Below are 230686 nucleotides of genomic sequence, written 5' to 3'. Positions count from 1 at the left end.
CCGGCCCCGTGGGAGGCGGGCCGGTGGGGGCGTCATCGGGGGCGGGCGTCTCCCCCGCGGGCGGCGGCGTGGCGGCCGGCGGGGTGCTGGTCGTCTGGGCGAGCAGCCGCTCCAGCCGCGCCCCGGTCAGCCGCAGGAACTTGCGGTGCTCCCGGTTGCGGTCGAGCACGGCCACCTCGAGCTGCCCCACCGGCGGACGCTCCCCGCCCGGCTCGGTCAGCGCCGCCAGCGCCACCTCCAGCGCGTCGGCCAGCGACATCGACTCGCGGTAACGGTCCTTGAGCCGCCCCGCCACCGCCTCGGCCTGGCCGCCCATGGCCGCGAAGCCGTGCTCGTCGAACACCGACCCGTCGAAGGTCAGCCGGTAGATCGCGTCGCCGTCCTTCGTCTCGCCCACCTCGGCGACGACGACCTCCACCTCCAGCGACTTGATCGACTCGGTGAAGATGCGGCCCAGGTTGGAGGCGTAAAGGTTGGCCAGGCCGCGCCCGGTCACGTCGGAACGGTCGTAGGTGTAGCCGTTGATGTCGGCGTAACGGATGCCGCCGAGCCGCAGCTCCTCGAACTCGTTGTACCGGCCGACCGCCGCGAACCCGATCCGGTCGTAGATCTCGCTGATCTTGTGCAGCGCCCGGGACGGGTTGGGCGCGACGAACAGGATCCCGTCCACGTATTGCAGCACGACCACGGAACGGCCCCGCGCGATGCCCTTGCGCGCGTAGTCGGCCTTGTCCCGCATGATCTGCTCGGGGGACGCATATCCGAAAGGCATGGACACAGTGGTGATCCTCCGTTAGCGCAGCGGGGCGATGGGGCCGTCGGGCGAGATCAGCCGGGCCTCGAGCATCTGCTCGACGTAACCGGAGACCTCCTCGTCGGACAGGCGGCGGAAACCGTCGGCGTCGATCACGGACACGATCGGCCAGATCTTCCTGGTCACGTCGGGCCCGCCGGTCGCCGAGTCGTCGTCGGCGGCGTCGTAGAGCGCCTGGATCAGCGTCATCACCATGTCGTCGGCCGAGGCGCCGTCGCGGTAGAGCTTCTTCAGCGACCCGCGGGCGAAGATCGAACCCGAACCGATCGCGTCGAACCGCTCCCGCTCATAGGGCCCGCCGGCCACGTCGTAGCTGAAGATGCGCCCCTCGTCGCGGTTGGGATCGTAGGCGGCGAACAGGGGCACCACCACCAGCCCCTGCATCGCCATGCCGAGATTGCCCCTGATCATGGTGGCCAGCCGGTTGGCCTTGCCCGCCACCGACATGGTGCGGCCCTCGAGCTTCTCGTAGTGCTCCAGCTCCACCCGGTAGAGCCGGGCCATCTCGATGCCCGTGCTGGCCGTGCCCGCGATGCCCATGCACGAATAGTCGTCGGCGCGGAACACCTTCTCCACGTCACGCTGCGAAATGATGTTGCCCGACGTCGCCCGCCGGTCGCCCGCCATGACCACGCCACCGGCGAAGGTGGCTGCCAGGATCGTGGTCGCGTGCGGAACCTGGTCGCCGATCGGGGTGGCCAGCACCTCGTCCCGCCGCGGCAGCACGTCTGGCGCATATGAGGTGACGAATTCCGTGAACGAGGAACTCCCGGTGTTGCGGAAGAGCTCGTTCGCCAAGCCGACGGGCAGATCCCTGTGCGATGCCACGCGACTCCCTCCAAACGTTCAGTGTTCCTAGGGCGACCCTACTCATGTTGGGTTGCTGTCTGCACTTCCCACGATCAGCTCACGGCGAACCATCCCCCCGAGATCGCCGGAAACACGCGAATAGTGCGGAAGATCCGCGTTGGGAGCGTTCCTTTACGGCCGCCACCGCCCGTGCGATGGTCGGTACGTCAGCACATCCTGAAGCAGGAGGCCGACGATGCGACTCCCCCGCCGGCCCGCACTGACCGCCGCCGCCACGTTGCTCGCCCTCACCGCCTGCGGCACCGGCGCGGAATCCGGCGGCGGCAGCATCACCATCACCATCGCGGCCAACTCCATCGAAGGCGGCAAGAACGCCGAATCCGCCCAGTGGATCAAGCAATGGGTCATCCCCGAGTTCGAGAAGACCCACCCCGGCGTCAAGGTGCTCTTCCGGCCCAGCGGCGTCGACGACGAACAGTACAAGACCAAGATCGCACTCGACTTCAGGTCCAGGACCGGCGCCGACGTCATCGACCTCGACGGCATCTGGGTCGGCGAATTCGCCCAGGCCGGCTACATCAAACCCCTCACCGACGTCGGCGGCGCCACCGTCGAGCAATGGGAGGGCTGGGCCAAGATCCCCCAAGCCGTTCAGGGCCTGGGCGTCTTCGACGGCAAGAAGTACGGCCTGCCCCAAGGCACCGACGGCCGCGTCCTCTACTACAACAAGACCCTGTTCGACAAAGCCGGCCTGCCCGCCACCTGGCAGCCCACCAGCTGGCAGGACATCATCGACGCCGCCACCAAACTCAAGGCCGCCGGCGTACGCACCCCCCTCCAGATCAACGCCGGCACCGCCATGGGCGAAGCCACCACCATGCAGGGCGTGCTCCCCCTGCTCGCCGGCGCCGGATCCGAGATCTACGCCGACGGAAAATGGACCGGCGCCTCCTCCGCCCTCAAAGACGCCCTCGGCCTCTACCAGCGCATCTACGGCCGCAGCGGCCTCGGCGACCCGCGCCTCCAGCAGGAGGCCAAAGGCCGCGACAAATCCTTCACCCAGTTCGCCGCGGGCCAGATCGGCATCCTCGCGGAAAGCGACTACTTCTGGCGCTCCGTCATCGAACCCCGAGCCGGCGTCGCCCCCATGAAGAACCGCGACCAGACCGTCGGCTACGCCAAGATCCCCGCCCAGCGGCCCGGCGGCGGCCTGCGCGGCCAGGACTTCGTCAGCATGTCAGGCGGCGCCGTACGCGTGCTCAACCCCCACTCCAAGCACCCCGGGACCGCCTGGGACCTGCTCGCCTTCATGCACTCGGCCGCCGCCACCAAAGCCCAGCTCGCCGGACAGGTACGCATCAGCGCACGCACCGACGTCAACGCCGACGTCCTCACCGCCGACCCCATGCTCGACTACGTCGCCCGCGAAGTGCTCCCCCTGACCGCCTACCGCCCGGGCCTGGCCGTCTACCCCCAGGTCTCCGCCGCCCTCCAGGAAGCCACCGCCGCCGTCCTCAACGGCACACCCCCCGACGAAGCCGCCACCGCCTACCAGGACGAACTCGAAGACATCGTCGGCGGCGCGGCCAACATCGCCGGCTGACACCCCACCCCGGCACACCACCCCCGACCAGGCCATACTGGACACCATGGGCAGCACGTCCACCCGGCGCGACTGGATACTCCACCTCGACCTCGACCAGTTCATCGCCGCCGTCGAACTCCTGCGCCACCCCGAACTACGCGGCAGACCCGTCGTCGTCGGCGGCTCAGGCGACCCCACCCAGCCCCGCACCGTCGCCGCCACCGCCACCTACGAAGCCCGCGAACACGGCATCCACTCCGGCACACCCCTCCGCACCGCCCTGCGGCGCTGCCCCGACGCCGTCTTCCTCCCCACCGACCCACCCGCCTACGAAGCCGCCTCAGCACGCGTCATGGCCGTCCTGCGCGACTTCCCCGTCCGCGCCGAAATCTGGGGCTGGGACGAAGCATTCCTCGGCGCCACCACCGACGACCCGGAAACCCTCGCCGCCGACCTCCAGCGAGCCGTACACACCCGCACCCACCTCGACTGCTCCATCGGCATCGGCGACAACAAACACCAGGCCAAACTCGCCTCCGGCCTCGCCAAACCCGCCGGCATCCACCGCCTCACCAGCGACAACTGGGCCACCGTCATGAACGAACGCCCCACCCACGCCCTCTGGGGCATCGGCGCCAGAACCGCCGCCAAACTCGCCGCACTCGGCCTCCACACCGTCGCCCAGCTCGCCGCCGCCGACCCCGCCGACCTCGCCGCCCGCTTCGGCCCCACCAACGGCCCCTGGTACCGCTACCTCGCCCTCGGCAAAGGCGAAACCGAAATCGTCACCACCCCCTGGATCCCCCGCGGCCACAGCCGCGAGATCACCTTCCAGCACGACCTCACCGACCGCGCCGACATCGACCACCACCTCACCACCCTCGCCGAACACGTCACCCACGACGCCACCGCGGCCGGCCGCGAGATCACCAAGGTCACCGTCAAGGTCCGCACCACCCCGTTCCAGACCCGCACCCGCCAGAGCACCCTCCCCGCCCCCACGACCGACCCCGCCACGATCACCAGAACAGCCCTCGCCATCCTCGACCGCCACGACCTCACCCGCCCGGTCCGCCTCCTCGGCGTGGCCGTCGACTACACCATGCCACCCACCACCCGCTGACGCTCCGGACCCGTGACCCGCGCACACACCGCCCGACCACCGCACCCACCAGACAGCCCTTCGCCCGCGCAGGACGCTAACCCACCCGCGTCACCCGCCCATAGAACTCCGACCGGAGCTCCTCCTCCGCCCGCACCAACGCCTCCAGCTCGGCAGCGGACACCTCCGCCTCGGCGACCAGAGCCTCCCCCGCGTCCCCCGCACCCGCCTCCACATAGGCGAGCGCCCGCCACACCACCCCGGCATCATCCCGGAACTGCCCGATCCCGCTATTGCACGGCAGGCACAACGCATACCGCACATCACCGGTCCGATGACAATGATCCACATGCTCGGGGGGCCGATCCCAGCACACCACGCACAACCCGTGCTGAGCCGAGATCATCCTCTCCACATCCTCATGCCGCACCTGATAACGCTGCGCCAGGTGATAATCCCGGGTCGGCGGCACCACCCCGCCGTCCCGCCGCTCCGGCAGGACCACGAACTCCGGCCAGAGCACCTCCCCGTCCAGATAGAGCGCGGCCAGCTCCAGCAACACCAGATTGTCGCCGAAGTGCCCGAGCCCGTTGTTGCAGTTGAAACAGAGAATGCCGCGGACGGCACCGCTCCGGTGACAGTGATCGACGAACGTGCCCGGAACGCTCTGACAGACGGCGCAGAGCCCGCCCTGACGGGCGAGCATGCGCTCGAAGTCGTCCTCGGTGATGCCGTAGCGGTATTGGAGCAGGTAATTCCGCTCGCTGCCGTATTTCTTGATCTTGTTTTCGCGCGTCACGATGGTGTGGCACGGCTTGCAGTACGCGGTGAGCCCCGATCGTGTAGACCGGTTGCCCCCGAAATCGGCTACAGGCTTCACCTCTTTACAGCGCGGGCAGTATTTGTGTCCGTCCGGAACAGCGACCGCCTCTCGCACGGCCTTCCCCTGCTCCTCCTTGCGCTTGCGATAGCTCTGAATGGACCGCCGCCGAAAGCACGTTTTGCAGTAGCGCGCCAGCCCATCAGCCATGCGCTTGTTGAGCCCGAACTCGGAGACGTCCTTCTCCTCCTCGCAGTCCGGACACCGCTTACGCCCTTCCATCCCCCCTCCCCGATCACCCGATGTCCGATATTTCCCTCATTGTCCGCCTTTCTGGACGTATGACCTGACGAACTCCTCTGCGTTCTCTTCGAGAACTTCGTCGATTTCGTCCAGAATTGCGTCGACATCGTCAGTGAGCTTCTCCTGCCGCTCCTGCACATCCGGCGCCGCCGAGGCCTCGGTCTCCTCGACCTCGTTCTCGCGGCGTCCGGTCTGCTTCTGGCCGCCGGTGTCCTTGCTCGCCATGTCCTACCTCCGCTTCGGGGGACTGCCTCTAGTCCATATCTTCCCCGAACGGGACGACATTTCGCGCCGATCGGCCGTCGATCTTGCCGGGTTGGCCAGATAGTAGCCCTATCCAATCGCGAAGCCCCATGGGCCTCGGGCTTGGAGCAGGTCCGGTGTGCTCCGCATCACAGTGCCCACGCCACTGCAGGGGACCGCCGGGTGGTGGCGATCCCCTGGGTTGCCGATGATCAGCCGGCCGGTGTGGTCAGTCGCCGCCGGTGAGTGCGGCGACGAGGTCGGCGGCGGTGTGGCAGCGGTCGAAGAGTTCGCCGACGTGGGCTTTGGTGCCGCGGAGTGGTTCGAGGGTGGGGACGCGCTGGAGGGATTCGCGGCCGGGGATGTCGAAGATGACGGAGTCCCAGGAGGCGGCGGCGACGGATTCGCTGTATTGGCTGAGGCAGCGGCCGCGGAAGTAGGCGCGGGTGTCGCTGGGTGGTTGTTCGACGGCGCGCTGGACTTCGTCTTCGGTGACGAGGCGTTGCATGCGTCCGCGGGCGACGAGGCGGTTGTAGAGGCCGCGGTCGGGGCGGATGTCGGAGTATTGAAGGTCGACGAGCTGGAGGCGGGGGTGGGACCAGGCGAGGCCGTCGCGGCTGCGGTAGCCCTCGAGGAGTTCGAGTTTGGCGACCCAGTCGAGTTCGCGGGCGAGTTGCATGGGGTCTTCGGCGAGGCGGGTGAGGATGGATTCCCACCTGTCGAGGATGTCCTTGTTCATCTCGTCTTGGGCGGTGCCGCGCTCTTCGACGTATTTGCGGGCTTGTTCCAGGTATTCCATCTGGAGTTGGACGGCGGTGAGCTTGCGGCCGTCGCGCATGGGGATCTCGTAGCGGCAGGTGGGGTCGTGGGAGACGGCCCTGAGTGCTTGTACGGGGTTTTCGACGGCGAGGTCGCGGGTGAGGAAGCCCTCTTCGATCATGGCGAGGACGAGGGCGGTGGAGCCGAGTTTCAGATAAGTCGAGATTTCCGACATGTTGGCGTCGCCGATGATCACATGCAGGCGCCGGTACTTCTCCGGGTCGGCGTGCGGTTCGTCGCGCGTGTTGATGATCGGGCGCTTGAGCGTGGTCTCGAGGCCCACTTCGACTTCGAAGAAGTCGGCGCGCTGGCTGATCTGGAAGCCTTCGCCGCGGGAGTCCTGGCCGATGCCGACCTTGCCGGCGCCGACGACGATCTGGCGGGAGACGAAGAAGGGGGTGAGGTGCCTGACGATGTCGGCGAAGGGGGTGGCGCGCCGCATGAGGTAGTTCTCGTGGCAGCCGTAGGAGGCGCCTTTGGCGTCGGTGTTGTTCTTGTAGAGCTGGATGGGCGCGTTGGAGGGGATGGCCGAGGCGCGGGTGGCGGCGTCGTACATGACGCGTTCGCCGGCCTTGTCCCAGATGACGGCGGCCCGGGGGTTGGTGCATTCGGGCGCGCTGTATTCGGGGTGGGCGTGGTCGACGTAGAGCCTGGCGCCGTTGGTGAGGATGACGTTGGCCAGGCCGAGGTCCTCGTCGGTCAGCTGGGTGGGGTCGGCCACCTCTCTGGCCAGGTCGAAGCCGCGCGCGTCGCGCAGCGGGTTTTCCTCTTCGAAGTCCCATCGTGCCCTGCGCGCGCGGGCCGCCGAGGCGGCCAGGTAGGCGTTCACGACCTGCGAGGAGGTCACCATCGCGTTGGCGCCTGGCTGACCTGGTACGGAGATGCCGTACTCGGTCTCGATGCCCATCACCCGACGCACCGTCATGCAACACCCTCTGTTCGTCCGGGTCTGTCTATCCGCCGTTTATATGCCCGAGCCTATGCCCTTCACAGTGCCCCGGGGCCACAGAGTTATGGCACCGACGCCTTTTCAACCTGTACGCCGGGAGCTGATGGGGTTTGTGGTGATCTGCGTGGCTTGAGGAGCCGCTGGATGGGGCGTTCGGCAAAGGAGTAGACGAGATACGACACCACGATCGCGGTCAGGGTCGTGGTCAGGGCGACGGCCCAGGGCGGCAGGTCCCCGGTGAGCAGCGGGATGAGGGCCACCGCGATGACGCTATGGAAGAGGTAAAGCGGGTATGTCGTGCCGCCGAGCGCGGTGAGCGTCCTGGACGGTTTGAGGCGGAGCAGCCCGAGGGCGACGAGGGACGTGGCGAGGTAGATGAGGGTGACGGTGACGACCACGCTGACGGGGGTGACGGGCATGTTCTTGAATCCGGCGAGGTCGACGCGGCGTTGCACGCGGTCGAGCGCGGAACCGATCGACAGGCCGTAGCCGGCGGCGACGTAGAGCCACGGGAGCCAGGAACTGCCGTGCTTGTGGATGAGGTACAGGGCCATGCCGGCGATGAAGTAGGGCGCGTAGTCCGGCATGACGATCTCGTCGACGGTGCCGTTCTCGAGGATCCTGGCGCCGATCACGGCGGCCAGCCAGACGCCGGCGAAGATCAGTACGCGCCGGTACGTGACGCCGACGATGACCAGGATGGACATCAGGAGGTAGAAGCGCAGCTCGGCCCAGAGGGACCAGTAGACGCCGCTGGCGTCGGTGAGTTTGAACAGCCGCTGGAACATGGTGGCGTTCACCAGGTATTCACCTGGGGAAAGTTTTGGGTCGAGCGGCTTGGCTCCGGTGAGGCCGTAGAGGGCGGCGATGGCGGCCAGGCTGAGCCAGTAGGCGGGGTAGAGGCGGATCAGGCGGGAGCGGGCGAAGGCGGCGAGGCCGCGTCCCCAGACGCTCATGAGGATGACGAATCCGCTGATGATGAAGAAGAGCTCAACGCCTAAGATACCGAGCCCCGCGACGGGTGCCAGGGCCGGGAAGAGTTCCGCGGGCCGGTCGCCCCACACGGAGGCGTAGGCGACCAGGTAGTGGAAGGCGACGACGGCCAGGGCGGCGAGGAAGCGCAGGAGGTCGAGTTCGGCCAACCGGCCGTTTCCTCGTGCGTGGCGCGGCCGGTTGGGTTGATGCACGCCCCCTTTGACGTATTTCTGATCACTTTGGTTCCACTGGTCCCTCAGTTCCCACGAGCAGCACGCGTGCGGTGTGGTCGAGGCCGAGGGCGTGGCGGGCGGAGGGGGTGAGGGCGAGCAGCCCGGCGGCTCCGGCGGCGCCGCAGGCGGACAGGGCGACGCCGGCCCGGCCGAGTTCGCGCGCGGCGGCGGCGGCCTGGTCGTCGGTGATGGTCAGGTAGAGGTCGGCCAGGTGGCTCAGGAGGCGGTGGGCGAGGAGCGAGGGTTCCCTGCAGTCGAGCCGGCCGAGGGTGGTGGGGGCTCCGTGGACGTGTACGGGCGCGCCGGCGCGGGCGCTCTCGATGAGGCAGGGGGCGCCTTCGGGCTCGACGACGACGATCCTGGGTCGTTCGCCCCAGCGGTCGCGGACGTATCCGGCCGCGGCGGCGGCCAGTCCTCCGACGCCGGCCTGCACGAAGACGTGCGTCGGCCCGAGGTCGTCCGCGACGGCTCCGGGGTCGGTGAGCTCGTCGAACAGGACGGTGTAGCCGCGCATGACGTCCAGGGGGACGCTGGTGTAGCCCTCCCATGAGGTGTCGGCGACGAGCCGCCAGCCGTGCTCCTGGGCGGCGCTGAGGGCCTCCCGCAGGCCGGCGTCGTAGTCGGGGCCGTCGCGGTGTACGCGGGCGCCGAGGTCGCGCAGCCGCCGGGCGAACGTCTCCGGTACGTCCTCGGCGAGGTAGACGTGGCAGGGCAGGCCGGCTTCGGCCGCGCCGGCGGCGACGGAGATGCCGTGGTTGCCGGCGCTGGCGCAGACGACGGGCGTGCGGGTGCCGTCGCGTTGGGCGAGCAGGTGGACGGCGTACGCGCCGCCGAGCGCCTTGAAGCTGCCCAGCCCCATGCGCGCGCTCTCGTCCTTGACGTGGACGGCGGCGGTCCCGGCCAGGCCGGGGATGGTGTGGACGGGGGTGGGCCGGTAGGCGGGCCGCCGGGCGAAGTGGGCGCGGGCGCGGCGGGCGTGCGCGGTGCCGATGAGCTCCCGGTCCTGGCCGGTGTACGGGGCGCGGGCGGCATTGAGGTACTCCATGATCGCCATGCTAGGCCGGGGCGGCCTGCTGCCCGCGTGGTGCCGTCACCGGCGCCCGGAGGCCGTCATGAGCGGTCGCGGGCGGCGGCGACGGCGGCCTGGCCCAGGCTGATGCCGCCGTCGTTGGGCGGCACCCGTACGTGCTTGAGCACGCGGAAGCCGGCGGCGCGCAGCCGCTGGACGGTGCGTTCGAGCAGCAGCGCGTTCTGGAAGACGCCGCCGGACAGCGCGACGGCGGTCAGCCCGGTGGCCTGGCGCAGGGCGACGCAGGAGCGGCTGATGGCGGCGGCGACGCCGTTGTGGAAGCGTCCGGCGATGACGGCGGGGTCGATCCCGGCGGCGAGGTCGTCGGCGGCGGCGCGGACGAGGTCGCCGCCCTCGACGACGAACGGGCCGCCGTCGGAGCGGCCGGAGGTGGTGATGGCGGCGGCGTAGACGCCCGTCTCGGAGGTGTCGGCGCGCTGTTCGAGTTCGATCGCCGCCTGCCCCTCGTACGTGATCGTGTCGCGGATGCCGAGCAGGGCCGAGACGGCGTCGAAGAGGCGGCCGGCGCTGGAGGTGAGGGGTGAGTTGAGTCCGCTGGCGGCGAGCTGGAGGACGGCGGGCCAGCGTTCGGCGTTGCGGGCGGCGACGTCGAGGCCGGGGCGATCGTCGCGCAGGTAGGCGGCGGTCATGCGCCAGGGCTGGCGGATGGCGGCGGCGCCGCCGGGCATGGGGACCTGGGCGAGGTGGCCGAGGCGTTCGTAGCCGGTCAGGTCGGCCCGCAGGAACTCGCCACCCCACAGGGTGCCGTCGGGTCCGTGACCGAGGCCGTCGAAGGCGACGCCGATCACGGGGCCGGGGTCGCCGTTGTCGGCGAGGCAGGAGGCGATGTGGGCGTGGTGGTGCTGGACGCCGACGTGTTCGACGCCGGTCTGCTGGAGGGCGTGCCGGGTGGACAGGTAGTCGGGGTGCAGGTCGTGGGCGATGAGTTCGGGCCGGATGCCGAACAGGTCGCGGTAGTGGTCGATGCTCTCGGCGTAGGCGCGCAGGGTGTCGTAGTTCTCCAGGTCGCCGAGGTGGTGGGAGACGAAGGCGCGGCGTCCGTGCAGGAGGCAGAAGGTGCTCTTGAGTGCGGCGCCGCAGCCGAGCACGGGTCTGGGGGCGGGCCGGCGCAGGGCGAGGGGTTCGGGGGCGTAGCCGCGGGCCCGGCGCAGCACGGTGACCTCGCCCGAGCCGGGTCGTACGACGGAGTCGTCGGTGCGGGTGTGGATGGCGCGGTCGTGGACGAGGAAGGCGTCGGCGATGCCGCCGAGGCGGGTGAGGGCGTCGGCGTCCTCGTAGGCGATGGGTTCGTCGGAGACGTTGCCGCTGGTCAGGACGATGGGTTCGGCGAGTTCGGCGAGCAGGAGGTGGTGCAGCGGCGTGTACGGCAGCATGAGGCCGAGGTGGCGGCCGGCCGGGGCGACGGAGGGGGCGACGCGGGCGGCGGGGGTGTCCCGCCGGCGGGGCAGCAGCACGATGGGGCGGGCGCGGCTGGTGAGCAGCGCGGCCGCGGCGTCGTCGATCTCGCACAGCCGCCGGGCCTGGGTGAGGTCGGCGGCCATGACGGCGAACGGTTTCTCCTCTCGGTGTTTGCGCCCGCGCAGGGTGGCGACGGCGCGTTCGTCGGAGGCGGTGACGGCGAGGTGGTAGCCGCCGAGTCCTTTGACGGCGACGACGCGGCCGGCCCGCAGGAGGGTGGCGGCGCAGGAGACGGGGTCGCCGCACAGGTCGACGCCGCGGGCGTCGCGCAGCCGCAGCCGGGGGCCGCAGGCGGGGCAGCAGGTGGGCTGGGCGTGGAAGCGGCGGTCGCCGGGGTCGTGGTATTCGCGGGCGCAGTCGTCGCACATGCCGTATCCGGCCATGGTGGTGCGGGGCCGGTCGTAGGGGACGCCGCGCACGATGGTGAAGCGGGGCCCGCAGTTGGTGCAGTTGATGAACGGGTAGCGGTGGCGGCGGTCGGCCGGGTCGGCGAGTTCGCGCAGGCAGTCGTCGCAGGTGGCGGTGTCGGCGGAGACGAGTGCGCGGTGCGGGCCGGAGGGGTCGCTGGTGGCGATGGTGAAGCCGCTGTGCCCGGCGGGTTCGCCGCTGACGACGGTGACGCGTTCGATCTCGGACAGGGCGGGCGCGTCGCGTTCGAGGGCGGTGAGGAATTCCGCGACGCCGGCGTGGGCTCCTTCGACCTCGATGTGGACGCCGTTGACGTCGTTGCGCACGCGTCCCGCCAGGCCGAGCCGGTTGGCGAGCGAGTAGACGAAGGGGCGGAAGCCGACCCCTTGGACTATGCCTTCGACGTGCACGTCCACCCGTTTGAGCGTGGTCACAGGCTCAGTGTGCGCCTCATCGGGGTGGCGTGCATGTGTATCGGCCGTGTCGCGCGCGTTCCTGGTGGGATCTTGTACGCGTCACGCCGCGAAAGGGACGTAAGGCCGTGGATGGCAGCGTTCCCACATGGCCGCGAAAAGACGGCAGGGCCGCGCGGCGGATGTCGCGCGACCCTGCCGTCCAGGGGTTCTACAGGTACTGACCGGTGTTGGCGACGGTGTCGATGGACCGGCCGGCTTCGGTGCCCTGCTTGCCGGAGACGAGCGTGCGGATGTAGACGATCCGTTCGCCCTTCTTGCCGGAGATGCGGGCCCAGTCGTCGGGGTTGGTGGTGTTGGGCAGGTCCTCGTTCTCGGAGAACTCGTCCACGCAGGCCGTGAGCAGGTGCTGCACCCGCAGGCCCTTCTGGCCGCTTTCGAGGAACTGCTTGATGGCCATCTTCTTGCCCCGGTCGACGATGTTCTGGATCATCGCGCCGGAGTTGAAGTCCTTGAAGTAGAGGACTTCCTTGTCGCCGTTGGCGTAGGTCACCTCGAGGAAGCGGTTCTCCTCGCTCTCGGTGTACATGCGCTCGACGACGCTCTGGATCATGCCCACGATGGTGGCCTCGCGGGAGCCGGAGTGCTCCGTGAGGTCGTCCGGGTGCAGGGGCAGGTCGGAGACGAGGTACTTGGAGAAGATGTCCTTGGCCGCCTCGGCGTCCGGCCGCTCGATCTTGATCTTGACGTCCAGGCGGCCGGGCCGCAGGATCGCCGGGTCGATCATGTCCTCGCGGTTGGAGGCGCCGATGACGATGACGTTCTCCAGGCCCTCGACGCCGTCGATCTCCGACAGCAGCTGAGGGACGATGGTGTTCTCCACGTCGGAGGACACGCCGGAGCCTCGGGTGCGGAAGATCGAGTCCATCTCGTCGAAGAACACGATCACCGGGGTGCCCTCTGAGGCCTTCTCGCGGGCCCGCTGGAAGACCAGGCGGATGTGCCGCTCGGTCTCGCCGACGTACTTGTTGAGCAGTTCCGGGCCCTTGATGTTGAGGAAGAAGCTCTTGCCGGACTGGCCGGTCTTCTCCGCGACCTGCTTGGCCAGGGAGTTGGCGACGGCCTTGGCGATGAGCGTCTTGCCGCATCCGGGCGGGCCGTACAGGAGCACGCCCTTGGGCGGACGGAGTTTGTGCTCGCGGAACAGGTCGGCGTGCAGGTAGGGCAGCTCGATGGCGTCCCTGATCTGCTCGATCTGCCTCATGAGGCCGCCGATCTCCTCGTAGGAGATGTCGGGGACCTCTTCGAGCACGAGCTCTTCGACTTCGGACTTGGGTATGCGCTCGTAGACGTAGCCGGAGCGAGGTTCGAGCAGGAGTGAGTCGCCCGCCCTGATGGGCTGGCCGACCAGCGACTCGGCCAGTCGCACGACGCGTTCCTCGTCGGCGTGCGAGATGACCAGGGCCCGCTTGCCCTCGTCGAGCAGTTCTTTGAGCATCACGATCTCGCCGACCTCTTCGTAGCCGAGTGCTTCGACCACGTTGAGCGCCTCGTTGAGCATGACCTCCTGGCCACGCCGCAGCGAGTCGACGTCGACGGCCGGGCTGACGTTCACCCTGAGTTTGCGGCCGCCGGTGAACACCTCGATCGTGCCGTCTTCTCTGGCCTCCAGGAAGGTGCCGAAGCCGGATGGCGGCTGCGCCAGCCGGTCGACCTCCTCCTTGAGAGCGACGATTTGGTCCCGGGCCTCCTTGAGGGTGGCCACCAGGCGTTCGTTCTGGCCGGTAACGGCCGCGAGGTTCGCCTGTGCCTCATGGAGGCGCTCTTCGAGGACCCTGGCCTGACGGGGTGACTCGGCCAGCTTCCGCCTCAGCGCGGTGATCTCCTCCTGGAGGAAGGAGACCTGTGTTGAAAGATCAGCGACCTCCCGTTCGCGCTGCGCGGCTCGAGCCTCAGCATCATCGCGAGCTGCCACGCCCCGTCACCTCCTTCCCAGTCGAGAGCGACTACTAAGGACCTTACCTATCTCGGGCCCCTCCGTAACCTGGCCGGGCAGTGTTCGTAGAGTGACATTCAGTATTCGTTGATTAATCCCCAATAGGGCGTTTAATACTCCCAGCATATGAACACGGCGATCTGTTCCCGTGTCACGCACCAACGCACCCTCGTGGCCAAATTGTCATAGTTCCTCAGTCGTCCCCTTCGGTCGTCGACGGCGCGGCGGCGGGGTCACGCCGTCGGCCATGCGGCGGGCGGCGACGAGGAAACCGGTGTGGCCGATCATCCGATGATCGGGTCTTACCGCGAGCCCTTCGACGTGCCAGTCGCGAACCAGGGTCTCCCACGCCTGCGGCTCGGTGAAACACCCGTGATCGCGAATGGCCTCCACGGTCTTGGACATCTGGGTCGTCGTGGCCACGTAGCAGCAGATCACGCCGCCGGGCGTGAGCGCCTTCGCGGCGGCGTCGACGCACTCCCAGGGGGCGAGCATGTCGAGGATGACCCGGTCGACGTCGACCTCGTCGATGGAGGCCACCAGGTCGCCGACGACCAGCCGCCAGTTGTCGTCCATGGGGCCGCCGTAGAACTTCTCCACGTTCTTGCGCGCGACGTCCGCGAACTCCTCGCGCCGCTCGTAGGAGGTCACGTGGCCCTCGGGGCCGACGGCGCGCAGCAGGAAGCAGGTCAGCGCGCCGGAGCCGACGCCGGCCTCGATGACGCGGGCGCCGGGGAACACGTCGGCCATGCCGACGATCATCGAGGCGTCCTTGGGATAGATCACGGCCGCGCCGCGCGGCATGGCCAGCGTGTAGTCCTGGAGCAGGTGGCGGAAGGCGAGGTACTGCGTGCCGCCGGAGGAGCGCACGACGGAGCCCTCGGGCTGCCCGATCAGGTCGCCGTGCGGGATGGCCCCTTTGTGGGTGTGGAAGACGCCGTCCTCTTTGAGGGTGATCGTGTGGCGCTTGTTCTTGGGGTCGGTGAGCTGCACCTGATCCCCCACCTGGAAAGGCCCATGCCTGCGGAAACCCATGGCGGCAAGGTTATAGGGCTTTCGAGGGCTCCAGGACGCGCGATATCTATGGGGGATGTTTCCGCGTGACGTGCTCTCGACCGGTCCCCTGATCCTCCGTCCGCCGGTGGAGGCGGACGTGGCGGAGGTGGTGCGGATGTGCTCGGATCCGGTGACGGCCAGGTTCATGCCGTTACTGCCCGACCCGTACGAGCCGCAGCACGCGCTGGAGTACGTGAAGAACGCACCGGCGAAGTGGGCGGACGGCGGGGCCGAGTACGCGATCACCCTGGACGGCCGTTTCGCCGGCGCGATCGGGGTGCGCCCGCCGGACGAGTGGGGGGTGGCGCGGCTCGGCTACCTGGTGGCGCCGTGGGCGCGCGGGCGTGACGTGGCGGCGACCGCGGCCAGGGCGGTGACGGACTGGCTGTTCGACCAGGGGGTGCGCCGGGTCGAGCTGGAGGCCGAGGTGGAGAACGTGGCGAGCCTGCGGGTGGCGTACAAGGCGGGCTTTCGCGAGGAGGGGTTGCGGCGGGAGGCGCGGCGGCTGCGTGACGGGCGCTTCGCCGATTACGTGACGTTCGCCCGGCTGGAGGGGGAGGTGGTGGCGGGGGCGGAGCCGTACCTGCCGTTCTTCGAGGGCGGCGAACTGGGCGACGGCGTGGTGCGGCTGGCCCCCGTGGAGCCGGCCGACGCCGGCGACTACCACCGGATGATGACCGAGCCGAGTGTGGCGGCCTTCTCCGTGGGGCAGGCCGCGTCACTGGAGGACGACGAGCGCCGCTGCCGCTGCACCCGTTACTGGTGGGTGTCGGGGCAGCGGATCGAGCTGGCGATCAGGGACGCGGCCTCGGGGGCGTTCGCGGGGCACGTGCAGCTGACGCAGGTCGTGCCGCCGCTGGGGCAGGCGATGATCGGTTACTCGCTGCTGCCCGCCTTCCGCGGCAGGGGGTTCATGACGCGGGCGGTCACGCTGCTGACCGGGTGGGCGTTCGCGAACACGCCGCTGCATCGCATCGTGGCCGGCACCGACGTGGCGAACACGGCCTCGCACGCGGTGCTGCGGCGGGCCGGGTTCGAGCGGGAGGGCGTGCAGAAGGAGCTGTTCCCGAGGCCGGACGGCACGCGGGCGGACGACGTGCAGTGGGCGCTGGTGCGGCGCGCGGAGCGGCACGGGCGGCTGCGGCTGCCGTGGAGCGCGGGGCGGCGGCCTTAGGTGGGGCGTGACGGGCGTTGAGGGAACGCGTGGGAGTGCCGTGAACTGGTACGGGACAGGACCGGCGTTGCGGCGCGGCCCTCGTGGCTACCTGAAATGCTCAAAAATCCTGATTTCCTGTTGGGGGGTAGTCAAGGGCGGCGTCGGGGGCGATAGTCAGGGCACCCGCAGGTGAGCGTCGCGTGATCGGGCTGCGCGATCTCGCCCCCTCCGCTCCGAGGGATCATCGCCATGCCATACAACCGCCTCGATGCCGCCATGCGTGATCTCATCACCTCCTTCTCCTGCCCGGAGGCCGCCGACCTGATCGACCGGCTGGCGCGTGCCGCCGCGGCCGTGGCAGGAACCCCTTACGCGGGGTTCGTCCGGGTGGACGTCCTGCGCCAGGAGACGAGCTGCGTCCACGTGCACGCCCCGGCCGGGGACCCGCTGCGGCGGTGGCTGGCCGAGTCGGGGGTGATGAAGGAGCTGACGACCTCCTCGGTGGCGCTGCGGCTGGCGCGGGACGCGTCGGTGGGCGAGCCGGGATTCCTGGCCACGCCCGTGCCCGTGGTGGCGCGCGACCACGTGTTCGTCTGGGTCGCGGGGCGGGGGTTCTGCGACGGGGACGAGCACCTGCTGGGCCGCTTCGCGACGGCGGCGGGGCGGGCGATGGAGGCGGCCTGCGGGATGGAGGCGGCGGTGCGGCTGTTGCGCGGCGTACGGGCCTTCCGTCCTGCGCAGCCGTGAGCGGCTCTTTGCGTACGGCCGGATCGCGGGATAGGGATGACCGGTACGGGGTGCCTTTCGCGGTGTTCCTTCGGAGCTGGCTGCGTTTCTTTTCCGTCTTCCCCTTTCACCGCCTAAACCAAGATAATCCCTATTTTTCATTAGAAAGCGTAATACGACCTTCGCGTCCCGCTTCCTGGCGCGCCCGCACCCCCTGCCCCGCCGCCGTTCCCGCCCTCCCCTTGCTTCCGGCCGCCTCTCCCCCGCTCCTTGACCGAGGCGCTGACAGAACGGCTCCGGCCGGCGACAACTCTGGTCGATTGTCGCCTTTCTCCCCGAATGAGCCATAAACCGGGAAATAGATGATCACCTTCCATATCCGGGGCGTAACCTCGCATTATGGGGACCAGCTGGCCCTTCGCCGGGCGGGAGCAGGAGCTCGGGCACCTGCTCCGCCTCGCCGGCGACCCGACCGCCCAGGGGGTGCTCGTCACGGGGCCGCCGGGAGCCGGCAAGAGCGCGCTCGCGGCGCGGCTGGCGGGGCGGCTCGGGGGCGCGTTCACGGTCAGGGCGTCCCGGGCGCTGCGCGACGTACCGGGCGGGTCACCACCGCCCGCGTACGGGACCGCCCCGGGGTGCGGCGGGGCGATGGCGCCTGCCGGAGGAACCGGACATTGCGGCGGGAGAATCGAACACGCCGGCCTTGAGAGCGAAGGGGGCGGCGGGTGCCGGTGCTCCCCCGGCATCGAGGTCCTGACGCTCGTGGACGACGCTCACCTGCTGGACAGCCACTCGGCCGAGGTCCTGGCCGCCCTCGTACGCGCCGGGCGGATCCGCCTGATCGCGACCGTGTGCTCGGAAGAGGACACCGGCGGCCCGGTCGTGGAGTCGTGGCGGGACGGACGGCTCAGACGATTCGAGGTGGCCCCCCTCGACAAGGCGGACATGGCGGCCGTCCTGGCAACGGCGCTGAACGGCCCCGCCGACGACACAGTCGAGACCACGCTGGCGGAACTCACCGGCGGGAACGCACTGTGGCTGCGCGAACTGGTGCACGCCATGCGTGCCTCTGGAGCACTCCAGCAGGCGGGCGGGGTGTGGCGGCTGTCCGGGGACCCGCCACCGGCCTGCAGCCCGGCCGACCTCGTGATCCACCGGGTGGGATCGTTGCCGGACGGCGCGGGCTCGGTGCTGGAGTACGCGACGTTCGGGGAGCCCATCGGGGTGAGGACGCTCGTGGGCCTGTGCTCGGAGGCGGCCGTGCTGGAGGCGCTGGAACTCGGCGTGATCGAGGTGACCCACGAAGCGCGCGGAAAGGTGGCACGGCCGGTCCACCCCCTGTACGGGGAGGCGGCCCGCACCCGGTGCCCCGCCGCACGCCGCACTCAGCGCTACGCCGACCTCGTCGCCGCGGTGGAGTCCGACCTGGAGTCCCCAGCGGAAACCACGATCGGGACCGGGGTGACGCATAGAGGGCAGTTCACGGCGCAAGTCACAGCAGGCCCCACCGTGGAGACCTCCACGGAGACCCCCGGGGAGGCGACCACGGGCGTCACCACGGACGCGACTCCGGAAGCGACTCCGGAAGCGACCTTGGAGGCGGCACCAGAGGAACCCCTGGAAACGGCCCCTGCGGCGACCTCGAAGACGACTTTGGAGGCGGCCCGGTCAGCGACCCACCAAGCCACCCGAGAGACGACCTCGGAGGCGGCCCCAGCGGCGACTCCGGAGACAGCCCGGGAAGCGACACCGGAGACGGCACTGGAGACGACCTTGGGTGCCACAGCAGGAGCGCCCTCGGGTGCCGCTGTCGAAGCCTCATCGCAGGCCGCTGAGGCCCGCAGGAGCTGCGACGCTGCCCGGGTGGCGGCGTGGCGGCTGGCGGGCGGTCTGCGGGCGGACGCTGGAACGCTGGCGGGGGCGTGCAGGCTGGCGGAGGCCGTACATGATCACGCGTCGGCCATCCGTCTCGGGCGAGCCGCGCTGCGCGAGGGCGGAGGCGCCGGCGCGGCGATCGAACTGGCGGCCGCCCTGAACGGAGCCGGACAGCCGAACCAAGCACACGCGGTGCTCTCCGCAGCGGCGGACGCGCGCCATGCGAGGCGCGACGACCAGGAGCGGGTACGCCTGACCCTGGCCAGAGCCCGGACCCTGGCCTGGGGACTGGACCGACTCGGCGACGCACTCGACCTGCTGTCCACCACGCGCAAGGACCTGCGAGACCCGGAACCACGTCCCGACTCGGACCCGGCAAGGACCTCTCCGCCACGCCTCCTGGCCGCCCGACATTCACAAGACGAGACGAACCTCGACCAAGCACGCCCACCCCACCAATCGACCACCGACCGGACAGAACCGCCTGACGAGACAGAGCCTGACCGAGCACACGTCCCGGACGAGACGAATCTCTACCGGGGTTGTTCACTCCACCAAACGGCCGCCCAGCAGATGACACTGTCGAACGAGACGGAAGCCGACCCAGCGACGCTGGGATGGCGATCGGAACTGGAACGTGCGGCACTCCGACATGAACTGGACGTGGAGAGGGTGAGGCTGCTGGCTGAGGCGACCCGCCCGGACGAGGCACTCAGGGCTGTGGACCAGCTCTCGTCGGCTTCGAAACCACCCTCTACTAAGGGCCGGCCTCCGCAGCGCTCACGTTGTTCTCAGGGTTCTCAGGGTTCTCAGGGCTCCGCACCAAGCACGCCGCTCTCCGACGACCAGCCGTCCCGAGCCCCCGGTCCCATCGATTCACCGGCCAACCATCACCCCTCCCAAATCGCCCAACCGATTACATCACCCACCGACGACCACACGACCGGAACGATCACCCCGCCACCGAACGACCACACGACCCACACCGCCGGAGCAATCACACCGCCAGCCGACGATCGGGTGTCTCTGGCATTGGCACTGGCTCTGTGCCACCAGGGGCGAACCGACGAAGCGGTGGCAGTGCTTCGCGACGTCTTGCCTGCCGTACAGGCCGGAAAGCCCCAGAAGCCACCGAGGCCGCAGGAGTCGCCCCTCACCCACAGGTCGTCACCCCATGAGCAGGTGCCTGCGCACGCCGGCAAGGGCCTCGCCGAGGCAGAGCCCACTCCCCCGTGGACGTCGGCTCACATGACGTGGGCGCTGTGCGGATGGTTCGCCGGCGATCTGATGACCGTCGAACGGGCGATCGCCTCCATGGGGCCCGGTTGGCCGGGCACGAGCGAACAGGCGCTTGCCCGGGCGCGGCTGGCGCTGTTGAGGGGCGAACTGGGAGCGACGCTGTTCCTCCTACGGGCTCCGGCCAGGCATGAGACGCCGCTGACCGCCGCCGAACGCAGAACGGCGTACGCGATGGCACAGGCCCTGCGCGGGGACGCGGCAGGAGCGCAAGCGTCGCTGGACATGAGAGAGGCGCGGGAGCCCCTCGCCGCGGTAGAGGCGAGGGCATCGCTGGACGCGACAGGAGCGCTGGCGTCACCCAACACCGTAGAAGGTCGGGCGTCACTGACCGTGACAGGAGCTGCGGTGTCACCGGACGCGGCGCGGGCGCCGGTCACATGGACCGCGCTGCGCCACTGGGTGGCGCTTGCAGAAGTGTGGGCGAACGCTGCGGCGGGACAGCGGTCGCGGGCCGTGGATCTGGCTCTGGCGCATGCGGAGGAGTGCCGTGCGGGCGGCTCCTCGTCGTTCGAGGCGGTGGCATTGCACGACGCCGTACGCCTGGGCGCACCCGTCAGTGCACTACCCCGGCTGGCCGTGCTCGCGGCGACACATGACGGCCTCCGGGTACGGCTCGCACTACGCCACGCCGAAGCCCTGACCGGCGCTGACGCGGATGCGCTGACGGCGGTTGCCGACGACTACGGCGCCGCAGGTCTGTGGCTCTTCGCATCCGAAGCAGAAGCACAGGCAAAGGCACTGCAGGCCGGCTCCGCACCATCCTGGCGCCCCCATCCCGGCTGAGACCGCAACCACCTCATCCGATCAGGGTCGGCACGTGGTGCGGGGCTGTAGCTCCCCGCATCCTAAGCACCAGCACAGGCGAAGGCGCTGCAGGGCCGCCGGCGGTCACGGGTCACGTCCTGCGGAGTGGTGTAGTTCGGTTCTCGCGTGAGGCCCTGCTGGTTCGACTCAGGTCCGGCGCCGGTGCCTCTTTCGGTGCAGGTCCGGTGTTGGCTCCGGGTCGAGACGAACAAGCCGGACCGAGGCGAGGAGGCAAGGCGGGACCGAGCAGAGCGGGACCGAGCAGGGCCGGGGCCGGACGAAGCGGACCGAGCAAGGCCGGAAAGATTTGTCCTGATCAATAAGTGCATGTCCGTGTGGAGTAGCGTGACCGATCGTGAGAGTGCTCATCGTCGGCGGGAGCGGATTTCTGGGCCGCGAGCTCGTGCAGTTGTGCGCCGCAGCAGGGCATGAGGTGGGCGCGACCTACCTGTCCGGGACCGGCGCGAAGGCCACGGATGCCGAGTGGCTGCGGGTGGATGTGCGTTCGCGGTCCGGCTTCGCCGACGTGGTGAGGGCGTTCGGGCCCGAGGTGACGATCAACGCCGCGTACCGTCAGGCCGACTGGACGACCACGGCCGACGGCGCGGCGAACGTGGCGGCGGCCGTCGCGGCGGCGGGTGGCCGGCTGGTGCACGTCTCCAGTGACGTCGTCTTCTCCGGTACGACTTTCTCCTACGACGAGTCCTGCTCCCCCGACCCCATCAGCCCGTACGGTGCGGCGAAGGCGGCGGCCGAGACGGCCGTCCGGGCCGTGCTGCCGGATGCCGCCATCGCCAGGACGTCGCTGATCGTCGGGCGCGGCGAGTCGGCGCACGAGGCGCTGGTGCACTCGCTGGCCTCAGGGTCTCGCACAGGGGTGCTGTTCACGGATGACATACGGTGCCCGGTGCACGTCTCCGACCTGGCGGCGGCGCTGCTGGAGCTGGCGGTACAGGGACACTCGGGCGTCCAGCACGTGGCGGGCTCCGACGCGGTGAGCCGGTACGAGATGGGGGTGCTCATCGCCCGCCGCGACGGCCTCGACGCCACCCGTCTCTCGACCGGACGCCGTGCCAACGCCCGGGTGACCGGCCCGGTGGCGGTACGGCTGGACTGCTCGGCGACACAAGAACGGCTCAGGACCCGCCTGCGTGGCGCCCGTGAGTTCCTGACACCCTCCGCCGAACCGGCCTCCACCACTTCTTGACCGAGCACGCTCCCCGCGCGACACGTGCGATCCCGTCCGGGTGCGTGGTGCCCGAGCCACGTGGTGTCCAGGCGCGCGGTACGCGGGCGTGCGGTGCCCAGGCGTGCGGTGCCCAGGCGTGCGGTGCCCGGTTCGCGGTTGTGTGCGAGCTGCGGCGGCATGATCCCGGGGTGTCCAGAGGCGTCCTCGAGGTCCCGGCTCGATGCGCGCCTGCCCCCGGAGCGGTTGGCCAGCCGACGGAGTGAGTCGAGCGGCGGAGTGGGGCGAGCCCCAGAGCCGGTCAAGGAGCGGAGCGGAGCCGAGCAGGGGGCGTGCTCGGTCAAAGGCGAAGCCGATCGAGGAGCGGAGCCCGTCAAGGGGCGGCGTTGAGCGGGAGCGCTCGGTCAAGGGGTGGCGTCGGGCACGATCGCAGGCCCGAGCAGGACGGACGGCCTATGACGGGGCCGACACCGCGGTGCCCAGCCCCGAGGTCGCAGCGCGGCACCCGACCCCGGGCGTTCACAGCGCGGCACCCGGCCCCGGAGGTTCGTCCGGGGCGCGGGCGGCAGGCGGCGACGTCCCCGGCTAGCCTCGGTGCGCCTCGAAGCGCAGGGTGCGGGACACCCCCACGCGGACCGTGGTCCCCGGCGCGATGGTGACGGGCTCGTTGGGTGGGATGTCGTAGAAGTTGGGGTCGCCGGGTGGCTGGATCTGGGTGCCGTTGACCGAGCCCAGGTCGACCAGGTTGACGTCCCACCCGTCGAGCGCCACCCGCAGGTGACGCCGGGAGACGGAGCCGTCGGGGCTGGTCACCTTGGCGGGTCTGGCGTTGCCGCCGGCCACCTCGGGCGCGCGCTCCGGGTCGCGGCCGAGGAGGTAGTCGCTCTCCAGGGGCAGGGCCGTGCCGTCGTCGAGGATGAGGACGCCGAGCGACGGGCGCGGGCCCTTGTAGGGGACGAGGGTGCGCTGCACGAGGGCGATGCCGCAGACGGCGCAGTAGGGGACGCGGGGGTCGTTGAAGTGGTCGTTCTTGCAGTCGACGCCGTAGACGAGCGGGCGGTCGCCGTGTTCGGCCTGCTGCTGCTCCTGTTGCGGCGGGCCCTGGTCGAAGTGGTCGGGCGGGCCGAGCAGGGGCGGTGCGGGCTGGTCGAAGTGGTCGGGCGGGCCGAGGTGCTGCGGGACCTGCTGGTCGCCGTTGCCGGCGGGCGGCGGCTCGTCGTAGGAGGGGAACTGCTGCGGCTCGGGCAGCGGGGGCGGCTGCTCCTGCTGGTAGGGGGCTTCCTGGTGGAAGGCCGGCTCCTGCTGGAACGGCGACTCCTGCTGGAACGGCGGCTCGTGCGGCGCCTGGAACGGGGGCTCGTGCGGGGGCTGGTAGGCGGGCTCCTGCGGCGGCAGGTAGGGCGGCTGCTCCGGGGGCTGGTAGGGCGGCTGCTCGACGGCCGACGGCGCGGGCTGGGGGCCGGAGGGCGGGCCGGGCTGGATCGGCGGCTGGTCGGCGAGCGGGTACGGGGGTCGTTCGACGGGCTGCTGGGCCGGCGGCTGGATCAGGTCGGCTTCCAGGTGGAAGGCGGTGGCGGGCATCTCGCTGGTCAGCGGCCTGGACTGGGCCGCGGACGCCGAGGCGGCCGGGGCGGAGGCCGCGGGCTGGTCGGTGAGGTCGCCGATGAGGCCGCCGCCGTGCACGATGCCGCCTTCGAAGCGGACCGCGGGGTGCGGGCTGCCGGCGCCGGGCAGGCTGAGCTCGACGCGTTCGACGGTGCTGGTGACGAGGCGGTCGGCCCAGGTCAGGGAGTCGCTGCCGGCCAGCCGCGTCTCGCCGGCGGCGGTGCCGATGGTGGCCGCGGCCGAGCCGCTGACCAGGACGGCGACGCCGTCGCCGACGGGCCCGGCGACCGCGCACGTGGTGGGGTCGCCGGCCATGTTGGCGGCGAGCACCTGGGCGGCCCTGCGGGCCAGGGCACGGCCGTCGCCGCCCGCGGCGGCCGTCTCGCGCAGCGCCTCCAGCAGGTCGTCGGCGGCGGACTCGGCCGAGTCGCAGACCAGCAGCAGCCCGCCCACGTAGGCGACCAGCCCGTTTCCAGGAAGCGGACGCACCACTCCGAAGCCTTGGCCGCTCATGCGCCCCTCCTCATGACGACCGTGCTGCGCTCATCGGTGCCCTCGCTGCGCTCGGTCACTCAACTCTCCTCCCCGGAAACCGGCGATGTTACGGCACCCGCACTGCCGTGCCGGCCACCAGCCATACGCATACCCAGACGGCGAGGCCGTGTCGCGGGCCCGCCGTCTCGATTCGATGAACCGCGGATCGCAACAAACCTCTTAACTGTGCAAGTTTGGCCAAACAGCACACTATCGGCCAGTCGTCGCATCGCTGAAATCGTCTGAGGCGGCCCCGGAGCCCGAAACTGCTGGACACGACCCTATCGATGGGTCGCCGCAGAAACGAGTGGGACAAATCAGACGCCTGTGAAAACCCGGTTCACATCGGCCGTGGCGAGCACCCCGAAGATCTCGCCGCCGTCCTCGATGAGCAGGTATTCGCTGCCCGGCGCCTCGCGCATGGCGTCGATGAGCGCCTCTCCCTCCAGCCCGGCCCCCAGCATCATGGCGGGCTCCAGCGACTTGGCCACGGCGCCGGCGTTCACCCATGGGCGGCGGTGCTCGGGGGTGGCCTGGACGGCGGCCTCGCTGACGATGGCCACGGGCCTGCCCTCGTGGTCGACGACGACGATCGCGCCCGCCCGCTGCTCGCCGGCCTGCCGCAGCGCCTCGGCGAGCGGTGTCTCCGCGGTCACCGGGATGGCCCTGCGGGCCAGGGCGCGCGCGTTGACCCGCGGGATGCGCTGGCGGATCTTGGCGATGCGCAGCGACTGGCTGGCGCCCATCCAGATGAACGCGGACAGCACCAGCGGCCACACCAGGTCGACGGTGTCGAGGGCGCGCCCGCTCGTCAGCGCGGTCGTCACCGGGAAGACCACCAGCGCCACGGCCAGCACCCGCCCGCCCCAGGCCGCCACGACGGTGCCGGAGCCCGGGTTGCCGCTGAGCTTCCAGACGCCGGCGCGCAACATCCTGCCGCCGTCGAGCGGCAGCCCCGGCAGCAGGTTGAACACGCCGACGATGAGGTTGGCGAACCACAGCTGCCAGGTCAGCGCCTCGAGGATGCCGCCGTCGTTGATCAGCCACACGTCGGCGGCCAGGCCGGCGCCGGCCAGCCCGAGCGAGAGCGCGGGGCCCGCGGCGGCGACCATGAACTCCTTGCCCGGCGTGGGCGGCTCCTTCTCGATCTCCGAGACGCCGCCGAGGAGGTAGAGGGTGATCCGGCGGACCGGCAGGCCGTAGGACTTGGCCAGGACGCTGTGGGCCAGCTCGTGCAGCAGCACCGAGACGTAGAGCAGCACGGCGAACAGGAACGCGACCCCGTACGCGGCGAACTCGCCGAGGTCGGGCAGCATCTGCCGCATCCGGGGGCCGAACATGACGGTGATGAACGCCGCCACCAGGAACCACGTCCACGACACGTACACCGGAATACCGAACGGCTTCCCCATCCGGATGCCGGAGAACTCCTGCCGCGGGCTCTGCTCGCTCACCGCACTCCTTGAACGTCCATTTACGTGCTGTTGCTGCCTTGATGCTACGCGCCGGATCACGTGATCCTCGTCCCGCGGGAGTTATTCTGTCGGGCTCTTGACCTAGAGTGCGGTGCATGACGTTGACCGAACCGGTGATCATCGGAGCTCTTTCCCCGTCCCGGGCGGGCGACTTCATGACATGTCCGCTGCTCTACCGCTTCCGGGTGATCGACCGGCTGCCCGAGAAGCCGTCGCAGGCGGCGGTGCGTGGCACGGTGGTCCACGCGGTCCTGGAGCGCCTCTACGACCTGCCCGCGCCCCGGCGTTCGGTCCCGGCCGCGCTGGAGCTGCTGGAGCCGCAGTGGCAGCGGTTACTGGCCGAGGAGCCGCAATACGCGCAGATGTTCGCCGACGCGGCCGAGCAGGCGGAGTGGCTGGATCAGGCGCGCGGCATGCTGGAGCGCTATTTCACGCTGGAGGACCCGACCCGGCTGGAGCCGGCCGAGCGGGAGCTCTACGTGGAGGCGGTGCTCGACGGCGGCCTGATGCTGCGCGGCTACGTCGACCGGCTCGACGTCGCGCCGACCGGTGAGGTCCGGGTGGTCGACTACAAGACGGGCAACGCGCCGGGGCCCGACTTCGAGGCCAAGGCGCTGTTTCAGATGAAGTTCTACGCGCTGGTGCTGTGGCGGCTGCGCGGGCAGGTCCCGCGGCTGCTGCAGCTGGTCTATCTGGGCGGCCGGGGCGAGGTGCTGCGGTACGCGCCCGACGAGGCCGACCTGCTGGCCACCGAGCGCAAGGTGATGGCGTTGTGGGCGGCGATCGAGCGGTCGCTGGAGTCGGGCGAGTGGCGGGCGCGCAGGAGCCGGCTGTGCGACTGGTGCGATCACCAGGCGCTGTGCCCGGAGTTCGGCGGCACCCCGCCGCCGGTGCCCGACCGGCAGCCGGGCGACACCGTGCGCAGCAGCCGCCGCGCCGCGACCGACGAGCTCTGACCGGCCGGCGGGGACGACCAGGCGGATCGCGCTTATCCTCCCGTGGGAGGAGGTTCCGGGCTCTCACCTGGTCTTACAGTGAAGCGGTGCGCATAGATCGGAGCGGGCTCCACGACACGGTTCTGGCCGGGGTGGTGGCCGCGGCCTCCGTGGCGCAGTTCGTGCTCTACGGGCCCGCCCGGCTGCAGGCCGAAGGGCTGCCGGCCGAGGGCGTGCGCGCGCCCGACCCGCTCGGCGCCCTGCTGGTGGTGCTGGCGTGCGCGCCGGTGGCCGTGCGCCGCCGCTGGCCGCTGGCGGCGCTGTGCGCGGGGCTGGTGCCGGAGGCGCTGCTCGACGTGGCCGGTTACGGCACGGGCGTGTCGGCGCTGTCCGGCATGGTGCTGCTCTATTCGGTGGCCTCCCATCGGGGGCTGGCGGTGGCGCTGGGCGCGCTGCTGCTGGCGGTGACGACCTACGCGGTCGGCGCGGTGGCGGGCCCGGTCATGGCGTCCGGGCCGAACGAGCACGTGGTCTTCGCGGTGGTGCTGGTGGCGGTGTGGGGGGCGGGCCGCAGCCTGCGGTTGCGCCGGGCGTACCTGGAGGAGCTGAAGGACCGGGCGGCCAGGCTGGAGCGGGCGCACGCGGCCGACACCAGGGCGGCGCGGGCCGAGGAGCGGTCGAGGATCGCCCGCGAGCTGCACGACGTGGTGGCCCACCACGTCAGCGTGATGACCGTGCAGGCGGCGGCGGCGCGGCGGGTGCTGGCCGCCGACCCCGACCTGGCCCGTGAGGCGCTGTCGGCGATCGAGCACACGGGCCGGCTGGCGATGACGGAGATGCGCAACATCGTGGGTGTGCTGCGCACGGACGCGCGCGCGGAGCTGGGCCCGCAGCCGGGCGTGCGGGATCTGCCGTCGCTGGTGGAGCAGATGCGCGAGGCGGGGCTGCCCACGTCGCTGCGGGTGGAGGGCGAGCCGGTGCCGCTGCCCGCCGGGGTGGACCTGGCGGCCTACCGGCTGGTCCAGGAGGGGCTGACCAACAGCCTGCGGCACGCGGGGGCGGGGGTGAAGGCGGTGGTGACCGTCCGCCACGATCCGGGCGAGCTGGATGTGGAGGTACGCGACGACGGCAACGGCGGCAAGAGCGGCGACGGCAGGGACGGCGAGGTGTCGCTGCCGTCAGGGCATGGTCTGGTGGGCATTCGCGAGCGCGTCGCCCTCTATGGTGGAATCCTCAGCATCGGTCCGCTACCGGGGGGCGGTTTCGAAGTGCGGGCGAGGTTCCCGTTGAAGGACGGTCTATGACGATCAGAGTGCTGCTGGTGGACGACCAGCCGCTGCTGCGTACCGGATTCCGCCTGATCCTCGAGGCCGAGCCCGACATCACGGTGGTGGGGCAGGCGGGGGACGGCAAGGACGCTCAGGAGCAGACCAGGGCGCTGCTGCCCGACGTGGTGCTGATGGACATCCGGATGCCCGGGGTCGACGGCATCGAGGCGACCCGCCGGATCGTGCGGGAGGCGGCGCCGGCGGCGCACGTGCCGAAGGTGCTGGTGCTGACGACGTTCGACCTGGACGAGTACATCGTGGAGGCGCTGCGATCGGGCGCGTCGGGGTTCCTGCTGAAGGACGTGCCGCCGGACGAGCTGGTGCAGGCCATCCGGGTGGTGGCCGCCGGCGACGCGATCGTGGCGCCGAGCGTGACCCGGCGGCTGCTGGACCGGTTCGCGGCGCGGCTGCCGTCGGCGTACGAGCAGGCCGCGCCCGCGCGGCTGGACCGGCTGACGGAGCGGGAGCTGGAGGTGCTGCGGCTGATCGCCAAGGGCATGTCCAACGCCGAGATCGCGGCCAAGCTCGTGGTGAGCGAGACGACGGTGAAGACGCACGTGGGCAACGTGCTGACCAAGCTGGGGCTGCGTGACCGCGTGCAGGCGGTGGTGCTGGCGTACGAGACGGGCCTGATCACGCCGGGCGCCATCTCCTGAGCCCGCACGTCCGGCGCGCCTCGCGGGGGCACGCCGGACGGGCGGTCAGCCGGTCTTGGCGGGTGTCTCCGCGGCCGGCTCGGTCACGTTCTCCGGGAAGTGGCAGGCCACCTGGTGGCCGCTGGCCAGCTCCGCCAGCGGCGGCTCGACCGTCTTGCAGACCTCCTGCGCCTTCCAGCAGCGGGTGTGGAAGCGGCAGGCGGGCGGCGGGTTGAGCGGGCTGGGCACGTCGCCGGTCAGCCGGATGCGCTCGCGGTCCTTGCGCACCTTCGGGTCGGGCACGGGCACGGCGGACAGCAGCGCGTTGGTGTACGGGTGCATGGGCGAGCTGTAGAGCCGCTTGCGGTCGGCCACCTCGACGATCTTGCCGAGGTACATGACCGCGACCCGGTCGCTGATGTGGCGGACCACCGACAGGTCGTGGGCGATCACGACGTAGGTCAGGTCCAGCTCGTTCTGCAGGTCTTCGAGCAGGTTGACGACCTGGGCCTGGATCGACACGTCGAGCGCGGAGACCGGCTCGTCGGCGATGATCAGCTTGGGCTTGAGCGCGAGGGTGCGGGCGATGCCGATGCGCTGCCGCTGCCCGCCGGAGAACTCGTGCGGGTAGCGGTTGTAGTGCTCGGGGTTGAGCCCGACCATCTCCAGGATGTCCTGGACGGCCTTCTTGACGCCGTTCTCGGTCTTGACGCCCTGGATGCGGAAGGGCGCGCCGACGATGGCGCCGACCGTGTGGCGGGGGTTGAGCGACGAGTACGGGTCCTGGAAGATCATCTGCATGTCGCGCCGGAGCGGCCGGAGCCGGCCCTGGCTCATGTGCGTGATGTCCTCGCCCTCGAAGACGACCTTGCCGGCCGTGGGTTCGAGCAGCCTGGTGACCAGCCGTCCCGTGGTGGACTTGCCGCAGCCCGACTCGCCCACCAGGCCGAGCGTCTCGCCCTTGAACACCTCGAAGCTGATCCCGTCGACGGCCTTGACGGCGCCGACCTGCCTTTTGAGCAGGCCCTTGGTGACGGGGAAGTGCTTCTCCATGTTCTGCACGGACAGAAGCGGCTGATTCTCGCTCACTGGATCTCCAGCACTGGCTTGATCTCGTTCTCCCATAGGCCTTGGCGCTCGCTCCTGCTCATGTGGCAGCGCACCAGGTGGCCTCCCTCGGTCTCGGCGAGGGCGGGCACCTCGGTGAGGGCCTTGCCGCCGGTGCGCTCGGCGTACGGGCAGCGGGGGTGGAAGGCGCAGCCCTGCGGCACGTTGATCAGGGACGGCGGTGAGCCCTTGATCGGCAGCAGCCGTTCGGTGGGCTCGCGGTCGAGGCGGGGCATGGAGCCCAGCAGCCCCCAGGTGTAGGGGTGCTCCGGCCGGTAGAAGATGTCGTCGGCGCTGCCGTATTCGACGCACTTGCCGCCGTACATGACGAGGATGTCGTCGGACAGCTCGGCCACCACGCCGAGGTCGTGCGTGATGACGATCAGCGCGGAGTTGAACTCGCGCTGCAGGTCGCGCATGAGATCGAGGATCTGGGCCTGCACGGTCACGTCGAGCGCGGTGGTCGGCTCGTCGGCGATGAGCAGTTCGGGGTCGCAGGAGAGCGCCATGGCGATCATGGCGCGCTGGCGCATGCCGCCGGAGAACTCGTGCGGGTAGCTGTCGACCCGGCCGGCGGGCTCGGGGATGCCGACGCGGCCGAGCATGTCGATGGCGTGCTTGCGGGCCACCTGCTTGGAGACGTCGTTGTGGATCCGGTAGGCCTCCATGATCTGGTGGCCGACCGTGTAGTAGGGGTGCATCGACGACAGCGGATCCTGGAAGATCATCGCCATCTTCTTGCCGCGCAGCCGGCGGACGTACTCGGCGCTGGCGCCGTTGAGCTCCTCACCGTCGAGCCAGATCTCGCCGCTGATCCGCGCGCGGCCGCCCTTGTGCAGGCCGAGCACGCCGAGGCTGGTCACGCTCTTGCCGGAGCCCGACTCGCCCACGATGCCGAGGGTCTTGCCGCGCTCGACGCCGAACGACAGCCCGTCGACGGACTTGACCAGCCCGTCGTCCGTCGGGAAGTGGATCTTCAGGTCCTTGACGTCAAGAAAGCTCACGACAACCTCACCCTCGGGTCGACCACCGCGTACAGGAGGTCGACGATCAGGCTCGCGACGACCACGAAGCCGGCGGCCACCAGCACCACGCCCATCACCTGGGGCAGGTCCTGGTTCCTGATGGCCAGGATGGCGAACTGGCCGAGCCCGGGCAGAGTATAGGTGGTCTCGGTGAGGACGGCGCCGCCGATGAGCAGGCCGAAGTCGATGCCGAACAGGGTCAGGATCGGGGTGAGCGCGGCGCGCAGGCCGTGCTTGACCACGACCTTGCCCTCGCGCAGGCCCTTGGCCCTGGCCGTGCGGATGTAGTCCTCGCCCATCGTCTCCAGCATCCCGGCGCGGGTCAGGCGCGCGTATCCGGCGGCGAACAGGAACGCCAGCGTGATCCACGGCAGCAGCAGGTTGAAGGCCCATTGTGCCGGGTTGACGGTGAAGTCCGTCCACGCGCCGCCCGGTGGTGTCCAGCCGAGGCCGTAACTGAAGACGACCAGGGAGATCATGCCGGTGAAGAAGATCGGCAGTGACACGCCCGCCAGCGCGGTGCCCATGGACAGGCGGTCGAAGAAGCTGCCTCTGCGCAGCGCGGAGATCACGCCCACGCTCACGCCGGCCAGCACCCAGATGATCGCGGCTCCGACGGCCAGGGAGAAGGTGACCGGCAATCGGTCGACCAGGTCCGGCCAGACGGGCTGCCCGCTGATGAAGGAGTAGCCGAAGCAGGGTGCGGGGCACTGCTCGACACCCGCGCCGTAGTCGTACTCGGCGCCGGTGAACAGGCCTTTGACGAACCTGCCGTACTGCACGACCACCGGGTCGTTGAAGCCGAGCCGCTCGGCCACCAGGTGGACCGTCTCCGGTGTGGCCGCCCGGCCGACGTAACGCGACGCGAGAGCCTCGGGTGTCGCCCCGGCCCACTGCGGCACGACGAAGAAGATGCCGAACGTGACCATGCTGATCACTATCAGCATGGCGAACGCGCCGATAAGACGCCTGATGATGTATGTGACCACCGCTACCGGCCGAGTGGCCCGCCCGCGGCGGGCGGGCCACTCCTGCCTTCACCTGCCTTCGCTAGATCCCCGAACCTCGCCTGGTCACTCGACGCCGAGCAAGATGTAGTCGTACATGCTCTGGCCCTCGTTGTAGGCGACATTGGTCACGCGCGTGCCGCGCATGAGCAGCGACTTGGCCCACACGACCGGAAGGATGGAGGCGTCCTCCATGACCTTCTTGTCGACGTCGACCCACAGCTTGGCGCGGGCCGTCTCGTCGAGCTCGGAGGAGGCCTGGTCGATCAGCTTGTCGACCTCGGGGTTCTTGACACTGAGGTTGTAGTTGCCGGCCTTGCGGATGGTCCGGCTGTCGACGATGGCCTGCATGAAGCCGTATCCGTCGGGCCAGTCGGAGCCCCAGCCGTGGCCGGCCAGGCCGATGCCGTTCTTCTTGACGTAGTCGGTGTTACCCGCGTAGTCGGAGAAGTAGCTGGAGCCGGGGAAGCCCTTGAGCTCGACCTTGATGTTGACCTTGGCCAGCGCCTGCTGCATCGCCTCGGCCAGCGCCTTCTCGCGGGGGCGGTCGGAGCGGAAGGCCATGGTGGTGGAGAAGCCGTTGGGCTGGCCGCAGGCGGTCAGCGCCTCCTTGGCCTTGGCCACGTCACCCTTGTTCTCGGGCGTGGTGTAGAGGTCGAACTTCTCCTGGCCGACGATGGGCGGCGGCATGACGTTGGTGGCGATGTCGCCGCCGGCCAGCGGGCCTCCGTAGGCGGTCTGGTTGGCGACGCGGTCGGCCGCCCACATGACGGCCTTGCGGCACTCGACGTTGTCCATGGGCGGGTTGTCCGGGATGACCGAGACGTACCAGAGCCTGGGGATCGTCGGGTTGTCCGTGCGGGCCTTCAGCGCCGGGTCGGGCAGGACCTTGCCCAGGGCGGCCGGCTGCAGGCCGGTGCCGGGGATGTCGAGGTCGATGTCGCCGGAGATGAGCTGGTTGTCCAGGTCATCGGCGTTGACGTTGAGCTGGACCTCGATCCGGTCCGGCAGCGCCGGGCGGTTGGGGTCGGTCGCCGGGTCCCACTGGTCGTTGCGGACGAGCGTGAAGCGCTTGCCGATCTCGTTCGTCTCGAACTTGTACGGGCCCGAGGAGAGGACCTTCTCCTTGTACTTGGCGCCCGTGTCCTTGTCCTTCGGCACCGGCGCGCTCATCGGCATCTGCACGATGTAGTCCATGGACGCGAACGGCTTCTTCAGGTGGAAGACGACCGTGCTGTCGTCGGTCGCCTCGACGGCCGACTTGTAGTCCACGTCGGCGGACTTGTAGACGCCCTTGAAGTCCTTCGGCCAGTCGAGCAGCTCGTTGAGGTAGGAGGGGCCGTGCGGGAAGGTCTCCTTGTCGTACGACCTGGCCACCGCGTAGGCGACGTCCTTGGCCGTGATGGGAGTGCCGTCCTCGTACTTCAGGCCGCTCTTGAGCTTGTACGTCCAGGTCTTGCCGTCATCGCTGGGCGTGCCGAGCCCTTCGGCCAGGTCGGGGATGACGGTGTTGCCCTCGGGGCCGGGGCCCGGCTTGTACATCGTCAGCGTCCGCCAGTAGAAGCGGCCGAAGTTGAACGAGTAGCCGTAGTAGGTGTCGCCGGGGTCGAGGCTGTCCCAGTCGGCCGAGTGGGCGGCCTTGAGCGTGCCGCCCTTCTTCGTCGACGGGTTGTACACCTGCGTCAGCGCGGCGTTGAACGCGGGTTGCGCGCCGCCGCCGGCGGCCGTCTGGGCGGGCTGCTGGGATGTTCCGCCACCGCCGCCACAGGCGGAGAGCACCAGGGCGAGCGCCGCTGTCGCGGCTCCGGCCAGTGCGTGTTTCCTTCTCATTGACTAACCCCTTGATTAGTGAGGTGGGGGATTGAGCGAAGTTCAGCGTGCACGCGGGTCGAAGGCGTCCCTCAGCCCGTCGCCGAACACGTTGAAGGCCAGGACGGTGATGAAGATCGCCAGACCCGGGAAGAGCACGAAGTGGGGCAGCGTGTAGAAGCGGACCGCCTCGGAGAGCATCCCTCCCCAGGTCGGGGTGGGCGGGTTGATGCCGACGCCCAGGAACGAGAGCGCCGCCTCGAACAGGATATTCGTCGGAATGAGCAGCGTGGCATAGACCAGGATCGGCGCCAGCAGGTTGGGCAGGACCTCGCGGAAGAGGATGTAGCCGTGGCGGGCGCCGAGGCTCTTGGCCGCGTCGACGAATTCGCGTTCGCGCAGCGACAGGGTCTGGCCGCGGACGATGCGGCCGATGCTGGGCCAGCTGAAGAAGCCGATGATGAAGATCAGCATCGCGATGCGCAGGCCGTTGCCCTCCAGGCCGAAGCCCTTGTCGGGGATGACGCCCGCCAGCGCGATGGCGAAGACCAGCAGCGGGAAGGCCAGGAAGACGTCCATGAGGCGGCCGATGACCTGGTCGACCCAGCCGCCGAAGTAGCCGGCGACGACGCCCAGCGTGGTGCCGATGACGACCGAGAGCAGAGTGGCCAGGAAGCCGATGAGCAGCGAGATCCACGCGCCCGCGACGATCCGGCTGAAGATGTCGCGGCCGTTGACCGGCTCGACGCCGAGCAGGTATTCGCTGCTCATCCCGCCGAAGGCGCCCTTGGGCAGGAGCGTGCTCTGGTCGATCGCGTCCTGGTGGAACTCCAGCGGCGGGTGCCCGAACGCGGCGATGATGGGTCCGGAGAAGATCGCCACCAGGATGAGCAGCACGACGATGAGGCCGCCCCCGAGGGCGATCTTGTCGCGGCGCAGCCGCATCCAGGCGATCCGGGAGAGCGAGCGGCCCTGGATGGCCTTGCCCGCTCCCGCGAGCACCGACTCCGGATGCGCTTCTGCGGCGGAACCGGAAACGTCTAGCGGTGCGGTCATGCCGAATTGCCCCCTGCTGCCCAGACGACGCTCTCTATCGCGTACTGACTTTAGACCGCGAGTCGCGACCCCAGGAGGCAGAATCTATGGCCTGAGCTGCGCTGACTAGTCCCTCAGGCCGCTATGTGGCCGATCTGTGATTGACGCGAAACTCATTCGTATCGATCTTGATGTGAATGTCTACGGCCCGTCCCGGTTACGTCTCGGAACTGTGACAGAGCCCGGGCTCAGCTGATACCGCGGCGTTTGAGGAGTTCTTCGATGTCGGAGAAGTCGTCGTCGGCCTTGGCGGCCTTGCGCGGCGCGGGCTTCGGCAGCGGCTGCGTCGTCTTCTGTCCCGCGGCAGGCTTCTGCCCCACGGCGGGAGCGGCCTGCGCCGGTGGCACGGCCTGCTCCGTCCCGGGCGTGTCGCCGCCCGTCCTCTTCTTCCTGCCCAGGCCCCTGCCCGCGGACAGTTTGCGGCCGCGCATCACGCCCGACACCACGAACAGCACCGCCGACAGGCCCGCCACGGCCACGCCGATCCACACGGTCGGGTTGAACACCAGGCTGGTCACGAAGCTCACCACGGCGCTGCCGACGGTCCAGAGCGTCTGCAGCGCGCCGGTGAGGTAGGCGGCCACGGGCAGCAACGCCCACGCCGTCATCCGCATGCCGGCCGCCGCTCCCCTGCGTCTGAAGGTCAGGAAGGCCAGGACCAGCCCGGCTATGGTCACTCCGGCGCACAGTGGCAGCCAGGCGATCGCGTTAAAGGTCTCCATCTCGCCGCCCCTTCATCGTGGCTCTGGATATCCATCCTGGCACGCGGAGGCCCTTGCGCCTCCTCCGTGAGAACCACTTTCCCCTTAGGGGAACGACTAAGAGGCCACGAGAGTTCTCAGGTCCGCGACCCTGATCTCGGTCAGGGAGGAGACGACCCGCCGTCCCGGCGCCCGCTCGATGGGCAGCAGGCTCGGCACGGCCACCACGGCGCAGCCGGCCGCCGTGGCGGCGGCCACGCCGTTCGGGGAGTCCTCCAGGACCACGCAGCGCACCGGCTCCACGCCGAGGAGCTTCGCGGCCGTCAGGTACGGCTCGGGGTCGGGCTTGGTACGGGTGACGTCGTCGGCGGTGACCACGGCGTCGAAACGGTCCCTGCCGACGCTCTTGAGCACGGCGTCGGCGATCTCGCCGAGCGAGGAGGTGACCAGGGCCACCGGCACCCGCTCGGCGCGCAGGGCGTCGAGCAGCTCGGAGGCGCCCGGCATGACGTCCACCCCGGCGGTCAGCCGGGCCACCATGCCGGTGACCATCCACTCGCGTACCGTCTCCGGCGCCACGCCGGCCCCCGACACGGCCAGCATGTAGCCGATCGTGCTCTCCATGGACCCGCCGACCAGGTGGGTCTGGTGCTCGGGCGTCCACTCGGCGCCGAGCCTGGCCATCACGCCGGTCTCGATCTCCAGCCAGACCCGCTCGCTGTCGACGAGCAGCCCGTCCATGTCGAAGAAGACCGCGTCCATCCCGCCCCCGATACGTCTGATGTCGTCACGCCCGTGTTCGCCGGGCCCGGTGTCCTCAGGCCCGTGTCGTCGCGCCTGTGCGGGCGCGCCCGTGCAGGCGCGCCCGTGTCGTCGTTCCCGGCCGCTCAGACGTTGAAGTACTTCGCCTCGGGGTGGTGGACGACCAGTGCGGAGGTCGCCTGCTCCGGGTGGAGCTGGAACTCCTCCGACAGCGTCACCCCGATGCGCTCGGGCTCCAGCAGCTCGAACAGCTGCCGCTGGTCCTCCAGGTTGGGGCAGGCCGGGTAGCCGAAGGAGTAACGGCAGCCCTGGACGTTGACCTTGAGCATGTCGTCGAGCGACTCGTCGCCGCCGATCCCCCACTCCGAGCGGACCCGGGCGTGCCAGTATTCGGCCAGCGCCTCGGTCAGCTGCACCGACAGGCCGTGCAGCTCCAGGTAGTCGCGGTAGGCGTCCTTGGCGAACAGCTCGGCGGTGGCCTCGGAGATCTTCGATCCCATGGTGGCCACCTGGAAGCCGACGACGTCGACCTCGCCGGTGTCCTTGCCGCGGAAGAAGTCGGACAGGCACAGGTGCCGGTCGCGGCGCTGGCGCGGGAAGGTGAAGCGGGTGCGCTCGGCTCCGTCGTCGCCGAGGATGATGAGCGAGTCGCCGTCGGAGACGCACGGGAAGTAGCCGTAGACGACGGCCGCCTCCAGCAGGCCCTCGGTCTGCATGCGCTCCAGCCACATGCGCAGCCGCGGCCGGCCCTCGGTCTCGACCAGCTCGTCGTAGCCGGGCCCGTCGCCGCCCCTGGTGGGCTTGAGCCCCCACTGGCCGAGGAACAGTGCCCGTTCGTCGAGGAAGGCGGCGTACTCGTTCAGCGAGATGCCCTTGACGACGCGGTCGCCGTGGAAGGGCGCCCGCGGCAGCGGGTTGTCGGCGGCCACGTCGGAGCGGGCCGGCAGCGCCTCGACGGGGGTGCGGACCAGCGTCGCGCCGGTCTTGACCCGCCGCTCGCGCAGCGGCGGCAGCGTCGCGCCGGCGACGCCGCGCTTGACGGCCATGAACGCGTCCATCAGCCGCAGCCCCTCGAACGCGTCGCGGGCGTAACGCACCTCGCCCTGGAACACCTCGGCGAGGTCCTGCTCCACGTAGGCGCGGGTCAGGGCGGCGCCGCCGAGCAGCACGGGATAGCGTTCGGCGAGCTTCCTGGAGTTCATCTCCTCCAGGTTCTCCTTCATGATGACGGTCGACTTCACCAGCAGCCCCGACATGCCGATGACGTCGGCCTTCTGCTCGTCGGCGGCCTCCAGGATGGCCGACACCGGCTGCTTGATGCCGAGGTTGACGACCTGGTAGCCGTTGTTGGACAGGATGATGTCCACGAGGTTCTTGCCGATGTCGTGCACGTCGCCCTTGACGGTGGCCAGCACGATGCGGCCCTTGGTCTCGCCCTCGACGCGGTCCATGTGAGGTTCGAGGTAGGCCACGGCGGTCTTCATCACCTCGGCCGACTGCAGCACGAACGGCAGCTGCATCTGCCCGGAGCCGAACAGCTCGCCGACCGTCTTCATGCCGTCGAGCAGCACGTCGTTGATGATCTCCAGGGCGGGCCGCTGCTCGAGCGCCGTGTCGAGGTCGGCCTCCAGGCCCTTCTTCTCGCCGTCGACGATGCGCCGCTTGAGCCGCTCCCACAGCGGCAGCGCGGCCAGCTCCTCGGCCTTGCCCGCGCGCATGACGGCCGCGTCGACGCCCTCGAACAGGTCCATGAACCGCTGCAGCGGGTCGTAGCCCTCGCGGCGGCGGTCGTAGACCATGTCGAGCGCGACCTGGCGCTGCTCGTCGGGGATGCGGGCCATCGGCAGGATCTTGGAGGCGTGCACGATGGCGGAGTCGAGCCCGGCGTTGACGCACTCGTTGAGGAACACCGAGTTGAGCACCATGCGGGCGGCCGGGTTGAGGCCGAAGCTGATGTTGGACAGGCCGAGCGTCGTCTGCACGCCCGGGTAGCGGCGCTTGAGCTCGCGGATGGCCTCGATGGTCTCCAGGCCGTCGCGCCTGGTCTCCTCCTGGCCCGTCGCGATGGGGAAGGTGAGGCAGTCGACGATGATGTCCTCGACGCGCATGCCCCAGTTGGTGGTCAGGTCCTCCACCAGGCGGGTGGCCACGCGCACCTTCCACTCGGCGGTGCGGGCCTGGCCCTCCTCGTCGATGGTCAGGGCGACCACGGCCGAGCCGTGCTCGCGGACGAGACGCATGATCTTCTGGAAGCGGGAGTCGGGGCCCGCGCCGTCCTCGTAGTTGACGGAGTTGACCGCGGCGCGCCCGCCCAGCATCTCAAGGCCGGCCTGCAGCACGGCGGGCTCGGTCGAGTCGAGCATGATCGGCAGCGTGGAGGCGGTGGCGAAGCGGAAGGCCAGCTCCTTCATGTCGGCGACGCCGTCGCGGCCGACGTAGTCGACGCACAGGTCGAGCATGTGAGCGCCGCCGCGGGCCTGGTCGCGCGCCGTCTCGACGCAGTCGTCCCAGCGGCCCTCCAGCATGGCCTCGCGGAAGGCCTTGGAGCCGTTGGTGTTGCAGCGCTCGCCGATGGCCAGGTAGGAGGTGTCCTGGCGGAACGGGACGCTCTGGTAGAGCGAGGAGGCGCCGGGCTCGGGGTGCGGGCGGCGGCGGGCGACCTCCTTGCCGCGCACCCGCTCGACCACCTGGCGCAGGTGCTCGGGGGTGGTGCCGCAGCAGCCGCCGACCAGGGACAGGCCGTAGTCGCCGGCGAAGGACTGGTGGGCGCCGGCCAGCTCTTCCGCGGTGAGCGGGTAGTAGGCGCCGTCGGAGGTGAGCACGGGCAGGCCGGCGTTGGGCATGCAGGACAGCTTGAGCCGCGAGTGGCGGGCGAGGTAGCGCAGGTGCTCGCTCATCTCGGCCGGGCCGGTCGCGCAGTTGAGGCCGACGACGTCGACGCCGAGCGGCTCGATCGCGGTCAGCGCGGCGCCGATCTCGGAGCCGAGCAGCATCGCGCCGTTGGTCTCGATCGTCACCTGGGCGATGATCGGCACGTCGCGGCCGGCCGCCTCAATGGCCCGCCTGGCGCCGACGACGGCGGCCTTGACCTGGAGCAGGTCCTGGCAGGTCTCGATGATCAGCGCGTCGGCGCCGCCCGCGATCAGGCCGGCCGCGTTGTCGCGGTAGGCGTCGCGCAGGCTCGCGTACGGCAGGTGGCCGAGGGTCGGGAGCTTGGTGCCGGGGCCCATGGAGCCGAGCACGAAGCGGGGCTGGTCGGGCGTGGCCCAGTGGTCGGCGGCCTCGCGGGCGATCCTGGCGCCCGCCTCGGAGTATTCGAAGACGCGCTCGGGGATGTCGTATTCGCCGAGCGCGGCCAGGTTGGCGCCGAACGTGTTGGTCTCCACGCAGTCGACGCCGACCGCGAAGTAGGCGTCATGGACGCCGCGCACGATGTCGGGACGGGTGACGTTGAGCACCTCGTTGCAGCCCTCGTGACCGTGGAAGTCGTCGAGCGTGGGGTCCTGGGCCTGCAGCATCGTGCCCATCGCCCCGTCGGCCACGACGACGCGCTGGGACAAGACTTCTCGGAAGGACGGGGAGGCGCTCATGGGGTAGAGCTTATCGGGTGCGTCTCCGGAGCCTTCCGCGAGCGGCCGCTCCCCCTCCCCCGCCGCATGTGCTCCCCCGCCTCCGCCGCGCTTTCCGGCGGGCGCCTCCCGCGCTCTCCCCCGTCCTCCGCCGTACGGGCTCCGCCTGCTGCGCGGCACGAACGGGGCCGCTATTGTACGTGCTGTCAATTGTGTGATGACGTCCGGCAGGAGGCTTCATGGCCTATCGCACCGTCCTCGTCGGGACCGACGGCTCGGCCTCCTCCTTCAGGGCCGTCTCCGCCGCGGCGTCCCTGGCCGCGGCGACCGGGGCCACGCTCGTGCTGACCTGCGCGTACCTGCCCATGCGGGAGAGCGAACGGGCCGCCGCCGCTGACCGGCTCGGCGAGCTGGCGTACAAGGTGACGGGGTCCACCCCCGCGGACGACGCCCTGCGCGCGGCCCGCGAGCACGCCGCGGCGGCGGGCGCGACCGACGTCGTGCTGACCGCGGACCAGGGGGACGCGGTGGACGTGCTCATCGCCGCGGCCGCCCGGCACCGCGCCGACCTGCTCGTGGTGGGCAACCGGGGGCTCAACAGCCTGGCCGGGCGGCTGCTCGGGTCGGTGCCGTCGGCGGTGACGCATCGGGCCGCGTGCGACGTCCTCGTCGTCCACACGACCGACGGCGGCCGCTGACCGCCCGGCGGCCGTCCCCGGCCGCCTCCTCGCCCTGCGTCGGCGCGCGAGGGGCGGCGTCCGCTTCCGCTGTTCGCGCGTCGCGAACGGGGGCGGACGCGCCCTCGCAGGGCTGCCCGGCGGGAGTTCGCGCATCGCGAACGGCACTCAGGTACGCCGCCCGGCGGGGGCCGGCAGGCGGAGGTGGCCGTGTGATGCCCTGGCGTGGCGACGGAAGACCGTGCGCGGCACGTTCGAGCAGGCGTTTGACCTGCCGTCGCATGGGCGGGCCCGTCCCCCGCGGCCGTTGCGCCCGCGCTCCCGGGCCGGCCGGCCCGGCCGCTCCCCCGCGGCTCCTCCGGCGGCACGCGCGCCAACTGGGACGTCGGCGCGTGCGTGGAAGCCCGCGTTCGGGGGGAGATCGGTGACGTTGACGCCGGCTGACCGCATAGGCTTAGCGGGACGATGGAGAGGAGGCGACACGTGATTGAGCTCGAAGGGCTCCCCGAGCTCGTCGACCCGGTGCTCATTGCCGCGTTCGAGGGGTGGAACGACGCGGGCGAGGCCTCCAGCGGTGTGATCGCCCATCTCGAGTCCGCGTGGAAGGCCGAGCCGCTCATCGCGCTCGACCCCGACGACTACTACGACTTCCAGGTCACCAGGCCGGTGGTCGAGATGAACGACGGTCTGACCCAGTCGATCGTCTGGCCGACGACGCGGCTGCTGCGCGCCCGGCCTCCGGGCCTCGACCGTGACGTGGTGCTGCTGCGCGGCATCGAGCCCAACATGCGCTGGCGCTCGTTCTGCGCCGACATCGTCTACATCTGCCGCGAGCTGGGCATCGAGATGGCGGTCATGCTGGGCGCGCTGCTCAACGACTCGCCCCACACCCGCCCGGTGCCGATCCTCGGCGGCGCCACCAACTCGGGGCTGGCCCGTTCGACCAACCTGGAGCTGAGCCGCTACGAGGGCCCGACGGGCATCGTGGGGGTGTTGCAGCACGCGTTCGGCCAGGCGCAGCTCGACGCGATCTCGCTGTGGGCGTCGGTGCCCCACTACGTCGCCCAGCCGCCCAACCCGAAGGCCACGCTGGCGCTGCTGCGCCGGCTGGAGGACGTCCTGGAGATCCCGATGCCGCTCGGCGACCTCGACGAGGAGGCCAGGGCGTGGGAGCGCGGCGTCGACGAGCTCGCCTCCCAGGACAGCGAGGTGGCCGAATACGTGAAGGAGCTGGAGGAGCGCAAGGACGCGGCCGAGTTGCCCGAGGCCAGCGGAGATGCGATCGCGGCCGAGTTCGAACGCTACCTGCGGCGCAGGGATCGCGACACTGACAGCTGAATTGCAGGGATTGAATCCACCAAATCTTTGTGGTTTGGGGTAATAATCGGGAACCTGTAGAAGATTGCATCATGTTGGGCTGCAGATGGCCCGAGAGGTTCTCGTTCGCACGAATGCCTGCCAACTCGACCGCGCACGTTAGGCATGCCATGGCGACATCCCACGTTGACCCCCACCAGAGGAGCCAGGACACCCGGCGGCGCGTCCTCGAGATGGCCGTCTCGCTCCGGGAGGACCGCACCGGCGGCTCGGTGGATCAGTTCCTCGCCCTGCTGCAGGATCGGCTTCCGCTCTGGCTGAGCATTCTTCATGATCTGTCCCATCGCAGCGGGAAAGGGTCGGTCTCGGACAACCTCTTTCCTGTCGCGCTGGCGGGGATCGACTACTACATAGACGTACAGAGTGCCGCGTTGCCCGCCTTCACCTCGCCCAACGTGACCGTCCGGTTCCGGCAGGCCATCCGCGACACCGGTCTCGGGCCGCGCACGGAGACCGCGCCGCTGGCCGCGTACCTGGCGGCCGAGCAGCGGCTCGGGCGGGTGCGCGCCGACGCCGACCCGGAGGCGAGCGCCCGGCTGCTGGTCGCGGGCTGTTTCCACCGCGCCTACATCGAGATGTTCGTCGGCGCCGACGCCGGGCCCACCCGCGAGGCCAGCGCCCTCGAGATCGTCCGCGAACTACGCCTCGAACCCACCACCGCCCAGCAGCCCGCCTGACCGCGAGCCCGCCTTCGGCACCCGGCGTGGTGCCGGCCTCCCCGGGTGCGAGCGGAACCGAGGAGGCCGGGGCGCGGGGGCGACGGTGAGGCGTGTGACTCCAAGCAGGTCGGCGAAGGTACGGCGTGCGGCTTCAAGCGTGCCGACGAGCAGGTCGGCGAAATGGGCGTGCGGCTTCAGGCGTGCCGGCGGACGGGTCGGCGAAGGTGACGCGTGCGGCGTCGGGCGTGCCGGCGAAGGCGAGTGGGGCGGCCGAGGTGCGGAGTGTCGGTGGGACTCGACGTGTCAGCGGGGCGGGTCGGCGGGCGAGAGGGGTCGGAGGGCGAGGCGTGCTCGCAGGCGGATCGGCGGAGAGTGCGCGGGCTGAGGTGAGGCGTCAGGCGTGTCGGCGGTGGAGGGGCTGAGTACTGGGGGTCGCGGGGTCGCGGCGCGTTATGTCCGGGACGGGGGTCGGGTGCTCGCGGTGGGTGGGACGAGGGGTGGGAGCCGTGTGGTTGCGGCGCAGGGCCTCGTCGTAGCGGCGCCAGATCAGGGCGGCCACGTCCGGGTCCGCGCCGAGCGGGTCGCTGACCAGTTCGGCACCCGAGGAGGCCAGGCGGTCGTGGAAGAAGCCGGGGGCGAGGACGTACGAGGCGATGGCGATGCGGGCGGCCGGGGTCGAGCGGAGCCGTTCGATGGCCTCCTCGATCGTGGGGGTCCCGGCCGAGGCGAAGGCGGCCGTCACCGGGCGGGCCAGGCGGACGGCGAGCTGGTGGGCGGCGGCGCGCACGTCGGCGAGGGCGGCCGGGTCCGAGGAGCCGGCGGCGCCGAGCAGGACGGCGTCCGTACCGCGCAGGCCGGCCCGCGCCAGCTTGCGGGTCAGGGCCGAGGTGAGCAGCCGGTGCGGGCCGAGCCAGCCGGCCACCACCGCGTCCGGGCGGTGTTCGGCGATGACCTCTGGGAGGTCGATGTGCGCGTGGTAGCCGCCGGCCAGCAGCAGCGGCACCACGACCACCGGGCCGCGTACCACCGGCAGGACCTCCGCGAGGAGGGGCGAGCTGATCTCCAGGTAGGTGAGCTCCACCCGCCGGCCTGGGCGGGCTCTGCGGACGGTCTCGGCCAGGGCCGACAGGGTGTGCTCCCCGGCTGAGCTGCGCGTGCCGTGCGCGGCCAGGACCAGCGCCGGCCTCACCGCCCCACCCCACCGAACACGGCCCGACCGGCCCACGCGGCACCACCGGCCCACGTGGCACGACCGACCTGCGCGGCACGACCGACCCGTGCGGCGCTGCTGGCCGGCGCTAGGTCGCCGCTCTCCCGGCTGGTGCGGGCGGCGTAGCAGGGCCTCGCCGGGTGCTCCAGGAGGGGAACGGTGGCGGGTGGCAGGGGCCGGGTGGGGGACGTGGCGCCCCAGGACATGCTGATCTCCTTGTGGTCGTGTGGGGGTGGTGTCGGGAAGGCGCGGCCGGTGATCCGACTCGCGTGTGGTGGTGTCATGAGGGGACTGCTGATGATTCGGCTCGTGCGGGTGGTGTCGAGGGGTGCGGCCGGCGATTCGGCTCGGTAGGTGGTAGCGGAAGGTGCGACCGGCGATTCGCTCGTGCGGGACGACGGCGTCGTCGCATGAGTCCGGCGGCCGGGTGCGAGGCCGGCCCCGGGTGTCAAAATGGCGACCGGGTGTCAGGACGGCGACCCGGTCAGGACGGCGACCCGGTCAGGACGGTGGACGGGTGATGGAGGGTCAGAGGCCGGTTTCGTACAGGCAGGCGAGGCGGTAGCCGCGTTTGACCACCGTCTCGACGATTCCGCCGGGCCCCAGGGCGCGGCGCAGGCGGGTGATGGCCATCTCGACGGCGTGCTCGGCCGAGTCGCGGGCCACACTGCCGGGCAGCACCGTACGCAGGTCGGCTCGCGACACCACATGGCCGGGCTTGTCGGCCAGACGCTTGAGCACCGCCATCGGCGCGGGCGGCAGCGGGCGCAGTTCGCCGTCCACGACGACCGCGTGGCCGCGGATCTCCAGCCGGTGCTCGCCGGCCGTGAGCCGGGTGACGCCGTGTTCGGGCAGGTGCCTGGCCAGGGCGCGGGCGAGCGCGCCGAGCCGTGAGCGGTCGGGTTGCAGGGTGGGCACGCCGCGCGAGGTGAGCGGGTCAGCGGTGACGGGGCCCACGCAGGCGGCCACGACGGGCCCGCCGAACGCGGCCAGCAGCGCCTCCTCCAGCCCTTCCGCCCTGGCGGCGCCGAGCATGGCGTGCACGGCGGGGGCGCTGGTGAAGGCGACGGCGTCGACCGAGCCGGAGATCGTCTGGGTGATGAGGCGGCGCAGGGGCGAGATGTCGCGGTACGGCAGCCAGCGGTAGACCGGGATCTCGATCACCTCGGCCCCGGCGGCCCGCAGGTCGTCCACGAACTCCTTGAGCGGCTCGCCGTGCTGCTGCACCGCGATGCGGCGCCCGCGCAGGTCCTGCTCCAGGAGGTACTCCTTGACCTCGGAGCAGGACTCGGTGGCGGGGGTCCAGTGGTCGTTGAGCCCGGCGGCGCGCACCGCTCCCCTGGCCTTGGGGCCGCGGGTGAGCAGGCGGGCCTTGGCCAGGTGCTCGCCGAGGTCGGCGGACAGGCCCCAGCCCTCGGCGGCGGCCATCCAGCCGCGGAAGCCGACGCCGGTGGTGACCACGACCTCGTCGAGCGGGGCCCGCAGGCTCTCGCGGGTGGCGGCGAGCAGGTCGGCGTCCTCGGCCAGGGGGACGAGGCGGATGGCGGGGGCGCTGACCACGCGGGCGCCGCGGCGTTCGAGCAGCGCTCCGAACTCTTCGCGCCGCCGGGTCGCGGTCACCCCGACGGTGAAGCCCGCCAGGGCGTCGGGCGCCGTCTCCGGGGAGGAGCCGCCCTCAAGAGGAGCCGCGCTCATGCCTGCACCTCCAGGTAGTCGTCGATGCCTGGCCGGGCCCCGAGCGCCCGGCCAGGCATCACAGGCGCGTGTGACGCAAGTGAGATCACCCTCCGATACTCCTTTCGCGGGGTTTCACCCCTGGGTCTCTTCTGTTACCGCTGTGCTACAAGGCAGGACCTTCGCGATTGGCCGCGGGCGCGGGCGGGAAACGTTCTTGGTGACGACGCCGCCGATCGGGGAGTTACGGGTGACGGTCCGGCCTATTCGCGTGTTCGACGATCCGGTGCTGCGTTCCGTTGCGGCGCCGGTCCAGGATTTCGATCGGGAGCTGCGGCGGCTGGTGAAGTCGCTGACGGCGACGATGCGGGCGGGCTCGGGCCGCGCCGGTCTGGCGGCTCCGCAGATCGGGGAGCCGGTGCGGGTGGTGGTCTACTCCTACGACGGCAAGTCGGGCCATCTGGTCAATCCGCGGCTGGAGTTGTCACAGCGACGGGTGACGGCCGATGAGGCGTGCCTGTCCGCGCCGGGCGTGTGGTGGCCACTGGAACGTTCCTACATGGTCACAGCGCGTGGCCGTGACATGTTCGGCAAGCCCGTGACCGTTCGGGCGCTGGGCACGCTGGCCAGGGTGCTGCAGCATGAGGCCGATCATCTCGACGGGGTGCTGTTCAGCGATCATCTCGACGCGGGTGATCGCGAACGGTTCCTGGCCGAGGCCCTGCCCGCGGTCTGACAGCAAGCCCGCGGCCTGAGACCATGCCCTCCGTCTGACACCAAGCCCCGGTCCCACACCAAGCCCGCGGCCTGACGCCACGCCCGCGGCCGGGTAAGGAGCTCATCTCACTGCCGCCGGCCGGCGGCCGGCTGGGTCTGCGGGCTCATCGCGCGCCGCTGGGCCGGGTCGGTGCCGCCCCAGACGCCGTACGCCTGGCTGGTCTCCAGCGCGTACTCCAGGCAGGGCTCCCGTACGGGGCACCCCCCGCACACCTGCTTGGCCCGCTCCACCTGGGAGTGACCCGGGCCTTCCACGGAGATGGGAAAGAACAGTTCAGGATCAAGGTCTAGACAGGCCGCCCTGCGGGTCCAGCCGTGCATCGTCATCATGCTCCTCGCGCCTACCCATCGCCCCGGGCGTCATACCTCGGCGAGCAGGCGATCCCAGTCGGCCAGGAACCGGCCGAGCCCGTACCGTGACAGCGCGGCGGCCCTGGCGGCCTTGCCGGCCTGGCCCGCGCTCTCCGGGTCGGAGACGTAGGCGTGCAGCGCGTCGGCGAGCACGTGCACCTTCGTGGACAGCACGCCGGCCTCGGGCGGGACGGCCTCGATCGCCTCGGTGGCGGCCAGCGCGACCACAGGCAGGCCCAGGGTCATGGCCTCGATGAGGGCCAGGCCGAGCGAGGTCCACCGGTAAGGATGCAGGTAGACGCGCCTGCGGGCGAGCTCGGCGTGCATGACGTGCTGGGGCAGGTCCTCGTGGGTGCCGTACGGGAGCCCGTCCACCTTCATCCCGAACACGTCGAGCGGCACCCGCTCGGCGAAGCGGGGCAGCAGGTCGGTGCCGGCGACCCGGGTGCGGCGTACCGGCTCGTTGACCACGACGCCCGCCCTGGGCAGTTCGCCGGTGTAGAGGTGGCCGGGGTCGGGCACGCCGTGCTCGACGACGCGGGTCGGCGCCCGGCCGTTGTCCCAGTACAGCTCGTTGAAGTGGGTGACGTGCACGAGCGTGATGTCGTCGCGGCCGGCCAGCGGGTGGCGGGTGCGGGGCACGTCTCCGGCCGGGGTGTTGTGCTCGACGTAGACGCCGGGCACGTCGCGTCCCAGCCATTCGCGGGCCAGGTCGATCTCGTGCGGGCGCTGGTAGACGACGGCGTCCACGGGTTCGTGGCGCAGCCGGTCCCAGGGCACCTCGCGGGCGCGTTCCGGCCAGTCGTACGTGGCCGCCCGCCCCCGGCCGTCAGGACCACGCCCGGGAACGAGCGGCAGCAGATAGTCGTGCGAACCCCTGATGAACGCGCTGGTCCAGGCGCCGTGCACGTGCCAGATGAGGATCCTCACCAGCGGCTCCAGCCCATGGCCCTGGCCCAGGGCGCCGAGGCGGCCACGACGGGACCGTCGGCGTCGCTCAGCACGCGGTCCACGACGTCGGTCAGGTCGTCCGCGACCTCGGCGGCCAGGCGGATCTCCGCTTCGAGCGTCTGCGGGGTCGGCACCAGGATGCCCCTGGCCCCGGCGGCCTTGGCGGCCTCCATGTCGCGGCCGATGTCGCCCACGACGACGCAGTCGCGGGGACTCACGTCCAGCACGGCAGCGGCCCTGATCACCAGGCCGGGAGCGGGTTTGCGGCAGGTGCAGCCGTCGGTGTCGTCGTGCACGCAGATCGCCCACGCGTCGAACGGCCCCAGCAGCTCCTCCACCTTGGCGTTGACCTGATCCATCTCGTCCGGTGACAACAGGCCCTTGGCGACCCCCGACTGGTTCGTGACCACGGCCACCGCCACGTCGGCCCGTCGCAGCCTGCCCAGTGCCTCGACCGCGCCCGGCATGGGCTCCACCAGGGCCGGGTCGCCGTTGTACGGCACGTCCCTGATCAAGGTGCCGTCCCGATCGAAGAGCACGGCGCCGGGACGTCGCTTTTCGAACACCATCCACCTCCGTCGCGTGCCGGGCAGCTACCCGGACCCTGACCCGACAAACAACTACGCAACGTGACCAACTGCCGCTGGCCGCGCCCTTTTTCGCACGTCAGAGGCATGGCCAGGTTTGAGAGCCGCTTCTCTCGGTAGCGGTTCTCGACATCGGCAGCGGGAGGACCCATGAAGTTTCTCGGCATCAACGCGATCTTCCACGACCCGGCCGCCGCGCTGGTGGCCGACGGGAGGATCGTCGCCGCGGCGGAGGAGGAGCGCTTCAGCCGGCGCAAGCACGGCAAGCGGCCGCTCGCGTTCTCCGCGTGGGAGCTGCCGGAGCAGGCGGCCGCGTGGTGCCTGCGGGAGGCGGGGCTCTCCCCCGAGGACATCGACGTCGTCGCCTACTCCTACGACCCGTCCCTGGTGACGGGGAAGCCGGAGGGCGACTGGGAGGACCTGCGCACCAGGTACGCGGTGCGCGCGCCCGCCTTCCTCGCCACGGCGCTGCCCGGTCTCGACCCCGGCCAGGTCTCGTACGTGCCGCACCACGTGGCGCACGCCGCCTCGGCCGGGCTGGCCTCCCCCTGGCGCGACTGCGCGGTCCTGGTGTGCGACGGGCGGGGCGAGAGCGTCTCGCACCTGGCGGGCGCGTACCGGGGCGGCGAGCTGGAGGTCCTGGCCGCGCAGGAGCTGCCGCACTCCCTGGGCCTGATGTACGAGGACGTCACCGAGCACCTCGGCTTCCTGCGCTCCAGCGACGAGTACAAGGTCATGGCGATGGCCTCCTACGGCGATCCCCGTCACCTGGAGGCGCTGCGCGAGGTGATCTACACGACGGGGGACGGCGGGTTCCGCGTCGAGCCGGTCGACTGGAACGTCTACGCCAAGGCGCTGCCGAAGGGCGCCGCCTGGACCTCCGACCACGCCGACCTGGCCGCCAGCGTGCAGGCCCGGCTGGAGGAGGTGCTGCTGGAGCTGGTGCGCTGGCTGTACGAGCGGACCGGCGCGCGGCGGCTGGCCCTGGCCGGCGGCGTGGCGCTCAACTGCGTGGCCAACACCAGGCTGCTGGACGAGGGGCCGTTCGCGGAGGTGTGGGTGCAGCCGGCCGCCGGCGACTCCGGCACGGCGCTCGGCGGGGCGCTGCACCTGGCGCAGGCGTACGGGGAGCCGGCCGGGCCGATGCCGGGCGCGGCGCTGGGGCGCGGCTTCACCGACGAGGAGCTCGGGGCGTGGCTGGACGTGGCGCGGGTGCCGCACACCCGCCCGGCCGACCTGGCCGCCGCGGTGGCCGCCGAGCTGGCCGCCGACCGGATCGTGGCCTGGTTCCAGGGCCGTTCGGAGTACGGGCCGCGGGCGCTGGGGCAGCGTTCGCTGCTGGCGCATCCGGGACACGCGCGCAACACCGAGCGGCTGAACGACGTCAAGGGGCGTGAGCAGTTCCGGCCCGTCGCGCCGATGGTGCTGGAGTCGCGGGCCGCGGAGATCTTCGGGCGGGGGCCGGTGCCGTCGCCGTACATGCTGTTCGTCCACGACGTGCGGCCTGGCTGGGCCGAGCGCATCCCGGCGGTCGTGCACGTGGACGGGACCGCCCGGATCCAGACGATCTCGCCGCGTGAGCAGCCGCTGATGGCGCGGGTGCTGATCGAGTTCGAGGCGCGGACGGGGCTGCCGGTGGTGGTCAACACGAGCCTCAACACGGCCGGGCGGCCCATGGTGGACGATCCGCGCGACGCGCTGGAGTGCTTCGGCTCCGCGCCGGTGGACGTGCTGGTCCTGGGGCCTTACCTGGTGCGGCGCGGGGAGGTGTTCGGCTCGTGATCACCGTGGTGATCCCCACCGTCGGGCGGGCCACGCTGCCCGCCACGCTGGCGGCCGTGGGTCCTGGCCTGCCGGTGATCGTGGTGGACGACAGGAAGGGCGCGCCCGCGCCGCTCGGGCTGCCCGATCGCGTACGTGTCGTGCGGTCGGGCGGACGGGGGCCGGCGGCGGCGCGCAACGCCGGATGGCGGGCCGCGGACACGCCGTGGGTGGTGTTCCTGGACGACGACGTGCTGCCCCGGCCCGGGTGGGCCGAGGCGGTCTGGAAGGACCTGGTGGACCTGCCCGACGACGTGGGCGGCAGCCAGGGGCGCGTCGTGGTGCCGCTGCCGGCCGGGCGGCCGCCCACCGACGCCGAGCGGAACACCGCCGGGCTGGCCGGGGCGCTGTGGGTGACGGCCGACATGGCCTACCGGCGCGCCGCGCTCGAGGCTTCCCGCGGGTTCGACGAGCGCTTTCCCCGCGCGTACCGGGAGGACGCCGACCTGGCGCTGCGGATGACGCGGGCCGGATGGCGGCTGGTGCGAGGCGAGCGGGTGACGGAGCATCCGGTGCGGGCCGACGGGTTCTGGGCCAGCGTGCGCTTCCAGCGCGGCAACGCCGACGACGCGCTCATGCGGCGGCTGCACGGCCCGGCGTGGCGCGCGGCCATCGGCGGCGCGCCGGGCCGGCTGCGCACGCACGCCGCCACGACGGCGGCCGGCCTCACGGCGCTGCTCCTCACCGCCGCCACGGCCGCCGCCGCGCCGCCTGTCCGGGCCTGGAGGCGGCCGGCCTGGAGGCGGTCACGCGTCTCCGCCCGGCCGCTCGGGCCTGCCCCGGCCGCTCGGGTGGTGCCGGTGCTGGCGGTGGCCGCCGGGGGTGCGTGGGCGGTGCTGACCGCGGAGTTCGCGTGGCGGCGGATCGCCCCGGGGCCGCGGACTCCGGCCGAGGTGCTGCGGATGGCCGTCACCAGTGTGCTGATCCCGCCGGTCGCTGTCGCGCACCGGCTGCGGGGGGAATGGAAGGTGCGCCGATGAGACGCCCGGCCTCGGACCACACCACCCCTGACCCACCGGTCAGGACCAAGAACCCAAGCCGCGGCACCGCGAACCCGGATGCTCCGAGCCGGAGTGCCCGGAGCCGGGGCCGGGCGGAGCGGGGGGCGCGGGATCGGGGGTGTGTGCTGGTGGCGCGGCTGGACGACGCCGGTGACGTGCTGCTGGCCGGGCCGGCGGTGCGGGCCGTGCGGACGCGGGCCCGGGAGGTGGTCTTCCTGGCCGGCCCGAACGGGCGGGCCGCGGCCGAGGTGCTGCCCGGCGTGGACCGGGTGATCACCTGGGACGCCCCGTGGATCGACCACACCCCGCCACCCGTCACCAGGAAGCTGGTCGGCGATCTCGCCGATCGGCTCGGCGGCGTGGACGAGGCGGTGCTGCTGACCTCGTTCCACCAGTCGGCGCTGCCGCTGGCGCTGCTGCTCAGGCTGGCGGGGGTGGCCAGGATCAGCGCGATCAGCAACGACTATCCGGGCTCGCTGCTCGACGTGCGCCACCAGGTGGACGAGAGCGTGGACGTGCCGGAGGCGGAGCGGATGCTGGCGGTCGCCGAGGCCGCCGGGTTCCGGCTGGAGGATGGCGACGACGGCAAACTCGCTGTTCAGCGGCCATTGCCGGATATAGCGAAATTTCTAGGGCACTGTCTAGGCGTCGGCGCCGATGCCGACAAAGGCGCGTACGTCGTGGTGCACCCGGGGACATCGGCCCCCGCCAGGACCTGGTCCGCCGAGAGCCACCGGCGGACGGTCAAGGAGCTGACGGAGGACGGGCACCAGGTCGTCGTGACCGGAACGGAACGTGACCTCACCGCCTTCGTGGCCGCCGACGTCGCCGTCGACCTGGGCGGCGTGACCACATTCGCGGAACTGGCCGCCGTGATCGAACGCGCCGGCGTGCTCGTGGCGGGCAACACCGGCCCCGCGCACCTGGCCGCGGCGGTCGGCACCCCGGTCGTGAGCCTGTTCTCCCCCGTCGTCCCGGCGGCGCGGTGGGCCCCGTACGGCGTGCCCACGGTGCTGCTGGGCGATCAGCGCGCGCCCTGCCGTGGCAGCAGGGCGCGCGTCTGCCCGGTACCCGGGCACCCGTGCCTGTCCCAAGTGACGAGCGAGCAAGTGGTCAAGGCAGTGAGGGAGCTGACGCAGTGAAGGTCGATCTCATCTCGGAGCACGCGGACCCGCTGGCGGCGATCGGCGGGGTGGACTCCGGCGGCCAGAACGTCCACGTCGCCAGGCTGGCGCTGGCCCTCGCCGACCGGGGGCACACGGTCGTCGTGCGCACCCGGCGCTCGTCCGCGGCTCAGCCGGGCTCGGTGCGGCTGGCCGGGGGCGTCACGGTCGAGTACGTCACGGCCGGCCCCGCGGAACGCGTCCCGAAGGACGAGCTGCCCGCGTACATGCCGGAGTTCACCGAGCGGCTGGCCCGGAGCTGGGCGGCCCGGCCGCCGGACGTGGTGCACGCGCACTTCTGGATGAGCGGGCAGGCGGCGCTGCGGGCGGCCGGCGGGATCCCGGTGGTGCAGACCTTCCACGCGCTCGGCACGGTCAAGCGCCGCTGGCAGGGTGAGGCCGACACCAGCCCGGCGCACCGGATCGAGACCGAGCGCGAGATCGGCCTGCGCGCCGACGCCGTGCTGGCCACGTGCGGCGACGAGGTGCGCGAGCTGTGCGCGATGGGCATCCCCGAGCACCGGATCGCGGTCGTGCCGTGCGGGGTGGACCTGGAGGCGTTCCGCCCGGACGGGCCGGTGGCGCCGCGTACGGAACGGCCGCTCGTGCTCAGCATCGGCCGGATGGTGCCGCGCAAGGGCGTGGACACCGTGCTGCGGGCGATGCGTCAGCTGCCCGACGCCGACCTGGTGATCGCCGGCGGCGGCCACGGCGACGAGGAGGCCGTCCGGCTGCGCGAGCTGGCCGAGGGGTACGGGATGGGCCACCGCGTGCACGTCATCGGCAGTGTGCCGCGCACGCACGTGCCCGCGCTGATGCGCTCGGCCGACGTGGTGGTGTCGGTGCCCTGGTACGAGCCGTTCGGCATGGTGCCGGTGGAGGCCATGGCGTGCGGCGTTCCGGTCGTGGCCTCGGCGGTCGGCGGTCACCTGGACACGGTCGCCGGCGCCGGCGTGCTGGTGCCGCCGCGCCGGCCGCGCGCCCTGGCCAGGGCGATCGAGGAGGTGCTCGGCGACGCCGGGCGGCGGGCGGAGCTCGGCGCGGCGGGGGCCCGCCGGGCCCGCGAGCGCTACGGCTGGCCGCGGGTGGCCGAACGCACCGAGGCCGTGTACACGCAGGTCATGGACAGAAAGGTCGGCCGGCTGGCGGCCCTGGGGGGTTGATCATGGATGCCCATCTGGAGAAGCTCTGGAACACCCTGGAGAAGGTCGACGACCACGCGGTCGCCGTCCGGGCCTGGGGCGGCCGGCTGGCCGGGGTGCTGGCCGCCGGCGGCAGGCTGCTGGCCTGCGGCAACGGCGGCTCGGCGGCCGAGGCCCAGCACCTGACGGCCGAACTCGTCGGCAGGTTCCGGCAGGACCGGCGGCCGTACGCGGCGATCCCGCTGCACGCGGACGGCTCGTCGCTGACGGCGATCGCGAACGACTTCGGCGCCGACGAGGTCTACGCCCGCCAGGTGCTCGCGCACGGGCGCGAGGGCGACGTGCTGATCTGCCTGTCCACCAGCGGCGGCAGCCCGAACGTGCTGGCCGCGGCCAGGGCGGCCCGGGTGGCCGGGATGACGGCGTGGGGCATGACGGGGCCGGGGCCGAACCCGCTGTCGGAGCTGTGCGACGAGGCCGTCGCCGTGCCCGCCGCGGAGACGGCCACTGTCCAGGAGGTGCACCTGGCGCTGATCCACCTGCTGTGCGACGCGGTGGAGGAGGCGCTGTGAGGAACGGGCCGCTCGTCGTCATCGGCGACACCCTGCTCGACGTGGACGTCGAGGGCGACGCCGAACGGCTGTGCCCCGACGCTCCCGTGCCGGTGGTGGCGGTGTCGGCGGAGCAGGCCCGTCCCGGCGGTGCCGGTCTGGCGGCGCTGCTGGCCGCCAGGGACGGCGCCGACGTCGTGCTGATCACCGCGCTCGGCGACGACGCCGACGGCCACCGGCTGTGCGGGCTGTTGTCGCGGGAGCTCGACCTGGTCGGGCTGGCCCTGCGCGGCGGCACCGTACGCAAGACGCGGGTCAGGTCGGGCGGCCAGACGCTGGTCAGGCTGGACACCGGCGACGGCAGGGCGCGTCCTTCGGCCACCGCGCAGGCGGCCGGGGCGATCGCGGCGGCCGGCGCGGTGCTGGTCTCCGACTACGGCAGAGGCGTGGCCAGGATGGCCCGCGAGCTGCTGCGCGGCACCGGCGTGCCGGTGGTGTGGGACCCGCATCCGCTCGGCGAGCAGCCGATGCCGGGCTGCGCCCTGCTGACGCCGAGCGAGGCGGAGGCCAGGGCGTGGTGCCGGTCCGGCTACCACGGCCCCGACCAGGCGGCCCGCCATCTGGTACGGGAGCTGCGGGCGGCGGCGGTGGCCGTCACGACCGGCGAGCGCGGAGCCGCGCTGGCCGTCGGGGGCGGCGCGCTGACCCGGGTACCGTGCCCGCTGCGGGCGCACGGCCGGGACGCCTGCGGGGCGGGCGACCGCCTGGCCGGCGCCGTGGCGCTGGCACTGCTGGCCGGCGCGGGTGTCGAGGAGGCGGTCACGATCGGCGTGGCCGAGGCCTCGCGCTTCGTCGAGCGCGGCGGCGCCGCGTCCGTGCGGGTGCGGGAACAGCGGCTCGGCGACCGGCCGCGCACGGCGCTGGAGGTGGCCGGGCTCACCCGGGCCCACGGCGGACGGCTGATCGCCACCGGCGGCTGCTTCGACCTGCTGCACGCGGGCCACGTGAGCCTGCTGCGGCGGGCCAGGGCGCTGGGCGACGCGCTCGTCGTCTGCGTCAACTCCGACGATTCCGTACGCCGGTTGAAAGGCCCGGCCAGGCCCGTCGTGGACGTGCACGACCGGGTCGAGGTGCTGCGGGCCCTGGGCTGCGTGGACGCGGTGGTGGTGTTCGACGAGGACACCCCCGCGGCCGTCATCGAGCAGCTGCGGCCCGACGTGTGGGTGAAGGGCGGCGACTACGAGGGGGAGGCGCTGCCCGAGTCCGAGGTCCTCGGCAGGCTCGGCGCGGAGATCGTCGTGCTGAGCACGCTGCCGGGGCGTTCGACAACCAATCTGATCAGGGAGATCCAGTGAACGTATTGATCACCGGGGGCGCGTCCGGGCTCGGCCTGGCCACGGCCGAGGCCGTGGAGAAGGAGGGCTGGAAGGCGCTCGTCGTGGACGTCCGCGAGCCCGACCAGCGCTTCGAGCACGTGACGGCGGATCTGGCCGATCGCGGGGAGGCCGAGCGGGCGGTGCGCGAGCTGGCCGAGCGGGCCGGCGGCCTGGACGCCGTCGTGACGGCGGCCGGCATCGACGCGTGCGGGCGGCTGGAGGACGTGCCGGCCGCGGACTGGGAGCGGGTGATCCAGGTGAACCTGCTGGGCACGGCCGCGGTCGTCCGGGCGGCGCTGCCGTACCTCAAGCACACCCGCGGCAAGGTCGTCACCTGTGCCTCGACGCTGGGGCTGCGGCCGCTCAGCGACGCCTCGGCGTACTCGGCCTCGAAGTTCGGCGTCGTCGGCTTCACCAGGGGGCTGGCGATCGAGACGCGCGGGGAGGTGGGGGTGACCCTGCTGATCCCCGGCGGCATGCGGACGAGCTTCTTCGACGGCCGTCCGGAACAGTACAAACCGGGCCCGGAGGCCGGGCTGAACGATCCGGCGCACGTGGCCCAGGCCGTGGTGTTCGCGCTGCGGCAGCCCGCGGGTTGCGAGGTGAGAGAGCTCGTCGTCTGCCCGTCCACGGAGACGTCATGGCCCTAGAGCTGCTGGCGCTGCGCGGGCTCGGCCTGGGCGACCTGCTCACGGCCGTGCCCGCCCTGCGGGCCCTGCGCCAGGCCTTTCCCGGGCACCGCATCACGCTGGCCGCCCCGCGCGCGCTGGGCGACCTGCTGCCGCTGATCGGCGCGGTGGACGACCAGGTGGACGTGTCGGGGCCGGGTCCGGTGCCGTTCGAGCGGCCGGACATCGCGGTCAACCTGCACGGGAAGGGGCCGCAGAGCATCGAGGCGCTGCGGCGTACCGATCCCGGGCGGCTGATCGGCTTCGGCACCGGCCCGCCGTGGCAGGACGGCGTGCACGAGGTGCGGCGCTGGTGCGGCCTGCTGGAGTGGCACGGCATCCCCGCCGACCCGGCGGACCTGACGCTGGGCGTCTCCGACCGTACGGGGCCCGCGATCGTCCATCCGGGCGCCGCGTACCCGGCGCGGCGCTGGCCTCCCGAGCGGTTCGCCGAGGTGGCCGCGGCGCTGGACGACGTGGTCGTCACCGGGAACGAGGCGGAGGTGCCACTGGCCGCGAAGGTGGCCGAGCTGGCCGGGCTGCCGCCCGAGCGGATGCTGGCCGGGCGCACCCGCCTGGCCGACCTGATCGACCTGGTCAGCAGGTCGCGGCTGGTGGTCTGCGGCGACACCGGCGTGGCCCATCTGGCCACGGCCTTCTGTGTGCCGTCGGTGGTGCTGTTCGGCCCGGTCTCCCCCGCTCTGTGGGGGCCGCCGCCGGGCTGGCGGCACGTGCCGCTGTGGGCGGGCAGGACGGGTGATCCGCACGGGGAGCGGGTGGACCCGGGCCTGTTGCGGATCGAGGTATCTGAAGTGGTCGAGGCTGCCTTGGAGGTCACGTCATGAGGGCTCTGGTCACCGGGGGCGCCGGGTTCCTCGGCTCCTATCTGTGCGAGCGGCTGCTGGACGAGGGTGCGGAGGTCGTCTGCATGGACAGCTTCCTCACCGGCGGGCCGCGCAACGTCGAGCATCTGCTGGAACGGCCGGAGTTCCGGCTCATCGAGTGCGACCTGACGGGGTACGTGCACGTCCCCCACCGGCTCGACCTCGTCCTGCACTTCGCCTCGGCCGCCTCGCCGGCCGACTACCTGCGCTATCCGATCGAGACCCTGCGGGTGGGCAGCGTCGGCACACTGCACGCGCTGGGGCTGGCCAGGGAGAAGGGCGCCAGGTTCGTGCTCGCCTCGACCAGCGAGGTGTACGGCGATCCACTGGAGCACCCGCAGAAGGAGACGTACTGGGGCAACGTCAACCCGGTCGGGCCGCGCAGCGTGTACGACGAGGCCAAGCGCTTCGCCGAGTCGCTGACCACCGCCTACCGCCAGTCGCGCGGCACCGACACGGGGATCGTGCGCATCTTCAACACCTACGGCCCGCGCATGCGCCCGTTCGACGGCCGGGCCATCCCGACGTTCATCCGCCAGGCGCTGACCGGCGAGCCGATCACGATCAGCGGGGACGGCTCGCAGACCCGGTCGATCTGCTTCGTCGAGGACACCGTCTCGGGGATCCTCGCCATGGCCCGCAGCGACTTCGCCGGCCCGGTCAACATAGGCAACCCGGACGAGCTGACCATGCTGGAGCTGGCCACCCTGATCAGGGATCTGACCGGGTCGTCGTCGGAGCTCAGGTTCATCGAGCGGCCGGTCGACGATCCCAAGGTCAGGCGGCCGGACACGACGCTCGCGGCCGAGCGGCTCGGCTGGCGGGCGCGGGTGCCCGCCGCCCAGGGGCTGCGGCTCACGATCGAGTGGTTCGCGGGCGAGCTGGGCGCCGTCCGGCGCCTCGATCCGGTCGAGCGGGTCGAGGTCGTCTAGCGCTCGTTGCCGGCGCGCAGCCAGGCGAGGTAGTCGGCGACCCCGCGCTCGGTGTCGTACTCGGGCTCGAAACCGGTGTCGGCGCGCAGCCGGGTGGTGTCGAGCCAGGTGCGGCCCGCGGCCGGGTCGCGGCCCTCGGGGAGGTCGACGCCGGCGCCGGGGACGAGTTTCCTGATCGCCGCGGCGACCTCCCCGTTGGTGGTCAGGCGTCCCGAGGACACGTTGTAGGTGGGATGCCGGAGCCGGTCGGCGGTCTGGAGCAGGGCGAGGGCGCGGCCGCAGTCCTTGACGTAGCACAGGTCGATGCCGTCGCCGGCGTGGGCGCCGCCTCTGAGCGTGGACAGGTCGGGCGCGGTGCCGTGGACGGCGGCGTGGACGAGCTGGGGCGCGGCGAAGAACGGCGACGGGTTGTGCCCGAGCGGGCCCCAGATGGCGCCGATGCGGTAGCTGACGGTCTCCAGGTCGATGACCTGGCGCAGGTGGTCGGCCAGCAGCTCGGCGATCTTCTTGAAGCCGGGGATGGGGTGGGGCGCGGTCATCGGCAGCGGCAGGTCCTCGGCCAGCGGGCCCTCCGCGACGCCGGCGCCGCCGTACACGCCGATGGTGCTGGCCAGGCCGAGGCGGCGCACCTGCCACTCCTGGGCGGCCCGGTAGACGTTGAGCAAGCTCTTGATCGCCCGCTCCGCGCCCTCCAGCGGCTCGTGCCCGCCGGCCGGCCACGGCATCGAGCCGGCCAGGTGCAGGATGCCGGTGATCTTGTAGCGGTCGCCGAGGCCGAGCAGCGCGCGCTCGTCGTGGAGGTCGGCCCGCTCGACGAACAGCCGCTCGCCGGCCTCGGCCGCGAAGGCGGCGGGGACCTCGGCGGGGCGGCGCTGGACGAGCACGCAGGATTCGCCCAGGTCGAGCAGGGCGCGGGTGGTGGCCGTGCCGATGAAGCCCAGCCCGCCGGTGATGAGGATCATTGTCAGCCCTTCAAATCATCAGTGCAACTGACAATCAGGCTAGCACGGCAGAATCGCTCCTCGCACGGGAGCCGGTCGAAGGGCCGGCAACAGGTAAGGCCCGGCCGTTTCCGGCCGGGCCTTCAGGGGTGGTGGGTCAGAGCGTGTCGCCGAGCAGGGCATCGGCCAGGGGCAGTGGATCAGAGCCCGGCGCCGAGCAGGGCGCCGGCCAGGGGCGGCAGGTCAGAGTGCGACGCCGAGCAGGGCGTCGGCGAGGTCTCTGACCAGGGCGGGGGCGGCGGAGTCCGGGCCGCCGGCGGTGAGGGCGCGTTCGGCCCAGGCGTCGATCGCGGCCAGCGCGCCCGGCGAGTCGAGGTCGTCGGCCAGCCGGGCGCGGACCGTCGCCAGCAGCTCGTCCGCCGGCGGCCCCGACGCCAGGGCGGTGGCCGAGCGCCACCGCGCCAGCCTGCGCTCGGCCTCGGCCATCAGCTCCGGCACGTATTCCCAGTCGGCGCGGTAGTGGTGCGCCAGCAGGACGAGCCTGATCGCCATCGGGTCGTGCTCGCGCCGCAGCCTGGAGACGAAGACGAGGTTGCCCTTCGACTTCGACATCTTCTCGCCGTCGAGCGCCACCATGCCGGCGTGGGTGTAGAACTTCGCGAACGGCCACTCGCCGGTCGCGGCGTGCCCCTCGGAGGCGCCGCACTCGTGGTGCGGGAAGATCAGGTCGGAGCCGCCGCCCGCCACGTCGTAGCCAGGCCCCAGGTGGTCGAGGGCGATCGTGGTGCACTCGATGTGCCAGCCGGGGCGGCCCCGGCCCAGCGGGGACTCCCAGGCGGGCTCCCCCGGCCGTTCGGCGCGCCACAGCAGCCAGTCGAGCGGGTCGCGCTTGCCGGGCCGCTCGGGGTCGCCGCCGCGCTCGGCGAACAGGGCGGTCATCTGCGCCTCGTCGTAGCCGGACACCTGGCCGAACTTGGGGGCGTCGGCCACGCTGAAGTAGACGTCGCCGTCGAGGTCGTAGGTGACGCCCTTGGCGCCCAGCTTGGCGATCAGGTCCGCCACCCGGCCGACGACCTCGGTGACGCCGACGTATTCGCGCGGCGGCAGGATCCGCAGCGCCTCCATGTCACCGCGGAACAGCTCGATCTCGCGCTCGGCCAGCTCCTGCCAGTCGACGCCGGTCTGCTCCGCCCGTTCCAGCAGCGGATCGTCCACGTCGGTGGCGTTCTGCGTGTAGTGGACCTCGTGGCCGGCGTCGCGCCAGACGCGGCCCACCAGGTCGAAGGCGTGGTAGGTGTTGGCGTGGCCGAGGTGGGTGGCGTCGTAGGGGGTGATGCCGCAGACGTACATCCTGGCGGTGGGGCCGGGGTCGGTCTGCCGCACCTGCTTGGCGGAGGTGTCGTAGAGACTCAGCGGAATGCTCTCACCTGGGAGCTTTGGAACGTTCTGGGCAGACCACGATCTCATGCCTTTGAGCCTATCCGTCCCGATCGGCGGTCAGGTCGGTGAACTCGTACGTGACCTCGCCCGGCTCGATCGCGACCTCCATCACCGACAGGGAGGCGAAGAGCCGGCCGTCGGGCAGCTCGTGCCGGATGATGAGCGCGCCGCGGTCGGCGGACGGCTCCTCCTCGATCAGCGCGCGCCAGTCGTCGCTGTCACGGAAGCGGGGCAGGTAGGCGCGCACCCGCTCGCTCTCGTCGTCCAGGCCCGAGTTGACGACCATGCTGGTGCCGGCGGGCAGGTCGGAGCGGACCGGCCGCTCGCCGTCCCAGCTGAGCAGCCGCACCCGCGTCAGGTCGGCGAGCACCAGGTGGAAGGGGTCGTAGCGGGTCAGGTCGCCTTCGGGCAGCTCTCCCGTGTACGCGGCCTTGAGCGCCAGGTCGCCCCGCGAGACCTTGGTCGTCTCCTCGGCGGCCCGGCCGTGCCCGTTGAGCAGCGCCGCGGCGCGGCGGGCCGCCGGATGAACGGCCAGCCAGGTGCCGCCCGCCTTGAGGTCGCGCCCGCCGATCACGCCCGGGTAGTCGGGCCAGTGCTCCCCCGGCCCCTCCCACGGGCGATCGGCGAACTCGTCGCGCACGCCCATGAGCGTCAGCCGCGGCCCGGTCTTCACGATCAGCGTGCACATGAGGCAAAGGGTAATAAACGGGTTTGCGCTCTGTTAAATGGGGGGCCAGGGTATGGCGGGCCACCCCTCCGACGGGTACGGATGCACGCCGGTGTCGAGCAGCCGCCTGACCCGCTGCCAGGTGGCCTCGACCTCGGCCAGCGTCAGCAGCTCGCGCAGCCTGCGCCCCAGGGAGCCGGACTCGAGGTCGCGTTCCAGCTTGGCCAGCACCGCCACCGCCTCGCGGGCCAGGGGCTTGCCGCGCCACTGCCACAGCACCGTGCGGAGTTTGTCCTCGGCGGAGAAGCAGACGCCGTGGTCGACCCCGTAGACGTGCCCGGTGGGCAGCGGCAGCAGGTGACCGCCCTTGCGGTCGGCGTTGTTGACCACCGCGTCGAACACCGCCATCCGGCGCACCACCGGGTTGCGGCTCTTGACCAGCCGCATGAGGTCGATCTCGCGCTCGGTGTCGATCCACAGCTGGCACATGCCCGGCCCGAACGGCCCCTCGCGGTAGACCGTGGGCGGCACGATGCGCCAGCCGGTGGCCTGCGAGACCTCGAAGGCGGCCACCTCGCGGGCGGCGAGGGTGCCGTCGGGGAAGTCCCACAGGGGGCGCTCGCCGCGTACGGGCTTGTAGACGCAGGCGGCCGAGCGCGCGCCCAGCTTGACCGAGCAGTAGAGCGTCATGTTGGTCGCCTCGACGAGGCGGCCCGCGACCTCGATGCTCCCGTCACGGAGCAGCGTCAGCGCCTCCTCGTCCCGCATCAGCTGCGGCTGGGAGTGCTTGACGGCCGGTTCGCTCTCCGGAGCGGTCATGAAGCCGCCTCACCCCCGCGGTAGCCGTTGAGACGGACGCAGACATGCCCGGCGGCGTCGAGTGGCTGCCCGCACAGCGGGCACGGCGGCCGGCCCGCCGCGACGATCTGCAGGGCCCGCTGGGTGAAGGCGCGGGCCGCCCCCGCGCTGATGCGCACGCGCAGCACCGCGGGATCGGGCCGTTCGAGATCGTCCTCGTCGACGGCCTCCTGCGCCTCGATCACCACTTGCGCCTTCTCGGCGTCCCAGGTCAGTGCCATGGTGCCGACGCGGAAGTCCTCCGCGAGCGGCACGTCGAGCGGCGCGTCGTCGGCCAGGTCGGCCGGGGCCAGCGCCGGCACCTGGGCGGTGCCCCCGCTGAGCCGCAGCACCTCGTCGAGCAGCTCGTCCAGCCTGCCCGCGAGCGCGGCCACCTGCAGTTTCTCCAGCGCCACCGTGGTCAGTCTGCCCTCGGCCCTGGCCTGCAGATAGAAGACCCGTGCGCCTGGTTGCCCCAAGGCACCGGCGACGAACCTCTCTGGTGGGTCGTAGTCGAAGACCGGCATAGCCTGACCTTACGTGGTTCCGGGCCCGCCGCCGACGGCGGCATCGCTCCCGGTGATGTTTTCTCCCCCGTCTTTCTCCTCCGAATCCTCAGGAAGCCTCAAATCCCCCATGTCGTTAAGCCTGAGAAGAAAGGGGCGCAAGGGGGCATAGCGAATGACGGTGAGGGCCGCCGGATCAGCGGTTATGCGCTGAAACTGATCGAGGTGCAGGCCCAGGGCGTCCGCGACGATCGCCTTGATCACGTCTCCGTGGCTGCAGACCAGGTAGACACCCTTACTCCCGAGGCGCTGATTCCACTCCCTGACCGCCGCCACGGCCCGGTGCTGCATCACGGCCAGCGGCTCCCCCTCAGGGAACGTCGCCGCGCTCGGATGGGCCTGCACGACCTGCCACAGCGGCTCCTCGGCCAGTTCTTTCAGCGGCCGGCCGGTCCACGTGCCGTAACCGCACTCGATGAAACGTTCGTCCGTCGAGACGTCCGTCTCCCGTCCTTCCGCTACCGCTTGCGCCGTTTCCCGGCAGCGCTCGAGCGGGCTGGAGACAATGGCGTCGAGCCTGACGCTCGCGACGCGCCCGGCGAGCGCGGCGGCCTGCGCCCTTCCCGCCTCGCTCAGATGCACCCCCGGGGTACGGCCGGCCAGCACCGGCCCGGTGAGGTCCGTCAGCCCGTGCCGGGCCAGAAGCAGCGTGGTCATCACGTAAGTGTCGCAGGCGTCGATCACAACGTTTAATCGACCTGGACGGTAACCTGGCGGGATCATGGAGCAGCGCTATGTCGGCCTGAGCGGCCTGTCGGTGTCCCGGGTGGGGCTCGGCACGATGACCTGGGGGCGTGACACCGACGCGGACGAGGCCGCCGCCCAGCTCCGCACGTTCCTCGACGCGGGCGGCAACCTGGTCGACACGGCCGACGTCTACACCGGCGGCGACGCCGAGCGGCTGCTGGGCCGGATGTTGCGCGACTCCGTGCCGCGCTCGGAGCTGGTGATCTCCACCAAGGCCGTGGTGACGCCGACGGGCCGCCGGCCGCGCGACGCCTCCAGGCGCCATCTGATCGCCGCGGTGGACGACTCGCTCAACCGCCTCGGGCTCGACTACGTCGACCTGTGGCAGCTGCACACCTACGACGCCGAGGTGCCTCTGGAGGAGACCCTCGCCGCGCTCGACGCGATCGTCTCCTCCGGCCGGGCCGTCTACGCGGGCGTGTGCGACTACGCCGGCTGGCAGCTGGCCGCCGCCTCCGTCACCCAGAAGATGATCCCCGGCCGCATCCCGATCACCGCGGCCCAGGCCGAATACTCGCTGCTGGCCCGCGAGCCCGAGCGCGAGCTGCTGCCCGCCGCGGCCCATCTGGGTGTCGGCGTGCTGGCCTGGTCGCCGCTCGGGCGCGGAGTGCTGACCGGCAAATACCGCACCGGCGTCCCCGCCGACTCACGCGCCGCGACCCCGCACTTCGCCGACTTCGTCCGCCCCTATCTGGACGAACGGTCGCGCCGGGTGGTCGAGTCCGTCATGACCGCCGCCGACGGGCTCGGCGTGTCGCCGCTGGCGGTGGCCCTGTCCTGGGTACGCGACCAACCGGGGATCGCCTCGGCCATCGTCGGGGCCCGTACGCATGCGCAGCTCAAAGGCATCCTCCCGGCGGAGGACGTGGTGCTGCCGATAGAGATCCGAGAGGCCCTCGATGACGTGTCGTCCCTCGACTGACCGGCCGTGCCCCCATGGCCCCCAGGGCTCTGAGGCGGCCGCCGGGAAACGAGAGCCCTTCTCGCGTATCACTAGTCGGTACCGAATCGCAACGTTACCCGCGAAAAGCCTGCGTCTGAGGTCCGATGTCCATAAAGATTTCCTCCAGAAGCGACGCAGGAGGGGACGGATGGGGAGCAGGACCGCGATCTCGGCTGGAGTTCTCGCGGTGGCGCTGGCGGCCGTCCCGGTGGCGGCGCCTGCCGCCTCGGCCGCGGCCCAGGACTGCACGCGCGACGGTGGCCTGCTCGCCGGGGTGACCAACACGCTGTGCGACGTCGTGGGCGCGGTCACCGGCACCGTCGACACGCTCACCGGCGGCGCCACGCAGCCGCTCACCGACGGGGTGGACAAGACCACCGACGAAGTGCTCGGCCGCGTGGGCGAGGCGGTGCCCACCACGAGGTCCACGCCCGACCGGCCGGCCACGACGCCCTCGACGCCGCGGCCCAGATCCAGCAGGACGGCCGATCCCGGCCGTTCAGGGGAGGACTGCCTGCCGGTGCTGGCCTGCGCCAACCAGCAGGGCGTCGAGCGGCTCACCCCGCCGCCCACGCCGGAGCCGTCGGCCGGGCACAAGCGGCGGCCCCGCCAGGGGGCCGCGACCGCCACGGCGACCGCCTCGGCCCCGGCCCAGCCGCGGGTCACCCGCCCGCAGAGCCCGCCCCCGCAGGCGTACACCGTCCGGCCAACGCCGAAGCAGGAGACGGCCCACGCCGAGGAGCCCCGGGTGGACCTGCTGTGGCCCAACCCGTTCTCGCACGAGCTCGCGGTGCCGATGCAGGATCAGCGGGTCGTACGGCCCAGCCCGCCCGCCTCCGACGTGCTGGGGACGGTGCTGACGATCGCGTTGCTGGGCTCGGCGGTGCTGGCGACCCGGATCGTGCAGCAGCGGCGGCACCGTACGGAGCCCACGGAGTCGATCCCGTTCGAGCCGGCGCGGGCCGGCTCGAACGGACGGCACCGGCTGGCCTGAACCGGCCGGGCCTGAAACAGCCGGCCTTGACCAGCCGGATGAGCTGGGCGGGGTCAGCCGCCGATGGCGTGGACGCCGCCGTCGACGTGGACGATCTCGCCCGTCGTCGCGGGGAACCAGTCGGACAGCAGCGCCACGCAGGCCCTGGCCGTCGGGCCGGTGTCGCCGAGGTCCCAGCCCAGCGGGGCCTTCTCCGGCCAGCTGTCCTCGAACTCGCGGAAGCCGGGGATCGACTTGGCCGCCATGGTGCGCAGCGGACCCGCCGCCACCAGGTTGACGCGGATGTTCTGCTTGCCCAGGTCGCGGGCCAGGTAGCGGTTGCAGGACTCGAGGCCGGCCTTGGCCACGCCCATCCAGTCGTAGACCGGCCAGGCCTTGGAGGCGTCGAAGTCGAGCCCGACCACCGCCCCGCCCTCCTTCATCAGGGGCAGGCAGGCCACGGCCAGCGACTTGTAGGAGTAGGTCGACACCTGCAGCGCGGTGGCGACGTCCTCCCACGAGGTGTTGAGGAAGTTGCCGCCCATCGCCGACTGCGGGGCGAAGCCGATCGAGTGCACGACGCCGTCGAGCCCGTCGACGTGCTCGCCCACCCGGGCGGCGAGCGTGTCGAGGTGGTCGGTGTTCTGGACGTCGAGCTCCAGCACCGGCGCCTGCTCCGGCAGCCGCTTGGCGATGCGCTCCACCAGGCTGAGGCGGCCGAAGCCGGTCAGGACGACCGTGGCGCCCTCTTCCTGGGCCAGTTTGGCCACCGCGAACCCGATCGAGGCGTCGGTCAGCACGCCGCTCACGAGGATCCGCTTGCCGTCGAGAAGTCCCATTGTCAGTGCCCCATTCCAAGTCCGCCGTCGACGGGGATGACCGCGCCGGTGATGTAGGAGGCGTCGTCGCCGGCCAGGAAGCGCACGACGCGCGCGATCTCCTCGGGGGCCGCCTGCCGGCCGAGGGGAATGTTGGCCACGATCGCCTCGGTGTCGAGGTCGGCCGTCATGTCGGTGGCCACGAAGCCGGGCGAGACGACGTTGACCGTGATGTTGCGCGAGCCGTATTCGCGGGCCATGGACCGGGCGAAGCCGATGAGGCCCGCCTTGGAGGCCGCGTAGTTGGTCTGCCCGGCCTGGCCGCTCAGGCCGACGACGGAGGAGACGAGGATCACCCGGCCGCGCTTGAGCCGCATCATCGGCCTGATCGCCCGCTTGGCGACGCGGTAGGCGCCGGTCAGGTTGGCGTCGATGACGTCGGTGAAGGTCTCCTCCTTCATCATCGCCAGCAGCGTGTCCTTGGTGATGCCGGCGTTGGAGACCAGGACCTCGACCGGGCCGTGCTCGGCCTCGACCTTGTCGAAGGCGGCCTCGACGTCGGCCGTGCTGGTGACGTCGCAGCGCACGCCGAACAGGCCCTCGGGCGGCTCCCCCGATCGGTAGGTGACCGCGACGGCGTCGCCTGCCGCGGCGAGTTCACGGGCGATCGCGAGGCCTATGCCGCGATTGCCCCCGGTGACGAGTACAGAGCGTGCCATGGGATCTGACGCTATCCCCTACCGGCGGGTACCGGCTTGTCCGGGTGAGACAAGATCGCAGGGTTAGGATCGTGGACATGCGCCAGATCGACCCCGATTTCCTGGAGCTGCCGCTGCGGCAGCTCGCGGACGCCGCCTTGCAACGTGCTCGTGACCTGGGCGCCGAGCACGCCGACTTCCGCCTGGAACGCGTCAGGGCGGAGACGCTGCGCCTCTACGACGCCCGGCTCGAAGGCTCGCTCGACGCCGACGACCTCGGCTACGCCGTGCGGGTCGTCAAGGGCGGCACGTGGGGCTTCGCGGCCGGCGTGCTGCTGACGCCCGAGGCCGCCGCCGGGGTGGCCGAGCAGGCGGTGCGGGTGGCCGAGGTGAGCGCGCCGATCAACCGCGAGCCGGTCGAGCTGGCGCCCGAGCCGGTTCACGCCGGCGCGGTGTGGGTGTCGGCGTACGACGTCGACCCGTTCGAGGTGGCCCAGGCCGACAAGGTGAGCCTGCTGGCCGAGTGGTCGGCCGGGCTGCTGAAGGGCGCCGACCACGTCTCGGCGCGGCTGCTGCAGGTCAAGGAGCAGAAGTTCTACGCCGACACGGCCGGCACGTCGACCACGCAGCAGCGGGTGCGGGTGCATCCGGCGCTCAACGCGATGAAGGCGTCGGAGAGCGGGTTCGACGACATGTCGACGCTGGCGCCGCCGGTCGGGCGGGGCTACGAATACCTGACCGGCACCTGGTGGGACTGGCAGGCCGAGCTGGCCAGGCTGCCCGAGCTGCTGGCGGAGAAGCTGGCCGCGCCCTCGGTCGAGGCGGGCGAGTACGACCTGGTCATCGACCCGTCCAACCTGTGGCTGACCATCCACGAGTCGATCGGCCACGCCACCGAGCTCGACCGGGCGCTCGGCTACGAGGCGGCCTACGCCGGCACCAGCTTCGCCACGTTCGACCAGCTCGGCGAGCTCGTCTACGGCTCGCCCGCGATGAACGTGACCGGCGACCGCACCGTCACCCACGGCCTGGCCACGGTCGGCTACGACGACGAGGGCGTGCAGGGGCAGAGCTTCGACATCGTCAGGGACGGCATCCTGGTGGGCTACCAGCTCGACCGGCGGATGGCGCGGCTGAAGGGGCTCGGCCGGTCCAACGGGTGCGCGTTCGCCGACTCGCCCGGCCACACGCCGATCCAGCGCATGGCGAACGTGTCGCTGGCGGCGGCCCCCGGCGGGCCCTCGACCGACGAGCTGATCGCGGGCGTCGAGCGGGGCATCTACATCGTCGGCGACAAGAGCTGGTCGATCGACATGCAAAGGTACAACTTCCAGTTCACCGGGCAACGGGCGTACCGGATCACCGGCGGCCGGCTCGACGGGCAGCTCAAGGACTTCGCCTACCAGGCGACGACCACCGACTTCTGGCAGTCGATGGAGGCGGTCGGCGGGCCGCAGACGTACGTGCTCGGCGGCGCGTTCAACTGCGGCAAGGGCCAGCCGGGGCAGGTCGCGCCGGTCAGCCACGGCTGCCCGTCGGCGCTGTTCCGGGGTGTCCGGATCCTCAACACCGTGCAGGAGGGCAACAATTGAGGCCGCAGGAGATGGTGGAGAGGGCGCTGCGGCTCTCCCGCAACGACGGCTGCGTGGTGCTGGTGGACGAGGAGTCCACGGCCAACCTGCGCTTCGCGGGCAACACGCTGACCACCAACGGCGTCGCCCGTTCGGCCCGGCTGACCGTGATCTCGATCGCGGGGCAGGGCGTCGGGGTGGTGTCGCGGGCGGCCGTACGCGATGAGCAGCTCGCCGGCGTGGTGGCGGCGGCCGACGCGGCGGCGCGTGACGCGCGGCCGGCCGAGGACGCCCGCCCGCTGGTCGAGCCGGGTTCCGCCGCGCCGCACTGGGACGAGGAGGTCCGGCCGACCGACATCGGGGTGTTCGAGGCGTTCGCGCCCGCGCTCGGCGACGCGTTCGCGGCGGCCGAGTCGGGCGGCAGGAAGCTGTACGGGTTCGCCGAGCACTCGCTGACCTCGACGTTCCTCGGCACGTCCACCGGCGTGCGGCTGCGGCACGACCAGCCGACCGGGCGGCTGGAGCTCAACGCCAAGTCCGGCGACCTCAAGCGTTCCGCGTGGGCCGGCGTGTCCACCCCCGACTTCACCGACATCGACGTCTCCGCGCTCGGCGACGGGCTGGCGCAGCGGCTGGAGTGGGCCAAGAACCGGGTGGACCTGCCCGCGGGCCGCTACGAGACGCTGCTGCCGCCGAGTGCGGTGGCCGACCTGATGATCTACCTGTACTGGTCGGCGGAGGCCAGGGACGCGCTCGACGGGCGCTCGGTGTTCGCCAAGCCCGGCGGGGGCACCCGGGTGGGCGAGGAACTGGGCGCGCTGCCGGTCTCGCTGTCGAGCGACCCCGGGGCCGAGGGCGTCTCGTGCGCGCCGTTCGTGACCGCGCACGCCTCCAGCAGGGGCAACTCGGTGTTCGACAACGGGCTGCCGCTGGGGCCGACCGACTGGATCAAGGAAGGGCGACTGGAGGCGCTGCAGCAGACGCGTTACTCGGCCGAGCTGAGCGGGCTGCCGGTGACGCCCGGGATCGACAACCTGATCATGTCGGCGCCTGGCGACGGGCGCTCGCTGGAGGAGATGATCGCCTCCACCCGGCACGGGCTGCTGCTCACCTGCCTGTGGTACATCCGCCAGGTCGATCCGCAGACGCTGCTGGTGACCGGGCTGACCCGAGACGGCGTCTACCTGGTCGAGCACGGTGAGGTCGTGGGCGAGGTGAACAACTTCCGCTTCAACGAGAGCCCGGTCGACCTGCTGGGGCGGCTGACGGAGGTGGGGGCGAGCGGGCGCACGCTGCCGCGCGAGTGGAACGACTACTTCCAGCGGACGATCATGCCGGCGGTGCGGGTGCCCGACTTCAACATGTCCACGGTGAGCCAGGCCAGCTGACCCCGCGCCCGGGATGTCCCGGCGGGTCCGCGTTTCCGCACGCGCAGGCGCGTCCCCCGGGCGCGCCCGATGCGGCTCGGAGAGCTTTCAGGCGCGCCGGCCGGCCTGGCGTCTCGGCGCGGTCAGCGGGGGCCGAGGAGGGCGGCCAGGGCGTGGCTGAGGGCTTCGCCGAGCGTCTTGGCGCAGGTCGCGTAGCCCTCCGGCGGGCCGCCGTACGGGTCGTAGACCTCGGGGGCGGGACGCGCGTCGCGGCGTTCGGCGGCGGACTCGACGATCGCCCGCGCCCGTTCGGCCGTGTCGGAGCGGTAGCGGCGCTGGCTCGCCCCCGCCGCGAGCGCGGCGAACTCCGGCAGCGTGAACGTCCTGCGCGCCGCCGCCGCGTCGAGGCCGACCGCGGTGGCGCGGTGCGCGTTCTCCATGGTCAGCAGCAGGTCGGACGAGCTGACCAGGGCGGGCTCCAGCAGCCTGGCCCGGTGCGCGCGGCCGTCGAGGCCGAGCCGGTCGAGGGCGGCGACGGCGTGCGGGGCCATCGGATGACCGACGAGCGCGCGCACCCCCGCGCTGCTCGTGGCCACGGGCAGGGACGCGGAATGGAGCATCGCCCGTGCGATCACCTCCGCCATGGCGGAACGGCAGATGTTGGCCGTGCACACCAGCAGGATGCGGAACTCACTGCTCACGAGCGTCAATCTAACGGCTCGGGAGCGCCCGCGGGCGGCGGTTTCGCGCGAGCGGGCCCACGGGCCGGCGGAGAGGCGCCACCGGCCCGTCAGAGGCAGGCGTGGGACCGGCGTCGGCCCATCACAGGCCGGCGGCGAGGCTGTGCCGGCCCGTCAGCGGGGGGCCGGGGTCAGGAGTCCTCCAAGCGGAAGCCGACCTTCATGCCGACCTGGAAGTGCGCGACCTCTCCCGCGTCCAGGTGACCCCGGATCTCGGTCACCTCGAACCAGTCGAGGTGCCGCAGGGTCTCGGAGGCCCTCCGCAGGCCGTTGCGGATGGCCTGGTCGACGCTCTCCCCCGAGGTGCCGACGATCTCGGTGACGCGGTACGTACGATCCGTCATCTCACATCCTCCTTACTCCAAGGCCATGATCGCATGACCCCTGCCCCGGGGCCGGGCTGCCGTGCCCGGCACGACCCTCGGGGGATACCGTGGAAGACATGAAGGGGTGGCGCAGGAAAGCAGATGTGCACCAGGTCACCGATGCCAAGCCGTCGCTCACGGCCGACATCCGCAGGCGTGAGATCAGCTATCTGATCAAGATGGGGATCCGCACGATCTGCCTGATCCTGGCGGTCGTGGTGCCGGTGCCGTGGCCGTACCGGCTGCTGTTCATCGCGGCTGCGGTCTTTTTGCCATACATAGCGGTAATCGGGGCCAATGAGAGGGGTCAGGCAGGCCCACCGCCTACCTTTCAGTCCCCCGAAGCTAACCAAACCGAGATACCGCTGCATCGACGCGAGATCGGGTCGTGACTAAGTCTTGACGCATCCCATGGGTTGTAGGTGTACGCTTTAGCCATAGCGCTCCGGTCCCCCGTCGGAGTGCTGGTGCCGGCGTTCCGGGCCCCCGTCGGAACGCCGATGAAGCGACGCCGGGTGGTTTGCCCCCGTAACCACCCGGCGTCGCCCTTTTCCCGGCAAGTGATTTGATCAGTGCGCGCCGTGACCGCTCTTCGGTAGGGCTACTTTCCCGAAATCGTTTACACGGGCTCCCGCCTCGTTATTCACAGGAAATCTTCAGGCGGGAGCCGAGCTGACTTCAAGAGTTCGTTCGAGTGTCAGTCATCTGTCAGCTTCGCGCCGCCGTCGCGCTCCCAGTTCTTCGCCAATGTGATCAATCTGGCCACGGCGTCCTCGGAAGCGGTGCCCGACCCCTGGGCCAGACCGAGCAGATACGCCGTCAGCGGCGCGGCCGGGCGGGCGACGCCGTGGGCGACCTCCTTGGTCAGGTCGAGGATCCGGTCGCGGTCCACGCGGGCCGGGTCGATGCCCAGCTCCTCGCAGGCCAGGGCGGTCCATTCGTTGAGCACGTGCATGTGAGCCTCCTTCAGGTGCTCCCCATTGTGTCGCACAGGTGAGCGATCCTCATGCGCCGCGGCCAGGGCCTGTCGCCCTGGCGCGTCGGGGTTCCCGGAGGCGGGTGACGGTGTGGCGGTCGTCGGGTGGCGGTGTGCCGGTTGCCGGGTCAGCCGCCGATGGCGGACATCGGCCTGGAGGGCTGGAGGAACGACGGGTCGTCGATGCCGTGGCCCGCGCGCTTGCGTGCCACGGCCGCGAGCCAGCGCTCGGCCAGCTCCTCGTCCGACGCGCCCGCCCGCATCGGGGTCTTCAGGTCCGACTCCTCGGTGGCGAACAGGCAGTTGCGCACCTGACCGTCGGCGGTGAGCCTGACCCGGTCGCAGGCCCCGCAGAACGGCCGCGTCACCGAGCCGATCACCCCGACCCTGGCCGGGCCCCCGTCGATGAGGAAGCGTTCGGCCGGGGCGCTGCCACGCTCTTCGAGGTCGTCGGGCGTGAGGTCGAAGGAGCCGGACAGCAGTCGCAGGATCTCGTCGGCGGTCACCATGCCCTCGCGGCTCCAGCCGTGCTGGGCGTCGAGCGGCATCTGCTCGATGAAGCGCAGCTCGTACCCCTGCTCGACGCACCAGCGCAGCAGCGGGGCGGCCTCGTGGTCGTTGACGCCGCGCATGAGGACGGCGTTGACCTTGACCGGCCGCAGGCCGGCTCCGTCGGCGGCGGCCAGCCCGGCGATCACGTCGGCGTGCCGGTCGCGGTGGGCCAGACGCTTGAACGTGGCCGCGTCGAGCGTGTCGAGGGAGACGTTGACCCGGTCGAGCCCGGCGGCGGCCAGCGGCTCGGCGAGCCGGGCCAGGCCGATGCCGTTGGTGGTCAGCGAGACCTGCGGCCTGGGGGTCAGCGCGGTGGTGCGGCCGACGATGTCGACCAGCTCGCGGCGCAGGAGGGGCTCGCCACCGGTGTAGCGCACCTCCGTGATGCCGAGCCGCTCGACGCCGATCGTCACCAGGCGGACGATCTCCTCAGCGGTCAGGAGCTGGGCGTTCGGGAGCCAGTCGAGCCCTTCCGGCGGCATGCAGTACGTACAGCGCAGATTGCACTTGTCCGTGAGGGACACCCGAAGATCCGTCGCCACCCGTCCGAACGAGTCTCGCAACATGGGGCGTCACCTCCTGTTCGTATCGCCAGAGGGCCAGACTACGGCGCGCGGCGCCCTGCCCCCAAAATCCGCCACTTCAACACATTCTTCCCTAGATCGATTCCTTCCTCACGTCGGCGTGGCATGGGGGCCGGGCGGTTTCACGGGGTGGAGGCGTGCCAGGCTTCGCGGGCGTCCATCAGTTCGTCCAGGTGCCTGCGCGACCACTCGCAGCCGGCGTTCATCGGTTCGAGCAGGCTGCGGCCCAGGTCGGTGAGCTCATAAACGACGCGGGGCGGGATCTCGTCGTACGCGGTGCGGGTGAGCAGGCCGTCGCGTTCCATGGCGCGCAGCGACTCCGTGAGCACCTTCGGGGTGATGGTGCGCAGGGGCGTCTGGAGTTCGGTGAAGCGCCTCGGGCCCTGCTCCAGGCAGCGGATGATCTTCGCGGTCCACTTGTCGCCGACGCGGAACGGCCCCGCGGCCGGCGGGCAGCCGGTGAACATGTCCGGATCCAGAGGCTCTCGCATGGCGTCATCGTAGGTAACTATCGTTGCGGATAGCGACACCTCCCCCTTTACCGTCGGCGAAGGCGTCCGGGCGGTCCGGCCGCCGATCGGGAACGAGCAGAGCGGACGGAGCATGCGCGCATGAGCAGGATCGTGGTGTTCGGGGCCGGCGGTCGCGCCGGGGTGAAGGTGGTCGCGGAGGCGGCAGGACGCGGGCACGAGGTGACGGCCGTGGTACGCGACCCGGCGGCCCATCCGGAGCTGGGCGGCGACCGGGGACACGAGGTCGGCCAGGGGGTCGGGGGTGACCGGGGATCGGGCGGTGGCCGGGTCAAGGTGGTCGCCGGGGATGTCACCGATGCCGGGAGTGTGGCGGAGGTGGGGGCGGGGCACGACGTGGCGGTTCAGGTGGCGGCGCGGCTGGACGTGCCGGCGGAGGAGTTCTACGGGGCGGCCTCGCGGGCCCTGGTGGACGGGCTGGCGCGGGCGGGGGTGAGCCGGCTGGTGGCGCTGGGCATCGGCAGCGTGCTGGAGGTCTCGCCCGGGGTCCGGCTGATGGACACACCCGGCTTCCCGGCGGAGGCCAGGATGTTCTCGCTGGGGCACGTCGCGCAGCTCGACGTGCTGGAGGGGTCGGCGCTCGACTGGGTGGTGATCGCGCCGCCGCCGGTGTTCCTCGACGGCGGGGCGCCCAGGACCGGGCGCTACCGGTTCGGCGACGGGCGGGTGCCGGAGGCCGTGGAGGGCGAGCCGGTGTTCTCGTACGCGGATCTGGCGGTGGCGCTGGTGGACGAGGCCGACCGGCCCGGGCACCACCGGGTCCAGGTCGCCGTCTCCTACTGAGACCGTCTCCTACGGAGACCGGCCCGGCGGCACCCGCCCGCCGGACAGGCCGCGAGCGCGAGGGCAAGCGGAAGCCCACTCTTCCGGCGGGCGGTGAGCACGCGGGGACGCGGAGTCCAGCCCGGTGGAGACGCGGGGCGGCGGATACGGCGAACGCCCGGCCGGGATGGCCGGGCGTTCGCGGGTCGCATGGGCTGCCGTGACTAGTGGCGGCGGCCGAGGACCTTCAGGTAGTCCGTGCCCTCGGAGGGGGCGAGGTGCCTGCTGCCCTCGAAGATCGCGCGCCACGTGCCCGACGAACGGGCCCGCACCTTGATCCCGAAGTAGCCCTTGCCGCTGGTGCGGATCGTGTCCACGTGCTCCCAGCGGCCGCTGCCGTTCGGCTGGAAGAGGATGACGATCCGCTTGTAGGCCAGGCGGTGCCAGGTCTCCTGCTTCTTGCAGCGGTCGGCGTGGATCACCGACACGAAGCCGCTGATGTAGTCCTCTTCGCACCGCACGGAGAGCTTGCCCGCGACGGTGATGGGACGGCCACGCCAGGCGGGCTCAGGGTTGACGTCGAGCGAGAGGCTGGTCTCGCCGCCCGCGACATCGGGGTCCAGGCGGCCAGGGTCGTCCGCGAACGCCGGCGAGGCGGCGGTGGCCACCATCGTCGCGCCCACGGCAGCTGCCGCCAGGCCGGCGGCTAGACGTCGCATCATCAAAATCGGAATTCCTTCCCCGTCTGAAAAACGCACCCCAAGCGGGGCACATCAACGCCATTGACGCGTAAGGGTAAGGAAAAGTTGCGGTAAAGCCGATCACGATTCCGCAACGGCGAGTGCGGCGAGGTTTAGCCTGGCGACTGCTTTATGACCTATCGCGCTATTTGTCGGATTTTCGAAAGGTCGGCCGAGTAGTGCCCCGTTCCGGGGTACCGCACCCGCCATTCGCCGGTCGTGCGGCCCTCGATCGTGCCGGCGAACGCGCCGGCCGCGTCCGTGGTCGTCTCCCCCACCGTCTCCCACGGCGATTTCGCGTCCGGGCGCCACAGGAGCTCCAGCCGCTGCTTGGCGAACGGGCCGAAGTCGGTCAGGCCGCGCGGGTCCACGCGGGTGAGCGAGCCGTGCAGCCGTACGCCGTCCGTGCGGGCCGACTTCTCCGCCCGTACAGAGGAGAGCCTGGTCTGCCGCCGAAGCTCGAACGAGGCGTACTGCGTGACGGTCGTCCCGTCCTTGCCCTTGGCGGTGGCCGTGATCGTCCAGGTGCCGGCCGGGTAGTAGCGGTTCAGCCTCTTGTCCGGCAGGAAGCGCCAGGTCTGCCAGCCGTCCGTCATCCGGGCCGGTGGAGCCGGGACCAGCCGCCACACGATCCGGGGCGGGATCACCGGGAACGTGTCCTCCACCCGAACGCCGACCTTGCCACCGGCGACGGGCGCCTGACCGGGCGCCTGACCGGGCGCCTGGACGCCGCCGGCGACGGACCGGTCGTTCACGGTGGTCCCCCCGCCGGGCCCGGCGTCGACGGCGGGCCGGCCGTTCGCCGCCGGCTGGCCGTTCGCGGCGGGCTGGCCGTTCGCGGCGGGCTGGCCGTTCGCGGCGGGCTGGCCGTTCGCGGCGGGCTGGCCGTTGACGATGGGCGCCAGCGGCGCGGGGCGCGGCCGTACCAGAGCGGTCTGGGCGTCCTCCTTCGGCCCCGTGCCGCCCGGCACGGCGGTCGAGGGAGCCGAGCCCGCCAGCGGAGCCGGGCGCGGCACCGGCCCCGGGGACACGGCCGGGGACGGCCGGGCGGCGTGGACGGGCGTGAGCGCGGGATCCTGCGGCGCCTTGCCCGGCGCCAGCACCGGAGCCTGGGCCGCGTCCCTGACGGGAGTCTGGGCGTGGTCGGCGGCGGCCTCCTGAGCAGACTCCTGAGCGGGGACTTGAGCCGATCCCTGGGCCGCATCCTGGACCGCGTCCTGGACCGGCGGGCGGACCGGTTCCTGGGCCGGGGGCCGCACCTGGTCCTGTTCCGGCGGGACGGCCGGCGGGCGGACGGGCGCGGGAGCCTGCGAGACGATCGGCGGCGTCACCGGGCGCGGCTGCGGCTCCCGTACGGGCGGAGCGCCGGGCTCCACCTTGACGGTGACACCGTCCTTGCCCCGCGCCCCCTTGGCGATCACGTCGATCACCAGCCGGACGGAACCGTGCGCCCCCACGACGGGATCCGATGGACGCACGGTGATGGAACGGATGGCGGGCTCGGTCGCGGCGGAGGCAGCAGGCACGGGCACCGTGAGCGACCCCGCCGCGAGCGAGACGAGAAGAAGGCTTCTGGTCATGATCGAGACGGTAGGAACCGTCCGGTAATGACCAGGACCACAACACACGCCCCGAATGGCAAAACCCGTTCTAAGGCTTCTAACCCGTATAGAGCCCTTCGATGATGTCGGCGTATTTCGCGTGGATGATCCGCCTCTTGAGCTTGAGGCTGGGGGTGAGCTCCGCGGTCTCGGCCGTCCACTCGACGCCGAGCAGCGCCCACTTCTTGACCTGCTGCACCCTGGCGAGCTTGGTGTTGGCGCCCTCCACGGCCGCCTCCACCTCCTTGAGCACGTCGGGGTGCTCGGCGAGTTCGGCGAGGGAGGCGTAGGTGATGCCGCGCGCCTGCGCCCAGCCGGGCGCCACCTCGGCGTCCAGGGTCAGCACGGCCACGGGGTAGGGCCGGCGGTCGCCGTAGGCGAGAGCCTGGCCGATGAGGCTGTGCTGCTTGAGGTGGTTCTCGATCTCGGCCGGGGAGATGTTCTCGCCGCCGGCGGTGATGATCAGCTCCTTCTTGCGGTCCACGACCCGGTAGAAGCCGTCGTCGTCGACCGTGCCGATGTCGCCGGTGTGCAGCCAGCCGTCCTCGTCGAGCAGTTCGGCGCTGGCGTCGGCGCGGTTGAGGTAGCCGCGGGTGTTGAGCGGGCTGCGGGTGAGGAGTTCGCCGTCCTCGGCGATGCGGACCTCGACGCCGGGCTCGGCCCTGCCGACGCTGCCGAGGCGGTAGCAGGCGGGGCTGTTGCCGGTGAAGGCGCCGGTCGTCTCCGTCATGCCGTACACGTCGATGACCTTGAGCCCGAGGCCGGCGTAGAAGCGCTGTACCTCGGGCGCGAGCGGCGCGGCGCCGGTGGCGGTCCACTCGGCGCGGTCGAAGCCGATCATGCCGCGGATGACGGACAGGAGGGACGCGTCGGCCTTGTCGTAGGCGGCCTGGATCTCGGGGGTGATCGTGTGGCCGTACTGGCCGGCCTCGACGTACGCGGCGCCGGCGGCCATGGCCTGGCGGACGGCGGCCTGCTGCTCCTCCGGCTGGGTGGCGAGCACGGCGAGCAGGCGGGCCATCATCTTCTCCCACACGCGCGGCACGCCGAAGAACATCATCGGCCTGACCTGCCCGAGCGTGCTGCCGAGGTTGGCCAGGTCGGTGCAGAAGTGCACGTGGGACGCCTTGACCAGGGGCAGGTAGAGGCTGAGGATGCGCTCGGCGATGTGGGCGTAGGTGAGGTAGGAGATCTGGGTGCCGCGTACGGGCAGCGAGGTGAGGCGGTCGGTGGCGGCGACCTCGTAGAAGATGTTGGTGTGGGTGAGCGGCACGCCCTTGGGGGTGCCGGTGGTGCCGGAGGTGTAGAGGACGGTGGCCACGTCGTCCTGGGTGACCGCGCGCCAGCGCGCCTCGACCGTGCCGGGGTCGGCGGCCAGCCGTTCGCGGCCGAGGGCTAAGAAGTCGGCCCAGGACATGAACCGGTCGCCCTCCGGCGCGTCCTCCACCATGATGATCTTGCGCAGGCCGTCCAGCCGGTCCAGTGCCGGTTCCCAGCGGGCCAGGTCGGCGGGGCCGCCGAGGACGGCGAGACGGGCGCCCACGTCGTTGGCCACGAACTCGATCTGCTCGGAGGCGAACGTCGAGTAGACCGTGCAGCCCACGCCGCCCGCGTGCACCGCGCCGAGATCGGCCAGGACGTGCTCGCTGCGGTTGACCATCATGAGGGCCACGGCCTCACCGGGTTCGAGGCCCAGGGCGGCGAACCCGGCCGCGATCTCCAGGATCCGCTCACGGGCCTGGCCGTAGGTCAGCGTGCGCCAGCCGTCACCCTCGGGATCGGAGTAGGCGGGGGCGTCATGGTGCTGCTCGGCCGCCTGTCTCAGTTGCTCACAGACGGTACGGCCGGTGATCTGCCGCTCGATCTCGGCCCGGACGTCGAGGACTTCGGCCATGGACCCGCCTCCAGTCAGTATTCACTTGCATGAAGTGGGATGCATCGCACCACACCGCCCGGGACACCGGCAAGACCTAAAGGAGAGAGATCTGTGTCCTCGTTCACGTAGAGTGATCAGATGGACGCACAAGGTGGCCATCCGGAGGTGCGCACCGGCGGCAGGACGTTCTTCGGGCACCCCTGGGGGCTGGCCACGCTGTTCTGCACCGAGATGTGGGAGCGCTTCTCCTGGTACGGCCTGCGGGCGATCCTGGCCACGTTCATGGCCGCCTCGCCGGCGCATCAGGGCCTGGGCCTGTCGCAGGAGACAGCGCAGGCGGTCGTGGGGGTCTACGGGGCGCTGATCTACCTGGTGGCGCTGCCGGGCGGCTGGATCGCCGACCGGATTCTCGGGGCGCGCAGGTCGGTGTTCTGGGGCGGGTTCGTCATCATGCTGGGCCACATCAGCATGGCGGTGCCGGTGACCTCGCCGGTCTTCGTCTGGCTGGGGCTGCTGCTGATCATCACGGGCACCGGCCTGCTCAAGCCGAACATCTCCGTCATGGTCGGCCGTCTCTACCCCGAGGGCGACGACGGGCGCAGGGACGCCGGGTTCTCGCTGTTCTACCTGGGGATCAACCTGGGCGCCTTCTTCGCCCCCATCGTGGTGGGCGGGCTGGCCGCCGGCGACCGCTGGCACCTGGGGTTCGGCGCGGCGGCGGTGGGGATGGCGCTCGGCCTGATCCAGTACGTGTGGGGCGGGCGTCATCTGCGCGGCGTCGGCGAGCGCCCGGGGGTGCGGCTGTCGCCCGGCGAGCGGCGCCGTTTCACCGTCCTCGCGGCCCTCGGGACGGCGGTCGCCCTCGTCGCGCTGGGGGCGTGGGCGGCGACCGGGACGCTCACGGTCGACCGGCTCACCGTGGTGATCACCGTACTCATCCTCGTCGTGCCGGTCGCCTACTTCGCGTACATCCTGCTGGGCAGCCACGACCTGACCGCGGACGAGCGGATCAGGATGAAGGCCTACATCTGGCTGTTCGTGGCCGCGGCGCTGTTCTGGATGCTCTACGACCTGGCGCCGAGCAAGCTGCTGTTCTTCGCCGCCGACCACACCGACCTGTCGCTGTTCGGCGTGCCGATCCAGGCCGCCACGACGCAGTCGTTCAACCCGCTGTTCATCATGATCTTCGTGCCGGTGTTCGCGGTGTTGTGGGTGCGGCTGGGCACGCGGGTGAGCACGCCGCAGAAGTTCGGCTTCGCGCTGGTCATGGTGGGGCTGAGCTTCGTGGTCATGGCCGTCGCGGCGGCGCTGGCCGGGGCCGGGCGGGTGTCGGTGTGGTGGCTGGTGCTGGTCTACCTCGTCCAGGTGTTCGGCGAGCTGTCGCTGAGCCCGGTCGGGCTGTCGGTGACGGCCAAGCTCGCGCCCGAGGCGTTCAAGGGGCAGATGCTGGGCGTCTGGTTCATCGCGACGTCGGTGGGCGACGCGGTGGGCGGGCAGACGGGGCGGCTCGGCCGGGTGCTGTCGGAACCGGCGTACTACCTGGTGCTGGCGGCGACGGCGGTGGTGGCCGGGGTGGCGCTGTTCCTGTTCACCCGGAGGTTGCGGGCGATGATGGCCGAGCATCATGAGCCCGGCATGCGATAGACATTCGTCCCGTGTCCGAAATCCTGGATCTCGCCGGCATCTTCGTCTTCGCCCTGTCCGGGGCGCTCATGGGCGTACGCAAGCGGCTCGACGTGGTGGGGATGGGGGTGCTGGCCGGGATGACCGCGCTGGGGGGCGGGGTCGTGCGCGACCTCATCCTCAACGTGCGGCCCATCGCCTTCCAGAGCCTCGGCTACGTGCTGGTGCCGGTGGTCGCCACGGTGATCGTCTTCTTCTGGCATCCGCACGTGGCCCGGGTGATGCCGGCCATCCTGGTGCTGGACGCGGCCGGGCTCGGCCTGTTCTGCGCGGTCGGCACGGAGAAGGCCCTGGAGTACGGGCTCAACCCGCTGCACGCGGCGCTCCTCGGGGTCGTGACGGCGGTGGGCGGGGGCATGCTGCGCGACGTACTGGCCGGGGAGATCCCGACCCTCCTGTACGACCGGCAGCTGTACGCGGTGCCGGCGATGCTCGGCTCGGCGGGCATGGCGGGCCTGTACGCCGGCCTGGGCCTGCACGGCTGGCCCGCCACCCTGGCCGCCGCCGTCCTCGCCTTCGTCCTGCGCATCGCCGCCATGCGCCGCAACTGGCGCGCCCCCCTGGCCCGGGGCCTCAGCGAGTGAGAACGCGCCATCGCGGTGTATCCGCTCACACCATCGTGACGAGGGGGTCCGGGGAGCGGGGTGGGCCGATGGGGCCGTGGTCTCTCGCGGCGCGCAGGCGGGGGACCGCGTCCGTGAGGAAGGCGGGTGGCTGGGTGAAGGGCAGGCGGAGGTGGCCTTCCAGGGTGCCCTCCAGTCCGAACCAGGGGCCGGGTGCCAGGCGCAGGCCGTGATGGGCGGCCGCCTCGGCCAGGGCGGTCGAGCCGCCGCCGTTCAGGCGGACCCAGAGCGTCCCGCCGCCGCGCGGCAGCTCGTACGTCCACTCCGGCAGGTGCTCGCGCAGCCCCGACACCAGCGCGTCGCGTGAGGCGCGCAGCGTGCGGCGGCGCTCGGCGCGGGTCTCCTCCAGGAGGCCGAACAGACGCGCCACGACGAGCTGCTCCAGCACCGGGCTGGCGATGTCCACGGTCGAGCGGAACATGGCCAGGCGGCGGGCCAGCGCGGCCGTGGTGCGGATCCAGCCGATGCGCAGCCCGCCCCACCACAGCTTGGAGGCCGACCCGATGCTGATCACCCGGCTGTCGGTGTCGAAGGCGGCCATGGGGGCGGTTCTGGGCACCTCGTCCAGCGCCAGCTCGGCCCAGGTCTCGTCCACGAGCAGGAGCGTGTCGGACCGGCGGGCGGCCCCGGCGACGGCGGCGCGGACGGGGTCCTCCATGAGGGCGCCGGTCGGGTTGTGGAAGTCGGGCATGAGGTAGGCCAGGCGCGCCCCCGACTGCCGCATGGCTCCGCACAGCAGGTCCTGCGGCCAGCCCTCGTGGGAGATCCCGACCGGGACGATGCGGGCGCCGCGCCGGCGGGCCGCGTCCACGGCGTGCGGGTACGTGGGCGACTCCACCAGCACGGCGTCCCCGGGACCGACGAGCAGGCCGACGAGGAGCTGGATGGCGTGCTGGGAGCCGGTGGTGACGACGATCTGCTCCGGCCGGGTGGCCACGCCCCTCGCGGTGTAGCGGGCGGCGATGCGTTCCCTGAGCACGGGCAGGCCCATGGGGTCGTAGCCGTTGCCCATGCCGTAGCGGGGCAGGTCCTCGACCGCGCCCGCCATGGCGCCGGCCAGCGCCGTGGGGGCGGGCGGGGCGGCGGTGTGCAGCTGGAGCAGGCCGTCGCCGCCGGTGCCGAGCCACGGGTTGTCGCGGGTGGTGGCCGGATCGGGCAGGGCGGTCCAGCTGCCCGAGCCCTGGCGGCTCTCCAGGTAGCCGTCCGCGCGCAGCAGGTCGTACGCGGAGGTCACGGTGGTGCGGCTGACCTTGAGCGTCTCGGCGAGGTGGCGTTCGGCGGGCATGCGCACGCGTACGGGGATCTGACCGTCCACGATCAGGCCGCGGACGGAGTCGGCGAGGGCGCGGTAGTACGGGCGCGCGGCCGGATCGGCCGTGACGAGCCGGGCCACCTGCGGCGCTGACAGATACCTCATAAGGCCACTTTTCGTGATTGGCCCTGTTTTGGCAAGGCGGAGGATGCCACTCTGGGTCCATCATGAGCGAAGCCACCGTCCCCGTACCGAGTTCCCTGCCCGTCCGTCTCGTCCGCCTCTACGGCGGCCTGGCGCTCTACGGCCTGGCCACCGCGCTGCTGCTGGAGTCGGGGCTGGGCAACAACCCGTGGGGCGTCTTCCACCAGGGCCTGAGCCTGCTGACCGGCATGTCGCTCGGAACGGCCATCATCGTGGTGGGCGCCCTGGTCATGCTGCTGTGGATCCCGCTCAGGCAGAAGCCGGGCTTCGGGACCGTCAGCAACGTCATCTTCATCGGCCTGTTCGCCGACGCCTCGATGTACGTCCTGCCCACCCCCGGGCACCTCGTGGTCGAGGTCTTCTACCTGACCACAGGGGTCGTCACGCTCGCGCTGGCCACCGTCCTCTACATCGGGGCCGGGCTCGGCCCCGGCCCCCGTGACGGCATCATGACCGGGCTGATGCGGCTGGGCCTGTCGGTACGGACCTCGCGCCTGCTCATCGAGGTCACGGTGCTGATCGCCGGCTGGCTGCTCGGCGGCACGGCCGGGATAGGAACGCTGGTGTTCGCGCTGGCCATCGGGCCGTTGACGCAGCTGTTCACCCGCTGGTTCCCTCTGACGTGATCCCGCGGCCAGGCCGGACTTGACGCGACAGGATCGGCCTGGTCCCGGGATCACCCCGGCACGAGTAGCGTCTAAGCATGCGGATCGAGGATTACGCCCTGATCGGAGACATGCAGTCGGCCGCGCTCGTGGGGAGAGACGGTTCGATCGACTGGCTCTGCCTGCCGAGGTTCGACTCCCCCTCATGTTTCGCGGCGCTGCTCGGCAGCGAACGCAACGGGCACTGGTGGCTCGGGCCGACCGGCAGGAAGCCGGCCACCAGGCGCCGTTACCGTCCTGACACGCTCATCCTGGAGAGCGAGTGGGACACCCCGACGGGCACGGTCCGCGTGATCGACTTCATGCCGCCGCGCGACCGCAACCCCGACGTGGTGCGCATCGTCGAGGGCGTCTCCGGCTCCGTGGAGGTCTCCACGCAGCTGCGGGTGCGCTTCGACTACGGCCGCATCGTGCCCTGGGTACGCCGGACGAACGGGCATCTGCAGGCGGTCGGCGGGCCCGACTCGGTGTGGCTGCACTCCCCCGTGCCGCTCAAAGGCGGCGACTACGCCCACCGGGCCACGTTCACCGTCACAGAGGGCGAACGGCTGCCGTTCGTCTTCACCTGGCATCCCTCGCACGAGCCGATGCCGCCGCAGATCCACTGCGAGGACCAGCTGGCCGACACCGAGGCGTACTGGACGGACTGGGTGTCGAAGTGCACCTACCAGGGCCCGCACCGGGAGGCCGTGGTCCGGTCGCTGATCACGCTCAAAGGGCTGACCTACGCCCCGACGGGCGGCATCGTGGCCGCGCCGACCACGTCCCTGCCCGAGGACATCGGCGGCGTGCGCAACTGGGACTACCGCTTCTGCTGGCTGCGCGACGCGACGCTGACGCTGGACGCGCTGATCAGCTCCGGCTATCTGGAGGAGGCGGCCGACTGGCGGGCGTGGCTGCTGCGCGCCATCGCCGGGCGCCCGCAGGACCTGCAGATCATGTACGGCGTCGCCGGCGAGCGCCGCCTGCCCGAGCTGCGCCTCGACTGGCTCGACGGCTACGAGGACTCGCGCCCGGTGCGCATCGGCAACGAGGCGGTCAGGCAGCTGCAGCTCGACGTCTACGGCGAGGTGATGAACTGCCTCTACGTCTCCCGCAAGAGCGGCCTGTCGCCCGACGAACGAGGGTGGACCATCCAGCGCCAGCTGCTCGACTACGTGGAGGACCACTGGCAGGAGCCGGACGAGGGCCTGTGGGAGGTGCGCGGCCCGAGACGCCACTTCGTGCACTCGAAGGTGATGTGCTGGGCGGCGCTCGACCGGGCCGTCAAATACGTCGAGAACTTCGGCCGCAGCGGCCCGGTCGACAAGTGGCGCACGCTGCGTGACGTCGTGCACGCCGAGATCTGCGACAAGGGCTTCGACGAGGAGCGCAACACCTTCACGCAGTCGTACGGCTCCTCCGAGCTGGACGCGGCGCTGCTGATGATCCCCATCGTGGGCTTCCTGCCCGCCGACGACCCCCGCGTCGTGGGCACGGTCGCGGCGATCGAGAAGGAGCTGATGTCCGACGGGTTCGTGCTGCGTTATCCGCTGGCCGAGGACAACAACGTCGACGGCCTGGCGGGCGGCGAGGGCGCGTTCCTGGCGTGCAGCTTCTGGCTGGTGGAGGTGATGGCGATGCAGGGGCGCAAGGAGGAGGCCGAGGAGCTGTTCGAGCGGCTGCTGGCGCTGCGCAACGACGTCGGCCTGCTGGCCGAGGAGTACGACACCCGCTACGACCGCCTGGTCGGCAACTTCCCCCAGGCGTTCAGCCACGTCCCCCTGGTGCACGCCGCCCGCGCGCTGTCGTCGTGACGCCCACCACGCCCTTCCCCCGCACACCTGCTTAAAACGTGTCAAGCCCTAAGTTCAGCCGCTTCCCCAGACCTTGACGAGCCCTACGGGAGCAAATTACGGTCCGGGCAAACGGCTGAACGTAAAACGTTTTTTACGTGAAGGGCACAAGCATGAAAGCAGGAGCTGTCAGGTGAGCGAGCCGGCGCCGGTCCTGGCGCTGGTCGAGGTGAGCAAGGCGTTCGGCGCGGTGCGGGCGCTCGCGGGCGTGAGCCTGGAACTGCGCGCGGGCGAGGTGCACGCCCTGGCGGGCGAGAACGGGGCGGGCAAGTCCACCCTGGTCAAGACGTTCGCCGGCGTGCACAGGCCGGACTCGGGGCGGATCCTGCTCGACGGCGAGCCGGTCGTCTTCCACGGACCGGCCGACGCCCAGCACGCCGGCATCGCGGTCATCTACCAGGAGCCGACGCTCTTCCCCGACCTGTCGGTGGCGGAGAACATCTTCATGGGCCGGCAGCCGCGCGCCGCGCTCGGCCGGATCGACCGCAGGACGATGCACGCGCGGGCCGCCGAGCTGTTCGCCCGGCTGGGCGTCACCCTCGACCCGCGCCGGCCCGCCCGCGGCCTGTCCATCGCCGACCAGCAGGTGGTGGAGATCGCCAAGGCCATCTCGCGGGACGCGAAGGTGCTGATCATGGACGAGCCGACCGCCGCGCTCACCGCGCAGGAGACGGCGCGGCTGTTCACGGTGGTCAGGGCGCTGCGGGAGCACGGCTGCGCGCTGCTGTTCATCTCGCACCGGCTGGAGGAGATCTTCGAGCTGTGCCAGCGGGTCACGACGCTGCGCGACGGGCGGCTGGTGGCCAGTGAGCCGGTCGCCGGGCTGACGGCGGACGACCTGGTCAACCGGATGGTCGGCCGCGAGCTCGACCTCTATCCCAAGCAGGACGTCGCCCCCGGCGAGGTGGTGCTGAAGGTGTCGCGGCTGACCCGCGAGGGCGCGTTCGCCGACGTGTCCTTCGAGGTGCGGCGCGGCGAGATCGTCGCGCTGGCCGGGCTGGTCGGCGCGGGCCGCACCGAGGTGGCGCGGGCGGTCTTCGGGATCGACCGGCCGGACGCGGGCGAGGTCGTAGTGGACGGGCGGCGGCTGCGGCCCGCCAGTCCCATCGCGGCGATGGCCGCCGGGCTCGCCCTGGTGCCCGAGGACCGCCGCCAGCAGGGCCTGATCATGGAGATGTCCATCGAGCGGAACCTGGGGCTGACCCGCCTGCGCGCGCTGCGCCGGGGGCCGTTCATCTCGCGGGCGCTCGAACGCGCGCACGCCCGTGACTGGGCGGTGCGCTTCCAGCTCAAGTACGGCAGGACCGACGACGCGGCCGGCGTGCTGTCGGGCGGCAACCAGCAGAAGCTGGTGCTGGCCAAGTGGCTGTCCACCGAGCCGGCCGTGCTGATCGTGGACGAGCCGACCCGGGGGATCGACGTCGGCACCAAGGCCGAGGTGCACCGGCTGCTGTCGGAGCTGGCCGCGCAGGGGCTGGCCGTGCTCATGATCTCCTCCGACCTGCCCGAGGTGCTGGCCATGGCCGACCGGATCCTCGTCATGCACGAGGGCCGGCTGGCCGCCGAGCTGCCCGGGGGCGAGGCCACCGAGGAGTCGGTCATGACCGCCGCCACCGGGCGGCGGGGAAAGGACGCCGCATGACCCCGCTCATCAGCACGTCTTCGGAGGACCCCGTATGACGGCGCTCACCACCGCACCGCCCGAGGTCCGGGCATGACGGCGCTCACCACCGCGCCGTCCGCGCGGGCGAAGGCGGGGCGCGAGCGGAGCCTGCTCGACCTGGTGCTGCGGGCCAGGGAGCTGAGCATCCTCGGCGTCCTCGTCGTGCTGGTGGCCGTCACCGCCGCGATCAACCCGGGCTTCCTGTCCGCGCAGGGCGTCGAGGACATCTTCCTCAACGCCTCGATCCTGGCGCTGCTGGCCATCGGGCAGACGTTCGTGGTCATCACCCGCAACATCGACCTGTCGGTCGGCTCGGTCGTCGGGCTGGTCGCTTTCGTCACCGGCGACCTCGTCTCGGCGCAGGGCGGCAGCATGACGCTCGCGATCCTGGCCGGCCTGGCCATCGGCGGAGCGTGCGGGCTGGTCAACGGCCTGCTGGTCAGTCTGTGCGGGGTGCCGGCGCTGGTCGTCACCCTGGGCACGCTGTACGTGATCCAGGGCCTCGGCCACTTCGTCGCCCACGGCAGGCAGATCAACGCCGCCGACGTGCCGCAGGCGCTGCTGGACCTGGGCAGCGGGAACGTGCTCGGCGTGCCGTACCTGCCGATGATCGCGGTGCTGGTGATGCTGGCCGTCGGCTACTACCTGCGCTCCTACCCCTCGGGCCGGGAGTTCTACGCGATCGGCTCCAGCCCCGAGGCCGCCCGGCTGGCGGGGGTGCCGATCCGGCGCAGGGTGCTGACCGCGTACGTGGTGAGCGGGCTGCTCGCCGGCGCCGGCGGGGTGCTCTGGCTGGCCAGGTTCGGCACCGTGATCGCCGACAACGCGCACGGCTGGGAACTGAAGGTGGTCAGCGCCGTCGTCGTCGGCGGCGTGGCCATCGTGGGCGGCGTCGGCACCGTGTACGGCGCCGCGCTCGGCGCGCTGCTGCTCACCACGATCGGCAGCGTGCTGGTCGTGCTGAAGGTCAACTCGTTCTGGCAGGACGCGCTGATCGGCGCCCTGCTGTTGCTGGCCATCAGCGTGGACCGGCTGCTCGCGCTGCGGATGACCAGGATCCTGCGCAGGAGGAACGCCCGCCATGCCACGTGAAACCCGGGACCTGGGCCGCTTCGTCCGGTGGGACGTCGTCGTCACCGCGCTGCTCGTCGTGGTCTTCTTCGGCGGCCTCGGCGCCGACGCGAACTTCGGCAACGCCGACAACCTGTCCTTCGCCCTGAACGACCTGAGCGAGATCGCCCTCATCGCGCTGCCGATGACGCTGCTGGTGGTGTGCGGGCAGGTCGATCTGTCGGTCGCGTCGGTGCTCGGGCTGGCCAGCGCCATGACGGGCTACCTGTGGGACGCCGGGATGCCGTTCGAGACGATCGTGCCGCTGGTGCTGGTCACCGGGGTGGCGTGCGGGCTGGTCAACGGGCTGCTGGTGACCCGGCTGGGGCTGCCGTCGCTGGCCGTCACCATCGGCACACTGACGCTCTATCGCGGGCTGGCGTACGTGGTGCTCGGCACCGGCGCGGTCTCGCAGTTCCCGCCGTCGTACTCGGCGTTCGCCGGGAACGTGCCGGGCACGCCGATCCCGTACCCGGTGGCGCTGTTCGCGGTGCTGGCCGTGCTGACGGGGCTGGCGCTGCACGCGACCGGGTTCGGGCGTTCGCTGTTCGCCATCGGCAGCTCCGAGGACACGGCGTTCTTCGCCGGCATCCGGGTCAAGCGGATCAAGCTGCTGCTGTTCACGCTGTCCGGCGTGGTGGCGGCGTTCGCCGGGATCGTGTTCACGCTGCGTTACGGCAGCGCCCGCGCGGACAACGGCGCCGGTCTGGAACTGACGGTCATCGCCGCCGTGCTGCTCGGCGGCGTGGACTTCGACGGCGGCAAGGGCACGCTCGGCGGGGTGATCGCCGGAGTGCTGCTCATCGGGGTGCTGCGCAACCTGCTCATGCTCAATGACGTGACCACCGAGATCCAGGCCGTCGTCACGGGCCTGCTGCTGATCGTCTCGGTGCTCACGCCCCGGCTGATCTCGATCGTCCGCCGGGCCCGCGCGCGAAGACAGGCGGCCCCCGCCAGGTCGCCCGCCTGATCCCCTGTGCTGTTCCCGTGTCCCCCGCCACTCCCCCCGGAAAGGTTCACCCCCAGTGAGCAGAAGATCCCGATTCGCCCGCGCCTGGCTCACGGCCACGGCCGGCGCGCTCGCTCTCAGCCTGACCGCCTGCGGCGGCACCACGAAGGAGTCGGTGGCCAGCCAGGCGCCCGCCGCCTCCGCCTCCGCGTCCGCCCCGGCCTCCGCGAACCCGGGCGCGCCGCTCAAGGAGGGACTCAAGCTGGCCTTCCTGCCCAAGCAGATCAACAACCCGTACGAGACCATCGTCGACGACGCCGGCATCGAGGCGGCCAAGGAGTTCAGGGGCGAGGCCAAGGAGGTCGGCCCGTCCGACGCGTCGGCCTCCTCGCAGGTCTCCTACATCAACACCCTCGCCCAGCAGGGCCAGGACGCCATCCTCATCGCGGCCAACGACCCCAATGCCGTGTGCGGCCCGCTGGAGCAGGCCCGCCAGAAGGGCATCAAGATCGTCGCGTACGACTCCGACACGAGCAAGGAGTGCCGCGACATCTTCATCAACCAGGCCAGTTCCGAGGACGTGGGCCGCAGCCAGGTGCAGCTGCTGTCGGAGCTGATCGGCGGCGAGGGCGAGATCGCGATCCTGTCGGCGACCGCCAACGCCACGAACCAGAACACCTGGATCGAGTTCATGCAGGACGAGCTGAAGAAGCCCGAGTACGCCAAGATGAAGCTGGTCAAGATCGCCTACGGTGACGACGACGACCAGAAGTCCTTCCAGCAGACCCAGGGCCTGCTCGCGGCCTACCCCGACCTGAAGGGCATCATCTCGCCCACCACCGTCGGCGTCTCGGCCGCCGCCCGGTACATCTCCAGCTCCAAGTACAAGGGCAAGGTCACCCTGACCGGGCTCGGCACCCCGAACCAGATGCGCAAGTTCGTCAAGGACGGCACCGTGGCGAAGTTCGCGCTGTGGAACCCGAAGGACCTGGGCTATCTGGCCGCGTACGCCGCCGCCGCCCTCGCCTCCGGGCAGATCACCGGCGCCGAAGGCGAGAAGTTCACCGCCGGGAAGCTGGGCGAGCGGACGATCGGGGCCGACGGCGAGATCATCCTCGGCCCGCCGTTCACCTTCGACAAGTCCAACATCGACGAGTACGACTTCTGAGCTGCTCCGGGCCGTCCCTCCTTCCGGCGGGACGGCCCTGTCTCAAGGGCCGATCTCAGGGGCCGGTCAGGCGGCGTTCACCGGCCGTGGTGAGCACGAACACCTGCCAGCTGTAGTACGCGTAGTAGGCGCGCGGGTCGCGTTTGATCTGGCGGGAGTGCTTGAGGATCGCGTTCACGTACGCGCGGGACGGGTTGTAGGCGTGCAGGGCCCGCCGGTAGTCGCGGGGGGCGCCGGTGGCCTTGAGGTAGTTGGCCGCCCCCATGACGGCGTCGCGCGGATTCTGCACGTTTCCGCCGAGCCCGTACGCCTTCCAGGTCGCGGGCATGAACTGCATCGGCCCCTGCGCGCCGACGTAGCTGTCGGACCTGACCCGCCCGAACTTCGTCTCCGCGAACATCACCGCCGCCAGCACCTCCCACTCCACCCCGAAGCGGCGCTCGGCCCTCTTGAAGTAGCCGAGCAGTTCCCCGGCCGGGCGGGCCCGCTGCGTCTTGAACACGGCGGAGGGCTTGATGGGCTTGGCCAGGGCGAGCAGTTCGCGGATCGCGCCGGTGTCGTCCCTGGCCTGGGCGGCCAGGGCGGCGGGCAGGCGGGCGAAGGCGCGGGAGGCGAGGTCGGGGTGGCGGGCGGCGTAGCGGTAGATGCGCTGCTGGTAGAGCGCGAGCAGCTCGACGTCGCGCGGCGGGCCGCCCTTGGCCGTGCGGCCGCTCTTCGTCCAGGCGTCGATGGCGTCGTTCAGCCCGGCGGTGGTCTCCTTCAGGGCGGTGGCCAGGCGCGCGGCGCTCCCGGGGATCTTCGCGCCGGGCTCGGGAAGATCGTCGGCCTGCGTGGTCGCGTCGCCCGCGGTGCCTCCTGAGGAGCCGGTGGGGGAAGCGGCGGGCGGCCGTTCCGCCGGGGCGCTCGCGGCCGATGTCCCGCAGGCCGCGGCGGCGACGAGCACGGCGAGGTTCGCGGCGGCGGTGGCGAGCGCCGGGCCGCGGCGGCGGTGTCGCGGTTGCTTCGGGGGTGCCTCCATGGACAGGCAACCTACCCGGTACGGCGCCGCGTCCCGCACCTTCGCGGGCCGACGTGTCGCGGCCGGGACCGTGGCGCCGGGCGCGAAACGGCACGTCGGCCCTCCGGCACGTGCGCTTTTTGAGAAACTGTCCGGAGTTGCGGTGAACGGTGCTCTTACGCGTTGCTCGTAGGGGTCCGTACTGGTTCGGGGGAAAGAGGAGACGCATGACGGGAACGCGCCCGCTCCGGCCGGCGGACCCCGAGCGGGTCGGCGCCTACCGCCTCGTCGGCGTGCTCGGATCGGGCGGGCAGGGCGTCGTCTACCGGGGCGTGTCCGAGTCCGGGCGTGAGGTCGCGGTCAAGCTGCTGCACAGCCACCTGGCGCAGGACGCCGCCATGGCGCGCGGGTTCCTGCGCGAGGTGGAGGCGGCGCGGCGGGTGGCCGCGTTCTGCACGGCGGCCGTGCTGGACGTCGGAATGCTGGACGAGCGGCCGTACATCGTCAGCGAGTACGTCCCCGGCGAGACCCTGCACGCGCTCGTCCGCACCTCGGGACCGCGCTCGGGTGGGGCGCTGGACCGGCTGGCGATCTCGACGCTGACGGCGCTGGCCGCGATCCACCAGGCCGGGATCGTGCACCGCGACTTCAAGCCGGCCAACGTCCTGATGGGGCCGGACGGGCCGATCGTCATCGACTTCGGCATCGCCAAGGCCCTCGACGCCACGACCCGCACGTCGGGGGTGCTGGGGACGCCGGCGTACATGTCGCCCGAGCAGTTCCGCGGGGAGCGCGTCGGGCCCGCCTCGGACCTGTTCAGCTGGGCGGGCTCGATGGTGTACGCGGCCACGGGGCGGGCGGCGTTCGCCGGGGACACGATGGTCGTCGTCATGAACGCGATCCTGAACGAGACCCCCGACCTGCGGGGAGTGCCGGAGCACCTGGCGGGCCTGATCGCGGACTGCCTGGCCAAGGATCCCGCTGCCCGCCCTGCCCCCGCGGACCTCCTCCGCAACCTGATCCGCCAGGCCGGCCTCACCACCCCCGGCAACGGCGAGACCCCCTCGGTGGACGGCATCCCCTCCACCGGCGGCTCCCCGCTCAACGACGAACCGGGCGCACCCGGCACCCCTCCACACGCCGTCGCACCGCTCAACGGCGACACACCCCACACGAACGGGCCCGCGGCCCGCAGCGCGCCGGATACCGCCGAGCAGCAGGGCGGGGCCGGCGTCGGTGGCGGGCTTGACGTGGGTGGCGGGCACGGCGTCTTTCGAGGTCCGGAAGCCGGTGGCGCGCCCCAAGCCGGTGGCGGGCCGGGTGGCGGTGGCGGGGCCGAGGTCGGGGTGGGGGCGCGGGGTGGGCGGGTGGGGGTTAGTCGGCGGGTGTTGATCGGCGGGGGTGCCGCTGCGGTTGCGCTCGGGGGGTCGGCGTTCGCTGTGTGGCGGGCTGGGAGCGGGCGGCGAGAGCCCGTCGGTGGTGTGCCGTCGGGCGGGGCGACGCCGGTTGCGGGCTCGCCCAGTCCGGGTGAGGGCGGCACCGCTTCACCGTCCGGGGATGCCACTCCGGTGGGTGACGCGACTCCCACGGTCGGTGCCAGTCAAGCGGTGTCCCCTGAGCCGTTCGGGACGCCGGTCACCGATCTGACGCCGCTGCCGGGCGGTCGCGTGGGCGGGGCGGCCGCGCTGGCCGCCGCGGAGGGAGTCGTGGTCTGCGGGACCGACAAGGGGCTCGTCTTCGAATGGGACCCGGGCGCGGCGCCCGTGCGGCTCGGTGACGGTGGCGGGCCGGTGGCGGCGGTGGCCGTGGGCAGCTTGGAGGGCCGGACGGTGGCGGCGTCGGGGCACTCCGACGGGAGGATGCGGCTGTGGGGGCCAGCGGGCGAGAGCCTGGCGAGCCATCGGGTGAGCGACCCCGTCATCGGCGTCATGGTGGCGGGCCGGGCGTACGCGGTGTCGCAGAAGTACGACGGCATGAAGGACCTGCACAGCGTCGTGCGGCTGTGGGACGTCTCCACGGGCAAGCGGATCGGCGCGCCCATCACCGTGCACTTCCAGGGGATCCGCGGGATGGCGTTCGGGCGGGTGGGCAAGGACGACGTGCTCGTCACGGGCGACGGCGGCGAGCGGATCAGGGTGTGGCGCCTGTCCACCGCGACGATGCTGCGTACGTTCACCACCGGCGAGATCGGCGGCATCGAGCACCTGGCCTGCGGCGAGATGAACGGCAGGCCGGTCCTCGTGTCCACCCACCTGGACGCCACCCTGCGCGTGTACGACCTGAGCACCGGCAAGCGCAGGAAGCGGTGGTCGTTCAGCCGCCAGAGTCCCGATGACCGGTTCGCCACCGCCCTGGCCGTCGGAGTGGCCGGCAAGGTGCCGGTCGCGGCCGTGGCGCACGCCCCGGCGGGCGGCGAGAGCTTCGTCCGTGTGTGGGATCTGCGTGACGGTGACGTCATCGGCGTGCTGGGCGCGGGCGAGGGCGGCGCGATCCGCCGGCTGGCCGTGACGCAGCAGGACGGCAACCCGGTCGTCGCCGGGGCCGACGAGGACGGCTCGTTACGGTTGTGGAGCCTGGGCCGCCCCTGAGGCACTGTCTGGAGTCCGGGACGCGTCTGAGGCGCCGTCGCGGATGGCGTCGACGTGGTTCATCACCGGGGTGGCGGTGACGCCGTGCAGGACGACCGAGACCATGACGGTGAAGCCGGTCACCGCCCACAGCTCCTCGGCCGGCACCCCGAAGTCGGCCTGGCCCAGCGCGTACGCGAGATAGAACAGCGACCCGATCCCCCGGATGCCGAAGAACGAGATCGCCAGCCGCTCCCTCGGCCCCGCCCGCCCGCGCCACTGGACCAGCCAGCCGGTCAGCGGCCGGATCACCAGCAGCAGCAGGAGCCCGACGGCGGCGCCGCGCCAGGTGAGCGCGGCCAGGCCGCCGGTGGCGACGAAGCCGCCGAGCAGGAGCAGCAGCCAGGCGGTGAACAGCCGTTCGATCTGCTCGACGAAGCCGTGCAGCACGTTGTTGTAGCCGTGTCCGCGCTCGGCGCCCCTGATGGCGCACGCGGTGACGAAGACGGCGACGAAGCCGTACCCGTGGGCGAGCTCCGTCACCCCGTACGCGAGGAGCGTGGCGGCCAGCGCGACGAAGCCGTCACGGCGCTCCGACAGCCGCAGCCCGTCGGAGCTGGCGCGGAAGAACAGCCGCCCGAGCAGGCGGCCGATCAGCAGGCCGAGGACGAGGCCGGCGGCGGTCCGGTACAGGACGTCCAGCAGGGCCCACTCCCCCAGCCAGCCGGCTCCCGCCGCGCCCGTGACCGCGATGGCGGCGTACACGATGGGGAAGGCCATCCCGTCGTTGAGCCCGGCCTCCGAGGTGAGGGCGAAGCGGACCTCGTCGTCGGCGTTCTCGGCGTCCACGGGCTCGCCGACGTGCACGTCCGAGGCGAGCACCGGGTCCGTGGGCGCCAGCACGGCCCCGAGCAGGAGCGCGGCGGCGATCGGCCAGCCGGGCAGGGCCATGGCCGCGACCGTGACGCCGGCCACGGTCAGCGGCATGGCCAGGCCGAGCAGCCGCCACGTCGTGGACCAGCGGCGCCGTCCCGCAGGGCGGTTGATGGCCAGGCCCGCGCCCATGAGGGAGATGACGACGCACAGCTCGGTGATGTGCTCCAGCGCCGTGCGGTGGGCGATCGGGTCGGGGTCCGGCAGGCCGACGGGCAGCGTGAACAGCAGCAGGCCGGCCACGAGGTACACCAGGGGCAGCGACAGGGGGCGGCGGGCGAGCACCTCGGGCAGGATCGCGGCGAGCAAGGCCGCGGCGCCGCCCAGGGCCAGGAGGAGGTCGAGGGTGGACATCACCGCTCACCCTGCCCACAAGATCATAGATCATCCCTTTCGTCCCCCGGTTCTCCCCACGAATGGGCCTCCCCGGCCGCCCATAGAGTCCCAGCGGTGGAGGAAAGGATCCGCCGATCGATGGCGCGCTGGTGGCGGGAGACGGTTCTCCGGGGAGGAGGCCGGACGATCGCCGTGGCGGGAAGTGGTCGGCCGGCGATCCGCCGGTCGGCGGTCAGCCGGCGATCTGGCGGTCGATGGCGGACGGGGCGAGAACGTGCTCGGCGACCATGACCGCCGCGCCGACGATCCCGGCCCGGTCGCCCAGTTCGCTGGCCCTGATCGCGAGATGCTGCGTGGCCAGCGGCAGTGACCGGCTGTAGATCGTCTCCCGTACGCCCGCCAGCACCTGCTCCCCCGCCTCGGCCACGTCGCCGCCGAGCACGATGACGGAGGGGTTGAAGAAGTTGACGATGGAGGCCATCACCGCGCCGACCTCGCGCCCGGCCTGCCGGACCAGCCGGGTGGCGGTGAGGTCGCCCGCGCGCATCAGCGCCACCACGTCCCTGCTGCCGGCCGCCTCGATCCCGGCCGCGCGCAGCGCCGCCGCCATGGACGCGCCGCCCGCCACCGCCTCAAGGCAGCCGGCGTTGCCGCACCTGCACGGGGCCAGCGACCCGGCGACGCGGATGTGGCCGACGTCCCCGGCCGCGCCCTGCGCGCCCCGGTGCAGCCGGCCGCCGGAGACGATCCCGGAGCCGATGCCGGTGCCGATCTTGACGTAGATCAGCGGGTCCACGGCGGGTCCGGCGGCCCAGTGCTCGCCCAGGGCCATGATGTTCACGTCGTTGTCGACCAGGACGGGCGCGCCGAGCCGGCCCTGGAGCCATTCGGGCACCGCGAAGCCGTCCCAGCCCGGCATGATCGGCGGGTTGACCGGACGGCCGGAGCCGTGCTCGACGGGGCCGGGCAGCCCGACGCCGACGCCGCACACCTGGGCGGGATCCAGGCCCGTGGTGGCCAGCAGGTCGCTCAGGACGTCGGCGACCTGGCACAGGGTGCGCTCAGGCCCCTGCTCGACGGGCAGTTCGGTGGCCCGCTCGGCCAGCACGTTCATGGACAGGTCGAGGACGGCCAGGCGGGCGTGGGTGGCGCCGAGGTCGGCGGCGAGCACGGCGCGGGCGCCGCCGTTGAAGGCGAAGACCCCGGCCGGCCGTCCTCCCGAGGAGATCGAGTCCTCGCCGGCCACGACCCACCGCTGATCGATCAGGCCGTCCAGCCGCTGGGTGACCGTGGATCTGGACAGTCCCGTCAGCCGGGCCAGCTCGCCGCGGGTGCGGGCCCGCCCGTCCCGCAGGATCGCCAGCAGCGCCCCCGCCCCTCCGCCCTGGCCGTTGGCGCCGCTTGCCATGCGCCCACCTTACTTCGAACATCAGCCGACTTATGTTGACAAGAGGTAAAAGTCGCGATCTCCGGCGTCGTTTCCGCCGCCCCGGTGGCGGAGGTTGCGCCTGTCGTGTGATGTGTGATGTTGTGCCGCTTCGGTCCCCTTTCCGGCTCCAGGAGGCTTCGCCATGCCGCTCATCGTGGATCTGACCAGTGGAAACGTGGAGAAGGAAGATCGCACCCGGGAGAAGGGGCACTATGGCGGGACCGTTCTGGGGCTGCGGTTGATGGAGGAGCGGACGCCGCCGGGGCTGGATCCGTACGATCCGGGGACACTCCTGTACGTGGCCGCGGGCATGCTGGGCGGGACCGCGGCCCCCGGGCTGGCCAAGGCCGTGTTCCTGGCCAAGTCGCCGTTGACCGGGGTGGCCGGGGAGGCGCACGCGCTGGGGCCGTTCGCGGCGGGGATGCGGGCGGCGGGGGCGAAGGCGCTGGCGGTGCTGGGGCGGGCGGAGCGGCTGTCGTACCTGCTGGTCGAGGACGGCGAGGTGACGCCGCACGACGCCGGCGAGCTGCGCGGGCTGGGCGTGGCCGCCACGACCGACGTGCTGCGGGCCCGGCACGGCGAGCGCGCCCACGTGGCGGCGATCGGCCCGGCCGGGGAGAACCTGGTCCGGTACGCGAGCGTGGTCACCGACCACGCCTTCGCCGCCGGGCGCTACGGCCTCGGCGCGGTCTTCGGCGCCAAGAACCTCAAGGCGATCGTGTGCGCCGGCGACGCGCCCGCCGAGGTGGCGGACCCGGCGGCGGTGGCCGCGCTGGCCGCCTCTTACCGGGAGTCCCTGGTCACGAATCCGCTGGCGGCGCTCCAGGCGGGGCTGCCGGGGTTCGCGGGGTGGGCGGACGGCCCGCTCGACCCCGGCTACGCCTCGGTCCGCAACTTCTCGGAGACGGGCACGCCGGGGCTGCGGGTCCCGTCGGCGGGCGACTACGCGGGGCGGGCGGTCGCCACCTCCGGCGCCTGCACGGGCTGCCCGAACGACTGCCTCAAGGTGTACGCGCCCCCGTCGGCCGCCGAACGGCGCACGGGCGGCCTCGGGCAGGAGGCGTTCCTGTCGCTGGGCTGGAACCTCGGCATCGACGACCTCGACGCCGTGCTCGCCGCCAACGCCCGCTGCAACGACCTCGGCCTCGACGTCGTCTCCCTCGGCGGGACGATCGCGTTCGCCATGGAGTGCGCCGCGCACGGCCTGCTGCCGGACGGCCCCGCCTTCGGCGACGCGGCGGCGGTGGCGGAGCTGATCGAGGACGTGGCCACCCGCTCGGGCGCGCTCGGCGACCTGCTGGCGGATGGCTCGGCGCGGGCGGCCAGGCGGCTCGGCCCGCGCGCCGGACGGTACGCGATCACGGTGAAGGACGCCGAAGTGCCCTGCTTCGACCCGCGCCCCCAGCCCGGCATCGGCCTCGGCTACGCGCTCGCCCCCGGCGGCCCGCGTTACGACGCCCTGGAGCACGACCTCGACTTCGACCCGGTCGCCGGTCTGCACTACAGCTTTCCCGAGGCCGCCCAGGTGGGCGCCGCCCCCGCGCCGGCGGGCGAGCTGGACGAGGAGCGGGGGCGGCGCAGCGCGCGGCTGCTGCGGTTGTGGAGCGGGCTCGACGCGCTCAACCTCTGCGTCTTCGCCTCCTCGCCGACCAGGCCGCTGACCATCGACCGGCTCACCGCCCTGGTCACGGCGGTGCTGGGGACGGAGTTCACGCTGCCGGATCTGCTGGCGGCCGGGCAGGCGCGGCTGGACGGGATGCGCGCGTACGCCCTGCGCGAGCAGCCGGACGGCCTGGACGAGGAGCTGCCGGCCCGCCTGCACGAGGAGCCGGTCGCCCAGGGCCCCCACCGGGGCGCGGTGCTCGACCGGACGGCGTTCGAACGCGCCCGCGCGGCCTTCCACGCCGAGCTCGGCTGGACGACGACCGATGGCGATATTTCCCGATAAAACGATTGACTAGCCCCTTGTTCGTTTCGGAAGCCGCCTGTTAGATTTCGGTCAATCGTTTGAACGACAGAGGGAGACCCTCGGGGATGGCTGTCACGATCGATCTGACGGGCCGCACCGCGCTCGTCACGGGCGGCGCGGGCGGGCTCGGGTTCGCCTGCGCTCGCGCCCTGGCCGAGGCGGGAGCCGGCGTCGTACTCTCCGACCTGGAGGGCACGCGCCTCACCGGGGCCGCCGCCCAGCTCGGCGCCACGGCGCGGCCGGCCGACCTCACCGACCGCGCCCAGGCCGCGGCCCTGGTGGACGGGCTCGACCGGATCGACGTGCTGGTGAACTGCGCCGGGATCATGCGCACCACTCCCCTGCTCGACATCGAGCCCGAGGAGTGGCTGCGGATCGTGGACGTCAACCTCAACGCCACGTTCTGGCTCACCCAGGCCGCCGGGCGGCGGATGGCCGGGCAGGGCTCCGGCTCGATCGTGACGCTCGCCTCCGTCGCCGCCCGCTCCGGCCGCCCGCACGCCGCGCACTCCTCGGCCGCCAAGACGGCGCTGCTGTCGCTGACGAAGTCGGCCGCCGCGGCGCTGGCCCCCGTACGCGTCAACGCGGTCTGCCCCGGCGTCTTCCTGACCGCGATGTGGGACGAGATCATCAGCGACCGCGACGCCCGCTTCGGCCCCGACGCGGGCGCCGCCTACCTGAAGGAGGTCGGCGCGCGCTCGCCGCTCGGGCGGCCGGGCCGCCCCGAGGAGGTCGCGGCGGCGGTGCTGTTCCTGGCCAGCGACCTGGCCTCGTTCGTCACGGGGCAGGCGCTGAACGTCGACGGCGGACTGGAGATGGACTGATCGTGCGGAGCTCCACGAGGCAGACGTTCAAACTGCTGCCCGAGCTGTTCGGCGACGGCCGGATGGCCGAGATCTTCTCCGCCGAGCGCACCGTGCTGGCCTGGCTGCGCACGGAGGCCGCGCTCGCGCGGGCACAGGCGAAGGAGGGCGTGATCGGTCACGAGGACGCGGACGCCATCGAGGCCGCCTGCGTGCCGGGCAGCGTCGACCTGCCCCGCCTGTGGTCGGAGGCGGTGAACGTGGGCTACCCGATCCTCCCGCTGGTGCGGATGATCTCGGCCGCCCTGCCGGAAGGACCGAACGGCCGCGTCCACTACGGCGCGACCACCCAGGACATCATGGACACCGGCCTGGCGCTGCAGATGGGCGAGGCGCTCGACCACCTGGCCGGGCTGCTCGGCGCGTTCGGCGACGCGGTCGCCGGGCTGGTCGCCGCGCACGCGGGCACCGTCGTCGCCGCCCGCACCCACGCCCAGCAGGCCGTGCCGACCACGTTCGGGGCGAAGATGGCGGTGCTGCTGGCGGAGGCGGCCCGGCAGCGGGAGCGGACGGCGGCGGCCGCGCGGCGGGTGCGCGTGGTGTCGCTGTTCGGCGCGGGCGGCACGTCGGCCGCGATGGGCGCGCGTTCCTCGGCCGTGCGCGCGGGCCTGGCGGGCCTGCTCGGCCTGCGGACGACGGAGGTGCCCTGGCACGTGGCCAGGGACGGCGTCGCCGAGTTCGGCGTGACCTGCGCGTCGCTGGCGGCGACCGCGGCCCGGTTCGCCCGCGAGGTCGTGGACCTGTCGAGGACCGAGGTGGGCGAGGTGCGCGAGGCGGGCGGCCACCACCGGGGCGCCTCCTCGACCATGCCGCAGAAGGCCAACCCGATCGGCTGCGAGGCCGTGATCGGCATGTCGGGCACGGCGGGCGCGCTCAGCTCCGGCCTGTTCCGCGCCATGGAGGCCGGGCACGAGCGGGCCGCCGGCGAGTGGCAGGTGGAGTGGTACGTGGTGCCGCTGCTGGCCGAGCTGGCCGCGGGCGCGCTGGCCACCGCCGCCGACGTCGCCGCCGGGCTGCGCGTCTTCCCTGAGGCGATGCGGGCCAACCTGGACGCCGAGGGCGGCCTGATCATGGCGGAGGCGTACATGATGCGCCTGGCTCCGGCGCTGGGCCGCGAGCGCGCGCACGACCTGGTCTACCGGGCCGCGCACGAGGCCCGAGCGCACGGGCGGGCGCTGGCGGACGCGCTGCGCGACGTGGCCGGGCCGGAGGAGCTGCGGAGCCTGGGCGCGCTGCCCATCCCGCCCGAGTCCTACATCGGCGACGCCGAGGCGATCTGCGCCGCGGCACTCGACGCCTGGAGGAAAGACACGTGAGTGAGAGACGGCTGGCGGACCTGCTGGCCATGTGGCGGATCCGCGCGTTCGAGGAGAAGGTGCGCGAGCTGCGGGCCGAGGGCGCGATCGTCGGCTCGGTGCATCTGTGCGTCGGGCAGGAGGCGATCCCGGTCGGCGCGTGCGACGCGCTGGAGCCTCAGGACGCGCTGTTCGCGACGTACCGGGGGCACGGATGGGCGCTGGCCAGGGGCGTTCCGGCGGAGCCGCTGTTCGCGGAGCTGCTGGGCCGGGCCTCCGGCGTGAACGGCGGCCGGGGCGGCTCGGCGTACTTCACCGCCGCCGAGTACGGCTTCCACGGCGAGAACTCGATCGTCGGCGCGGGCGCGCCGATCGCGTGCGGGGCGGCGCTGGCCGGCCGGCACGACGGCTCGGACCGGGTCGCGGTCAGCGTGTTCGGCGACGGGGCGATGAACCAGGGGGCGGTGCACGAGGCGATGAACTTCGCCGCCGCGTTCAGCCTGCCGGTCGTGTTCGTCTGCGAGAACAACCGTTACTCGGAGCTGACGCCGATCGCCGGCATGGTCCGCGACCCGCGCCTGTCCGGCCGCGCCGCCGCGTACGGCATGCCGGGCCACCGGGTGGACGGCAACGACGCCGAGGCCGTGCGCTTCCACGTGCGCGACGCGGTCGAGGCCGCCCGCGAGGGCGGCGGGCCGACGCTGCTGGAGTGCGTGACCGAGCGCCTGGTGGGCCACTACATCGGCGACGCCGAGACCTACCGGCGGCCGGGCGAACTGGACCGGATCAGGAGCAGGGAGCCGATCGCCCGGCTGCGCGCGGGCCTGCTGGCCGACGGCGTGCCCGCCGCGGACATCGACGCGGTCGAGCGACGGGCACGGGCGGAGACGGACGCCGCCGCCACGGCCGCGCTGGCCGCGCCGCCCGCCGACCCCGCCACCGCGAGGGAGCACCTGTATGCCTGAGCTGACCTACGGCGAGGCCGTGAACGCGGCCCTGCGCCGCCTGATGGAGGAGCTGCCTCAGACGCTGGTCTACGGCGAGGACGTGGGCGTGCCCGGCGGCGTGTTCGGGGCGACGCGGGGGCTGCGCGACCGGTACGGCGAGCGGGTGTTCGACACGCCGATCAGCGAGTCGGCCATCCTGGGCAGCGCGGTCGGCGCGGCGATGTTCGGCCGCCGCCCGATCGTCGAGATCATGTGGGCCGACTTCTCGCTGGTCGCGCTGGACCAGATCGTCAACCAGGCGGCCAACGTGCGGTACGTGTCGGGGGGCCGGTTGAGCGCTCCGCTGACGATCCGCACCCAGCAGGGCAACGCGCCGGGCGCGTGCGCGCAGCATTCGCAGTGCCTGGAGGCGCTGTTCCTGCACGTGCCGGGGCTGCGGGTGTGCATGCCGAGCACGCCGCAGGACGCCTACGACCTGCTGGTGACCGCCGTGCACTGCGACGACCCGGTGCTGGTGATCGAGAACCGCACGCTCTACTTCGGCGGCAAGGAGCCCGTCGAGACCGGCGGGCCGGTCCGGCCGATGGGCGGGGCGCGCACCCGCCGCCGGGGCTCGGACGTCACGATCGTCACCTGGGGCGCGATAACGGGGCAGGTGCTGGCGGCGGCCGGGGAGCTGGCCGGCGACGGGGTCGAGGCCGAGGTGCTGGAGACGCCGTGGCTCAACCCGTTCGACACCGAGGCGGTGCTGGGCAGCGTCCGGCGCACGGGCCGGCTCGCGGTCGTGCACGAGGCGAACGTGACCGGCGGTTTCGGCGCGGAGGTCGTCGCCCGCGTCGCGGGGTCGGGGGCGCCGCTGCTCGCGCCGCCGATCCGGATCGGCACGCCGGACGTGCGGATGCCGGCCGCGCCGGCGCTGGCCCGCTCCCTGGTGCCGGACGCCGCGCGGATCGAGGAGGAGGTACGGGCGCTCGTCGGGAAATCGGCGGCGCAGACGCCCGCTGGACGGGAGACGGCAGGGCAGGAGACGGCAGGGCCGGAGGCTGCCGGGCAGGAGGCTGCCGGACGTAAGGCGGGGCGGGAGGTGTGGCGGTGAGGGGCGTGTGGCACTTCTCCTTCACGGTGGCCGACCTCGACAGGTCCGTGACGTTCTACCGCGACCTGCTCGGCTTCACGCTGGTGCACCGGCAGGTGCAGGACAACGCCTACACCCGGCGGCTCGTCGGCCACCCCGGCGCCGTCCTGCGCGTCGCCCAGCTCGCCGTGCCGGGGCAGCCGCGCGGCGTCTCCACGCACGATCTGGAGCTGGTCGAGTACGTCAGCCCGCGCGGCGAGCCCCGCGACCCCGCCCGCCACCTGCCCGGCGCGGCCCACCTGGCGCTGACCGTCGAGGACGCCCGCGGCGAGCACGCCCGGCTGGCGGCGGCCGGGGTGCGCTTCGTCAATCCGCCGGCCGAGATCACGGAGGGCGTGAACAGGGGCGGCTACGCCTGCTACTTCCTCGATCCCGACGAGATCACGCTGGAACTCGTGCAACCTCCTGCTACCTTGTGACGCTCAAACGATTGATCTCGGGAAGGAGCACCTGCATGGCCGTCGTCGACGCCCACCAGCACTTCTGGAACCTGGAGACGGGCTCGTACCCGTGGCTGACCCCGGAGTCCGGGCCGATCTTCCGCACGTTCGAGCCGGAGGAGCTCCTCCCCCAGCTCGCCGCGGCGGGGGTGGACCGCACGGTCCTGGTGCAGTCGATGGACTCCTCCGCCGACACCGGCGCCATGCTCGCCCAGGCCGACGCGTACGACGTCGTCGGCGCGGTGGTGGGCTGGGTGCCGCTGACGCGGCCGGAGGAGGCGGCCGGGGCGCTGGAGCGGTACCGGCGTCATCCGAAGTTCGCCGGGATCAGGCACCTCATCCACGACGAGCCCGACCCCGACTGGCTGCTCCAGGACACGGTGATCGAGGGCCTGCGGCTGCTGGCCGCCGCGGATCTGCCGTTCGACGTGGTCGCGGTGCTGCCCCGGCACCTGGAGCACGTTCCGGTGCTGGCCGAGCGGGTGCCGGGGCTGCGGATGGTGATCGACCATCTGGCCAAGCCGCCGATCAGGGAGAAGGGCTGGGAGCCCTGGGCGTCGCTGCTGGCCCGCGCGGCGGCGTGCCCCGGCGTGTACGCCAAGGTCTCGGGGCTGAACACCGCGGCCGCGCCGGACTGGACGGGCGAGGATCTGCGGCCGTACGTGGAGCACGCGGTGGAGCTGTTCGGGCCGGACCGGCTCATGTTCGGCAGCGACTGGCCGGTGGTGACGCTGGCCGGCGACTACGCGCGGGTGTGGCGGGAGACGCGGGTGGCGCTCTCCGGGCTGGACGAGGCCGGGAAGGCGCAGGTGCTCGGCGGCACCGCGACGCGCTTCTACCGGATCGGGGAGGTGGCCGCGTGATCGACGTCTTCGCCCCCATCGCGGCCGCCGCCGACCTGACGATCCCGCCGGCGCACCGCCTGCCGGTCGCCGTGGTCGGAGCGGGGGCCATCGTGGACGTGGCCCACCTGCCCGCCTACCGGCAGGCCGGGCTGGAGGTGACCGGGCTGTTCGACCTCGACGCCGGGCGGGCCGCGGAGGTGGCCGCCCGGCACGGGGTGCCCAGGACGTACGCGTCGCTGGAGGAACTGCTGGCCGACGAGCGGGCCACCGTCGTCGACATCGCGGTCGCCCCGCACGCCCAGCCGGCCGTCGCGCGGGCGGCGCTGACCGCCGGCCGGCACGTGCTCTGCCAGAAGCCGTTCGCACCCGACGTCGCCACCGGCCAGGGCCTGGTGGACCTGGCCGCGGCCACCGGCCGCAAGATCGCGGTCAACCAGCAGCTCCGCTTCGACGAGGGCATCGCCGCCACCCGCGCCATGGTGCGCGCCGGCTGGATCGGCGAGCCGACGGCGATGACGTTCACCGTGAACATCCGCACCGACTGGAGCGCGTGGGACTGGCTGGTCGCCACCGACCGGCTGGAGATCGTCTACCACTCCATCCACTACCTGGACGCGATCCGCTCGATCCTCGGCGATCCCGAGGTCGTCTTCTGCACCGGCAGCCGCACGCCGGGCCAGGTCGCCAAGGGCGAGACGCGGACGATCAGCACGCTGGTCTTCCCCGGCGACGTGCGCGCGCTGGTGCACGCCACCCACGAGAACCGCACCGGCGACCAGGAGGCTTCCTTCCGCGTCGACGGCACCGAGGGCGCGATCAAGGGCACGCTCGGCCTGCTGTACGACTATCCGCACGGCCGCCCCGACACCCTGGAGGTCAGCAGCCGGGTGCTGCCCACCGACGGCTGGCTGCCGTACCCGGTGACCCGGCGCTGGCTGCCCGACGCGGTGGCCGGGCCGATGGGGTCGCTGCTCGCGGCGGTCGCGGAGGGCGGCGAGCCGGAGACGTCCGGCGCCGACAACCTCGGCACGCTGCGCCTGCTCGACGCGCTCTACCGGTCGATGGACAGCGGCGAGAGCCGGCGGCCGGGATCGGCGGCATGATGCGCACGCGGGTGACGCTCGCCGACGTGGCCGCGATCGCGAGGGTGGACCGGGCCGTCGTCTCGCGCGTCGTCAACAAGGACCCGACGCTCAACATCCGGCCGGAGACGCGGGAGCGGGTGCTGGCGGCGATCGAGGAGCTGGGGTATCGGCCCAACGTGGCCGCGCGCAGCCTGCGCACATCGCGGGCGCACATGTTCGGGCTGTTCATCCCCGACTTCGCCAACCCCGTCTACGCCGAGATCATCAAGGGCGCGGAGGCGGAGGCGGCGACCCAGGGGTACGTGATCGTGACGGGCAGCGCGACGGGCGCGGGGCTGGGCGAGTACATGGACCGGATCGGGCAGGGCCGCATCGACGGGCTGCTGCTGGCGGGTGCGGGCGACGACTCCTCGCTCATCGCCCAGCTCGACCAGTCCGCGATCCCGTGGCTGATGCTCAACAACCGCAGCAGGAGCGTCAAGCGGTACGTCATCCTCGACGACCGGCGGGCCGCCGCGATCGCGGTGGAGCACCTCGTGCTCCTCGGCCACCGCCGCATCGCCCACCTGGCCGGCCCGTCGCGGTCCGACACGGCGGCGCGCAGGTCGGCCGGCTACTCGGCGGCCATGGGCGACGCGGGCCTGCCGGAGGGCCCGATCGTGGCGGCCGACTACACCCCGGCGGGCGGCGCGGCGGCGATGGCCCGGCTGCTGGCCGATCCGGAGCCGCCGACGGCGGTGTTCGTCGCGAACGTGACCTCGGCGATCGGGGCGATGCAGGCCGTGCGCACGGCCGGGCTGGAGATCCCCCGGGACGTCTCCATCGTGGCCGTGCACGATTTCGAGCTGGCCGGCTATCTCCATCCGGCGCTCACCACGGTACGGATGCCGCTGGCGGAGCTGGGCCGGCGCGGCGTGACCCTGCTGGGCAGCATGAAACCGGACGACACGATCGCCGAGGTGCTGGCGGGCCCCATCGAGCTGATCCAGCGCGGCTCCACCGCGCCGCCGCGCCGATGAGTTCCGCCGCTCTCCGCCGTCCACATCCTGAACGGAAAGGTGGATCATGAGCAGACTGCTGTACTCGGTGACCATGTCGGCCGACGGCTTCATCGCCGGGCCCGGCGGCGACATGTCCTGGCTGACCCCGCACCTGAGACCGAACCCGCTGGTGGACGAGCTGATCGGCGAGATCGGCGCGCTGCTGGTGGGGCGGCGCACGTTCGGGGGTGACGACCCGCACCGGGGCACCGAGAAGGAGGGCAAGGCGTTCGGCGGCGGCTGGGAGGGTCCCCAGTTCGTGCTGACCCACCGTGCCCCCGGCTCGCCGGTCCCCGGCGTCACCTTCGTCGGCGACCTGGCGCGGGCCGTCGCGGCGGCCAAGGAGGCGGCCGGCGGCAAGTACGTCAACGTGCTCGGCGCCGACGTCGCCCGGCAGTGCCTGGGGGCGGGCGTGCTGGACGAGGTCCTCACGATCGTGGCTCCGGTGCTGCTCGGCGACGGCGTGCGCCTGTTCGACCGTCCCGGCGGGACGGACGTCAGGCTGGAACGGCTCCGCGTCGACCACGTGCCGCACGCCACGAACCTCTGGTATCGGGTCTTGAGGTGACCTCCTTCCGCTGGTGACCGGCCTGCTGGTGATCGGCACGGTGGGACCGGCACGGTGGGGACCGGCCGGACGGTGGGTCCGGCCGGGTCGGATGGCGCGGCGCAGCTTCCTGCGGGTGCCGATGTTAGCGCTAACATCGGATGCGGAAACGGCCTGAACGTATGAGGGCGGACAGGACCTGTCAAGACCCTCGCGGCAAGGGCTCGGTGTCGCCGCAGTTCAGCACGGCGACGGTCGATTCGCCTTCCGATGTAAGTTTCAGCACTTCGCGAGCCGGGATTGACGGCCGGGAAAGCGCATGCCTACATTTCCCACGACGCGACGGCGCAGCGTCCGGCAGGTGGGCGGCCCCCCGATCCGAGGAGGACCCTTGCGTCGCCTATCCCGTCTCGTCGCCGCCCCCGTGACCGTGCTCGCGCTCGCCGCCTCGCTCGCGGGCGCCGGGCTCGCCTATCCCAACCCCGGCCGGGTCACCGGCGACGTCCTGGTGCACGACCCCACGATGATCCGCACCTCGTCCAACTACGTGCTCTACTCCACACACGGCTACCTGGAGGCGCGCACCTCCACCGACCGCGTCGCCTTCACCCGGGCCGGCTCGGCCTTCCGCACGCCGCCGTCGTGGTGGCGGACGTACTCCTCGGGCAACGACCCGTGGGCGCCCGACATCTCCCAGCAGGGCGGGAGGTACCTCATGTACTACGCGGTCTCCAGCTTCGGCTCCAACCACTCCGCCATCGGCCTGGCCACCAGCTCGACCGGCCAGCCCGGCTCCTGGAGCGACCAGGGCGTCGTCTACGCGAGCACCACGAGCTCCGACCACAACGCCATCGATCCCAACCTCCTGGTCGACTCCTCGGGACGGTGGTGGCTGAGCTTCGGCTCGTACTGGACGGGGATCCGGATGATCCGGCTCGAACCCTCGACCGGCAAGCGCCACTCCTCCGACCGGACGCTCTACCATCTGGCCACCCGGCCCGACTCCCCGTACGCCGTCGAGGCGCCCGACATCGTCCGGCACGGCGGCTACTACTACCTGTTCGCCTCCTACGACCGGTGCTGCGCGGGCACCTCCAGCACGTACAAGATCAAGGTCGGCCGCTCGTCCAGCCCCACCGGCCCCTACGCCGACCGGTCCGGCACGCCGATGTCGTCCGGCGGCGGCACGACGGTGCTGGAGACGCACGGCCGCTACATCGGGCCCGGCGGCCAGAGCGTCATGTCCGACGTGGACGGCGACCTGCTCGTCTACCACTACTACGACGGCCAGGACAACGGCACGGCCAAGCTCGGCGTGAACCTGATCGGCTGGGACTCGGCCGGCTGGCCGTACGTCTACTGACCCACCGGGAAGGGACCGGCCCGGGCACCCTCCACCCGGGCCGGTCACCGGCGCGCGGGCGGGTCACCGGAAGCGGTACCCGGTGTGCGGGCGGGTCACCGGGGGGCCTGCACCCGGCGTGCGCGGCCGGATGCGGTCAGGTAGCGGCGGCGCCATTGTCGGGCCCCCCGATTTCTCATACATTGCGTCTGCAATCACGCCGTCTCCCTCCGTAGCGGGAGGTACATGGTGAGACCTCCGCCGCTGCTCGCGCGGTTCCCCGCGCTGCGTGCCCCGGCCGCCTCCGCGCCGGTGATCCCGGCCGGCCGGAGGGCCGCCTATCCCGCGCTGGCCGCCGACTTCGAGGTCCTCGACCGCGAGCTGACCCCGGCCTTCGAGCGGTACGACGCCGAGGCGCTGCGCGACCAGAACCGCTACCGCCGCCAGCAGGTCCTGATCCTGCTCGGCCGGCCATGATCACGGGCCTGGGCGGGCTGCAGGCCGTGCTGCCCGAACAGCACTGGCCCGCCGTGCTGGTCACGGTGATCGGGGTCGCGCTGGCCACCAGCACCAGGTACGCCAGGGAGAGCGAGACCCTCGACCGCTACCTCGCGGCCCGGGCCAGGGCGGAGCGGCTGCGGGCGCTGTACTTCGGCTATCTGGCCAGGACGGGCGCGTTCGCGGGCGAGGACAGGGAGCTCGCGCTCGGCCGCGCCGTGCTCGCGATCGAGGCGGGCGAGGAGCCGGAACGGGAGCCGGTATGAGCGGCCGGCGCACCGGCGAACCCGTTGAGCCCGAAGAGTCCGATGAGCCCGATGAGCCCGTTCAGCCCGGACGCCCTGGGGCCGGCGACAGGGACGCCCAGTTCCGCGCGTTCTACCGCGAATTGCGCGTCGACGACCAGCGGGCGTTCTACGAGGCGCGCGAGCGCGAGTACGACCGCGCCCACCACCAGTCGATCCTGGTCCGCAACACGCTGCTGCTGCTGTCGGCGCTGCTCGGCGTGGCGGGGCAGTTCAGCACGGGCACGGGACGGGCGGCCTGCGGCGTCGCCGCCGCCGTCCTGGCCGCGCTGGCGGGCGCGGTGACGGCGTTCGAGGCCCTGATCGGCTTCGCCCAGCTGCGCAAACTGTACGGCGACACGGCGGGCAACCTCCGCGCGGCGGCACTCGACTGGCAGGCCGCCGGACCAGGGGCGGGCGTGGAGGAGCGGGTCGAACGGATCGAGCGGATCTTCCGCATGGAGAACGGCCGATGGGGCCAGCTGATGCTCCAGAGGCAGGAGGGCACCCCGCCGGATGCCGGGCCGGATGCCGGGCCGGATGCCGGGCCGGATGCCGGGCCGGATGCCGGGCCGGATGCCGGGCCGGATGCCGGGCCGGCCGCGCCGGAGCGGTCCTGACCCCTCCGGTCCCGGCATCCGTACGCAATGACGCGTCAAGCGCAGGGAGTGCAGGCGATGAGCAACTCCGTGGCATTCATGGTGATGCCGTTCGGCAGGAAACCCACCGGGCGGGTGGACGACGGCGTTCCCGCGGTGGTGGACTTCGACTTGTTGTGGGAGCGGGTGCACGAGCCGCTGCTCACGGAGCTCGGCTACCGGGCGATCAGGGCCGACAGCGATCTCGGGGCGCTGGTCATCGTGCAGACGTCCGGGCCATCCAGCTGACCTCGGATCCGCGGCAGCGCCAGGAGAAGACGCGCGCGCTGGTCTCCCGTTTCGGCGCCCAGCCGGTCATCCGCGAGTCCGTGGTGCTGAAGCTGCTCCGGCTGATCGAGGACCACCTCGAATGGGAGGACGTGCTCGCCTACATCGACACGCTGCTCGGCGGCGGGTACAAGGACCTCATGCACGAGTCGGCGGGCGAGACGTCGCGCGACTACCTGGACCAGGCCATCGCGGCCTACGAACGGGGCATGACGCTCGACCTGAACGACTACTACCCGGCCTCCAACCTGCCCCGGCTCTACCGGCTGCGCGGCGGCAGGGGCGACGAGGAGCGGGCGGCCGAGGTCGCGACGATCGTCCTGGCCGCGTGTCAGGCCGGGGTCGAGCACCGGCCCCGGGACGATTGGGCCCTGCCCACCAGGCTGGGGGCGGCGTTCGACAAGGGGGACGTGGAACTGGCGCGCGATCTGGTGGCACAGATCCGCAGACGGGGCATAACCGACAAGCAACTGAAGACGACCATCCGAGATCTGGAGCTCAGCTTGTCGTTGCAGAAACGGCGCAGGGTCAGGGCGGGCCTGCGCGGCGTGCTGAAGTCGTTCCGCGCTCTGGGACGGGAGTGAGGCGAGTCCTGGTCGTGGGCGGCCATCTGGTGGACCGCCCCGGCCGCGTCCCGCCGCGCTTCCCGCAGCACCGCGTCGAGGCCGTGACGGCCGCGATGGGCGCGGCCCTCGACGCGTGGGAGGTCGGGCCGGGAACGACCGTGATCTGCGGCGGCGCGCGCGGCGCCGACCTCATCGGCGCCGGGCTGGCCCTGGAGCGGGGCGCGGCGGTGCGGCTGCGTCTGGCGCTGCCGCCGGCCGAGTTCGCCCGCCGGTCGGTCGACCTGCCCGGGACCGGCTGGCACGCGCGGTTCGAGGAGGTGCGGGCGCGGGCGGAGGTGGAGGTCCTGCCGGCCGGGGCGGCGGTGGGCGACGAGGTGTTCGTCCTGGTCAACGCGTGGATGGCCGAGGAGGCGTACGCGCTGGACGAGCGGCCGCGGGCGGTCGTCGTCTGGGACGGGAAGACCGGCGACGGGCCCGGCGGCACCGCGGACCTCGTCGCCCTGCTGGGCCGCGACGACGCCGGAGCCCGCATCCGGATCATCCACCCCGGCCCCACAGCCCCCTGACGCCCTGAGGCCCCCAAGCCCCGGCGCCTGGCGTCCGTTCGAGGATTCCCCTTTCCGGTCGGCCGTATTTCCGCCATTGACATCCCCACAAAGCGGACTTTAGCGTGATGCGAAACGTTTCGACCCCCGATATCGGCCGCCTCCCGGAGTCTCCTTGCCCTCGATACGTGACGTGGCCTCGCGCGCCCAGGTCGCGGTCAGCACCGCGTCCGCCGCGCTCAACGGCACCCGCCCGGTGGCGGAGGCGACCAGGCAGCGCGTACGGCAGGCCGCGGCGGAGCTCGGTTACCGCCCCAACCTGCTGGCCCGCGGCCTGCAGAGCAAGCGCACCCGCATCCTGGCGCTGCTGTTCCCCGCCCCGCACAGCGGTTTCGGGCTGACCGAGATGCGGTTCGCCACGGCGGCGGCCGAGGCGGCCGGCGAGCTGGGCTACCACCTGCTGCTGTCGCCCGAGACCGGCGACCCGATCGAGGAGCTGCGTCACCTCACCGGCCTCGGGCTGGTGGACGGCGTGGTGCTGATGGAGGTCAGCCTCGACGACGCGCGGGTGGAGTTCCTGCTGGAGGCCGGGGTGCCGTTCAGCATGATCGGGCGGACCCGCGAGCCGGGCCCGATCGACCACGCCGACATCGACTTCGCCGCCACCGCCGGGGACGCCGTGGCGCACCTGGCCGGGCTCGGGCATCGCAAGCTGGCCTTCTTCAACCTCTCGACCGGCACGTACGCGGCCCAGTACGGCCCCGCGATCAGGGCGGGCGAGGAGTTCGCCGCCGCCGCCCGCGCCGCGGGCCTGGCGTACGTGGACGACTACCGCCCCGGCTCGGCCGAGGAGGGCGGGCAGGCGTTCGAGCGGCTGATCGAGGCGCATCCGGACGTGACGGCGCTGGCCGTGATGGACGACCACGCCGCGGTCGGCGTGATCGCGGCCGTGGCGCGGCGCGGCTGGCGCATCCCCCGCGATCTGACGCTGATGCTGGTGCTCTCCTCGGCCAGGGTCGCCGAGATGTTCCACCCCCGGCTGACCACGATGGAGCCGCCCAGCGCCGAGCTGGGCCGGCTGGGGGCGCGGATGCTCATCGACCGGTTGCGGGGCGACGTGCCGCCGCAGGGGCGGCTCGTGCCCTGCCGGCTGGTGCCCGGGGACAGCTCAGGGCCGCCACGGGACAGTACGGCGCGGAAGGAAACAGGGGGAATGGGTTCATGACGGAACGGCTGGGCATGCACACGCTCACCGAGGGGCGCGGGCTGCTGTTCGGCGGTGACTACAACCCGGAGCAGTGGCCGGAGGAGGTCTGGGCCGAGGACGCCGAGCTGATGCGGGCGGCCGGGGTCAACCTGGTCACGGTCGGGGTGTTCAGCTGGGCCCGGCTGGAGCCCGAGCCGGGCCGGCACGACTTCGGCTGGCTGGACCGGGTGCTCGACCTGATGGCCGCGAACGGCATCGCCGTCGACCTGGCCACCCCGACCGCCTCACCGCCGCCCTGGCTGGGGCACCGATGGCCGGAGACGCTGCCGGTGGACGAGGGCGGGCACCGCCTCTGGTACGGCTCGCGCAACCAGTTCTGCCCCTCCTCCCCCGTCTACCGCGAGCGGGCCCTGGCCATCGCCGGCGCGCTGGCCGACCGGTACGCCGGCCATCCGGCGCTGGCGCTGTGGCACGTGGGCAACGAACTGGGCGAGGTCTGCCACTGCGACGTGTCGGCCGAGGCGTTCCGCGGCTGGCTGCGGGCGCGGTACGGCGATCTCGGCACGCTCAACGAGGCGTGGGGCACCACGTTCTGGAGCCAGGGATACGGCGACTGGGCGGAGGTCCTGCCGCCGCGGCGGGCCCCGTACATCGTCAATCCGTCGCAGCGGCTCGACTGGTGGCGGTTCAGCTCGGACGCGCTGCTCGGCCACTTCCGCGCCGAGCGCGACGTGCTGCGGGAGCGCACGCCCGGCATTCCGGTCACGACGAACTTCATGGGGTTCTTCAAGCGGGCGGACTACTGGTCGTTCGCGGCGCAGGAGGACGTGGTCGCCAACGACTGGTATCCGGAGCCGGGCGACCCCCTCTCCCCCGCCAGGACGGCGCTCACCCACGACCTCATGCGCGGCCTGGCGGGCGGACGGCCCTGGATGCTGATGGAGCAGTCGACCAGCGCCGTCAACTGGCGTCCGCACAACCTGCCCAAGCCGCCCGGCCAGTTCCGGCTGGAGTCGCTGCAGGCGGTCGCCCACGGCGCGGACGGGCTGTGCTACTTCCAGTGGCGGGCCTCGCGCTTCGGCGCCGAGCGCTTCCACGCCGCGATGGTGCCGCACGCGGGCGCGGACACGCGGCTGCACGCCGAGGTGCGCGCGCACGGGCAGGAGCTGCGCGGGCTGGCCGGGCTGGCGGGCGAGCCGGTGCCGGCGCGGGTGGCGATGGTGTTCGGCTGGGAGAACTGGTGGGCGCTGGAGGAGCGCGGGCGGCCCAGCGACCGGCTCAACGCCGTGGACCAGCTGCTCGCCTACTACGTGCCGTTCTTCGAGCGCGGGGTGAGCGTGGACGTGGTGCCGCCGTCGGCGGACCTGTCGTCGTACGCGCTGGTCGTGGTCCCGAACCTGTTCCTCGTCGCGGACGAGGACGCGCGGGCGCTGTCGGCGTACGTGCGCGGCGGCGGCGTGCTGGTGGTCGGGCCGTTCTCCGGGGTGGTCGATCCGCGCGGGCACGTGCGCACCGGGCCCTTCCCCGCGCCGCTGCGCGAGGTGCTGGGCGCCGCCGGCGAGGAGTGGCTGCCCGCGCCGGACGACCGGCCGGTGCGCTGCCGGTGGAGCGGCGGCGCCGAGTTCACCGCGAGCACGTGGACCGAGCTGCTGCGCGCCGAGGGCGCCGAGGTGGTGGCCGAGTTCACCGAGGGCGACCTCGCGGGCCGCCCCGCCGTCACCCGCCACCGCGCCGGGGACGACGGCGTCGCCTGGTACGTGGGCACCATGCCCGAGCCCGCCGCCCTCGGCGCCCTCGCCGCGCGGGTGCTGGCCGACGCGGGCGTGGAGGGAGCGGTGCCGGACCTGCCGCCCGGCGTCGAGGCCGTGCGCCGGGGCGAGGTCCTGTTCCTGCTGAACCACGGCGCCACCACCGTACGGGTGCCGGTCCAGGACGCGGCCGAGGACCTGCTGACCGGCACGCCCGCGCGGGAGGCCGTCACGCTCGCCCCCCGCGCGGTCGCCGCGCTGCGCCGCCGGCCCTGACACGAGAACGGATCGAGATGAAGTTCAAAGACGGCTACTGGCGGATGCGTCCAGGAGTCCGGGCCGACTACGCCACCAGCGCGCACGACGTGACGGCCGAGCCGGAATCGCTCCGGATCCTCGCCCCGACCAGGGAGATCCTCCGCCGCGGCAACACCATCGACGGGCCGGTCCTGCGAGTGGACCTGTCCGCGCCGATGCCGGACGTCGTCCGCGTCCGCGTCGTGCACCTGGCCGGATCCGTACCGGCCGCCCCCGTCTTCGAGGTGCGGGACGACCACCCCGGCGTCGAGATCTCCGTGGACTCCGAGCGGGCGAGCCTGACCAGCGGCGCCCTCACCGTCCGCGCCGGCCGGGAGGCGCCCTGGGACCTGTCCTTCAGCGCCGGCGGGCGCGAGCTGACCCGCAGCGCGGGCAGGAGCCTGGGCGTCATGCACGACCAGGACTCCCGTCACTTCATGGTGGAGCAGTTGCGGCTGAGCGCCGGCGAGCTCGTCTACGGCCTCGGCGAGCGCTTCGGCCCCCTCGTGCGCAACGGCCAGGCCGTCGACATCTGGAACGAGGACGGCGGCACCAGCAGCGAGATCGCCTACAAGAACATGCCCTTCTACCTGACCAACCGGGGCTACGGGGTGTTCGTCAACCATCCCGGCCGGGTGTCGTTCGAGGTCGGGTCGGAGAGCGTGTCGCGGGTGCAGTTCAGCGTCGAGGGCCACGACCTGGAGTACCTCGTCGTGTACGGGCCGACGCCCGCCGACGTCCTGCGCCGCTACACCGCGCTGACCGGCCGGCCCGCGCTGCCGCCCGCCTGGTCGTTCGGGCTGTGGCTGTCCACCTCGTTCACCACCGACTACGACGAGGCCACGGTGACCTCGTTCGTGGACGGGATGGCCGAGCGGGACCTGCCGCTCAGCGTCTTCCACTTCGACTGCTTCTGGATGCGGCAGTACCGGTGGTGCGACTTCGAGTGGGACCCCGAGGTCTTCCCCGATCCCGAGGGCATGCTGCGCCGGCTCAAGGAGCGCGGGCTGCGCGTGTGCGTGTGGATCAACCCGTACATCGCGCAGGCGTCGGCGCTGTTCGACGAAGGGGCGGCGGCGGGGCACCTGCTGCGCCGGCCGGACGGCACGGTCTGGCAGGATGACCACTGGCAGGCGGGCCGGGCCCTGGTGGACTTCACCTCGCCCGCCGCCCGCGAGTGGTACGCGGGCAAACTGCGAGGGCTCCTCGACATGGGGGTGGACGCGTTCAAGACCGACTTCGGCGAGCGCATCCCGACCGACGTCGCCTACGCGGACGGCTCCGACCCGGAGCGGATGCACAACTACTACAGCCTGATCTACAACCAGACCGTCCACGACGTGCTGGCCGAGCGGCGCGGCGCCGCCGAGGCGGTGCTGTTCGCGCGCTCGGCCACGGTCGGCGGGCAGCGGCTGCCGGTGCACTGGGGCGGTGACTGCGAGTCCACGTTCGAGGCGATGGCCGAGTCGCTGCGCGGGGGGCTGTCGCTGGGCCTGGGCGGATTCGGCTTCTGGAGCCACGACATCGGCGGCTTCGAGGGCCGTCCCGACCCGGCCGTGTTCAAGCGGTGGGTGGCGTTCGGGCTGCTGTCCTCGCACAGCCGGCTGCACGGGAGCGGCTCCTACCGGGTGCCGTGGCTGTTCGACGAGGAGTCGGTGGACGTGCTGCGCGCCTTCACCCGGCTGAAGGCGCGGCTGATGCCCTACCTGTACGGCGCCGCCGTGCAGGCCACCGAGGAGGGCCTGCCGATGATGCGGGCGATGCCGCTGGCCTTCCCCGATGACCCGGCCTGCTCCCACCTGGACGCCCAGTACCTGCTCGGCCCGGACCTGCTGGTCGCGCCGGTGCTGTCGGCGGACGGCGAGGTCTCCTACTACGTGCCCGCGGGCACGTGGACCCGGCTGCTCGACGGGGAGCGCGTCACCGGGCCGGGCTGGCGGACCGAGCGGCACGGGTTCGACAGCCTGCCGCTGCTGGTCCGGCCGGGCGCGGTGATCGCGACCGGCGCCCGCGACGACCGGCCCGACTACGACTACGCCGGCGGCGTCACCCTGACCGCCTACGAGCTCGCCGACGGCGAGGTCGCCACCGTCACCGTTCCCGCACCCGACGGCCGCTCCGCGGCCGTGTTCGAGGTGTCCCGGGCGGGCTCGCGCCTGCGCGCCCGCCGTATCGAGGGCGCTCCCGCCCCCTGGAACCTGCGCCACGCCGGGACACACGCCGCCGCGGCGCCCGGGACCGACCACATCGAGATCAGCCTCAGCGCCAAGGAGTGACATGACCGCCTTCCCCGAGAACTTCGTGTGGGGCACCGCCACCGCCGCCTACCAGGTCGAGGGAGCCTGGAACGAGGACGGCCGCGGGCCGTCCATCTGGGACACCTTCTCCCACACGCCGGGCCTGGTGGCGCACGGCGACACCGGTGACGTGGCCTGCGACCACTACCACCGGCTGGAGGAGGACCTCGACCTGCTCGGCGCGCTCGGCGTCGGGGCCTACCGCTTCTCCATCTCCTGGCCGCGCGTGCAGCCGGGCGGCCGCGGCGCGGTGAACGCGCCCGGCCTGGACTTCTACCAGCGGCTGGTGGACGGACTGCTGGCCAGGGACATCGCCCCGGTGGCCACGCTCTACCACTGGGACCTGCCGCAGGAGCTGGAGGACGCGGGCGGCTGGCCCGAGCGCGACACCGCGGCCCGCTTCGGCGAGTACGCCCGCCTCATGGGCGAGGCGCTGGGCGACCGCGTGCGGACCTGGATCACGCTGAACGAGCCGTGGTGCTCGGCCTACCTGGGTTACGCCTCCGGCGTGCACGCCCCGGCCAGGACCGACCCCGCCGCCGCGCTGGCCGCCGTGCACCACCTGAACCTGGGCCACGGCCTGGCCGTCCAGGCGCTGCGCTCCACCGCGGCCAAGGACGCGCAGATGTCCGTCACGCTCAACCTGCACCACGTGCGCGGCGTCGCAGACCGGGACGCCGACGCGGTCCGCCGCGCGGACGGGCTGGCCAACCGGGCCTTCCTCGGCCCGATGCTGGAGGGCGCCTACCCGCGCGACCTGATCGCCGACACCGCCTCGGTGACCGACTGGTCGTTCGTCCGCGACGGCGACGAGGCCACCGCCTGCCAGCCGCTGGACGTGCTCGGCGTCAACTACTACAACCCCACTCTGGTACGCGCCTGGGACGGTTCGAGCCCCAGGGAGACGGCCGACGGGCACCAGGACGGGGCCGCGTCGCCGTGGATCGCGTGCGAGGACGTCGAGTTCGTCCAGCAGCCGGGGCCGTACACGGAGATGGGCTGGAACATCGACGAGACCGGGCTGACCGAGCTGCTGCTGCGGCTGCACCGCGACTACCCGGACCTGCCCACGATGATCACCGAGAACGGCGCCGCCTTCCCCGACCCCGTCTCCTCCGACGGGCTCGTGCACGACGCCGACCGCGTCGACTACCTGCACCGCCACCTGAGCGCCGTGAGCGAGGCCATCGCGGGCGGGGCGGACGTGCGGGGGTACTTCGTGTGGTCGCTGATGGACAACTTCGAGTGGGCCCACGGGTACGCCAAGCGGTTCGGCATCGTCCGCGTGGACCGCGACACGCTGGAGCGGAGCTGGAAGGACAGCGCCCGCTGGTTCCGCGACGTGGTCGCCGCCAACAAGCTGCCGGGCTGACCTACTGCGCTGACCTACTGGGCTGACCTACTGGGCTGACCTACTGGGCCGGCCCGGCGCGAGGGGCTACGGCTTGCGGGCCACGCCTCCGGCGAAGGTGTGATACGTGATCCCGAGCTCGGGCAGTTCCTCGTCCGGCTCGGGACGCCACTCCGGCAGCGGCACCAGGCCGGGCTCCAGCAGTTCGAGACCGTCGAAGAAGGCGAGGATCTCCTCGCGGGTGCGCCACCGGCCCGTGCCCAGGTGCTCGTTGAACACCCGCTCGGCGCTGACGGCCTGCTCCGCCACCTCGGGGTGCGCCTGGCCGGGGTTCTGGAAGTGCGAGATCACCACGTGGCTGCCCGGAGCGAGCGGCCGGATGAGGCGGGCCGCGATGCCGGCCGGGTCCTCCGCGTCCGACATGTGGTGCAGGATGCCGAACAGCAGCAGCCCGACCGGCCGGGTGAAGTCGATCAGGTCACGGGTCCGCGGGTCGTCCAGGATGCGTTCCGGCTCGCGGGCGTCGGCCTCGATGATCGTGGTGGTCTCGTCCACGGCGAGCAGGGCCCGGCCGTGGGCGAGCACGATGGGGTCGTTGTCGACGTACACGACGTGCGCCCCGGGGGCGACGGACTGGGCGACCTCGTGCACGTTGCCCTGCGTGGGCAGTCCGGAGCCGATGTCGAGGAACTGTCGGATGCCCACCTCGCCGGCCAGGTGGCGGACCGTGCGGCGCAGGAAGTGGCGGTTGGACGCGGCCGCCTGCGGCGCGTCCGGCGCGATCTCCAGCATCGCGGCCGCCACGTGGCGGTCGCTGGCGTAGTTGTCCTTGCCTCCGAGGATGTAGTCGTAGACACGGGCGACGCTCGGCTTGCTGGTGTCGATCCCGCGGGGCGCGCTTTCCTGCTCGCTCTCGGGCACGGGGAGCTCCTTGCGACGGTTCGGGGCGTTGGCGCCATGATCCTAATGGGGCCGCCCCGACCCGCGCGCGAAGTATCAGGAAATTTCAGGACACGCCCAGTTCGCCCCTCAGCAGCCGGGCCGCGCCCGCCATGGCCCGCATCTTGCCCTCGGCCGACTCCCTCGGCAGGTACTTCATCCCGCAGTCGGTGGCGATGACGATCCGCTCGGGAGACGTCCACGAGAACGCCTTGCGCACCCGCCCCGCCACCACCTCCACCGGCTCCACCTCCGGCGTGGACAGGTCGATCACGCCGAGGATGACCGTCTTGTCCTTCAGGTCCGACAGCACGCCGAGGTCGAGACCCGACTGCGCGGTCTCGATCGACACCTGCCGGACCGGGCAACCGGCCAGCTCGGGCAGGAACGAGTACGCCTCGGGCCGCTCGTGGATGATCGCCGCGTACCCGAAGCAGATGTGCACCGCCGTCATCCCGGTGATCCCGTCGAGCGCCGCGTTCAGCGCCGCCAGACCGTAGGCCCGCGCCGCCTCCGGCCTGGCCTGCATGTACGGCTCGTCGATCTGCACGATGTCGGCCCCGGCGGCGAACAGGTCGCGGATCTCGGCGTTGACCGCCGCCGCGTAGTCCATCGCGGCCGCCTCGGCGTCGGGGTAGTGGTCGTTCTGCGCCTGCTGGCTCATCGTGAACGGCCCCGGCACCGTCATCTTCACCACCCGGTCGGTGTGGGCGCGCAGGAACCGCAGGTCGTCGACCTCGACCGCGCGGGGCCTGCGGATCGGCCCGGCGATGCGCGGCACCGGGTTGGGATGCCCGCTGCGGTCGAGCGCCGTGCCCGGGTTGTCGAGGTCGAGTCCCTCCAATGCGGTGGCGAAATGGTTGGAGTAGCTCTCGCGCCGGATCTCCCCGTCGGTGAGGATGTCCAGCCCGGCCCGCTCCTGCGCCCTGATCGCCAGCTCGGTGGCGTCGTCCTGGGCCTGGGCGAGCCGGTCGGGCGGGATCCGCCACAGCTCCGCGGCCCGCACGCGCGGCGGGAACCGGCCGGCCAGCCGGGCGCGGTCGATCAGCCATTCGGGCTGGGCGTAGCTGCCGACCAGGGACGTCGGCAGCAGCGGCAAAGAGTTCACAGGGGGCCCTCCTCACATCAGGTACAGGAGTCCACTCTGCCCTCACCGCGCGGGCGTTTACCAGTGATCGACGTGAAGGACCTCGTCCAGCGGCTGGCGCTTGGCGGGGCCGAAGGTCTCGCCGGTGTAGTACGCGGTGGGGATGAGCACGCCCTGCCGGACGTCGCCGGGGATGCCGAGCAGCTCGGCGATCTCGCTCTCGTACGCCAGGTGCAGCGACGTCCACGCGGTGCCCAGGCCGCGGGAGCGGGCGGCCAGCATGTAGCTCCAGGCGGCCGGGAGCAGCGAGCCCCACAGCCCGGCCTGATTGCCCTGTGGCAGGCCGGGCACGCTGATGCAGCCGATCACCAGCACCGGCACCTCGCCCATGTGCTCGGCGAGGTGGCCGGCGCTGTCGGAGACCCGCTGCTGGGTCGCCGCCCGTACCGGATCGTCCTCGAACAGCCGCCGGGCCGAGCCGCCCGACTCGTAGTAGCGGCGCCAGGAGCGCTGGTAGTAGTCGCCGATGGCCTCGCGCTTGTCCGCGTCGGTGACCACGACCCAGTGCCAGCCCTGCGAGTTGCCTCCGGTGGGCGCCTGGAGGGCGATCTCCAGGCACTCCCTGACCAGCTCCAGCGGGACCGGTCGGGTCAGGTCGAGGCGCTTGCGGACACTTCTGGTCGTGGTGAGCAGTTCGTCTGCTGAGATCGTCATGCGCTCATCATGCCCCGATCGGCGTGGCGGCCCCCTGGGCGGGGCCACGATCAGCGGCGGCCGAGGACCGTCATCGCCGGGAGCGCCCGGTCGTCGTAGTCGAACAGGGCCTGGTTCTCCCAGCCGTTGCCCGACGCCGGGTCGGCCGGATCCCAGCCGTTGCCCTGGACGCCCGTCCAGGTGGCCTCCCAGGTGAACAGGCCCAGGCCCAGGCCGTTCGGCACGGCGCGGACGATGTCGGCCACCTTGGCCAGCATCGCCGCCTGCCCCTGCGGGGTCGCCGGGTAGCCGGGGTAGGGCTCGGCGGCGGTGATGATGTTCGGCCAGCCGTCGTCGTCGCCGGTGGTGAACGGGTAGGCGGTCTCGACCACGACCACGGGCTTGCCGTACCGGACGGCCACGTCGTCGATGTTGGCCTGGAAGCTCTCCGGCGTGCCGTGCCAGAAGGCGTAGTACGACATGCCGATCACGTCGTGCCGGATGCCGTGGGCCCGCGCGTTGTCGAACCACCACCGGTAGAGCCCGTTGTCGCCGCCGTCGGCCAGGTGCAGCACGACCTGGGTCTTCCTGGACACCCGCTTGACGGCGTCGTAGCCGGCGTTGAGCAGCGCGGCCGTCTTGGGCCAGTCGGCGTTGGAGCCGTCGGGCCACAGCAGGCCGCCGTTGATCTCGTTGCCGATCTGCACCATGTCGGCCGTGGTGCCCTGGCGGCGCAGCGCGTCGAGCACGTCGAAGGTGTGGTCGGAAAGGGCCTGCCTGAGCCCGTCGAAGGGCAGCGCCTCCCAGGCGGCGGGCTTGAACTGCTTGCCCGGGTCGGCCCAGGTGTCGGAGTAGTGGAAGTCGACGAGCAGGCGCATGCCGTGTGCCTTGATCCGCCTGGCCATGGCCAGCACCCTGGCCTTGGTGTTGTAGCCGTCGGCGGGGTTCACCCAGACCTTGAGCCGCATGTAGTTGAGCCCGGCCTCGGACAGGATGGCCAGCGCGTCGCCCCTGCGCCCGCGGGCGTCGCGGTAGACGCCGCCGTACGCCTCCGACTTGGCCAGGCTGGAGACGTCGGCGCCTCTGATCGGAAGCCGGCCGGGCCCCGTCTGAGGCCCTGTCTGAGGCCCCGTCTGAGGCCCCGTCTGAGGCCCCGTCTGAGGCCCCGTCTGAGGCACTGTCTGGGGTCCCGTCTGGGCGGCGGCGGGCGCGGCCGGGAAGGCGGCCAGGGCGACGAGTAACAGCAGGGCGGTGAGCATGCGTTTCATCGGATCTCCCTAGGGTTGGGGGGCGGCACGACGACCATGACCTCTCCGGCCGCGACGGTGACCGGCCCGTCGTGCCGTACGCCGTCGAACACGTTCACACCGCTCACCCCCTCGACCGTGACGGCCTGGTCGCCGTGGTTGATCAGGAAGAGGTGGTCGCCCCTGCGCACCAGTTCGAGGGTGTCGGGGAGACCGTGCGGGCGGGAGACGCCCGCGTGGCCGAGCACCTGGGCGAGCAGGTCGCGCAGGCCGGTGACCGGGGCGGTGGCCAGGTACCAGGCGGCGCCCGCGCCCAGGTCGTGGCGGGTGAAGGCGGGGTGGCCGGCGTCGGGTCCCGAGGCGAAGCCGCGCAGCGTGGTCGCGCCCGCGGGGCGGACCCGTTCCGACCAGATCCGGGCGGCGCCGCCGCCGGTCAGCTCCACCGTCTCGTCCGCGCGCAGGGGGTGGAACTCCTCGATCGACAGGCCGAGCAGCTCGCGCAGCGCGCCCGGGTGGGCGCCGGGGTGGATGGCGTCGTGCTCGTCCACGATGCCGGAGAAGTACGACACGAGCAGGTTGCCGCCCGCTTCCACGTACCGGTGCAGGTTCTTGGCGGAGGCCTCGGTCAGCAGGTACGAGCTGGGCGCGACCACCACCCGATACCCCGAAATATCAGCGGAAGGGTGGACGAAGTCCACCGTGACGTGCTCCCGCCACAACGCCTCGTAGAAGGCGTCCACCCGCTCCCTGAACTTCAGGTCCACAGACGGCCGCCACTCCAGCTCCAGCGCCCAGTACGACTCCCAGTCCCAGACGATCGCGACCTCGGCCCGCACCCGGCTCCCCCGCACCCCGGCCAGCCGCCGCAGGTCGGCGCCCAGCCGGACCACCTCGCGCCACTGCGCGGAGTCCGCGCCCGCGTGCGGCACCATCCCGGAGTGGAACTTCTCCGCCCCGAACCGCGAGGCCCTGAACTGGAAGAACAGCACGCTGTCCGAGCCGCGCGCCACGTGCGCGAGGCTGTTGCGGCGCATCTCGCCCGGCCTCTTGGCGAGGTTGCGCGGCTGCCAGTTGACCGCGCCGGCCGAGTGCTCCATCAGCATCCACGGCTCGCCGCCCGCCACGGACCTGGCCAGATCGGCGGACATGGCCAGGTCGATGTGGTTGTCCGGCCGCTCGGCCTGGAGGTAATGGTCGTTGGCGATCACGTCCAGCTCGCGGGCCCACCGCCACAGGTCGGTGGACTTGCAGTTGACGGTGCCGGCGAAGTTCGTGGTCACCGGCACGCCGGGGGCCACCTCGCGCAGGATGTCGCGCTGGAGCGCGTAGTGCGCGCGGTGCTGACCGTCGCTGAAGCGGGCGTAGTCGAGGCGCTGGGCCGGGTTGACGACCGTGTGGTTGGCGCGGGGGGCGTCGAGCTGGGACCAGTCGGTGTAGGTCTGGCCCCAGAACGTGCCGCCCCACGCCTCGTTCAGCGCGGAGATCTCCTGGTAGGTGGCTTCGAGCCAGCTCCGCCAGGCGGCCGCGCTGTGCTCGCAGTAGCACTCGCCGAGCGGCGCGCCGTACTCGTTGTGCACGTGCCACATGACCACGGCGGGGTGGCCCCGGTAGTGCTCGCCCAGCGCCCGCACCAGCCCCGCGGTCGCCTCCAGGAAGGCGGGGGCGCTGGAGCACGCGCTCTGCCGGCCGCCGAACCCGATCCGCAGGCCCTCCCTGGTCACCGGCAGCACGTCGGGGTGCTCGGCCACCAGCCAGGCGGGCGGGGCCGCGGTCGGGGTGGCCAGGTCGACGGCCACGCCGGCGCGGTGCAGCCGGTCGATGACCTCGTCCAGCCAGCCGAACGCGTAGCGCCCCCGCTCGGGCTCCATCAGCGCCCACGAGAACATGCCGAGGCTGACCAGGTTGACCCCGGCCTCGCGCATCAGGGACACGTCCTCTTCCAGGACCTCGCGCGGCCACTGCTCCGGGTTGTAGTCGCCGCCATAGGCGATTCCGGCAGGACGCTCCGGATACATCCATCCCCCTTGGAAAACGTTCTGTGAACGTGCACAGTATGGCTCACTCTGAGGCGTGGGAACTAGCAGGTGGAAATTTCCCCCGATAGGTGGACCCTCCAGGACATTAACGAGAACGTAACGACCCCTTGACGGGTGTTTCCGGGCTGTTCCACTCTGTGCACGTTCACAGAACCATCTGGAGGTACGCAATGCGCGCCAACCGCCTTGGAGCAGCTCTGGCCGTCGTCCTCACGGCCGCCCTCACCGGCTGCGGGTCGGGTGAGCCCGCCGCCGAGAGCACCGAGGCGGCGCGGAGCCCTGCGGTCGCCCCCCAGGGGCCGGTGAAGCTCACGTACTGGGCGTGGGCCCCGAACATGGACAAGATCGCCGCCGTCTGGAACAAGGACCACCCGGACATCCAGGTGACGGTCAGCAAGCAGGCCGGCGGCGACGACGCGGCGGCCAAGTACCTCACCGCCGCGAAGGCGGGCAATCCCCCTGACCTGGTGCAGGCCGAGTACCAGCACCTCCCGTCCTTCATCGCCGCCGACGCGGTCGCCGACGTCAAGGCCGAGACCGACGCGATCAAGGGCGAGTTCACCGAGGGCCTGTGGAAGCTGGTGACGCTGGGCACCGACGCCGTCTACGGCATCCCGCAGGACAGCGGCCCGATGATGCTCTTCTACCGCAAGGACCTGTTCGACAAGCACGGGCTCAAGGTGCCGGCGACGTGGCAGGAGTACGGCGAGGCGGCCAGGCAGCTGCGCGAGAAGGATCCGAAGGCCTACCTCGGCACGTTCTCCAGCAAGGATCCGGGAGCGTTCACAGGGCTGGCCCAGCAGGCCGGAGCGCAGTGGTGGTCGATCGACGGCGAGTCGTGGAAGGTGGCCATCGCCGACGAGCCCACCAGGAAGGTCGCCGACTACTGGGGCGGCCTGGTGAAGGAGGACGTCATCGACGACATGCCGTTCTTCACCCCCGAATGGAACAAGGCGCTCAACGACGGCAAGCTGCTGACCTGGCCGTCCGCCGTCTGGGCGCCGGGCGTGCTGTCCAGCAACGCCCCCAAGGGCAAGGGCAAGTGGGCCGTCGCGCCGCTGCCGCAGTGGAACGCGGGCGAGAGCTTCAGCGGCTTCTGGGGCGGCTCGTCCACGGCCGTCTCGGCCAAGACGCCGAACAAGGCCGCCGCCACCCAGTTCGCCACCTGGCTCAACACCGACCCCGCCGCCATCGAGCTGCTGGTCAAGGAGGCCGCGATCTACCCGGCCGCGACCAAGGCCCAGTCGGCGCTCGGCGCGGCCCCCGACTACTTCGCCAACCAGCCCGACTTCTGGCAGCAGGCCGCCACCGTCTCCGCCGGCGCCCGCGGCTTCACCTTCGGGCCCAACGTCGGCGTGACGTACAACGCCTTCAAGGACGGCTTCGACAAGGCGCTGCAGTCGGGCACGCCGTTCAGCTCCGCGATCCAATCCATGCAGGACGCCACGGTCGCCGACATGCGCAAGGCCGGCTTCCAGCTCGCGTCATGAAGCGCTCGCAGAGGGGCATGTGGCCGTACCTCTTCCTGACGCCCGCGATCGTGCTGTTCACCCTGTTCCTCGCGGTGCCGATCGGCTACACCGTCTACCTGGCGATGCGCAGGACCAAGGTCTCCGGGCTGGGGCTGGGCCGGGGGGCGCGCACGGAGGTGTTCGTCGGGTTCGACAACTTCGCCGCCGCCCTGGCCGACGCCGAGCTGTGGCAGGGCTGGCTGCGGGTGCTCGGCTACGGCGCGCTCGTGCTGGCCGTGATGCTGGGGCTGGCGCTGCTGTTCGCGCTGCTGCTGGACTCGGCGCGGGTGCGGCTGGCCCGCTTCTCCCGGATCGCGATCTTCCTGCCGTACGCGGTGCCGGGCGTGGCGGCCACCCTGCTGTGGGGCTTCCTCTACCTGCCCTCGCTCAGCCCGATCCGGGAGGTCCTGGACGTCGACCTGCTGGGCGCGAGCACCATCACCTACTCCATGGCGAACGTGGCGGTGTGGGGCGGGGTGGGCTTCAACATGCTCGTGCTCTACACCACGCTGCGCGCCATCCCCCGCGACCTGTACGAGGCCGCCCGCCTCGACGGCGCCTCCGAGTTCCAGATCGCCGTCCGCGTCAAGATCCCGATCCTGACGCCGGCGATCATCCTGACCACCGTGTTCTCGATCATCGCGACCATCCAGGTGTTCACCGAGCCCACCACCCTGCGCCCGCTGACCAACACGATCAGCTCTACCTGGAGCCCGCTCATGAAGGTCTACCGCGACGCCTTCGTCACCGGCGACCTGTACTCGGCCGCCGCCACCTCGATCGTCATCGCGGCGATCTCGCTCGTCCTGTCGTTCGGGTTCCTGCGCGTGGTCCGCAACCGCGCCTTCGGGGAGGGTTGATGGCCACGGTCACCGCCGCCACCGCACACCGCCGCCGCGCCCGCGCCGGCTCCAGGGGGCCGGCCGGGCTGGCGCCGACCGCGCTGCTGCTGGTCGGGGCGCTCTACTGCCTGTTCCCCGTGGCCTGGGTGCTGATCGCGGCGACCAAGTCACCCGGCGAGCTGTTCAGCACCTCGACGCTCTCCTTCGGCACCGGCTTCTTCGACAACGTCGGGGAGCTGTTCGCCTACCGGGACGGGGTGTTCTGGCTCTGGGCGGGCAACACGCTGCTGTACGCGGGCGGGGGCGCGCTGCTGTCGACCGCGGTCTCGGCGGTCTCCGGGTACGCGCTGGCCAAATACCGTTTCCCCGGCCGGAACGTCATCTTCAACCTGCTCATCGGCGGCATCCTGGTGCCCGCGGTGGTGCTGGCGATCCCGCAGTACCTGCTCTTCTCCAAGATCGGCCTGGCCGACAGCCACTGGGCCGTGCTGCTGCCGCAGATCCTGCACCCGTACAGCATCTACCTGGCCCGCATCTACGCCGCCGCGGCGATCCCCGACTCCCTGCTGGAGGCGGGGCGCATCGACGGCGCCGGCGAGTGGCACCTGCTGCGGCGGGTGGCCATGCCGCTCATGGTGCCGGGCATGGTGACGATCTTCCTGTTCCAGTTCGTGGCCATCTGGAACAACTTCCTGCTGCCGTTCATCATGCTCGGCGACGACGGCAAGTTCCCGCTCACGGTCGGCCTCTACACGCTGCTGGCGGCGGGCGCGAACCAGCCCACCCTGTACAACCTGATCCTGACCGGCGCCTTCCTGTCGATCGTGCCGTTGATCGCGCTCTTCCTCACGATGCAGCGATACTGGAAGACCGACCTGTCTTCCGGAGCCGTCAAGTGAAGCGCCCTACCATCCATGATGTCGCCGCCGCCGCGGGCGTGTCCCGCGGCACGGTGTCCCGCCTGCTCAACGGCGACAAGTACGTCAGCCCGAAGGCGCGGGTGGCCATCGAGCGGGCCATCTCCGAAACCGGTTACACGGTCAACCGCGCCGCCCGCAGCCTGGTCACCCAGCGCACGGGCTCCGTCGTCATGGTCATGTCGGAGCCGCACGAGAAGCTGTTCGAGGACCCCAACTACAGCACGCTGATCCGGGTGGCGATCAGGATGCTGGCCGAGCACGACCTGTCGCTGGTGATGATGATGGCGGGCGACGAGGCCGACCGCGAGCGCGTGGTGCGCTACGTGCGCGGCGGCCACGCCGACGGGGTGCTGCTCGTCTCCACGCACGCGGGCGACCCGCTGCTCGACGCACTGCAGAGCGGCCCGCCCGCCGTCTCCTGCGGCGCCGTCATCGGCCGCGAGAACGTCATCCCGTACGCCACCGCGGACGACCGGCTCGGCGCCCGCCAGATGACCGAGTACTTCGTCGGGCTCGGCCGCCGGCGCATCGCCATGATCACCGGCCCGATGGACACGCCGGGCGGCATCCAGCGCCTGGAGGGCTTCACCGACGTGCTCGGCCGCCGGGCCACCTCCAAGCTGATCGCCCACGGCGACTGGACGCAGGCCAGCGGCGAGCGGGCGATGACGGAGCTGCTGGCGCGCACGCCCGACATCGACGCCGTCTTCGTGGCCTCCGACCTGATGGCCGCCGGGGCCCTGGCGGCGCTGCGGGCGGCCGGGCGCCGGGTCCCGGACGACGTGGCGGTGGGCGGCTTCGACGACTCCTCGGTGGCGCTCTCGACCCATCCGCCGCTGACCACGATCCGCCAGCCGCTGGCCGAGATGGCACAGGCGACACTGCGGCTGCTGCTGGAACTCATCGACGGGGCCGAGCAGGTGGACCCGGTGATCCTGCCGACCGAACTGGTGATCCGCGCCTCCGCCTGACCACCCCCTCACTCCCCCCGGGCCCGTCGCACCCTTACCCCGTCCCGTCGCGCTCTCCCCCACCCCGATCACGATCTCGCCCCCCACTCGGGCGGATCGGAGGGCGAGCGTCGCGATCCCTTCCCGCGCCTTCACTTTCGTGCTCTAATGACCCACGCTTATCCCACCCACCATTTCCCGAAATTTCCGCACTTTCCGGCAGTACGATCACGCGAGCTGACGTTCCCCGAAGGAGCCCACAGTGGCCGACAACGAGCGGGAGCGGGGCCCGGCGGGCATCGACACCACCAAGCCCAACGTCTCCCGCGTCTACGACTACATGCTCGGTGGCAAGGACAACTACGAGGCCGACCGCCTGATGGCGCAGAAGGCGCTCGAGATCGCCCCCGACGCCCGCGAATCCGGGCGCGCCAACCGCGAGTTCCTCGGGCGCGTGGTCCACTACCTGGCCGCCGAGGCCGGCATCCGCCAGTTCGTCGACCTGGGCTCCGGCCTGCCCACCCAGGGCAACGTGCACGAGATCGCCCAGTCGGCCGCCGCGAACACCCGGGTCGTCTACGTCGACCACGACCCGACCGTCCTGGTCCACGCCCGCGCCCTGCTCGCCGTGAACGACACCACCACGGTCGTCGAAGCCGACGTACGCGAGGCGGACCGGATCCTGGACCATCCGAAGATCCGGCGGGTCATCGACTTCGAGCAGCCGGTGGGCCTGCTCATGTTCGCGATCCTGCACCATCTGACCGACGACGACGACCCGGCCGGGATCATCCGCGCCATGATGGCCCGCCTGGCACCGGGCAGCCACCTGGCCGTCTCCTGCTTCCACAACCCCGGCGCGGCCCTTCCCGAGGTCTCCAAGCAGGCGTACGCAGCCGAAAAGATCTTCAACGAAACGCTGGGCACCGGCCGCTGGCGCACCACCGAGGAGATCCTCACCTACTTCGAGGGTCTGGACCTGGTGGAACCCGGCCTCGTCCCCCTACCGGAATGGCACCCCGACACCGACGACCGCGCAGAACCCGGCATCACCTACCACACCTTCGTAGGAGCCGCCGGCCGCAAACCGTAAACCCCGCCCAGCCGCATACCCTGCCGCCCGGACACCGCGCACCGTGACACCCCGGCCGCCGCAGGCCATGACACCCAGACGACCACAGGAAGTCACACCCCGGCGGGCCCCAGGCAGTGAGGCTCTACAGGGCACCCGCGTAGACCCAGCGGCCCTCGTACCGGACGAACCTGCTGTTCTCCTCCATCTCCCCCGGCCGGCCGCGGTCGAGGTAGTGGGCGCGGAAGTGCACGGTGCCCTCGGTGTGCACGACGCTGCCCCCGCTGCTGCCCAGCACCTCCAGCCGCGTCCACTTCACCCGCCGATCCCCTACGGCCCCCGCCGGCCGAGCGGACGGCAGCCAGCTGCGCAGCAGGTAGGCCTCGTCCCCCACAGCGAACGCGCTGAACCGCGACCGCATGAGCTGCTCGGCGGTGGCGGCAGCAGCCTCACCGCGATGGAGCCTGCCACAGCAGTCCTGGTAGGTACCGGGCAGACCGCAAGGACACGCACGAGGAGCCATGCCCCCATTCTCCCCTGGCCTCGACACCCTGGTGCCACCCCTCCGCACCACCACCAGCCCCACGGCCTCGTGGCCGCGACCCCGCTGTGGAGCCGGTCAGGTGGGGGTCGCGAGCCGCCGGTCAGGTGGGGGTCGTGAGCTGGGTCGTGAGGTGGGTCAGGGTCGGGCCTAGTGGGGCGTCCACGGTGAGCGTGGCGTCGGCGTCGGCGCCGGTCGGGCCCTGGTTGACGATCGCGATGGGGATGCCCAGCGCCGCCGCCCGGCTCACGAACCGCAGCCCCGACCTGATCGCCAGCGACGACCCGAGCACCAGCAGCACCCGTGCCCCGCCCACGACCGCGAAACACTCGTCGACGCGCGGCCCCGGCACGTTCTCCCCGAAGAAGACGACGTCCGGCTTGAGCAGCCCGCCACAGCCCGTGCAGTCGACCACGCGGAACGTGGCCACCTGGGCGTCGGTCAGCACGGCGTCACCGTCGGGGTTGATCTGGCCGGCCGCCGCCTCCCAGTCCGGGTTGGCCGCGCGCAGGCGCCGCTCCAGCTCGGCGCGCGGCGTGCGCTCGCGGCAGGACAGGCACACGACACGGTCGAGCCCACCATGCAATTCGATCACCTGGCGGGCGCCGGCCGCCTGGTGCAGGCCGTCCACGTTCTGGGTGACGATGCCGGCCAGCAGCCCGCGCCGCTCCAGCTCGGCCACCGCCCGGTGACCGTCGTTGGGCTGAGCCAGGCCGATCTGCCGCCAGCCGACGTGACTGCGCGCCCAGTAGCGCCGCCGCGCCTCGGCACTGCCCACGAAGCGCTGGTATGTCATCGGCTCGGCCCGCCTGGCTCGCCCCGTCGGCCCCCGGTAGTCGGGAATCCCCGACTCGGTCGACAGCCCGGCCCCGCTGAGCACGGCCACCCGACCCCTGGAGACCAGCTCGACCAGCTCCGCGACCCCGGTCATGCTCGGCGTGATGCTTGTTGTCACAGATCCATGGTGCCCCGTCCCACCGACAACCTCGTCCACCACCCCTCCCGCCTCCAACCACCCCACATCCCGAACGGCCCACATCCCGGGTTGCCCGAGGGTCAGTCGCCCGTTCGTTCCTCCGCTTCGGCGATCAGTTCGGCGTGCCAGAGCCGGCGCATCTCCGGGCAGGTCTCCAGCAGTTCGGCCAGCGGCCCCCGCCCGGCGACCCGGCCCCGGTCCAGGACGATCACCTGGTCGGCGCGTTCGAGGGCGGCCTGCCGGTGGGAGACGACCAGCACGGTCTCCGGGCCGTTCCGGGCGATCCGCTGCCACAGCAGCCGCTCCGTCTCGACGTCCAGCGCCGACGACAGGTCGTCCACGACCAGCAGGTCCGGATCTCGTACGAGGGCGCGGGCGGCGCTGACCCGCTGCGCCTGCCCGCCGGACAGCCGCATCCCGCGCGGCCCGACGAGCGTGTCCAGCCCGGCGGGCATCTCGGCCAGGTCCTGCTCGAAGGCCGCCAGCTCCAGCGCCCGCCGGGCGTCCCCGGCCCGGCCGAGGAGCAGGTTCTCGCCGAGTTCGGCGGAGAAGAGCCGTGGGACCTGGCCCGCGTACGCCGTCCGCCCGGGAACGAGAAACGTGCCCGGATCCTCGACCGGGACGCCGTTCCACGAGATCGTGCCCTCGTCCAGCGGCAGCAGCCCGAGCAGGGCGCGTACCAGAGTCGTCTTGCCCGCCCCCACGGCCCCGGTCACGACCGTGAACGAGCCCCGCTCGACGCGCAGCCCGACGTCGTGCAGCACCCCGCGCACGCTCAGCCCGCGCGCCTCGAACACGCGCAGCCGGTCGGCGTGCGGCGGCGGGGTCGCGGCGGGCGGCGGGTCGCGGCGCAGCCACACGTCGGTGCCCTTGACCAGGTCGGCGGCGTCCTCGTGCGGCGCCATCATCGCGCTGAGCCGCTCGGTCGCGACCGCGGCCTGCGGCAGCCGGTAGAGGAGGGTGCCGATCGACCGGGGCAGCGCGGTGAGCCAGCCGATGTAGCTGGTGAACAGCGCGAGGTCGCCCACGGTGAAGTCGCCGCCGCGCATGGCGGGCGCGGCGAGCAGCAGGACGAGCCCGATGCTGAGCTCGACGGTCGTGGTGGTCGCCGCGTCGAGCAGGTCGGTCGCCATCCGGTCCTTGACGGCGGCGTCGCGCCGCCGCCGGTTGTGCTCGCGCAGCCGCTCCAGCGCCGCGTCCTCGGCCCCGGCGGTCTTGATCGCCAGTACGCCGCCGAACACCTCCCCCACGTACGCGGTCACGGCCGCCCCGAGCAGCCGGGCCCGCCGGTGCAGCCGCGCGATCGTCCGCCGCATCGTCCTGCTCAGCACGCCGACCGCGATCATCGGCAGCACCAGCACGAACGTGACGACGGGATCGACCGCGGCCATGATCGGCACGGCGGCCAGGGCGAACAGCGTGGTGCCCGCCAGGCTGACACTCTCGTCGGTGAAGTCCACCGCGTCGGCCACGTCGTCGCGCATGCGTGCCACGGACTCGCCGGAAGAGTGCGGCAGGCGGGCGGCGGCGGGGCCGCGCGCGGTGAGGACGGAGCGCAGGACGTTCCCGCGCAGCAGGGTCGCGGCGGCGGTCCACCAGTAGACGCCGTACGTCCACGCGACCGTGATCACCACCCCGCGCACGACCTCGACCCCCACGAAAGCGGCGCACCACCACAGCGTCGTCTCCAGGGCGGCCGCCTGATGGCCGCTGATCCGGTCGAAGACCTCGCGCAGGACGAGCCCGCCGGCCAGCGGGATCACGTGGACCGGCAGCCACAGCAGCGCTCCGATCACGTACCGGCGCAGGTCGAACGTGGCCAGCCGGGTGGCCACCCGCGTCACCGGCCTCACCGGCTCACCCCCGCCAGGTCCAGCAGCCGGCCGAAGCGGCTGTGCGGGTCGGCGGCGAGGTCGGCGCGGCGGCCGTACTCGACGATCTTGCCGTGGTCGAGCACCGCGATCTTGTCCACCCTGGCGAGGGACGACAGGCGATGCGCGATGATCACGCCGGTCCGGCCGCGCAACAGCCGGGCGACGCCGTCCTCGATGCGGCGTTCGGTGGCCGGGTCGAGTCGGCTGGACGCCTCGTCCAGCACGACGAGCCCGGGATCAGCGAGGAAAGCGCGGGCGAACGCGAGGAGCTGCGCCTGCCCGGCGGACACGGTACGCAGCTCGGTGTCGAGCCCGTCGGGCAGCGCGTCCGCCCATTCCCCGAGCCCGGCCGCGGCGAGCGCCGCGCGCAGCCGTTCGTCCCCCGGGGAGGGCCGGAACAGCGTGAGGTTGTCCCTGACGCTGGCCGCGAAGAGCTGCACGTCCTGGGTGACCACGCCGATCCTGGCCCGCAGCGAACGCGGGTCGGCCTCGCGCAGGTCCAGGCCGCCCACCAGCACGGTCCCCTCGACCGGGTCGTGCAGGCGCAGGACGAGCCGGCCCAGCGTGGTCTTGCCGCTGCCGGTCCGCCCGACCAGGCCGAGTGTCTCCCCGGGCGCGAGCGTGAGGTCGATCCCGGACAGCACCTGCTCGTCGTCGCCGGGGTAGGAGAACCCGACGCCGTCGAGGCGCAGGCCGAGCGCCCCGGTGGCGGGCAGGGGGCGGGTGCCGGGGATCAGCGACGGGCGCTCGGCCAGCAGTCCCGCGATGCGGGACAGCCCGGCCAAGGCCGCCTGGTACTGCCTGATCTGGTCGATCAGCCGCTCGAACGGCGCCCGCACCATGAGCGTGTACTGGAAGAGCAGCACGGCGGTGCCCACCGTGAGCGCCCCGGTCTCCATGGTCCAGGCCGCCAGCGCCAGCATGATCGCGGTCCCGGCGGCGAAGGCCACCGAGGTGCCCGCCAGCAGGGTGGTGCCGATGCGGGCGTCGTACCGCTCGGCGCGCAGGACGGCTGCGCTCGTCTGGTGGAACCGGCGTACGGTGTGCTCGCCCGCGCCGTTGGCCCGCAGGTCCTCGGCGCCCGCGAGGCGCTCTTCGAGCACGCCCATCAGGGTCGCGTTCGCGGCGCGGGAGCCGGCCGCCGAGGGGACGGCCAGGCGCTGCGCCCTGACCATGCCGTACCCGATGAGCAGGCAGTACGCCAGCAGCACGGTCCCGATGCGCCAGTCGACGGTGAAGACGACGGCGACCACGCCGGCCAGCAGCAGCACGCCGGCCACGACGTCGAGCAGGAACGCCACCATGAAGTCGCCGACCGCGACGACGTCGCCGTCCACCCGCTCGATCAGTTCGCCGGGGGTGTGCCGGCCGTGGAAGGCCAGGTCGAGGCCGAGTGTGTGCTCGGTGAGCCGCTCGCGCAGGCGGTTGGCGCCGTCCCAGGCGAGCCGGCTGGCCAGCCACGCGGTCAGCATGCGGACCGCCTGGCCTCCGGCGGCGAGCCCGAGGTAGCCGAGCGCGATCAGTGTCAGGTGGCGGATGCTCGCGCCGGCGATGGCGTCGTCGACGAAGCGCCTGGTGATCTGCGGTGCGGCCAGCGGCAGCGCGGTCGCCGCGGCGACGGCCGCGGCCAGCGCGGCGCTTTGCCGCCGTCCGGGGCGCAGGAGGCGGAGGAGTGAGAGGTCAGAGGATGAGGTCCTGGAGTCGGACGGTCTCAAGAAGCGTCATGCCCTTTGCATAGGAGGATTCGCTGAGCTGGGGGAACATGAACGCTTCCCGCATCGCGGGCCTCCTCGGGGTGCTGAACTGCTTCAGCCCGGGATTACACCAGCCTCCTCCGCACCCCGGCAACCGCTTTTCCGCCCACCCGTGAGGACCGGCGGTCGCCGGCACCGGGTTCTCAAGGGTGATCACCGGTGTCCGCGGGGCCGGGCCTCGGGTCGAGCAGCGGCGTCGTCCGGGGGTAGGGGCACGGCGCCGGGGAACGACGAGCGAGTCCTTCAGCCGTCCGCACCGGGCCAGGGCCAGGGGTAGGGGTGCGCCGACCGCGGCCTGGCACCATCGGCCGCCTGCGAGGCGCGCCCGTTCGGCGGGCCGGGAGAACCGCTGGGAACACCAGCCGGAGAGCCGGTGGAAGTGTCGGCCGGGGAACCGGTGAAGGCCGTCGAACGGGCGTGACCGGCGTGACCGTTGGAGGCACTGTGACTGTTGGGATCGGTGTCCGGCGGCGTGCGGCGGGTGTCCGGGCCGGCGGCCCGCTCTGTCGCCCGTTCCGTCGTCCGCGTAGTCGCCCGCTTCCCCGGGTCGCCGGCGGGGCGCAGGTACACGCAGCGCAGTTCGGCGGCGAACCGCTGGTCGCCGTCCCGGAGCCAGCACTCGTCCGGCCCCGGCAGCACCTCCGTCATCGTGACGCGATCGGCCGCCGCCGCCAGCCGGGCCAGCCCTTCGAGCAGCGCGGGCGAGCGCGTGTCGACGTAGAAGGGCTCGCGGTCCCGTCCTGAACGGGCGTAGAAGGCGGCGGGCAGATCGTGGACCTGCCGCAGCCGGGCCGCCGCCACCAGCAGCCCCCGGTCGTCGTCGGCCAGGCCGAGCGCTTCGAACGAGGCCCGTCCCACCTGCCAGCGCCGCCGCGAGATGACGACGTTGTCCCAGGTCAGCCGAGGCACGCGGGGCAGGTCGCCGAGCCGGGGCAGGCGGATTCTGGGCAGGGCGAGTGCCGTGTGCAGGGCGGTGTCGTGCTCGCCGTTGTGCAGCAGCAGCGGCTCCTTCGTGCCCTTGGCGTACAGGATCGCGCGCCGGCCGTCGCTGTGGACGTACAGCTCGTCGAGCCCGATCCGCCGCCGCGCCGGATCGGCCGTCGCGCCGCCGAGCTCCAGCACGGGGCCGGGCAGCTCGGACGGCGGCGCGCCGTCGGAGCGGTGGCTGATGACGTTCAGCACGGTGCAGCCGGACAGTGCCCTCCTGATCTCCGCGTCGCGCCCGGCCAGGCAGGCCGCGCCGTCCTCGTGGAACTGGGTCGCCCACGGCGTGAGCAGGACCGAGTCGTGCAGCCGGTCGAGGATCAGCGGGGTGACTCCTTCCTCGTACGCCTCCAGCGAGGCGGCGGCGACCATGACATCGGCCGAGCAGAGCACGGGGACGGCGGGCGGGACGGGTTCGTCGAGCAGACCGGCGAGGTCGAGCGAGCGGACCCCGACCGGCTCGTCGCGCACGAGGGCGGCGATGCGCCGGGAGAGCCTGTCGCTGTGGTCGATCCGCAGGTCGCCGGTCGCCCGCAGCACCTCGGCCAGCTCGAACGTGCCCGCGCCGAGCCGCTCTGCCACCAGCCGGTTGGTGCGCGTCCTGGTCAGCTCGGCCTCCTCGGCGAGCAGGTCGAGCACCCGGGGCACCCGGCCGCGCAGGTCGGCCGCCAGCCCGCCGCCGGCGGTGACCCGCAGCGTGCCGGCGGCGGCCTCGTGCACCACCGGCCGTTCGTCGCGCCGACCGAGGCCGGTCAGCGTCTCGATCCGGCGCTGCACGGCCAGCTTCACGTCCGGCGAGGCTGCCGGGTACTGCCCGAGCAGCTCGCTGAGCTCCTCGACGCGCCGCGCCGACGGCGGCTCACCCCCTGGCCGGCCACCGATGAGAACCCGTTCCCGCTGTACGGGCACATCCGCCGGCACCACGAACCCCCGCCCGCGCACCCCCCGCGCACCGGCCCCCTCCCCACCAGCATCAGCCCCCGCCCCGTCCACGGAATCCACGGCACCAGCCGCATCGACCCCGCGGCCACCCGCAGAGCCCGCAGCACCCCGAACGCCGGATACCGGCCCGTTCGCAGAACACCCGGCATCACCCCCGATGGGCCCCCGCCCGCCCGTGGCACCTCTGCCACCAGATGCCGGGGCGCCCCATGGCCTCCTGGTGCCTCGGCCGTCGGGGGACGGGCCGGCGGTGAGGCCGCATTCGCAGACGTCCGCGCCCGAGGCGAGCGCGCGGCGCAAGCCCTTCACCGCTGAAAGGCGGCCGGGGGCGGGGCGCAGGCCCTTGGCGGCCAGGCGGTCGCGTAGCCAGCTCAAGGGGTCGCAGACGGTGGCGGGCGGGCAGAGGTCGTGGGTGAGCAGGCCGCGCCGGACCGCCACGGCCAGCGCCGCCGAAGCCTGTTCCATGCCCGTGCCGGTCTCCTCGGCGATCTCGGCCAGTGTGCGGCGCCCGTCGCAGTGGGCGGCGAAGGCGGCCCCGTCGTGCGCCTCCCCCGTCCAGGTCGTCCGCCGTGGCACCAGCCCGGCCACCAGGCCGAGGTCGGCCAGGAGGCGCTGCTGCAGCGCCTCGGTCACCCGCGCGGCCGGGTAGGCCACCCGCCGCGTGAGCTCGCGATGCCCCTTCCAGGTGTAGCCGCCGGCGGCACCGGGCTCGACGGTGCCGTAGCCGATGGGCCCGTAGCAGCCGGTCGTCTCGCACGAGGCCGCCAGCCGCTGGAGGCGGGCGGCGAGCTGCCGGCGCGTCCTGCCGCCCTTGGCCCCGCGCCGCAGGTCGCGGTAGAGGGCCGGCTCGTCGCACACGAGCGCGTCGAGGAAACGTTCGTCGCCCATGAGCCCGGCCACGGCCGTCCTGGCCAGCGCCGCGTCCGAAGAGGCGAGGCCGGCGAGGGTGAGCCGGGCCTCCTCCAGCAGCCCGGTCACCTCGTTCCACGCCGCCACCCACCCGTCGGGCCCCGGTGTGCCGGCCGGCAGCGGGCGCAGTGCGCGCAGGCGTCCGCGCAGGCCGCCCGGCAGCCGCCCGTCCCGCTCCTGGTGGCCGCCGGTCCGCGCGCCGGGCGCGTCGGCGAGCAGGCCGAGTGCCCTGCGCTCCAGCCGGACGACCGCCGCGGCCGCCCCCGCCGCCCTCGGATGGGCGAGGGACAGGACGAGCTCCCACGGAAACCCGGCGCTGCGGACGACCACGGCCGGCAGCAGGGTCCAGTCGTGTTCGATGCCCATATGGAACAGCTCCCTTTCGTGGCCCGAATTCCCGCACCCCGCCCCAACTCAGATATTTACAAGATCGTTATTCTCTGTCAATGAGTTTCCGGATGAGAAGAAAATAAGAGCCCGCCGCTCCAGGAGAAAATTCATGTTAAATCCAAACAAGACTCGTCATAATGGACAGCTCCGCTCACCTTCTGTAGCCAAGAACCGGATCCTTGCAGTACGGAGAGCTATCATCTGCCTAGATCAACACGAAGAAGACACCCGAAACCCCACGGAGAAGCACAGGGAACGAATTCAGCATCGGCGAATTAACGCCATTACCACGACGACCGCGACCTCCTTTTTCGCACCCCCATGCGAAATGACGCCGGCGCGTTCTCCTTCACGCCGGGGCAAGGTGGGGTCAAAGGCGCGTGCCAGCGCGCGGGAACGGCGAAACAGGCTGATAGAAGGTGACACGAGCGCGAGGAGCATGGGAGGTGAGCGGGTGACGGAAGACGTGCTGCGCACGGAGCGGCGGGGCGGGGAGGGACGGCGCCTGCGCGCGCCGGTGTTCTTCGTAGGACTGGTCCTGGTCACCCTGGTGATCGTGGTGCTCGACCTGACCACGGGCACGGCGGTCCGGCTGTTCCCGCTGCTGATCTTCCTGCCGGCGATCGTCTCGGGTCTCGGCGCGGTGTGGCAGACGGCCGTCGCCTCGGTCTGGGTGGTCTGCGTGGAGGTCGTCACCGGCGCCTACCTGCGCGGCGCGTGGGACGACATCGCGCTGGCCGCCGGGTTCACCGCGCTGTTCGGGGTGGTGAGCGTGATCGGCTGCCGCTTCCGCGTGCGGCGCGAGGAGGAGGTGCACCGGCTGCGCTCCGCCGCCGCCGCGCTGCAGCGGCAGATCGTCCGCCCGCTGCCGCTGCGGACCGCGGACGTGCTGGTGGACGGCCTCTACCAGCCGGTGGAGGAGGACACGATGGTGGGCGGCGACATGTACGAGGTCGCCCCCTCCAGGAACGGCACCCGCGTGCTCATCGCGGACGTCCAAGGCAAGGGTCTGCCCGCGATCGGCACGGCGCTGGCGGTGCTCGGGTCGTTCAGGGAGGCGGCCTACCGGGAGGAGACCCTCACCGGCGTCGTGGCCGCCATGGAGAACTCCGTCATCAGGCAGAACTTCTTCGCCGCCCACACCGGCGAGCCCGAACGGCTGGTCACCGCCCTGGTGCTCGACATCGGCCACGAGCTCGGTGACGATCCGGCGGTCGAGGCGGTCAACTGCGGCCACATCGCGCCCTTCGTCATCCGGCACGGCGACGCCTGGCAGGCCGACCTGGGCGAGCCCGACGTGCCGCTCGGCGTGGCGTCGCTGACGGACGAGCCGCGCCGGATCACCCGGTTCGCCTTTCCCAGGGGCGCGACGATGCTGCTGTGCACCGACGGCGTCACCGAGGCGCGCGACCCGCACGGCGCCTTCTACCCGCTGGAGGAGCGGCTGCGCGAGTGGGCCCCGTCCCCGCCCGGAGCGCTCGCGGCCGTGCTCGGCGCCGATCTGCGGCAGTTCACCAGGACCGCGCCGCGCGACGACATCGCGATCCTCACGCTCCGCAGGCCGGAACCGCCTCCCGGGTAGTGCGGGAGGGCCCGCTGAACCACCCGCTCCATCGGCGCGTACCTAGACACATCGGACACGTGGTCCATGGAGGTGTCGTGGAGCTCAGTCTCTTGCGGGCACAAGCGCACAGCCCGTCGTACTTCTCACTCATGCGCAGCTCGACGGGAGAGCGCGCCCCGGTGGACTTCTGCATCCCTTGCAACCCGTATTTCCCCACACCGGAGATCTTCGAGCACCTCGGGAGAAACCTGGAGACGATCCTCAAGTTCTATCCGAGCGACGCGGGCACGATCACCGAGGAGCTCTGCTCCACGCTCGGGCTCCATCCCAAGACCGTCGCGATGGGCAACGGCTCGACGGAGCTGATCACCTGGATCGACCACCTGCTGGTACGCGAGAGCCTGGCGGTGCCGATCCCCACCTTCGGCCGCTGGACCGACCAGCCGCTGGAGACCGGCAAGCGGGTGGACATGTATCCGCTGATGGAGAGCCGCAACTTCGCCCTCGACGTGGATGACTTCGTGTCGTTCGTCCGCATGCGCGGCTCCCGCGTGGCGGTGATCTGCAACCCGAACAACCCCGACGGCGGCTACCTGCCCAAGCACGAGGTCCTGTACCTGCTCGACCAGCTCATCGACCTCGACCTGGTGATCGTGGACGAGTCGTTCGGCGACTTCGTGGACGCCGAGCCCTACCCGGGCGTGGCCGCGGAGGCCGCGGTGCGGCCGAACGTGATCGTGCTGCGCAGCCTCGGCAAGAACTTCGGCCTGCACGGCATCCGCTTCGGCTACATGGTGGCCAACCCCGCCCTGGCCGCCCGGGTACGGGACGCGCTGCCGAAGTGGAACCTCAACTCCTTCGCCGAGGTCGTCGTGTTCATGATGCGCCAGTTCATGGGCGAGTACGACGAGAGCCTCAAGCGGCTCAACGCCGACAGGCGGGCGATGTTCCAGCAGCTCAGCACCATGCCGGGGCTGTCGGTCTACGCCTCGCAGGGCAACTTCCTGCTGGTCAAGCTGCCGCCGGGCCATGACGGGGTGCCGCTGCGCGACCACCTGCTCACCGAGCACGGCGTGTACGTCCGCGAGTGCGGCAACAAGCTGGGCACGACCAGCCAGTTCCTGCGCCTGGTCGTTCGTCCCCAGGACGACGTGCGCCGGCTGCTGATCGGCATGACGCAGTTCCTGTACTCGGGCAGCCTGCACGAGATCCCCGTGATCGGCCTGCACCACCGGGCGGTCAATCCGCTCTCGGCGTGAACCGCGGGCGGGGGAAGGCTGGATCCCCCGCCCGCGCCACCTCCCGACGCCGACCCGTGCCGGGCCGCGTCGGCCCGCGCCCGCGTGTCGCACTATGTCGCCCGATGTCGGTGTAAGCTGTCTCGGCTATTTCCTTACGCCATAAAAAGTCGGCCGACGATGGAAGGATTCCGTGCTCTCCAGCCAGCAGGCAAGCACCGTCCAGCCCCGCGATCACACCGCCGCGGACAGCCATGACCACATCCAGGTCCGCGGCGCCAGGGAGAACAACCTCAAGGGCGTCTCCCTCGACATCCCCAAGCGACGGCTCACCGTCTTCACCGGAGTGTCCGGCTCCGGCAAGTCCTCCCTCGTCTTCGACACGATCGCGGCCGAGTCCAGGCGGCTGATCGACGAGACGTACACCGCGTTCGTCCAGGGCTTCATGCCGAGCCTGTCACGTCCCGACGTCGACGCGCTGCACAACCTGAGCGCGGCGATCATCGTGGACCAGGAGCGCATGGGCGCCAACGCCCGCTCCACCGTGGGCACCGCGACGGACGCGCACACCATGCTGCGCATCATCTTCAGCCGCGCCGCCGAGCCGCGCGTCGGCACCGCCTCCGCCTTCAGCTTCAACATGGCCGAGGGCATGTGCCCCGCCTGCGAGGGCCTGGGCAGGACGTCCGAGGTGGACGTGGACGCGGTCGTCGACAGGAAGCTGTCGCTCAACGAGGGCGCGATCAAGCTGCCCGGGTTCGCCGTCGACAGCTGGTCCTGGCAGGTGGTGGCCGGCTCCGGCCTGTTCGACCCGGCCGTCAAGCTGACGGACTTCACCGCCCAGCAGTGGGACGACCTGCTGTACAAGCCCGCCACCAAGCTCAAGTACGGCAGCAGCAACTTCACCTACGAGGGCCTCATCCCCCGGGTCAAGCGCTCCTACCTGGGCAAGGACAGGGAGTCGATGCAGTCGGCGGCGCGGGCGTTCGCCGACCGGGCCATCACGCAGGCCACCTGCACCGCCTGCGGTGGCGCGCGGCTCAACGAGGCCGCCCTGTCGGCCAGGATCCAGGGCCACAACATCGCCGACTGCTCGGCCATGCAGATCAACGACCTGGCCGACTTCGTCCGCGGCATCGACAGCCCGAACGTCGGCCCCGTGCTGGAAGGGCTGCGCTCGACGCTCGACTCGCTGGTGGAGATCGGGCTGGGCTACCTCAGCCTCGACCGGGAGTCCGCCACGCTGTCGGGCGGCGAGGCGCAGCGGGTGAAGATGGTGCGCCATCTCAACTCCAGCCTCACCGACGTCACGTACGTCTTCGACGAGCCCACGGCCGGCCTGCACCCGCACGACATCCAGCGGATGAACCGGCTGCTGCTGGCGTTGTGCGACACGGGCAACACCGTGCTCGTGGTCGAGCACAAGCCGGAGACCATCGCGATCGCCGACCACGTGGTGGACCTCGGCCCCGGCGCGGGCACGGCCGGCGGCGAGGTCTGCTACTCGGGCAACCTGCACGGCCTGCGCCGCTCGGAGACGCTGACCGGCCGCTACCTCGACCACCGGGTCGGGCTGCGCGAGCAGGTCCGCACGCCGTCCGGCTGGCTGCCGATCAGGAACGCCGGCCTGCACAACCTGCGTGACGTGAGCGTGGACCTCCCCCTCGGCGTGCTGACCGTGGTCACCGGAGTGGCGGGGTCGGGCAAGAGCTCGCTGATCCACGGGCACGTCGCCGGGCGGGACGGCGTGGTGGTGGCCGACCAGTCGCCGATCCGCGGCTCGCGCAGGAGCAACCCGGCCACCTACACCGGCGTGCTCGACCCGATCCGCGCGGCCTTCGCCAAGGCCAACGGGGTCAAGCCGGGCCTGTTCAGCGCCAACTCGGAAGGGGCCTGCCCGGGCTGCAAGGGCATCGGGCTCATCTACACCGACCTGGTCATGATGGCCGGGGTGTCCTCGGTGTGCGAGCAGTGCGAGGGCAGGCGCTTCACGCCTGAGGTGCTGACGTACGAGCTGCGGGGCAAGAACATCAGCGAAGTGCTGGAGATGCCGATCTCCGAGGCGCGCGACTTCTTCCGCACCGGCCAGGCCGGGGTCATCCTCGACCGGCTGGTCGCGGTCGGCCTCGGCTACCTGGGGCTCGGGCAGCCGCTCACCACGCTGTCGGGCGGCGAGCGGCAGCGGCTCAAGCTGGCCGTCAACATGGCGAAGAACGGGACCACGTACGTGCTGGACGAGCCCACCACGGGCCTGCACCTGGCCGACGTCGACCAGCTCCTGTCCCTGCTCGACCGCCTGGTCGAGGACGGCAACACGGTCATCGTGATCGAGCACCACCAGGCCGTCATGGCCCACGCCGACTGGATCGTGGACCTGGGGCCCGGCGCGGGTCACGACGGCGGCCAGGTCGTCTTCACCGGGACCCCCGCCGAGCTGGTGGCCGATGGCACCTCGCTGACGGCCGTCCACCTGCGCGACTACGTCAGCAGAAGCTGACGCACCGCTCCCTTCGGAGGGCCATCCCTCCGAAGGGAGCTCGGAGCGCCGACCGGCCAGGACCGAAGGGAGCTCAGACCGCCAGGCGGGCCAGGACGCGGGCGAAGTCGGGCGGGGGCGCCACGACCAGCCTGGTCTGCCCGCCCTGGGCGACGATGTCGGCCCTGATGAGCGTCAGCCGCTCGTCGTGCCACCAGTACACCTGCTGGCTGAGCCCGTCCGTGCGCGCCGCGTGCACCCGCAGCCGCTCGATGGCCCGCACCACCCCGATCCCGTCCACGGGATGCAGCAGCAGCGTGTACGGGTCGGGCAGCACCACCAGCACGCCGTCCGCCGGCACCGGCAGATAGTCGCCCAGCCAGCGCAGATGCGTGGCGGCTGACGGGCTCGGCGCGGTCAGCCGGGTCACCGGCGTACCGGTCAGCTCGATGCTCTCGCTGCTCAGCCGCTCTCGCTCGCGGACGTTCGCCACGGCCAGCTCGATCGCCCGCCCGGTGGGCACCGGCCAGCAGCCGGCCTCCTCGGGCCGCACGGCCCTGGACCCCACGGTGAGCAGCTCGACCACGTCGGCGTTGAGGTGGCGGCCGACGACGCGGGTCAGGTCGGGCACCTCGTCCACGGCCTCCACCCGCAGCCGCAGCAGCGGCCGGGCCTGCTTCAGGTCGCACACGTCGAGCCGGTCGCCGGCGGTGGCCACGGCGTGGCCGAGGTGCTCGGAGACCAGCATCGGCCAGTCCTCCCTGGCCCTGCGCCCGGCCTCGCGCCGCAGCCCGGTCAGCCGGACGACCATCTCGCCGTCTCCGAGCCCTGCTCCGCGCCCACCTCCGCGCCCACCTCTGGGCCCACCTCCGGGCCCACCTCTGGGCCCATTCCCGGACCCGTCCGACGCCCCCGTCAACGTCACGGAGGAGCCGTCCTGGGCGAACTCGAAGGAAAATCCGAGGGACTCCGCGACCAGTGCGAGCAGCGAGTCGAGATCGACGTCTTCGACGGGCCGTCGCGAGGGCTCACGCCTGAACAAGTTCACGCGTCATGTCCCCTTCTGTCTGATTCGTCCCCCCTACCTTGCCTGCTCCCCGTTCCGGATCGAACCGGCCAGCGAGCACGATTCGGTATCGATAACACCAAGTGCATTCAGCCACACGCTCATCTGTGGCGACCCGTGCCCCACCGGCAACCCGGCCACCACGGGCACCCCGAGCGAGGCCAGCCGGTCCTCCAGCACCGGGTACGGGTCCCCGCAGCCGACCCACGACCCGAGCGCGATCCCGCGCACGCCGTCGAACACCCCCGCCTGCAGCAGCTGGGTGAGCATGCGATCGATCCGGTACGGCTCCTCCCCCACGTCTTCGAGGAACGCGATCCCGTCCGCGAACGACGGCTGCCACCGCGTGCCGCACATCGAGGCGAGCAGCGACAGGTTACCGCCGCGGAGCACCCCTTCGGCGCGTCCCGGCGAAAGCACCCGGTCACCCCGCACGAGCGGCGCGGGACCGAACAGCGCCTGCCCCATGCTCTCCCAGGTCAGCGGCTCGGGCCCGGCCTCGTCGCCGGCGATGACGTCGCAGGCGGCCATCGGCCCGTGCAGCGTCGCCACGCCCAGCTCGATCGCGAACGCGTTGTGCAGCGCCGTGATGTCGCTCGACCCGAGCAGCACCTTGGGCCCGGCCGCGCGCATGGCGTCCCAGTCGAGCAGGCCGAGCAGCCGCCCGGCCCCGTAGCCGCCCCGGCAGCAGAAGACCCCGGTCACGGCCGGGTCGCACCAGGCGGACTGCAGGTCGGCGGCCCGGTCGGCGTCGTCGCCCGCGAGGTAGTCGAGGCCCTGACGGTCGAGGACGTGCGCGCCCACCACCACCTTCAGGCCCAGCTCCTCCAGACGCCGGACGCCCCGCCTGAGCAGGACGGCGTTGGGCGGCCCCGAGGGGGCGACGATGGCTACGGTGTCACCTTGCCGCATCGATCAGCTCCTTGACGAGCGCGGGTAGTGCCTGGCCGATCGGTTCGTTGATCACCCGGTCGGCGAAGGGGTCATAGGGAGTGGGCTGGGCGTTGACGATCATCAGGGTGGCGCCGGCGTCCAGTGCCTCGCCGCACAGCCCGGCGGCGGGATGCACGGTCAGCGAGGTGCCCACGGCCAGGAACACGTCGCAGGTGCGGGCGGCGCGCTGCGCGGCCCGGATCACCTCGGGCTTGAGCGACTGCCCGAAGGAGATCGTGTTGGCCTTCTGGATGCCGCCGCAGCGCGAGCAGGGCGGGTCGTCCTCGCCGGCCGCGACCCGGGCGAGCACCTCTTCCATGGGCGTGATCAGCTCGCAGGACAGGCACTCGGCGCGGCGCATGGTGCCGTGGATCTCGATCACCTTCTCCGGCGAGGACCCGGCGCGCTGGTGCAGCTCGTCGATGTTCTGCGTGACGAGGGTCCGCAGCAGCCCCGCGCGCTCCAGCTCGACCAGCGCCAGGTGGGCGGCGTTCGGCCTGGCGTCCCAGGCGGCGTGATCGAGTCTGGCCCGCCACGAGGCCCGCCTGACGTCCGGGTCGGCGAGGTAGCGGTCGATGGTGGCGTCGGCCTCGGCCTGCGGATTCCTGGTCCACACGCCTTGGGGGCCGCGGAAGTCGGGGATCCCGGAGTCGGTGGAGACGCCCGCGCCGGTGAGGACGGACACCATCCTTGGCTCGTTCACCTGGCAAACGGTGTCACACTTACCTCTCGTATGCGACTTCCGCCCCACATCCTCGTGGTCAACGGCATCAAGGTCCGCCGCCCGGTCTTTCTGATCGGAGCGCCGCACTCCGGCGCGGACCTGCTGGCCCGTGCCTTGAAACGCTCTCCGGGTTTCCACGTGACGATGGGCCGCGCGAGCGTGGCGCACGTGGTGTACGCCTTCGCCCGCAAGCCGTCCATCGCCCGTACGTCCGGCGCCGTGCGCGTCCTGCGCGACGCGCTGTCCGAGTCGTGGCAGGTGCTGCCCCGCTCGTGCGGCGAGTGCGCCGAGTCGTGCCGGGACGCGGGCGGCGTCACCGGTACGGGCCCGTGCGTGTCCGCGAGCGACGTCACCCGCTTCGCCGACGGCAGCCCCGACCTGCTCTACAGCGTGCCCGTGCTGCTCCAGGCCTTCCCCGACGCCCGCTTCATCCAGCTCATCCGCGACGGCAGGGACGTGGTGGCCGACATGCTGGCCGATCCGGCGTGCCTGGCCTGGTTCAAGCCGGCCATGGTGGCGGAGCAGACCGAGTTCCCCAACGCGTTCCTCGGCGTCAACAAGGACGAGCACCTGCAGCGCTGGAAGACGATGCCGGCGGCGGGCAAGAGCGCGCTGCGCTGGCGCGGCGCGGTGCGGCTGAGCGCCGAGCTGCGCCGCACGCTGCCCGGGCCGCAGCTGCTGACCGTGCGCTACGAGGACCTGGTCGGCACGCCGCCCCAGGCCGTGGCGACGCTCGCGGAGTTCCTGGAGACGCGGGTGTCGAAGGTCGTCATGTACGACACCGCCGTGCCCAAGGTCGGCGCCTGGCGGACCCGGCTGCGCCGCGAGGACCTGGAGCTGGTGGAGAAGGTGGCCAGGGAGGAGCTCAGGCGGCTGGGCTACCGGAAGAACTGAACTGGGTGCGGTAGAGCTCGGCGTAGAGCCCGCCGCGCGCCAGCAGCTCCTCGTGCCGGCCGCGCTCGGCGATCCGGCCGTCGTGGACGACGAGGATCTCGTCGGCCTCCCTGATCGTCGAGAGCCGGTGCGCGATGACCAGCGACGTGCGGCCCTCCAGCGCCGTCTTCAGCGCCACCTGCACCGCGGCCTCGGACTCCGAGTCGAGGTGGGCGGTGGCCTCGTCGAGCACGACCACCCTGGGCGCCTTCAGCAGCAGCCTGGCCAGCGCCAGCCGCTGCTTCTCGCCGCCGGACAGCCGGTAGCCGCGGTCGCCCACCACGGTCTCGAGACCGTCGGGCAGGCCGGCGATGAGCTCGCCGATCTGCGCCGCGCCGAGCGCCTGCCAGATCTCCTCGTCGCTCGCCTCCGGCCTGGCGTAACGCAGGTTGGCGCCGATCGTGTCGTGGTAGAGGTGGGCGTCCTGCATGACCACGCCGACGGTGTCGCGCAGCGAGCCGAGCGTGGCCTCGCGCACGTCGAGCCCGTTGATCCTGACCGCGCCCTCGTTGACGTCGTAGAGCCGCGACACCAGCGAGGTGATCGTGGTCTTGCCCGCGCCGCTGTGCCCGACCAGCGCGATGAGCTGCCCCGGCCGCGCCGTGAAGGACACGCCCTCCAGCACCGGGTGGGACGGCCCTGAGTCCTGCCTGGCCACCGACTCCAGCGAGGCCAGCGAGACCTCCTCGGCGGCCGGGTAGCGGAAGCGCACGTCGTCGAACTCGATCGTGACCGGGCCCGCGGGCACCGGCACGGCGCCGGGCCGCTCGGCGACCATGGGCTTGAGGTCGAGGATCTCGAAGACGCGGTCGAAGCTCACGAGCGCGGTCATCACGTCGACGTGCACGTTGGACAGCGAGGTGAGCGGGCCGTAGAGGCGCATGAGCAGGGCGGCCAGCGCCACCAGGGTGCCGAGCTCGAAGGCGCCGGAGACGGACAGGACGCCGCCGATGCCGTAGACGAGGGCGGTGGCCAGCGCCGCGATCAGGCCGAGCGCGACGCGGAAGACGGTGCCGTACATGCCGACGGTCACGCCCACGTCGCGCACCCGGGCGGCGCGGGCGCCGAAGACGGCGGCGTCGTCCTCCGGCCTGCCGTAGAGCTTGGCGACCGTCGCGCCCGCCACGTTGAAGCGCTCGGTGGTGACCGAGCTCATCTCGGCGTCGAGCTGCATCTGCTCGCGGGTCAGCGCCGACATGCGGCGGCCGACGTATTTCGCCGGCACGATGAAGATCGGCAGCAGCACCAGCGCGACCAGCGTGACCTGCCACGACAGCGCCAGCATGGCGCCGAGCACCAGAACCAGGCTGACCACGTTGGCGACGACCGAGGACAGCGTGCTGGTCAGGGCGCGCTGGGCGCCGATGACGTCGGTGTTGAGCCGGCTGACCAGCGCGCCGGTCTGGGCGCGCATGAAGAACGCCACCGGCATGCGCTGCACGTGGTCGAACACCTCGGTGCGCAGGTCGTAGATGAGGCCCTCGCCGATGCGGGCGGAGAACCAGCGCTGCGCCAGCGTCAGCCCGGCGTCGACCAGCGCGAGCGCGGCGATGGCCACGGCCAGCCAGACGATCACGCCCGGCCTCTTGGGCAGGATGCCGTCGTCGATGATCGCCTTCATCAGCAGCGGGTTGGCGACCACGATCACCGCGCCGGCCACGACGAGCGCGAGGAACGCGGCGATCTGCCTGGTGTACGGGCGCGCGTAGCCCGCGATGCGCCGCACGGTGCCCGGCCGCAGCCGCTGCTTGGTGACCGAGCCGTCGCGCCGCAGGGACGCCATCATGCTCGGGCCGAAGCCCCCACCCATCATCGCCATGCGGGAGATCCCCCTTCCTCCGCACGGGACAGCGTCGCCGGGACGCCCGGGGATTCCCGGCTCAGCTCACCGCGAAACTCGCTCCGGGAAGCCCCCTTCTCCGCGCGGCGCTCTGAGGCACGCTGAGCTGTTTTCCCGCCCCACTGTCAGTCGTACCCGTCGGCGGGGCCGACCGGCGGCCCAGGGGCCGCACAGCCCCTCACGACCGGCCGGCAGCGCCGGCGCCTGAGTGACGAATCAGCCCGACTGCCCCCAGAAGCACCGAACCGGCCGTCAAGCCGCGAACCACCCCCGGTCCGGCCCGAAGCGCTGAGCCGCGGCTCAGCCCGACCGGCCGAAGAGTGCCTTGATGCGTGCCGCCTGCTCGATCCCCTCGGCCACACTCTGCTCCTCCAGGGTGCGTGCCTGCGCCCCCTGGAGGAGCCGCTTGGTCGCCACAGCCGCGTCCCGGTTCGTCGACAGCAGCTGCGCGGCCTTGTCCTTCACCGCTTGGTCCAGGTCGCCCCCGGCGACCACTCTCTCCGCGAGGCCGATGCGCATGGCCTCTTCGGCGTGCACGGTCCTGGCGGTCAGGCAGATGTCGATCGCCTTGGCCAGGCCCACCAGCTCGACCAGGGGCTTGGTCCCCGTCAGGTCGGGCACCAGGCCCAGTGCGGGCTCTTTCATGCAGAACGAAACGTCTTCGGCCACGATCCGCAGGTCACAGGCGAGCGCGAGCTGGAATCCCGCACCGATCGCGTGCCCCTGCACTGCGGCGATGGAAACGATCTCCGGGCGGCGCAGCCACAGGAACCCCGCTTGGGCCTGTCTGATGCGCTGCTCGAAGCCGGTGTCCCCGTCTGCGGCCACCGAGCTGAACGAGCCCTGTCCGGGCACCCCCTCAGATGTGAACGTTCGCAGGTCTATCCCTGCCGAGAAGGACGGTCCCTCACCTTTCACGACGACGACGCGTACCTGCTCGGGCAGGTTCTCGCCGATGCGAGCCAGTTCCGACCATGTCGCGAACGTCTGTGCGTTGCGCTTTTCCGGCCGGTCCAGCGTGATCGTCGCTATCTCACCGTCCACCTCGTAACGGACCCCGTTCTGCGCCGAGGCAGAGCCGTCGTCCGTATTCCCCCCGCGCTGTCGCGCCTGCGCTTCCGCCATCGCCCGCTCCCTTGTCCGGAGTGCTGACCGTCGCGCCCGAGCTTATAGAATATGATTCTGGCCCGGACGCGACGGCGGCTGACTAGGGACGGGCGGCTGCGGTCGCACGTTCCGAGGCGGCCGTCAGCGCTTGGACTTGCCTCGGGTCGCCCCGCCGCGTCCGCGCAGAGTCACACCGGACTCGCTGAGGATGCGATGGATGAACCCGTAAGACCGACCGGTCGAAGCGGCCAGGGCGCGGATGCTTTCGCCCGCGGCGTAGCGCTTCTTGAGATCGCCGGCCAGTTTTTCCCGGTCGGCCCCGGTGACCCGGGTGCCCTTCTTCAGTGTCTCGGCCACGAGTACCTCCTGTAGTGCCGGACTTCCGCAGCGTTACTCCGCCATGATCAGTCATTTCAGCGGGATCGGCTACCTACTCCACGGGAAAAGATCCGTACCCACTCAAATTAAGATCAGGCAAGTGCCACAAGATCGGAAAATTCGGCGCTCCATGCGTCTTCAGTTCCGTCAGGTAGCAAGATCACCCTATCCGGTGACAGGGCGTCAACGGCACCCTCGTCGTGGGTGACTAGGACGATTGCTCCTGAATACGACCTCAGAGCGTTGAGGACCTGCTCCCTGCTGACCGGGTCGAGGTTGTTCGTGGGCTCGTCGAGCAGCAGCACGTTGGCGCTGGAGAGCACCAGCATGGCCAGCGCCAGCCGGGTCTTCTCGCCGCCGGACAGCACCCCGGCGGGCTTGTCGACGTCGTCCCCGGTGAACAGGAACGAGCCGAGCACCTTGCGCAACTCGGTGTCGGTGAACCCGCCGCCGGCCGAGCGCATGTTCTCCAGCAGGGTCCTGCCGGGGTCCAGGGTCTCGTGCTCCTGGGCGTAGTAGCCGATCTTGAGGCCGTGACCGGGGCGCAGCTCGCCCGTGTCGGGCTGCTCGATCCCGCCCAGCAGGCGCAGCAGCGTGGTCTTGCCCGCGCCGTTGAGCCCGAGGATGACGACCCTGTGACCTCGGTCGATGGCCACGTCGACGTCGGTGAAGACCTCCAGCGACCCGTAGGTCTTGGACAGGCCCTCGGCCATGAGCGGGGTGCGGCCGCAGGGCTGGGGATCGGGGAAGCGCAGCCGCGCCACCTTGTCGCCCTTGCGCTCCTCCTCGGTGCCGGACAGCAGCCGGTGCGCGCGCCGCATCATGTCCTGGGCGGCCTTGGCCTTGGTCGCCTTGGCCCGCATCTTGTCGGCCTGCGCCAGCAGCGCCCCCGCCTGCTTCTCGGCGTTGGCCCGCTCGCGCTTCCTGCGCTTCTCGTCGGTCTCGCGCTGGGCCAGGTAGGCGTTCCAGCCGACGTTGTAGTGATCGATCACGGACCGGTTGGCGTCCAGGTGCAGGACCTTGTTGACCGTGGCTTCAAGAAGGTCGACGTCGTGGCTGATGATCACCAAGCCACCCTGATGACTGCGCAAAAAATCGCGAAGCCAGCCGATTGAGTCCGCATCTAGGTGGTTTGTCGGCTCGTCGAGAAGGAGAGTTTCCGCTCCGCTGAAAAGAATTCGCGCCAATTCCACGCGCCTGCGCTGACCGCCGGAAAGCGTTTGCAAGGGCTGCCCGAGCACCCGGTCGGGCAGGCCGAGACTGGAGGCGATGGAGGCCGCCTCCGACTCCGCCGCGTAGCCGCCCAGCACGTGCATCTGATCTTCGAGCCGGCCGTAGCGCCGCACGGCCTTCTCCCGGGTGCGCTCGTCGGCGGAGGACATGCCCACTTCCGCCTCGCGCAGCTTGCGGATGACCTCGTCGAGCCCGCGCGCGGACAGGATGCGGTCGCGGGCCAGCACCTGGAGGTCGCCGGTGCGCGGGTCCTGGGGCAGGTAGCCGACGCTGCCGGTGGTGGTGACGCTGCCCGCGGCGGGCAGGCCCTCGCCCGCCAGCACCTTGGTCAGCGTCGTCTTGCCCGCGCCGTTGCGGCCGACGAGCCCGATCTTGTCACCGGGGTTGACCCGGAAGGTGGCTTTCTCGATGAGCAGGCGCGCGCCCGCGCGCAGCTCGATATCATTCGCAATGATCATGGTGACCGGTACACTCCCGAGCTAGGAAACGAGGATTGGGCGTGCGACGCCGGTCAATCGGGAGCATGCATACCGATCAGTGTAGGGCCCCTGGAAGGGGCCCCACCTCTCCTTAACGTGCCGTGAGGTGCTTGCCGATCAGCACCAGGTTGTGGATGGCGGCCAGTCCGTACTGCGCGGCGCTGTTGGTGCTGACGAACGGCGCCTCGTGCACAGGGTGCGGCACCCGCGGCCCGTCCACCAGGGTCAGCTCCCAGTTCTCCTGGTGTTGCAGCGGGTTGCGGTTGAGCTGGTCGCCCTCCCCCAGGCGGAACTTGCGCCACGCCCAGGCGGCCAGCTCGGCGTCGTCGGTGCGCGCCGCCGCGTACGCCGTCAGCCGGCTGTGCGCCTGGATCAGCGAGATGCCGCTCAGCCGCCGCCCGGTCTCCGCCTCCTGCTGCTCCGGCGGGGCGAGGTAGAGGCGGCAGTACTCCAGCCAGGCCCGCTCGAACCCGGGCACGTCCAGGTCGAGCGCGATCAGCTCCGCGCACATCTCCGGCAGCCCGAACAGCGACGACAGATGCGAGATCGAGATCTGGTCACGGCTCGTGTCGAACCGGCCGGTGTCCAGATCCAGCCGCCCCTCGCCGGTGAGGAAGCGGCGCGGCATCGCCCCGATGCCGGCCATCGTGCCCAGCAGCCGGTCCCTGGCCCGCTCGTCCCCGTGCCGCTCCCACCGGGTCAGCCAGGCCGCCGCCAGCGAGCCCCAGTCGGTGCCGAGCCCGACGGACAGCGCCGAGCGGTCCGAGGTGTAGACGTCCTCGCGCACCTTGCGCAGCGGGTCGATGGCCAGGAACGTCTCCTCGGGGACGCTGAGCTCGTCCATGAGGTCGCCGGTACGCTCGTCGGCCGTCAGGTAGTAGTAGAAGCGCCGGTAGGCGGCGTTGGAGATGCGCAGCTGCTTGCAGCTGCAGCCCCAGTGCTGCACGTTGTGCCGGCTGCCCAGGCCCTTCCACCGGCCGAGGTGATAGACGTCCACCTCGCCGGTGTGGCGGCACATGGCCTCGGCGAAGCGGAAGACGTCGGCTCGTCCCGTGCGCAGATACTGCAGCCACAGCCACAGGTCGGGCGACAGCTCCGAGTTGTCCCAGGCGTAGCCGCCGACGTCGTAGCGCCAGGTGTGCCGGTCGGAGTCGTAGGTGTGCATGACGTCGCCGTAGTCCCAGAACCCGTACCAGCGGCGCTGCTCGCGTTCACGTTCGTACAGGTCGAACAGGAAGTCCAGCCGGTCCTCGATCTCGGCGTGCGCGGGCGTGGAGCGGTCGGGCAGGCCCCACACACCGAACACGTCCGCCGCACGCACGCGCTCGGGGCTCGCGGCGAGCAGCGCGGGCGCGTTCACGGCGGCGGCGTGCGCGGCCAGCTCGTCCGCCGTGGGTGTGGCGTCGTGGACGCGCAGGCTCAGCTCGTGCGTACGCGCGATGCCCCGCGGATCGCCGAACCCCGGCTCGTAGTCCTCGTACGTGATCTCCAGCCCTTCGAGCTGCTCCTCGAAGGTGTCCTGGCCCATGCCGTCGTGATAGAAGCGCAGGTCCATGGCCGGGGCGGACGGCGACCAGAGCCAGATCGTGGCGGTGGCCACGTCGGTGGCCGCGTTCCTGACGTCCAGGCGGGTGGGGTGCAGCCGCCAGAAGTCGCGCAGCCCGAAGCCGAGGCCGCCGCTTACGCCGCCGACGTAGCCGTACCCGGCCGAGCGGGTGCCGGCCGGGATCGTCACCCAGCCGTGCCCCTCCTTGGTGCGTTTACGCAGCGTGTAGCCGTCGGCGGAGCTCTGGTCGAGGGTGTAGTCGCCCCAGGTGGGGATGAGGTGCAGCCGCCTGGCGACCTCGGGGTCCAGCTCGCCGGCCGGGCGGCCCTCGACCTGGGCGCGGCGCGCGGCCTCGCCGGGGTCGCGGCGCAGGCCGGTCAGCCCGCGTACGGCCTCGGTCAGGAAGCCGTCGCTCCCGGCCAGGCGCACGTGCCGGTCGTGCGGCTCGTCGCGCATGACGACGTCCGCGCTCAGGCCGAGCCCGGCCAGGAAGTCGCGCTCGGGGTCGCCGTCCCAGACGAAGGTGTGCAGGATCCGCACCTGCTCGGCGCCGGCGTAGAAGTAGAGCCGGACGGTGAAGGGCAGCCAGTCGCCGTGCCGGCCCTCCAGCCGGACCACGGCGCGCAGGGGGCCGTCCTGCTCGACGGTGACGCTCTCGACGACGCCGGCGGCCCGTTCCCTGGCGACGTGGCCGTCCTCCTCGGGGGTGGGCTCGCTCTGGCGCAGGCTGACCAGGCGGACGTTCCTGGCGACCTCGCGGCTCCCGCGCGAGATCGAGCGGGCGACCGTGCCGCCGCCGATCGTCCAGGTGACGACGCCGGTGCCGACGATCAGGTCGCCGTCCCGCCGGGTCACGGTGACGGAGTTCTCGCCGAGATCAGCGGCCTGCGCAGCGGGTTCAAGCCGGTAGTGCTCGGAGTGCGGTCCCGCGCCGGCGGCGTGGGCGGACCACTTGACCGAGCCGTCGGGCCAGGTGGCGGTGACCCAGCTCTGCACGGGCACCGGGCGCCCCTCGGCGTCCGACAGCGCGAACGGCGTGTCCCGCTCGACCGCGCCGCGTGGCCACGGGACGCCCCAGGTCACTCCTTGGTCTCCAGGACGGTCCAGCCAGCGCAGTACGGTCATGCGAGTTCCTTCAATCGCTCGGCGACGATCGCGGCCACCTCGTCGGCGCCGCGGAAGCAGAAGTGGGTGTCGTCGGCCACGCCCTCGGGGTAGAGCGGGTGCGCCCCCGGCGGGAAGTGGGTGAACAGGGCCTTCGAGCCCTCGGGGCCGAGCCGTTCGTACAGCTCGGTGGTGGCGGCGGTCAGGTCGATCAGCGGCACGCCCCCGGCGGCGGCCAGCGCGCGCACCTGATCCGGGTAGCCGCCGTGCGTCGGGACCAGCCGCGCGCCGTCGAACCTGCGCCGCTGCACCGGCGTGCACAGCACCGCGAGCGCGCCCGCCGCGCGCGCCTCCCCGACGAAGGCGCGCAGGTTGTCGCGGTAGGGCAGCTCCGGCTCCTTCTGGTCGTTGTGCCCGAACTGGAGCACGACGACGTCTCCGGCGAGGATCTCGCGCACGAGCGCCGCCCAGAGCCCCTCCGCCCGGTGGCTTGCCGTGGTGGCGCCGCCCTTGGCGAAGTTGCGGACGGGAACGCCGACGTACGCCCCGAGCTGCGCGCCCCACCCGGACATCGGCGCCTCGTGCGCCGGGCAGGACGCGACGGTCGAGTCCCCGGCCAGCAGCACGGTCACTCCTTGACGCCCCCGATCAGCACGCCCTTGGCGAAGTGCTTCTGCAGGAACGGGTAGAAGAACAGGATCGGCAGCGTCGCGATGACGACGACCGCGAACTTGAGGCCCTGCTCGGGCGGCACCCAGGTCCGGTCCATCTGGGAGAGCGCCGCCGCGGCGTCGGTGTTGGTGAGCTGGCGGACGAGGATCTGCAGCGTCCACTTGTTCGGGTCGCTGAGGTAGAGCAGCGGCGACATGTAGTCGTTCCAGATCGCCACCGCGTAGAACAGCGAGAACGTCGCGATGATCGGCTTCGACAGCGGCAGCACGATCTTGAAGAAGACGCCCATCTCGTTGCAGCCGTCGATCCGCGCCGCCTCCTCCAGCGCCTGCGGCAGCTCCTGGAAGAAGCTCTTGACGATGATCAGGTAGAACGGGTTGATCGCCAGCGGCAGGATCAGCGCCCAGTAGCTGTCGAGCAGCCCGAGGTCGCGCACCACCAGGTAGGTGGGGATCATGCCACCGGAGAAGACCATCGTGAAGATGACCAGGTTGAGCACCAGCGTGCGGCCCGGCAGGTACCGCTTGGCCAGGGGGTAGGCCATGGTGAAGGTCAGCAGCACCTGCACCACCATGCCGACCGCCGTCACGACCACGGTCGTGACCAGGGCGCGGACGAAGGTGGGGGTGGCGAAGATGTACTCGTACGCCTCCGTGACGATCTTGTGCGGCCACAGGAAGAACGGCCGGGTGGAGATCTCGGCCTCGTTGGCGAGCGAGCCGGCCAGCACGTACAGCAGGGGCAGCACCGTGATCAGCGCCAGCGCGACGAGCACGACGACGTTGAGCGCGTCGAACACGCGGCTGCCGAGCGAGCCGTTGTTGTCGACCTTGAGCTTGGCCGGCTTCTTGGTCTCGGTCATGGTGGACATGTCCGGCCTCCTCAGAACAGTCCCCGCTGGCCGAGACGCTTGGCCAGCCAGTTGGAGCCGAAGATCAGGATGACGCCGGCCACGCCCTTGAACAGGCCGACGGCGGTGGAGTAGCTGATCGCGCCGTTCTGGATGCCGGCGTAGTAGACGTAGGTGTCGAACACGTCGGCCACCGAGCGGTTCAGCGACGTGGTCATCAGCCAGATCTGCTCGAAGCCGGTGTCCAGCAGGTTGCCCGAGGCCAGGATCGCCATGACGACGACCGTCGGGCGGATCGCGGGCAGCGTCACGTGCCAGAGCTGGCGGAAGCGGCCCGCGCCGTCCATGCGGGCGGCCTCGTACAGGTTGGGGTCGACCCCGGCCAGCGCGGCCAGGTAGATGATCGTGCCCCAGCCGGTCATCTTCCACAGTTGCTGCAGGATGATCAGGGGCCGGAACCACTCCTCCTGCGCCATGTAGTCGATCTTCGCGGTGTCGCCCAGGAGGTCGCGCATCCAGCCGGACAGCACGCCGAAGTCCGCCGCGAACAGCACGTACGTCAGCGACGCGACGATCGTCCAGGACAGGAAGTGCGGGATGTAGATGAGCGACTGGATCGAGCGCTTGAGGATGTTCAGGCGCAGCTCGTTCAGCAGCAGCGCGACGACGATCGGCGCGGGGAAGACGATGAGGATGTGCAGCAGCGCCAGGAAGAGCGTGTTGAACATCAGCCGGCCGAAGTCGGGTCCTGCGAACAGCTCCTCGAAGTGCTTCAGGCCGACCCAGGGGCTGCCCGAGTAGCCGAGGAACGGCACGAAGTCCTGGAAGGCGATGGTCACGCCGTACATCGGCAGGTACTTGAACAGGACGAAGTACGCCAGGCCCGGCACGAGCATCAGGTAGAGCCAGCGGTAGCGCAGCACCGCCGTGCGCAGCGGGACCTTGTCGGCCCGGCGCTTCTTCGCCTTGGGCGCCGCCTTCGAGGGAGGCGTCGCCAGGTCGGTGGCCACAGCGGCCTCCTTTCGTATGAGGGGCCCGGCGGGTGTGCCCGGGCCCCTCAGGCGAGCGGTCGGTGACTACTTGGGCAGTTTGCTGAGCAGGTCGTTGATCTCGGCCACGATCTGCGTGCCGCCGCCGTCGTACCAGCGCTTGATCTCGCCCTTGAGCTGCTCCTCCGTGATGGCGCCCGACAGGAACTTCACCCGGGCGTCGGAGACGATCGTGTCGATCTGCGGGCCCCGCTGGACCTGTGTGGGGGCCACGACGGGCAGCGCCACGTTGTGCACGGCCGTCTTGAGGTCCTCCTCCATCAGCTCCTTCTGCAGCGCGACCATGTTCCGGTACGGCTCACCGGGCGGGACCCGCTGGTAGGCGATGCCGCCGATGTCGACCGTGCCCTTGGTGCTGAGCTGGATGAAGGCGTCGTCCACGTTGTCCTGGACGGTCACCACCGCGGGGTCGTCCTCGTTGATCAGCGTGGCGGTGTCGCCGTTGTCGACCTTGAAGTTGCGGCCCTCGATGCCGTTCTGGAGCAGGACCTGGCCCTCCTTGGTAGCCAGCTTGTCCAGCGTCTTCAGCACGTTGTCCAGCTCGGCCTCGGTCCGCACGCTCTGCTTGGAGATCGCCAGCGAGTCGGCGTAGCCGGTGAACGGGTAGGAGTACTTCTGGCCGTCGGCCTTGGCCAGGTTGCCGACCATGGCGACCTTGTCGCCGTAGTTCTTGTCACCCTCCTCCCTGAACAGGTCGAGGACCTGGCGGGAGCGGATGTTGACGTCGATGATCATGCCGCCCTTGCCCTGGTGGAACGGCTCGTTCCACTTGGCCGAGTCGAGGGTGGCGAAGTCGGGGTTGACCATGCCCTCGTCGACCATCTTCTTCAGCCACCTGTTGGCCTCGAGGAACTCCGGCGTGTCGAACCCGGGCACGACCTTGCCATTACGCTCGCCGTAGCCGTTGGGGGCGCCGAACCAGGTCTCGATCACGTCGTACGGGCTGGCGCTGGCGTAGTTGCCCGGCCACTTCGGGATGATGAGGCCGTAGGTGTCCTTCTTGCCGTTGCCGTCGGGGTCCTTCTCCGTGAACGCCTTGGCGACCTGGTAGAAGTCCTCGATCGTCTTCGGCTCCTCCAGCCCGACCTTCTTCAGCCAGTCCTTGCGGATGACGATCGCCGAGCGCAGCAGGGGCCGCATCCGGTAGAGGCCGTAGATCTTGCCGTTGATGGAGGAGTTGAGCGCCGTGCGCGCGTCGGCCGGCTTCAGGTTCGGGTACTTGTCCAGCTTGTCGGTCAGGTCCCAGAACGCCCCCGCCTCTGCGGACTTGACGAACGCCGGCAGGTGCGGGTCGACCACCACGACCTGCGGGATGTTGTCCGAGGCCAGGGTGACGTTGATCTTCTCGGTGTACTCGGCGTTGGGGACCCAGGTGACCTTGATCTTCTTGCCGATGAACTTCTCGATGGCCTGCTGCATCTCGCCGGTCGGCTCGGGAGCCGTGCCGAACAGCTTCGACATGAACGTGATCGTGTTCGGATCGGACTGAGGCGCGTCGCCACCGCCCGAGCAGGCCGAGGCGGTGAGAGCGGCCGTTAGCGTTAACACACCGGCAAGAAGCCGACGGCGACGGGATGCGCTCATGAGTTCCCTTTCGAATGCAGGCGCGCCTCGTTCTCCTCGAAGAAGCGCAGGCAGAGCCACGTATTGAGATAGATCCACGCGCCGAAGCTGATCATCGGCGCCAGGATCGGCGCCACCGAGGTCGCGAAGGCGATGGCTGAGAGCGCTAGCAGCAACAGCACGGACGAAGCCGGACGCATCAGCGCTAGCTGCGCCGCCTTGGGCCAGTAGGCCCGCAGCGGCAGGTCGTAGTGCGCGTAGAGCGGCCCCACGTACGCCCCCACACCCGCCAGTGCGATGAGAGCCACGAAGGTCGCGATCCTCGGCGCCCCCATGCCGGGCCCGAGGGCGGAGAAGTAGAGGTAGTTGCCGATCAGCACGACAGCGGCCAGCGCCCCCGGCAGGACCAGCAACGAGGCCCGGGCGAACTCCCGCCGGTAGACGGTCCAGAATTCGCGCCAAACCTGAAACGTTTCATTACGAGCATGCCGCCGAGCCAGCGTGTAGCCGGCCACGGTGGCGGGCCCGACCCCCAGAACCACGCCTCCCGCGAGCGTGAAGGCAAGCCAGGCGAGGTTCAGCCGGACCGCCCAGATGAGCTCTGAGCAGGCAGCTTGAAACCTGATCGACATGGCGGGATGGTTCATCCGGCACCACCTTCTCGTGGCATGTGCACGGATACGGGGGTGGAGTATTGCACCGTGGTTCCTGCCCAGTTACAAGCGAGTGAACGGCGGTTGGTGCGAAATTAGTGTTGAATCGACTCAAAGTCAATGACGGGACACGCGGAGATTTGCGTACTCTCCGATCAGCGGAGCCATCTGCCGGAACCCGATCTTGCCTCCTGCCAGGGCGGAACCGCCGATCGAGCCGTCGTCCCGCCACCGGAACGAGACCAAATCGTTGATTGCGAAGCTCACCGCTCCCCCCTTGACCTCCAGTCGCACGGCATAGGGCCCCTCGGCGTCCAGCACCCCCGGCAACGGATCCGGCCCCTGGGCGACCAGGTGGAACCCGTGACTCTTGCGCAGATTGCAGGTGTGCAGGGCCCGCTCGGAGGCCCACATGCGGCGGAAGTAGGACACGTGGTAGGCGTCGATGTCGCCGTGGTGGTACTGCTCGTAGGGGCCGTCGCGCAAGCTCAGGCCCGGATCGAACAGATCCTCACCGTTCCGGCCCCGGGCGTGGAAGAACATGATCGCCAGCCCCGGCTCCCTGACCGGCCAGAACTCCCACTCGATCCGCACACCGTCGGGAAACTCCTCAGGACACCACAGCACCAGATTCGCCGCCTGCCCCTCGGCCGCCGCCCGCCGGCTCTCGAGCCGCATCCGCCCCTGCGGAAACGACACCGCCCCGTCCCCCTCCATCCGGAACCCGGCGAGGTCGTCGGGGGTGGCGAGGGGATTGCGGTAGATCTCACCCACGTCAATTCCTCCTGCTCGGCTGTGCCGCCGAACGTAGTACACCCACCCGGCCGCGCGCTTCCGGGAGAGCACGGCCGAGGCGGCACGGAATGGACTGCCACGCCCTGCGGGTCCGTGCCGGCGTGTTGTCGCATCTGCCCAGGTGAACGGGCACTCTGGCCGCCGCCCGCATGGCGCCGGGCCCCTCCGTACACCTCCTCGCCGCCGCGGCGCGCCAAGTGTGCGAGGAGGTGGACGCGCTCGGGACGGACGCGCTCGGAATGCACGTGCCGGGGGGTGTGCGGGCCGGCGGTGTGCCGGAGCCGCGAGACGGACGGACACGCTCGGGATGCACGTGCCGGGGGGTGTGCGTGCCAGCGGGTGTGTGCCGACGGCCTGCGCGCTGGGGGTGTGCCGGGGCAGCGAGGCGGACGGATGTACCGAGGAAGCGACCAAGCCTTCCCACGCTTCGACCCACCCGTCCCCACACCGGCACGCCAGCCGTTCCCCACGCCAGCACACCCTCCGCACCCCCACCTCTTCCCGCACCCTTGGCGCGCCGCGTCGGCGGAAAGGCGTACGGAGGGGGCCCGGCGCAACGCGTACGGCGACCGGCACACCCCGTTCACCTGGGCAAACATGCACCCATGGCATCGGGCAACTGGGACAGAACGCAGAGGGCCGGCACCCCGACAGCGCTCCAAGGTCAGCGGCGGTAGGCGCTGGATTCTCGGATCACCAGGTCGGGCTGGAAGATGACCTGCCGATGCCGATGCTGTTCCGGCTCGGCCACCTCCTCCAGCAGCAGGTCGATCGCCGTACGCCCAAGGAGCTCCCGCGGCTGACGGACCGACGACAGCGGTACGGCCGCCGCCGCGGCGAAGTCGATGTCGTCGTACCCGATGATGGCCAGGTCCTCGGGCACGCGCAGCCCGTGGGACGCCATCGCCTGTAAGAAGCCGAGCGCCATCATGTCGTTGGCGCAGAAGGCGGCGGTCGGGCGTTCGTCGGCGGGCAGGGCGGCGACGCGTTCGCCGATCGCGCGGCCCTCGGCCACGGTCAGGGTGGGCGCGGAGGAGGTGAGCAGTTCGACGGCGCCGCCGGCGGCGGCGACGGCGCTGGTCACGCCCGCGTGCCGGTCGGCCACCTGTTTGATGGACGGCGGCCCGCCCACGAACATGATCCGCCGGTGCCCGCGTTCGATGAGATGCGCGCCGGCGATCTGCCCGCCGAGCCGGTCGTCGACGGCCACCGAGCACTGGAGCCCGGTCGCGGGGCTGTCGACCAGCACCACGGGGGTGCCGCGGGCGATCAGCTCCTCCAGCCAGGGGGTCTCCATCTCGACCGGGGTGATCAGTATGCCCATCACCCGTTGCTGTTCGAGCTGGTCGAGGTGGCGTCGTTCGCGGCCGGGGTCGCCGGCGCTGTTGCAGAGCACCACCATGGTGTCGTGGTCGTCGGCCACCGCTTCGGCGCCTTGGGCCACGTCCACGAAGAACGGGTTGGACACGTCGAGCACGACGAGCCCGACCGTCCTGCTGCGGCCCACCCGCAGGTGGCGGGCCACCTCGTTGCGGACGAACCCGAGTTTCTTGATCGCTTCGAAGACGCGTTCCCGCGTGGCCGGGGACACGATCTCCGGGCGGTTGAGCACATTGCTCACCGTGCCCACTGAGACGCGCGCCAGCTGCGCGACCTCCTTGATGTTCCTGGTCGCCATCGATCCTCACGAGGCCGTGCTGCTGAAAATGCGGGATCCGCCGCCCGGGACGCCGGGAGGAGCGCCGGAAGGGGGCAGGACACGCTGGATACGGCGTACCGCAGACGGCGGTTCACCGGGACTTCGGCTCATCATAGCGGCATTCAAGATTTTTTTGAATCGTCTCAACGACTCGGTGCGGGGGTGGCCGCTCCGGCCTTCATCCCGTCGAGCATCAGCCGCAGGTAGCGGCCCGGGTCGGCGGCCACGGGCGCGGGCAGGTCCTCGGGATGGCAGGTGAAGACGTTCAGCAGGTGGATCAGATCCTGTACGCCGACGTCCCGGCGCATCGCCCCCTCGGCCTGCGCCCGGCGTACGATCTCGTCGAACCGCTCCTCCCACCGCGCCCGCACACGCGCGAACTCGGCACGCCGCGCGATCACCTCGTCCGGCAGCACGGCCAGCGCGGTGGACAGCGCGGCCCGGCCCGGCTCCGCGACCCAGCAGACGAAGTCCCAGATCGCGCTCCAGGCGTCGGCGGAGCCGCGGTCGGCGGCGTCGAGCGCGTCCGCCATCGTGTGGATGTAGTGGTCGCCGACCGCCGCGATCAGCGCGTCGCGGTCGGGGAAGCGCCGGTAGAGCGTGCCGACGCCGACGCCGGCGCGTTTGGCGATGGCCTCCATGGGCGCGCCGACGCCGCGCTCGGCCACGACTTCGGCCGCCGCCTCGACGATCTTGCCTAGATTGCGCCTGGCGTCCGCGCGCACGTACGACCTCCAAGTGGACGATCAGATTCCGGTTAGTGTACCGTCCGCATAACCGGAATACGAGATTCCACTTATGCGGAGGTTTCCTGATGATCGTGGTCACCGGCGCGACCGGCTCCATCGGCCGCGCGCTCCTCACCCGGCTGAGCGGCCACGAGGTGCTGTCGGCCGTCCGCCGCCCTGCCGACGACCTCGGCAGTCCGTACGCGCTCGCCGACCTCAACGACCCCGCGACGATCGGCGCGCTGCTGTCGCCCGGCGACCGGCTCTTCCTCAACAGCTCCCTCTGGCCCGGCGTCGTGGACGCCCACCGCGCCGTCATCGACCTGGCCGCCGAGGCGGGCGTCGCGCAGATCGTCACGGTGTCGGTACGGGACGCCGCCCCCGGCGGCAGGCTCGGCCTGGGCGTGCACGGCCTGATCGACGCCCACCTCAGGCAGGCCGGGGTGCCGTGGGCCGTGCTCCAGCCGAGCGGCTTCATGCAGAACCTGCCGGGGGATTTCGCCGGCGGCATCATGTACGGCGCGTACGGTCCCGGCCGGATCAGCTACATCGACGCCCGCGACATCGCCGATGTGGCCGCCACCCTGCTGACCTCGCCCGTCGGCCCCGGCCGCGCGTACGTGCTGACCGGCCCCGAGGCCCTGTCGCACGACGAGATCGCCGCCGAGGCCGGCAAGGCTCTGGGCCGGACGGCACGGTACGTGGACCTGCCCGTCCCTGAGCTGGCCGCCCGCCTGGAGCGCCAGGGCCTGCCGCAGCCGCTCGCGCTCGACCTGGCCGAGTTGCAGGCGCAGACCGGCGACGGCAGCTGGGCGCCGGTCACGACGACGGTCCGGGACGTGACCGGCCGAGCCCCGCGCACCCTGGCCGACTTCCTCGCCGACCATGCCGCCGCCTTCTCCTGAGCTCGCGTACGAGCTGAGTTTCTCCTGATCACGCACACGAGCTGGGCTTGCCCTGACCCCGCACACGAGGCCGGCGACTTTCGGTCCTCACGGTTTGCACGTTGGCCAGGCGCACGGGCGGGCGACCCGGCTACACGTTTGCCCGGGCGCACCGGCAGGCGCATCGCCGTACGCGTTGCGCCGCGCCCCTTCGTACACCTTCCCACCGACGCGGCGCGCCAAGGGTGCGGGGAAGGGGGGGAGGGGTGGTGCGCTGAGGGAACCCGTCACGCGGGGTCGACGACGCGGATGCGTACCGCACGGAACAAAGCGGGTGTGTCGCGCAGGACGGTCAACCGGGGATCGGGCACCACCAGGAACGGCTCCCGCTCCAGCGCCAGTAGCGGCGCCAGCCGCCGGTCCGGCCTCAAGGCGTCCACCGCCCTGCGGTCGCCGCCGAACATCACCCCGTCCAGCAGCTCCAGATGCGGGGTCAGCACCCGGACCGCCGTCTCCACCGCGTCGTCGTACGCCTGGGCGGCCTGGTTGCGCCGCCGCCTGGCGAAGCGCTGCTGCGACCACCCGCCCGCCGCCGTACGTCCCTGCACCAGCCGCGAGCCGACCTTGGAGGCCACCAGCGCGCCGCCCTGGAAGACGCCCGCCGCGTAACCGCCGAGCCGCACCAGGAACACCCCGACCCGCCGCTCGGCGCGGGCGTGCGTGACGAGGCGGGTGACGTGCGGCGGGCCGGGCGGCGTCATGGGCGGGAAGGGCACGTGCAGCTCGGCCACCGCGCCGTCGGCGGCCACCAGCCGCACCGCCCGCTCGTCACCGGTCGCGGAGAAGGGCCCGTGCCGCCCGGCGAACCCCTCGATCCACGGATGCAGCCGCTCCGGCGGCACCGTCACCCACCGACCGCCACCCCTCGCCGGACGCGCGCTCATCCCCGAACCCTAGCCAACGCCTTCACCGCACCACTCGACGAGCGTCTCTCACGCGCGCTCGCAAAACCGTCCATGGCACGGCATGCTCCGTGACCTGACCCGTGACGGGCACTCGTCGCACGCCCCGCGCCTTGGAGCTCGTGACCGGCGCTCGTCACACGCACCCGCGCCTCAAGACCGTGACGGACACCGTCGCACTCATCCGCGTAAGGAGACCCGACGGGCGTCGCACGCGCCATGGACCATGACGGACGCTCGTACGCACGCGCCCGCGCGAGACGCCGTGCCCGGCGACCGCCGACCACCGCCCGTCCAGCGGCCGGTGGCAGGCCGCCGTAGCGGGGAACCCTAACCGAAATGTCGGTTAATTCTGTTTCGTGAGGCTTCTGGTACGCGAGCGACGGGAGCACCATCTGTACGTGTCCTCCCTGCTCACCAGTCCCCTGGTGGACCTCGATACCGGTGCCGTCATCGCGCACCCCGCCACCGTGGACCCCACCGGCTCGCTCAGGGCGGCGCCCCTGCCCATGATCATCGAGCTGCCGGTACGCACGGTGCTACCGGGCGCCGGCACGCTGGCTCCCCTGCACGAGGCGCTGAGAAGGGCGGGCCGGCATCCGCGCGAGGCCATCCTCCTGCTCACCGGAACGTGCCAGGAGCAGGACAGGCCGCTGCTCAAGGTGGGTCTCGACGGCCTGCGTACGATCGGCTATCTGCTCGGCTTCGCCGGCGTGGGCTCAGCAGGCCCGGCGCTCGACCTGGTCGCGGGGGCGGCCCCGTACGTGCTGGCCCTCGATCCCGACGTGGTGGCGCGCGTCCCGGCGGATCACCGGGCGACCTCGGTGGTGCGGGCGGTGGCGTCGCTGGCGCACGACGTCGGCGCGCACGTGCTGGCGCCGGACGTGCGGCGCGAGGCACAGGTGGCGGTGCTCCGCGGCCTGGGTGTACGGCTCGCGCACGGCCCTCTGCTCGCGCCAGGCCCAGACGGCAAGGTACGCGTGCCGCTGCCGGTCGCGGACGAGTCGCCCGCCACGGTCATGCTGGGCCCCCGGGTGCAGGAGCTGCTGCTGCCGGCCGTGACCCTGCCCGCGGAGGCGAAGGCGGAGGAGGCGGTGGCGGCCTTCGGGCACGAGCCGACGATCACCAGCGTCATCCTGGTGGACGAGTTCCAGCGGCCCAAGGGCAGTCTGGACCGCAGCCGGTTCCTGCTGTCGTTCGCGGCCCGGTATGGACACGCCCTGCACGGCTCGAAGCCCGCCCAGCGCCTGGCCGACCCGCCGCGTACGGTCCCGCGCACCACCCCGGCGATAGCGGCCATGCAGGCGGCCGGCCGGGACGCGGCCCGCGTCTACGACGACCTGGTGGTCACCGACGAGCTGAACCGTTGCCTCGGCATCGTCCGCGTCTCGGACCTGATCAGACAGGTGAGCGCGATCCGGGCCTGACGATCTCCACGAGTCCCGTGCCGTGCGACCGCGATCCGCGGCTGACAAGAGCGTGGCGGCCGGGATAGGAAGTAATCATGCTGAACAGACGGACCCTGCTCGGAGCCGGTGTGTTGTCCGGGGTCGCGGCGTGCACGGCGGACTCCCCCAAGCCGAAACCGGCCGCCACGGCCTTCGACCCGGCCGACTGGGCGTCCGTCAGAGCTCAGTTCGCCCTCGACCCGGCCGCCGCGCACTTCGCCGCGTTCGTGCTGGCGCCCGCCCCGGCGCCGGTCCGGCAGGCGATCGCGACGCACCGCGACGCCCTGGACGCCGACCCCGAGTACACCCCGCCCGGCGGCGAGTTCCCCGACACGACGGTACGCGAGGCCGCCGCCCGCTACCTGGGCGCGGAGCCGGGCGGGATCGCGCTGACCGACAGCACCACGATGGGCCTCGGCCTGCTCTACTCCGGGCTCGGCCTGCGCAAGGGTCAGGACGTGCTGACCACCGAGCACGACTTCCTGGCCACCCACGAGGGCCTGCGCCTGATGGCCGCGCGCACGGGCGCGAAGATCCGCAAGGTCGAACTGTACGAGGACCCGGCCCGCGCCTCGGCCGACCGCATGGTGTCGGCGATCAAGGAGGGGCTGGGCCCGCGCACCCGCGTGGTGGCGATCACCTGGGTGCATTCGAGCACGGGCGTGCGCGTGCCGGTGCGGGCCGTCGCCGACATGCTGGCCGAGGTGAACCGGGGCCGCGACGAGCACGACCGGGTGCTGCTGTGCGTGGACGGGGTGCACGGGTTCGGCGCCATGGCCGACGACGTGGCGGACCTGGGCTGTGACTTCCTGGCCAGCGGTACGCACAAGTGGCTGTTCGGGCCGCGCGGCACGGGCATCGTGTGGGGCCGCGACTGGGAGCCGGTGGCCCCGATCGTGCCCAGTTTCAGCGCGGCGGCGTTCAACGCCTGGCAACTGGGCGGCGAGCCGACGGCCAGCACGGCGGATCTGGTCACGCCCGGCGGCTACAAGGCGTTCGAACACCGGTGGGCGATGCCGCAGGCGTTCGCGTTCATGATGGGGATCGGCAAGGACCGCGTCCAGCAGCGCACGCAGGAGCTGGCCACCAGGCTGAAGGCCGGGCTGGCCGGGATCTCCCACGTCACGCTGGCCACGCCGCAGGCGCCGGAGCTGTCGGCGGGGCTGGTCTGCTGCGCGATCACCGGCATGCAGCCGCTCCAGGCGGTGGAACGGCTGCGCGCGAAGAAGGTGCTCACCAGCGTGACCCCGTACAGCCACTCGCTGCTGCGTTTCGGCACGAGCATCGTGACGACACCCGAGCAGGTCGATCTGGCGATCAAGGCCGTGGAGGAGCTGGTATGAACGAGGCCGAGCCGTACGGGCCGCTGATCGGCACCCGCGTCCGGGTGCTGACCTGGAACGTGTGGGGCAAGTCCGGCCCGTACGCGCGGCGGGCGAAGGTGATCGAGAAGGTGGTGCGCGAACACGACCCCGACGTCGTCACGCTGCAGGAGTGGGCAGGCCAGACACTCGGCTACGAACACGTGACCTCGTACGGCGAAGGCGGGGGCACCGAGGAGGCCGAGGACGCCGGGAGCGCGCAGGGGGCCGTGGGCGCGCAGGACGCCGGGGGCGCCGAGAGCGCCGGAGACGCGGAGGGCGCGAAGGGAGCCAAGAACCCGGAGGGAGCCAAGAGTGCGGAGGGAGCCGCGTGTGCGGTGCTGTCGCGCTGGCCGATCACGCGGCGGGAGGAGCGCCGCCTGCCGGGCGGTGACCTCCCCGGCAGCGCGCTGTTCTGCGAGCTGGCCGGCCCGCGCGGCCCGTTACAGGTGTTCAGCGTCATCATCGGCGCGTACCGGCTGGACGAGTCGGGAGCGCGGCAGGAGCAGGTACGGGCGCTGACCGCGTTCGTCGGCGAGGTCGCCTCACGCCGGCGTCCCGCGCTGGTCTGCGGCGACTTCAACGCCGGGCCCGACAGCGACGAGATCAGGATGCTGACCGGCCGCACCGTGCCGCCGACCCCCGGCGTGGTCTTCTACGACGCGTGGGAGGTGGCCGGCGACGGCGGCCCGGGTCACACCTGGTGCGACGCCAACCCATGGGCGCGGCCCGGCCTGTATCCGCCACGCCGCTTCGACTACGTCCTCAGCGCCTGGCCGCGAGCCGGCGGCGCGGGACATCCGGTGCGCTGCGAGGTCGTGGGCAACGGCCCGGACCCGGGCTCCGACCACTACGCCGTCCTGGCCGAACTCCGCTACTGACCATAAGCCGCCACCGACCACATCACCGCCACAACCAACACAACAGCCCGCCACCCCCGACTACGCCCGCCACGTCGCCGCACCACCACCTTTCCACCGCCACCCCACCGACCGTCCAGCCCTCATCAGACGCGCAACCACCGCGTCCGCTGCGCTGCGAGGTCGTGGACGACGGCCCGGACCCGAGCACACAGCCACCCCACTCATGCACCGTCGCCCACCAACCCCACCGACCGCCCAGCCCTCATCGGCCGCGCAGCCGCCGTTCGGTCGCGGAGGTCAGAGCCAGCCCTGGGTTCTGGCTCGTTGGACGGCCTCGATGCGGTTGCGGGCCCGGGTCTTCTGGATCGCCGCGGACAGGTAGTTGCGGACCGTGCCCTCCGACAGGTGCAGCCGGGCAGCGATGTCGACGATCGTCGAGCCGTCGGCCGCCGCGGCCAGCACGTCGCGCTCGCGCGGCGACAGCGGATTGGGCCCGGCGCTGAGTGCGGCCGCGGCCAGTCCGGGGTCGATCACCCGCTCCCCCGCGTGCACCCGCCGGATGGCCGCCGCCAGCTCCCTGGCCGGGCTGTCCTTGACCAGGAACGCCACCGCCCCGGCCTCCATGGCGGTGCGCAGGTAGCCGGGCCGTCCGAAGGTGGTCAGGATCATCACCCGGCACTCCGGCACCCGTTCGGTGATCTTCGCGCAGGCGGTGAGCCCGTCGGTGCCGGGCATCTCGATGTCGAGCAGCGCGACGTCGGGCCGCACCTTGACCGCCACGGCCAGCGCCTCGTCACCGTCCGCGGCCTCGCCGGCGACCTCGATGTCGGGCTCCAGACCCAGGAGCGAGGCCAGCGCACCACGGATCATGCCCTGATCCTCGGCCAGCAGCACCCGGATCATGCGCCCGCCTTCGTCCCGGCCGGAATCCGTACCCACGTCACGCGTCCGCCCCGGCCGGGATCCGTACGCGGAGCGCGTGACCGCCGGCCGGCTCGGGGCCGGCCATGACCGTGCCGCCCGCGCTCGTCACCCGCTCGGACAACCCGCTCAGGCCGCTCCCCGGCCTGTAGGGGCCGGTGCCGTCCTTCCCGTCGTCCACGATCTCCAGCATGGCGTGCGTGCCCCCGTACGTCAGCCTGATCTCGCACCGGGTGGCCCGCGCGTGCCGTACGACGTTGGTGGTGCCCTCGCGCACGATCCAGCCGAGCAGCCCTTCGAGCGGTTCGGCGGGCGTGCCCACATCCAGGCTCGTGTCCCGGGTTTCGGTGCTGGGCAACCGGCCCGTGGTGCGGACCTCCGCGCGTACGCCGGCCGCCGCCAGCACGGTCCTCGCGTTGTCGAGCTCTTCGGCCAGGCTGCGCTGCCGGTAGCCGGTGACCGCCTCGCGCACCTCGACCAGCGCCTTCCTGGCGACCGACTCGATGTCCCCGATCTCCTGGAGCACCCGCGGCGACCGTTCGGCCAGCCGCCCGGCGAGCTCGCTCTTGAGCACGATCAGCGACAGGCTGTGCCCGAGCAGGTCGTGCAGGTCGCGGGCGATGCGCAGCCGCTCCTCGGCGGCGGCCAGCCGGGCCACCTCGTCCTGGGCGCGATGCAGCTCGACGGTCAGCGTCCTGGTGTTGCGGACGCTGATGAACAGCACGCCGAGGGTCACCACCTGCATGCCGAGGACGATGACGGTCTCGGGCGTGCTGCCGGTGATGAACCCCGCGGCCAGGATCGTCAGCAGGCTCAGCGCCATGCCCCCGAGCGCCCACAGGGCCGGCAGCCCGAACCCGTACAGCACGACGCTGTAGACCGGCAGGCTCATCCAGGAGCCGGCGAAGACGAGCGCGCCGGTCATCCCGAGCACGGTGGTGAGCCCGAGCAGCGGATAGGTCCAGCGGCTGCGCTCCAGGAAGCTCGTGGAGCTGAGCACCGTACCCAGGAACGACACGACGAACGCGACGAGCAGCAACCCCGCCCAGACGGCCCGCGCTCCGGTGAGCGCGCCGGTGACGATCTCCGCGATGGGGAAGACCAGGTAGACCATCCCGGCGGACGTGCCCAGCAGCCGCCTCCCGCGCGAGGCGCCCCCGTCGGCCCGCCCGAAGGTGATCCTGTCGGCGAAGCTCACCCTCGTACGGTAGCGCGCCGGTAGAGGTAGGCCGCCGCCCCGCCCAGAACGACCGCCCACCCGGCCACGACCAGCACGTCCATCGCGTCCACCCCGTGCCCGCCGGCCAGGCTCCAGCCGAGGCTCGCGTAGTGGAAGGAGGGCGTGAGCTCGGCGACGGTCTTCATCGTGGCGCCGAAGATCTCCGGCGGGAACCACAGCCCTCCGGCGATGGCCAGGGCGAACATGCACACCATCGAGGCCGGCTGGGCCGCGTCGGCGGACAGCGCCGAGCCGAGGGCGAGCCCCAGCGCGATGAACGGCACGGTGCCCAGCCACATGGCCAGCAGCAGCGCCACCCACCGGCCGGGCGGCAGCGACACGCCCTGCTGCACCACTGCCGCCACGCTCACCAGCAGCAGCGAGGGCAGGACGAGCGCCAGCGCGGTGCTGATCTTGGCCACGATGACGGCCCAGGACGGCAGCGGGGTGATCTGGAGCTGGCGCAGCCAGCCGGACTGCCGCTCGGTGGCCAGCGGCACGGCCGAGCTCATCATGGACGAGGCCAGCGCGCCGTAGGCGGCCATCGACACCATGAGGATCACGTTGTAGCCGAGCCCGGAGCCGGCGGTCTCGTCGCCGTAGATGTTGGCGTTGATCAGGTACAGCGCGACGGGGAAGGCTACCACGAAGACGAGGTAGCGCCGGTTGCGCAGCATGCGCACGATGTCGGCCCTGGCGAAGTGGATCATCGGGACTCCCGGGTGAGCTGGAGGAAGGCGGCTTCGAGGTCGGCGCCGGTGAGGGTGAGGCCGCGTACGTCGAGCGCGGTGCCCCGATACAGCCCGTCGAGGGTGGCGTCGGCGTCGGAGGTGTGCAGGGTGGCCGTGCCGCCGGCGATCTCCACGGCGGTGACGCCGGGCAGCCGGTCCAGGCCGGCCGCGGGCTGCTCGCCGAGGACGAAGCTGACGGCCTGGCCGCCGGCGCCGGCCTTGATCTGGGCGGCGGTGCCGTCGGCGGCCAGCCGTCCCCTGGCGATGACGATCACCCGGTCGGAGTGCTCGTCGGCCTCCTCCATCTGGTGGGTGGCGAACAGCACGGTCCTGCCGCCGGCCGCGTAGTCGTGCATGCTCGCCCAGAACCGCAGCCTGGACTCCACGTCCATGGCCGCGGTGGGCTCGTCGAGCAGCAGGATTCTGGGTGCGCCCGCGACGGCCAGGGCGAACCTGACCCGCTGGGCCTGCCCGCCGGACAGCCTGCCGGCCCGCCGCCCGGCCAGCTCGGTCAGGTCGGCGAGGCTGAGCAGCTCGTCGAGGGCGAGCGGGTCGGGGTAGAGCCGGCGGACGAGGTCGATGAGCTCCTTGACGGTCAGCTCGGGGATGAGCGCGCCGTTCTGCAGCATGGCCCCCATCTGGCCGGCCCTGACCGCCTCGGCCGGAGTGCCGCCGTGTACGCGGACCGCGCCCGACGAGGGCAGCAGGAGGCCGAGCAGCAGGTTGATGGAGGTCGACTTGCCGGCGCCGTTGGGCCCCAGCAGGGCCACCGTCGTGCCGGGCTCGATGCTGAGCGAGAGGTCGTCGACGGCGAGCACGGCCCCGTAGTGCTTGCTGACGTGATCGAACTCGACCGCGTTGGAGGTGGATCGCATACCTCGAACGCTATGGCGGGGCGGGCGGCCGGCATCAGTGCGATCCCTCCGCCGTCGACCATGACATTTGTCAGATCACCCGCCCCGCCGGAGCGGTGTCAGAGGCGGCAGGCGTAGATGTCGGTGACCAGGATGGCGCGCCCGCCGATGTCCCAGAGCTTGTCCATCACCTGCTGGTGGCCCTTGCGCCGGACCATGGCCCGCACCGCGACCCAGCCCTCGCGGTGCAGCGGCGAGACGGTGGGCCCCTCCATGCCGGGGGTGAGCGCGATGGCCTCCTCGATGCGCTCGGCCCGGATGTCGTAGTCCATCATCACGTAGTCGCGGGCGTGCACGACGCCCTGGAAGCGGCGTACGAGCTGCTCGACACCCTGGGTGTCGGGCACGCCCTGCCGCCTGATCAGCACCGCCTCCGAGCGCATGATCGGCTCGCCGAAGACCTCCAGGCCGACGTTGCGCAGCGTGGTGCCGGTCTCGACCACGTCGGCCACGGCGTCGGCGACGCCGAGCCGGATGGCGGTCTCGACGGCTCCGTCGAGCTTGATGACGCGGGCGTCGACGCCCTGGTCGGAGAGGTATTTCTCGAGCAGTCCCGCGTAGGAGGTGGCGATGCTCCGGCCGTTGAGGTCGGCCACCGAGGTCATCGCGCCGGCCGTGGTGGCCAGCCGGAACGTTGAGTCGCCGAAGCCGAGCGGCATGATCTCCTCGACCGGGGCACCGGAGTCGACCAGCATGTCGCGGCCGGTGATGCCCACGTCGAGGGTGCCCTCGCCGACGTAGACGGCGATGTCGCGGGGGCGCAGGAAGAACAGCTCGCAGCCGTTGGCCTCGTCGACCAGGACGAGTTCCTTGCTGTCGCGGCGCGAGCGGTAGCCCGCCTCTTTCAGCATGCTCTGGGCGGCCTCGCTGAGCGCGCCCTTGTTGGGTACTGCCAGACGCAGCATGTCAGGTCCTTACGTGTCTCGCTTCCGTCATCTCCGGGTGCCGGGCGCCTGGGCGCCCTAGAGATGCTTGTAGACCTGGTCGAGGCCGATGCCCTTGGCGATCATGAGCACCTGAACGTGGTAGAGGAGTTGCGAGATCTCCTCGGCGGCCCTGTCGTCTGACTCGTGCTCGGCCGCCATCCAGCTCTCGGCGGCCTCCTCGACGACCTTCTTGCCGATGGCATGGACGCCGGCGTCGAGCGCGGCCACGGTGCCCGAGCCCGCGGGCCGGGTCCGGGCCTTCTCGGACAGCTCGGCGAACAGCTCTTCGAAGGTCTTCATGATCTCTCTCGTCGGTCGGCTGCGTGCCTGATAAGCCTAGTCTGCGTCATGGGGTGACGCCGCCCCGCGTCCGCCACGCGAGACGCCACAAGACGGCGTGCGAGACGACGTGCGAGACGGTGGGGACGACAGGGGGACGACGCGAGCACCCGGCCGGAAACGGCACTGCCCGCCGCACCTGAGAAAGGCACAGCGGGCAGTGTCGTGAAATGTCGCGGTATGTCGCGGCGTCAGGCGCGGTCAGCGCTCGAAACGACGCCCCGAGTTGCGGCGGAAACCACCGTTGCCACGGTCGTCCGGACGCCCGCCGCCACCGCCGGAGCGGTAGCCGTCACGCGGCGCGCGGTCGTCGGAGCGCACCCCGCGCTCGCGGTCGGCCGAGAACGGCCGGCCACGGTCGGAGGCGTAACGGCCGCCCCGGTCGTCGGACCGGTAGCCGCCGCCACCGCCACTGCGCTGCCCGCGGTCGTCCTGCCGGAACGGGCGGTCGTCGGAGCGGTAGCCGCCCCGAGCGGGCCGGCTGTCACGGCGGCGGTCGTCGCCGATCGGGCGCTGCTCCTGCGTACGCCCGAACGGCCGCTCACCCTCGCCGTGCCGGCGCGGACGCCGGTCGTCGCCAGAGGTGAAGGGACGCTCGTCGTCGTGCCGGCGCGGACGCCGGTCGTCACCGGACGCGAACGGGCGGTCGCCGTCCTCGTGCCGGCGCGGACGGCGGTCGTCGCCGGAGCCGGGGCCGAACGAGCGCTCGCCGTCGTCGTGCCGGCGCGGGCGGCGCTCACCGTCGAAATCCCGGCGGCCCCGCCCCCTGCCCCTGCGCTCGGACGAGCCGCCCTCGCGGCGCGGGCGCAGCGGCTTGCGGACGTCGGGCTCCCACACGGGAACGGCCTCGCCACTCGGCGTGCGGGACCCGGTCACCTCGGCGAGGCGAGGATGTCCGGGCGTGGCCTTGAGCCGGAACGGGTGGATCCCGGCGCGGCGGGTGAGGGCGTCGGTCGAACGGCGCTCGTTGGGCAGCACCAGGGTGACGACCGTGCCCTTCTCGCCTGCGCGGGCCGTGCGGCCGCCCCGGTGCAGGTAGCTCTTGTGGTCCTGCGGCGGGTCCACGTGCAGCACCAGGCTGATGTTGTCCACGTGGATGCCGCGGGCCGCGACGTCGGTGCAGACGAGCACGTTGACGGAGCCCTCACGGAACTCGGCGAGGATGCGGGTGCGCTGGTTCTGGCGCTTGCCGCCGTGCAGGCCGCCCGACTTGACGCCGACCCTGGCCAGCTGCTTGCACAGCCGGTCCACGCCGTGCTGGGTGCGGACGAAGATGATCGTACGGCCCTCGCGGTTGGCGATCTCGGCCGTGACGTCGAACTTGTCGTCGCGCGACACCTGCATCACGTGGTGCTCCATGGTGTCGACCGGCGAGGTCGCCGGGGCCACGGAGTGGGTGATCGGGTCCTTGAGGAAGCGCTGCACCAGCTTGTCGACGTCGCCGTCGAGCGTGGCCGAGAACAGCAGCCGCTGGCCGTCGGCCGGGGTCTGCGCGAGCAGGTCGGTGACGACGGGGAAGAAGCCGAGGTCGCACATGTGGTCGGCCTCGTCGAGGACGCTGACCTCGACGTCGCCGAGCGAGCACTCACCCTGGCGGATGAGGTCGCCCAGGCGGCCGGGGGTGGCGATCACGATGTCGACGCCGCGGCGCAGCGCCTCGATCTGCTTGCCCATGGACATGCCGCCGACGATGACCTTCATGCGCAGCCCGAGGCCGCGCCCGAGGGGCTCGAGAGCGTCGTGCACCTGGAGGGCGAGCTCGCGGGTGGGCACGAGGATCATCGCGTGCGGACGCCCGGGGGCGGGCCGCACGCCGGCGATGCGCGCCATGGTGGGCAGGCCGAAGGCGAGGGTCTTGCCCGAGCCGGTCTGGCCGCGCCCGAGGACGTCGTGGCCGGCGAGCACGTCGGGGATCGTCGCGCTCTGAATGGGGAACGGGCTGTCGAAGCCCAGCTTGGCCAGTCCGTTGAGGAGCGGCTTGGGCAGGCCCAGCAGCTCGAACTCGGACGGGCCCGGCCCAGCGTTGGTCTCGGCGTTCGTCTCAGGGGAGGTTTCGCCGAGCGTGGGCATGACAGCGTCAAGCATGGTCACGAAATTCGTGCCTTTCCGTCGAAGTGGCGCGTCACTTCTGCGAAAGGACGAGCCGGGACGTGCGGCTCCTGGCCGCACACGTTCAGGGCGCCCGCCATGAGGGCGGGATGAAATGAGGGGGCACACCCGGCACCGGCCGCAGGCGATGCGTGACGCGCGATGAGACGTCAGGTGTTCCTGTTTTCCAACGCCGGGGATATTATCGGATATTCCCCGGCCAGGGGCACGGACTTTCCGGAACCCGCTATGGCACGCTGAAACGGCTGACGATTTACGCCAGCCGTGACAGCGGAAAAGATCAGACGTTGAAGCCTAGCATACGCAGCTGCTCGCGCCCCTCGTCGGTGATCTTGTCAGGGCCCCACGGCGGCAGCCAGACCCAGTTGATCTTCACATCCGAGACCATGCCGTCGAGCGCCGAGTGGGCCTGGTCCTCGATGACGTCGGTCAGCGGGCAGGCCGCGCTGGTCAGCGTCATGTCGATGGTGGCCACGGGCTGCCCGCCGTCGGACGGGTCGAGGTTGAGCCCGTAGATCAGGCCCAGGTCGACGACGTTGATGCCGAGCTCGGGGTCGACGACGTCCTTGAGCGCCTCCATGACCTCTTCGGCGGTCGCGTCACCGTCGTAGCCGGTCGGGGTCTCCACAGGCTTGCTCATTCGGCAGCACTCCTCACAACAGCGTCCTTGTACGCCATCCACGAAAGCAACGCACATTTAACACGCGCCGGGAACTTGGCCACGCCCGCGAACGCGACCGCGTCGCCGAGGACCTCCTCGTCGGCCTCGACCTTCCCCCGGCCCTGCATGAGCCGGGTGAACTCGTCGACCACGGAGAGCGTCTCGGCGACCGTGGCGCCGGTGGCCAGCTCGTGCAGCACCGACGCGGCGGCCTGGCTGATCGAGCAGCCCTGACCTTCGTAGGAGACGTCCAGAACCTTGCCCGCGTCGCCCACCTTGACCCTGAGCGTGATCTCGTCGCCGCACGTCGGGTTCACGTGGTGAACCTCGGCGTCGTACGGCTCACGAAGCCCGCGCCCCTGCGGGTGCTTGTAGTGCTCCAGGATCAGCTCCTGGTACATCGACTCGCCGATCATGGCTATGCGAACACCTTCTGAACGTGATGGAGGCCGCGCACCAGGGCGTCGATCTCGCCCGTGGTGTTGTACAGGTAGAACGACGCCCGCGTGGTCGCGGGTATTCCGAAGCGCAGATGCAGCGGGCGCGCGCAGTGGTGCCCGACGCGTACGGCGACCCCGAACTGGTCGTCCAGGATCTGCCCGACGTCGTGCGGGTGGATGCCCTCCAGCGTGAACGACACCGTGCCCCCGCGCCCTTCGAGCGTCTCGGGGCCGATGACGCGCAGGGTGGGCACCTCGCGCAGGGCGTCGAGCGCGTAGGCCGTCAGCGTGCGCTCGTGCGCCTCGACGGCCTCCATGCCGACCTCGGTGAGATAGTCGACCGCCGCGCCGAGCCCGATGGCCTCGACGATCGGCGGCGTGCCCGCCTCGAACTTGTGCGGGATCGGCGCGTACGTCGAGCGGTCCATCCAGACCGCCTCGATCATCTCGCCCCCGCCCAGGAACGGCGGCATGGCCTCCAGCAGCTCGCCGCGCCCCCACAGCACGCCGATGCCGGAGGGGCCGACCATCTTGTGGCCGGTGAAGGCCACGAAGTCGGCGCCCAGCGCGGTCACGTCGACCGGGTGGTGCGGCACGGACTGGGAGGCGTCGAGCGCGACCAGCGCGCCTGCCTCGCGGGCCCGCGCGGCCACCTCGGCCACCGGGTTGACGGTGCCCAGCACGTTGGACTGGTGCGCGATCGAGACGATCTTCGTCCGCTCGGTGATGAGCTCGGGCGTGTAGTCGAGCCGCCCGTCGTCGGTGACGCCGAACCACTTCAGCGTCGCGCCGGTGCGCTGCGCGAGCAGCTGCCACGGCACGATGTTGGAGTGGTGCTCCATCTCGGAGATGACGATCTCGTCACCGGGGCCGAGGGTGAAGCGCGGATCGGTGTTGGCCGGGTTGCCGAAGGAGTAGGCGAGCAGGTTGAGCGCCTCGGAGGCGTTCTTGGTGAAGATCACCTCGTCGCGCGACGGCGCCCCGACGAAGCCCGCGATCTTGTCGCGGGCGTTCTCGTAGGCGTCGGTCGACTCGGCGCCGAGCACGTGCATGGCGCGCCCGACGTTGCTGTAGTGCAGCGCCAGGTGCTCCCGCATGGTCTCGATGACCTGGTTGGGCTTCTGTGAGGAGTTGCCCGAGTCGAGATAGACGAGCGGACGCCCGTCGGGCAGCTCGCGGGAGAAGATCGGGAAGTCTTCCCTGATCTTCTCCACATCGAAGCTGTGTGAAGTCATGCAGACGCCTTCGTGTACTGCTCGTAGCCCTCGGCCTCGAGCTTGTCGGCCAGTTCGGGCCCGCCCTGCTCGACGATCCGGCCGGCCGCGAAGACGTGCACGAAGTCGGGCTTCACGTAGCGCAGGATGCGGGTGTAGTGCGTGATCAGCAGCACGCCGGTGTCGCCGGAGGCGCGGAAGCGGTTGATGCCCTCGGAGACCACGCGCAGCGCGTCGACGTCGAGGCCGGAGTCGGTCTCGTCGAGCACCGCGATCTTCGGCTTGAGCAGCTCCATCTGGAGGATCTCGTGGCGCTTCTTCTCGCCGCCGGAGAAGCCCTCGTTGAGGTTGCGCTGGGCGAAGGCGGGGTCGATGGACAGGGCGTCCATGCCGCCCTTGAGGTCCTTGGCGAACTCGCGCAGCTTGGGCGCCTCGCCGCGGACGGCGGTGACGGCCGAGCGCAGGAAGTTCGACACGGACACGCCGGGGACCTCGACCGGGTACTGCATGGCCAGGAACAGACCGGCGCGGGCCCGCTCGTCGACGGACAGCTCCAGCAGGTCGACGCCGTCGAGCAGCACCTGGCCGCCGGTGACGGTGTACTTCGGGTGGCCGGCGATGGCGTAGGCGAGGGTCGACTTGCCCGAGCCGTTGGGGCCCATGATGGCGTGGGTCTGCCCGGCCTGGACGGTCAGGTTGACGCCGCGCAGGATTTCCTTGTCCTCGACGGCGACCTGCAGGTCACGAATCTCTAGGGTGGACATGTGCTTAGGACTCCTTCGAGAGCGAGACGAGCACGTCATCGCCGTCGATCTTGACTGTGTAGACGTTCACGGGCTGGGTCGCGGGCGGCCCGGTGGGCTTGCCGGTCTGGATGTCGAAGCACGAGCCGTGCAGCCAGCACTCCAGGGTGCCGTCGTAGACCTCCCCCTCGCTGAGCTTGACCTCGGCGTGGGAGCAGACGTCGTGCAGGGCGAAGACCTCTTCGCCCCTGCGGACCAGCGCCACCGGCGTCTCGTCCGCGCCGACCTCGACACCGAGGACGCCCCCTTCGGGGATGTCCTCGACCTTGCACACCTTCTCGAAGCTCATCGAACGGGCTCCGCGACGGGCTCGGCCGCCTCGGCGACGGACTCGGCGGTGTTGAGCTCCGCCTCCAGGGCGTTCATGACGCGCTCGCGGATCTCGTCGATCTGGATCTTCTCGATGAGCTGGCCGAGGAAGCCCCGCACGACCAGGCGGCGGGCCTCGTCGTAGGGGATGCCGCGGGCCTGGAGGTAGAAGATGTGCTCGTCGTCGAGCCGGCCGGAGGCGGAGGCGTGCCCCGCTCCGGCGACCTCGCCGGTGAGGATCTCCAGGTTGGGCACCGAGTCGGCGCGGGCGCCGTCGGTGAGGATGAGGTTGCGGTTGAGCTCGTAGGTGTCGGTGCCCTCGGCCTCGACCCTGATGATCACGTCGCCGATCCAGACGGCGTGCGCCCGGTCGCCCTGGAGGGCGCCGCGGTAGTCGACGTTGCTCTTGCAGTTGGGCTGCGAGTGGTCGACCAGGAGGCGGTGCTCCAGGTGCTGGCCGGCATCGACGAAGTAGACGCCCGACATGTCGGCGTCGCCGCCGGGGGCGGTGTAGGTGACGCTGGGCGACAGGCGGACGAGGTCGCCGCCGAACGTCACCACGAAGCTGCGGAACGTCGCGTCCTTGGCCAGCGAGGCGTGGTGGGAGGAGACGTGCACGGCGTCGTCGTCCCAGTCCTGGAGGCTGACGACCCTGAGACTGGCGCCGTCGCCGACGACGAACTCGATGTTGTCGGCGTAGACGGCGCTGCCCTTGTGGTCGAGCACGAGCACGGCCTCGGCCATCGGCTCGACCTTGACCACGATGTGGCCGTAGGAGGCGCCGCCGCCGGTGCCGGTCAGCGTGAGCACGGTGGGCTTGGAGGTGACGGCCTCGCGCGGCACCGTGATCACGGTGGCCTTCTCGAAGCTGTTCCACGCCTGGGCGCTGACCCGGTCGGCCGGCACGAACGACTTGCCCACGCGGGCGTCGTCGCGGCCGACCGTCTCGACGGTGACCTCGGGTGCGGCCTCGACGTCGACCCGGACGTGCCCGGCGGCCTCGGCCTTGCCGTTGTGCAGGCCCTTCAGGCGGGCCAGCGGCGTGAAGCGCCACGCCTCCTCGCGCCCGGTCGGGACGTCGAAGTCGGCCAGGTCGTAGGACGCCTTCTCGTGCAGGGTCGACAGGGGCTTCTCGTTCAGGCCCATCAGCCGACGGCTCCTTCCATCTGCAGCTCGATCAGCCGGTTGAGCTCGAGCGCGTACTCCATGGGCAGCTCCCGCGCGATCGGCTCGACGAAGCCGCGCACGATCATCGCCATCGCCTCGTCCTCGTCGAGGCCGCGGCTCATGAGGTAGAAGAGCTGGTCCTCGCTGACCTTGGAGACCGTGGCCTCGTGCCCCATCGAGACGTCGTCCTCGCGGACGTCGACGTAGGGGTAGGTGTCGGAGCGGCTGATCTGGTCGACCAGCAGCGCGTCGCACTTGACGGTGCTGGCGCTGCCGTGGGCGCCCTCCTCGATCTGCACGAGACCGCGGTAGGAGGTGCGGCCGCCGCCGCGCGCCACCGACTTGGAGATGACGCTGGAGCTGGTGTTGGGCGCCAGGTGCACCATCTTGGAACCGGCGTCCTGGTGCTGGCCCTCGCCGGCGAACGCGACGCTCAGGGTCTCGCCCTTGGCGTGCTCGCCCATGAGGTAGACGGCCGGGTACTTCATCGTGACCTTGGAGCCGATGTTGCCGTCGATCCACTCCATGGTCGCGCCCTCGTAGGCGACGGCGCGCTTGGTGACCAGGTTGTAGACGTTGTTGGACCAGTTTTGAATGGTCGTGTAACGGCAGCGGGCGTTCTTCTTCACGATGATCTCGACGACCGCGCTGTGCAGCGAGTCGGAGGAGTAGATCGGCGCGGTGCAGCCCTCGACGTAATGCACGTAGCTGTTCTCGTCGACGATGATCAGCGTCCGCTCGAACTGGCCCATGTTCTCGGTGTTGATCCGGAAGTAGGCCTGCAGCGGGATCTCGACCTCGACGTTCGGCGGCACGTAGATGAACGAGCCACCGGACCACACGGAGGTGTTGAGCGCGGCGAACTTGTTGTCGCCCACCGGGATCACCGAGCCGAAGTACTCCTTGAAGAGCTCCTCGTGCTCCTTCAGGCCCGTGTCGGTGTCGACGAAGATGACGCCCTTCTCCTCAAGGTCCTCACGGATCTTGTGGTAGACGACCTCCGACTCGTACTGGGCGGCGACTCCGGCGATGAGGCGCTGCTTCTCCGCCTCGGGGATGCCGAGCTTGTCGTAGGTGTTCTTGATGTCGGCGGGCAGCTCGTCCCAGGAAGCGGCCTGCTTCTCGGTCGAGCGCACGAAGTACTTGATGTTGTCGAAGTCGATGGCGGTGAGGTCGGAACCCCAGGTCGGCAGCGGCTTCCTGTCGAACAGGCGGAGGCCCTTCAGGCGAAGGTCGAGCATCCATTCCGGCTCGTTCTTGAGTCCGGAGATGTTGCGGACGACCTCCTCGGACAGGCCTCGCTTGGCCGCCGCGCCCGCGGCATCCGGGTCGGCCCAGCCGAACTTGTAATTCCCGAGGCCTTCCAGCTCCGGGCGGTCGGTGACAGTCACCTTCCGGTCTCCTTGCTCTTGTCTCTATGTGCGGAATCGCTCAGCGACTGCGGCGACACGTGCGTCGTGCACACCCCGTCGCCGTGGGCGATCGTGGCCAGGCGCTGCACCGGCTTGCCGAGCAGCTGCGCGAACGCCTCCGTCTCGGCCTCACACAGCTGCGGGAACTCCGCGGCCGCGTGCGCCACCGGGCAGTGGTGCTGGCAGAGCTGGTCGCCGCCGGACTTGGCCTTGCTGGCCGAGGCGGCATACCCCTCCGCCGACAGCGCCTGCGCCAGCACCTGCACGCGCTGGTCCGCCGGCACCGCCCGCATGGCCGGCTCCAGCCGCTCCAGCAGGCTCGACACCTGCTCGCGGGCGAAGTCGGCCACGGCTTGCTCCCCCATGCGCTCGGCCAGGAAACGCAGCGCGCTCCCGGCCAGGTCGTCATAGGCGTGCTCGAAAGCACTCCGCCCCGCGTCGGTGATCGCGAACAGCTTGGCGGGCCGTCCGCGCCCGCGTTGCCCGCGGGGGCGTACCGTACGAGGCTCGATCATCCCGTCGGCCAGCAGCGCGTCGAGGTGACGCCGGACGGCGGCGGGCGTGAGCCCGAGCCGCTCGCCGAGTGCCGCGGCCGCGACGGGACCATGCTCAAGAATCAGCCTGGCGACGCGGGCGCGGGTGCCGCGCTCGTGGCCTGGCTCCATCGTGGGCATGTTTTTCACAACATCAGTGTGCCGTAATTCCTTCCCGCTTTCCAAACGGATCCGAGCAGGGGCGGGAATGGAATTTGTCACGCAGGGTAGCCTTACCTAACTTTTGCCCGGCTCAGGAAGGTGAACGTGAGCACCGAGCACAGGATGAGCCCGAGCATGACACACGCCATGGGCACGGCGGTGCCGGATCCGGCAAGTCCGACCAGCGGGGCCGCGGCGGCGCCCAGCGCGAACTGCAGCACCCCTGTCAGGGCCGAGGCGCTGCCCGCGACGTGCGCGGGCTGGGAGCCCAGGGCCAGCGCGCCGGTGCCGGGCAGGGTCAGGCCCTGGCCCAGCATGAGGACGAACAGCCCGGCCACGATGCCCCACAGGCCGAGGCCCGCCAGCGCGGCGGCCATCAGCAGGACCGCGCCGGTCAGGCCGACGCCGAGCCCGACGCGGACCAGCAGGACGGGCGGCACCCGTCCCGACAGGCGGCCGCCGAGCTGGGCGGTGCCGGTCAGGGCCAGGGCGTTGAGGCCGAAGATGAGCGAGTACTGCTGGGGCGTGGCGCCGTACACCTCCTGGAGCACGAACGGCGAGCCCGAGATGTAGCCGAACATGGCGCCGAACGCCAGCCCGCCGGTGAGGGCGTAGCCCATGAACGTGCGGTCGCGCAGCAGCTGCCAGAACGTGCGCGCGGTGTGCGCGAGCCCGCCGCTCTCCCGCGCGGCGGGGGGCAGCGTCTCGCGTACGCCCGACAGCACCGCCAGCAGCAGCACGACCCCCGCGATGCTGAGCGCGACGAACACGCCCCGCCACGAGGTGAACGCGAGCAGCTGCGCCCCGGCGATCGGGGCCAGGATCGGCGCCAGGCCGCTGACGAGCATGAGCGTGGCGAAGATGCGGGCGATGGCGGCCCCGTCGTACAGGTCGCGCACGACGGCCCGCACGATGACCAGCGCGGCGCCGCCCAGCATGCCCTGGAGCAGGCGGAAGGCGATGAGCATCGGCACCGAGGGGGCGAACGCGCACAGCAGCGAGGCGAGCATGAACCCGGCCACGCCCACCATCAGCGGCACCCGCCGCCCGCGCACGTCGCTGAGGGGACCGGCGATGATCTGCCCCACGGAGACGCCGATGAGGCAGGCGGTGAGCGTCAGCTGGACCTGCGCGGGCGCGCTGAGCATCTCGGAGGTGATGGCCGGCAACGCGGGGAGGTACATGTCGATGGAGAGCGGCCCGATCGCCGACAGCGCTCCGAGGATCAGCAGCAGCAGGCCGCGGCGGCGCTTGTGCTCCCCCTCGACGGTGGAGACGGTGGACATGGCTGCGGGCGTGGCTTCTGCCACGGACATGCGTGAACCCCTTTCCCTCGCAGACCTGTGGCCCACGAGGGCCGAGGGATCCAACCCCGTTCCGGTCCTCCTAATTCCCGGTTATCAGATATTTCCGGATCTGCCGTGCTCGGCGGGAGATGACGCCCGGCCCATGCGGTCATGCTCACCTGACGCCGGAACCGTCGGACGGAGTCCCTAAACTCGTGGCATGGACTCCCCAGCCGTCGAGATCGTCGACCTGGTCAAACGCTACGGCGGCAGCACCGCCGTCGACGGCCTCACGCTGCGGGCCGAGCGCGGAGCGGTCACCGCGGTGCTCGGCCCCAACGGCGCGGGCAAGACGTCCACGGTGGAGATCTGCGAGGGCTTCCGCACCGCCGACGCGGGCACGGTCAGAGTGCTCGGCCTGTCCCCCACGCGGCCCGAGCTGCGCGCGCGGGTGGGCGTGATGCTGCAGGCGGGCGGCGTGCCCCCGGCGATGCGCTGCGCCGAGTGGCTGCGGCTGGTCTCCCGCTTCTACGCCAGCCCGCTCGACACCGCGGCGCTGCTGGCCCGGCTGGGCCTCACCGACCACGCCCGCACCCCCTACCGGCGGCTGTCCGGCGGTCAGCAGCAGCGGCTCTCGCTGGCGGCGGCCGTCGTCGGCCGGCCCGAGCTGGTCTTCCTCGACGAGCCGACGGCGGGCCTCGACCCGCAGGCCAGGCACGCCTGCTGGGAGCTGGTGGCCGAGCTGCGCCAGGCGGGCGTGTCGGTGGTGCTGACCACGCACCACATGGACGAGGCCGAGCGCCTGGCCGACCACGTGGTGATCATCGACAGGGGGCGCGTGGTGGCCGAGGGCAGCCCCGCCTCGCTGACCGGGGCCGAGCGCCAGCTCCGGTTCAGGGCCAGGCCGGGGCTGGGCCTGGAAGAGCTGCTCAACGCGCTGCCCGCGGGCAGCGCGGCCAAGGAGTCGCCCTCCGGCCACTACATCATCGAGGGTCAGGTGGGGCCCGAGCTGCTGGCCACGGTGACGGCCTGGTGCGCGGCCGAGGGCGTCACCGCCGACGACCTGCGCATCGAACGGCGCACCCTCGAAGACGTCTTCCTCGAACTGACCGGCAGGGAGCTGCGATGACCACGCCGGGCCGGTTCCTCTCATCCACGTGCCGGGAGTCGCGATGACCACGCTGGACCTCACGCCCGCGCCCGGCGCGGCGCCGTTCGGGCGCATGGTGCTGGCGCAGGCGGGCGCGGAGATCCGCGCGATGCTGCGCAACGGCGAGCAGCTCCTGCTGACCCTGGTCATCCCCGTGCTGCTGCTGACCGGCTTCTCGCTGGCGCCGCTGATCGACGTCGGCGGCGGGCGGCGGGCCGACTTCCTGGTCCCCGGCGTGCTGGCGCTGGCGGTCATGTCCACCGCCTTCACCGGGCAGGCCATCGCGACCGGGTTCGAGCGCCGTTACGGGGTGCTCAAGCGGCTGGGCGCCACACCGCTGTCCAGGAGCGGGCTGATGCTCGCCAAGACGACGGCGGTCGTCGGCGTGGAGGCGGTCCAGGCGGTCATCATCGTGGCCGTGGGGCTGGCGCTGGGCTGGCGGCCGCAGGGGTCCTTCCTCGCCGCCGCGCTGCTGATCGTGCTGGGCACGGCGGCCTTCAGCGGGCTGGGGCTGCTCATGGCGGGCACCCTGCGCGCCGAGGCCACGCTGGCCGGCGCCAACCTGGTCTACCTGGTGCTGCTGGGGGCGGGCGGGGTGATGTTCCCGCTGACGAAGTTCCCCGAGGGGCTGCGGCCGGTCCTGGAGGCGCTGCCCATCTCCGCGCTCACCGGCGGGCTGCGCGCCGTGCTCTCCCAGGGCGCCGCGCTGCCGCTCGCCTCCGTGGTCGTGCTGGTCGTGTGGGCGGCGCTGTCCCTGGCGCTGGTCTCCCGCACCTTCCGCTGGGAGTGAGCCGGCCCGCTGGAGCGACCCGTCCGCTCGGGTACGCGGGCGCCGGCGGTGCGGGCTATTCGGGCTGGGGTTCCGGGCGGGCGGCGCGCAGGGCGCCGTAGCGGTGGCGGCCGAGCGCGGCCGCGGCGGTCAGCGGGATCGCCGCGACCGCGGCCAGGCCGAACAACAGGGCGTAGCGCCCGTCCTCGGCCAGCGGCCCCGCCGCCCACGAGGCCACCGCGCTGCCCACGAACAGGGAACAGGCGAAGAACGCGATCGTCGTCCCCCTGGCCTCGGGCACGACCGAGGTGGCCCAGGTCTGCAGCGAGGAGTGCAGGAACGACCAGCCGCCGCCCAGCAGCAGCGCGGTGACGGCCACGGACGGCACGCTGACGTTCACCGTCACGATCGCGAAGCCCACGCAGAGCTGCGCGCCGCCCACGACCATCAGCAACGGGACGGGCCAGCGGCCGGACAGGTGCTTGACCAGCTTGGCGAAGGCCCACAGACCCAGCCCGTACGCGGTGATGGCCAGGCCGGCCACGGCGGCGGCGAGGCCGGTGTGCTGCAGCGCGGGAGCCAGGAACGGCATGGCGCCGAGCATGATCGCCCCCTCGGTGAAGGCGAGCGCGAACACCAGCAGCGCCCACCGCTGCCGCAGCACCGCCCCCAGGTAGCCGCCCACGCCCCGGCCGTCGTTCCCTTCGTGGCGGGGCGGCTCGGGCAGCGCGCGCAGCGCGACCGCGCAGATCAGCGCGAAGACGGCGGGCACGGTGAAGGCCACCCGCCAGTTCACCAGACCGGCGACGACCCCGCCGAGCCCGGTGGCCAGCGCGGTGCCGAGCGCGGCCGCGGCCATGAGGTCGGTGAGCGCCCGCTGGCGCACCTCGGCGCGTACGGTGTCGCCCACGTACGTCAGCCCCGTCGGGATGACCGCGCCGAAGCAGGCGCCGGTCACGACCCTGGCCACCACGAGCGTCGCCAGGACGGGCATCAGCGCCGAGACCGCCCCGGCCACGGCGGCGCCGAACAGCGCCCAGCGCATGACCCGCACGCGTCCGAGCCGGTCGGACAGCAGCCCCCACAGCGGCTGGGTCAGCCCGTACGCGAGGTAGTAGCCGCTCGCGGCGGCCACCGCGCCCGACAGGGAGACGCCGAGATCGTCGGCGATGAGCACGAGCATGGGGCTCACCGCGAAGCGGTCGAAGCTGCTGATGAACGCGGCCACCGACAGGGGCAGGGGCGGGCGGACGAGACTCACGGGAGGGGGGGGGTCGTCATGGGTCCACGGTTCGTTGGCCTGGATGAATGACCCGATCAACAGTAGTACAGCCGCAAAACGGGAATGTCGGCGGGCCCGAGTAAGCTCTGACGGTTGCCCCCTCGCATCCGCCAGAGGAGTCCTGTGACCGCCTTCGCCCTCGACGACGCCTACGACCGCGGCTCCGGCCTGCCCAGGCCGGGCAGCCTGCTGCGCGGCGCGGCCGACTCCATCCCGCCCAGCGGGCTGGTGGTGCTGGCGATCTTCTCCGTGCAGCTGGGCGCCGGGTTCGCCAAGGAGCTGTTCGCGGCGCTGCCGCCGAGCGCGGTGGTGTTCCTGCGCATCACGGCGGGGGCGCTCATCATGGGGGCGTTCGCCAGGCCCAGGCTCAAGGGGCTGGCGTGGCGCGACTGGGCGGTGGGCCTCGGCTTCGGCCTGACGCTGGCCCTGATGAACCTGTCCTTCTACGAGGCCCTGTCGCGGCTGCCCATGGGGATCGCGGTGGCCATCGAGTTCCTCGGGCCGCTGGGTGTGGCGGTCGCGGCGTCGCGGCGGCGGGTCGACCTGGTGTGGGTCGGCCTGGCGGCGGCCGGGGTCGCGCTGCTGGCCCCGTGGGGCGGGTCGGCCACGGTGCAGTGGGCCGGCATCGGGTTCGCCGTGCTGGCCGCCCTGGGGTGGGCCGCCTACATCCTGCTGTCGGCCGCCGCCGGGCGGCGTTTCCCCGGCACGACCGGGCTCTCGTTCGCGATGATCGCTCGGCGGTGGTGATCGCCCCGGTCGGGGCCACGACCGGCGGGGCCGAGCTGCTGCGGCCCGAGCTGCTGCTGATCGGGCTGGGCGTGGGGCTGCTGTCGTCGGTGATCCCCTACTCGCTGGAGCTGCAGGCGCTGCGGCGGATGCCCAAGCACGTGTTCGGCATCCTGATGAGCCTCGAACCGGCCGTGGCGGCGCTGATCGGGGTGCTGCTGCTGAGCGAGCTGCTGCACGTGCAGCAGTGGGCGGCGATCATCTGCATCGTGGCCGCCAGTCTCGGCTCGACGCGGGCCGCCCGGCGGGTGAAATAGCGCGAGACGGCCGGAAAGCGCGGCCGCCGCGCGCCCGTTGGATGGGGTCCCGGGCGCGCGGCGGAGGGCTCGGCCTCGGTGGGCGGGGTGTGCCGAGCCCGCGAAGGTCAGCGGAGTGCGGGTGTCCGCTTGACCAGGCGGATGCCACCACCGGAGCGGCATGGTGGCCGGTCCGACGGGGACGAGATGGCGAGCCGACGGCGATCGCGCTGAGGCGTTTGCCCGGTCGGCCCGCAAATGAGATTACCGCCTGAGGGGAGCTTCTGATCCCCGAATGTCGGAACTCGCGCCGCCCGCCCGGCGGTCAGTGCTCGGCCCAGATGCCCCTGACATGTCCGATGTGCTCGGCCATGAGGGTGCCGACCGCCTCGCTGTCGCCGCGGCTGAGCGCGTCGAGCAGTTCGAGGTGCTCCCTGGCCGAGCCGCCCAGCGTGCCGCGTTCCGACAGCTGCGACAGGCCGTAGAGCCTGGCCCTGTTGCGCAGGTCGCGCACCACCGACACCAGGTGGGCGTTGCCGCACAGCGACAGCAGCTCGACGTGGAAGCGCAGGTCGGCGTCCACGTACGCGAGCAGGTCGCCGCGTTCGCTGGCCGCGACGATCTCCTCGGCGATGGGCCGCAGCCGCTCGAACTCCTCCGCCCGCGAGCTGTCGGCCAGCCTGGCCACCGTGGGCACCTCGATGAGCTGGCGGATCTCGGTGAGCTCGTCGAGGTCGCGGTCGGACAGCTCGGTGACCCGGAAGCCCTTGTTGCGCACCGCCTCGACCAGGCCCTCCTTGGCCAGGTCGAGCATCGCCTCACGGACGGGCGTGGCCGAGACGCCGAACTGGGCGGCCAGCACCGGCGCCGAGTAGACGACCCCCGGCCGCATCTCCCCCGTGATCAGCGCCGCCCGCAGCGCGTGCGCGACCTGCTCGCGCAGGCTCTGCCGCTCCCCCACCATCGGCAGGTCGAGCCGGTCCTCGGCAGCCATCCGCCCATCCTCTCTGTTCACGCCGCGTAAGCGTCTACGTCCACGCCTCGTATGCGGCAGCCGCGACCACGAGGTCCTCCCACGCCATGCCCGTGCTCTTGAACACGCGCGGCCCCGGTCCGATGATCACCTGTCCGGTGATCAGGTCGGCGAGGTTTCCGGCGAGATGGCGGGAGGAGATCGTACCCCGGCTCATCGGGATGATGACGTCTCCGGCCTCCTCCAGGGCGGCCGCCCTGGCCTCGACGATCACGGTGGCCCGCGCGACGAGGTCGCCGTCGAGCTCGCGGGCGCCGGGCTCGTGCGAGCCGACCGCGACGACGGTGGCGCCGTCGCGGGTGAGCTTACCGGGGAACAGCGGTCGCCTCGCGGTGGTGCAGCAGGCGACGAGATCGGCCTGCGCCAGCGCTTCCGCCAGCCCCTCCGTCAGCGCCCGCGCCACCTGCTCGTCCGGCCCTGACCTGCCGTCTTCGGTCGCTTGAGCGGACGTCGTGGGGCTGGGGCTTGTGCGGCTCGCGGGAGTTGTGCGGCTTGTGGGGTCGTTCGCGGGGTTGGTGAGGGCGCGGGCGGTCAGGCCGAGGGCGTGGCAGCGGGCGGCCAGCTCCTCCGCCCGTCCCGCGTCCCGCCCGACCACGGTGACGTCCTCGACCGGCCGCACCTCCCGCAGTGCCAGCACATGCCCGTACGCCTGCGGCCCGCTGCCGAACACCACCAGCCGCCGCGCCCCCGGCTCCGCCAGGTGCCGCACGGCCAGGGCGGAGACGGCGGGCGTGCGCAGCGAGGTGAGCGCGATCCCGTCCATGGCCGCCAGCGGGGTCAGGGTGTCGCCGTCGAACAGCAGGTACGTCCCCTGGATCCGGGGCAGCCCGCGCTCCGGGTTCGCGGGCGCGATGCTGACCGCCTTGACGCCGGCGTACCGGCGGGTGGCGGCGGGCATGAGCAGCAGTTGCCCGGCGGGCACGTCCACGACCGGCCGCTGCGGCGTGGCCTCGGGGTCGAGGCCCGCGCGCAGCGCCTCCTCCAGGACGGTGACGGCCCGTCCCATCGGCACCAGCCGCTCCAGGGTGGCCGCGTCCAGGTACGGCAGGCCGCTCATCGCAGCGTGAACCCGGTTTGGAACGGATCGGCGGGGTCGAGCTCGAAGGTGTGCCGCCCCGTCCGGTACGCCATGCCGTCGATCTCCACGACCACTCCTCGATCGGTCTCCGCCGCGACGCGCGCGGTGAAGACGCTGCCCACGATGCTCAGGTGGATGAGCTCGCCCGTTTCGCCCTCGTCGTGCAGCAGGGCCATCCTGGCCGCGGTGCCCGAGCCGCAGGGCGAGCGGTCCACCTCGCCGTCGGCGAACACGGTGACGTTCCGCTGCCGCCTGACCCCGCCACCGCCACCGCCACCGCCACCATCGTCGGGCAGCTCCTCGTGGAAGATCACCCCGTACACGCCGGACAGCCGCTCGTCGTCCGGATGCGTGGCGGCCGGATGACCGGCGAGCTCCGCCTTGATCCGGCGGGCGTGGCCGATGAGGGCGTCCAGGTGGCGGGGTTCGACCGACAGCCCGACGGCCGAGGCGGGCAGGGAGGCGTAGATGGCGCCGCCGTACGCGACGTCCACGGTGGTCCCGGCCACGGGCACGTCGCGGGCGACGACGTACGAGGGCACGTTGACGAAGGTCACGGACTCGACCCGGCCGCCCGACGTGCGCACCCGGGCCTTGACCCGGCCCGACGGCACGTCGACGACCACCTCGGTCACGCCGTCCGGGGCGGCCTCGACCAGGCCCTCCTGCACGGCGTACACGCCGAGTGCGATCGTGCCGTGCCCGCAGGCGGTGGAGAAGCCGTCTTTGTGCCAGAACAGCGCGCCGAACCGCGCGCCCGGGTCGTCCGGCGGGACCAGGAAGCAGCCGTACATGTCGGCGTGCCCGCGCGGCTCGTGACACAGCAGCCGCCGCACGTCGTCGAGCTCGGCCATCGCCGTGCTCCGGCGCGCGAGCACGTCGGAGCCGGCGATCTCGGGCACCCCGCCGGTCACGATCCGGAACGGCTCACCGGCCGTGTGGTAGTCGACCGTCGTGATCGGCCCGGTGATCGGCCCGGTGATCGGCCCGGTGATCGGCCCGGTACTCGGCGTGCTCATCAGGGCCGCCCCCTCACAGCTCGAATCCGGCGGGGAACGGGTCACGCGGGTCGAGGAAGTACTGGGCGGTGCCGGTGATCCAGGCCCGCCCGGTGATCGAGGGCAGGACGGCGGGCCGCCCGCCCACCTCGGTCTCCTCCAGCACCCGGCCGATGAACCGGGTGCCGATGAACGACTCGTTCACGAAGTCGCGGCCGATCGGCAGTTCGCCGCGGGCGTGCAGCTGCGCCATGCGAGCGCTGGTGCCGGTGCCGCAGGGCGAGCGGTCGAACCAGCCGGGGTGGATGGCCATGGCGTGCCGCGAGTGGTGCGCGTCGGAGCCGGGGGCGGTGAAGTAGACGTGGTGGCAGCCGCGGATGCGGTCGTCCTCGCGGTGGACGGGCTCGTCGGCGGCGTTGATCGCCTCCATGGTGGCCAGGCCGGCCGCGATGATCTCGTTCTTGGCCTTGCGGTCGAACGGCAGACCGTAGCGGTCCAGGTCGACGACGGCGTAGAAGTTGCCGCCGTACGCGAGGTCGTACGGGATCTCCCCGAACCCCGGCACGCTCACCGAGGCGTCCAGCCGGTCGCAGTAGGAGGGCACGTTGCGCAGCGTCACGGACATGGCCATGCCGTCCTCGACCTCGACGTCCACCTCGACGAGCCCGGCGGGCACCTCCAGGCGCACGGTCGTGACCGGCTCGACGACCTCGACCATGCCGGTCTCCACCAGCACGGTCGCCACGCCGATGGTGCCGTGGCCGCACATCGGCAACAGCCCCGACACCTCGATGAACAGCACGCCGTAGTCCGCGTCCGGCCTGGTCGGCGGCTGCAGGATGGCGCCGCTCATGGCCGAGTGGCCGCGCGGCTCGGTCATCAGCAGGGTACGGATGTGATCGAGGTGGTCGCGGAAGTACACGCGCCGCTCGGCCATGCTCTTGCCCGGGATCACGCCGATGCCGCCGGTGATGACGCGGGTCGGCATGCCCTCGGTGTGGGAGTCGACGGCGTGGAAAACGCGCTTGGTCCTCATCGCAGCCCTTCTGCCAGTGCCTTCTCGGTCGCCGCCCGCACGATAGCCTCCTGCTCGCCGGTCAGCGGCTGCCGGGGCTGCCGGCACGGGCCGCCGTGCCGGCCGGCGACGTCCATGGACAGCTTGATGGCCTGGACGAACTCGGTCTTGGAGTCCCAGCGCAGCAGCGGGTGCAGGGCCCGGTAGAGCGGCAGCGCCGTCTCCAGGTCGCCGGCCACCGCGGCGCGGTAGAGCGCGACGCTGGAGGCGGGCAGCGCGTTGGGGTAGCCGGCGATCCAGCCCACCGCTCCGGCCAGGGCCAGTTCGAGCAGCACGTCGTCGGAGCCGATCAGCAGGTCGAGGCCGGGTGCCAGTTCGGCGATCTCGTACGCGCGGCGTACGTCCCCGGTGAATTCCTTGACCGCCACGATCAGCCCCTCCTCGTGCAGCCTGGCCAGCAGCGCCGGGGTGAGGTCCACCTTGGTGTCGTGGGGGTTGTTGTAGGCCACGACCGGCACGCCCGCCTTGGCGACCTCCCGGTAGTGCTCGACGACCGAGCGCTCGTCGGCGCGGTAGGCGTTCGGCGGCAGCAGCAGCACCGAGCCGCAGCCGGCCTCGCCCGCCTGCTCGGCCCAGCGGCGCGACTCGGCGGCGCCGTACGCGCCCGCCCCGGCCATCACGGCCGGCCCGCCGACGACCTCGACCGCGGTCTCGATCACCTTCGTGCGCTCCTGCGGGGTGAGCGTCTGGTACTCGCCGAGCGACCCGTTCGGCACGACACCGTCACAGCCGTTGGCGACCAGCCACCGGCAGTGCTCGGCGTAGGCGTCGTAGTCGACCGACAGGTCCTCGCGCAGGGGCAGCGCGGTGGCCACCATGACGCCGTGCCAGGGCTTGCTGCGGTTGTCCATCGGGAAGTCCTCCATGTCGCGGGGGTCAGTGAGCGGAGTGTTCGCCGGCGCCGTCATGGCGCCCGCCGTCGTGAGGCCGGCCGTCGCGGGGCCCGCCATCGTGTGGGCCGTCGCCGTGTGGGCCGTCGCCGTGGGGCCCGCCGGTGCCGAGGCCGTCGCTTTGGGGGCCGTCGCTTTGGGGGCCGTCGCTTTGGGGGCCGTCGCTTTGGGGGCTGCCGCCGTCGGGGTCGGGGTGCGAGGTGCCGGGGGCCTCGATCGTGGCGAGCGCGCCGAGGGTGACGGGCTGGGCGATGGGGCGGCGGGGCGGCTGGGGCGGCTCGCCGGCCAGGCAGGAGACGGCGTAACCACAGATGCGGCCCTGGCACCAGCCCATGCCGGGACGGGCCAGGAGCTTGATCGAACGCGCGTCGGTGGCACCGAGCCGCTGCGCCTCGCGTACACGCGCCAGCGGCACCTCCTCACACCGGCACACGATCGTGTCGTCCCGCAACCACCCCTGCCAGCCGGGCCGGATGGGATAGGCCCGCTGCAACGCCTCCCCGAAAGCCCGCCACCGCTCCCTACGCCGAGCAAGCACACCGTCCGGGCCCCGGCGACCAGAACCCGCGTCCCGGGCACCGCCACCACGACCCGGACCGGCGTCCCCGGAGACGGCACCACGGCCCAGACCCACGTCTGCGGCGCTGACACCACGGCCCAGGCTGAGCGTCGCGTCCCCGGCGATGGCGCGGCCCGCGAGGCGGCCCTCCAGTTCGGCCAGCCGCCATCCGCCCACGCCCACGGGTTCGCCGGCCGCCCACACGCCGGGGACGCTCGTGCGCAGGGTCGCGTCCACGGCCAGTACGGGGCTGCCGTCCACGTCGTGCCTGGTCGCGCAGCCGAGTTGGGTCCCGAGCTCGATCTGCGGGACGAACCCGTAGCCGACGGCCAGGGCGTCGCAGCGGACGACGCGGGTGGCGAGAACGTTCCAGCCGGCGTCGAGGCGGGCCACGGTCACGGCCTCCACCTCGGTGTCCCCGTGGGCGGCGATCACCGCCTGACGGGTGCGGTACGGCACCCGGTGCCGGGCCAGCGCGGCCGCGTACCCCGCCGCCTCGCCGGCCTTGCCCAGGGCGAGCAGCGGATGCCGGGCCAGCCCGAGCCCGCCGTTGGCCTCGTACACACCGAGCACCCGCGCCCCCGCCCCGGCCAGCCCGGTGGCCACCGGCAGCAGGAAGGGCCCGGTGCCGGAGACGACGACCCTCCGCCCCGCCAGAACTCCGCCACCCTTGAGCAACGCCTGTGCACCACCGGCGGTGAGCACCCCAGGCAGATCCCAGCCCGGGAACGGCAACGGCCGGTCATGCGCCCCGGTGGCGATCAACAACCGCCGCCCCCGCAACACCACGGCCCGCTCCCCGCCGGCACCCACGCCACCGGAGCTCGACGGATGGGGTGGTGTGGCCGGTGCGCTGGTCAGGCAGTGGACGGTCAGGGTGCCGTCCGGGTCGCGGGAGACGTTCCAGACCTGGTGCCGTGACAGCACGTCGGCGCGGGCGGTGAGAGCGTCGGCCTGCCGCAGGAACCGGGCGAGCCCGGCCCCCGGCCCGGGCCCTTCCTTGGGCACGGGTGCGTGCCGGAAGTACTGGCCGCCGAGCCGCGGCCCGGAGTCCACCAGCGCCACGCTCAGCCCGGCCAGCGCCGCCGTCAGCGCGCCCGCCACACCGGCGGGCCCGCCGCCGACCACCACGAGATCGTACGTCACGGAATCGGTCACACGGTCAGTCACAGGGCCGGTCACAGGGCCGGTCACAGGGTTGGTCGCGCTCCCAGTCTCAGGGCCGTTCATGGGGTCGTGCGTCACGCCGTCGTCACCTCGTCCCCCGGTGCGGCCTCCAGCAGGCATGCCCGCTCAGGCGCCCGCCCGTTGACCGAGATCAGGCAGTCGAAGCAGACCCCGATCCCGCAGAACAGCCCGCGCGGCCGCCCGCCGAACCGGGTGGTGCGCCACGACTTCACGCCGGCCGCGTGCAGCGCCGCGCCGATCGTCTGGCCCGGCACGACGGGAACGCTGCGCCCGTCGACGGTGATGTGAAAGGTCACACGTCCTCCCCTGGAACGTGGCGGGTCACATTGGGCTCCTCCGCCGGGGCAGGGCAAGTCACGAATGCCTCCGCCGGGGTGAGGGGGGTCACGAAGTCTCCTCGGTGAAGCGGTCCGGGCGGAAGGGGGTCAGGTCCAGGTCGGGCTGTTCGCCGGTGAGCAGCTGGGCCAGGAGATGTCCGGTGGCCGGGGCGAGCCCGATGCCGGCCCCCTCGTGGCCGCACGCGTGGTACAGCCCGGGCACGCGCGGATCGGCCCCGATGACGGGCAGGTGGTCGGGGCAGTACGGCCGGAAGCCGCAGTACGACCTGATGGCCCGGACCTCGCGCAGCGCGGGGAAGAGCGCGACGGCCTGGGCCGCCAGCCGCGACAGGACGGGCACCGACGTCGTCCGGTCGAACCCGACCCGCTCCCTGCTCGCCCCGATGAGCACGGTCCCCGCGGGCGTGCCCTCCACGACGGCCGAGGTCTCCAGGCCGGCGGAGTCGCTGGCCACGTTGGTCACGTAGGCGGCGGTGTAGACCTTGTGCCGGATGAGCGGCTCGCGCAGCGGCTGGGTGACGAGGATGAACCCGCGCCTGGGCAGGATCGGCAGGTGGGCGCCCGCGAGCGCGGCGATCTGCCCGCCCCAGGTGCCGGCCGCGTTGACGACGGCGTCACCGAGGACGTCTCCCTGGGAGGTGCGCACACCGGTCACCCGCTCACCGGAGCGAAGGAAGCCGGTGACCTCGACGCCGAGACGCAGCCGCACGGTGCCATGCCCGTTGTCGCGCCCGTGGCCGCGCTCGTTGTCGCGCCCGTAGCCGCGCTCGTTGTCGTCCCCGTAGTCGTCCCCGTAGCCGTGCCCGTAGTTGTGCCCGTAGTCGCCGGCGCCGCGCCGGAGCAGGGTGGCGGCGGCCAGCATGGGCTGCACCTGCGCATCCTGCGGGTAGTAGACGCCGCCGGCCAGCCCCTCGGCCAGGTGCGGCTCATGGTCGCGCAGCTCGGACGCCCCCACGAGCGCGTACTCCACGCCCTGCTCGGCGGCCAGCCCGGTGAGCTGCCGCTGGACGTCCTCGGTCTCGGCGACGACCAGCCCGCCCTTGGCCTCGAACTCGAACCCGCCCGGCTCGGCGAGCGTGCGCCACAGCCGGTTCGACAGCACGGCCAGCTCCAGCTCGGGCCCCGGTTCCTTGTCGGACACCAGGATGTTGCCCTCGCCCGAGCCCGTCGTGCCGCCCGCCACGGGCCCGCGGTCGACCACGGTCACGTCGAGGCCCGCGCGCGCGGCGTAGTAGGCGCAGGCCGCGCCCACGACTCCGGCGCCGACGACGATCACGTCGGACATCACCACCTCCTCCCAGTAATATGTCACATACCTTGAGGTCTTGAGAAGCCTGTTCCCGGTGGCAGGACCGGTGGGCCCGGCCCCTACCATCGATGACGTGAAGCTACCCACGGACCACCCCAACCTCTTCGTGCGTTTCCTGCTGTCCTTCTGGGCACCCACGACTCGCTCGCTGCGCGGCTGGGCGCTGGCGTCCGTGGTGGTCAACGCGGGGATCACGGTGACCGGGGCGGGCGTGCGCGTCACCGCCTCCGGGCTCGGCTGCCCGACCTGGCCGAGGTGCACGCCCGACAGCTTCGTGCCGGTGGCGCACCCCGAGGTGTCGCCGCTCAACATGGCCGTGGAGTTCGGCAACCGGCTGCTGACCTTCCTGGTGCTCGCGGTCGGCGTCGCGTGCGTGCTGGCCGCGCTGCGGCTGGCGCCGCGCCGGGTCTCGCTGGTGCGCCTGGCCTGGTTGCAGCCGGCCGGCATCGTGGCCCAGGCGCTGTGGGGCGGGCTGGTCGTCAACACGATGCTCAACCCGTTCACCGTCGGCACCCACTACCTGATCTCCAGCGGCCTGATCGCCGTCTGCTGGCTGCTGTACGCGCGCGCGGGCGAGGGCGACGGCCCCCTGCGCCGGGTGACCCACCGCGACATCCGCAGGCTCGGCCACGTGCTGCTGGCCGCGGCGTTCGCGCTGCTGGTGGCCGGGGTCGTGGTCAGCGGCACGGGGCCGCACTCGGGCGACGAGATGGCCTCGCGCTTCGACCTCGACATCGAGGCCGTGGCCCGCTTCCACGCCGACCTGGCCTACCTGGTGGTGGGGCTGACGTTCGCGCTGCTGTTCGCCCTGCACGTGACCAACGCGCCGAGGCCCGCCAGGCGGGCGGCGCTGGCGCTGCTCGGGGTGGAGCTGCTCCAGGGCGTGATCGGCTACACCCAGTGGTTCCTGGCCGTGCCGGCCGCGCTGGTGCTGCTGCACGTCCTGGGCTCGACGCTGGTCTGGATCGCCGCCCTGCGGGTCGTCACCTCGCTGCGCGTCCGCGACGGCGAGCCCGCCCCGGTCAGCCCCTCCCCCACCGAGGCCACCGAGGCGACCGCCGCCGTCTGAGGTGATGTGCCGGGATATGCGGTGGTACGTCCGCCACTCCCCCACCCCGAAGGACGCCCGTTTCGCGAAATATGTCCGCCCCGCTCGTGCCCTGCTCCGGTCAGCCCGGCGCGCCAGGGGCGCCGGGCGCGTAGCCGGGCGGGGGTGAGCCGCGAGCCACCGACCTGGTGTGCATCGAGGGCACGGGGAAGTCGGCCCGCGCCGTGCTCATGCACTCCAGCAGCGCCCGCTGCTCCTCGTGGAAGTCGTGCTCGTCGACCATGTGCCGGGCCGCCCGCTCGTGCAGCAGCCCCAGCTCGGTGGCGGCGAGCTGGTAGTCGCGCATCGCGCGCACCCCCCGCTTGCCGCCGTAGGCGCGGGCCCACTGCCGGGCCTGGCGGCGCCGGGAGAAGGCCGAGAGCATGTAGACGTCGGCCTGGGTGACGAGCTTGGTCGGCTCGTACGGCGGCAGATACCGCTGGATGAGCGCCACGATGCGCCGCCGGTCCTTGAAGACCACGCCGATGAGCACGACCAGGACGACCAGCAGCACCAGGTAGGCCACGACGAGCCCGGGGAAGCCGCCGTAGGAGGCCAGGCCGTTCCACAGCCCGTGCAGGATCATCGCCCCCGACCAGCCGGCCAGCACGTAGCTCACCCGCTCCGGCCCGCTCCGCTGGGCCGCGTACGCCACGCCGACCCCGATCATCGAGGTGAACAGCGGATGCGCCAGCGGCGACAGGATGCCGCGCAGCACCACCGTGACGGCCAGCCCCTTGACGCCGGAGGTGGACAGCGCGCCGAGGTAGTAGCTGACGTTCTCGCTCATGGCGAAGCCGAGGCCGACCATGCTGGCGTAGATGACGCCGTCGGTCGGCCCGTCCAGCTCGGCCCGGCGGAACCTGAGCAGGCCCAGCAGCACCAGGCCCTTCATCGTCTCCTCCACCACGGGCGCGCCGAACGTGGCCGCGATGTTGCGCGCGCTGGCCTCCGACAGCTGGGCGGTGTCGATGATGTAGTGCAGGTTGAGCGAGTTGATCACACCGGCGACGAGCACCGCGACGCCCGCGCCCCACGCGAAGGCGAAGACCAGGTTGCTGCGCGGCTCCGGCTCCATCCGGTCCAGCGCCAGCACCGCCGCGAGCAGCAGCGGAACCGGCGCCAGGGCGAGGGCGAGCGCGATGAAGAACTGCACCGGAGCGCCGTTGAAGACGTCGAAGGAGAACGAGACCAGAGCGCAGATGCCGGTGAGGACCAGCCCGATGATCAACGCGAACGACGGGCGGTCCTTCAACACCCAGCGTGGATCACGGGTCGCCATACGGTGACCTTAACGGATCAGAGTGCCGGGGTCCGTGCGGGTCCTCGCAGTGCCGGTCGAGGCCGGGAATCCCGTGGTCGACCTGGAGTGTCGTGTGCCCGATGGCGAACCGTTCGTGCAGCAGGTCCGCGAGCCGGGTGCGCACCCGGTGGCAGTCGGAGCCCCTGGCCACGATCACGTGGGCCGACAGGGTCGGATAGCCACTCGTCACCGTCCAGACATGCAGGTCGTGGATCTCCTCCACGTCCGCGTCGGCGGCCAGCACCCGGCCGATCTCGTCCGGGTCCAGGTCGCTGGGCGCGGCCTGGAGCAGCACCCGGCCGGAGTCGCGCAGCAGCCCCCACCCGGCCTTGAGCATGAGGGCGGCCACGACCAGGGCGGCGATCGTGTCGGCCTGGCGGAAGCCGGTCAGCCAGACCACGAGGCCGGCCACGGCGGTGGCGATGAAGGCGTACATGTCGTTGAGCACGTGCTGGAAGGCGCCCTCGACGTTGAGGCTGCGCCGGTTCGCCCTGGACAGCAGCCAGGCCGCCAGCGCGTTGACCGCGATGCCCGCGACGGCGGTGACGACCACGATCGGGCCGTGCACCTCGGGCGGCTCCAGCAGCCTGCGCACACCCTCGTAGACGAAGTACGCCACCAGCAGCAGCAGCGTCACCCCGTTGATCTGCGCGGAGAGGATCTCGGCCCGCTTGTAGCCGAAGGTGTAGGCCCCCTTCGCCGGCCTGGCGGCGATGCGCATCGCGATCAGGGCCAGCGCGATGGCGCTGGCGTCGGTGAGCATGTGGGCGGCGTCGGAGATCAGCGCGATCGAGTTGGCGACCACACCGGCGACCACCTCGACCGCCATGTAGCCGAGGATCAGCGCCAGCGCGCCGAGGAGGTAACGCCGGTCGGCGTCCGCGCTCAGCGCATGACCGTGCCCGTGCCCGTGCCCGTGCCCGCCCCCGCGGGTCTGATCGGGCCCGTGATCGCCGCTCATCCGGTCTCCTTCAGATGCTCCCGGCTCAGGTCGAGGAGCATGCGGACGTGAGCGTCCGCCAACCGGTAGTAGATCATGCGCCCGGCTCTGCGGCTGGCCACGATGCCGGCCGTGCGGAGCAGGCGCAGCGCGTGGGAGACGGCGGTGTCGGTCACCTCGACCGCGTCGGCCAGGTCGCACACGCACAGCTCCCCCGCCTCCAGCAGCGCGTACAGCAGCCGGGCCCGCGTGGGGTCGCCGAGCAGGCGGAACAGCTCGGCCAGCCGGGTGGCCTCGTCAGGCGTCACGAGCCGGTCCCTGGTGGCCGCGACCCTGGCCGCGTCCGGCTCCGGCACGACGCATCCGTCCAGCGCCGCCACAACACCTGAAGAGCTATTCATATGTGCATGATACGAAAGAGGAAAAGCCCGGCGCAACGGCCGGGCGGTGGGCAGGACGAGAGGCTCAGGCCAGCAGCGGATCGATCGCCACGGCCAGGAACAGCAGCGCCAGGTAGGCGTTGGACCAGTGGAAGAAGCGCATCGGCCGCAGGTCGACGCCCGTCTTGCCGGCGTTGAGCCGGGCGAGCAGGCGGTGCACCTCCCACAGGCACATCGCGCCCAGCACGGCGGCCACGATCGCGTAGAACGGCGTGGTGCCCGCCACCGGCCACAGCGCCAGCGAGCACAGCACGGTGGCCCAGGTGTAGGCGATGGACTCCAGCACGACCCGCCGCTCGGTGGCCACCACCGGCAGCATCGGCACCTTGGCCGCCGCGTAGTCCTCCTTGTAGCGCATGGCCAGCGTCCAGGTGTGCGGCGGCGTCCAGAAGAACACCACGCCGAAGAGCACCAGCGGCGCCCAGTCGAGCCGCTCGGTGATGCCGGCCCAGCCGATCATCACCGGCATGCAGCCCGCGATGCCGCCCCACACGATGTTCTGGGCCGTACGCCGCTTGAGGATCATCGAGTAGACCAGCACGTAGAACAGGATCGCCGCGAGCGACAGCACCGCGGCCAGCCAGTTGGTGGTCGCCCAGAGGCCGATGGTGGACAGCACGCCCAGCACGATGCCGAAGATCAGCGCGCCGCGGGGCGAGACCTGGTGCCTGGCCAGCGGCCTGCGGCGGGTGCGGCGCATCTTCTGGTCGATGTCGCGGTCCACGTAGCAGTTGAGCGCGTTGGCACTGCCCGCCGACAGGGTGCCGAAGACCATGACCGCGATCGACGTCCACAGCGGCGGCAGGCCGCCCGCGGCGAGGAACATCACCGGCAGCGTCGTGATCAGCAGCAACTCGATGATCCGCGGCTTGGTGAGCGCGATGTAGGCCTTGATGGTCATGCCTATCGAGCGCGGCGCCTCCACCTGCGGTGAAGGGGCCGTCGCCTGCCTGTTGGTCAGCACCGTCAAGGCGCTTCCAGCCTGTGCGGAGTCAACGCGTAACCTCTGATAAGAGCGGATCCATGGGCGGGCGCCGTGACGCCCCTGCGAACAACCAAACTGTAGTCGCAGGGTCGGCCGGTCCGGCCAATGGGGGGCTTGCGCCGTACATGGACACGCGCGGGTGGAATGGGAATCGATCGCCATCTCCACTCGGTTAGGGTCCCGTGTAGGCGCGGGCCGCACAACCTGCGGCGGGCCGCCGAAGACGGTCGGCCGCGGGGCGGGAAAGCCGACCGGCACCACCACGACAACTAGATTCCGGAGATCGAGCACTTGAGCACCGAACTCGTGCCAGCCCTTGAATGGACCGACCTGGACAAGCAGGCGGTCGACGTCGTTCGAGCCCTGGCGATGGACGCAGTGGAGAAGGCGGGCTCGGGTCATCCCGGCACCGCCATGAGCCTGGCCCCCGCCGCATACCTGCTGTTCCAGCGCGTGATGCGCCACGACCCGACCGATCCCGGCTGGATCGGCCGCGACCGTTTCGTCCTGTCGTGCGGCCATTCCAGCTTGACGCTCTACATCCAGCTCTACCTGTCCGGCTACGGGCTGACGCTCGACGACCTGCGGCGGCTGCGCCAGTGGGACAGCCTGACGCCCGGTCACCCCGAGCACGGCCACACGGCCGGCGTGGAGACGACGACGGGCCCGCTGGGCCAGGGCCTGGGCAACGCGGTCGGCATGGCGATCGCGGCCCGCCGCGAGCGCGGCCTGTTCGACCCCGACGCCGCGCAGGGCGCCTCGCCGTTCGACCACCGCATCTGGTGCTTCGTCAGCGACGGCGACATCGAGGAGGGCATCAGCCACGAGGCCAGCTCGATCGCCGGCCACCAGAAGCTGGGCAACCTCATCGTCGTCTGGGACGACAACCACATCTCCATCGAGGACGACACGCAGATCGCGAAGTCCGAGGACGTGGTCGCGCGCTACCAGGCCTACGGCTGGCACACCGAGAGCGTCGACTGGACCGTGACCGGCGACTACGCCGAGGACGTCCCGGCCCTGTACAAAGCCCTTGAGGCGGCCAAGGCCGAGACCGACCGCCCGTCGTTCATCCGGCTGCGCACGATCATCGGCTGGCCCGCCCCCAACAAGCAGAACACCGGCAAGATCCACGGCTCCGCCCTGGGCGAGTCCGAGGTCGCCGCCACCAAGCAGGTGCTGGGCATGGACCCGGCCAAGACCTTCGACGTGCCGGCCGAGGTGCTCGACCACGTCCGCGGCGTCGCCCAGCGCGGCCGCGCCGAGCACGCCGAGTGGGAGAAGACCTACGCCGAGTGGCGCCTGGCCAACCCGGAGCGCGCCGCCGAGCTCGACCGCATCTCCCACCGGGAGCTGCCGGCCGGCTGGGCCACGGCGCTGCCGTCGTTCGAGAAGGGCTCCTCGGTCGCCACCCGCAAGGCCTCGGGCGAGGTGCTCAACGCGCTCGCGCCGGTGCTGCCCGAGCTGTGGGGCGGCTCGGCCGACCTGGCCGAGTCCAACAACACCACGATGAAGGGCGAGCCGTCCTTCATCCCCGAGGAGTTCCAGACCAAGGCGTTCCCGGGCAACCGCTACGGCCGCACGCTGCACTTCGGCATCCGTGAGCACGCCATGGGCGCCATTCTCAACGGCATCGCGCTGCACGGCGGCACCCGCCCCTACGGCGGCACGTTCCTGGTCTTCTCCGACTACATGCGTCCCTCGGTGCGCCTGGCCGCGCTGATGAAGCTGCCGGTCACGTACGTGTGGACGCACGACTCCATCGGCCTCGGCGAGGACGGCCCGACCCACCAGCCGATCGAGCACCTGTGGGCGCTGCGCGCGATCCCCGGGCTCGACGTGGTGCGCCCGGCCGACGCCAACGAGACGGCCTACGCCTGGAAGGCCGTGCTGGAGCACACCGACCGGCCCGCCGCGCTGGCGCTGACCCGGCAGAACCTGCCGGTCTACGAGGGCACCAGCGCCGACGGCGTGGCCCGGGGCGGTTACGTGCTGCGCGAGGCGTCCGACGGCCAGCCGAGGGTCATCCTCATCGCCACCGGCAGCGAGGTGGAGATCGCGGTCAACGGCCGCGACATCCTGGAGTCTCAGGGAATACCCACGCGAGTGGTGTCCATGCCGTGTGTCGAGTGGTTCAACGGGCAGGATTCCGCATACAGGCAGACGGTTCTGCCCTCGTCGATCCGGGCTCGCGTGGCGGTCGAGGCGGGCATCGCGCTCGGCTGGCACGCCTACGTCGGCGAGTGCGGCGAAGTGGTCAGTCTCGAACACTTCGGTGCCTCCGCCCCATACAGGACTCTGTACGAGCAGTTCGGACTGACGGCGGAGCGCGTGGCGGCCGCGGCCAAGGCGAGCCTGGCCAAGCTGGGTCAGGACAAGGGCGAGACGACGGGAAACTGAGAAAGATCATGAGCGAGAACCTCAACAAGCTGTCCGGCCAGGGCGTTGCCATCTGGCTCGACGACATCAGCCGCGAGCGCCTGCGCACGGGCAACCTCGACCAGCTGATCAAGGAGAAGAACGTCGTCGGGGTGACCTCCAACCCGACGATCTTCGCCGGTGCGCTGAGCAAGGGCGACGCCTACGACACCCAGCTGCACGACCTGGCCGTACGCGGCGTCGACGTGGGCGAGGCCGTACGCGCCATCACCACCTACGACATCCGCTGGGCCGCCGACGTGCTGCGCCCGGTCTACGACGCCAGCGGCGGCGTGGACGGCCGCGTGTCGCTGGAGGTGGACCCGCGCCTGGCCCGCGAGAGCGAGAAGACGATCGCCGAGGCCCGCGCGCTGTGGTGGCTGGTCGACCGGCCCAACCTGCTGATCAAGATCCCGGCCACGCTGGAGGGGCTGCCCGCGATCACGCAGGCGATCTCCGAGGGCATCAGCGTCAACGTCACGCTGATCTTCTCCCTGGAGCGCTACCGCGCGGTCATGGACGCCTGGCTGACCGGCCTGGAGGCGGCCCAGGCCAAGGGCCTCGACCTGGCCTCGATCGAGTCGGTGGCCTCCTTCTTCGTCAGCCGCGTCGACACCGAGATCGACAAGCGGCTCGACCAGCTCGGCAAGCCGGAGCTCAAGGGCAAGGCGGGCGTGGCCAACGCGCGCCTGGCGTACGCGGCGTTCGAGGACGTCGTCAACTCCGAGCGCTGGCAGCGCCTGCGCGCCGCCGGCGCGCGCCCGCAGCGGCCGCTGTGGGCGTCGACCGGGGTCAAGAACCCCGAATACTCCGACACCCTCTACGTCGACCAGCTCGTCGCGCCCGGCACCGTCAACACGATGCCGGAGAAGACGCTCGACGCCACGGCCGACCACGCCAACGTCACCGGCGACACCGTGCGCCCCTTCTACGAGCAGGCCTGGAACACCATGGCCGCGCTGAAGGACGCCGGCGTCGACTACGACGACGTGGTGCGGGTCCTGGAGGAGGAGGGCGTGGAGAAGTTCGAGGCGTCCTGGAACGAGCTGCTCGAGAGCGTCAGCAAGAACCTGGTTCCGTGATGGAGGTCTCTTACCGCGAGGAGGGGGTGGCCTCGGCCGCCTCCTCCGCCGCGGGGCGCCTCGTCGCCGACGGCGTGCCCGCGCGGCTCGCCGCCGGCGACCCCACGCTGTGGGGTGAGGACGCCGAGGCGGAGGCGGCGGTCAGGCTCGGCTGGCTGACGCTGCCCCGCTCCTCCCGCGAGCTGCTGCCCGTCCTGGGCGAGCTCGCGGGCCGGGCCCGCGCCGCGGGCCTGACCAACGTGGTCCTGGCCGGGATGGGCGGCTCCTCGCTGGCGGCGCAGGTCATCTGCGACACCGCCGACGTGCCGCTCACGGTGCTGGACACGAGCGATCCCGGCCAGGTGCGCCGGGCACTGGCGGAGGGGCTGGAGTCGACGGTCCTGGTGGTGTCGAGCAAGAGCGGCTCGACCGTGGAGACCGACTGCCACCTGCGGATCTACGAGCGGCTCTTCGCCGAGGCGGGCCTCGCGCCCGCCGGCCGCGTCGTGGTCGTCACCGACCCTGGCTCGCCGCTGGAGCGGCGGGCCGTGGAGGCCGGTTACGACCTGGTGCTCGCCCCTCATGGCGTGGGCGGCCGCTACTCCGCGTTGTCGGCGTTCGGGCTGGTGCCCGCCGCGCTGGCGGGGGCGGACGTGGAGCGGCTGCTCGACGACGCGGAAGAGGTGCTGCCGCTGCTGTCGCTCGACAGCGGCAACCCCGGCCTCGACCTGGGCGCGGCGCTCGCCGGCGCGGCCCTGGCCGGCCGGGACAAACTGATTCTCGAGGACCAGCTCTCGGCCATCACCGGGCTGCCCGACTGGATCGAGCAGCTCGTCGCCGAGTCCACCGGCAAGCAGGGCAGGGGGATCCTGCCCGTCGTGGCCGCCGAGCCGGCCGGGGCGGATGACGAGCTGGTCGTGGCGATCGAGTCCGACGTCGGCGACGTCCGCGTGGACGGGCCGCTCGGCGCGCAGTTCCTCGTCTGGGAGTACGCCGTCGCCATCGCCGGGACGCTGCTCGGCATCGACCCCTTCGACCAGCCGAACGTGGCCGAGTCGAAGGAGAACACCGCCGCCCTGCTGGCCCTGCCCGACCTGCCGGCCGGCGCTCCCGCGTTCGCGGACGGCCCGGTCGAGGCGTACGGGCCGGTGACGGCCAAGGACCTGCCCGGCCTGTTCGCCGAGTTGCTGGACGCGGTCCCCGATGACGGCTACCTGGCGATCACCGCCTACCTCGACCGGCTGGCGGCCTTCGACGCGCCGGTGCCCGACGGGGCCGACTTCGAGCAGATGACCGACGCCTGGATGATGGCCGACCCGGCCACGCTGCGGGCGCTGCTCGCGCTGCGCACCGAGCGGCCGGTCACGTTCGGGTGGGGGCCGCGATTCCTGCACTCGACCGGGCAATATCACAAGGGTGGCCCGCAGAACGGGGTGTTCCTGCAGATCACCGGGGCGGTGACCGAGGACGTCGCCGTGCCGGGCAGACCGTACACGCTGGGCCGGCTCCAGCTCGCGCAGGCGCTCGGCGACCTGGGGGCGCTGGATACCCGCGGGCGCCCGGCCGTACGCCTGCATTTGACCGACCGCGCGGCCGGAGTCGCGCGTTTGCTCGCAGCCGCACAGGAGGCTTGAGATGACAGACCCGGCAGCACCCGCGGAGGAGGCCGCCACCGTGGCGGCCGCCGTCGCGGGCACCGCCACCACCATGGAGGTGGCAGCCGCCAACCCGCTGCGCGACCCGCGCGACAAGCGGCTGCCCCGGGTGGCGGGACCATGTGTGATGGTGTTGTTCGGCGTGACGGGGGACCTGGCCAAGCGCAAGCTGCTGCCGGCGATCTACGACCTGGGCAACCGGGGGCTGTTGCCGCCCGGATTCTCCCTGGTCGGGTTCGCCCGGCGGGATTGGAAGGACCAGGACTTCGCCCAGTTGACGCACGACGCCGTCAAGGCCCACGCCAGGACGCCCTTCCGTGAGGAGGTCTGGAAGCAGCTGCGTGAGGGCATCCACTTCGTTCCGGGCGAGTTCTCGGACGACGGGGCGTTCGACGCGCTGGCCATGGCCTTGGCCGAGATCGACGAGACCAGGGGCACGGGCGGAAACTACGCTTTCTACCTGTCCGTGCCGCCTAAGTTCTTCCCGGTGGTGGTGGAGCAGCTCAAGCGGACGGGATTGTCCGACGCGCCCGACGGCTCGTGGCGGCGGGTGGTCATCGAGAAGCCGTTCGGTCACGACCTGCAGTCCGCGCACCAGCTGAACGAGATCACGACCTCGGCCTTCCCGGAGAGCTCGATCTTCAGGATCGACCACTACCTGGGCAAGGAGACCGTCCAGAACATCATGGCGCTGAGGTTCGCCAACAACCTCTACGAGCCCATCTGGAACCGCAGCTTCGTCGACCACGTGCAGATCACGATGGCCGAGGACATCGGCATCGGCGGCCGGGCCGGCTACTACGACGGCATCGGCGCGGCCCGCGACGTGATCCAGAACCACCTGCTCCAACTGCTCGCCCTCGTCGCCATGGAGGACCCGACCTCCTTCGACGCCTCGGCGCTGCGGCGGGAGAAGGAGAAGGTGCTCAAGGCCGTGCGGCTGCCGGCCGACCTGGGCCTCAACACGGCCCGCGGCCAGTACTCCGCGGGCTGGCAGGGCGGCGAGAAGGTGGTCGGCTACCTCCAGGAGGACGGCATCTCGGCCGAGTCCAAGACCGAGACCTACGCCGCCATCAAGCTGGAGATCGCCAACCGGCGCTGGGCCGGCGTGCCGTTCTACCTGCGCACGGGCAAGCGCCTGGGCCGCCGGGTGACGGAGGTGGCCGTGGTGTTCCAGCGGGCGCCGCACCTGCCCTTCAGCGCCGACGACACCGAGATCCTGGGCCAGAACGCCCTGGTCGTGCGGGTCCAGCCGGACGAGGGCATCACGGTGCGCTTCGGCTCGAAGGTGCCGGGCACGCAGATGGAGGTCCGCGACGTCTCGATGGACTTCGCCTACGGGGAGTCGTTCCTGGAGTCGTCGCCCGAGGCGTACGAGCGGCTGCTGCTGGACGTGATGATCGGCGATCCGCCGCTCTTCCCGCACCAGCGGGAGGTGGAGCTGTCGTGGAAGATCCTCGACCCGATCGAGGAGTTCTGGGCCACGCAGGGCCAGCCCGAGGGCTACGAGTCAGGATCGTGGGGGCCCGAGTCGGCCGACGCGATGATGGCCCGTGACAGCCGGGTGTGGAGGAGGCTCTGATGACGACGTTCATGCTGACGGACACCACGGCCGGCAAGATCTCCGCGCAGTTCATGCACCTGCGGCACCAGATGGGCGCGCCCGCCATCGGCATGGTGCTGACGCTCGTCGTGGTCAGCGAGGAGCGGCACCAGTACGACGCGCTGCGCGCGGCCACCGAGGCGGCCCGCGAGCACCCGTCGCGCATCATCGTCGTGATCAAGCGCGAGGAGGACGAGCCCATCAGGCTCGACGCCGAGCTGCGGATCGGCGAGAACACGCCCGGCGAGGTCGTGGTGCTGCGCCTGTACGGCGAGCTCACCGAGCACGCCGACTCCGTGGTCAGCCCGCTGCTGCTGCCCGACACCCCGGTGGTGGCGTGGTGGCCGGGCGCGGCCCCCGACGTGCCCTCCAAGGACGCGATCGGGGCGCTGGCGCAGCGGCGCATCACCGACGCCAAGGGCTTCGACGACGGCGGCGTCAAGTCGCTGGTGATCAGGGCCAAGGGGTACGCCCGCGGTGACACCGACCTGGCCTGGGCCCGGCTGACGCCGTGGCGCAGCCTGCTGGCGGCCGCGTTCGACCAGCCGGTGGGCAAGGTGCGCAAGGGCGTGGTGGAGGCCTCCGCCGGCCATCCGAGCGCGCCGCTGCTGGCCGCGTGGCTGTCGGAGCGGCTGGGCACGAGCATGAAGGTCGCCGAGTCCGCCGGTCCCGGCCTGACCGCCGTGCGGCTGCAGCTGGCCGACGGCGAGCTCGCCGTGGTCAGGACCGACGCCCGGCTGGCCAAGCTGTCGCGTCCCGGCCAGCCCGACCGCAACGTGGCGCTGGCCAGGCGGCAGACCTCGGAGCTGATGGCCGAGGAGCTGCGCAGGCTCGACACCGACGAGATCTACGAGACCGCCGTCAAGCGGTTCGCGAGGACGTACAAGGGATGACGACAGTTCAAGGGATGGCGACCGTGAGCGTTCCCGGCATCGTCGTGCACCGCAACGCGGACGTCCTGGCCAAGGCCGTGGCGGCGCGGATCATCACCCGCCTGGTCGACGTGCAGTCGGCCAAGGGGTCGGCCTCGATCGTCCTGACGGGCGGCACGGTCGGCAGGGCCACGCTGGCCGCCATCGCCGCCACCCCGGCCAGGGACGCCGTCGACTGGCGGCGCCTGGACGTGTGGTGGGGAGACGAGCGGTTCGTCCCCTCGGGCGACAAGGAGCGCAACGAGACCGGCGCTCGCGAGGCGCTGCTCGACCACGTGGACGTGGATCCCGAGCGGGTCCACGTCATGCGCGGTCCCGACTCGGGCATGACGGCCGAGGAGTCAGCCGACGCCTACGCCGCCGAGCTGCGCAAGGCCGCCAGGCCCGAGGACCACGGGCCGGTCCCGAACTTCGACGTGATGCTGCTCGGCATGGGCCCCGACGCGCACGTCGCCTCGCTGTTCCCCGGCCTGCCCGCGCTCTACGACACGCGCCCGGTGGTGGCGGTGCACGGCTCGCCGAAGCCGCCGCCCACGCGCATCTCGCTGACGCTGCCCGCCATCCAGGCCTCGCGCGAGGTGTGGGTGGTGGCGGCCGGTGAGGAGAAGTCGGGCGCGGTCCGGCTGGCCCTGTCGAAGTCCGGGCCGTTCCAGGTGCCCGCGGCGGGGGCCAGGGGGCGGGGGCGGACGCTGTTCCTGCTGGACCGGGCGGCGGCGGGCAAGATCCCGCCGGGCCTGGGCCGCATCGCCTCCCCGTAACGGGGTCACGGCGGCCGGAGGGCCGCCACAGGGCCGACCCTCGGCGACCGGCCGGGGTCAGGCCCTGTGGCGGCCCTTCTACGCGCCCGGATTCCGCTGGCCGGTCCTCCTACGCGCCCGGATTCTGCGCGGCCTCCTGGCCGGTCAGCGCGTCGATCTCGTCGATGAGCAGCCGCTTGCGCTCCTCGCTCAGGTACGACGCCCGCACCCCGTTCCGCGCGAACGCCGCCAGCTGTTCCTTCCCGAATCCGAACGCCCGCGCCACCGCCCGGTACTCCGCGGCCGTCGTCGTGGCGAACATCGGCGGGTCGTCGCTGTTGAGCGTGACGAACAGCCCCTCCTCCAGCAGCCGGGGCAGCGGATGGTCCTCGATGCGGGCGACCTGGCCCGTGCACACGTTGGAGGTCGGGCACACGTCCAGCGGCAACTGCGTCTCGCGCAGGTACGCCACCAGGCGCGGATCGGACAGGCAGCTGATGCCGTGGCCGACGCGCTCGGCGCCGTAGCCGTCGATGACCTCCCAGATCGTCTCGGGGCCGCTCATCTCCCCGCCGTGGGGCACGCTGTGCAGGCCCGCCGCGCGGGCGGCCGAGAATGCCGAACGGTAGGCGTCGCGGTATTTGCCGCGTTCCTGCTCGATCCCGCCGATGCCGAAACCTACCAGCGCGGCGGGAGGTTCTTTCAGAGCGTGCTCCACGGTCACGTTGGCAGCCTCCTCGCCGTACTCGCCGGGGATGTCGAAGATGTAGGCCATCTCCACCCCGTACTCGCTGAGCGAACGGCTGGAAGCGAGGTCCAGCGCCTCGGTGACGGCGTGCATGGGCAGGCCGACCAGGTGGTGCGCGTACGGGGTGACCTGCAGCTCGGCGTACCTGACGCCTTGCGGGACGAGGTCGCGGGCCAGGCCGAGGACGAGCGTGGCCACGTCCTCGGGCTCGCGTACCAGGGAGTTGACGGCCCCGTAGACGCGGGCGAAGTGGGGGAAGTCGGTGAAGGTGTAGAAGCGGCGCAGCTCCTCCTCCGAGGTGGGCACCTCGCTGCCCGGGTGGCGGCGCGACAGCTCCAGCACGGTGGGCACCGAGGCCGAGCCCACCAGGTGCACGTGCAGTTCGACCTTGGGCAGGGCGTCGATGAAGGCGTCAAGGGTCATGCCGACGACCCTAGGGGCGGCGTTTCCCGGAAAGACAGGCTTTGGCAGCTAATCTCACATTCATTTGTCAGCTTCTCTCGCTGAGCTAGGCTGAGTCTCGTGACGGACGCCGAGGCCTACGAACGCGGCTTCGCCCGCCTCAGCTCTTACACCACCGGTCCCCTCCTCGCCCGCGTGGCGGCGAACCGCGACTCGCGCCTGCTCGACGTGGGTTGCGGCACCGGGGTGGTGACCGCGGCGGCGCTGGCGATCGGCGCCGAGGTGACGGCCGTCGACGCCGATCCCGGCATGGTCACGCTGACCGCCCGCCGTCATCCGGCCGCAACGGTACGGCCGGCCGCGCTTCCTGAGCTGCCGTTCGCGGATCAGCAGTTTGACGTGATAGCGGGAAATTTCATCATCAATCACGTGCCCGACGCCGCCGAGGCGCTCCGGGAGCTGCGCCGCGTCCTGCGGCCGGGCGGCGCGATCGGCCTGACCTGGTGGAAGTCGGACGAGATGACGGCCACCGGCGTCTTCGCCGACGCCATCGCCACCGCCGGGGTCCCCTACGAGCCGCCGGCCCGCCCCTTCACCGCCCACGACACGCCCGAGCGCTTCACCGCCCTGCTGACGGAGGCCGGTTTCAGGCAGGCCTCCGTGGAGGACGTCAGATGGCGGCACCGGGCCGGCCTGGCGGCCTGGTGGACGGACATCGTGCGGGCGGGCGGGCCCCGGTTCGCCGTCATCGGCCGTCAGCCGCCGGAGGTCGTCGAGCGGATCAGGGCCGGCTACCTGCGGCTGGCGGCGCCGTACGAGGAAAAGGGTTTCCCGGTCTGCGCCCACCTCGCCTGCGCGCACCGCTGAGACGCCCCGCCCATCCCACCTGCGCGCCGCTCAGATACGACGTTCCCGGCCCTTCAGCGGCCGGCGAGCGCTTCGTACCGCACGCCCGTCAGCTCGGCCGACACCTCCCACAGGCGCGCGGCCAGTTCCTCCGAGCGGGCCCGCTCCGACGGGACGAGCAGCTTGGCCTTGGGGCCGAAGAACTCGCCACCGCGTACGTCGGGCGAGGTAGCGGCGTACAGCGACGGGACGGCCCCCGCCGCGGCCGGCTTCAGCAGCAGCCCCACCAGCGGCTGCAACGGCCCCACCTTGACGATCCGGGTGGCCGTCGCGCCGGGGTGGGTCACCGTGCTGAGCAGGCCGACCCCCGCCTTGTCCGCCCGCCGCTGCAGTTCCAGCGCGAACAGCACGTTGGCGAGCTTGGAGCGCCCGTACGCGGCCATGCGCCCGTAGCGGCGATCCAGGCCCAGATCGTCGAAGTCGATCCGGCCCGCGTTGTGCGCGTCGCTGGACACGGTCACGACCCGGGCGCCTGGAGCGGCGGCCAGCAGCGGCAGCAGCAGCCCGGTGAGCGCGAAATGCCCCAGGTGGTTGGTGCCGAACTGCATCTCGAAGCCGTCCTTGGTCGTCCCCTTGGGGATCATGGCGATGCCGGCGTTGTTGATCAGCAGGTCGAGCTTGGGCACGCCCGCGGCGAACTCCCTGACCGAGGACAGGTCGGCGAGGTCCAGCCGCCCGTACCCGACCTGGGCCCCGGGCACCTCCCGCAGGATCCGCGCGACCGCCTCCTCGCCCCTGCCCTGGTCACGTGCCGCCACGACGACATGCGCGCCGTGCCGGGCCAGCTCCAGCGCGGTGGGGAACCCGATGCCGCTGTTGGCGCCGGTCACGACGGCCGACTTTCCGCTCAGGTCGGGCATGGAGGCGGGGGTCCAGGCGGTCATCGGCGCTCCAAACATGCGGAACCGTCTCGTAGATCAAAGACTAAACGTTCCGGACGTCCCGTAGATCACGGGCAGACGTTCAGCCGTTCCATGATCACGGCGAAGGCCCACACGTGCCGTACATCACAGCCCAACGTCCAGGCGTGCCGCGGATCGCACGCTAACGCTCCAGGCGCAGGCGGGCGTGTCGCTCCTCGCGCCGTGTCACCTCCAGCCGCTGGGTGCTGTCCTCCAGCTTCTTACGCGCCTTGGCCAGCTTCTGCTCCAGCCGCGCCACCTTCTCCGCGCGCTCGCCGTGCTCCTTCTCGACCGCGTCCAGGGCCTCGCGCCACTCGCGGTGCGCCGCCTCGGCCTCGCGCCGCTCCTTGGCCTTCCTGGCCTCGGCCGCCGCGCGCCTTTCGGCCTCCTCCGCCTGGGCCTTCTCCGTATCCTCCGTACCCCCGCGTTTCCCCTCGGCGGCGGCAGGGCGGCCGCGCGGGACGGGGGCGGGGGCGAAGCCGCTGAAGCGCAGCGGCTTGTCGAGCCGCCCGCGGCGCACCTCCTCGGCCGCGCCCGCGTCCACGACGGCGGCGTCCAGCGTCTGGTCCACCTCGGTCCCCGCGGCGGCCGACAGGCCCGCGCCCTCCCGTGCGAGCCGGCCCGCCTTCCCGGTCACCTCGCCCCGCCGCCGGGTCAGCTCGGCCAGCTCGCCCGCGTCCTGACGGTCCCAGGCCGCGCGCAGGCTCTCCCCCACGTCGAGGAGTTCGGCGAGCTCGGCGGGATGCTCGCGGGCCAGCCGGTTCACCGCCCAGGCGGAGACCGTCGGCCGGCGGAGTTTCGCGATGTCGCGCGAGAGCCGTACGTCCCCCGCGTCCTTGGCCGCGCGGGCCTCCGCCGTGCGCGCGGCGGTGAACTCGGACGGCGGCAACGCATACAGGCGGCCGGCCACCTCGTCAAGATCCACACAGGACAAATACCCCACATGGCCGGGTTTCTAGCGCATAGTGGAGGCAGGCCCAGCCGAACGGAGGCATCCGGTGTTCGAACGCTTCACCGACCGTGCGCGCAGGGTCGTCGTCCTCGCTCAGGAGGAGGCGCGGATGATGAGCCACAACTACATCGGCACGGAACACGTGCTGCTCGGCCTCATCCACGAAGGTGAAGGGCTCGCCTCGCTGGTGCTCGACAGCTGCGGCGTGGAGATCGAGCACGTACGCGCGTTCGTCGAGCGCGAGGCCGGCCACGGCAGCAAGGCGCCCAGCGGGCACATCCCGTTCACACCGCGCGCCAAGAAGGTCCTGGAGCTGTCCCTGCGCGAGGCGCTGCAGCTGCGGCACAACTACATCGGCACCGAGCACATCCTGCTCGGGCTGATCAGGGAGGGCGAGGGGCTGGCCGCCCAGGCGCTCGCGGACGCCGGCGCCGACCTGGTGGACGTGCGCCAGCGCGTGCTCGACCGGGTGGGCCGCGGCCCCAAGGAGCGCCCCACCGAGATGTTCTTCGCCGGAGGCTCCGTGCTGAGCGAGCGGCTCGCCCAGATCCAGGAGAGCCTCGCCCGCATCGAACGCCACCTCGGCATCCAGCAGCAGGAGCCGCCCGGCCGGCTCGGCGACGACGAGGCCGGCCAGGGCTGAGGCCGCCCGGCTGGGGCCGGCCTGGGCTGAGGCCGGCGCGTGCCCGGCCGGCGGAGGCGAGCCTGATCCAGGACGGCGTGAGCCTGGGCCGAGTCCAGCACGAGCCCGGCTACGGCGAGCCTAGGCCGTGGCCAGCGCGCCGACCGGCAGTCTCGCCTCCATCACCCCCGGGTCCTCGGTGTAGGCGAGGCCGGCGCCCAGCGCGATCAGCAGCCGGCGCATCCGCGCGTTGTCCGACAGCATGGTCGCCCTGACCTCGGCGTACCCCAGGTCGCGGGCCGCCCGTACGAGCATTCTGGCCATCGCCGTGCCCAGACCGCGCCCCTGCCAGCGGTCCTCGACCAGGAAGGCCATCTCCGCGATGCCCGGGTCGGGGGTGAACATGAGGTTGGCCATGCCCACCACCTGCCCGTCGTGCCCGGCGACCAGCGAGTATCCCCTGCTCCTGTCGCAGAGCTTGTCGAACGCGCGCGGCGGCAGCGCCGGCATGGAGGTGAAGTAGCGGAACCTGCGCGACTCGGGCGAGCACCTGTCGTGCAGGTCGCGCACGGCCTCGCGGTAGATCGAGGTGAGCGGGCGCACCGTCACCTCCGCGCCGTCGGCGAGCTTGATCGCGCGCTCGGCCGTGGCCGGCTCCGTCGCGGGCTGGGCCAGCCGGGCGAAGGAGGCCGCCCTGGCCGCCTCGGTCAGCGTGAACGGCAGCTCGGAGCGGCGCAGGCGGACGGCGCGCCTGGGCGCGACGGGGACGACGAGCTGGGTCGGGTCGGGAAGATCACTCACGGGCTCACCATAGATCCACCGGGCGTCGTCCGCGCGCAGCAGCTCGGCCAGCAGCTCCGGCAGCCGCCAGGGCATCGTGCGCAGCCTGGAGGCCAGCAGCAGCGCCCGGGTGGGCTCGTCGGTCAGCTCGTGGGCGGTGGCGGGCACCACCTCGACGCGGCGGCCGCCGGCCGCCTCCAGGGCCTCGCGCACGGTCTCGGCGCTGGCCGGGATGTCGGCGACGAACTCGTCGACGGTGCCGTCGGTGTCGGACTGTACGCTCAGGCCGAGGATGTTGCCGCCCCTGTCGGCAAGGGCCGAGGCCAGCGAGGCCAGCCGGCCGGGTCGCTCGTCCACCGTCGTTCGGATGCGCAGGAATCCCATGGGCACGAGCATGCCGCGCGGCTGTTACACGGCCGCTACCGACGTGTTTACATTGCGTATTTCGTCGCATGATGCGCCGACTTATCCCGATATAGGAGGATATGTCGCTATGAGTGTCCCTTTGTCGGCCGGGTTCGTGAACGGCGACGTCTCCTTCTGGTACCGGTCCTCCGGGCTGCCCGCCGCCGGTCCGCGGCTCGACGGCGATCTGCGGGCCGACGTGGCCATCGTCGGCGCCGGCTACACGGGCCTGTGGACCGCCTACTACCTCAAGCGGGCCCGCCCGTCGCTGAACGTGGTGGTGCTGGAGCAGGAGTTCGCCGGGTTCGGCGCCTCGGGACGCAACGGCGGCTGGCTCACCGGCGACCTGGCCGGCTCGCACGAGCGCTACGGCGAGGGCGCGCGGCGGCTCCAGCGCGCCATGTACGACTCCATCGACGAGGTCATCGCGGTCTGCGAGCGGGAGTCCATCGACTGCGACCTGGTCAAGGGCGGCGTGCTGAACGTCGCCCGCACCCCGGCCCAGGCCGCCCGGCTGCGCGAGACGGTGGCCTCCGCCCGCTCCTGGGGCATCGAGGAGGCCGATCTGCGCCTGGTGGACCCGGCGGAGCGCGTACGCGTCGCCGGGGCTCTGGCGGCCTCCTGGAGCCCCCACTGCGCCAGGATCCAGCCGGCCAAGCTGGCCCGCGGCCTGGCCGGGACGGTACGCGAGATGGGCGTGCCCATCTACGAGCGCACCCCGGTGACCTCCATCGCCCCGCACCAGGCGCGTACCCCGTACGGCACGGTGACGGCCGGCCACGTGATCCGCGCGACCGAGGGCTTCACGGCCCGGCTGCGCGGCCTGCGCAGGCAGTGGCTGCCGATGAACAGCTCGATGATCGTCACCGAGCCCCTCCCCGCGTCGTTCTGGGACGAGGTCGGCTGGCAGGGCGCGGAGCTGCTCGGTGACATGGCCCACTACTACATGTACGCCCAGCGCACGGCCGACGACCGCATCGCCTTCGGCGGGCGCGGCCGGCCCTACCTGTACGGCTCGCGCGTCGACGCCCGCGGCCACACCCACGAGTGGACCGTCGAGGCCCTGTGGCGCCTGCTGACCGGCTTCTTCCCCGCCGCCCGCTCCTCCTCGGTCGCGCACGCCTGGTCGGGCGTGCTGGCGGTGCCGCGCGACTGGTGCTCGGCCGTGCACGTGGACCCCGCCACGGGCCTGGGCTGGGCGGGCGGCTACACCGGCCACGGCGTGACCACCACGAACCTGGCCGGGCGCACGCTGCGCGACCTGATCCTCGGCGAGGAGACGGAGCTGACGTCGCTGCCGTGGGTGGGCCGGCGGGTGCGCCGCTGGGAGCCGGAGCCGTTGCGCTGGGCGGGCGTGCACGCGATGTACCGCCTCTACCGGATGGCCGACCACCGCGAGCGGACGATGCCGCGCACCTCCGCGCTGGCCCGCTTCGCCGATCTGATCACCGGCCACTGACAATAGGGCGCGAGGCGTAGAAGGGAACATCCATGAGCATCCTCTTCCGAGGCGGTCGCGTCTTCACCCCCGAGGGCGTGGTGGCCGGATCCGTGCTGGTGCGGGACGGCGTGATCGCCGCCGTCAGCGCGGAAGGGGACCCGGCGCCGCGGGCCGGCGAGACGGTGGATCTCGACGGCGGGCTGCTGGTGCCCGGTTTCACCGACGCGCACATCCATCCCATCCAGGCGGGCCTTGAACGCGCTAAGTGCGATTTGTCCGACAATTACGGGCTGGACGCGTACAGAGAAAAGATCGCCGACTATGCGGCGAGAAATCTTGATAAAGAGTGGATTGATGGCGGCGGCTGGGACATGTCGGCCTTTTCGGGTGGATTGCCGCACCGCGAACAGATCGACTTCCTCGACCGCCCCGCCTACCTGATCCAGCGCGACCACCACGCCGCCTGGGTCAACACCCGCGCGCTCGAATGGGCCGGCATCACCCGCGACACGCCTGACCCCGCCGACGGCCGCATCGAGCGCGACGCCGGCGGCACGCCGACCGGCGTCCTGCACGAGGGCGCGATGGACCTGGTCGGCCTGCTCACGCCCCGCCCGACGGCCCAGGACCTCCAGGACGCGCTGGCGGACGCGCAGCGGCACCTGTTCTCGCTGGGCATCACCGGCTGGCAGGACGCCATCGTGGGCTCCTACGCGGGCTCGGTGGACCAGCTGCCCGCCTACCTGGCCGCGGCCCGCTCGGGGACGCTGCGGGCGCGGGTCGTGGGGGCGCTGTGGTGGGACAGGACGCGCGGGCTCGAGCAGGTCGAGGAGCTGGTGGCGCGGCGCGCCGAGGCCGAGGGCCTGGACCGGTTCCGCGCCACCTCGGTCAAGATCATGCAGGACGGCATCACGGAGAACTTCACCGCCGCCACCCTGGAGCCCTACTGCCTGTGCGGGGGCACGGGGCTGTCGTACGTGGATCCGGCCCTGCTGCGGGAATGCGTCGCCGAGCTCGACCGGCTCGGCTTCCAGGTGCACGTGCACGCCATCGGCGAACGGGCGGTGCGCGAGGCGCTGGACGCCTTCGAGGGCACCGATCCGGCCAACCGGCACCACATCGCCCACCTGCAGATCATCGAGCCCTCCGACGTGCCGCGCTTCGCCGCCCTGGGCGTCACCGCCAACCTGCAGCCGCTGTGGGCCACGCATCACGCCCAGATGGACGAGCTGACGCTGCCCTACCTGGGCGAGCCGCGTTCGTCCTGGCAGTACCCGTTCGCGGACCTGGTGGCCACCGGGGCCCGCCTCTGCGCCGGCAGCGACTGGCCGGTCTCCGACGCCGACCCGCTGCAGGGCATGCACGTGGCGGTCAACCGCACCGAGCCCGGCGGCTCGGTGCACGCGGGCTACCCGACGGCGCGGACGCCGTTCCTGCCCGGCCAGCGGATGGACCTGGCCACGGCCATGAGCGCGTACACGGCGGGCTCGGCCTGGGTCAACCGCTCTCCCGCCGGCGTCATCGCGCCGGGCCGTCCCGCCGACCTGGTGGTGCTGGACCGCGACCCGTTCGAGCTGCCGCCGGGCGAGATCTGGACGACACGCGTGCGGATGACGTTCGTGGACGGCGAGCCGGTCCACGAGAGCTGACAGACGGCCGCGCCGGGGCGGACATGGCGAAGGGGCCCTGGGCAACCGCCCGGGGCCCCTCTCCGTCCGCCACCACTACCAGGGGGACTTGTTGTTGCGCAGGCGCTCCAGTGCTTCCTCCAGGATCGCCTTGCCGTCCTTGTCGCTCCGGCGCTCCTTCACGTAGGCCAGATGCGTCTTGTACGGCTCGTTCTTCGGCGGGGCAGGCGGCGCCTCCTCGTCCTGTCCGGCCGGGAGGCCACAACGCGGGCAGTCCCACGTTTCGGGCACCGCCGCGTCGCTGGCGAAGCTGGGGCGCGTCTCGTGCATGTTGGCGCACCAGAACGAGACCCGCACTCTCGGAGCCGCCTCGCCACGCTCGGCCTCCCCCATCGGGCCGGCGCCGACTCGGCTGCCACGGATCGCGTTGCCACTACCCACGGATGAACTCCTCGCTCGATCGCCCCGCGTACAGACACGGGGGGAGAATCACTGTCACGCGTTGACTTGCTAGCTCACGGCCTCATGAGCAGGCCGAGAGCGATGATGCAGACGAACCAGACCGTGCCGGTGATGACGGTCAGCCGGTCGAGGTTACGCTCCACCACCGAGGAACCACCGAAGTTCGACGAGAAGCCGCCGCCGAACATGTCAGACAGGCCACCGCCCTTGCCCTTGTGGAGCAGAACGAGCAGGATCATGAGAAGGCTCGCCAGGATGAGGGCGATGGAGATTCCGAGTACCACGGTATGCCTGTTCCTTCAGTGCTCTGTTACGCGTGACGATTCAAACTTGCCTCTTGAGGGTACGACCTGATGTCAAGTCGCACCCCCGGAACGGCTCAGTTGGCAGGCATATCGGAGAATCGGCAGATCTTCGCGAACTCTCCGGCGTCGATGCTGGCGCCACCCACGAGCGCGCCGTCGACATCCGGCTGAGCCATGATGCCGGCGACGTTCCCTGACTTGACCGAGCCACCGTAAAGGATACGGATCGCGGAGGCCACTTCGGTGTCGTAGAGCTCGGCGAGTCTGACCCGCAGCGCTCCGCAGACCTCCTGGGCGTCCTCCGGGGTGGCCACCTCTCCGGTGCCGATCGCCCACACCGGTTCGTAGGCCACCACTATCGATTTTGCCTGCTCGGCGGTGATTTTGCGCAGCGCCCCGTCGAGTTGGCCCAAACAGTGCGCGATGTGAGACCCCGCTTGACGGACCGGAAGGCCCTCTCCGACGCACAGGATCGGGGTCAGCGAGTGCCGGTAGGCCGCCTGGACCTTGCCGTTGACCAGGTCGTCGTCCTCGCCGTGGTATTGGCGGCGCTCGGAGTGGCCCACCGTGACGAAGGTGCAGCCGAGCTTGGCCAGCATGACGCCCGACACCTCGCCGGTGTAGGCGCCGCCGTCGTGCTCGGACAGGTCCTGGGCGCCGTAGACGATCCTGAGCTTGTCGCCGTCGACCAGGGTCTGGACGCTGCGCAGGTCGGTGAAGGGCGGCAGGACGGCGACCTCGACCTTGTCGAAGTCCTTGTCGTTGAGCGCGAAGGCCAGCTTCTGGACGAGTGCGATGGCCTCGAAGTGGTTGAGGTTCATCTTCCAGTTGCCGGCGATGAGCGGCTTGCGCTGCACCGTTCAGTCCTCCAGGGCCGCGAGTCCGGGGAGGGTCTTGCCCTCCAGGTATTCGAGGCTGGCGCCGCCACCGGTGGAGATGTGCGAGAAGCCGTCCTCGGAGAGCTCCAGCTTGCGTACGGCCGCCGCCGAGTCGCCGCCGCCCACCACGGTGAAGGCGTCGCCGGCGATCAGCGCCTCGGCCACCGCCCTGGTGCCGCCGGAGAACGCCTCGAACTCGAACACGCCCATCGGCCCGTTCCAGAACACCGTCCTCGCGTCGGCCAGCTTGGCGGCGAACAGCTCGCGCGTCTTCGGCCCGATGTCGAGCCCCTCCCGGTCGGCCGGGATGGCCGTGGCCTCGACCACGTCGTGCTCGGCGTCGGCGGCGAAGGTGACCGCCGCCAGCACGTCGACGGGCAGCACGAGCTCGACGCCACGCCGCGCGGCCTCGTCGAGGAAGCCCCGCACCTGGTCGAGCTGGTCCTCCTGGAGCAGCGACCTACCCACCTCGTGGCCCTGGGCCTTGAGGAAGGTGTAGGCCATGCCGCCGCCGATGAGCAGCCGGTCGACCTTGGTCAGCAGGTTGGCGATGACGCCGAGCTTGTCGGAGACCTTGGCCCCGCCCAGCACCACCACGTAGGGCCGCTCGGGGCTCTTGGTCAGCTTGCGCAGCACCTCGACCTCGGCCACGACCAGCCCGCCAGCGGCGTGTGGCAGCAGCCTGGGCACGTCGTAGACGCTGGCGTGCCTGCGGTGCACCGCGCCGAAGCCGTCGCCCACGTAGAGCTCGGCCAGCCCGGCCAGCCTGGCCGCGAACTCACCGCGGACGGCGTCGTCCTTGGACTCCTCGCCCGGCTCGTAGCGCAGGTTCTCCAGCAGGGCCACCTGGCCGTCCTGGAGCGCCTCGACCGTGCTCCGCGCGCTGTCGCCGACCACGTCGGAGGCGAAGGCCACGTCCTGGCCGAGCAGCTCACCGAGCCGCGCGGCCACGGGTGCGAGCGAGTATTCCGGGTTGACCTTGCCCTTGGGCCTGCCCAGATGGGCGCAGACGACGACCTTGGCGCCCCGCTCGAGCAGGGTGCTGATCGTCGGCACCGACGCCCGGATGCGGCCGTCGTCGGTGATCGTCTCCCCGTCGAGGGGGACGTTGAGGTCGGCGCGCACGAGCACGCGCCGCCCCTTCACGTCGAGATCGTCGAGCGTGCGCATGCTCATGCTCCCGTGGTAAAGCGGTCCGGACCTTTGCTCACAGACCGCGGCCGACGAGCTCGACCAGGTCGGCGAGGCGGTTGGAGTAGCCCCACTCGTTGTCGTACCAGCCGACGACCTTGACCTGGTTGCCGATGACCTTGGTCAGGCCCGAGTCGAAGATGCAGGAGGCCGGGTCGGTCACGATGTCGGAGGAGACGATCTCGTCCTCGGTGTAGCTGATGATGCCCTTGAGCGGGCCCTCGGCGGCGGCCTTGACCGCGGCGTTGACCTCCTCGACGGTGACGTCGCGGCTGACGTCGACGGTCAGGTCGGTGGCCGAGCCCGTGGGGATCGGCACGCGCATGGCGAACCCGTCGAGCTTGCCCTTGAGCTCGGGCAGCACCAGGCCGATGGCCTTGGCGGCGCCGGTCGAGGTGGGCACCACGTTGAGCGCGGCGGCGCGGGCGCGGCGCAGGTCCTTGTGCGGGCCGTCCTGGAGGTTCTGGTCCTGCGTGTAGGCGTGGATGGTGGTCATCAGCCCCTTCTCGATGGTGAAGGAGTCGTGCAGGACCTTGGCCATCGGCGCCAGGCAGTTGGTGGTGCAGGAGGCGTTGGAGATGATCGTGTGGCTGGCCGGGTCGTACGCGCCGTCGTTGACGCCCAGCACGAGGGTGACGTCCTCGTTCTTCGCCGGGGCGGAGATGATCACCTTCTTGGCGCCGTTGTCGGCGTGCACCCGTGCCTTGTTGGCGTCGGTGAACAGGCCGGTCGACTCCACCACCACGTCCACGCCGAGGTCACCCCAGGGCAGCTTGCCCGGGTCACGCTCCGCGAAGACCTTGATGGCCTTGCCGTCAACGGCGATCTCGTCACTGGTCGCCTTGACCTCGTAGGGCAGGCGGCCGAGGATGCTGTCGTACTTCAGCAGGTGGGCGAGCGTCGCGTTGTCGGTCAGGTCGTTGACCGCGACGATCTCGATGTCCTTGCCGCTGGCGGCGACAGCGCGCCAGAAGTTGCGACCGATGCGGCCGAAGCCGTTGACGCCTACGCGAATGCTCACGGGAACCGATCTCCTCGAACAGATGGCGGGCTGGATCCTCAACCACGAACCCTATCGGACCCAAATTGGTTTAGACCACTTCAGGTCCCGCCCTGTGAATCACCGTTCTGGCGACACGTTTTGAGAGGTTCGAGTAAAGTGCCCGACTCGTCGGAGTAAATTCGTGCATTCTCTGGGGGCTGAGATGTCACATAAGCGGTCCGGCCTACTATCCGGACTCATCGCAGGGCTGCTCGCCGCGCTCGTATGCGCGGCCGGCATGGGGATGGTCGTGCTGTTCCAGCAGAGCCTGCCGGCCGCCGTCATCACGTTCTGGGGCGGCCATCCGGTCCTGCTGGGCCTGTCGCTCGTGATCGCCGCACTGGTCGCTCTCGCGATGGGCGCCGTACGCCCGCGCTCCCTCGTCCTGCTCCCGTTCGCGGCGCTGTTCGCGGGCGGCGCGGTCGCGGCCGGGCAGATCACGGGCTCCTCCATCCTGTACGGCGCCGCCCTGCGCGGCCCCGCGCCCCAGCCGGCCCCCGCCGATCTGGGCGACATCGACATGACCAACTTCAACACCGGCCTCCAGGACGCGCTGGCGCTGTACCGGGGGCCGCTAGCGGAGACGTGGTCCGCCTGGCTGTACGTCGCCGTGGCGGCCGTGGCCGCGTTCGCCCTGCTCACGCTGCGGGTGACGCGCGTACGCCGGGCCCAGCGGGCTCAGCGGGCCGAGGAGGACGCGGCGGAGGCCGAGGAGACGAAGGAGCCGGAGTACCGGGCCCCGTTCGAACCCGCCCAGCAGCCCACCCCGAAGTCCACGGCCGAACTCTTCACCCCCCGCAACCCGGTCAAGGACTGACCTCCACCAACCACGGCTACCTGCGAGGCGCACCAGCCGGCAGGACGCGTTCCCCTTACCGCGCCGTTCCGTCCGACCGTCCACGAGACGAAGGCGGCCACCATCGCGTGCGGCGCACCCGGGCACCCCCCGTCGCCCGCGTACACCATGCGCCTGACACGCGAAAGCAGCCGCCTGACCGTCACGGCTCAGGTCACGGCGCGAGCATGTCCACTGTGAGATTGGCCTCAGTGTTGGGGATCCCCAGATCGGAGGCCCGTTTGTCGGCCATCGCCAGCAACCGCCGGATCCGTCCGGCGATGGCGTCCTTGGTCAGCGGCGGGTCGGCGATCTGCCCCAGCTCCTCCAGCGACGCCTGCTTGTGCTCCACCCGCAGCCGCCCGGCCACCACCAGGTGCTCGGGAGCCTCGTCCCCGAGGATCTCCAGCGCCCGCTGCACCCGCGCCCCCGCCGCGACCGCCGCCCTGGCGGAGCGCCGCAGGTTGGCGTCGTCGAAGTTGGCCAGGCGGTTGGCGGTGGCGCGCACCTCGCGCCGCATCCGCCGCTCCTCCCAGGCCAGCACGCTGTCGTGCGCCCCGAGCCGGGTGAGCAGCGCGCTGATCGCGTCACCGTCGCGCACCACCACCCGGTCCACGCCGCGCACCTCACGCGCCTTGGCGTGGATCTTCAGCCGCCGCGCCGAGCCCACCAGCGCCAGCGCCGCCTCCGGCCCCGGGCAGGTGACCTCGAGCGACATCGAGCGCCCCGGCTCGGTGAGCGAGCCGTGCGCCAGGAACGCTCCCCGCCAGGCGGCCTCCGCGTCGCACGCGGCCCCCGCCACGACCTGACGCGGCAGCCCGCGCACCGGGCGGCCGTGGTTGTCGATGAGGCCCGTCTGACGGGCCAGCGCCTCACCGTCGCGGTAGACGCGTACGACGTAGCGCGAGCCCTTGCGCAACCCGGCGGGCGCGAGCACGAGCACCTCCGCCTTGTGCCCGAAGACCTCGCCTATGTCCTTGATCAGCCGCCGTGCGGTGGCGTTGGTGTCGAGTTCGGCCTCTATCACGATCCGGCCGCCCACCAGGTGCAGGCCGCTGGCGAACCGCAGCAGCGTCGAAACCTCCGCCTTTCGGCAGCACGGCTTGAGCACCGGCAGGCGGCTCAGTTCGTCTTTCACCACACCTGTCATCGCCATGCGTTAGTCCTCTCCCCCATTCAGACCGGCTCCTTTGAGTCTCTCGCACCTTCGCGCCACGCCGACCAGGATCAACGCTTCTGGAGGAAAATCTCGTCCAGGACGGAGGCAAGACGTCGTGGGTCATGCCTCGCGGAGCCGTCCGCGGCGGCCACGTCGGCCATGACGAGCCGGGCGCCGAGCGCCGCCGCCGCCTTCTCCAGGGCGTCGGGATCGTCCACGACACCGGTGTCGGCGAGCACGACGTCGATCGACAGGCCGGGTGCGTGCTGTCTGAGCACCTCCAGATGCTGCTGGGGGGAGAAGTCGTCGGTCTCGCCCGGCTGGGGGGCGAGGTTGAGCGTGACGAGCCGCTTGGCCCTGGTCGCGTGCAGGGCCCTGGCCAGCTCGGGCACCTTGAGGTGCGGCAGCACGCTGGTGAACCACGATCCGGGCCCGAACACCACCCAGTCGGCCTCCAGCACCGCGGCCACGGCCTCCGGCCGCGCCGGCGGGTCCTCGGGCACGAGGGAGATCGCCTGCACGCGGCCGGGCGTCAGGGCGCACGCCACCTGCCCGCGTACGGTCGAGGTGACGCCGTCGAGCTCGACCTCCGCCACGATGTCGAGCGGTACGGAGGCCATCGGCAGCACCCGGCCGTGCGCGCCGAGCAGCCGCCCGACCCAGTCGAGCCCGGCCACGGGGTCGCCGAGCAGCTCCCACAGCGCCACGATGAGCAGGTTGCCGACGGCGTGCCCGTGCAGGTCGCCCTCGCTGCGGAAGCGGTGCTGCACCACCTCGCTCCAGGTGCTGCCCCACTCGTCGTCGCCGCACAGGGCGGCCAGCGCCATGCGCAGGTCGCCGGGCGGCAGCACACCGAGCTCCCGGCGCAACCGTCCGCTGGACCCGCCGTCGTCGGCGACGGTCACCACGGCGGTCAACCGGTCGGTGACCATCCGTAAGGCCGACAGGGACGCGTACAGGCCGTGCCCGCCGCCGAGCGCGACGACCGGCGGCCCGAACCCGCCGTGCCACGGCGCGCCCACACCCCCGTCGCGAACCTCACGCTCTTCCTCCCGCCCGCCCGCGTCACCCACGCCGCCGCCCCGCTCCTTTCGCGCGACCACGCCGGCCACGTCCTGACCGTCCGCGACCCCGCCGTCGGCAGCCGTGCCCACTCCGGCCACGGAACCACGCTTGGAAGACTCACCGCCGGCCACGTCACCATCGGAAGTCGCGCCACGGGGCACGTCTTCCTCCGGCCCGGCGGCCACCCGCGGCGGACCCTCATGACCGCGCCCGTCCAGGCCCGGCCCGGGCCCAGCGTCCCCTACGAGATCCGGCGGAGCGGCTTCGACGTCGTCATCGGTCACTCCCGCCCCACATCCCGGTGACTCACCTGGACCTCCATCCCGCGGTCGCGCAGGCGGGCGGCGACCTGCTCGGCCATCGCGACGCTGCGATGCTTGCCGCCCGTGCATCCCACCGCAAGCGTCGCATAGCTCTTGCCCTCGCGCGCGTATCCGGCCGCGACCACCTGGAGGACCTCCTCGTAGGCGTCGAGGAACTCCTTGGCCCCCGGCTGGCCGAGGACGTAGTCGCTGACGGCGGAGTCGAGGCCGTTCATCGGCCGCAGCTCGGGCACCCAGTGCGGGTTGGGCAGGAACCGGCAGTCGACCACGAGGTCGGCGTCGACGGGCAGCCCGTACTTGAAGCCGAAGGACACGACGTTGAGCCGCAGCCCGGGACGGTCCTCCCCGCCGAAGTAGGCGACGATCTTGTTGCGCAGGTCGTGGACGTTGTGCGAGGAGGTGTCGATGACCAGGTCGGCGTTGGCGCGCACCTCACGCAGGATGCCGCGTTCGCGGGTGATCCCGTCGACCAGCCGCCCCTCGCCCTGGAGGGGATGCGGCCTGCGGACGTTCTCGAACCTGCGCACCAGCTCCTCGTCGCTGGCCTCCAGGAACACCACCCGCACGCGTACGCCGCGCCCTTCGAGCTCCTCGATGGCCGCGTTGAGATCGGTGGTGAAGGCCAGGCTGCGCACGTCGACGACGGCGGCCACCTTGTCGGCGGCGAGCTTGACCTTGCCCGCCTCCTCGGCCATCGCGAACAGCAGCCCCGGCGGCAGGTTGTCGATGACGAACCAGCCCAGATCCTCCAGCGCCTTGGCGGCGGTGCTGCGCCCGGCTCCGGACATGCCGGTGACGATGACGAACGCCGGCCCGGAGCTCATCGCGTCATCCCGGGCGGAACCGGCTCCGCGCGCTTCGCGGGCGATGCCCGCGCCACCGCGCCCGTCGCCCACCGCTTCGCCGCGGGCGGAACCCGCCCCGTTTCGCGCCTCGTCGCGGGCGATCCCCGCGCCACCCCGTGCGTCGCTCATCGGGTCACCCCGTCAGGGGCGATCGATGGTTTCGACGGGACCCGGCCATGACGGACCGGACCGTACGCCTCCTCGGCGTGAACACCCTGGCATCCTGGCGAGATCAAGGTGACTCTCCCTTCAGCGTCGACACGATGACCTCGGCGATGGACGGGCCGATGCCGGGAACCGCGCAGATTTCGTCGGCAGTGGCCTCGCGTAGCTTTTTCACGGAGCCGAAGTGTTTGAGCAGCGCCTGCCTGCGCGCCGGCCCCAGGCCGGGCACACTGTCGAGCGCGCTCTCCTTCACCGTCTTTGACCTCTTGGAACGATGGTAGGTGATGGCGAACCTGTGTGCCTCGTCACGCACCCGTTGCAGCAGGTAGAGACCCTCGCTTGAACGAGGCATGATCACCGGCTGGTCGTCGCCGGGCAGCCACACCTCCTCCAGACGCTTGGCCAGACCGCACACGGCCACGTCGTCGATGCCGAGCTCGTCGAGGGCCCGCTGCGCGGCGGCCGCCTGCGGGCCGGCGCCGTCGACGACGACGAGGTTGGGCGGGTAGGCGAACTTGCGCGGCTTGCCCGTCTCCGGGTCGATCGGCCCGGCGCCGGCGTCGTCGTCGGGGGCCAGCTCGCCGGTCGCGGAGCGTTCCTCCAGGTAGCGGCGGAACCGGCGCATGATCACCTCGTGGATCGAGGCGACGTCGCCCTCCTTGGTCTTGACGGCGAAACGCCGGTATTCGCTCTTGCGCGCCAGGCCGTCCTCGAAGACCACCATCGACGCCACGACGTTCTCGCCCTGCAGGTGGGAGACGTCGTAGCACTCGACGCGCAGCGGCGCCTGGTCGAGGTCGAGCGCGTCGGCGATCTCCTGCAGCGCCTTGCTGCGGGTGGTCAGGTCGCTGGCGCGGCGGATCTTGTGCTGCGCGAGGGACTCCTTGGCGTTGCGCTCGACGGTCTCCATCAGCGACTTCTTGTCGCCGCGCTGCGGCACGCGCACCTCGACGCGGGAGCGCCGCTGCTCGGTCAGCAGCTCGGCGACGGCCTCGGCGTCGGGCGGCAGGTGCGGGACGAGCACCTCGCGGGGCAGCGAGTCGGGGCTGGCCTCGCCGTACATCTGCAGCAGGAACTGCTCGACCAGCTCGCCCGGCGTGGTCTCCTCGACCTTGTCGACGACCCAGCCGCGCTGGCCGCGGATGCGTCCGCCGCGTACGTAGAAGACCTGTACGGCGGCCTCCAGCGGATCTTCGGCCAGCGCGATGACGTCGGCGTCGGTGCCCTCCCCGAGCACGACCGCCTGCTTCTCCAGCGCCCGCTGCAACGCCTGGATGTCGTCGCGCAGCCGGGCGGCCCGCTCGTATTCCTGCTCGGCGGCGGCCTCGCGCATCTCCTTCTCCAGCCGCCTGATGAAGCGGGTGGTGTTGCCGGCCATGAAGTCGCAGAAGTCTTCGGCCAGGTCGCGGTGCTCGTCGGGGGTGACCCGGCCGACGCAGGGCGCCGAGCACTTGTCGATGTAGCCGAGCAGGCACGGTCGGCCGATCTGCCCGGCCCGCTTGAACACCCCGGCGCTGCACGTGCGCACGGGGAAGACGCGCAGCAGCAGATCGACGGTCTCGCGGATGGCCCAGGCGTGGGAGTAGGGGCCGAAGTAGCGGGTGCCCTTGCGCTTGGCGCCGCGCATGACCTGCACGCGCGGGAAGTCGTCGCCCATGGTCACCGCGAGGTAGGGGTAGGACTTGTCGTCGCGGTACTTGACGTTGAAGCGCGGGTCGAACTCCTTGATCCAGGAGTATTCGAGCTGCAGCGCCTCCACCTCGGTGCCGACGACCGTCCAGTCGACGTCGGCGGCCGTGGTCAGCATCGACTGCGTGCGCGGATGCAGCGCGGAGAAGTCGGCGAAGTAGGAGTTGAGCCGCTGGCGCAGGCTCTTGGCCTTGCCGACGTAGATCACCCGGCCGTGCGCGTCCCTGAACCGGTAGACCCCTGGGGACTCGGGGATCGACCCCGGCTTGGGCCGGAAACTCAAGGTGCTGCCCGTTGATCTGACCACGCTGCCAGCCTAGTAGCCCCCACCGACAAGGTTGCCCGCCGTACTCTTCGTGTTGGTACGGCGGGCACGCCACGAATCGTCCGGCTATGCCAGCATGATCTGGTCGCCGTCGACCTTGATCTCCTGGGCCGCCAGCGGCTTGTCGGCCGGGCCGCCGGTGACGGAGCCGTCGGCGATGGCGAACTTGCTCCCGTGGCACGGGCACACGATCGCGCCCTCCTCGACGGAGCCGACCGGGCAGCCCTTGTGCGTGCAGAGCGCGCTGAACGCTTTGAACTCGCCCTCGGTCGGCTGCGTCACCACGATCTTCTGATCCTTGAAGACCGTGCCTCCGCCCACGGGGATGTCGGCCGTCTTGGCCAGCGCGCCACCGCCGTCGGCCGCCGGCGCGCTGGACTCCGGTGCTCCGGACTGGGGCGCGCTCGACTGGGGTGTGCCCGCGTCGGGGGTGGTGTTCGCCGTCGTATCGGTGCCGCCGCCGCTGCACGCGCTGATCGCAAGCGCCAGGCCACCCGCGCCGACGCTTGCGAACACCGCCCTGCGGCTCTGAAGGTCATCTGCCATGCGCTCACCCAAACGTACACAGGTGAGAAATTCATGAGACGAAACTCAGGCGAGTCTAATCTTGTCGCCGTCGACCTCGATCTGCTTCTCCTCCAGCGGGTCACCCGCCGGACCGGCCGACACCGAGCCGTCCTCGATGCTGAACTTGCTGCCGTGGCACGGGCAGTTGATCGTCTTGTTCGAGACCGTGGCCACCAGGCAGCCCTGGTGCGTGCAGACCGCCGTGAAGCACTTGAACTCCCCCGCGGTCGGCTGCGTCACGACGATCTTCTGCTTCTCGAAGACCTTCCCGCCTCCCTCCGGGATGTCGCTGACGTCCGCCAGCGCCTTCGGCTTGGAGTCCGCCTTCTTCTTCTTCGGTGCGTCGGACGACGGCTCTTCGGCGGCCGGCTCCTCGTTCACTTCTGTCGTCGGCGAGCCGTAGCTCGCACAGGCCGTCAGAACCGCCGCGAGCCCTGCGCTCCCGGCGCCGAACACCACTGTCCGGCGCGTCGTTTCCGTCATGGTGTGTCCTCCCAGATTGTCTTTCACTTCAGGTACGGCCAGCGCCCTGGCGCCGGTTCAGCGTGCCTGAGGTCAATCCGGGCGACCACGCACTATTACCGGTTAGGCGACCACGATCCCGTCGCCTTCGACCTTCACCTTGAACGAGGTCAGCGGCGCGCTCGCGGGTCCCTTGGTGGCCTGCCCGGTGTCGGCGGCGAACTCGCTGCCGTGGCAGGCGCATCTGATGACGTTGTCCGCGGGTGTGCCGACCTGGCAGCCCTTGTGTGTGCACACCGAGCTGTAGGCCTTGTAGACGCCCTGCGCCGGCTGCGTCACCACGATCTTGAGGTCCTCGATCAGCTTGCCGCCGCCGACGGGCACGTCCGCGGTCTTGGCCAGGACCTTTCCCTTCAGGCTCGGCTTGGCCTGCACCCCTTCTGAGCCGCAAGCGGTCAGTGCCGCCAGCCCGCACGCGGCGACCCCGGTCGCGCCCAGCAGTTCCCGGCGCCCCAGCCCGTTTCCTGCGGTTCTGGTCGCGCTCGGCACTTCCCGACGCTCCGCCCCGTTCTCGGCGGTTCTGGTCGCGCCCGGCACTTCCCGACGCTCCGCCCCGTTTCCGGACATGGCTCCGCCCCCGTTCGTGTGTTCGTCTGTGCCCGCGCTCCTGTGTTCGCCCCCGGAGCCGCGGTCTCGACCCAGAACCCCACCCTATTGACGGGACCCGCCGGTCCGGTCAGCGGGTGGTAAGCCGGCGGTCAGCGGCCCGCCCCAGGCTGCCTGCATGACGACTACGACTCCACGTCCCGCTGTCCCCTCCGCTCAGGTGTCCCGGCCCCGGTGGTGGCGCCGGCCGTGGGTGGCGCCGCTGATGGTGGTGGCGGTCGTGTTCATCGCCTTCTCGCTGCCGCCGTACCTGTCGCTGGATCCGGCGCGGTCGCGGGTGCCCGCCCCCGACTTCTTCCCGCCGCACTTCGTGATGCTCTCGCTGCACGTGGTGTTCGGCTCGATCGCGATGCTCACGTGCTGCCTGCAGATCTGGCCGTGGTTCCGCGCTCGCTATCCGCGGGCGCACCGGCTGATCGGCCGCGTGTACGTGTTCGGCGGCTGCCTGCCGGCCGGCGTGCTGGGTCTGGTGGTGGGTGTGGCGACGCCGTACGGGCCGGTGACGCGGGCCAGTGACGTCACGCTGGCGCTGCTCTGGCTGGGCGTCACGGTGGCCGGGTGGCGGATGGCCAGGCAGCGCAGGTTCGTCGACCACCGCCGGTGGATGGTCCGCAGCTTCGCGCTGACGATGTCCATCATCACGAACCGGCTCTACAGCGTGCTGTTCGTGATCCTGCTGGAGCCGCAGTTGGAGACGACCTTCCACGGCGACGTCGAACTGATGGTCGCCACGGTGTCGGGGCTGGCGACCTGGCTGGGCTGGGTGCTGCCGCTGCTGGTGGCCGAGTGGTGGCTGGAACGCGGCGACGCCGCCAAGCGCCGCGCCCGCGCCCGCCGCACCGCGTGACACCGAAAACCGCGCCCAAAGCCGTCACGTAACACCCGAAACCCCGTACCGAACACCGCGCCCTCGATCGCCGCGCCGCCCCAGCACCGTGCGCGAAGCCGCTTAGCCCCGATGGTCCCGCTCGCCGACTGCTCGGCGGGCGGGACCATCGGGGTCAGAACGCGAGGATCTTCCGCAGGAAGCGGCCCGTGTGGCTCTCGTCCACCAGCGCGACCTCCTCGGGCGTGCCGCTGGCCACGAGCGTGCCGCCGCGCGAGCCGCCCTCGGGCCCCATGTCGATGATCCAGTCGGCGGTCTTGATGACGTCGAGGTTGTGCTCGATGACGATCACACTGTTGCCGCCGTCGACCAGCCGCCCCAGCACGCCGAGCAGCCGCCTGATGTCCTCGAAGTGCAGGCCGGTGGTCGGCTCGTCGAGGACGTAGATGGTCCGCCCGGTCTGCCGCCGCTGCAGCTCGGAGGCCAGCTTGACCCGCTGCGCCTCGCCGCCGGACAGCGTGGTGGCCGGCTGCCCGAGCCGTACGTAGCCGAGCCCCACGTCGTTGAGCGTCTGCAGGTGACGCTTGATCGCGGGAATGGCGTCGAAGAAGCCCAGGGCCTCCTCGATCGGCATGTCGAGCACCTCGGCGATCGTCTTGCCCTTGTAGTGCACCTCCAGCGTCTCCCGGTTGTAGCGGGCGCCGTGGCACACCTCGCAGGGGACGTAGACGTCGGGCAGGAAGTTCATCTCGATCTTGATGGTGCCGTCGCCGGCGCACGCCTCGCAGCGTCCGCCCTTGACGTTGAAGCTGAACCGTCCGGGCTGGTAGCCGCGCACCTTGGCCTCGGCCGTGGCCGCGAACAGCTTGCGCACGTGGTCGAAGACGCCGGTGTAGGTCGCCGGGTTGGAACGCGGGGTGCGGCCGATCGGCGACTGGTCGACGTGGACGACCTTGTCGACCTGGTCCATGCCGTTGATCCGCGAGTGACGCCCCGGCACCGTGCGCGCCCCGTTGAGCTCCTTGGCCAGGGCGTTGTAGAGGATGTCGTTGACCAGCGTCGACTTGCCCGACCCCGACACACCGGTGACCGCGGTGAACATCCCCAGCGGGAACTCGATGTCGACGCCCTTGAGGTTGTGCTCGCGCGCCCCCTTGACCGTGATCTGCCGCTTCTTGTCGCGCTTGCGGCGCTTGGCGGGGATCGGGATGCTCCTGCGCCCGGACAGGTAGGCGCCCGTCATGGACTCCTCGCTGGACAGGAGGTCCTGGACGGTGCCGGAGACCACGACCTGGCCGCCGTGCTCGCCCGCGCCGGGCCCGATGTCGACCACCCAGTCGGCCGCCGCAATCGTGTCCTCGTCGTGCTCGACCACGATCAGCGTGTTGCCCATGTCGCGCAGCCTGACCAGCGTGTCCAGCAGGCGCATGTTGTCGCGCTGGTGCAGGCCGATGGACGGCTCGTCGAGTACGTAGAGCACGCCGACCAGGCCGGAGCCGATCTGCGTGGCCAGCCTGATGCGCTGCGCCTCGCCACCCGCGAGGGTGGCGGCGGCGCGGTCCATGGTCAGGTAGTCGAGGCCGACGTCGAGCAGGAAGCCCATGCGGGCGTTGATCTCCTTGACCACCCGCTCGGCGATGTGCATGTCGCGGTCGGACAGCTTGAGCGCGGCCAGGAACTTGGCGCACTCGCCGATCGACATGGCCGCGACCTCGGCGATCGACTTGCCGGCCACCGTCACCGCCAGGGTGACCGGCTTGAGCCTGGCCCCCTTGCAGGCCGGGCACGGGATCTCGCGCATGTAGCCTTCGAACCGCTCACGGGCCGAGTCGCTCTCGG

At 71.7% G+C, this 230686-nt stretch carries 203 protein-coding genes and 2 pseudogenes (2 of these 205 cut by a window edge); 87 read left to right on the top strand and 118 right to left on the bottom strand.

Annotation, left to right across the window (positions count from 1 at the left end; translation table 11 throughout):
• Both prcA and prcB read right to left on the bottom strand, forming a co-directional pair.
• Window positions 1-772, bottom strand: the 5' portion of a protein-coding gene (prcA, locus tag OIE67_RS13315) for a proteasome subunit alpha (protein WP_106250085.1). Its footprint begins 38 nt before the window's first position; 772 of the gene's 810 nt are visible here — the first part of the coding sequence; the start codon lies at window positions 770-772; its stop codon lies off the left edge, out of view.
• Window positions 773-793: 21 nt separating this feature from the next.
• Complete coding sequence (gene prcB, locus OIE67_RS13310) at window positions 794-1642, bottom strand: proteasome subunit beta (protein ID WP_326639997.1); 849 nt, start codon at window positions 1640-1642, stop codon at window positions 794-796.
• Window positions 1643-1859: 217 nt separating this feature from the next.
• Here prcB and OIE67_RS13305 point away from each other — a divergent pair, with 217 nt between their 5' ends.
• Together OIE67_RS13305 and OIE67_RS13300 are read left to right on the top strand one after the other, a co-directional pair.
• A complete protein-coding gene (locus OIE67_RS13305; protein WP_326639995.1) occupies window positions 1860-3227 on the top strand; it encodes an extracellular solute-binding protein in 1368 nt (455 codons plus the stop codon).
• A 46-nt stretch (window positions 3228-3273) separates the two neighbouring features.
• Entirely contained in the window at window positions 3274-4332 is a 1059-nt protein-coding gene (locus OIE67_RS13300; protein WP_326639992.1) for a DNA polymerase IV, read from the top strand.
• Window positions 4333-4408: 76 nt separating this feature from the next.
• On the opposite strand, the gene OIE67_RS13295 is transcribed toward OIE67_RS13300, so the two are convergent.
• The 8 genes from OIE67_RS13295 to OIE67_RS13260 form a co-directional block, all read right to left on the bottom strand.
• Window positions 4409-5413 carry an endonuclease domain-containing protein gene (locus tag OIE67_RS13295; RefSeq protein WP_326639983.1) on the bottom strand — a complete coding sequence of 335 codons (1005 nt, stop codon included), beginning with the start codon at window positions 5411-5413 and terminating at the stop codon, window positions 4409-4411.
• 36 nt (window positions 5414-5449) lie between these two features.
• Entirely contained in the window at window positions 5450-5659 is a 210-nt protein-coding gene (locus OIE67_RS13290; protein ID WP_106250095.1) for a ubiquitin-like protein Pup, read from the bottom strand.
• Window positions 5660-5906: 247 nt separating this feature from the next.
• Window positions 5907-7421 carry a depupylase/deamidase Dop gene (gene dop / locus OIE67_RS13285; RefSeq protein WP_326639980.1) on the bottom strand — a complete coding sequence of 505 codons (1515 nt, stop codon included), beginning with the start codon at window positions 7419-7421 and terminating at the stop codon, window positions 5907-5909.
• An 86-nt stretch (window positions 7422-7507) separates the two neighbouring features.
• A complete protein-coding gene (locus OIE67_RS13280; protein WP_326639978.1) occupies window positions 7508-8587 on the bottom strand; it encodes an acyltransferase family protein in 1080 nt (359 codons plus the stop codon).
• A gap of 67 nt (window positions 8588-8654) precedes the next feature.
• Window positions 8655-9698: a pyridoxal-phosphate dependent enzyme gene (locus tag OIE67_RS13275; RefSeq protein WP_326639976.1), complete on the bottom strand. Its 1044-nt coding sequence runs from the start codon at window positions 9696-9698 to the stop codon at window positions 8655-8657.
• Window positions 9699-9763: 65 nt separating this feature from the next.
• On the bottom strand, window positions 9764-12043 hold the full coding sequence (hypF, locus tag OIE67_RS13270) for a carbamoyltransferase HypF (RefSeq protein ID WP_326639973.1): 2280 nt from the start codon (window positions 12041-12043) through the stop codon (window positions 9764-9766).
• Between the two features lie 190 nt (window positions 12044-12233).
• Window positions 12234-13997, bottom strand: coding sequence for a proteasome ATPase (gene arc / locus OIE67_RS13265; RefSeq protein WP_106250101.1), 1764 nt, complete (start codon window positions 13995-13997; stop codon window positions 12234-12236).
• Window positions 13998-14201: 204 nt separating this feature from the next.
• Window positions 14202-15053 (bottom strand): tRNA (adenine-N1)-methyltransferase, encoded by an 852-nt coding sequence (locus tag OIE67_RS13260; protein WP_326639970.1) that lies wholly within the window; start codon window positions 15051-15053, stop codon window positions 14202-14204.
• 55 nt (window positions 15054-15108) lie between these two features.
• On the opposite strand from OIE67_RS13260, the gene OIE67_RS13255 reads away from it, so the two are divergent.
• From OIE67_RS13255 to OIE67_RS13240, 4 genes are all read left to right on the top strand, one after another.
• A complete protein-coding gene (locus OIE67_RS13255; protein WP_326639968.1) occupies window positions 15109-16248 on the top strand; it encodes a GNAT family N-acetyltransferase in 1140 nt (379 codons plus the stop codon).
• 231 nt (window positions 16249-16479) lie between these two features.
• Window positions 16480-16977 carry a hypothetical protein gene (locus OIE67_RS13250; protein ID WP_326639966.1) on the top strand — a complete coding sequence of 166 codons (498 nt, stop codon included), beginning with the start codon at window positions 16480-16482 and terminating at the stop codon, window positions 16975-16977.
• 378 nt (window positions 16978-17355) lie between these two features.
• Window positions 17356-20913: a hypothetical protein gene (locus OIE67_RS13245; RefSeq protein WP_326639965.1), complete on the top strand. Its 3558-nt coding sequence runs from the start codon at window positions 17356-17358 to the stop codon at window positions 20911-20913.
• A gap of 376 nt (window positions 20914-21289) precedes the next feature.
• Window positions 21290-22141: a sugar nucleotide-binding protein gene (locus OIE67_RS13240; protein WP_326639963.1), complete on the top strand. Its 852-nt coding sequence runs from the start codon at window positions 21290-21292 to the stop codon at window positions 22139-22141.
• 564 nt (window positions 22142-22705) lie between these two features.
• Here the strand turns inward: OIE67_RS13240 and OIE67_RS13235 are convergent.
• On the bottom strand, window positions 22706-24238 hold the full coding sequence (locus OIE67_RS13235; RefSeq protein ID WP_326639961.1) for an FHA domain-containing protein: 1533 nt from the start codon (window positions 24236-24238) through the stop codon (window positions 22706-22708).
• A gap of 338 nt (window positions 24239-24576) precedes the next feature.
• Complete coding sequence (locus tag OIE67_RS13230; protein WP_326639959.1) at window positions 24577-25713, bottom strand: site-2 protease family protein; 1137 nt, start codon at window positions 25711-25713, stop codon at window positions 24577-24579.
• A gap of 116 nt (window positions 25714-25829) precedes the next feature.
• Here OIE67_RS13230 and OIE67_RS13225 point away from each other — a divergent pair, with 116 nt between their 5' ends.
• The 3 genes from OIE67_RS13225 (at window position 25830) to OIE67_RS13215 (ending at window position 28653) form a co-directional block, all read left to right on the top strand.
• On the top strand, window positions 25830-26690 hold the full coding sequence (locus OIE67_RS13225; RefSeq protein ID WP_106250114.1) for a RecB family exonuclease: 861 nt from the start codon (window positions 25830-25832) through the stop codon (window positions 26688-26690).
• An 86-nt stretch (window positions 26691-26776) separates the two neighbouring features.
• A complete protein-coding gene (locus OIE67_RS13220; protein ID WP_326639956.1) occupies window positions 26777-27973 on the top strand; it encodes a sensor histidine kinase in 1197 nt (398 codons plus the stop codon).
• Window positions 27970-28653, top strand: coding sequence for a response regulator (locus OIE67_RS13215; protein ID WP_106250117.1), 684 nt, complete (start codon window positions 27970-27972; stop codon window positions 28651-28653). Before OIE67_RS13220 ends, OIE67_RS13215 begins: the two co-directional genes overlap by 4 nt.
• A gap of 45 nt (window positions 28654-28698) precedes the next feature.
• On the opposite strand, the gene OIE67_RS13210 is transcribed toward OIE67_RS13215, so the two are convergent.
• From OIE67_RS13210 to metH, 8 genes are all read right to left on the bottom strand, one after another.
• Window positions 28699-29757: an ABC transporter ATP-binding protein gene (locus OIE67_RS13210; protein WP_326639953.1), complete on the bottom strand. Its 1059-nt coding sequence runs from the start codon at window positions 29755-29757 to the stop codon at window positions 28699-28701.
• Window positions 29718-30743, bottom strand: coding sequence for an ABC transporter ATP-binding protein (locus OIE67_RS13205; RefSeq protein WP_326639951.1), 1026 nt, complete (start codon window positions 30741-30743; stop codon window positions 29718-29720). The genes OIE67_RS13210 and OIE67_RS13205 overlap by 40 nt, the downstream gene beginning before the upstream one ends.
• Window positions 30740-31753, bottom strand: coding sequence for an ABC transporter permease (locus OIE67_RS13200; protein ID WP_106250122.1), 1014 nt, complete (start codon window positions 31751-31753; stop codon window positions 30740-30742). Before OIE67_RS13200 ends, OIE67_RS13205 begins: the two co-directional genes overlap by 4 nt.
• Before the next feature lie 84 nt (window positions 31754-31837).
• Window positions 31838-33601 (bottom strand): ABC transporter substrate-binding protein, encoded by a 1764-nt coding sequence (locus OIE67_RS13195; protein ID WP_181308466.1) that lies wholly within the window; start codon window positions 33599-33601, stop codon window positions 31838-31840.
• 42 nt (window positions 33602-33643) lie between these two features.
• Window positions 33644-34636, bottom strand: coding sequence for an ABC transporter permease (locus OIE67_RS13190; RefSeq protein WP_326639947.1), 993 nt, complete (start codon window positions 34634-34636; stop codon window positions 33644-33646).
• A gap of 227 nt (window positions 34637-34863) precedes the next feature.
• On the bottom strand, window positions 34864-35397 hold the full coding sequence (locus OIE67_RS13185) for a cellulose synthase (protein WP_326639945.1): 534 nt from the start codon (window positions 35395-35397) through the stop codon (window positions 34864-34866).
• 96 nt (window positions 35398-35493) lie between these two features.
• Window positions 35494-36138 carry an HAD family hydrolase gene (locus OIE67_RS13180; protein WP_326639942.1) on the bottom strand — a complete coding sequence of 215 codons (645 nt, stop codon included), beginning with the start codon at window positions 36136-36138 and terminating at the stop codon, window positions 35494-35496.
• 125 nt (window positions 36139-36263) lie between these two features.
• Window positions 36264-39728 (bottom strand): methionine synthase, encoded by a 3465-nt coding sequence (gene metH / locus OIE67_RS13175; protein ID WP_326639940.1) that lies wholly within the window; start codon window positions 39726-39728, stop codon window positions 36264-36266.
• Window positions 39729-39946: 218 nt separating this feature from the next.
• Between metH and OIE67_RS13170 the strand changes: the two genes are divergently transcribed.
• The 3 genes from OIE67_RS13170 to OIE67_RS13160 all read left to right on the top strand — a co-directional run bounded on the left by OIE67_RS13170 (window position 39947) and on the right by OIE67_RS13160 (window position 42438).
• Window positions 39947-40405 carry a universal stress protein gene (locus tag OIE67_RS13170; RefSeq protein ID WP_326639938.1) on the top strand — a complete coding sequence of 153 codons (459 nt, stop codon included), beginning with the start codon at window positions 39947-39949 and terminating at the stop codon, window positions 40403-40405.
• 462 nt (window positions 40406-40867) lie between these two features.
• A complete protein-coding gene (locus OIE67_RS13165; protein WP_326639936.1) occupies window positions 40868-41722 on the top strand; it encodes a PAC2 family protein in 855 nt (284 codons plus the stop codon).
• A 212-nt stretch (window positions 41723-41934) separates the two neighbouring features.
• Window positions 41935-42438 (top strand): TetR/AcrR family transcriptional regulator C-terminal domain-containing protein, encoded by a 504-nt coding sequence (locus OIE67_RS13160; RefSeq protein ID WP_326639934.1) that lies wholly within the window; start codon window positions 41935-41937, stop codon window positions 42436-42438.
• A 376-nt stretch (window positions 42439-42814) separates the two neighbouring features.
• Here OIE67_RS13160 and OIE67_RS13155 read toward each other — a convergent pair whose 3' ends face one another.
• Window positions 42815-43609, bottom strand: coding sequence for a sirohydrochlorin chelatase (locus OIE67_RS13155; protein WP_326639932.1), 795 nt, complete (start codon window positions 43607-43609; stop codon window positions 42815-42817).
• Between the two features lie 549 nt (window positions 43610-44158).
• The gene (locus OIE67_RS13150) at window positions 44159-45325 is read right to left on the bottom strand and encodes a uroporphyrinogen-III synthase (RefSeq protein WP_326639931.1); all 1167 of its coding nucleotides are present in this window, start codon (window positions 45323-45325) and stop codon (window positions 44159-44161) included.
• A 199-nt stretch (window positions 45326-45524) separates the two neighbouring features.
• On the opposite strand from OIE67_RS13150, the gene OIE67_RS13145 reads away from it, so the two are divergent.
• Window positions 45525-46040 carry a peptide deformylase gene (locus OIE67_RS13145; RefSeq protein ID WP_326645347.1) on the top strand — a complete coding sequence of 172 codons (516 nt, stop codon included), beginning with the start codon at window positions 45525-45527 and terminating at the stop codon, window positions 46038-46040.
• A 107-nt stretch (window positions 46041-46147) separates the two neighbouring features.
• On the opposite strand, the gene OIE67_RS13140 is transcribed toward OIE67_RS13145, so the two are convergent.
• The 3 genes from OIE67_RS13140 to OIE67_RS13130 are packed head-to-tail and all read right to left on the bottom strand — an operon-like array spanning window position 46148 to window position 47952.
• On the bottom strand, window positions 46148-46411 hold the full coding sequence (locus OIE67_RS13140) for a WhiB family transcriptional regulator (protein ID WP_435876222.1): 264 nt from the start codon (window positions 46409-46411) through the stop codon (window positions 46148-46150).
• Between the two features lie 30 nt (window positions 46412-46441).
• A complete protein-coding gene (locus OIE67_RS13135) occupies window positions 46442-47362 on the bottom strand; it encodes a glycosyltransferase (protein WP_326639929.1) in 921 nt (306 codons plus the stop codon).
• Window positions 47359-47952, bottom strand: a complete 594-nt coding sequence (locus tag OIE67_RS13130) for a D-glycero-alpha-D-manno-heptose-1,7-bisphosphate 7-phosphatase (RefSeq protein ID WP_326639926.1) — start codon at window positions 47950-47952, stop codon at window positions 47359-47361. The genes OIE67_RS13135 and OIE67_RS13130 overlap by 4 nt, the downstream gene beginning before the upstream one ends.
• A 168-nt stretch (window positions 47953-48120) precedes the next feature.
• On the opposite strand from OIE67_RS13130, the gene OIE67_RS13125 reads away from it, so the two are divergent.
• From OIE67_RS13125 to OIE67_RS13085, 9 genes are all read left to right on the top strand, one after another.
• Complete coding sequence (locus OIE67_RS13125) at window positions 48121-49752, top strand: carbamoyltransferase family protein (RefSeq protein ID WP_106250142.1); 1632 nt, start codon at window positions 48121-48123, stop codon at window positions 49750-49752.
• Window positions 49749-50771: a glycosyltransferase family 2 protein gene (locus OIE67_RS13120; protein ID WP_326639923.1), complete on the top strand. Its 1023-nt coding sequence runs from the start codon at window positions 49749-49751 to the stop codon at window positions 50769-50771. Before OIE67_RS13125 ends, OIE67_RS13120 begins: the two co-directional genes overlap by 4 nt.
• A gap of 143 nt (window positions 50772-50914) precedes the next feature.
• Complete coding sequence (locus OIE67_RS13115; protein ID WP_326639921.1) at window positions 50915-51934, top strand: glycosyltransferase family 9 protein; 1020 nt, start codon at window positions 50915-50917, stop codon at window positions 51932-51934.
• Window positions 51931-53118 (top strand): glycosyltransferase, encoded by a 1188-nt coding sequence (locus tag OIE67_RS13110; RefSeq protein ID WP_326639919.1) that lies wholly within the window; start codon window positions 51931-51933, stop codon window positions 53116-53118. The genes OIE67_RS13115 and OIE67_RS13110 overlap by 4 nt, the downstream gene beginning before the upstream one ends.
• Window positions 53119-53120: 2 nt before the next feature.
• Window positions 53121-53669 (top strand): D-sedoheptulose-7-phosphate isomerase, encoded by a 549-nt coding sequence (locus OIE67_RS13105; protein WP_106250146.1) that lies wholly within the window; start codon window positions 53121-53123, stop codon window positions 53667-53669.
• Window positions 53666-55003, top strand: a complete 1338-nt coding sequence (gene rfaE2, locus OIE67_RS13100) for a D-glycero-beta-D-manno-heptose 1-phosphate adenylyltransferase (RefSeq protein WP_326639914.1) — start codon at window positions 53666-53668, stop codon at window positions 55001-55003. The genes OIE67_RS13105 and rfaE2 overlap by 4 nt, the downstream gene beginning before the upstream one ends.
• Window positions 55000-55674, top strand: coding sequence for an SDR family oxidoreductase (locus tag OIE67_RS13095; protein WP_106250150.1), 675 nt, complete (start codon window positions 55000-55002; stop codon window positions 55672-55674). Before rfaE2 ends, OIE67_RS13095 begins: the two co-directional genes overlap by 4 nt.
• Window positions 55665-56537, top strand: a complete 873-nt coding sequence (locus OIE67_RS13090; RefSeq protein WP_106250151.1) for a glycosyltransferase family 9 protein — start codon at window positions 55665-55667, stop codon at window positions 56535-56537. Before OIE67_RS13095 ends, OIE67_RS13090 begins: the two co-directional genes overlap by 10 nt.
• Window positions 56534-57508 carry a UDP-glucuronic acid decarboxylase family protein gene (locus OIE67_RS13085; protein ID WP_326639910.1) on the top strand — a complete coding sequence of 325 codons (975 nt, stop codon included), beginning with the start codon at window positions 56534-56536 and terminating at the stop codon, window positions 57506-57508. The genes OIE67_RS13090 and OIE67_RS13085 overlap by 4 nt, the downstream gene beginning before the upstream one ends.
• On the opposite strand, the gene OIE67_RS13080 is transcribed toward OIE67_RS13085, so the two are convergent.
• From OIE67_RS13080 to OIE67_RS13055, 6 genes are all read right to left on the bottom strand, one after another.
• Complete coding sequence (locus OIE67_RS13080; protein ID WP_106250155.1) at window positions 57505-58470, bottom strand: NAD-dependent epimerase/dehydratase family protein; 966 nt, start codon at window positions 58468-58470, stop codon at window positions 57505-57507. The two genes, OIE67_RS13085 and OIE67_RS13080, sit on opposite strands and share 4 nt — an antisense overlap.
• 222 nt (window positions 58471-58692) lie before the next feature.
• Window positions 58693-59916: a cysteine--1-D-myo-inosityl 2-amino-2-deoxy-alpha-D-glucopyranoside ligase gene (mshC, locus tag OIE67_RS13075; RefSeq protein ID WP_326639907.1), complete on the bottom strand. Its 1224-nt coding sequence runs from the start codon at window positions 59914-59916 to the stop codon at window positions 58693-58695.
• 10 nt (window positions 59917-59926) lie between these two features.
• Window positions 59927-60577, bottom strand: a complete 651-nt coding sequence (locus OIE67_RS13070; RefSeq protein ID WP_326639904.1) for an NRDE family protein — start codon at window positions 60575-60577, stop codon at window positions 59927-59929.
• Between the two features lie 33 nt (window positions 60578-60610).
• Window positions 60611-61375 carry an SCO1664 family protein gene (locus tag OIE67_RS13065; protein WP_106250159.1) on the bottom strand — a complete coding sequence of 255 codons (765 nt, stop codon included), beginning with the start codon at window positions 61373-61375 and terminating at the stop codon, window positions 60611-60613.
• Window positions 61372-61920 (bottom strand): DUF3090 domain-containing protein, encoded by a 549-nt coding sequence (locus tag OIE67_RS13060; RefSeq protein ID WP_106250161.1) that lies wholly within the window; start codon window positions 61918-61920, stop codon window positions 61372-61374. Before OIE67_RS13060 ends, OIE67_RS13065 begins: the two co-directional genes overlap by 4 nt.
• 9 nt (window positions 61921-61929) lie before the next feature.
• A complete protein-coding gene (locus tag OIE67_RS13055; protein ID WP_106250243.1) occupies window positions 61930-62616 on the bottom strand; it encodes an MSMEG_4193 family putative phosphomutase in 687 nt (228 codons plus the stop codon).
• 64 nt (window positions 62617-62680) lie between these two features.
• Between OIE67_RS13055 and OIE67_RS13050 the strand changes: the two genes are divergently transcribed.
• Entirely contained in the window at window positions 62681-63628 is a 948-nt protein-coding gene (locus OIE67_RS13050) for an aldo/keto reductase (RefSeq protein ID WP_106250162.1), read from the top strand.
• 169 nt (window positions 63629-63797) lie between these two features.
• Window positions 63798-64643 (top strand): hypothetical protein, encoded by an 846-nt coding sequence (locus OIE67_RS13045; RefSeq protein WP_326639897.1) that lies wholly within the window; start codon window positions 63798-63800, stop codon window positions 64641-64643.
• Between the two features lie 53 nt (window positions 64644-64696).
• Here OIE67_RS13045 and fabI read toward each other — a convergent pair whose 3' ends face one another.
• A complete protein-coding gene (fabI, locus tag OIE67_RS13040; protein ID WP_106250165.1) occupies window positions 64697-65461 on the bottom strand; it encodes an enoyl-ACP reductase FabI in 765 nt (254 codons plus the stop codon).
• A gap of 2 nt (window positions 65462-65463) precedes the next feature.
• Window positions 65464-66159: a 3-oxoacyl-ACP reductase FabG gene (fabG, locus tag OIE67_RS13035; RefSeq protein ID WP_326639894.1), complete on the bottom strand. Its 696-nt coding sequence runs from the start codon at window positions 66157-66159 to the stop codon at window positions 65464-65466.
• A 77-nt stretch (window positions 66160-66236) separates the two neighbouring features.
• On the opposite strand from fabG, the gene OIE67_RS13030 reads away from it, so the two are divergent.
• Together OIE67_RS13030 and OIE67_RS13025 are read left to right on the top strand one after the other, a co-directional pair.
• Window positions 66237-67730, top strand: a complete 1494-nt coding sequence (locus OIE67_RS13030; RefSeq protein WP_326639892.1) for a TldD/PmbA family protein — start codon at window positions 66237-66239, stop codon at window positions 67728-67730.
• A complete protein-coding gene (locus OIE67_RS13025) occupies window positions 67727-69097 on the top strand; it encodes a metallopeptidase TldD-related protein (RefSeq protein WP_326639890.1) in 1371 nt (456 codons plus the stop codon). Before OIE67_RS13030 ends, OIE67_RS13025 begins: the two co-directional genes overlap by 4 nt.
• 122 nt (window positions 69098-69219) lie before the next feature.
• On the opposite strand, the gene OIE67_RS13020 is transcribed toward OIE67_RS13025, so the two are convergent.
• Both OIE67_RS13020 and OIE67_RS13015 read right to left on the bottom strand, forming a co-directional pair.
• The gene (locus tag OIE67_RS13020; RefSeq protein ID WP_326639889.1) at window positions 69220-69777 is read right to left on the bottom strand and encodes an arsenate reductase/protein-tyrosine-phosphatase family protein; all 558 of its coding nucleotides are present in this window, start codon (window positions 69775-69777) and stop codon (window positions 69220-69222) included.
• Between the two features lie 170 nt (window positions 69778-69947).
• Window positions 69948-70160: a dodecin gene (locus tag OIE67_RS13015; protein ID WP_106250173.1), complete on the bottom strand. Its 213-nt coding sequence runs from the start codon at window positions 70158-70160 to the stop codon at window positions 69948-69950.
• A 98-nt stretch (window positions 70161-70258) separates the two neighbouring features.
• Between OIE67_RS13015 and OIE67_RS13010 the strand changes: the two genes are divergently transcribed.
• The gene (locus OIE67_RS13010; protein ID WP_106250175.1) at window positions 70259-70573 is read left to right on the top strand and encodes a DUF3099 domain-containing protein; all 315 of its coding nucleotides are present in this window, start codon (window positions 70259-70261) and stop codon (window positions 70571-70573) included.
• 305 nt (window positions 70574-70878) lie between these two features.
• On the opposite strand, the gene OIE67_RS13005 is transcribed toward OIE67_RS13010, so the two are convergent.
• The 3 genes from OIE67_RS13005 to OIE67_RS12995 form a co-directional block, all read right to left on the bottom strand.
• Complete coding sequence (locus OIE67_RS13005) at window positions 70879-71136, bottom strand: DUF6457 domain-containing protein (RefSeq protein ID WP_326639882.1); 258 nt, start codon at window positions 71134-71136, stop codon at window positions 70879-70881.
• A 149-nt stretch (window positions 71137-71285) separates the two neighbouring features.
• On the bottom strand, window positions 71286-72275 hold the full coding sequence (gene moaA, locus OIE67_RS13000; protein WP_326639880.1) for a GTP 3',8-cyclase MoaA: 990 nt from the start codon (window positions 72273-72275) through the stop codon (window positions 71286-71288).
• Window positions 72276-72415: 140 nt separating this feature from the next.
• On the bottom strand, window positions 72416-72784 hold the full coding sequence (locus OIE67_RS12995; RefSeq protein ID WP_326639878.1) for a winged helix-turn-helix transcriptional regulator: 369 nt from the start codon (window positions 72782-72784) through the stop codon (window positions 72416-72418).
• A gap of 120 nt (window positions 72785-72904) precedes the next feature.
• Here OIE67_RS12995 and OIE67_RS12990 point away from each other — a divergent pair, with 120 nt between their 5' ends.
• On the top strand, window positions 72905-73606 hold the full coding sequence (locus OIE67_RS12990) for an NAD(P)-dependent oxidoreductase (protein WP_326639876.1): 702 nt from the start codon (window positions 72905-72907) through the stop codon (window positions 73604-73606).
• 203 nt (window positions 73607-73809) lie between these two features.
• On the opposite strand, the gene OIE67_RS12985 is transcribed toward OIE67_RS12990, so the two are convergent.
• The 3 genes from OIE67_RS12985 to OIE67_RS12975 all read right to left on the bottom strand — a co-directional run bounded on the left by OIE67_RS12985 (window position 73810) and on the right by OIE67_RS12975 (window position 77820).
• On the bottom strand, window positions 73810-74307 hold the full coding sequence (locus tag OIE67_RS12985) for a hypothetical protein (protein WP_146178546.1): 498 nt from the start codon (window positions 74305-74307) through the stop codon (window positions 73810-73812).
• Between the two features lie 155 nt (window positions 74308-74462).
• The gene (locus OIE67_RS12980; protein ID WP_326639873.1) at window positions 74463-75905 is read right to left on the bottom strand and encodes a hypothetical protein; all 1443 of its coding nucleotides are present in this window, start codon (window positions 75903-75905) and stop codon (window positions 74463-74465) included.
• Window positions 75906-75984: 79 nt separating this feature from the next.
• Entirely contained in the window at window positions 75985-77820 is a 1836-nt protein-coding gene (locus tag OIE67_RS12975; RefSeq protein WP_326639871.1) for an AMP-dependent synthetase/ligase, read from the bottom strand.
• A gap of 120 nt (window positions 77821-77940) precedes the next feature.
• Between OIE67_RS12975 and OIE67_RS12970 the strand changes: the two genes are divergently transcribed.
• Both OIE67_RS12970 and OIE67_RS12965 read left to right on the top strand, forming a co-directional pair.
• A complete protein-coding gene (locus OIE67_RS12970; protein WP_326639869.1) occupies window positions 77941-79446 on the top strand; it encodes a peptide MFS transporter in 1506 nt (501 codons plus the stop codon).
• An 11-nt stretch (window positions 79447-79457) separates the two neighbouring features.
• Window positions 79458-80069: a trimeric intracellular cation channel family protein gene (locus OIE67_RS12965; RefSeq protein ID WP_326639867.1), complete on the top strand. Its 612-nt coding sequence runs from the start codon at window positions 79458-79460 to the stop codon at window positions 80067-80069.
• A gap of 25 nt (window positions 80070-80094) precedes the next feature.
• On the opposite strand, the gene yczR is transcribed toward OIE67_RS12965, so the two are convergent.
• Window positions 80095-81525: a MocR-like transcription factor YczR gene (gene yczR, locus OIE67_RS12960; protein WP_326639865.1), complete on the bottom strand. Its 1431-nt coding sequence runs from the start codon at window positions 81523-81525 to the stop codon at window positions 80095-80097.
• 62 nt (window positions 81526-81587) lie between these two features.
• Between yczR and yczE the strand changes: the two genes are divergently transcribed.
• From yczE to rhaS, 6 genes are all read left to right on the top strand, one after another.
• A complete protein-coding gene (gene yczE, locus OIE67_RS12955; protein ID WP_326639863.1) occupies window positions 81588-82190 on the top strand; it encodes a membrane protein YczE in 603 nt (200 codons plus the stop codon).
• 77 nt (window positions 82191-82267) lie between these two features.
• Window positions 82268-84025 carry a glycoside hydrolase family 15 protein gene (locus OIE67_RS12950; protein WP_326639862.1) on the top strand — a complete coding sequence of 586 codons (1758 nt, stop codon included), beginning with the start codon at window positions 82268-82270 and terminating at the stop codon, window positions 84023-84025.
• 172 nt (window positions 84026-84197) lie between these two features.
• Window positions 84198-85706, top strand: coding sequence for a sugar ABC transporter ATP-binding protein (locus OIE67_RS12945; RefSeq protein ID WP_326639860.1), 1509 nt, complete (start codon window positions 84198-84200; stop codon window positions 85704-85706).
• 72 nt (window positions 85707-85778) lie between these two features.
• Window positions 85779-86819 carry an ABC transporter permease gene (locus OIE67_RS12940; RefSeq protein ID WP_326639858.1) on the top strand — a complete coding sequence of 347 codons (1041 nt, stop codon included), beginning with the start codon at window positions 85779-85781 and terminating at the stop codon, window positions 86817-86819.
• A complete protein-coding gene (locus OIE67_RS12935; RefSeq protein ID WP_326639856.1) occupies window positions 86809-87807 on the top strand; it encodes an ABC transporter permease in 999 nt (332 codons plus the stop codon). Before OIE67_RS12940 ends, OIE67_RS12935 begins: the two co-directional genes overlap by 11 nt.
• A gap of 55 nt (window positions 87808-87862) precedes the next feature.
• On the top strand, window positions 87863-88954 hold the full coding sequence (rhaS, locus tag OIE67_RS12930; protein WP_326639853.1) for a rhamnose ABC transporter substrate-binding protein: 1092 nt from the start codon (window positions 87863-87865) through the stop codon (window positions 88952-88954).
• 55 nt (window positions 88955-89009) lie between these two features.
• On the opposite strand, the gene OIE67_RS12925 is transcribed toward rhaS, so the two are convergent.
• Complete coding sequence (locus tag OIE67_RS12925) at window positions 89010-89972, bottom strand: transglycosylase SLT domain-containing protein (RefSeq protein WP_326639851.1); 963 nt, start codon at window positions 89970-89972, stop codon at window positions 89010-89012.
• 206 nt (window positions 89973-90178) lie between these two features.
• Between OIE67_RS12925 and OIE67_RS12920 the strand changes: the two genes are divergently transcribed.
• Window positions 90179-92539 (top strand): WD40 repeat domain-containing serine/threonine protein kinase, encoded by a 2361-nt coding sequence (locus OIE67_RS12920; RefSeq protein ID WP_326639849.1) that lies wholly within the window; start codon window positions 90179-90181, stop codon window positions 92537-92539.
• Here OIE67_RS12920 and OIE67_RS12915 read toward each other — a convergent pair.
• The gene (locus tag OIE67_RS12915) at window positions 92510-93805 is read right to left on the bottom strand and encodes a cation:proton antiporter (protein WP_326639847.1); all 1296 of its coding nucleotides are present in this window, start codon (window positions 93803-93805) and stop codon (window positions 92510-92512) included. The two genes, OIE67_RS12920 and OIE67_RS12915, sit on opposite strands and share 30 nt — an antisense overlap.
• 214 nt (window positions 93806-94019) lie before the next feature.
• Window positions 94020-95195, bottom strand: coding sequence for an ROK family protein (locus OIE67_RS12910; protein ID WP_326639845.1), 1176 nt, complete (start codon window positions 95193-95195; stop codon window positions 94020-94022).
• 163 nt (window positions 95196-95358) lie between these two features.
• Here OIE67_RS12910 and OIE67_RS12905 point away from each other — a divergent pair, with 163 nt between their 5' ends.
• The 21 genes from OIE67_RS12905 (at window position 95359) to OIE67_RS12805 (ending at window position 116464) form a co-directional block, all read left to right on the top strand.
• Window positions 95359-97164 carry an aldehyde ferredoxin oxidoreductase C-terminal domain-containing protein gene (locus OIE67_RS12905; protein WP_326639843.1) on the top strand — a complete coding sequence of 602 codons (1806 nt, stop codon included), beginning with the start codon at window positions 95359-95361 and terminating at the stop codon, window positions 97162-97164.
• Between the two features lie 86 nt (window positions 97165-97250).
• Window positions 97251-98009 carry an SDR family NAD(P)-dependent oxidoreductase gene (locus OIE67_RS12900; protein WP_326639841.1) on the top strand — a complete coding sequence of 253 codons (759 nt, stop codon included), beginning with the start codon at window positions 97251-97253 and terminating at the stop codon, window positions 98007-98009.
• A gap of 2 nt (window positions 98010-98011) precedes the next feature.
• Window positions 98012-99364 (top strand): class-II fumarase/aspartase family protein, encoded by a 1353-nt coding sequence (locus OIE67_RS12895; protein ID WP_326639840.1) that lies wholly within the window; start codon window positions 98012-98014, stop codon window positions 99362-99364.
• Window positions 99361-100308 carry a thiamine pyrophosphate-dependent dehydrogenase E1 component subunit alpha gene (locus OIE67_RS12890; RefSeq protein WP_326639838.1) on the top strand — a complete coding sequence of 316 codons (948 nt, stop codon included), beginning with the start codon at window positions 99361-99363 and terminating at the stop codon, window positions 100306-100308. Before OIE67_RS12895 ends, OIE67_RS12890 begins: the two co-directional genes overlap by 4 nt.
• Window positions 100301-101386, top strand: a complete 1086-nt coding sequence (locus OIE67_RS12885; protein ID WP_326639836.1) for an alpha-ketoacid dehydrogenase subunit beta — start codon at window positions 100301-100303, stop codon at window positions 101384-101386. The genes OIE67_RS12890 and OIE67_RS12885 overlap by 8 nt, the downstream gene beginning before the upstream one ends.
• Entirely contained in the window at window positions 101383-101844 is a 462-nt protein-coding gene (locus tag OIE67_RS12880) for a VOC family protein (protein ID WP_326639834.1), read from the top strand. Before OIE67_RS12885 ends, OIE67_RS12880 begins: the two co-directional genes overlap by 4 nt.
• Before the next feature lie 35 nt (window positions 101845-101879).
• On the top strand, window positions 101880-102728 hold the full coding sequence (locus OIE67_RS12875; protein ID WP_326639832.1) for an amidohydrolase family protein: 849 nt from the start codon (window positions 101880-101882) through the stop codon (window positions 102726-102728).
• Window positions 102725-103813: a Gfo/Idh/MocA family protein gene (locus tag OIE67_RS12870; protein WP_326639830.1), complete on the top strand. Its 1089-nt coding sequence runs from the start codon at window positions 102725-102727 to the stop codon at window positions 103811-103813. Before OIE67_RS12875 ends, OIE67_RS12870 begins: the two co-directional genes overlap by 4 nt.
• Window positions 103810-104814, top strand: a complete 1005-nt coding sequence (locus OIE67_RS12865) for a LacI family DNA-binding transcriptional regulator (RefSeq protein ID WP_326639828.1) — start codon at window positions 103810-103812, stop codon at window positions 104812-104814. The genes OIE67_RS12870 and OIE67_RS12865 overlap by 4 nt, the downstream gene beginning before the upstream one ends.
• Before the next feature lie 46 nt (window positions 104815-104860).
• The gene (locus OIE67_RS12860; protein ID WP_326639826.1) at window positions 104861-105403 is read left to right on the top strand and encodes a dihydrofolate reductase family protein; all 543 of its coding nucleotides are present in this window, start codon (window positions 104861-104863) and stop codon (window positions 105401-105403) included.
• Window positions 105404-105773: 370 nt separating this feature from the next.
• Window positions 105774-106745: an arabinan endo-1,5-alpha-L-arabinosidase gene (locus OIE67_RS12855; protein WP_326639824.1), complete on the top strand. Its 972-nt coding sequence runs from the start codon at window positions 105774-105776 to the stop codon at window positions 106743-106745.
• A 225-nt stretch (window positions 106746-106970) separates the two neighbouring features.
• The gene (locus tag OIE67_RS12850; protein ID WP_326639822.1) at window positions 106971-107201 is read left to right on the top strand and encodes a hypothetical protein; all 231 of its coding nucleotides are present in this window, start codon (window positions 106971-106973) and stop codon (window positions 107199-107201) included.
• On the top strand, window positions 107198-107488 hold the full coding sequence (locus OIE67_RS12845; protein ID WP_326639820.1) for a DUF4231 domain-containing protein: 291 nt from the start codon (window positions 107198-107200) through the stop codon (window positions 107486-107488). Before OIE67_RS12850 ends, OIE67_RS12845 begins: the two co-directional genes overlap by 4 nt.
• Window positions 107485-108126 carry an SLATT domain-containing protein gene (locus OIE67_RS12840; RefSeq protein ID WP_326639818.1) on the top strand — a complete coding sequence of 214 codons (642 nt, stop codon included), beginning with the start codon at window positions 107485-107487 and terminating at the stop codon, window positions 108124-108126. The genes OIE67_RS12845 and OIE67_RS12840 overlap by 4 nt, the downstream gene beginning before the upstream one ends.
• Window positions 108127-108183: 57 nt before the next feature.
• On the top strand, window positions 108184-108393 hold the full coding sequence (locus OIE67_RS12835; protein ID WP_326639816.1) for a hypothetical protein: 210 nt from the start codon (window positions 108184-108186) through the stop codon (window positions 108391-108393).
• 83 nt (window positions 108394-108476) lie between these two features.
• Window positions 108477-109016: a tetratricopeptide repeat-containing protein gene (locus OIE67_RS12830; protein ID WP_326639814.1), complete on the top strand. Its 540-nt coding sequence runs from the start codon at window positions 108477-108479 to the stop codon at window positions 109014-109016.
• Window positions 109013-109564 (top strand): hypothetical protein, encoded by a 552-nt coding sequence (locus tag OIE67_RS12825; RefSeq protein WP_326639811.1) that lies wholly within the window; start codon window positions 109013-109015, stop codon window positions 109562-109564. Before OIE67_RS12830 ends, OIE67_RS12825 begins: the two co-directional genes overlap by 4 nt.
• A gap of 154 nt (window positions 109565-109718) precedes the next feature.
• On the top strand, window positions 109719-110768 hold the full coding sequence (locus OIE67_RS12820; protein ID WP_326639809.1) for a LacI family DNA-binding transcriptional regulator: 1050 nt from the start codon (window positions 109719-109721) through the stop codon (window positions 110766-110768).
• Complete coding sequence (locus OIE67_RS12815) at window positions 110765-112774, top strand: beta-galactosidase (protein ID WP_326639807.1); 2010 nt, start codon at window positions 110765-110767, stop codon at window positions 112772-112774. Before OIE67_RS12820 ends, OIE67_RS12815 begins: the two co-directional genes overlap by 4 nt.
• 17 nt (window positions 112775-112791) lie before the next feature.
• On the top strand, window positions 112792-115071 hold the full coding sequence (gene yicI / locus OIE67_RS12810) for an alpha-xylosidase (protein ID WP_326639805.1): 2280 nt from the start codon (window positions 112792-112794) through the stop codon (window positions 115069-115071).
• Window position 115072: 1 nt separating this feature from the next.
• Window positions 115073-116464 (top strand): GH1 family beta-glucosidase, encoded by a 1392-nt coding sequence (locus tag OIE67_RS12805; RefSeq protein WP_326639803.1) that lies wholly within the window; start codon window positions 115073-115075, stop codon window positions 116462-116464.
• A 66-nt stretch (window positions 116465-116530) separates the two neighbouring features.
• Here the strand turns inward: OIE67_RS12805 and OIE67_RS12800 are convergent, their stop codons facing one another.
• From OIE67_RS12800 to OIE67_RS12780, 5 genes are all read right to left on the bottom strand, one after another.
• Complete coding sequence (locus tag OIE67_RS12800) at window positions 116531-117364, bottom strand: SAM-dependent methyltransferase (RefSeq protein ID WP_326639801.1); 834 nt, start codon at window positions 117362-117364, stop codon at window positions 116531-116533.
• 85 nt (window positions 117365-117449) lie between these two features.
• Entirely contained in the window at window positions 117450-118490 is a 1041-nt protein-coding gene (locus tag OIE67_RS12795) for a hypothetical protein (RefSeq protein WP_326639799.1), read from the bottom strand.
• 57 nt (window positions 118491-118547) lie between these two features.
• Window positions 118548-119183, bottom strand: a complete 636-nt coding sequence (locus OIE67_RS12790) for a nitroreductase family protein (RefSeq protein ID WP_326639797.1) — start codon at window positions 119181-119183, stop codon at window positions 118548-118550.
• Window positions 119184-119233: 50 nt separating this feature from the next.
• The gene (locus tag OIE67_RS12785; RefSeq protein ID WP_326639795.1) at window positions 119234-120430 is read right to left on the bottom strand and encodes a glycoside hydrolase family 53 protein; all 1197 of its coding nucleotides are present in this window, start codon (window positions 120428-120430) and stop codon (window positions 119234-119236) included.
• Window positions 120427-122424 carry a beta-galactosidase gene (locus tag OIE67_RS12780; protein ID WP_326639793.1) on the bottom strand — a complete coding sequence of 666 codons (1998 nt, stop codon included), beginning with the start codon at window positions 122422-122424 and terminating at the stop codon, window positions 120427-120429. Before OIE67_RS12780 ends, OIE67_RS12785 begins: the two co-directional genes overlap by 4 nt.
• 191 nt (window positions 122425-122615) lie before the next feature.
• On the opposite strand from OIE67_RS12780, the gene OIE67_RS12775 reads away from it, so the two are divergent.
• From OIE67_RS12775 to OIE67_RS12755, 5 genes are all read left to right on the top strand, one after another.
• Window positions 122616-123935: an ABC transporter substrate-binding protein gene (locus OIE67_RS12775; RefSeq protein WP_326639791.1), complete on the top strand. Its 1320-nt coding sequence runs from the start codon at window positions 122616-122618 to the stop codon at window positions 123933-123935.
• On the top strand, window positions 123932-124816 hold the full coding sequence (locus OIE67_RS12770; protein WP_106251405.1) for a carbohydrate ABC transporter permease: 885 nt from the start codon (window positions 123932-123934) through the stop codon (window positions 124814-124816). Before OIE67_RS12775 ends, OIE67_RS12770 begins: the two co-directional genes overlap by 4 nt.
• The gene (locus OIE67_RS12765; RefSeq protein ID WP_106251407.1) at window positions 124816-125697 is read left to right on the top strand and encodes a carbohydrate ABC transporter permease; all 882 of its coding nucleotides are present in this window, start codon (window positions 124816-124818) and stop codon (window positions 125695-125697) included. Before OIE67_RS12770 ends, OIE67_RS12765 begins: the two co-directional genes overlap by 1 nt.
• Window positions 125694-126689 carry a LacI family DNA-binding transcriptional regulator gene (locus tag OIE67_RS12760; protein ID WP_219912403.1) on the top strand — a complete coding sequence of 332 codons (996 nt, stop codon included), beginning with the start codon at window positions 125694-125696 and terminating at the stop codon, window positions 126687-126689. The genes OIE67_RS12765 and OIE67_RS12760 overlap by 4 nt, the downstream gene beginning before the upstream one ends.
• A gap of 241 nt (window positions 126690-126930) precedes the next feature.
• Complete coding sequence (locus OIE67_RS12755; RefSeq protein ID WP_326639785.1) at window positions 126931-127761, top strand: SAM-dependent methyltransferase; 831 nt, start codon at window positions 126931-126933, stop codon at window positions 127759-127761.
• A 124-nt stretch (window positions 127762-127885) separates the two neighbouring features.
• On the opposite strand, the gene OIE67_RS12750 is transcribed toward OIE67_RS12755, so the two are convergent.
• The 5 genes from OIE67_RS12750 to OIE67_RS12730 all read right to left on the bottom strand — a co-directional run bounded on the left by OIE67_RS12750 (window position 127886) and on the right by OIE67_RS12730 (window position 136086).
• Window positions 127886-128263, bottom strand: a complete 378-nt coding sequence (locus tag OIE67_RS12750) for a YchJ family protein (RefSeq protein WP_326639783.1) — start codon at window positions 128261-128263, stop codon at window positions 127886-127888.
• 121 nt (window positions 128264-128384) lie between these two features.
• Window positions 128385-129212 carry an NAD-dependent protein deacetylase gene (locus OIE67_RS12745; RefSeq protein ID WP_106251411.1) on the bottom strand — a complete coding sequence of 276 codons (828 nt, stop codon included), beginning with the start codon at window positions 129210-129212 and terminating at the stop codon, window positions 128385-128387.
• 125 nt (window positions 129213-129337) lie between these two features.
• A complete protein-coding gene (locus OIE67_RS12740; RefSeq protein ID WP_326639778.1) occupies window positions 129338-131110 on the bottom strand; it encodes an ABC transporter ATP-binding protein in 1773 nt (590 codons plus the stop codon).
• Window positions 131107-132846 (bottom strand): ABC transporter ATP-binding protein, encoded by a 1740-nt coding sequence (locus tag OIE67_RS12735; protein ID WP_326639777.1) that lies wholly within the window; start codon window positions 132844-132846, stop codon window positions 131107-131109. Before OIE67_RS12735 ends, OIE67_RS12740 begins: the two co-directional genes overlap by 4 nt.
• Before the next feature lie 282 nt (window positions 132847-133128).
• A complete protein-coding gene (locus OIE67_RS12730) occupies window positions 133129-136086 on the bottom strand; it encodes a hypothetical protein (protein WP_326639774.1) in 2958 nt (985 codons plus the stop codon).
• Window positions 136087-136564: 478 nt separating this feature from the next.
• Between OIE67_RS12730 and OIE67_RS12725 the strand changes: the two genes are divergently transcribed.
• From OIE67_RS12725 to OIE67_RS12715, 3 genes are all read left to right on the top strand, one after another.
• The gene (locus OIE67_RS12725; RefSeq protein ID WP_326639772.1) at window positions 136565-137692 is read left to right on the top strand and encodes a PP2C family protein-serine/threonine phosphatase; all 1128 of its coding nucleotides are present in this window, start codon (window positions 136565-136567) and stop codon (window positions 137690-137692) included.
• 77 nt (window positions 137693-137769) lie between these two features.
• Window positions 137770-138933: a pyridoxal phosphate-dependent aminotransferase gene (locus OIE67_RS12720; protein ID WP_219912404.1), complete on the top strand. Its 1164-nt coding sequence runs from the start codon at window positions 137770-137772 to the stop codon at window positions 138931-138933.
• Window positions 138934-139105: 172 nt separating this feature from the next.
• Window positions 139106-141409, top strand: coding sequence for an excinuclease ABC subunit UvrA (locus tag OIE67_RS12715; RefSeq protein WP_326639769.1), 2304 nt, complete (start codon window positions 139106-139108; stop codon window positions 141407-141409).
• Window positions 141410-141482: 73 nt separating this feature from the next.
• Here the strand turns inward: OIE67_RS12715 and OIE67_RS12710 are convergent, their stop codons facing one another.
• The 3 genes from OIE67_RS12710 to OIE67_RS12700 form a co-directional block, all read right to left on the bottom strand.
• On the bottom strand, window positions 141483-142199 hold the full coding sequence (locus tag OIE67_RS12710) for a hypothetical protein (RefSeq protein ID WP_326639767.1): 717 nt from the start codon (window positions 142197-142199) through the stop codon (window positions 141483-141485).
• A gap of 270 nt (window positions 142200-142469) precedes the next feature.
• Window positions 142470-143366 carry a S66 peptidase family protein gene (locus tag OIE67_RS12705; protein WP_106251423.1) on the bottom strand — a complete coding sequence of 299 codons (897 nt, stop codon included), beginning with the start codon at window positions 143364-143366 and terminating at the stop codon, window positions 142470-142472.
• Window positions 143353-144075, bottom strand: coding sequence for an SIR2 family NAD-dependent protein deacylase (locus OIE67_RS12700; RefSeq protein WP_326645343.1), 723 nt, complete (start codon window positions 144073-144075; stop codon window positions 143353-143355). Before OIE67_RS12700 ends, OIE67_RS12705 begins: the two co-directional genes overlap by 14 nt.
• Window positions 144076-144120: 45 nt before the next feature.
• Here OIE67_RS12700 and OIE67_RS12695 point away from each other — a divergent pair, with 45 nt between their 5' ends.
• A complete protein-coding gene (locus OIE67_RS12695; protein WP_326639765.1) occupies window positions 144121-145005 on the top strand; it encodes a sulfotransferase family protein in 885 nt (294 codons plus the stop codon).
• On the opposite strand, the gene OIE67_RS12690 is transcribed toward OIE67_RS12695, so the two are convergent.
• The 13 genes from OIE67_RS12690 to OIE67_RS12630 form a co-directional block, all read right to left on the bottom strand.
• A complete protein-coding gene (locus OIE67_RS12690) occupies window positions 144977-146863 on the bottom strand; it encodes an ABC transporter ATP-binding protein (protein ID WP_106251427.1) in 1887 nt (628 codons plus the stop codon). The genes OIE67_RS12695 and OIE67_RS12690 overlap by 29 nt on opposite strands.
• 321 nt (window positions 146864-147184) lie before the next feature.
• A complete protein-coding gene (locus OIE67_RS12685; protein WP_106251429.1) occupies window positions 147185-148009 on the bottom strand; it encodes an enoyl-CoA hydratase/isomerase family protein in 825 nt (274 codons plus the stop codon).
• Window positions 148010-148132: 123 nt separating this feature from the next.
• The gene (locus OIE67_RS12680; protein WP_020547488.1) at window positions 148133-148348 is read right to left on the bottom strand and encodes a helix-turn-helix domain-containing protein; all 216 of its coding nucleotides are present in this window, start codon (window positions 148346-148348) and stop codon (window positions 148133-148135) included.
• Between the two features lie 113 nt (window positions 148349-148461).
• Complete coding sequence (locus OIE67_RS12675; protein WP_326639750.1) at window positions 148462-150060, bottom strand: ABC-F family ATP-binding cassette domain-containing protein; 1599 nt, start codon at window positions 150058-150060, stop codon at window positions 148462-148464.
• A 112-nt stretch (window positions 150061-150172) separates the two neighbouring features.
• Entirely contained in the window at window positions 150173-152752 is a 2580-nt protein-coding gene (locus OIE67_RS12670; protein WP_326639748.1) for an exo-rhamnogalacturonan lyase family protein, read from the bottom strand.
• On the bottom strand, window positions 152749-153357 hold the full coding sequence (locus OIE67_RS12665; RefSeq protein WP_326639747.1) for a rhamnogalacturonan acetylesterase: 609 nt from the start codon (window positions 153355-153357) through the stop codon (window positions 152749-152751). Before OIE67_RS12665 ends, OIE67_RS12670 begins: the two co-directional genes overlap by 4 nt.
• A gap of 2 nt (window positions 153358-153359) precedes the next feature.
• On the bottom strand, window positions 153360-154274 hold the full coding sequence (locus OIE67_RS12660) for a carbohydrate ABC transporter permease (protein ID WP_326639745.1): 915 nt from the start codon (window positions 154272-154274) through the stop codon (window positions 153360-153362).
• 11 nt (window positions 154275-154285) lie between these two features.
• Complete coding sequence (locus OIE67_RS12655; RefSeq protein ID WP_326639744.1) at window positions 154286-155263, bottom strand: ABC transporter permease; 978 nt, start codon at window positions 155261-155263, stop codon at window positions 154286-154288.
• A gap of 66 nt (window positions 155264-155329) precedes the next feature.
• On the bottom strand, window positions 155330-156763 hold the full coding sequence (locus OIE67_RS12650; RefSeq protein ID WP_326639742.1) for an extracellular solute-binding protein: 1434 nt from the start codon (window positions 156761-156763) through the stop codon (window positions 155330-155332).
• Between the two features lie 119 nt (window positions 156764-156882).
• Entirely contained in the window at window positions 156883-157512 is a 630-nt protein-coding gene (locus tag OIE67_RS12645; RefSeq protein WP_326639740.1) for a YesL family protein, read from the bottom strand.
• 123 nt (window positions 157513-157635) lie between these two features.
• Window positions 157636-158292: a DUF1961 family protein gene (locus OIE67_RS12640; RefSeq protein ID WP_326639739.1), complete on the bottom strand. Its 657-nt coding sequence runs from the start codon at window positions 158290-158292 to the stop codon at window positions 157636-157638.
• A 685-nt stretch (window positions 158293-158977) separates the two neighbouring features.
• Window positions 158978-159991, bottom strand: a complete 1014-nt coding sequence (locus OIE67_RS12635; RefSeq protein ID WP_326639737.1) for a LacI family DNA-binding transcriptional regulator — start codon at window positions 159989-159991, stop codon at window positions 158978-158980.
• 164 nt (window positions 159992-160155) lie between these two features.
• A complete protein-coding gene (locus OIE67_RS12630; RefSeq protein ID WP_407674843.1) occupies window positions 160156-160680 on the bottom strand; it encodes a TetR/AcrR family transcriptional regulator in 525 nt (174 codons plus the stop codon).
• Window positions 160681-160826: 146 nt separating this feature from the next.
• Between OIE67_RS12630 and OIE67_RS12625 the strand changes: the two genes are divergently transcribed.
• Complete coding sequence (locus OIE67_RS12625; protein ID WP_326639732.1) at window positions 160827-161645, top strand: NmrA family NAD(P)-binding protein; 819 nt, start codon at window positions 160827-160829, stop codon at window positions 161643-161645.
• Between the two features lie 266 nt (window positions 161646-161911).
• Here the strand turns inward: OIE67_RS12625 and OIE67_RS12620 are convergent, their stop codons facing one another.
• Window positions 161912-162568 carry an acVLRF1 family peptidyl-tRNA hydrolase gene (locus tag OIE67_RS12620; protein WP_326639730.1) on the bottom strand — a complete coding sequence of 219 codons (657 nt, stop codon included), beginning with the start codon at window positions 162566-162568 and terminating at the stop codon, window positions 161912-161914.
• A gap of 377 nt (window positions 162569-162945) precedes the next feature.
• On the opposite strand from OIE67_RS12620, the gene OIE67_RS12615 reads away from it, so the two are divergent.
• From OIE67_RS12615 to OIE67_RS12605, 3 genes are all read left to right on the top strand, one after another.
• On the top strand, window positions 162946-164013 hold the full coding sequence (locus tag OIE67_RS12615) for an EAL domain-containing protein (RefSeq protein ID WP_326639729.1): 1068 nt from the start codon (window positions 162946-162948) through the stop codon (window positions 164011-164013).
• A gap of 77 nt (window positions 164014-164090) precedes the next feature.
• Window positions 164091-165377 (top strand): aminotransferase class V-fold PLP-dependent enzyme, encoded by a 1287-nt coding sequence (locus tag OIE67_RS12610; RefSeq protein WP_326639727.1) that lies wholly within the window; start codon window positions 164091-164093, stop codon window positions 165375-165377.
• The gene (locus OIE67_RS12605) at window positions 165374-166276 is read left to right on the top strand and encodes an endonuclease/exonuclease/phosphatase family protein (RefSeq protein ID WP_326639725.1); all 903 of its coding nucleotides are present in this window, start codon (window positions 165374-165376) and stop codon (window positions 166274-166276) included. The genes OIE67_RS12610 and OIE67_RS12605 overlap by 4 nt, the downstream gene beginning before the upstream one ends.
• Window positions 166277-166555: 279 nt before the next feature.
• On the opposite strand, the gene OIE67_RS12600 is transcribed toward OIE67_RS12605, so the two are convergent.
• From OIE67_RS12600 to OIE67_RS12525, 16 genes are all read right to left on the bottom strand, one after another.
• A complete protein-coding gene (locus OIE67_RS12600) occupies window positions 166556-167161 on the bottom strand; it encodes a response regulator transcription factor (RefSeq protein ID WP_326639723.1) in 606 nt (201 codons plus the stop codon).
• Between the two features lie 37 nt (window positions 167162-167198).
• Window positions 167199-168377: a sensor histidine kinase gene (locus OIE67_RS12595; RefSeq protein ID WP_326639721.1), complete on the bottom strand. Its 1179-nt coding sequence runs from the start codon at window positions 168375-168377 to the stop codon at window positions 167199-167201.
• Window positions 168374-169108, bottom strand: a complete 735-nt coding sequence (locus tag OIE67_RS12590; protein WP_326639718.1) for an ABC transporter permease — start codon at window positions 169106-169108, stop codon at window positions 168374-168376. The genes OIE67_RS12595 and OIE67_RS12590 overlap by 4 nt, the downstream gene beginning before the upstream one ends.
• Complete coding sequence (locus tag OIE67_RS12585; protein WP_326639716.1) at window positions 169105-170004, bottom strand: ABC transporter ATP-binding protein; 900 nt, start codon at window positions 170002-170004, stop codon at window positions 169105-169107. The genes OIE67_RS12590 and OIE67_RS12585 overlap by 4 nt, the downstream gene beginning before the upstream one ends.
• 98 nt (window positions 170005-170102) lie before the next feature.
• A complete protein-coding gene (hisG, locus tag OIE67_RS12580) occupies window positions 170103-170948 on the bottom strand; it encodes an ATP phosphoribosyltransferase (RefSeq protein ID WP_106251456.1) in 846 nt (281 codons plus the stop codon).
• A gap of 57 nt (window positions 170949-171005) precedes the next feature.
• Window positions 171006-171269: a phosphoribosyl-ATP diphosphatase gene (locus OIE67_RS12575; protein ID WP_020547470.1), complete on the bottom strand. Its 264-nt coding sequence runs from the start codon at window positions 171267-171269 to the stop codon at window positions 171006-171008.
• A gap of 240 nt (window positions 171270-171509) precedes the next feature.
• Complete coding sequence (locus OIE67_RS12570; protein ID WP_326639707.1) at window positions 171510-173393, bottom strand: DEAD/DEAH box helicase; 1884 nt, start codon at window positions 173391-173393, stop codon at window positions 171510-171512.
• Between the two features lie 304 nt (window positions 173394-173697).
• Window positions 173698-174057, bottom strand: a complete 360-nt coding sequence (locus OIE67_RS12565) for a metal-sulfur cluster assembly factor (RefSeq protein WP_106251458.1) — start codon at window positions 174055-174057, stop codon at window positions 173698-173700.
• On the bottom strand, window positions 174054-174494 hold the full coding sequence (sufU, locus tag OIE67_RS12560) for a Fe-S cluster assembly sulfur transfer protein SufU (RefSeq protein WP_106251460.1): 441 nt from the start codon (window positions 174492-174494) through the stop codon (window positions 174054-174056). The genes OIE67_RS12565 and sufU overlap by 4 nt, the downstream gene beginning before the upstream one ends.
• A 2-nt stretch (window positions 174495-174496) precedes the next feature.
• Entirely contained in the window at window positions 174497-175753 is a 1257-nt protein-coding gene (locus OIE67_RS12555) for a cysteine desulfurase (RefSeq protein WP_326639702.1), read from the bottom strand.
• Window positions 175750-176496, bottom strand: coding sequence for a Fe-S cluster assembly ATPase SufC (gene sufC, locus OIE67_RS12550; RefSeq protein WP_106251463.1), 747 nt, complete (start codon window positions 176494-176496; stop codon window positions 175750-175752). Before sufC ends, OIE67_RS12555 begins: the two co-directional genes overlap by 4 nt.
• A gap of 4 nt (window positions 176497-176500) precedes the next feature.
• Window positions 176501-176824 carry a Rieske (2Fe-2S) protein gene (locus OIE67_RS12545; protein WP_106251464.1) on the bottom strand — a complete coding sequence of 108 codons (324 nt, stop codon included), beginning with the start codon at window positions 176822-176824 and terminating at the stop codon, window positions 176501-176503.
• Window positions 176821-177990 (bottom strand): Fe-S cluster assembly protein SufD, encoded by a 1170-nt coding sequence (sufD, locus tag OIE67_RS12540; protein WP_326639698.1) that lies wholly within the window; start codon window positions 177988-177990, stop codon window positions 176821-176823. Before sufD ends, OIE67_RS12545 begins: the two co-directional genes overlap by 4 nt.
• A complete protein-coding gene (gene sufB / locus OIE67_RS12535) occupies window positions 177990-179402 on the bottom strand; it encodes a Fe-S cluster assembly protein SufB (protein ID WP_106251468.1) in 1413 nt (470 codons plus the stop codon). Before sufB ends, sufD begins: the two co-directional genes overlap by 1 nt.
• Window positions 179399-180097, bottom strand: coding sequence for a helix-turn-helix transcriptional regulator (locus OIE67_RS12530; RefSeq protein WP_326639695.1), 699 nt, complete (start codon window positions 180095-180097; stop codon window positions 179399-179401). The genes sufB and OIE67_RS12530 overlap by 4 nt, the downstream gene beginning before the upstream one ends.
• Before the next feature lie 92 nt (window positions 180098-180189).
• A complete protein-coding gene (locus OIE67_RS12525; RefSeq protein ID WP_106251472.1) occupies window positions 180190-181434 on the bottom strand; it encodes a multidrug effflux MFS transporter in 1245 nt (414 codons plus the stop codon).
• Window positions 181435-181624: 190 nt separating this feature from the next.
• On the opposite strand from OIE67_RS12525, the gene OIE67_RS12520 reads away from it, so the two are divergent.
• Window positions 181625-182533 carry an ABC transporter ATP-binding protein gene (locus OIE67_RS12520; protein WP_326639691.1) on the top strand — a complete coding sequence of 303 codons (909 nt, stop codon included), beginning with the start codon at window positions 181625-181627 and terminating at the stop codon, window positions 182531-182533.
• Between the two features lie 43 nt (window positions 182534-182576).
• Window positions 182577-183344 (top strand): ABC transporter permease, encoded by a 768-nt coding sequence (locus tag OIE67_RS12515; RefSeq protein ID WP_106251475.1) that lies wholly within the window; start codon window positions 182577-182579, stop codon window positions 183342-183344.
• A gap of 55 nt (window positions 183345-183399) precedes the next feature.
• Here OIE67_RS12515 and OIE67_RS12510 read toward each other — a convergent pair whose 3' ends face one another.
• Entirely contained in the window at window positions 183400-184584 is a 1185-nt protein-coding gene (locus OIE67_RS12510; protein ID WP_326639688.1) for an MFS transporter, read from the bottom strand.
• 144 nt (window positions 184585-184728) lie between these two features.
• Here OIE67_RS12510 and OIE67_RS12505 point away from each other — a divergent pair.
• Window positions 184729-185648: pseudogene (locus OIE67_RS12505) on the top strand (EamA family transporter).
• A gap of 304 nt (window positions 185649-185952) precedes the next feature.
• Here the strand turns inward: OIE67_RS12505 and OIE67_RS12500 are convergent.
• The 8 genes from OIE67_RS12500 to OIE67_RS12465 form a co-directional block, all read right to left on the bottom strand.
• Window positions 185953-186621, bottom strand: a complete 669-nt coding sequence (locus OIE67_RS12500) for a GntR family transcriptional regulator (RefSeq protein ID WP_106251480.1) — start codon at window positions 186619-186621, stop codon at window positions 185953-185955.
• 34 nt (window positions 186622-186655) lie between these two features.
• The gene (locus OIE67_RS12495; RefSeq protein ID WP_326639686.1) at window positions 186656-187717 is read right to left on the bottom strand and encodes an ornithine cyclodeaminase family protein; all 1062 of its coding nucleotides are present in this window, start codon (window positions 187715-187717) and stop codon (window positions 186656-186658) included.
• Window positions 187714-188757, bottom strand: a complete 1044-nt coding sequence (locus OIE67_RS12490) for a proline racemase family protein (protein ID WP_326639684.1) — start codon at window positions 188755-188757, stop codon at window positions 187714-187716. Before OIE67_RS12490 ends, OIE67_RS12495 begins: the two co-directional genes overlap by 4 nt.
• A 13-nt stretch (window positions 188758-188770) precedes the next feature.
• Window positions 188771-189772, bottom strand: coding sequence for a proline racemase family protein (locus OIE67_RS12485; protein WP_326639682.1), 1002 nt, complete (start codon window positions 189770-189772; stop codon window positions 188771-188773).
• Window positions 189769-190662 (bottom strand): dihydrodipicolinate synthase family protein, encoded by an 894-nt coding sequence (locus tag OIE67_RS12480; protein WP_326639680.1) that lies wholly within the window; start codon window positions 190660-190662, stop codon window positions 189769-189771. Before OIE67_RS12480 ends, OIE67_RS12485 begins: the two co-directional genes overlap by 4 nt.
• A 25-nt stretch (window positions 190663-190687) precedes the next feature.
• Window positions 190688-192418 carry an FAD/NAD(P)-dependent oxidoreductase gene (locus OIE67_RS12475; RefSeq protein ID WP_326639678.1) on the bottom strand — a complete coding sequence of 577 codons (1731 nt, stop codon included), beginning with the start codon at window positions 192416-192418 and terminating at the stop codon, window positions 190688-190690.
• 83 nt (window positions 192419-192501) lie between these two features.
• Entirely contained in the window at window positions 192502-192744 is a 243-nt protein-coding gene (locus OIE67_RS12470) for a (2Fe-2S)-binding protein (RefSeq protein ID WP_219912407.1), read from the bottom strand.
• Between the two features lie 88 nt (window positions 192745-192832).
• Window positions 192833-194161, bottom strand: a complete 1329-nt coding sequence (locus OIE67_RS12465) for an NAD(P)/FAD-dependent oxidoreductase (RefSeq protein WP_326639674.1) — start codon at window positions 194159-194161, stop codon at window positions 192833-192835.
• Between the two features lie 7 nt (window positions 194162-194168).
• Between OIE67_RS12465 and OIE67_RS12460 the strand changes: the two genes are divergently transcribed.
• On the top strand, window positions 194169-195164 hold the full coding sequence (locus OIE67_RS12460; protein WP_326639672.1) for a COX15/CtaA family protein: 996 nt from the start codon (window positions 194169-194171) through the stop codon (window positions 195162-195164).
• Window positions 195165-195264: 100 nt separating this feature from the next.
• Here the strand turns inward: OIE67_RS12460 and OIE67_RS12455 are convergent, their stop codons facing one another.
• From OIE67_RS12455 to OIE67_RS12440, 4 genes are all read right to left on the bottom strand, one after another.
• Complete coding sequence (locus tag OIE67_RS12455; protein ID WP_326639670.1) at window positions 195265-196464, bottom strand: PrsW family intramembrane metalloprotease; 1200 nt, start codon at window positions 196462-196464, stop codon at window positions 195265-195267.
• Window positions 196451-197446, bottom strand: a complete 996-nt coding sequence (locus OIE67_RS12450; RefSeq protein WP_326639668.1) for a cation diffusion facilitator family transporter — start codon at window positions 197444-197446, stop codon at window positions 196451-196453. Before OIE67_RS12450 ends, OIE67_RS12455 begins: the two co-directional genes overlap by 14 nt.
• A complete protein-coding gene (locus tag OIE67_RS12445) occupies window positions 197443-197826 on the bottom strand; it encodes an ArsR/SmtB family transcription factor (protein WP_106251496.1) in 384 nt (127 codons plus the stop codon). Before OIE67_RS12445 ends, OIE67_RS12450 begins: the two co-directional genes overlap by 4 nt.
• A 64-nt stretch (window positions 197827-197890) precedes the next feature.
• A complete protein-coding gene (locus OIE67_RS12440) occupies window positions 197891-198835 on the bottom strand; it encodes a heme o synthase (RefSeq protein ID WP_106251497.1) in 945 nt (314 codons plus the stop codon).
• 384 nt (window positions 198836-199219) lie between these two features.
• On the opposite strand from OIE67_RS12440, the gene tkt reads away from it, so the two are divergent.
• The 6 genes from tkt to pgl all read left to right on the top strand — a co-directional run bounded on the left by tkt (window position 199220) and on the right by pgl (window position 207277).
• Complete coding sequence (gene tkt, locus OIE67_RS12435) at window positions 199220-201250, top strand: transketolase (protein WP_326645341.1); 2031 nt, start codon at window positions 199220-199222, stop codon at window positions 201248-201250.
• 8 nt (window positions 201251-201258) lie between these two features.
• A complete protein-coding gene (gene tal / locus OIE67_RS12430) occupies window positions 201259-202350 on the top strand; it encodes a transaldolase (protein WP_106251501.1) in 1092 nt (363 codons plus the stop codon).
• Complete coding sequence (locus OIE67_RS12425) at window positions 202350-203963, top strand: glucose-6-phosphate isomerase (protein WP_326645338.1); 1614 nt, start codon at window positions 202350-202352, stop codon at window positions 203961-203963. The genes tal and OIE67_RS12425 overlap by 1 nt, the downstream gene beginning before the upstream one ends.
• Before the next feature lie 73 nt (window positions 203964-204036).
• On the top strand, window positions 204037-205566 hold the full coding sequence (gene zwf, locus OIE67_RS12420; protein ID WP_326645336.1) for a glucose-6-phosphate dehydrogenase: 1530 nt from the start codon (window positions 204037-204039) through the stop codon (window positions 205564-205566).
• Window positions 205566-206480: a glucose-6-phosphate dehydrogenase assembly protein OpcA gene (locus OIE67_RS12415; protein WP_326639664.1), complete on the top strand. Its 915-nt coding sequence runs from the start codon at window positions 205566-205568 to the stop codon at window positions 206478-206480. The genes zwf and OIE67_RS12415 overlap by 1 nt, the downstream gene beginning before the upstream one ends.
• Before the next feature lie 23 nt (window positions 206481-206503).
• Window positions 206504-207277, top strand: a complete 774-nt coding sequence (gene pgl, locus OIE67_RS12410; RefSeq protein WP_326645334.1) for a 6-phosphogluconolactonase — start codon at window positions 206504-206506, stop codon at window positions 207275-207277.
• A 109-nt stretch (window positions 207278-207386) separates the two neighbouring features.
• On the opposite strand, the gene add is transcribed toward pgl, so the two are convergent.
• Window positions 207387-208427: an adenosine deaminase gene (gene add, locus OIE67_RS12405; RefSeq protein ID WP_326639662.1), complete on the bottom strand. Its 1041-nt coding sequence runs from the start codon at window positions 208425-208427 to the stop codon at window positions 207387-207389.
• 99 nt (window positions 208428-208526) lie between these two features.
• On the opposite strand from add, the gene OIE67_RS12400 reads away from it, so the two are divergent.
• Window positions 208527-209273 (top strand): class I SAM-dependent methyltransferase, encoded by a 747-nt coding sequence (locus OIE67_RS12400; RefSeq protein ID WP_326639661.1) that lies wholly within the window; start codon window positions 208527-208529, stop codon window positions 209271-209273.
• Between the two features lie 53 nt (window positions 209274-209326).
• Here the strand turns inward: OIE67_RS12400 and OIE67_RS12395 are convergent, their stop codons facing one another.
• Window positions 209327-210196: an oxidoreductase gene (locus tag OIE67_RS12395; RefSeq protein WP_326639659.1), complete on the bottom strand. Its 870-nt coding sequence runs from the start codon at window positions 210194-210196 to the stop codon at window positions 209327-209329.
• A 160-nt stretch (window positions 210197-210356) separates the two neighbouring features.
• Window positions 210357-211139 (bottom strand): hypothetical protein, encoded by a 783-nt coding sequence (locus tag OIE67_RS12390; RefSeq protein WP_326639658.1) that lies wholly within the window; start codon window positions 211137-211139, stop codon window positions 210357-210359.
• A 73-nt stretch (window positions 211140-211212) separates the two neighbouring features.
• On the opposite strand from OIE67_RS12390, the pseudogene OIE67_RS12385 reads away from it, so the two are divergent.
• Window positions 211213-211629, top strand: a pseudogene (locus tag OIE67_RS12385) (Clp protease N-terminal domain-containing protein); the annotation flags it as partial.
• A 300-nt stretch (window positions 211630-211929) separates the two neighbouring features.
• On the opposite strand, the gene OIE67_RS12380 reads toward OIE67_RS12385, so the two are convergent.
• Window positions 211930-212952 carry a GNAT family N-acetyltransferase gene (locus tag OIE67_RS12380; protein ID WP_106251589.1) on the bottom strand — a complete coding sequence of 341 codons (1023 nt, stop codon included), beginning with the start codon at window positions 212950-212952 and terminating at the stop codon, window positions 211930-211932.
• 109 nt (window positions 212953-213061) lie between these two features.
• Here OIE67_RS12380 and OIE67_RS12375 point away from each other — a divergent pair, with 109 nt between their 5' ends.
• A complete protein-coding gene (locus tag OIE67_RS12375) occupies window positions 213062-214432 on the top strand; it encodes an NAD(P)/FAD-dependent oxidoreductase (protein WP_326639654.1) in 1371 nt (456 codons plus the stop codon).
• Window positions 214433-214464: 32 nt separating this feature from the next.
• Complete coding sequence (locus OIE67_RS12370; protein WP_326639652.1) at window positions 214465-216063, top strand: amidohydrolase; 1599 nt, start codon at window positions 214465-214467, stop codon at window positions 216061-216063.
• A 75-nt stretch (window positions 216064-216138) separates the two neighbouring features.
• On the opposite strand, the gene OIE67_RS12365 is transcribed toward OIE67_RS12370, so the two are convergent.
• The 5 genes from OIE67_RS12365 to gap form a co-directional block, all read right to left on the bottom strand.
• Window positions 216139-216483, bottom strand: a complete 345-nt coding sequence (locus OIE67_RS12365) for an RNA polymerase-binding protein RbpA (protein ID WP_103961760.1) — start codon at window positions 216481-216483, stop codon at window positions 216139-216141.
• A 74-nt stretch (window positions 216484-216557) separates the two neighbouring features.
• Window positions 216558-216788: a preprotein translocase subunit SecG gene (secG, locus tag OIE67_RS12360; RefSeq protein ID WP_106251512.1), complete on the bottom strand. Its 231-nt coding sequence runs from the start codon at window positions 216786-216788 to the stop codon at window positions 216558-216560.
• Between the two features lie 95 nt (window positions 216789-216883).
• Window positions 216884-217666 (bottom strand): triose-phosphate isomerase, encoded by a 783-nt coding sequence (tpiA, locus tag OIE67_RS12355; RefSeq protein WP_326639645.1) that lies wholly within the window; start codon window positions 217664-217666, stop codon window positions 216884-216886.
• A 3-nt stretch (window positions 217667-217669) separates the two neighbouring features.
• Window positions 217670-218857 (bottom strand): phosphoglycerate kinase, encoded by a 1188-nt coding sequence (locus tag OIE67_RS12350; RefSeq protein WP_326645332.1) that lies wholly within the window; start codon window positions 218855-218857, stop codon window positions 217670-217672.
• A 37-nt stretch (window positions 218858-218894) separates the two neighbouring features.
• Window positions 218895-219899 carry a type I glyceraldehyde-3-phosphate dehydrogenase gene (gene gap / locus OIE67_RS12345; protein ID WP_326639643.1) on the bottom strand — a complete coding sequence of 335 codons (1005 nt, stop codon included), beginning with the start codon at window positions 219897-219899 and terminating at the stop codon, window positions 218895-218897.
• Between the two features lie 259 nt (window positions 219900-220158).
• Between gap and OIE67_RS12340 the strand changes: the two genes are divergently transcribed.
• On the top strand, window positions 220159-220737 hold the full coding sequence (locus tag OIE67_RS12340; protein ID WP_326639641.1) for a hypothetical protein: 579 nt from the start codon (window positions 220159-220161) through the stop codon (window positions 220735-220737).
• A gap of 193 nt (window positions 220738-220930) precedes the next feature.
• Here the strand turns inward: OIE67_RS12340 and whiA are convergent, their stop codons facing one another.
• From whiA to OIE67_RS12305, 7 genes are all read right to left on the bottom strand, one after another.
• Window positions 220931-221911, bottom strand: a complete 981-nt coding sequence (gene whiA, locus OIE67_RS12335) for a DNA-binding protein WhiA (protein WP_026214667.1) — start codon at window positions 221909-221911, stop codon at window positions 220931-220933.
• Window positions 221912-221982: 71 nt separating this feature from the next.
• Window positions 221983-222846 (bottom strand): gluconeogenesis factor YvcK family protein, encoded by an 864-nt coding sequence (locus OIE67_RS12330; RefSeq protein WP_364535671.1) that lies wholly within the window; start codon window positions 222844-222846, stop codon window positions 221983-221985.
• A 413-nt stretch (window positions 222847-223259) separates the two neighbouring features.
• Window positions 223260-224126 (bottom strand): RNase adapter RapZ, encoded by an 867-nt coding sequence (rapZ, locus tag OIE67_RS12325; RefSeq protein WP_326645329.1) that lies wholly within the window; start codon window positions 224124-224126, stop codon window positions 223260-223262.
• Between the two features lie 253 nt (window positions 224127-224379).
• A complete protein-coding gene (uvrC, locus tag OIE67_RS12320; RefSeq protein WP_407674840.1) occupies window positions 224380-226308 on the bottom strand; it encodes an excinuclease ABC subunit UvrC in 1929 nt (642 codons plus the stop codon).
• Window positions 226309-226392: 84 nt separating this feature from the next.
• Complete coding sequence (locus OIE67_RS12315) at window positions 226393-226872, bottom strand: Rieske (2Fe-2S) protein (RefSeq protein ID WP_326639634.1); 480 nt, start codon at window positions 226870-226872, stop codon at window positions 226393-226395.
• A gap of 45 nt (window positions 226873-226917) precedes the next feature.
• Window positions 226918-227376 carry a Rieske (2Fe-2S) protein gene (locus tag OIE67_RS12310; protein ID WP_106251528.1) on the bottom strand — a complete coding sequence of 153 codons (459 nt, stop codon included), beginning with the start codon at window positions 227374-227376 and terminating at the stop codon, window positions 226918-226920.
• A gap of 102 nt (window positions 227377-227478) precedes the next feature.
• A complete protein-coding gene (locus OIE67_RS12305) occupies window positions 227479-227904 on the bottom strand; it encodes a Rieske (2Fe-2S) protein (protein ID WP_326639630.1) in 426 nt (141 codons plus the stop codon).
• Between the two features lie 235 nt (window positions 227905-228139).
• On the opposite strand from OIE67_RS12305, the gene OIE67_RS12300 reads away from it, so the two are divergent.
• Window positions 228140-228868 carry a DUF2306 domain-containing protein gene (locus OIE67_RS12300; protein ID WP_326639628.1) on the top strand — a complete coding sequence of 243 codons (729 nt, stop codon included), beginning with the start codon at window positions 228140-228142 and terminating at the stop codon, window positions 228866-228868.
• A gap of 154 nt (window positions 228869-229022) precedes the next feature.
• Here the strand turns inward: OIE67_RS12300 and uvrA are convergent, their stop codons facing one another.
• Window positions 229023-230686: the 3' portion of an excinuclease ABC subunit UvrA gene (uvrA, locus tag OIE67_RS12295; RefSeq protein ID WP_326639626.1), read on the bottom strand. It continues 1177 nt past the right edge of the window; 1664 of the gene's 2841 nt are visible here — the last part of the coding sequence; its start codon lies beyond the right edge, outside the window; it ends in the stop codon at window positions 229023-229025.

This window comes from Nonomuraea fuscirosea (assembly GCF_035917475.1).
Taxonomy (GTDB): domain Bacteria; phylum Actinomycetota; class Actinomycetes; order Streptosporangiales; family Streptosporangiaceae; genus Nonomuraea; species Nonomuraea fuscirosea.
Note: the sequence above shows the minus strand (reverse complement) of the source record. Positions and strands in the feature narration are given on the sequence as shown.

Bases quoted from the DNA above. Each gene is read 5' to 3' on its own strand.
- OIE67_RS13305 (WP_326639995.1), top strand. From the start codon at position 1,860: ATGCGACTCCCCCGCCGGCCCGCACTGACCGCCGCCGCCACGTTGCTC.
- OIE67_RS13300 (WP_326639992.1), top strand. From the start codon at position 3,274: ATGGGCAGCACGTCCACCCGGCGCGACTGGATACTCCACCTCGACCTC.
- OIE67_RS13295 (WP_326639983.1), bottom strand. From the start codon at position 5,413: ATGGAAGGGCGTAAGCGGTGTCCGGACTGCGAGGAGGAGAAGGACGTC.
- OIE67_RS13290 (WP_106250095.1), bottom strand. From the start codon at position 5,659: ATGGCGAGCAAGGACACCGGCGGCCAGAAGCAGACCGGACGCCGCGAG.
- dop (WP_326639980.1), bottom strand. From the start codon at position 7,421: ATGACGGTGCGTCGGGTGATGGGCATCGAGACCGAGTACGGCATCTCC.
- OIE67_RS13275 (WP_326639976.1), bottom strand. From the start codon at position 9,698: ATGGAGTACCTCAATGCCGCCCGCGCCCCGTACACCGGCCAGGACCGG.
- OIE67_RS13260 (WP_326639970.1), bottom strand. From the start codon at position 15,053: ATGGGTTTCCGCAGGCATGGGCCTTTCCAGGTGGGGGATCAGGTGCAG.
- OIE67_RS13255 (WP_326639968.1), top strand. From the start codon at position 15,109: ATGTTTCCGCGTGACGTGCTCTCGACCGGTCCCCTGATCCTCCGTCCG.
- OIE67_RS13250 (WP_326639966.1), top strand. From the start codon at position 16,480: ATGCCATACAACCGCCTCGATGCCGCCATGCGTGATCTCATCACCTCC.
- OIE67_RS13245 (WP_326639965.1), top strand. From the start codon at position 17,356: ATGGGGACCAGCTGGCCCTTCGCCGGGCGGGAGCAGGAGCTCGGGCAC.
- OIE67_RS13235 (WP_326639961.1), bottom strand. From the start codon at position 24,238: ATGAGCGGCCAAGGCTTCGGAGTGGTGCGTCCGCTTCCTGGAAACGGG.
- OIE67_RS13225 (WP_106250114.1), top strand. From the start codon at position 25,830: ATGACGTTGACCGAACCGGTGATCATCGGAGCTCTTTCCCCGTCCCGG.
- OIE67_RS13215 (WP_106250117.1), top strand. From the start codon at position 27,970: ATGACGATCAGAGTGCTGCTGGTGGACGACCAGCCGCTGCTGCGTACC.
- OIE67_RS13210 (WP_326639953.1), bottom strand. From the start codon at position 29,757: ATGGGAGAACGAGATCAAGCCAGTGCTGGAGATCCAGTGAGCGAGAAT.
- OIE67_RS13195 (WP_181308466.1), bottom strand. From the start codon at position 33,601: ATGAGAAGGAAACACGCACTGGCCGGAGCCGCGACAGCGGCGCTCGCC.
- OIE67_RS13190 (WP_326639947.1), bottom strand. From the start codon at position 34,636: ATGACCGCACCGCTAGACGTTTCCGGTTCCGCCGCAGAAGCGCATCCG.
- OIE67_RS13185 (WP_326639945.1), bottom strand. From the start codon at position 35,397: ATGGAGACCTTTAACGCGATCGCCTGGCTGCCACTGTGCGCCGGAGTG.
- OIE67_RS13180 (WP_326639942.1), bottom strand. From the start codon at position 36,138: ATGGACGCGGTCTTCTTCGACATGGACGGGCTGCTCGTCGACAGCGAG.
- metH (WP_326639940.1), bottom strand. From the start codon at position 39,728: ATGAGCGCCTCCCCGTCCTTCCGAGAAGTCTTGTCCCAGCGCGTCGTC.
- OIE67_RS13170 (WP_326639938.1), top strand. From the start codon at position 39,947: ATGGCCTATCGCACCGTCCTCGTCGGGACCGACGGCTCGGCCTCCTCC.
- OIE67_RS13160 (WP_326639934.1), top strand. From the start codon at position 41,935: ATGGCCGTCTCGCTCCGGGAGGACCGCACCGGCGGCTCGGTGGATCAG.
- OIE67_RS13150 (WP_326639931.1), bottom strand. From the start codon at position 45,325: ATGAGCGCGGCTCCTCTTGAGGGCGGCTCCTCCCCGGAGACGGCGCCC.
- OIE67_RS13140 (WP_435876222.1), bottom strand. From the start codon at position 46,411: ATGATGACGATGCACGGCTGGACCCGCAGGGCGGCCTGTCTAGACCTT.
- OIE67_RS13130 (WP_326639926.1), bottom strand. From the start codon at position 47,952: ATGGTGTTCGAAAAGCGACGTCCCGGCGCCGTGCTCTTCGATCGGGAC.
- OIE67_RS13125 (WP_106250142.1), top strand. From the start codon at position 48,121: ATGAAGTTTCTCGGCATCAACGCGATCTTCCACGACCCGGCCGCCGCG.
- OIE67_RS13105 (WP_106250146.1), top strand. From the start codon at position 53,121: ATGGATGCCCATCTGGAGAAGCTCTGGAACACCCTGGAGAAGGTCGAC.
- OIE67_RS13090 (WP_106250151.1), top strand. From the start codon at position 55,665: ATGGCCCTAGAGCTGCTGGCGCTGCGCGGGCTCGGCCTGGGCGACCTG.
- OIE67_RS13085 (WP_326639910.1), top strand. From the start codon at position 56,534: ATGAGGGCTCTGGTCACCGGGGGCGCCGGGTTCCTCGGCTCCTATCTG.
- OIE67_RS13080 (WP_106250155.1), bottom strand. From the start codon at position 58,470: ATGATCCTCATCACCGGCGGGCTGGGCTTCATCGGCACGGCCACCACC.
- mshC (WP_326639907.1), bottom strand. From the start codon at position 59,916: ATGAGATCGTGGTCTGCCCAGAACGTTCCAAAGCTCCCAGGTGAGAGC.
- OIE67_RS13070 (WP_326639904.1), bottom strand. From the start codon at position 60,577: ATGTGCACGCTGATCGTGAAGACCGGGCCGCGGCTGACGCTCATGGGC.
- OIE67_RS13065 (WP_106250159.1), bottom strand. From the start codon at position 61,375: ATGACCGCTCCGGAGAGCGAACCGGCCGTCAAGCACTCCCAGCCGCAG.
- OIE67_RS13060 (WP_106250161.1), bottom strand. From the start codon at position 61,920: ATGCCGGTCTTCGACTACGACCCACCAGAGAGGTTCGTCGCCGGTGCC.
- OIE67_RS13055 (WP_106250243.1), bottom strand. From the start codon at position 62,616: ATGACCACGCTGCTTCTGGCCCGGCACGGGCTGACGGACCTCACCGGG.
- OIE67_RS13050 (WP_106250162.1), top strand. From the start codon at position 62,681: ATGGAGCAGCGCTATGTCGGCCTGAGCGGCCTGTCGGTGTCCCGGGTG.
- OIE67_RS13045 (WP_326639897.1), top strand. From the start codon at position 63,798: ATGGGGAGCAGGACCGCGATCTCGGCTGGAGTTCTCGCGGTGGCGCTG.
- fabI (WP_106250165.1), bottom strand. From the start codon at position 65,461: ATGGGACTTCTCGACGGCAAGCGGATCCTCGTGAGCGGCGTGCTGACC.
- fabG (WP_326639894.1), bottom strand. From the start codon at position 66,159: ATGGCACGCTCTGTACTCGTCACCGGGGGCAATCGCGGCATAGGCCTC.
- OIE67_RS13030 (WP_326639892.1), top strand. From the start codon at position 66,237: ATGCGCCAGATCGACCCCGATTTCCTGGAGCTGCCGCTGCGGCAGCTC.
- OIE67_RS13015 (WP_106250173.1), bottom strand. From the start codon at position 70,160: ATGACGGATCGTACGTACCGCGTCACCGAGATCGTCGGCACCTCGGGG.
- OIE67_RS13010 (WP_106250175.1), top strand. From the start codon at position 70,259: ATGAAGGGGTGGCGCAGGAAAGCAGATGTGCACCAGGTCACCGATGCC.
- OIE67_RS13005 (WP_326639882.1), bottom strand. From the start codon at position 71,136: ATGCACGTGCTCAACGAATGGACCGCCCTGGCCTGCGAGGAGCTGGGC.
- moaA (WP_326639880.1), bottom strand. From the start codon at position 72,275: ATGTTGCGAGACTCGTTCGGACGGGTGGCGACGGATCTTCGGGTGTCC.
- OIE67_RS12995 (WP_326639878.1), bottom strand. From the start codon at position 72,784: ATGCGAGAGCCTCTGGATCCGGACATGTTCACCGGCTGCCCGCCGGCC.
- OIE67_RS12990 (WP_326639876.1), top strand. From the start codon at position 72,905: ATGAGCAGGATCGTGGTGTTCGGGGCCGGCGGTCGCGCCGGGGTGAAG.
- OIE67_RS12985 (WP_146178546.1), bottom strand. From the start codon at position 74,307: ATGATGCGACGTCTAGCCGCCGGCCTGGCGGCAGCTGCCGTGGGCGCG.
- OIE67_RS12980 (WP_326639873.1), bottom strand. From the start codon at position 75,905: ATGACCAGAAGCCTTCTTCTCGTCTCGCTCGCGGCGGGGTCGCTCACG.
- OIE67_RS12975 (WP_326639871.1), bottom strand. From the start codon at position 77,820: ATGGCCGAAGTCCTCGACGTCCGGGCCGAGATCGAGCGGCAGATCACC.
- OIE67_RS12970 (WP_326639869.1), top strand. From the start codon at position 77,941: ATGGACGCACAAGGTGGCCATCCGGAGGTGCGCACCGGCGGCAGGACG.
- yczR (WP_326639865.1), bottom strand. From the start codon at position 81,525: ATGAGGTATCTGTCAGCGCCGCAGGTGGCCCGGCTCGTCACGGCCGAT.
- yczE (WP_326639863.1), top strand. From the start codon at position 81,588: ATGAGCGAAGCCACCGTCCCCGTACCGAGTTCCCTGCCCGTCCGTCTC.
- OIE67_RS12950 (WP_326639862.1), top strand. From the start codon at position 82,268: ATGCGGATCGAGGATTACGCCCTGATCGGAGACATGCAGTCGGCCGCG.
- OIE67_RS12940 (WP_326639858.1), top strand. From the start codon at position 85,779: ATGACGGCGCTCACCACCGCGCCGTCCGCGCGGGCGAAGGCGGGGCGC.
- OIE67_RS12935 (WP_326639856.1), top strand. From the start codon at position 86,809: ATGCCACGTGAAACCCGGGACCTGGGCCGCTTCGTCCGGTGGGACGTC.
- OIE67_RS12925 (WP_326639851.1), bottom strand. From the start codon at position 89,972: ATGGAGGCACCCCCGAAGCAACCGCGACACCGCCGCCGCGGCCCGGCG.
- OIE67_RS12920 (WP_326639849.1), top strand. From the start codon at position 90,179: ATGACGGGAACGCGCCCGCTCCGGCCGGCGGACCCCGAGCGGGTCGGC.
- OIE67_RS12915 (WP_326639847.1), bottom strand. From the start codon at position 93,805: ATGTCCACCCTCGACCTCCTCCTGGCCCTGGGCGGCGCCGCGGCCTTG.
- OIE67_RS12910 (WP_326639845.1), bottom strand. From the start codon at position 95,195: ATGGCAAGCGGCGCCAACGGCCAGGGCGGAGGGGCGGGGGCGCTGCTG.
- OIE67_RS12905 (WP_326639843.1), top strand. From the start codon at position 95,359: ATGCCGCTCATCGTGGATCTGACCAGTGGAAACGTGGAGAAGGAAGAT.
- OIE67_RS12900 (WP_326639841.1), top strand. From the start codon at position 97,251: ATGGCTGTCACGATCGATCTGACGGGCCGCACCGCGCTCGTCACGGGC.
- OIE67_RS12885 (WP_326639836.1), top strand. From the start codon at position 100,301: ATGCCTGAGCTGACCTACGGCGAGGCCGTGAACGCGGCCCTGCGCCGC.
- OIE67_RS12875 (WP_326639832.1), top strand. From the start codon at position 101,880: ATGGCCGTCGTCGACGCCCACCAGCACTTCTGGAACCTGGAGACGGGC.
- OIE67_RS12865 (WP_326639828.1), top strand. From the start codon at position 103,810: ATGATGCGCACGCGGGTGACGCTCGCCGACGTGGCCGCGATCGCGAGG.
- OIE67_RS12860 (WP_326639826.1), top strand. From the start codon at position 104,861: ATGAGCAGACTGCTGTACTCGGTGACCATGTCGGCCGACGGCTTCATC.
- OIE67_RS12850 (WP_326639822.1), top strand. From the start codon at position 106,971: ATGGTGAGACCTCCGCCGCTGCTCGCGCGGTTCCCCGCGCTGCGTGCC.
- OIE67_RS12845 (WP_326639820.1), top strand. From the start codon at position 107,198: ATGATCACGGGCCTGGGCGGGCTGCAGGCCGTGCTGCCCGAACAGCAC.
- OIE67_RS12840 (WP_326639818.1), top strand. From the start codon at position 107,485: ATGAGCGGCCGGCGCACCGGCGAACCCGTTGAGCCCGAAGAGTCCGAT.
- OIE67_RS12835 (WP_326639816.1), top strand. From the start codon at position 108,184: ATGAGCAACTCCGTGGCATTCATGGTGATGCCGTTCGGCAGGAAACCC.
- OIE67_RS12815 (WP_326639807.1), top strand. From the start codon at position 110,765: ATGACGGAACGGCTGGGCATGCACACGCTCACCGAGGGGCGCGGGCTG.
- yicI (WP_326639805.1), top strand. From the start codon at position 112,792: ATGAAGTTCAAAGACGGCTACTGGCGGATGCGTCCAGGAGTCCGGGCC.
- OIE67_RS12805 (WP_326639803.1), top strand. From the start codon at position 115,073: ATGACCGCCTTCCCCGAGAACTTCGTGTGGGGCACCGCCACCGCCGCC.
- OIE67_RS12790 (WP_326639797.1), bottom strand. From the start codon at position 119,183: ATGACGATCTCAGCAGACGAACTGCTCACCACGACCAGAAGTGTCCGC.
- OIE67_RS12785 (WP_326639795.1), bottom strand. From the start codon at position 120,430: ATGAAACGCATGCTCACCGCCCTGCTGTTACTCGTCGCCCTGGCCGCC.
- OIE67_RS12780 (WP_326639793.1), bottom strand. From the start codon at position 122,424: ATGTATCCGGAGCGTCCTGCCGGAATCGCCTATGGCGGCGACTACAAC.
- OIE67_RS12775 (WP_326639791.1), top strand. From the start codon at position 122,616: ATGCGCGCCAACCGCCTTGGAGCAGCTCTGGCCGTCGTCCTCACGGCC.
- OIE67_RS12770 (WP_106251405.1), top strand. From the start codon at position 123,932: ATGAAGCGCTCGCAGAGGGGCATGTGGCCGTACCTCTTCCTGACGCCC.
- OIE67_RS12765 (WP_106251407.1), top strand. From the start codon at position 124,816: ATGGCCACGGTCACCGCCGCCACCGCACACCGCCGCCGCGCCCGCGCC.
- OIE67_RS12750 (WP_326639783.1), bottom strand. From the start codon at position 128,263: ATGGCTCCTCGTGCGTGTCCTTGCGGTCTGCCCGGTACCTACCAGGAC.
- OIE67_RS12745 (WP_106251411.1), bottom strand. From the start codon at position 129,212: ATGACCGGGGTCGCGGAGCTGGTCGAGCTGGTCTCCAGGGGTCGGGTG.
- OIE67_RS12730 (WP_326639774.1), bottom strand. From the start codon at position 136,086: ATGGGCATCGAACACGACTGGACCCTGCTGCCGGCCGTGGTCGTCCGC.
- OIE67_RS12710 (WP_326639767.1), bottom strand. From the start codon at position 142,199: ATGGTCGTCCGGCTGACCGGGCTGCGGCGCGAGGCCGGGCGCAGGGCC.
- OIE67_RS12705 (WP_106251423.1), bottom strand. From the start codon at position 143,366: ATGCGGCAAGGTGACACCGTAGCCATCGTCGCCCCCTCGGGGCCGCCC.
- OIE67_RS12700 (WP_326645343.1), bottom strand. From the start codon at position 144,075: ATGGTGTCCGTCCTCACCGGCGCGGGCGTCTCCACCGACTCCGGGATC.
- OIE67_RS12695 (WP_326639765.1), top strand. From the start codon at position 144,121: ATGCGACTTCCGCCCCACATCCTCGTGGTCAACGGCATCAAGGTCCGC.
- OIE67_RS12690 (WP_106251427.1), bottom strand. From the start codon at position 146,863: ATGGCGATGATGGGTGGGGGCTTCGGCCCGAGCATGATGGCGTCCCTG.
- OIE67_RS12685 (WP_106251429.1), bottom strand. From the start codon at position 148,009: ATGGCGGAAGCGCAGGCGCGACAGCGCGGGGGGAATACGGACGACGGC.
- OIE67_RS12675 (WP_326639750.1), bottom strand. From the start codon at position 150,060: ATGATCATTGCGAATGATATCGAGCTGCGCGCGGGCGCGCGCCTGCTC.
- OIE67_RS12670 (WP_326639748.1), bottom strand. From the start codon at position 152,752: ATGACCGTACTGCGCTGGCTGGACCGTCCTGGAGACCAAGGAGTGACC.
- OIE67_RS12660 (WP_326639745.1), bottom strand. From the start codon at position 154,274: ATGTCCACCATGACCGAGACCAAGAAGCCGGCCAAGCTCAAGGTCGAC.
- OIE67_RS12650 (WP_326639742.1), bottom strand. From the start codon at position 156,763: ATGTCGAAGCTGTTCGGCACGGCTCCCGAGCCGACCGGCGAGATGCAG.
- OIE67_RS12645 (WP_326639740.1), bottom strand. From the start codon at position 157,512: ATGAACCATCCCGCCATGTCGATCAGGTTTCAAGCTGCCTGCTCAGAG.
- OIE67_RS12635 (WP_326639737.1), bottom strand. From the start codon at position 159,991: ATGGCGACCAGGAACATCAAGGAGGTCGCGCAGCTGGCGCGCGTCTCA.
- OIE67_RS12625 (WP_326639732.1), top strand. From the start codon at position 160,827: ATGATCGTGGTCACCGGCGCGACCGGCTCCATCGGCCGCGCGCTCCTC.
- OIE67_RS12620 (WP_326639730.1), bottom strand. From the start codon at position 162,568: ATGAGCGCGCGTCCGGCGAGGGGTGGCGGTCGGTGGGTGACGGTGCCG.
- OIE67_RS12610 (WP_326639727.1), top strand. From the start codon at position 164,091: ATGCTGAACAGACGGACCCTGCTCGGAGCCGGTGTGTTGTCCGGGGTC.
- OIE67_RS12605 (WP_326639725.1), top strand. From the start codon at position 165,374: ATGAACGAGGCCGAGCCGTACGGGCCGCTGATCGGCACCCGCGTCCGG.
- OIE67_RS12600 (WP_326639723.1), bottom strand. From the start codon at position 167,161: ATGATCCGGGTGCTGCTGGCCGAGGATCAGGGCATGATCCGTGGTGCG.
- OIE67_RS12590 (WP_326639718.1), bottom strand. From the start codon at position 169,108: ATGATCCACTTCGCCAGGGCCGACATCGTGCGCATGCTGCGCAACCGG.
- OIE67_RS12585 (WP_326639716.1), bottom strand. From the start codon at position 170,004: ATGCGATCCACCTCCAACGCGGTCGAGTTCGATCACGTCAGCAAGCAC.
- hisG (WP_106251456.1), bottom strand. From the start codon at position 170,948: ATGCTGCGTCTGGCAGTACCCAACAAGGGCGCGCTCAGCGAGGCCGCC.
- OIE67_RS12575 (WP_020547470.1), bottom strand. From the start codon at position 171,269: ATGAAGACCTTCGAAGAGCTGTTCGCCGAGCTGTCCGAGAAGGCCCGG.
- OIE67_RS12570 (WP_326639707.1), bottom strand. From the start codon at position 173,393: ATGCTTGACGCTGTCATGCCCACGCTCGGCGAAACCTCCCCTGAGACG.
- OIE67_RS12565 (WP_106251458.1), bottom strand. From the start codon at position 174,057: ATGAGCAAGCCTGTGGAGACCCCGACCGGCTACGACGGTGACGCGACC.
- sufU (WP_106251460.1), bottom strand. From the start codon at position 174,494: ATGATCGGCGAGTCGATGTACCAGGAGCTGATCCTGGAGCACTACAAG.
- OIE67_RS12555 (WP_326639702.1), bottom strand. From the start codon at position 175,753: ATGACTTCACACAGCTTCGATGTGGAGAAGATCAGGGAAGACTTCCCG.
- sufC (WP_106251463.1), bottom strand. From the start codon at position 176,496: ATGTCCACCCTAGAGATTCGTGACCTGCAGGTCGCCGTCGAGGACAAG.
- OIE67_RS12545 (WP_106251464.1), bottom strand. From the start codon at position 176,824: ATGAGCTTCGAGAAGGTGTGCAAGGTCGAGGACATCCCCGAAGGGGGC.
- sufD (WP_326639698.1), bottom strand. From the start codon at position 177,990: ATGGGCCTGAACGAGAAGCCCCTGTCGACCCTGCACGAGAAGGCGTCC.
- OIE67_RS12530 (WP_326639695.1), bottom strand. From the start codon at position 180,097: ATGCCCACGATGGAGCCAGGCCACGAGCGCGGCACCCGCGCCCGCGTC.
- OIE67_RS12525 (WP_106251472.1), bottom strand. From the start codon at position 181,434: ATGTCCGTGGCAGAAGCCACGCCCGCAGCCATGTCCACCGTCTCCACC.
- OIE67_RS12520 (WP_326639691.1), top strand. From the start codon at position 181,625: ATGGACTCCCCAGCCGTCGAGATCGTCGACCTGGTCAAACGCTACGGC.
- OIE67_RS12515 (WP_106251475.1), top strand. From the start codon at position 182,577: ATGACCACGCTGGACCTCACGCCCGCGCCCGGCGCGGCGCCGTTCGGG.
- OIE67_RS12500 (WP_106251480.1), bottom strand. From the start codon at position 186,621: ATGGCTGCCGAGGACCGGCTCGACCTGCCGATGGTGGGGGAGCGGCAG.
- OIE67_RS12495 (WP_326639686.1), bottom strand. From the start codon at position 187,717: ATGAGCGGCCTGCCGTACCTGGACGCGGCCACCCTGGAGCGGCTGGTG.
- OIE67_RS12490 (WP_326639684.1), bottom strand. From the start codon at position 188,757: ATGAGCACGCCGAGTACCGGGCCGATCACCGGGCCGATCACCGGGCCG.
- OIE67_RS12485 (WP_326639682.1), bottom strand. From the start codon at position 189,772: ATGAGGACCAAGCGCGTTTTCCACGCCGTCGACTCCCACACCGAGGGC.
- OIE67_RS12480 (WP_326639680.1), bottom strand. From the start codon at position 190,662: ATGGACAACCGCAGCAAGCCCTGGCACGGCGTCATGGTGGCCACCGCG.
- OIE67_RS12465 (WP_326639674.1), bottom strand. From the start codon at position 194,161: ATGGTAGGGGCCGGGCCCACCGGTCCTGCCACCGGGAACAGGCTTCTC.
- OIE67_RS12455 (WP_326639670.1), bottom strand. From the start codon at position 196,464: ATGGCGACCCGTGATCCACGCTGGGTGTTGAAGGACCGCCCGTCGTTC.
- OIE67_RS12450 (WP_326639668.1), bottom strand. From the start codon at position 197,446: ATGAGCGGCGATCACGGGCCCGATCAGACCCGCGGGGGCGGGCACGGG.
- OIE67_RS12445 (WP_106251496.1), bottom strand. From the start codon at position 197,826: ATGAATAGCTCTTCAGGTGTTGTGGCGGCGCTGGACGGATGCGTCGTG.
- tkt (WP_326645341.1), top strand. From the start codon at position 199,220: ATGGACGCAGTGGAGAAGGCGGGCTCGGGTCATCCCGGCACCGCCATG.
- tal (WP_106251501.1), top strand. From the start codon at position 201,259: ATGAGCGAGAACCTCAACAAGCTGTCCGGCCAGGGCGTTGCCATCTGG.
- OIE67_RS12425 (WP_326645338.1), top strand. From the start codon at position 202,350: ATGGAGGTCTCTTACCGCGAGGAGGGGGTGGCCTCGGCCGCCTCCTCC.
- zwf (WP_326645336.1), top strand. From the start codon at position 204,037: ATGGAGGTGGCAGCCGCCAACCCGCTGCGCGACCCGCGCGACAAGCGG.
- OIE67_RS12415 (WP_326639664.1), top strand. From the start codon at position 205,566: ATGACGACGTTCATGCTGACGGACACCACGGCCGGCAAGATCTCCGCG.
- add (WP_326639662.1), bottom strand. From the start codon at position 208,427: ATGACCCTTGACGCCTTCATCGACGCCCTGCCCAAGGTCGAACTGCAC.
- OIE67_RS12395 (WP_326639659.1), bottom strand. From the start codon at position 210,196: ATGACCGCCTGGACCCCCGCCTCCATGCCCGACCTGAGCGGAAAGTCG.
- OIE67_RS12380 (WP_106251589.1), bottom strand. From the start codon at position 212,952: ATGGGATTCCTGCGCATCCGAACGACGGTGGACGAGCGACCCGGCCGG.
- OIE67_RS12375 (WP_326639654.1), top strand. From the start codon at position 213,062: ATGAGTGTCCCTTTGTCGGCCGGGTTCGTGAACGGCGACGTCTCCTTC.
- OIE67_RS12370 (WP_326639652.1), top strand. From the start codon at position 214,465: ATGAGCATCCTCTTCCGAGGCGGTCGCGTCTTCACCCCCGAGGGCGTG.
- OIE67_RS12350 (WP_326645332.1), bottom strand. From the start codon at position 218,857: ATGCGCACGCTCGACGATCTCGACGTGAAGGGGCGGCGCGTGCTCGTG.
- OIE67_RS12340 (WP_326639641.1), top strand. From the start codon at position 220,159: ATGGGGATGGTCGTGCTGTTCCAGCAGAGCCTGCCGGCCGCCGTCATC.
- whiA (WP_026214667.1), bottom strand. From the start codon at position 221,911: ATGGCGATGACAGGTGTGGTGAAAGACGAACTGAGCCGCCTGCCGGTG.
- OIE67_RS12330 (WP_364535671.1), bottom strand. From the start codon at position 222,846: ATGGTCACCGACCGGTTGACCGCCGTGGTGACCGTCGCCGACGACGGC.
- rapZ (WP_326645329.1), bottom strand. From the start codon at position 224,126: ATGAGCTCCGGGCCGGCGTTCGTCATCGTCACCGGCATGTCCGGAGCC.
- OIE67_RS12315 (WP_326639634.1), bottom strand. From the start codon at position 226,872: ATGGCAGATGACCTTCAGAGCCGCAGGGCGGTGTTCGCAAGCGTCGGC.
- OIE67_RS12310 (WP_106251528.1), bottom strand. From the start codon at position 227,376: ATGACGGAAACGACGCGCCGGACAGTGGTGTTCGGCGCCGGGAGCGCA.
- OIE67_RS12300 (WP_326639628.1), top strand. From the start codon at position 228,140: ATGACGACTACGACTCCACGTCCCGCTGTCCCCTCCGCTCAGGTGTCC.